Source organism: Methanococcoides methylutens (assembly GCF_000765475.1).
GTDB lineage: Archaea > Halobacteriota > Methanosarcinia > Methanosarcinales > Methanosarcinaceae > Methanococcoides > Methanococcoides methylutens.
Map to the genome: position 1 here is coordinate 1 of NZ_JRHO01000014.1, position 230,686 is coordinate 230,686.

Genomic DNA, 230,686 nt, shown 5'->3' on the forward strand with positions numbered 1-230,686 from the left:
GAACATTTAACTCGCATGGCTTAGTCGAATACCGATAGCAGTAACCTCTGGCAGGATCAACCAGAGTTATTTGTTAAAGCACACAAAATTTGGAAGTTAACTAAGAATTGTCGGAAAAGAACTCTTTGTTTAATTAGAGAGTTGTTTTCTTTGCACAATAGTTGGTTAGTTCTTTTGATAGATAAAGTCACTATCAGTCAGAATTAACCGAACTGCCACTTTCAACGTCAGACCGGAAAAGCTCCGGTCTCCACTAATGATTTTGAAATGGAGGTGATTGAAATTCCACGCACGTTGTGCGGGATTCTCATAATACATCTCATCGCATATATACCTTCCTGATCGGAAGATTATGACACATTTTTGGAGAATGTATCGATATACGTGAAATGCATGACGTTTTTCGAACTCTCAGTAGATCGTGTCAGAATCGACAGCGACCAGCTCACTGAGAGCACCCCTACAATAGCTCACTCGTATTTATACGTTGTGTGTCAATGTGTGACACGGATATATATGCAAGGAGTAATGCTCAAATTTTGATTATAAAATAAGCGTTTTTCACAATTTATAATTGGAGAGTAATACAATAAAATAGTGATCACTGATCGGCATTTCTCTTTACTAAAATAAATTAAACATGATAGACGGATTACCTACCTCACAGGTCTTCACTTCGGCAGATTCACATGAACCGTTGTCCCACTACCTTCCTCACTCTCCACCCAGATCTTACCATTATGTGCTTCTACAATGTTCTTGCTGATGTACAGCCCCACTCCTGTGCCTCCATACTTGCGTCTGGTCGAGGCGTCGATCTGGTAAAACCTCTGAAACAGGATCGGCATCAATTCTTTTGGGATACCGATCCCGGTATCTTCAACACTAATGTGCAGATCGTCCCCTTCCTCTTGTGCAGTCACACTTATCCTGCCTCCTGATGGTGTGAATTTGATAGAATTATCAACAAGGTAGACCAATAGATCGGTCAATTTATCTTTATCCCCTTTTATTGAAGGTAAACTGTCAGGTATGTGCTTTTCAATGGTCAGATCATTCTCCCTGAACCGCGGAAGCATATCAGTAACAACGTGGTCCGTGATCTCTGCGATTCGGACCGGCTCAAATGTATATTCAATGGCACAGGCTTGCATCTTGCTAATGTAAAGGAGAGAATCAACAAGACGCCTGAGCCGCTCGGAGTTGCGCATGATCGTATTGACTGATTTTCTCTGCTCCTCATTAACTGAACCCAACGTTTCATCGGACAGGACCTGACTGTAGCCTTCGATGCAGGTAAGAGGTGTTTTGAGCTCATGGCTTACGTTCGACAGGAACTCATCCTTCATCCTGTCAAGGGATTTCAGTTCCTCGTTAGCGTTCGCAAGTTCCTCTGCGTATCGCTGAAGTGCATCCTCTGCCCGCTTGCGTATGGTGATGTCTTCAACAATACAGATGCCGCCCTTCAGAGTACCATCTTCAGATATGTTCGGGCTGAAGTCGGCCTTGATGGGTGTGATCTTGGTGCCAGTGGTGGGAATATACTCCCCCTCGTACTGTCCCGACCTCCTTTCCAGGACCGCCTCAAGAGCAAGCCGCATATTTTCATCCCTTAAGGATACCCCCATGTTAAAACCGACTACCTCTTCTTTCGGCAGACCAAGAATCTTAAGAAGGCTTTCATTACATTCAGTAACGATCCCGTTCTTATCAAAATGGAAGATCCCCAGCGGCGAATTCTCAAAGATAAGCCGGTACTTCGTCTCGGACTCACGTAACGCCTTATCTGTCTGTTTATTATTAGTAGTTAGGATAAACCAGCCCCCCATCACTCTGCAAGAGTTAATTTGCATTGTCCATGGACATAAATGTTGTTCCCTGATTCATGGGATCTACACAGTATTGTTACGCAGCATACGAAACAAAAACTGTATGCTAGATACTGTTGAACAGCTTTCAAGTGGGACGAGATAAAAAGGGATGATAAAGGAAGAGAACCGATAAAAAGCGGAAGAAATACTTCCTAACAAGAATCCAATGGCTTTGCCGAATATAATCCTCCGTTAGATATACCAAAAAAAATCACAAACTATAACACCCCTCAAATCTTTAACACTCCATACAACATTTTCCAGATCACGAATACAAAGGGGTACTCAATCTTGCCATCCACCAACCTTAACGATAACCAGCAAAAAGCAGTCACTTACACCAACGGTCCACTTCTTATCCTCGCAGGTCCCGGCTCAGGAAAGACATTCACCATCACAGAGAAAGTGGTCGATCTTACCGAAAAATCCCTCCTTCCTGAAAAGATACTGGCACTCACATTCTCAGAAAAAGCAGCCGGAGAGATGCAGGAAAGGATCGAGAACAAGATAGGTGTTGGAAGCGGCATCACAGTTTCCACATTCCACTCATTCTGCAATGACCTGATACGTGAGTTCTCCCTTTACCTTGGCATAAACCAGAATGCAAAACTGATTTCAAAGGAACACTCCCACGTCTGGGGGATCAAGAACATCGACTCATTCGATTTCCAGAACCTGGCAATCCCGACACAACCATACGACCTCATCACAAGCCTGCTGGAAGGCGTCTCCCAGCTGAAGGACCACCTGATCCCACCAAAGGAACTGGCTGAATATGCAGGCAGGAAGCTGGAAGATGCCAGCATTGACGAAGGTGAAAGGGATGTCCTGCTGAAGCTGAGCGACCTTGCAAGGTTCTATGAGCATTACCAGCAGTACAAGAGTGACAACGGGTTCCTTGACTACGATGACATGATCTCCATGGCCTGCAACCTCCTTGAGACGAACGATGTTGTCAGGAACATGGTGAAGGCCAGATATGACTATGTGCTCGTGGACGAGTTCCAGGACACCAATTTTGCACAACTGTTCCTGGTTCACATGATAGCGGATGGCAATAACCTGACCTGTGTGGCTGACGATGACCAGTGTATCTACCGTTTCAGGGGAGCATATCTTGCCAACATCGAGCAATTGCAGGAATACTACCATTCCCTTGAGAAGATCCCGCTTGAGAAGAACTACAGGTCAAGCTCACAGATCGTATAGCTGTCCCAGCAGCTCATTGCGAACAACCCGCAGAGGCAGGAAAAGAACCTCACGGCCCACAATGGTGAGAAGAGCGAGGTGAAGGTTGTCAAAGCACCTGATGATGTGAGCGAGGCAGAGTGGGTCGCTGAAGAGATCACGAACACGATCAATGAAGGCGTTCGCCCAGGGGAGATCTTCATACTTACCCGAAAAAGGGCTGACGGAAAGAAGTTCAGCGAATCATTGAAGCAGAGGATGGTGCCGGTGGAATTCGTAGGCAGCCTCCAGCTGAACCGTTTCCCGGTGGTGAGGGAAGCGATGGCATACCTCCACGTGGTGGCTGATCCGTTCAACAACGGGATCGCCTTTGCAAAGATACTGTCAAGGGAAGGAGTGAGCGAGCACAACCTGCAGAAGATCAACCTTCAGGCATTGAAGATCAGCAGAGATGACAGCGATACAGGGGACGGGATATATTCCGTGCTGCTCTACCAGCTTGATGAAATTGACATCGGCCAGAAGGACCTGATCAGGTCCATCGTGTCCCGGCTCAATGAGCTGATCGAATACAAGAAGATCCACCTGCCATCGGATACTGTGAAGCACCTGCTGTCCGAGAAGACCGATTTCTACAGGACACAGCTGCAGGAGGATACACAGGCATCCAGAAGGAACATTTCCATCCTGAACTCCCTTGTGACCACTGTGGAAGACCTTGAACTTGTTGATGGCGGCAGTGAACTGGAGACCGTGGTCGAGGACCTGGAGCTGGTCTTCGGCCTAGACCTGGACGAGGGAGTGTCCAGTGATGAGGATACTGTCAAGGTGATGACGATCCACCAGTCCAAGGGCAAGGAAGCGAAGGTGGTGTTCGTCTGCGACATGGCCACCAGACACCTTCCTCTGAACTACAGGAGAAAGGCCTTCACCGTGCCAAAGGAGCTATCAAAGGGCCGCCAGAGGGATGTGGACGAGAAGGTGCTGCACCTTGAGGAGGAAAGAAGGCTGGCCTATGTTGCCATGACAAGGGCAAAGGAAGAGCTTTACCTGGTGTTCCCTGAAAAATATGAAGGCAACAAACGGAAGGTCTCCCCCAGCGAGTTCCTCACACAACTTGAGTACACGTCAAATCCGCTGGTCGGGTATATCGAAGCAGAGCAGTTCGAAAGGAAGAGCGAGGTGGAGGACGTCTCACCCCTGATGAAGAAAAAAGACGAGTACCTCTGGATGCTCGGCATGTATTCAAAGCAGGGACAGTTAAAGCAGGCCCTGGAATCCCTTGTGGTCCTCGCCCAGCTCAGGGAGATCGAGGCCGAAGGCAACCTGTCCGCTTTTGATGCAAAGGATTTCCTGCAGGTCAACCCTAAGCAACCTCAGGAGCTGGAGGACCTGATCGACAACAAAATCCCGCCCCTTGTGGACCCGAACATGAGATTCTCGGCTTCAAAGATAAAGACATACCAGGACTGCCCGCTGAAATTCAAGTACGGGACAGTCCTCAACATTCCCACTCCGCAGAAGACCTATTTCCAGGTCGGTACAGATGTCCACTCCGTCTACGAACAACTGTCCCGAATGGACATGAAGGGAGAATCCATTGATATCTCCACAGCCAACCAGCTGCTGGATGACATCTGGGACCCTGCTGCCTACCCTTCCAGGACCCAGGAACAACAGGAACACGGCAAGATGAAGCAGATGATGGACTTCTGGTTCCGCTTTGAGGCCGACAATCCCAACGAGACCGTTGCAGTGGAAGAATTCTTCGACCTTGACCTGAACGGTGCCCATTTCGGAGGGGTCATCGATAGAATAGACCGGACCCCGACAGGCGAATACATCGTCATCGACTACAAGACCGGCAAGACCACCCTCTCAAAGAACAAGATGAAGGACGATGTCCAGCTGGCCCTCTATTGCCTGGCCGTGAAGGAGATGTACGGCAAGCTCCCGGTACAAGCCGGATTGCTTTATGTCAACCCCGAGGTCCAGGAGCTTCGTATGATGAATGTCGATGAGGAGAGGATTAGTGTTGTGGTTGATGGGATCAATGCTGTGGTTGCAAGGGTTTTAAAGGATGACTTTGAGGTTGAAGGGGAGCCGAATTGTTATTTCTGTGATTTTAAGGGGATCTGTGAGTGGAGGGAGGGGGAGTGAGTTTTATATTTTAGAAATCAGTAAATATTTATTTTCTGTTCAATGAGGGGTACAAAAATAGCTCAGATATTAAAAGAACAAGATAGTCTCGATGAGGCAGGTGGCAAGAGAATCTTAGGAGGAATTATAGCAATAATCCTGGGTCTATTGACACTCTATTTCACTGAAAGTGGTCTAATAGGCTTCGGCCTTATCGTTGTAGGAATCATAGTAGTCCAGCAGGGAAATGCTTTTTGGAAAGGAGCAGATGGAGAAAATATGGTCACTAACCTTCTTGAGAACCTGCCTTATAATTGGTCTGTACTTAACGACATGGTGGTAGGCTCTTCACAGATCGATCATATTGTAGTTTGTCCTAAAGGCGTTTACACGATTGAAACTAAGAATTATAGAGGAACAATCTATGGGAATGCTGAAAAGAAGGAATGGATGCAAGTTTTCCCTAATGGTTCAAAATATGACTTTTATAATCCAGTTAAACAAGGCAACAAGCATTCTTTAGAATTAAGTAGATATCTTGAATCAAATGGGCTCAAAACGTGGGTTAACACCGTAGTTGTGTTCCCGAGTGACGAAGTAGAATTGAAAGTATATTCACCAAAAACACAAGTGTTGTATCTTAAAGATGTAGCTGCATATTTTATGAATCAGAAAGATTCAATTGATCAGAATACCTGTGATGATATTGTGAAGTGTATACAGAATTTGAATCCTGCAGAGTATGAGAACGTTGGTTACAATAATTGATTTGTTGACAGTTCTATTGGGATACTGAGAATGGTATTCAACTTATATTGAATTTTAGTCAGGAAAGAGTAGAAAACTGTGAAGTTTCTCTGGAAAAATAAAACAGAAATTCCAATAGAACAAGTTGTACTTTTGTAAAAGGTTATTTAAAGAAATATTAACAGATTAAACTAATAGTCATATTCGAGTTGACGGGGGACAAATCAATCATGAACACAGACCAAAGAAATCAAACAATCAAAATCATCACAGCAGTAACGTTCCTGATAATGATCACCGTCAACGCACTGGCCAACATCCTCCCCATCAATGACATGACCACCGGCCAGCTCTCAGACTCCTACCCCAATCTTTTTGCCCCTGCAGGAGCAACCTTTGCGATCTGGGGACTCATATATCTATTACTGGGCGGCTACACACTTTACCAGCTCGGCATCTTTCAGGGAAACACAACCACCGACAGGACCGAGCTCATCTATAAGATCGGAATCCTGTTCTCTGTATCTTCCATTGCCAATACATCCTGGATCTTCGCATGGCACTATGAAATAATCCCATTATCCATGTTGCTGATGATTGTTATACTCATTTGCCTGATCCTGATAAATCAACTTACAAGCAGGGAACATTTTTCTAAAGACGAATACTTCTTTATCAGGCTTCCTTTTAGCGTTTACTTCGGATGGATCACAGTAGCAACCATTGCCAATGCCACTGTACTCCTTGTCAGCCTGGGCTGGAAAGACTTCATTTTGAGTGACGCTTCCTGGACTGTTATAGTAATTGCTTTAGGACTTGTTATCGGCCTTGTGACAATGCTGAAGAACAGGGATGTTGCCTACGGGCTTGTTATTGTCTGGGCTTATTCGGGGATATTGCTAAAGCATACATCGCCTGAAGGATTTGGGGGGCAGAATCCCGTGATTATCAATACGACGATTGGGTGTATTGTTTTGTTGCTTCTTGGTGTGGTTTATTTGTTGATTTCGAAAAGGAAGAGGATGGGGTATTGAATAAGGAAGATATAATGGACAAGATACTGCAATTAACTCCTGAGACAGCTAGGAGGGTATTCATAGATTATAGAGGTACTCTGAAGAGGATACAAGATAAAATAAGGCTAACAGGAGAAATAAAACTCAATGCAAGGTTTATGATAGTACTTGCAGATAAGCTCATGTGAGAGCTTATTCCTCTTTTTCTTTTTTGTTGCTTTGTAAACTTAATTTATGTGATTTTGCTTTATCGTTAAATTCAGGTAGGCAGTTAAACTTTTCAATATAGGTTGCAAAGCACTCATATTCAAATTTTGCTACTTTTCCCATAGTTCTTAAATCTTCAGGATAATTTGTCTTTACATCGCATATGAATGGACGAACAGAAACAAAAAGTACGTTAAGAAGGTCTTGAAGGTTTTGATATTTATACATAAACCTGTCAGCTCCTACATGCTTTGTCTTTCCATTAATAGTACTATTAAACTGCTTTAAACGACCTTTTAGTCCAGCTCGTGAATTTAGACATACCCACATATTTAATTTCACGAATCCAACTGAAATCTTGTCCAGACAAATCCAATTCTGAAAGAGCTATGCAATAAATTCCCGGATATTCAATATCAGGTAGGTTATCCCTGACTCACCATTTTACCCATTTAGTAAATATAGTCTCATCCATTTGATATTCCTTTTTGTCTTACAAGTTCATCGAGTGTTTTACCGTCTTTGTCCTTCCAAAGCATCCATCCATTAGCAGCTCTGCCTAGTACAACTGATGCCGACATGGATGGTGAAGAAAAAGTAAAATCTTCTTGGTAAACATAGACACCATCTTCTTCCTTTACAATTCCCTTTTCTAATAAATTGGCTCTAAATGCCCGTATACTTGGTTGAAGAGAAGTTGTTTCTTCCATATTTGATTTTGATCCCTTATTAACAACAAAACCTTCTTCAGTATATTCACCAATGGCATTTGCATTTTTGCTCTTGCAGAAATATGTGTGTCTCTTGCTACGTTTTGTTTGTTCAAAAATAGGATAACCAAGAGTAGCCATTATAATCTTTAATTCATCAAAGAAACGTAAAACGAAATCCCGGTCTTGATCTGTTAAAGATGATTTAGTAGGAGTATTACTATTTTCAAGAGTACATTTATTGACTAATTTAGCCTGCTCACAAGCATGATTTTCAAGATATTTAATGTGAGCTTTGTTCAAGTTATTTTTCTCTGAAACAAAGCATATAGCTTGATTCCAGAAATCCTTCTTTTTGTGGTGATCGCTTAAACGAACAGTCAGTATTTCAGATTCACCAACATACACTTTTGGTTTTCCAACTTCATCTTTTTCGCCGATTAGAAAATATAATCCTGGCTGTTCAAGCTCTGATCTTTTTAGGCCTGCGTCTAATTTTGCTCTAGGAATGGAAACAGCTTTGACAATAGAATCAAAGAATTCACATATTTTTACTCCCTGTGGATTGGCATCTGGCAGGTAAATTGAAATTGTTCTTCCTATTGTCATGAATCGATCCTCAGAATAATTAGTTTTATTGACAAACTTCAAAACATATTCTATTTATATGTATAAATAAGTTAATATTGAATTAATATGTGATTGTTTTTTGGATCAATTTAGATAGAAGGAGAGAAAAATGAATAATGAAAGATACGTTGAATTCTATCGCATAGCACAAAGTGTACTTGGTGATAAGCTTGTAAAGCCTATTGAAGAGGATAAAGAAATAATATCAGAATGGGTATCAAATGAAGGTTGGTTAATGTTACCATTGCCCTCTGAATCATGCATGAGTGATGCAAAAAACCGTAGGGGACCAAATATTTATGTTTCTGCTAGTGATGAAGAGATCATAATTGGGATTGCAGTAAATACGTTAGAGTCAGTATACCAGTTAAAAAACATTCTTCATGAATTCCACAACAAGGAAAAAAGCGATTTACTTCATGAAATTACCCGATTAGATGACTCTTTTTTAACAAAAGTAGAACGTAAAATAAAGGAGAAACATTTTAATCAAGCACCTAAATATCAGAATGAAATTAAGATACAATCAAATAAGTTGGATAATGAGTCAATCAATGAGATTTTTTTCATCGTGGATAAGATTCGAGAAGATGGATTGAATTTAAAGAAATCCCGAGGTACATCTCATCCTATTGAAACCCCTAGAATAGAACTTACAGGTACGTTATTTGAAAATGATGATGAGATATTCAGAGAAAAACTCAGTTCTATTAAACCTATTTTTGAGACGTGTATTAATATTAAAAGTAGAACTGAATTGAATAAAATAGACAAAGAGAAAATTGTAGTAATTTGTGCAAAATGCAAAGAAATTATTCCCGAAAGTGAATGCTCTACTGGGACATTTTGTAAAAAATGTGGCTCACTTTTAAAAAGAACAAAAATGAAAAAGATTGATGATTCATATCATTTGAGAAGTGATTAAAAAGGTAAAAAATATTTTCTTTTTTTAGCTCAAATTACTTCCTAAAATTCTGAGTACCTTGATTTCAAGATACCTATATCCCCCATAAATGTTCAGGTAGAATAATTCGAACCCATCCACGCACCCTATAAATACCATAACCACCCCACCTTAACTCATGCAAGAACTCCTCACCCTCCTGCAAAAATCAAAATACTGCGTCATCCTCACTGGCGCAGGGATATCCACGCTTTCAGGCATACCGGACTTCCGGGGGAAGGACGGGATCTATAACAAGTTCGATGCGGACCTGATCTTTTCAATAGACTACTTCAACGAGGATCCTTCGTATTTTTATACGCATTCCAGGGGACTGATATATGATCTTGAGAGGAAGGAGCCGAACATCGTCCATAAGGCCCTGGCAGAGCTTGAGAGGAGAGGGATCGTTAAGGCGGTGATCACGCAGAACATTGATATGTTGCACCAGAGGGCGGGTTCTGAGAACGTTATCGAGGTTCACGGGTCTCCGGCGAGGCATACGTGTCTTGCGTGCGGGAAGAAGTATTCCTTTGAGGAAGTTGTGGGGCTTCTTGAGAAGGAAGAGATTCCCATGTGCAATGAGTGCGGGGGGCTGATCAAGCCGGATGTTGTGTTCTATGGGGAGATGCTTGAGCATGATGTGATCGAAAAGGCCATTGAGGAGAGCTCTAAGGCAGACCTCATCATTGTGCTGGGATCAACACTGGTGGTCCAGCCGGCGGCTACGCTTCCGTTGTATACGCTGGATAACGGCGGGGAGCTTGTTATTGTTAACAATATGGCGACTCCGCTGGATGATTATGCAACCGGGAAGTATGATGACCTTGTGGAAGTTTTCAGTTATCTGGATGAAGTAATGGGTCTTAACATTTCAGAACATATATAAATGAATACAGCTTAAAGAGCTGATACATATATAATTTAAAAACGATGAATATGAAACTGATACCGGATCACATAGCAGAGGCTGAACCACAGGCACACGGGCAGTTGATACTGTCCTTTGCCTTCATGTTCCTGTTCCTGCTGTTCCCCTTCGTCAGCTGGGAGGTCCTTATCGGCCTCTTCTTCTCCTTATTTGTAGCCATCAGGTATCTTGAGGACAGACCAGACGCATTGGGAATGTTCGAACCGATGTTGAAGATACGATCGCCTCAGTATCTGGTAGTTTCGATCTTCATCCTGCTTCTGGTAAGCTTTGTGCTCAACCTGTTCTCTGCCACATATCCGCTCTTTGTGATAGGGCAGACGATCACCATATCGACCATGGGTCTGGGAGTTGCAACCATCGTTCGTTGCCACATGAAATCAAAGTATATTTACCTTACAAAGAATGAATACCCTTCAAAGAAATACAAAGATGAAACCAACGTCCTGAATCTCATACCTTCAAGCATCTCAATGCTTATCACCGGAATTATCTTCGCATTCATCGCCGGTGCCTGGATAGTCTACTGGCAGGATTCCGGCATATCCTATAATCTGGTGTTCTTTGTAGCAGTAATAGGCTCAATAACGGCTGCACTTTTCGAATCCATACCATCCAGGATAAATGAGAATATTTCCATCCCGCTTGGTGCAGGAATGGCAATGTGGCTTTTCGTCTCCTTTGGCTATTCCATACCACCCCAGCAGATATTATTCGCCCTTCTGTTCTCATTGTTCTTAGGATACCTTGCGTATTATGCAAAGATAGCAGACATATCCGCATCCCTGAGTGCCACCCTTATCGGTGTCCTCATCATAGCGTTCAGCAATATCTACTGGTTCGTCCTGCTGCTGACATTCTTCATACTTGGAGGCATGTTCACCAAGTACAAGTACAAACTGAAAGAATCCATGGGCATTGCAGAATCAAAGGGCGGTGTGCGAACCTACGAGAATGTTTTCAGCAACAGTACAGCAGCCCTCATACTGGCCATCGCATACGGGATCTACCCGCAATATGGCGAACTGATCATCTTCGCATACCTTGGTACAGTAGCAACCGCTGCAGGTGACACCCTTGCCAGCGAGATCGGTACGACCTCCAACCAGAAGCCAAGGATGATAACCACCCTCAAGACTGTCAGGACCGGCATCGATGGCGGAGTTACCCTGCTTGGAGAACTTTCATCCATAGGCGGATCTGCAGTCATCGCTATCCTTGCAGTGGCTTTCGGCATGGTGGACAATATCACCGCAGCCCTTTTCATAACCATCACAGGTGGTTTCCTGGGTACGAATGTTGACAGCCTTCTGGGTGCTACCCTCCAGAGTAGAGGAGTGTTATCTAACAGTGGTGTCAATTTTGTAGCTACCTTCATAGGTGCAATTATCTCTGCAGGCCTCTATCTACTGCTTTTCTAACCGTTGCAGATAGTACCCCATAACTTAAACTTCAGCAAAACTATATCATCTTCGAAAACAATTTCTTATTATGAAAGTAAATGGCATTGCACGTGAAACGCTGGAGTTCATCCTGGGTGTCAGCAAGGCATCGGCCCCGAACGAGTTTGCCGGGCTTTTGCAGGTGGAGAAAGAAGTGATCGCAGAGGTCCTCATACTTCCGGGAACCGAGTCCAGTGATCAGAATGCTGTTATCAAGCTGTTCATGATGCCAAACGTATCATCCGTGGGATCGGTACATAGCCATCCCGGGCCTAACATAACTCCTTCAAAGGCCGACCTCCGGCTCTTCGGGAAGACAGGAAGCTATCACATCATTGTAGGAGAGCCTTATGATGAGAACAGCTGGCAATGTTACAATGCTGATGGCGAGCCTATTGATCTACCTGTACTGGATGTTGAACTGGATGAACCGGAATTCATCTGATGCTGTGGTATCTACAACATATTAATTTCTATTTTAGTTATTGCAGTCTGAAATTACTCATCCTGCATCTTCTTGTGGACGAGGCCACCGAGCCAGAAGCCCACCATTCCAATTGCAAAGGCTGCCGGTATGAGAATAAGCATCTTAAAGCCGAGTGGTTCCATAAGAGGGAAGCCCACTGCTACGAAAGCAAGAATGAAAAAGATGTAGCCTGCATACTGTGCCTGTCTTCTGGAGATATTGCTCTTTGACATGATGGTCACTTTGTAATATCTGATAGTATTTAAAGGAAACAGATAACATTGATATGCATCCATCAAAAGTTATCACCATATATGACTTATAATTCAAAAAAGTAAAGCGGAATTATTCACTGATGATCTCGTCATCAACTGGTATCGTAAAAGTGAACTTGCTGCCTTTTCCAACTTCGCTTTCAACCCGGACATTCCCGCCATGCATTTCCACAAACTTCTTAACAAGAGCAAGACCAAGCCCTGTACCACCATATTCACTTGAAGTTGAGGAATCCACCTGAATGAAAGGATAGAACAATTTACCCCGGTCTTTTTGTGAGATGCCTACGCCAGTATCTTCTACAAAAATAGAAATTAACTTGTCAGACCTTTCCACCCCTATTGTCACAGAACCACCCTGATCGGTGAACTTGATCGCATTGCTTACAAGATTATAGAGTATCTGCTTGAGCTTCAATGGATCTGCCACTATAGAAAAATCTTCCATGTTAATGCTGTATTTCAGTTCAATATTCTTCTTTTTTGCAAGAGGCATCATGGTCGACGTTATCCCATTGATGATAGCAAGAATGGCAAATTTTTCAGGGAAAAGCTCCATCTTACCAGCTTCGATCTTTGAAATATCAAGAAGATCATTGACTATTTCTAAAAGATGTTTGCCGTTTTTAATAACATTTGACAGATATTTTTTTTGGATGTCACTTAAAGTACCAAAATTCTCATTGTACAGAACATCCGAGAACCCTATGATCGAATTGAGAGGAGTCCTCAGCTCATGATTCATATTTGCTATAAATTCGGTCTTGGCCCGATTGGCATTTTCAGCAGCGATCTTTGCAGCTATAAGCATATCTTCAGCATTTTTGCATTCAAGACCTGCACCTATGATCTGAGAAACCATATTAAGAATATCGAGATCTTCTTTTGTCCACTCCCCGGCATTTAGGACATCATCAAGACCAAGGTAACCTATCAATTGATTATTCATATACAAAGGCAAAACTATCAGAGATCTTATATCCTACATTTCAAGGATCTCTTTCTCTGCAGACGCCTCTTCTGTCAAAGTTGAAACATCTGTAATGTGGATCAACTCGTCTTTATGGAGTTTGTCCATCCACCAGGGAAACATACTTACCGGAAGATCCTGAAGGCTGTCCTTTTGTGGAGTAACACCCACAGGACAGTATTCATGAGTATTATTCATCCATTCCCCGTCATTACTGAATCTAAAAATGTAACTTCTGCTGCACCCACATAATTCACAGATCTTTTGAAGAGCTACATTAATAGTATCATCAATATTTTTAGGAGATACGAACATGGAAGAAATAGAAGATATAGTTCTTTGAATTTCGAGCTTTCGTTCGATAAGCAGGTTTGCTTTTTTGATCTCAGTAATATCCACAAAAGAAGCCATCATGCAAATCGGATCCCCTAGCTCATTAGATATAACGTTAGCTGATAAATTTACTGAAAAATCAGTACCATCTTTTTTTCTGGCAAGTAATTCTCCAGTCCAGCTACCTTCAGAGAATAATTCGTTTTTTGCTTGTTTTGCTATGCTTTTATCCTACCACAATTCTACAGGAGTTCTTCCAAGAATCTCTTTTTCGTCATCATAACCCCACAATTCAAGAAAAGAAGGATTAACATAGGTAAGATTCCCTTCAGGATCAGCAAGAAAAATAGCATTGATCGATGAATCGATAGCCTTCTCTTTTACTAAAAGATCTTTTTCTGCGTCCTTAAGATTTGAAATATCTATAAAGCTCTCGATAAAATATAGATCGTCACCCTTCTCAAACTTCTTGACCGTTTTCAAAATTGGAATTGGTTCACCCTTATAATTTAAAACTACACATTCAGATCGGTCTAAAATTTGTCCAGGGTGAGCAACAGGACATTGACTGGCCTCAGCGGGGCAGATATATTTATGACACACGTTACCAATGATCTCTTCTTTTGGCAGTCCGATCATGTTTGCAGCTGTTTCGTTCGCATCAACTATAACATGATCTTTACTATCAATGATCACAACACCCGAGATAATTGAATCCAAAATAATATCAACTATTTTTTCTTCATTGTGTATCGTTTATCCCCCTATTTTGTGAGTACATTATGATGATGACTCTATTGAATATACCATTAATTACTATAAACTTTGCCATTAAATTTTATGATAAAATAGAAAAATAGTAATTTTATTACAGAACCTATGCTAGTCATATTAAGTATAGATCGATTTACAATTGAAATTTGTTGATCTACTAAAAAATATATTGTCCGGATGAACTGAAGATCATCTTTTGACGATTAATCCATTTAATTCAGTGATCAAACATGTTATGCATCTGATTCCCGTCATTACCTGACCCAAAAATAGAACTCCGGCTATATTATTTCATATATAGCAGACGATATCAAGAACTATATTATGAACTCATCAATACTTTTTAATAGATGTGACCAGAAAAGAAAGCGAAACTATGCTCATTCCAGTTTCAAGCCTTTACTTGATGCCCAGGTTTGCCTCATCAATATTGGTGACACACAAAAAAGAAACCATCAGACAAACCGGATCTCCAACATCATCCTTAATTAGATGTGATGATAAATATATTGTAAATTTGCACTGTTTCGTTCAAGAACCTCATTTTTATCATCATAGCCCCATGATCAAGGAAGGAAGAGTTAACATAGGTCAGGCACCCTTCAAGATCTGCCATTGCAATAGCATTAATTGAAGAATCAATTACCTTTTTTTATTAAAATTTCCTCTTTTTCTTCTTTAAGGCTTGAAACGTCTATAAAGCTCTCGATCAGGTACATATGACCATCCTTCTCTACCTTCTTGACCCTTTTCAGAATAGGAACTGATTCGCCCTTATAATTCAGAAGAATGCGTTCAGATTGATCTATAAGTTGACCCGGATGAGATACAGGGCAATGTCCGATCTCAGTAGGACAAATATATTTGTGACATACTTTACCAATGAGATCTTCCTTTGGAATTCCGATCATCTTAGTAGCTGTCTCATTAATATCAACTATAACATGATCTTTGCCATCAATAACAACTACAGCCGAGATAATAGAATCCAAAACAATGTCAATATAATCTTCTTTCTTACTTATCATTCCCACTCCCCAGCAGTACTAGATGATTGTAATTATAACTATAATTATTATAAGATTAATTTTTTATTTATATTATAAAAATGTTTGTAAAAAATATAGCTGTTTCGGAAAATACGGTTTATATGCAGTTACGTTTATGTCAGAATAGCTATATACTGAGAATATAGAATTCTTGAAATTAATTTGAGAGCCTGCCACTCAATGCCATCACATAACCTCAGAGATCAATATCGAAATAGATATGTACTTTCAGATATGCTTTATTTATGTTCTATAAAGGAAAGTGTTAAAATATCAATGGATATTAGAGCTACTGACAGGCATTGCAGACAAATTTATTTGTAAGATAACTTTAGCTTAAGCTTAAACCTGGAGCAAGAAGGTGTAATATATGGGATTGGGAAACTTTATCAGCAACCTGTTTGGGAAAGAAAAGGCAACTGTAAGCAGCGAACCAATAGTAGAGGAGATCAGTACGAACCTTTACGAAATAAATACACGTGCATTCGATAATGAGGTCGTGAATTCACATTTACCTGTCATAGTGGATTGCTTTACAAAGACCTGCCCGCCATGCAGAAAAATGGCGCCGATCTTTGAAAAGGTAGCAGCAGAATATGACGGAAAGATCAAGTTCGTAAAAATCAATCTCAAGAACTCACCTGGGATCGGAAAGCAGTTCAAGATCGTGGGCGTACCAACCTTTTTGTTCTTCAGGAGTGGGGAAATGGTGACAAACGTAGTTGGATTTGTCGAAGAAGAGAAGCTGAAAGAGAAGCTTGAAACTCTTTTGGAATGATGTATTAAGAATCACTTATTCAGAGTGAGAATTATGAGCGAAGGTAAAACTAAAAAAGAAGATGTCCATGCATGGACTACCAAATATGCCGATAAAGCCGGCTATATGCTTAACCCTGATGAAGAGATGAGGGACCTTGTCCTCGAAGGAATAGCAAAGAACAAGGACACTCACGGAAAGAACTACTGCCCCTGCAGGATAGTCACAGGCGATGAACTCGAAGACAAAAAGATAATTTGTCCTTGCATATACCATAAGGATGAGATCGAGACCGATGGTTCCTGTCATTGTGATCTGTTCTTCAAAAAAGATGAAGATAATGATGAAGATTAAGATCGAACACCTTTTTTGATCTTTTATTGATATGAGAATATTTATCAGGTGAACCTATGACAAATGCATTGGAGATATATCAGCTTCTCCCAAAAACGAACTGTAAACAATGTGGGAAAGCCACCTGCATGGCTTTTGGAGCTGCCCTTCTTTCAAGAGAAGTTACCATAGATGACTGTCCACCCCTTAAAGAGGACAAGTTCAAGGAAAACTATGAGAAGCTCTCACAAATGATCACACCCTCAGGCGAAGCCTCTGAATCCGGGATGATCGTCCATACGGAAAAATGTATTGGATGCGGTAACTGTGTGGTCGCCTGCCCTGTAAACGTCGCAGAAGACCCTCATGGTGCAGGTTCAGGAAAAGCCCCTACCAGTGAAAATGTCATCCTGCGAGTTGAGGATGGTGTTGTACGTCTCTCCAATGTTAACCAGTGCCGCCGTTTTGGAAAGAACAAGATAATGTGCAACGGCTGCATAGTGACATGTCCGACAAAAGCAATAGAGTTCGTCTGAAACTACGTGGTGAGATAAGTGGAACAGGAATATTACGTTTGTACAGGTTGTGCACTTCTTTGCGATGATATCGAAATAGAAATAACTGATAAAAAACTCTCAAAAATTAACAATGCCTGCTTAAAGGGTGTAGCCCGCCTAAAAGAGTGCGCTGAGCCTGCAGAGTGCAAAGTTGATGGAAGCAATGTCAACATCGATGATGCGATAAAGGAAGCAGCAAGTATACTTAAAAATGCCAGCAATCCCCTGATTTTCGGCATGGGAAACTCTACCACCAGTGCCCAGAAAAAAGCTATAGAGCTGGCAAAAACGACAAATGCATATATTGATGATACATCCTCATTCTGTCAGGGACCCGTTATTGAAGCGATCCTTGGAGACAGGATCAAAACATGCACACTGGATGAAGTGAAAGATTATTCTGACGTGATTGTCTATTGGGGTGCAGACCCTTCAAACTCACATCCACGTCATCTCTCAAAATACACATACTTCCCTCGCGGAAAAGAAAGGCAGCGTGGCTGGGAAGAAGACAGGACCGCTATCTGTATCGATGTGAGAAAATCTGATACCGCCATCATATGCGGGGACAAGTTCTACCAGATACCACCACAGGCAGATGAGGAACTGATCGATGCACTTGTCGCTGCATTGTCAGGAAAGGTCCCGAAGGTCTCCTTTGGAATGGGACCAAAGAAGATACTGGAACTTGCCAACATGTTAAAGAAAGCAAAGTTCGGTACCATATGTGTCGGTCTTGGACTGATATATTCCATTCCTGATGTTGAACCTCTTGTCAGATTGATGAACAAGCTCAACGAGGTCTCTAATTTCCACCTGATACCAATGGTGGGACAGTACAACATGCGTGGATTTGATCATAACCTGCATGAAGAAACGGGATACATCAATCGTGCAAGATTCCAGGAAAGTGATGTCGAGCATGGTCCGCAATGCTCAATTGTTGAACTATTGAGAACAAAGAGTGTGGACGCAGCCCTTATAATAGGATCTGATCCAATGTCAAGCCTGCCGGGAACTATTGCTAAAGAACTTCTTGACATCCCTGTGATAACCATCGATCCCTGTGTGACAATGACGTCCAGAAAAGCGAAGGTAGCAATAGCTTCTGTTACCAGTGGTTCTGAATGTGGTGGCACTGCCATAAGAATGGACGGTGTTGAGGTCGAGTTCAAGCCGATGATACCCACTGACGATCTGAGCGATGAAGAGATACTTAGCCGCATCATGGAGGCATTATAATGGGATTTGGACAATTTCTTGCAGCTCCTGAATATGACATTAAGATCATAACATACCGGGACATATTCCAGAACACTGCTCTTGAGTCCTCAAGGAGCGGAGAGGAATACCTCAACCGTTCAGCAGTCATAAAGATAGACGCAAATGACATGAAAAAGATGGGATTCAAGGAGAACGGTCATGCTATCCTGAAGAACACACTTGCAAGGATCGTGGTTTCTGTTCAGCTATCCGAATATGAGGAGGCACATGAAGGCATTGCCTACATGACAAACAGCCCTTGGTCAAATGCACTTGTATCCGCTGACGATGGTACAGGAGTACCAAAGTTCAAGATGATAACTGCAACGATCTCTGATGCAAAGGACGAGAAAATAACAACTTATGATATGTGATATCAGACCTGATATCTTATATTTATCAATTTTTTGCACTCGTTCTGCAAGTGGTCATTAAGGATCATAAAAAAGATTTTGCCGAAAAGATCAGACAAGATTTTTCGGCTGCTTCTTTTCAGGAAGCATTGGCAGTGGCATTGTGTTTACAAGGATCGGACTTTCTACTTCCTTGGCACGTTCAAGCAACAGCTCCTTTCCTTTTTGAGTGAGTCCAAATAAAGGCACAGCAGTTCCTACCTGTACCAGAGGCTTTATTGTATCCCTTATGTTCTTTGAAGCACATGAAGTTATGATATCAAGATATTTGATTATCTCGAGAGCATCTTCCCTGCTAAGACCTGTTGTATGTGCACCGATTATCATAAGTTCAAGGTCATTCTCTTTCTCGATCTCACGAAGGGTCCTTGCAGTAGAAGGGTCGACCACAGTCACTGCGATCCTTTTGAAGCCGAGGTTACTTGCTTTCAAAACACCACCGACAGGATCAATACTTGCACTTGAAGGATCGAGCACGATGCCTCCCCTGTCCTCGATACCGTTGATGACCTTATCAATAGGTTCGGTCTCCACAAGACCTGATATCCTTGCACCCATTCCCTGAACAAGGGTTGGATTATTGGTAATTACAGTACCTGCACCATCACAAACGGTTATCGTGGTGTCCAGCATGTCACGGTTCAGTCCGGTCATCATAACTTCTGAAGCACCAAAACCCACAAAGACATCCATCTCAAGTTTACGGTCCTCAGTAAAAAGACCAAAGTCCCTTATGCGAAACTCCATGTTCTCCTTTACAGCCTCACAGGTGATCTTTTTGATACCTCTTGCCTTTTCAAAAAGAGGACACCATTGGAGCTGTGGCTCGCCAACTTCGACAACCTTTCCATCCTCGACGACAACCCTTGTCTTTCCAAGGATCTCCATAATGTGTACCATACTTTAACCTCTGGAAATAATATGAAATAATGAAGGGTTAGATAGCTTCCCTTCTGTCAAAGACCCTCTTGGCCTTACCTGTGCTTCTGGGAATAGTGCCCTTTTCTACAAGATCAACGTTTGCCCTGATGTTCAGGACGCTCTTGAGTTCGCCTTCAACAACCCTTTTTACTGTTGCAAGGTCCCCGATCTCACCGGTGAAAGCATCTTCATCAAGTTCGACTCTTACAGTGATCTCGTCCAGCTTTTTCTTGTTCCTGTCAAGATATATCTCGAACTGGTCAGTGATCTTCTCGATCCTGACAAGTACATCCTCGATCTGGGATGGGAACACATTGATGCCCCTTACAATGAGCATATCATCTGCTCTTCCAAGGATCCTTGAGATACGATCAGTGGTACGTCCACAGGCACACTCACTTTTCAGGCGCCTGGCAATATCTCCGGTACGATACCTGATAACAGGTAGTGCTTCCTTTGTAAGGGAGGTGAGTACGATCTCTCCTTTCTCGCCTTCTGCAACCTCCTCTCCATTTTTATCAAGGATCTCTACAATATAGTGGTCGCTCCAGATGTGAAGACCATCCTGCTCCGGACATTCAAATCCAATGCCGGGACCCATCATTTCAGAAAGACCGTAGGAGTCGTATGCCTTAATGTTAAAAGCAGATTCAAGTTCTTTTCTTGTGCTGGAAGACCACGGTTCTGCACCGAAGCATCCTACACGCAATGATAATTTATCAATGACACCCATTTCCCTGACGGTCTCTGCAAGGTAAAGGCCATAAGAAGGAGTACAGTGAATAGCAGTAACACCAAAGTCCTCCATCATTTCGATCTGGCGGACGGTATTTCCTGTTCCGCTTGGAACTGCCATGGCGCCCAGTCTCTCAATACCATAGTGGAAACCAAGGCCACCAGTGAAAAGACCATAATTAACAGCATTCTGGAAAGTATCAGTAGCATCAAGTCCTACCATTGTGAAATTACGTGCCATCATATCTGCCCAGGTGTTGATGTCATTGGCAGTATAACCGACCACAGTAGGTTTACCGCTTGTACCGGAAGAAGCATGGATACGAACAATGTCCTTCTTAGGAACAGCAAAAAGACCAAAAGGATAGTTGTCACGAAGGTCTGTTTTTCGGGTAGTTGGCAGTTTTTTAATGTCATCCAAGGACTTGACATCATCAGGAGTTATGCCCAAAGCATCGAACTTCTCCCTGTAGAAAGGAACATTATCATAGACTGCAGCAGCCGTTTTCTTTAAACGTTTAAGTTGCAGTTCCCGAAGTTCATTGTGCTCCATTGTTTCAAATTTTGGCTGCCAGTATTTCATGAGATGATCACCTTTTCAGGTCTCATTGAATTCAATCTTTAAATTATTTCCCATCAGCTCTTCGACAAAAAAGACCGGGACGAAAAAATACTGCTTTTGTATCCTTCCAAAATCCCATTAAAAGTTCACATTTATGAAATATAATGCCATGAATTATAATTTTGAATACATAAAATTTATTTGATGAACATATATTGCTACTTCGTGATCATGTATTATATTTTTAGAGGGGAAACATGAACGAAGTAGGTAATATAACAAGAAATGACAGAATATATAGAGAAACTTTAGTTATTATAAAAGAACTATGGAATGATTTCATATATGGAGGACATCTTTTTGCATTCGGTGCAATTTGTGTTGCATTCATGTGCTCGATCCTTTTCGCGATCCCCATAACATGGGATTTCCTGGTCATAATCTACCTTACATTTTACATAATCTACCTGTACGATTATTTCAATGGAACAGAAGATGACGAGAAAACAAATTCAACGCGTGCAAACTATTTCCGAAAAAATGATTCAAAGACGATAACCTACATATTATACGGGTCCATCATATCCATCGCTTCCATCTATGTGCTCTATAGTGACATACCGAACATGCTGATAGGATTTGCTATCCTGATCCTCGGATTGACATATCAGGCATATTTTAAAGGTCTGACAAAAAAAATAACAGCATTTAAGAATATTTTTGTATCACTGGTATGGGCCATACTTGTCTATGTCATGTTCATTTACTACTCATATCCAATAACATCAGAAGCAATGATCATCTCTGCTTTTGTCTTCCTGAGAATGACAGGGATACAGATCCTTTTTGACATAAGGGACATCGAAGGTGACCAGAAGAAAGGCCTTCGCACATTCCCTGCCATCTACGGATACAGAAAAGGTCTTATGACCCTGATCGCCATCAACTTCATAACGGTCATACTGCTTATTTACGAAGCATACATAGGCGCTCTTCCATACGCTGCACTAATGATCGTACCGGTAATTTTCTACGCCCAGAACTATCTGGACAAGGTCGACAAGTCAAGAAAAGACCATAAGAGCTACCTCTTTGCAGCCGGAGAACCGTTCATCTGGTTCATTCTGATATTTTCAGGTTCAATGTTCTTCCGCATCGTTCCATACATACCAGATATCCCGAACATCCTGTGAGCAAGGCATATAAGATCAAAAAGGAAGCAGACAGAACTCTCGATCTTGCAATAACGATTCCGGTCACAATAAGGCCCACAGACATCTTGCTCGTAGTTATAGGAGTATTCATACTGAACATTGTGACCGGACCAGATACTGCTGGAAAAGCATCCAGCAAGCTCACTCATTCTCAATTGCTTCTACAGGATCAAGTTTTGAAGCACGTCTTGCAGGATAAACTCCTGCAATGAGATTCAGGATAAAAGCAAAGCCTGCAGCATAAACAAAATTAATGGCCTCTATTTTCATTGGCATTGTAGTCAGGCCAAGATACACCTCACTTGGAAGCTCAAGCTCGTAAGCCCCGATAGCCACTGATGCTATGTATCCAATTATACAGCCCACTACCACACCGGATGCTCCAAGGAAAGCTGACTCTAAAAGGAAGATCGACGTGATGCTCTTTCTGGAAACTCCCATTGCCTTAAGCATACCGATCTCTTTTTTCTTGTCCATAACTACTGTTATCAGTGTATTAGCAATACCAAAACCTGCGATCACATAGATTAGAGCATAGAATACCCACACGAACACTTTCTGAGTGTTGAGCAGCTCGAGGATATCCTTGTTGGCCTCGGTCCAGCTAACCGCATCAGTACCGGTCTCACTCTCAATAAGAGCCGCTATACCTTCTGCCTGGTAAGGATCAGTCACTCTGACACCGATGGACGTCACAACCCCGTTCTTTCGGAAGAGGTCCTGCAGGGTCCCAAGCCTTGCATATGCGAGACTTTCGTCACTGGCAGTTCCGGTGTCTACAATACCAACTACCTTGAAGGATCTCGTAGGTGAACCCGGATAAACAGCCTCAACGTTGTCCCCAACACGCACTTCGAGATTGTCTGCAAGTTCATCGCCAAGGACAATACCATGTCCTGTAAGGGAAAGGTCCACAAAACTACCTGAGACAATGTCGTCACCTACCCGCATTACTCTCTCTTCAGCATGCGGTTCTATACCTTTGAGCAATACGCCTTCTGCATTGTCCCTATATTTCAAAGCCGCCTGGCCTGAAAGATAAGGAGATACTGCAACAACCCCTTCTTTCTGTATGATGACATCCATCAGGTAATTGTACAAATGGAGATCCTCTTCAGCATCCGACTGTGGGCTGACAACAATATGCGGAGCATTCTCAATAGTGATCTCGATAAGTTCCTCCTGAACCCCTGAGACCATTGACATGAGGACAACTATGGTAGCAACTGCCAGTGCAACGGCAAGAAGAGAGAACAGAGTATGCCGCCGGCGTGAGTTGATATGACGCATTGCTATGCTTAACTCGAACACAAGAGATCCCCCGACACAGGTTCTGTGCCTGTTATGGATATTATATTATTTTACCCGGCTTAATATTTATTTGTATTGTATGCATTTATCTTGAAACTGGCCACGCACTTCATATTAAGACAAAAGTAATCTGAAAATCAATTTGCATCAAGGCACATATATTTATAGGTTTCAAAGATTATAATAATGGGCAGGTCTTTCCACAGATGAGCTGTGGAGATGACATGAGGGCTGCCCTTATAGAGGTAATCGGATGGATCTTATTAATAAGCTAAAGGATAAACAAAAAGACCAGAGCGCTAAGAATTGGTTCGACCTTGGTGTGCAAACAAAAAGCCTGGATAAAAAAGTACAGTACTTCACGAAATGCCTGTTGATAGAACCGGAAAACGTGGAAGCATTAAGACTTCTGGCAGATGCACAGGACGAGCTTGGCATGATAGATGCTGCCATGGGAAGCCGAGCAAGAGCAGACGACATTGAAGGCTCATCCGGCATTTTCAGCCAGGGATCTGGAAGCTATACAGAAAGCGATACATTTGGTTCCGATAGTTTTACCCCAGACACCATGGCCTTAGAAGAGGAAGAACAATTAGTGGAAGAAAACACATTCTCAACACCTGAAAGTAATGGAAGTATTCCATTTGACACCTCTTTTAACGAACCTGACCAGGGCACTGAAATACCCGGTTCAAACAACGAGAAGTGGGCTATTTTTGAGATCGCAAAGGAAAATGAAGCTAAAAAAGAAGAAGAAAGCTTCAGCACAAGTTCAGCATCATCACCTCAACAGGAAACAAACGTCGTTGTGGAAGAACTAACTGAAACAGAAGATCAAACAGTTACTCCAGACATACCAGCCAGTGCCCCGGAAGAAACTCCTACAAGAGCAAAGAAGGAGCCGGTCGTTGTTAAAAAGCAGACTGAGCAAAGGGTAGCAACTCCCACTATGGAACAGACTACACGTCAGCCAGCTGCTCAAGCATCAGCAACCAGACCTGCACCAACCCCTTCCACTTCAGCTGCCATTCCACAGGCAATACCACAGTGCAGTATTTCAGAACCGATAGCAATGAAATTGCCAATGGGAGAGATAATCAAGTTCTGGATCGTGGGTGCAGTTGTGTTGATCATCGTAGGCATGATCATGAACTCACTGGCAGTATAAGAATAACTTTAAAAAAATATCAACTACCAAAAACTACCAATTTCCGCCGAATTGGTAGTTTTATATTTTTAATTAATTGTTTGAACAGATCAGGTATGGCATGAAGAATTTCCATAACAAATTATGAGCACATATTGCTCGAACATTGTACTCCCCATACACTGATATTCGTGTTTATTGCAATTGAACTGTTAAGCTTAGATAATTTAATAGATTGATTCTTGCTCGCAGGGTTTTACTATATACTGATATATAGCATATAGAAAATATGTGTACAAAATATATATGCAATTTATTCGTTTGTACAGCCCATGAAAAAGATCGCCAGTATGTTGATCGCAATAATACTAGTCCTATTCACATTCTGCACAATTTACTGGAATTCAGTACACATATATTTTGATGTACTTCTACCTTTGATATTTGCCGCGATATTTGCATACCTTTTACTTGTTCTTCTCTTATGCAGAAAGCCATAGCAATCTTCCTGATACCTGAAAAAACATGCAGGCAAGGCATAATTTCGGATAGCTTAGTTCAGGAACAATGCCGATCATTTGAAATGAAGATACTGATTCCAGATTCAAAAAGAATGCGTGATGAGAATTTCTCATCACTGCTCAGGAATAAATTATTCAACACCAATTCTTAAAGATCGCTGTCACCGTAGCAACTGATCTCCATATAGACCGGATAGTGATCCGATACAGCCACTGTCATCTCTTCGGAAAGACCGTATTCAAGATCATATCTGAACACACCATTTTCACCGCTAAGGTCGGAAGCATCGGTCAGCACTATCCTGTCATAGGTATAGTCAGTGCTCTTTGTGGTAGTATCAAGACTATTATCGATCAGCCAGAAATACCCATCAAGATCACTGGATGAGTCCTCATCAAAGTAATTACCGTCAGCGTTGAAGTCACCCATGATGACAAAGTCCCCTTCATCAGTATAGGACTGTTGTGCATATTCAAGCACATCATCAAGAGCGTTGATCTCTTCGGTAGCCTCGTCCGGGTCGGTGTGGATCACCATAAGGACTGCATCATAATCACCTTCTATTGCACTGAAAGAGCTGATATATGGCTGCCTGTGGAACGGATCGGTACCTTCAGGTTCAGGATATGTTTCAGGTGTGCCCGTTACGGCAACTGTGGTGGTGTCATAGATATAGGCATACTGCTCCTTGCTGGAAGTCCTCCCAAGCCGCTCACTTACAACATAATCATATTGTGAGCCGTCACTGTTCACAAGGTCCACAAGTTCAGGAAGTGCGGTCTGCGAGGAATCGCGGATCTCCTGGATAGCTATGACATCATAGGTGCGGACGATGTCTGCAAGCACCAGCATGACATCAGGTTTTGATGCCTTTGTCACACCGAACACCTGTATGTTGAAAGCCCCTATCCGAAGATCTTTCGCATCGGATGCTGAACCTTCAAGTTCAGGTGTTGTTGTAGTATCATCCACATTATCCATATCATCGATATCAGATGGAACACTTACCACAGGTTGGTTGACCTTGTCCAATTCACTCAACTCGGATTCTATCTCTTCTATTGCACCTGACACCTCTGCTGCAGCCGTAGCGATCTCATCCACAGACCCTGCAAGTTCTTCAGTGGAATCCGTACAGCCGGAAGATACCAGGAATATTGCTAAAAATAAGATAAGGATTGTTTTTTGTAACATTTCTATACTCCTTTTTTGGAAGTATAGATTTTTAGTTATTATATTATATTAAAGTTATTAAATAATCGAAAAAAATAACCTATTGATCTTAAAGACCCTGCATAAATGCAGTAACAAGTAAAAGCTTTTCGAAGATTCGAACATCCCTGATCAATAAAAAAAAGGGAGAATAAGGAGAGCATGCTCCTTATTCCACCATAATATCCTAATATTGGATGAGAATCAGGATAGTAAGTTCATGATCATCTTCAAATGACCAGATAGAAGCTTATTTTCCACCTTCCCCGGAGGAACTCAGATAAGAAAGAGCTTCCTGCGTCCTCTGGAATATAAGCACATCTTTTTCCTTTACCATTTCACTAAGAGCCGTATCAGAGTTGATAGCAGCCATTACTTCCGGCTGAACGCTTGTGAGATAGACATGATCCCCCAACTTATTACGGTTTAGAATAAAGCTTTTCAGCCTTTCTATACCCGTGGTATCGATAAAAGGAACATACCGCATCCTGATCACGACATACTTCTTTCTCATATTGATCTGTTCATCGACCTTGTGCTCGAATACGTTCATCGCTCCAAAGAAGAACGGACCATTGATCGTGTAGACAGCTACATTATCATGGAGATATGGGTCGGAAAGTATCGTAGCATTGATACCTTCTGATGGGTCATAGTTTTCCATTGTATGAATATCGATCATATTTGTCAGCCTTATGAACAGCAGTATTATTGAAAGGAACATGCCTGCCTGAATGGCAAATACAAGATCTGTCAGCACGGTCAGTGCAAAGGTCGAAAGCAGGACGAAGGTGTCCATCTTGCTAATCCTCATAGTGGTCCTGATCTCTTCAATGTTGATCATTTTTATAGAAACCAGTATCAGGATACCTGCAAGATAGGCCTTTGGTATGTACCTTGCAATCGGTCCGAAGAATATGAGAATAGCAAACAATATCAGAGAGTGTATTACTCCTGACATACGTGTCCTGGCGCCTTCCCTGATATTTACTGCACTTCTTGCAATTGCTGCCGTTGCAGGAATACCTGCAAAGAAAGGAAGAACCACATTCGCAATACCCTGACCAATAAGCTCTTTTTTACTGTTATGTTTTGTAGTTGTCATTGCATCGCAGACCACAGCGCATAGAAGCGATTCTATGGTTCCCAGCAGAGCTATCGTAAAGGCAGCCGGAAGAACAGCATATATGAGCTCAAGATCGAAGTTCAGCATGTGAAACTGCGGGATATTCCCCGGAATGTCGCCTACTATTGGAACCTCAAGATGAAAGTAATACGTAAGAACCACAGAGATCATTAGCGTCACAATGGATGCTGGAACATTGTTCAGGTATCTTGACCCGGATAGTATCCTTGGAAGCAATAGCATCAGTGCAATGGTACCGCTAAAGATGAGGATAGCTGTGGTGTTCGCCATTCCAAGAGCTACAAATACATCATACACAGTTTCCCAGACATGCTCACGTGCAGGAAGTACAAGTCCAAAGGAATTGGAAAGCTGGCCGATCAATATGATCACACCGATACCACTTGTAAAACCGGAGATCACGGGCAATGGGATATACTTCACCACTTTACCCAGGTTCATTATACCGAACAGTATCTGGAAGATACCCGCTAAGCATCCTGCAAGCAACAAACCTTCCACACCATGAGTATTGACCGTTGAGAGAATGATAACGGTCATGGCCCCTGTAGGCCCTGATATGGAATAACGTGAACCGCCAAAAGAGGAGACAAGAGCACCTGCAATTATTGCAGTATAAAGTCCCATTACAGGTTCTACCCCGGATGCCAGAGCGAATGCAATTGCAAGAGGAAGCGCTACGACCGCAGTGATGAAACCTGCTTTAAGGTCACTCAAAAACGATTCTTCAAAATATTTTTTTATTTTATGTTCAGTTGTCATTAGATCAAGTCTTTAAATCGATTCATTTTTTGATTTATGAAGCACGAGATCGAAAAAAGCATCATACAGACATAGAAATGACTCAGGATACATGGACTAAACCTGTGGCTATCAAAGACCAGATCCAGAAAATCAGATGACTGATGCGTTAATTTCCACGGGCTCCATCACCGGGTGCCAATTTTTTTAATGTAGCCGGTTGGTTGCGTTAGACATGTTACTAGGGTAAATAGTTTTTGGAACGATCTTTATTTTAATTGATCAGAACCAGAAAGTACCATAATTAAAAAAAGAGCAAAAGAGGGTTTTTGAAATCTACAAATACAAATAAAACCCAGTAGGAAAACGCTATCTAAATGCAGCAGTCAGTCATTCCTTATGGCATCTGATAAGTATTTCAGCAGCATCCACAGCTTCTTTAGCAGTCCTGACACAGGCATCAGCACCGATCTTGTCAGCATATTCCTGCGTAACAGGAGCACCACTGACCATTACTTTTACATCATCCCGAATTCCTTTTTCTTTCAAGAGATCGATGATCTCCCTGAGATTGTTCATTGTCGTGCTTGTCATAGAGGATGCTGCAATGATGGTAGCTTCATTCTCAATTGCTGCATCGACAAACTCTGATGGACCTAGGTCCTTACCCAGATCGATCACATTAAAGCCTGCAATTCGTAACATACTTGATGCAATGTTCTTCCCCAGATCATGCGTGTCATTCCTGACAGTGCCTATGACAACAGTTCCTTTGCTTTCGACCTTTATCCCACTTTCAGCCAGCCTTTCAGCAATGAGATCGTTCGCTTTATCAAGAAGAGAAGCTGAATTCATCAACTGGGCAAGGAAATACTCTTTTTCTTCAAATCTTCTACCGATCTCAGTCAGAGCCTCAACGAATTTTTCCAGAAGGTCTTTCACGTCATAGCCGCTTTCAAACCACTTTTCAATGACCTCGAATACCCTATTTTCATCAATTTCCACAAATGATTCGTATGCCTGACCGAGAAGTTCCTCTTTTGATAGCATTACACTCACCCTTTAAAGTACCATAATAAATGTTCATGGAACACTATATAATACTATTTATTCAGTGATCTGGAAATGACTCAACCTGCTGGAAAGATAGTTTACATTTAATAGTGTAGGCTAATGAGGATCTATGATCAGCAAATCAATAATAATGAAAAATAAAAAGTGTAATTTATGATGATATCCTGCGAATTTACTCGCAGGAGATCATTGATTTAAGCAAATGGGTGCTCTGCAGAGTCCTTCTTTGCAAGTGCTTCATCGACTGTTGGTTTTCCGTCAACAGCACGCTTTATTGCCATCTTTGTTGCTTCGTAGTTGAACTCGTAGATCTTTTCCTTGTCTGTTGCATCCCATTCAAGGAAGACTGAAACAATGATGAGAAGATTCTCTGCTTCTTCTTTTGGAATGACGCCATCAGCTACACTGTCCATTACAGCTTTTGCAACAGCTGCCTGTGCAGGTCCGAACATCAGGGAAGCCTGGGATACATTCTTGATGGTTACCTTGTTCACCAGAAGTGTTGCAGGTTTTGGCATAACATTTGGTTCAAGGACTGCAAGTAATGGGGAATGACCCTGCTGCGGGTTTGCAAGTGCGTTCATGAACGCGGTCTCAACTGCACTTCCCTTTGTACCGATAACAAGATCGATGTGTGCAACTTCTGGTCCTTCTCCTACCAATGCTTCGCCAATTAAGCTGTTTGTGAATTTTGCCATATTTTACTCTCCATTTGGACTTTCAGAATAATCCGATCCGGATGTAATGGAAGTAATTCAAAAAATTACCAACCCCATACCAGAACTTGAACGCATTCTCCAAAGCCGTATTTGCACCCCCTAATAACAAAAGGTTATTTAATAACTTAATCTTACCATATGGTAACCAGGTGAGAATTCATGGGAGAGTTAGAGAACAGTCCAATCGATAAAGCAATCAGATTAATAAGCAAAAAATGGGCACTTAACATTATCAGAGATATGTTCTGTGGCAGCACACACTTCAATGATTTTTTAAAGAATAATCCCAAAATCAGTAGTAAGGTATTATCAGACAAATTGCGTCAGCTTGAAAAAGATGAACTTATAGAAAAGGTGATCACCTCCAAAACACCCCTGAACATAGAATATCACTTGACAGACAAAGGCCGGAATCTTAACAGGGTACTTTTCGAACTTTCAGAGTTCGCTTATAAGGAATGCGTGGACGAATCTGCTCCGGAATGTACTGAGAAAAGCTTTGAGCTTACAAAAAAGATCCTCGGAATTAATGATCAATGAGCACGTAACATTAAATGTTAATTATCAAGTATAACCGTAATAGCTCAAAAAAAAATAAAAAAGAGAAGCAAGGACAAATATCCTTACTTTACTTTGACCTCACTTATCTCATCTGTTCATCTTCTTCATCCTTCCTCCTCTTCCAGAGGACGAAGAAGAAAATTCCCAGAATTCCTGCGATCACAGGAAGCAGCCACATTGAACTTGTAACTCTTTCTTCTGTAGAATCACCTAAATGTCCGCTGTAGGTTGTGGTGTCAACATCCTCACTTTCCACAGGGAACATTGCATCCATACCAAATGGGAGCGCTCCTACTGCGAACTCTGAGAATCCCGGAGTCCTCACTGTGAAGAAATAATAGTCTTCATCCACTGAAGAGGAAACAACTTCAAGCACTTCCCATTCAACAGACTCAGCGCCGCAGTGAGTCACAGTTGTGGTGGTTGGATCAAGTTCATTCTGCTCATACCATGCTACAGGAACACGGATGTGGATCAGTGCACTTTCCGTACTTCCCGGACTACTGGTGTCAATATTGATGTATCCATAGACACAAGCTCCATTGCCTACTGCAAATGATATGTCAGCAGGTTCTTCCTAAGAGGATGATGAGCTCTGAGTGATGGTCACATCCATGTCATCGACATCCCTACCCAGATTAATGTCCACACCGGTGACCATACATCCGGCATTCCTGAGCTGTTCAAGTGTATCGATTTCAACGGTATCTCCTGACATAACATGTCCCACATCAAACTCCCCGGAAGCCTCAAGTGCTGAGCAGGCAGCTTCATTTTCCTGCTTTTCCTTCAGATCCTGGAAGTAGTAGTAGTTTGGAAGACCGTCGTCATCAGATGATCCACCCACAGTGCTTGTCTTAACAGTTGTGAAGTTACTGATCAGGGAAGAGTTGTTGAAACCAAAGATGTCGTAGCTGACTACCTTATAGTAGTACAGTGTTTCATCCTGAAGTCCGGTTAGCATGATACTGTGATCTGTTCCAAATACTGCTTTTGAAATATTCATAGAGACATTTGAATCGAGACCATAGTATACCGTGGAATTGGCAGCTTCATTCGTCTTCCAGGAAATGGTAGCTGACCTGTCTGTCACCTGTGATGCAGTCACATTGGTTATTTCCATATCGATTGCATCAATACCATAGGCAATAGGACCGATCGGAACAATATTACCTCCAAGATCCTCAATAGTCGCATTCAGATAATACATTCCGGATGGCAGTGATGTGAAGTTCACAGAAAGACTGCCGGGGTATGATGTGGAATTGAACAATCCTGTACTGTTGTAAAGGTAGATCGTAACATTCCTTATGCCCATATTATCAGATGCTGTTACATTGGCAAATACCCAGTCCTGACTGAAATTACCTGAAGGTAGCACATCATCATTGAATACAATTACCGGATCGGTCGTATCAAGCAGGATAGATCTTGTTTCAGTTTCATTGGTGTTACCGGCATAGTCCCAGACACTTGCGTTCAGCTGGTAGTAACCATCAGCAAGACCGCTGAAAGTAACGGAATAAGTTGGATCCGAGCTTATGCTGGAATCAACAACTCCACTGCTGTTGTACAGGTAGATTCCGGAAGCGTTCAGCCACATGTCACTCACACTTATGTTACCAACAATGTAGCTCTGGCTGAAATTGCCCTCATCAGTTGTCTCATCATTGAAATCGATCGCAGGTTTAACAGTATCCAGTGTGATCTCCAGAGTAGAGGTAGTGTTGGTGTTACCTGCAAGATCAACTACGGTTGCATTCAGGTAATAGACACCATCAGCAAGACCTGTGAATTCGTTGGAAAGGTTACCATTACCTTCGGTTGTACTGGAATCCACAAGTGAACTCTCATTGTACAGGGATATTGTAAGGCTGGAATAGCCGAAAACATCGAAGGATGTAACGTTAGCAAAGATACTGGTCTGGCTGAAGTTACCTTCAGCAGTTGTATCCTCGTTGAATACAATTACCGGATCGGTCGTATCAAGCAGGATAGCTCTTGTTTCTGTATACTTGATATTGCCTGCAATATCCCATGCACTTGCGTTCAACTGGTAGTAACCATCTGCTAGTGATGTGAAGTTTACGGAATGTGTTAGATCAGAACTGATGCTTGAATCTTTAAGACCCGTCTCGTTGTAGAGATAGATAGCAGAAGCATTAAGTGAAACGTCACTCACGCTTATGTTACCAACGATATAGTTCTGGCTGAAATTGCCTTCATCGGTTGTCTCATCATTGAAATCGATGAACGGAGCATTGTTGTCTATTGTTACATCAATAACATCGATTGCACAGAACTTTTCAGCTGATTCGTTCTCGCATGCTTCCCAGATAATATTGTAGCTGCCATCTGCAAACTGAGTGCTGTCAATATCAACAGAGAGGTTGTTCTGGAAGAGACCTTCATAAGAGAGAACATTTCCTGTAATGTTGCTCAGGCTTACATTGGACAGAAATGCATCCCCGTTGTTGTCAGTAACAGATGCATTGACATAGAAAGTACCAGAAATATTGGCATCCGGTTCAGGTGCAATTATAGCCACATGTGGTGCTGTATTAATAGAAGTTATATCGAATTCACTTATCTCAAACCCGGCAAGTACCTCATCGATCTGAACAAGCTCTTCACCATCTTCCACAGTTACCCACAGGTTGAAATCATATGTTACACCCGGTGTCAGATCATCAGTAGTGTAATAGATGAACGCATTACCGATATCATCGTTTGACATCAGGAATCTCTCCTTCTTGGAGTAACAATCCGGTACCTGAGTACAGTTGATGAAATATGTCGGTGTCTGAGAGCCGGAAGCTGAACTGAAAGAGCTGGTCATTGCAAGGAAATAACCGGTACCGTTATAGACGGTCATGCTTTCGGTTGCAAGCAGATGTGTTCCAGGTCCAAGTTTTTTGTTACTTGAAGTGTCAGTGGACTCATTGGAAACAGAAAAGCTACTTACCTCATATCCTTCCAGGTCCCCCAGGTCAAAGTCAAGTACCTTTCCAACCACATTGGTAGTAGCAGCATCTGCAATATTTCTGGAGAAAAGACTGTAGTTCTTGTTCATTTCTTCATTCCGATCCACGAAAATACCGGAAACAGACCCTGTATCAGAACCGTCTTCCAGATGCCTTGACCATGATGTGGAAATGTCAACTGAGTTGAGATCCTGGTAATAATACTGCAAGGCTGTTTCCAGATCAGAACTGAGAGAATACTTACCTATCACAAATGTACCGGATTCAACACTCTTTTCCACAGACCAATTAAATGCGTCATCAAATGTAGTCGAGGAGTGACTATAGCTCACATCCGTAAGCTGGTCACGAACCTGGTTTCCTTCTGCCGTAACAAATTTCAGGAGAGTTATGTCAATATCATTGACCTCTACCGCACCATTGCCTGTTCTGTTGAACTCATAAGTAATATTATGTGTTCCGGAAGAAGGAATCGTAAAGCTTATAGGTCTTGTTCCTGTTGAACCTTCGTCAATATTTGATTTATCTTTACTGAGAGACCTCATCTTTTCTTCAAGCACAGGTTCTGGGGCACCATCAACATAGATCCTGACCCATACATCATTATCCAGAGCTCCGGTAAGTTTCACAATGTTCATGGTGCTCATAAGGGTAAGGTCAACATTATCCATTGATGTGTTAAACTCAACATTTATACCTTCAACAAAATCAGAACTTGAAAAAGTAAAGTCAGTTTCATTGAGTGGAACTGCGAAGAGGGAGGTCATTGGGGGTTTTGGAACAAATTCTGCAGGACTGTTCAGGAGGTATGGATAACCATTATTGGTCGTTCCACCGATAGCCCAGACCGAAGTAAAATCCCATCCAACGAATGTTGATTGCTTTTTCATGTCAGCAGTGTTCCTACCTTCACCACCAGAGCTTGTGGTTTGCCCGGATGTCACATTATTCCAGTAACTGTTTGTGACAGGTAGTTCAAAATTAGCTCCTACAAGACCACCGACGTTTGAACCAGCACCAGTCACAAAACCAGTGGAGTAACTCCGATCAACAGATCCTCCTCCAAGATTACCAACAAGACCTCCAGCTCTACTATCAGTCCCTCCACCAGTAACGTTACAGGTGGAATAACTCTGATTTATAATACCTCCAACATTCCAACCAACAAAACCCCCAATATCCACAAAACCAATGACGTTACCACCAGAATAACTTAATAAAATATTTCCTTCATTATAAGCTGTAATACCGCCCACATAATAGTCTTCAGAGCTTACATTTCCATTAAAACTACTACTAGTTATGTTACCTGCATTGGCTCCTATAAGTCCACCTGTATATGTGTATGTACCAGTCACATTACCAATGGCAGAACTTTGGTTTATCTCTCCAATATTTAATCCAGCAAGAGCTCCAGTACAATACTTGCCGGTAATATTTACATTTACTAAACCAATATTCCTAATAACTGCTTCATTAGTTGCCCATCCAAATAATCCAACATAGTCTTCAGTTGGTCTGTAAATGTAAAGATCATTTATCTCATATCCATTTCCGTCTAAAGTTCCGCTGAACTGAATACTAGGATCTTCTGAATCATATCCTATTGGATCAAATCCCCCGCCCAACTCAATAGTTTCACTGGCATCGATATCATTAATCAATGTGTAGTTTGCTGACAGGTCAGTGCTCATATTCTGAAGCTGCTCAACTGTCGAGATCTGATATGGATTCCCAGCAGAACCGTCTCCGCCTGCAAAAAAACTTACAGGTTCAGAGAATGTCCGGAGGAATGGATAACCATTATTGGTAATTCCGTCTATAGCCCACTCAGAAGTAAAGTTCCAACCAACATAGGTAGATTGGTCTTCCATCTGAGATGTTGTTTTGCCTGTACCACCACCACTTGTAACTTGACCGGAAGTTTGGGTATCCCAATAACTATTGGTGACAGTATAATCATTTTCTCCAACAAGGCCACCTAGATAATTATTGCCAGTAACATATCCAGTAGAATAACTTTCATTAATAGTTCCGTAATCTGGATCAAAATACCGATTATCTCCAGCAAGGCCACCTACATAATCAGAACCAGTAACATTGCTCATGGAATAACTTTGATAAATAGAACCAAAATTACTCCCCACAAGACCACCCACAGATAAATCACCACTGATATTGCCTGTAGAATAGCTCTGTGTAACAAAACCATCATTCATTCCAGCAAGACCACCTACCTCATAATGACCAGTAATACTCACATCTTCAAGGCCAATATTTTTGACCACTGCAACAGAATCCACATATCCAAAAAGACCAACATCATCTGTGGTTGGTCTATTGATGTAAAGACCAGTGATAACAAAACCATCACCATCAAAAGTGCCTGTGAATTGATTATCCAAATCACCGATAGGAGTGAAGCCTGCGTTACCATTCCAGCCACTGGTGACACTGGCATCGATATCATTGATCAATATATAGTTTGCTGACAGGTCAGTGCTCATATCCTGAAGCTGCTCTACTGTCGAGATCTGATATGGATCCGCGACAGTACCGTCTCCACCTGCAAATGTGGCTGCACTCGCAGGAGATGAGATCATCATACCGATTAATATCAGCAATAAACTAAGAAAAAGTGTATTATTCGATCTTTTTATAAATATCATTATATCAACCTAAATTTTATAAATATATATTATTAAATAATTAATAGAGTTTTATATAAATCGTTTACATGCTATATATATACATAACTATCAAGCGAATTTGAAATTAAAAGATCAATAGTTTTGATTTAAAAGTAAAAACATTTAGATAACATAATTGAAATGTTTTTAAATCTACATACATTATATTCCTGAAATAGATAATTATAATAGCAACAAAAAAGCACAACAGAAATACTACCGACGAAATCATCGCTGGAAAAGACTTAGAGGATCAACGTGCTTTACTGTTGCAGGCTCTTTTTTCTTATCATTCGACATAATTAGATACTATTCTTGAACGTAAATCTCTATATTAAAAATAATCCGGTAAAGATGGCATTTGGAAGATCAGGAAAGAACATAGAGAGGTCATTTTCAAACCCATTGCAAAAAATATAATAACTAACGATGCAACTTTAATAAGTGGGGAAAGGGCTCATGAATAAAGCTACAAATGTAATTCCAATACCTCTGAAGATGACAACTGCTTTCATCGTAAGAGGAGAAGGAACTGTTCTGGTCGATACCGGTTATCCGGGAAGCGAAGATGCTATCATTGAAAAACTCCGGGAGGTTGATATCGCTCCCGAAGATGTGAATCTCATTGTTATGACACATGGTCATCCCGATCATGCCGGAAGTGCTGCAAAGTTGCATGAAATAACCGGTGCAAAAGTTGCCATACATCACCTGGATGCAGATAAGCTACGCAATGGTATACAGGGAGAACTGAAACCTGCCAGATTTATCGGAAGGATCTTCAAGCCTTTTCTTGGACGGGGAAAGAGCACACGTTATCCTCCACTTGAACCCGATATTCTCATTGAGGATCTGTTCGAACTTGATGAATACGGAGTCATGGGAAAAGTTATCTCCACACCAGGACATACTCCCGGATCTGTATCAATTATTCTGGATAATGGTGATGCCATCGTGGGAGATCTGATAGTCCCATCACTTCTTTCCAGCAAGCCCAATATTCCATTCTGGGCAGATGATCGGGATGAAGTTATGAAAAGCATCCAAAAACTAATTGACTATGCTCCGGAGAGAATATATATTGCACATTTCGGAGGACCTTACACTTTGGAAGATCTGAAAGAGAGTTTTCGGATATAATTGATCATAAAGATCACAGTATTTCTTTATATAGAGACATCTTCTCTGAATTCGGGTCAACTAGTTTAATTTAAACAACCAATACGATCATATTCCAAAGAAATCTAGTTGTAAGTGAACTTGGTACGAAAAACCGAAGGCACATGTTTTATAAAAGTAGCCGATAGGAACGCACAACCCCCGCTAAATGTCCCGTAGTACCTCTAGGGATCGTTGCAACAGAAGATGATCTGCAGGTAAGCGACTGGTTCACAGGAATGTTATTACAAATCGTGCAAGCACAAACATCCTTTCTTCATTTTATTCATATTATCTCTTCCAAAGGATGCACACTCCAATATCTTGGAAGATATGATGAGGCAATCGAATGTAATGAAAGAGCAGAAGAATTAAAATCTTAAGCTAAAAGAAAGATCATAAGTCTTTATTAGAAAAAAAGAGTTTAGGCTTTCAAAATTTCAAGCTAACAGATATTTAATATTTGGATCTATGGAAATCAGAAATCATTGTTAAAATATTACAATAATTGAGGATTTCCACACTACTTTAATGACTTAATTTTAATGACCTTATAACGTATTTGTCGAAACTGGCACATATCACCAGATCACTTTGATGCCAGAAAACACAGTATAGCATCTGCGTATTCTTCAGGAAGATATTGCTCTCCTAAATGTCCCACACCTTCAAATTGGACAACTTCTGAATCGGGAACCTTTTCCGCGATCATAATGGAAATTCCCGTAGGTGTGAGAATATCTTCATTTCCTGCGAGAAGCAGCATCTTGCTTTGAAGTTCAGGCAGGCGTTCATATGTGCCATTCCACCCCAGGTTCCCTTCTGCATACTTACTGAGTATTGGGTCCGTAGAGGAATCAGAAGCCCGATATTGAAGTCTGCTTTTCAGAAGCTCAGTCTGTGGAACATCGAGACTGTATGTTGCTGATGAAAGGATCAAACGATCAACTTTTCCGGGGTATTCAAGAGCCAATTCCTGAGCAATCGATGCTCCCATGGAGGTACCAAATACATTTACAGAATCCAGATCAAGCGCATTCATCAGCCCCCCGGTATCATTGACCAGAAGATGTATCGTAATAGAACTGTTATTGTCAAATGAATATCCCATTCCCCTGTTGTCGAAGATAATGACCCTGTGCCTATCGGCCAGTTGCTCTACAAATGTCGCATTCCACATGTCCATTGTTGAAGCAAATGGAGATATCATTATAATCGGTTCACCTGAACCAAACTCACGGTAGGCTATCTTAATGCCATTAACAGAAGCATATTTAACAGGAGCTTCAACTATCGAAAATTCGTCAGTATCATAATTTCCACTTTCTCCATGCAATCCATCATTGCTAGATATGGAATCAAGCAGAGGTGGGATGTCAATGAATGAATAGGCATTTACAGAAGATGAATTGATCGAAAATTCTGAAGATTCGTGCATTGCGCTTTCACCCTCCATTCCAATACAACCAGAAAATGCAAGAGTTATGAGAATCAGTGTTAGAATCAGATCAATTCTTAATTTCATGATATTTGAATATAATCTAAAATATAAAAAGACAACTTCCGATCAGACAACTAAGCAATCCCGGAGAAACCATAGGAGAAACACTTTCCCAAATGTTGGAAATATTAGATAAAATTTCCACAGCACCAGTAAGGATCTATTCTTACCTGAAACTACATCAAGATAGCAGCTATTTGAGCGAATAATATGTGATTGGATACTTAATAATCATTAAATCGGAAAGTACTTTCTAAATGTACATCTGAAAACAAGGAATCATTCAGTCAAAGTTTTCAGAATTTCCTGCAACAACTGCCTGTCCCAAAGAAACCCCACCATCACCACATGGGATTCTGTTATGGGTGATGAATTCAAACCCAGCGTCCTTAACAACTTCACAGATACGTCCTGTTATGTGTTCGTTATAAGCAACACCCCCACTTAGTCCCACAGTGTCAACATTCCTTTTCTTAGCAGCTGATATTGCAAGTTCCGCAACCCCGACGGCAAGGGCATCCTCTACAGAATATGCAAGATCGCAAACATCATGTGTACCAAGCCTTTCGTAGAGATCATATAACAAACTGGTAGTATCAAGCACTCCTCGTTTGCAAACGACAGGCAGATCCAGGTTATGCACACCCTTTTTTGCAACCGATTCCAGCTTCATTGCAGGCTCACCCTGGTAACTGCGAGATTGTGAAATACCAAGAAGTGCTGCTGCACTGTCAAGCACCCTTGCAAAACTGCTCGTTCTAACCAGGTTTACACCCTTTTCCAGTTGCTGCAATACAATGTCACGTTCTGGCTCACCATGCTTAAAATAAAGAGGAAGCCCTCTCAATTCTTTCGGCTCAAGAACATCATGCAACATCCCCAGAAGCATGCGTGAAGGATTGATCGCAGCCTTGTCCCCACCAGGCATTGGCTGCTCCATAAGATGAGCAATTCTTTCATAACCAGAATATGTGGCTTCAAGGACCTCTCCACCCCATATTGTTCCATCTTCCCCATAACCAGCACCATCAAGAGCTATACCGATGATCCTTGAATCGGCAGGCAAGAGATTGTCCACCATTAGAGATATGATGTGTGCATAATGATGTTGCACGTAAACCGTATTATTTCCACCTTGCTCCTGTGCGAAATGCGTGGTGTTGAATTCAGGATGAAGGTCACAACCCCATCGATGAGGATTAATCTTTGTCAATTGTTCTAAATTAGAAACGACCTGCTTGTGATACTGAGCGGTCTCAAAGTGCCTTGTGTTACCAATATACTGGGAAATATATGCACTGTTCTCCTTTGCCAATGTAACAGTAGTGTTAAGTTCGGGACCAACACCTATCGCCGCTTCTATTGAGAACGGAAGCTCTATCCTCTCAGGTACAAAACCCCTCGATCGTCTTATGAAAGCTTTTCTACCATTAACGAACCTGATAACCGTGTCATCTGTCCTGTTCCTGATAACATAGTTGTGAAGAAGATAATGATCTGCGATTCTTTCGAGATGTGACAATGCCTCTTCATTATCTGTCATCATTGGAAGACCTGGAAGATTTGCAGATGTCATCACATAAACATCCGTGTCACTATTATCAAACAGAAGGTGGTGTGTGCCTGAATACGGTAACATTGCTCCTATATTGTGCAGATCGGGAGCAATGTGATCAGATAATGCAAGACCATTACTTTTGTCCAGAACAACTATTGGACGCTGCCTGCTGAGCAATAGGGAACTTTCATCTGCATCGATACTGGCAAAAGAAGATACCGTATCAACATCTTTTGCCATCACTGCAAAAGGCTGGGCAGGACGATCAAGAGAATTCCTGAGCTTCAGGACAGCACTGTCTGAAGTAGCATCACAGACAAGATGGAAACCACCGTATCCTTTGACTGCAACTATTGATCCACTATCAATGAGTTCAGCACATCTGATAATGGCATCATGTCCGGATGCAATAACATCACCACTACCATTGGTAAGTGAAAGAACAGGACCACAATCCTGACAGCAGGTGGCCTGTGCATGGAATCTTCTGTCAGACGGGAGTTTGTACTCAAGACCACACCCCTGGCACAGGGGGAATTCGACCATACTGGTATTTTTCCGATCAAAAGGAAGAGAATTTACCAGGGAATATCTCGGGCCACAGTTCGTGCAGGAAGTAAATGGATAGTGATAGCGCCTGTCCTTACGATCATACATTTCCCGCAGGCAATCGGAACAGATTGCAGTGTCAGTGGGGATAATGGAGCTGGTATTATCATCCAGTTCGCTGTCAAGTATCGAGAAAACGGAAAAGCCCGATACAGGAAAATCCTTAGTTTTTATTTGGTCGATAAGTGATAGAGGTGGCTTTTTATTATAGAGGTCGTGGAGGAAACTTTCGAGGTCATTATTTTCACCTTCTACGACTATCTCTACGTCATTCCCCCTATTTTTCACATGACCGAAGAGGCCGTTCTCTGTTGCGATACTATAGATGAAAGGGCGAAAGCCAACACCCTGCACTACCCCGCTAACGTTGATCTTCCTACATTGAGTTTGCATCTTTAAGGTAACTGGTTCAAAATACTATAAATAGACCTCGTGATTTCTTTGTCTGAGGGGTATTCTTGCCTGACAATAGACTTGAAGAGAAAAGTGATTCATGAGTTCTAGAAGAAAACATTGACCCCACAGTCATTCCCCGAATGCTTTCATCACTTGTTTATTATTATTATTATTAGTATAGGATGTTTTACGAACGAGAATTTTTAAATTTTTACTATATTGAATTGAGTATATTACATTGTCCTTAAATAGAAAGGATAAGATACTGTAAATGGGAGGTCATAATTTATGACATATAAATTAGCTTGTAAAGATTTAGGGGTTGCTTGTCCCTTTGTTGCTGAAGGAAAAACCACGGATGAAATGATGGAAATTGCTGTAAAGCACGCCAAAAAAGAACATGGTTATACTGATGAACAATTAAATGATCCTGATACTCAAAAAGAGATCAAAGCAGCAATAAAGGAAGAATAACATCAATTGTCGTGAAACGGAGTGACTTGCTCATAAAGGGAAAGGCACATCCGAATACAACTTTCTTTTTATTCAATTTTCTTTTTTATATATATTCTCTGATCGTAGTTTGAAAGTTTTATCCATTTACTCAAACCCATGCCAGGTGTCTTTTTCTATTCGACGCAATATAATTGGTGTAAGCAAAAATCTGAAGATATCATGTTGGACAAAACATAAGGGTTTGGCTCAAATGATTCGATTCTAAAGATATGCCCTCCATCAAACGATCCGGAAATCCACAGACATCCCAACCAGATCAGTTCCTTTTCAAACTTTGATGAGAGTATTTCTGGCTATTTCCTCAAAAATATACGGGATCACACTGTCCACTGCAGCCAGAACCTCCGGACTGAGATCCATTGAAAGATCGTGGTTGATCTCACCGATCTCTATTCCAAAAACGATTACCTCAGGAAGTTCCTGAACATGTTTTCCAATAGCCAGAATATCAGATATACCGATATCGTGGGCTGAGAATATTCCAACGTGTTCACTGTCTTTGTTCAAAAGATCCTCAAGATCGAAACGAAGAATTGAACCTTTTTTTGTAAGGCCACTGCCAACCACTGAATCAATAATAATGACCTTATCAACACCTTCCAGCAGGTTCAGTATATCCAACCCACATACACCGGCATCAAGGATATCAATGCCTTCCGGAATACCGGTTCTTTCTTTTTTGAGAGTCTCCACAACCCTTATGCCAACACCATCGTCTCCCATTAGCGTATTTCCACATCCGATTATGCGAACAGACGGACTTGATTCAGACATTCAGGCCTCCGGAGTATAATCTGTAAATATGAGAATGCTTAATTTTCTCACAGCAGTCGGAATATGCCAGGAGGATTCTTTCCTGTCAGGTCTATTGTGTGGACAGCGCATGTAATACAGGGATCATAGGACCTCCCCACATGTAAAATGCCGGTCGGGTTACTGAAATCGACTCCCAGCCAGTTATCAACTGCAGAGATTCTGCACCCCACCAGTGCCTGCTCAAGAGGACCCGGTACTCCTTCACTGTCCCTGGGACTCAGGTTCCAGGCACTTGGGGTAACTATCTGGTAATTGGCGACCTTTGACTCATCATCTGTTATGAGCCAGTGTCCCAGTGCACCCCGGGGAGCTTCACAAAGACCCATTCCTCTGGAATCTCTGCCCATTGACATATCAATATCAACACGGAATCTTCCATTTGGATCAAGGTCTGTTGTTATCCACTTGATCATCTCATTGGTGATAATGAACAATTCCTGCATGCGTGCCATCATTCTGGTAAAGCTGTTGAAAGGAGAATAGTTATTATCCCGGAATAATTGTACAAGACCCGTAACAAGTGGCTCTTTCATAATAAGCAGACGTGATAAAGGGCCAACCTCGCATGGGATACCATCATAACGTGGAGCTTTAGACCATGTATATTTTTCCTCCGAAAAGTTATCATAATTGATCCGGTCGGGATCTGTAAAAGGTTCGGTTACCCCTTCATATGGATGTCTGTCGCCTTCATAATCGTCATAGAAAGCATGTTTGACGTTTTCTGTGACCTTATTTGAATCAAAATCATGATACTCTAACGAGCTGGTCATAAAACCGGAAGTCTGGAAACGATCGCCGGAAGGACTTGTCGGATCATAGCCTTCATGACCCACGTTATAGAATCCGCCATATGAAAGTAAGCCTATTTTTGAGAGATCATTGTAGCCACTCATTTTATCGTGCTTGAGACTGATCGGAAGTCCCAGCAGTTCTTCACCAATAAGTTCTGAGCCGAATGCGGAATATAGCTCTACATCCCCCCAACCATTTGGACGTGAAAGGTCATTCTTCTGAAGTGACATTTCAGTTAGTTCATTAAGATGTTCAATAAAGAAGTCTACAGCTTTCTTTGGAGAAGACGCCTTGTAAGTGTTCTCGATCCAGTCCTCAAAAGGTATGCTGATTACATTTTTATTTAAGAAATCGACAACTTCAGACATGATCGATGACAATGTTTGAATGTCTGAAGTTGTTGGATTGTTTGTAACTCCCCCGGGATAGGTTACGGTCTGGTGGGGCATCTTTCCACCGATCACAGCACCGGCATCGTGTAGTCTTTTCTTCATCGGGATAACGCCAACATATGAACTGCCGGGAGGGATCAGTTCCCCACCGATCTTATAGCTGATCGGGGCAAATCTTCCAAGTAATTCTTTCCAGACAGAAGCTCCAAGATCACCAAAAGTGGACATTACATTACCATAGGCAGGATTTGCAAGGTCCGGAGCCCACAGGATATAAAAATGGAGTAAATGATTTGAGACCGTGTTCAGACCCTGATTTATATTCCTTGCAACAAGTGCATCCTTTGGAACAGAGCCGGCAACACCATATAGCTCATCAAGCGCATTGACCGCAGCTATTGAGTGTGCTACGGGACATACCCCGCATATCCTCTGGGATAGAAGAATTGAATCCCTCGGGTCCTGACCGCGATATATACGTTCAAATCCCCTGAAGATCATATTGGAACTTCTGGCCTCCTTTATGATGCCATTCTCATCAACCTCAGTATCCAATCTTAAAGGACCTACAACCCTTGTAAGGGGATCAACTGTTACACGAACCATTATTGGTCAGTCTCCTTCTTTTTTTATACTTTTCTTATTTTTCTTGCTTGAATACAGAGGTCTGGCATTATCAGGAAAATCCGGTTCCACACATGCAATACATGGGGAACCCGACTGTACACAGTAACTGTGCCCATCATTCCATTTGCGAAGTGCACAGTCAGCATGTGCAAGGAAGGCCTGACATCCCATTCTCAACAGGCATTTTTCCCCACCAGCACAACTATCGAATTCCTTGTTTTTGAAGAATTCCTTACGGGGACAGTCCTTATGGACGTTATGATCCGGCGGGAAGAAGACCTTTGGCCTGCCAAACTCATCCAGTACCTCAGGCAGGTCATCTGGTATCTTGACATTACCGGATATAATTGCACTTAACGTAAAGATTATCCAGTCAGGATGAGGAGGACAGCCCGGGATGTTGATCACAGGTTTGTCTATCCCGAGAACCTTCAGCATGCCTTTTGATGGGTCCTTCTTCGTGAAGGCAACACCCCTGTAATCCAGAATATCAACTATATCGCTATTTGCTGTATTAATGCCCCCATACGCAGCACAGGTCCCCACAGCGATTATAAGGTCAGCATTCTGGGCTGCCTTTTTGAACATATCCTTGCTGCTACGGTTCCCGGACATGAAATATTTCCCTGAACCTTCAGGCCCGTTTGCAATTGCCCCCTCAACCATCAGGATGTAGTTTCCCCTTTCACTGATCTCATCGAGCAGGATCTCAGAATTAAGTTCTGATGTATTGGCAGGCTCACCATCAACAAATAGTCCCTGGTGTGCAAGGAATGCTTCATGCCGTTCCAGATCGATGTTGAGTATCTCAAATGCCTTCAGGAGCCCCGGGTTGGAAGCATCCAGTAAAGACTCAGAACATCCCGTACATTGGGCACCCTGTATCCACAGGACATGGGTCACAGGAAAGTCAGGGTCACCCTGAGTATCGTTCTTATAGTTCTCCAGAAGCTTGAAACTCCCGCCCGACCCTCTTGCCTTAAGGAACTTATGCCAGTCCATCCTTAAGAAATCAAGATCATTTACACTACTATCTGAATTTGTATTTCCCTCACTCAAGTGACCATCTCATTATGAATGATTTTCAAGATCGATCCTGTGATAGCCCCCCACTAAAATTGATCGATAAAACCCATCTCACTATAGTAGTTATTTTACTTCCAGATATAAATAGCAATTACATGATTGGTAGCAGACAACACATATTAAATACAAAACACCCCTTTTTTATAGTATGTGCATAGCCATTCCAGGGAAAATAACTTCGATCCTGAATGAAAATACGGCTACTGTGGATATCGGGGGTATAAAGAGAAAAGTGAACCTTGATCTTATAGGGGGAGCTGATAGTTCACTTATAGGCAAGCATGCGCTTGTTCATGTCGGGTATGCCATCTCATTGATCTCTGATGAAGAAAGTGAAGAAATTCTCAAACTACTAAGAGATGTGATGGACCTCAGTTGATATGATGGAAAATATTGAACAAAAGCTTATATCACGAATTAATGAAAATGCCACCCCTCTTCGAATAATGCATGTATGTGGCACTCATGAAAGGACCATATCAAAATATGCAATTCGCGATATAATCTCTGAGGACGTCCAGTTATTAAGCGGTCCCGGATGCCCTGTTTGTGTAACCCCTGTAGAGGACATCGACTTTGCAATTGAACTGGCAAGGTCAGGAAAGGTGATCACTTCCTTTGGGGATATGATGAGGGTACCGGGAACTACGGAAAGTCTATTTGATGCAAGGTCCGATGGATATGATATTCGCATGGTCTACAGCATCGATGATGCCATAAAGATCGCAAAAGATAACCCAACCCTTGAGATCGTATTTTTCGGGATCGGATTTGAGACCACTGCACCCTCCAATGCTGCTGCATTATTAAGAGGAGTGCCTGAGAACTTCAGCATTCTCACATCCCATAAACTCATGCCTCCGGCAATGGAGATCCTCACACGAGATACGAATTTGGACGGATTTTTGGCACCAGGACATGTGTCAACGATCATTGGAACTGAACCATATGATCCAATTTCAGAAAAAGGGTTTCCAATCGTAGTAACGGGTTTTGAAGCTCTTGATGTTCTCCTCGGCATAGCCATGGTCCAGAACCAGCTCGAAACCGGCAGGTCTTGTGTGGAAAACGCATACCCACGCTGTGTGAATGTTGAGGGAAACCTCAAGGCCCGGGAATTATTATATGAGGTCTTTAAGAAGACCGATAGCAAATGGCGGGGAATTGGCATGATCGAAAATTCAGGTCTTGCTCTGAAAAAAGAGTTTGAACAATTTGATGCTGTAAATGTTCATGCTGATATTTATAAGCGACTTCATGAGAAAAAAGCTTCAGAGAGCGATAATGTTGATGGTAAAAATGGTCTTTATGAAGAATGTATCTGTGCTGAAATATTGACAGCTCGTGCTCAACCTTCCCAATGTCCTCTCTTTGGTAGAAGATGTTCACCTGAAGCTCCGGTCGGCCCCTGCATGGTAAGCCTGGAAGGAACATGCTATAACTGGTACAAATATAGACATAATAAAGGAATATAATATGCATGAGTATTCACTTGCCTGTGAGATCTTTGAAACTGTGATAGCAATAGCAGATCAGAATAAAGCATCAGCAGTAAATTCCATAACACTGGAAATTGGCAGGCTAACACATGTGAATCCTGACCAGTTATTGTTCTGCCTTGATGTTCTGTCCGGGGACAGTATTGCCGAAGGTGCAAAGGTCAATGTGAATTTCGTTTCACCGTACGGTGAGTGTGAATGCGGATATAGAGAAGATACCGGAGTTCCAGACAATGCTTGTTGTGATGATCAGCAATCCCTTTACGAATATGCATTAATGACCTGCCCCGTATGCGGGAAGTTGCTTCAGCTGGTTGGTGGAAATGAGCTCATAATTCAGACGATAGATATCGACATATGAAATTAGAGAGAGGAAAAATCAATGCTGATGCACGTGGTAAATGTCAACAAAGATGTCATGAAAGCCAATAATGAGCTTGCACATAGCAACAAGAAGCTTTTGATCAAAAACAGGGTTTTCGCCATGAATATCATGGGAGCCATAGGTTCCGGGAAAACAACCCTTATTGAAGAGGCGATCAATGCGCTCAAAGACCGTTACAGAATTGCGGTTATTGCAGGTGATGTGGTAGCAGAGATGGATGCATCCCGTTTTGAAAAACTTGGTGTGAGAACTGTAGCTGCAAACACCGGACGTGAATGTCATCTGGATGCAAAACTTGTGGAAAGATCAATGGAAAATATCGATCTTGAAGATACTGATATCTTATTCATCGAAAACGTAGGGAATCTCATCTGCCCTGTGGACTATAAACTTGGTGAGAACGTCCGTGTTGTGGTCGTAAGTGTAAGTGAGGGTGATGATACTGTTTTAAAACATCCGATGATATTCAGGACCTCTGACCTTGCCATCGTGAACAAGGTGGACATCAGTGAAGCTGTATCTGCCGATCCTTCCAAAATGAAAGCTGATATTGAAAAGTTAAATCCATCAATTCCCGTACTCCTAACCTCTAGAAATGACAGGATAAGCATTGATAGATGGATAGAGTACATCGAATCCTATCTTGAATAAAGACATTCTTGTTTCTGATAACAATAAGTGATGATCATGTCAAAAGATAAAGTCATAAGGATGGAACACGGAGCTGGTGGAGAAACGATGCAGGCACTTATCCGTGAAGTGATCCTCGACAACATAACTAGCAGATCTGCAGGACTTGTGGGTCTTGACAATCTCGATGACGGTGCAACGATAAACATCGCAAGTACCATTGCCAATAACAAAAACTCTGATGAGATTGTGATAACTACAGACAGTCACGTGATAAAACCTGCTTTTTTCCCTAATTCCAACATTGGCAGGCTTGCTGTTTCAGGTACTGTCAATGATCTTGCAGTAATGGGAGCTGCACCTCTTGCCCTTACATGTGCGATAGTTGTGCCGGAAGGGTTTGAACTTGATTCTTTTGAGCAAATAATAAGGTCCATGAACGAAACTGCAGAAGAGGTGGGTGTTCCTATCATAACAGGTGACACAAAAACCATCGAGAGAAACGGACTTGACTCCATAATAATTAATACTACAGGTATCGGGATCGCGGATGAAGTTATCCGGGACTGTGGGATGTGTCCCGGTGACAGGATAATCCTTACAGGCACCATAGGTGATCACGGGATATCGCTCCTGGCCCATAGGGAAGGATTCGATCTTACCACCGACCTGGTATCTGATGTAGCGCCTTTATGGAATATGATAAGGTCAGTTATTCCAATACGAACTATCGAAGGCAGGCCTGCCATATCAGCCATGAAAGATCCGACAAGAGGAGGACTTGCAGGCGCACTGAACGAAATGGCTCAGAAAAGCGGAACAGGGATCATCATTGAACAAAAGGACCTTCCTATAAAAAGATCAGTATCATCTGCCTGTGAAATGCTTGGGATAGACCCGCTTGAAGTAGCAAACGAAGGTAAAGCGGTCATCTGTGTGAAAGCTGAACATGCAGAGGAAGTACTATCAATAATTCGTGAACATGAGTATGGTAAGGATGCTGCCATCATAGGGGAAGCAACAGACGAGAATTCAAGAAAGGTTCTGATGAGAACAACAATTGGAAGCATGAGGTATGTAGATACACCTACAGGCGACCTGATACCAAGGATATGCTGAGATATGAAATTAGCCTGCTCTTTTTTAACTTTTTGAAATGTATGGGATTTCTACTACGTGATTCCGTCAATTAGATCAAAATTAACCCATAACTGATAACATTTATATAACATCTGTGTTAATTTTGTAACATATTACAAATTTCAAAGAGGACATCTTATGAATAAAAATTTAGGACTTATATTGATCGTTTTAGCTATTCTTGCATCTGGTTGTGTGTCTACGACCACTATGACCCCTGTGGGATCAGATGATCTGATCTTAAGTACAGAATCGATAGTTATGAAGGAATTCCAGGAACAGGATATATCCGTGATGGTGCTCAACAACAATACCAGCCAGCCAATTGATTCTGTAAGAGTGAGTTCTTTTGGGCCATTTACAATTCTCGGGGACAGCTCAGATATAAACATTCCTGCAACTAAGAAAGCAACTGTTAATGCCAGGATCCAGGCCCCTGCATTTGATTCAGTTGAAGAAACTACAATGCTGACCATATCATACGCATCAGGCCTTGATGAGGATGAAAAGCCCGTGATCATGACAAAGAACATTCCGGTCCAGACCGTTGTCCTTCCGGATGCATCACTGCAATTCGTAGGTTTTGTAGAAGATATAGATAATCTGCTTGCAACTCCACCGGTTTCCACCTGGGAAGCTGAAAAGGGTGAAAATGCTACTATAAAGTTCTCAGTTAAAAACAACGGACAGACCACGATCGCTGCAGATAGCCTGATTGTGCTTGTTGATATTGAGAACGAGCTTATCGGAGGAAATGCCAGCTTCAACATAACCCAGGCAATGGCAAGGGGAGGTACTTCCTATACCCGCGGTGTTGAGCTTCCGGTACTTGAAGATGCTCCTAATGGGGAGACAGACGTGTCTGTGAGACTGATGCAGGGAGATTACCTTATTGATTCCCAGTCCCTTGTACTCAAAATAAAACTTTGATCAGGTTTGATTCACATGGGATTTGAAATATCGGGATCTAAAATATCCCTATTTTTATTTTTTATTTCCATCAGCTTGATCTTAACTTCATTTTCCGGCTGCATTGATACTCCGGGAGACCTTTATAGGGAGTATGATGAGGTCTTCATCCAGGACATAGATGTGATGTCCACTCCTCAGGAAGAAGGTGCTCTCCTGACAGTAACCCCCTATATCCGAAATGACCAGAATTCCGACAGTTCGATGCTTTCTGTAAAGATCAATGTAATCGACCAGAGCACGAAGCTGATAGTTGCCGAAAAGAATCTGGACATGGGTTATGTCAAAGCCGAATCCATGGCTTACAATAGTGTATCTCTTGAAGTTCCGGAACCAGGGGAGTATTTAATAGAAGTTCAGCTTTTTGAGGATGACAGGCTTCTGGAAGAAAGAGGTACTTTCGTTACAGTGAAAGAAAAACCATCAGCTGACCAGCCGGCTAGCATTAAGCTTACCGACATGAACCTTGTGATCACCAAATTCGTGAACTCGGATAGAGAGGCAGTGGTAGATATCTCTCCCGGGATCTACAACGAGGGAGGAGATTCCAGATCTCTTAATATGATAGTAACCGCAAGAGTGGATCCTTACAAAGCATATACCGAAAGTGACGAACTCGGGATACTCAAAGGTTCAAGCCGGGTCAGGGGAAACGTCCGTTTTGTCCTCCCGAGGAATGACGATTACACATTTACAGTTGTTGTGGAAGAGAACGGAAGGGAAGTTTCCATATCTGAAACCCCAGCGCCGGTTAAGCTGGATGAGATCTATAAGATAGACGTTATCAATACATATCCACTTGTGGAAGAAGGTACACCAGTTGTCGAGGATGAGGCAACAGAGGAACCAGCTGAAGATGCGATGCCCGGATTCCAGATCCTGATGACGCTCACAGCAGTCCTTCTGGTAGCCGGGATCGTTAATAGTGGAATATTAAGCAGCAAAAAGCAAAGAAAATGAAGGGAATAATATGACGGGGGAAGAAGACATAAATAAAATCGAGAGCATGGAAGAAGAAAAACCTGCAACGTTGGCTCCGGATGCAAAAGGAAGAGCTTCAAACAGCAACAACAATGACGAATCTTTCAAGAAACTCGTTAATGCATCAGTGGTGATCGTTCTTGTGGCTCTGATCTTTATTGCCCTGTTCTCTTTCTTTTTTAGTATGCAGGAAGCGATCTTTGCCCTTTTCAACCCCAGATATCAGGCACTTATGCAGGCAGTCTTTAGCCTGATGGTTGTGGTTATGGGAGTTTACATGATCAAGATGTTTTTGGGAAAGTGATCAATCAGCCAGATCACGATCTTTGCGCGAGGTTATTGGGAATCCAGATGTCCTGAGACTTAGAAAAAAAGAGAATGATAAGTCTCAGTCTTTTTTCAGAACAACTGCTCTGCTTAGAAATACCTTTGGCCTTTCCACAATTGTGAAACCATTGTCTAAAGCCATCCTGATAGTCTTGTCAAAGCTTTTAGCTGAAACATGCAGATATGGTTCTGCTATGAACAGGAGTCCATTGGCTTTTACAATGGAAGCCAGCTCATTGAGGGTCTTTTCCGGTTTCGCAACCTCATGAAGCATATAAAAAGCTATTGTGAGATCGACCATCTCCGATATACCAATTACATCCTCTTTACATTTGTGTAGTACAATACGCTCCTCTAACTCCGTACCCTGGATCTTCTTTCTGAGCTTGTGAAGCATACCCTCCTGCAGGTCAGAAGCTATGACCAGACCGGAGCTACCAACCATCCAAGCTATCTCTATTGAGAAGAAACCAGAACCACATCCAAGATCAAGAACGGTCATTCCTTCTTTGACATAAGGTTCCAGTATCTTCGAGGGTTTCTGGAACCATCTTCTTATTTTGTTATCCAGAATGCCTGAGATCGCAGCCGGACACACACGGTTGTATCGAATGTTCACAATATCCCCTTAAAATTAATTATCTGCAAGATGTTCTCTGGAAAAGAACATTTCCCGATCATATGCAATGATAACAGCAGCCACAATGATCAGAACACCGGTTTCAATGATCTTTGTGTTCTGGGATATATCCAGGATCTCCTGCGACATGTTCACCATAAAGTGAAAAGCAATTGCAGCTATGATACTTTTCCTGTTCTTTATGCATATCCAGCTGATTATCATTCCCATGGGAACGATGCTGACAAAGAAGTTCAAACCATACCAGACACTTTCATGGAATATCTCATACTGATAGGAGTTGTTGACAAATAACAGTGGAAAGTGCCAGAGCGACCATAGCACACTGAAAATAAGAGACGCTTTGAAGTAAGTGTGCCGGCTCTGCAGGCTGTCAAAGGCATACCCTCGCCATCCCAGCTCTTCAAAGCCTGCTGCAAGTAAAAGCAGCAACAATACAGGGACAAAACCGGTAGAGAAGGAGAAGCCTTCAGCAAGCTGGAACTGCGATATTGATCCTCCGAACAACAGAGAAATAAAGATCGATGCCAGCACTGCCAGAGGCATTATCAGAATCAATACAGGGAGAATTTTTGGCTGTATAAGTCTTATGTTGATCAACCTGTTAACAAAATCTCTTCTAAGATCAATATTTTTAGACCTGATAATCATGACAAGTGAGATAAGAAATGGTGCCATGAGCCCCGGTAGCATGAACAGCATATATAGCCCGTCCCCACCATCCTGAAAGCTTACATATGCTCCTGCAAACCAGAGAGCATAGGTTATGATAAAAGTTGAAAGATAGTAGATGCCAGGTTTGTAATTGTAGTTGGGTATCATTGTTTTCTCCAGATCTTAATTACGATGGGCTTTTAAAATACGATAATATTTGGACAGGGAGAGTAAATTAAATTTAACAGTATACATAAGACTTGCTACTAAAATATATATATATTCTGTTTTAACAGCCAGATCTCGCTTCTGGAGCGCGGAACGAGGTGATGAGCTTCGCTCAACACCTCACTGACAGCAGAACGGAAGCCTCAATCGTAAATTCAAAACAGCAAAACCAAAGCTCATCATTGCGAAAATCATCAGAAAATGAACATAATGGGCCCGAGGAGATTACACACCCAGATAACGCTTCTGGGGAGTGTGACAAAACAGGATCACAACCATTTGACAGAAATCCCTTTAGTTCCTACCCCCATATTCCAGAGTATTTCGAAAAACCTATGGTTACATATTCATTGCTTCACAAAAAGGATTGAACATACCCATCTTATCTTGCCTTCTTTTTATATCTGATATCTCTCACATAAATCTGGTAGTGAGCACCTGAAGCATCCGATGAACGCCTTTCAATTTCAAATAATTTTGTTGCTTCGACCAGATCACTGAGCTTTTTATATCCATAGTTTCTTGAATCAAAATCAGAAGCCCTTTTTATCACATTTTGACCAACGTTACCAAGAGGTGCCCACCCGTCATCATCCGCAGAATCTTCAACTGCATTTCTTAGCAGGTTTACAAGTTTAGAATCTCCTTTCAATTCATTTGTACTATATTTTTTATACCCACCTATATCTGATACAGTTGTTTCTTCCTCTTCAGTTTTTCTGAGATTTTCTGTATATATGAATTTATCACATGCAACTATGAAAGGCTTGGGTGTTTTCTTTTCACCAAACCCATATACATTCAGCCCAGATTCCCTTATTCTCTGGCACAATCTGGTAAAATCACTATCACTTGATACTATACAGAACCCATCCAGTTTTTCAGTATATAGAAGGTCCATTGCATCTATGATCAATGAGCTATCAGTTGAATTTTTTCCTGTAGTATAACTGAACTGCTGAATAGGCTGTATAGAATAATCGAGTAGTGTTTCTTTCCATGGATTAAGTTGAGGGGTGGTCCAGTTTCCATAGATACGCTTTACACTGGCAATTCCGTATTTGGCAATTTCATCGAACAACCCTTCAACGATCGATGGTTGTGCATTATCAGCATCTATTAGTACTGCTAACTTATTTTGTGATTTATCTTCTTCCATTCATTTACCCCCAATTGATCAATTTGAATTATCCATCCCCTCACATCTTTTAAAAATAAGCATCCAATTATCTTTTATGCTGATGGCAAACAATAATTAAAATTGTGCTATTTCTCGACATCCATAATATTTGATACATTCATAATATTTGAATAATTTGATTATACCATGAAGTTACATTTTCATCAACTTGGAAATTTAATATAACGGTATTGCCAAATGATCATGCTTAGTACATTTGAAGATTTGAAAATGGTAGAAATGTTGGAATGGTAGAAATGGGTAGTGTCCGCCAATTCGCATTGGTGGACTGCTGCGTCTCCAAATGTTTTAATATCTCCTGAAGTTCCCGAAATGGAATCTCGGGAACCCTCTCCAGGATGAAACATAAAGATCCCTTCGCATTTTTAACCGTGGGTGTATGCGGCTTCCGAAGAAGTTCATGTCCCCCATGCTGATCATGAAAGCCCCGATCATTATAAGGCCGCATCCCTTAATGGTGTTCCCAAAGAGAGGATCATTTAGTATTATGTATCCGAAGAAGATACTGCTTACTGGTTCCAGCAATGCAAGCACACTAGCTTTCTGTGCTTTCATGCTCACGGCACCATTTAGATATATAAGGGCTGCAACGGCTGAAAGCAAGAGTCCCATCTGCAAGAGCATCCAAATGTTCTCAAGGAGGACCTGTCCAGAGACACTGACCGCATATGGAGAGAGGATAAGCATGCCCATGAGAGTTGGCCAGAACAACAGAGACAATCCTGAGTAGTCTTCTTTGAGATGGTCTATGGTCAGGCTGCTAGACGCATTTGAAAACCCTGCTATTATTCCGAAGAATATGCCCAGTGGATAGTTGTCAGCAACTCCAACAGATGTTATGTTACTTGGATCTATCAGCATTAGTATGCCTACCACTGACAATAGCAAAGCTATCATGCTCTGGATGCTTATCCTTTCCTTGAATAGCAATGGTGATGCCAGGGTCACATACACAGGGGCTGTATAGAGTAACATGACTGCGATAGATACACCTGCGTATTTCATGGATAAGAAATATGAAAACAGGCATATAATGTTTAAAATTCCTCTTAAAACCATATAAGGCTTTTTTTTTGATAAATACAAGTCATTATACCTTTTTGTAGCTATAATAAAGCATATTACCCCTATTAATCCAAAGAAAAACCTATAGAACAGTATAGCACCTGTTTCCATTCCATTTATGCCATTTAATAGCACACCAACACTTCCATACATAATACATGACATAATAATGTATATGGAAGGTTTATTTGAGTTTCTATCCATTCTAATCATAAGAAACTCTGAATAGTAAATCTAGTATATATAGATAATTACAATTAACAACTATTAAGAATACATAAAATGATTATAGACCCTTAATTCTATTAATATACAATAAAATTAATTATAAATTGATATTTATATGAATTATCTATGATTTATAGATTTATTAATAATAGAAACGTTTAGGAGTGCTACATTCTAAAGTTAGTAGTGAATTTTTCGGAATCATATATTTAATTTGGTTGAGAAGTCCTACAAAGCCGTAATTTCCCTGGATGAAAACTTCACCCCCACCCTAGAAGTTATACAACCTAGCTCAGATGTCGAAGCAAGACTTAGATCTGTGGAAACCCAGCTATATCTCATGCAGAAATCGAGATCAATCGAGCCTTAAATCATTAAAGATACACCAAAATCCCCATTGCGCAGGGTGATGTTAGCCACTCCTCCAACAATAAAAATAGCACAAAAAACAGCGAAAACTAAAACCTAAACCACAAACAAGAGAAGCAGAAAATGAACATAGTGGGCCCGAGGAGATTACACACCCAGATCTCGCTTCTGGAGCGCGGAACGAGGTGATGAGCTTCGCTCAACACCTCACTGACAGCAAAACTGAAGCTTCAATCGTAAATTCAAAAATCTGGAGTTGTCGAAGTATATGTCAGTGACAACGAAATGAAGGAAGCCTATGAAGCCTGTCCGGAAGACATGAAGACCGTCTTCCAATTACTTGCATACTCCGGGAGTAGACTCACACATGTCCATAAAATGCTCCAGAGCTTCGATGAGAGGAAAATTATCGTGGATGGAGATGTTGCCTATTACCCTACGGCTTCCTTCTCAGAAGGGATGAAACACACCTTTGAGGTCTTTTTTTGTACGCTATTTTTTAAAAAATCGAGTTCTCTTTATCGATAAAACTCATGTGTGCAGATGATTTATATGGGCATAAAATGGAAAGTTGACAATCATGCAGGATTAGATTAAAGTAATGCTGCTGCAATATTAATTTAGGGAGTGATTATGTGCCTTATGAAGAAAAAAGTCACTGGGAATATCTTGTCGACGAAATAGACGGGACAAATTTTGAAAGACAACTAAATAGACATGGATCTTCAAATTGGGAACTCGTTGCAATATGTGGGAACAGCATTATCTTTAAACGCCAAGTCACAGAGGTCAACAAATATTAAACCCTCAACCCACCACTCAAATCCACTACTAAATCTCGGAACTCTACAGAAAAATGTAACAATCAATCTCAATAGATGAAAATTTGGTTTATGTTATAATGTCAGCAAAGAGAGATTATAATTTTTAATAAAATAGTTGTCAGTCGTTTGAGGTTTCTTTATAGAGGTAATAAATAAAAATAAACGATAGAAAACCCGACTATAGATTATTAATTCACAATGTAAACTTTATTTTGATATATTTTTAGTAAATAAAGAATTATCAAGATTTATTAGATGATTTAGGTTTTAAAATACCTGCAAATTTTAAGAGCAGATGTTATGAATGATTCAGTTCTAAAGTAAATATATATCCAAGTATCCCAAATATTGTTTTGTAAGTTAATTTCATGATAGTGGAGGAATCCAGAATGAAGAGAGGAATGATGAAAGGTTTTGCAACTGTCGCCGCTGTGCTAATGGTAGTCAGCTTACTTCCTATGACAGCACTTGCAGATACCGGTAATGGATTTGAGGACGCACCCGGCCAGATGAAAATGAATGCTACTGGTGAGACGGTAGGCATACAGGATCAGGACAGGTTGAGGACAAATTATCAGGAAGCAAAGAACGACTATAATAGAATGACATCTAATTTCCAGACAATGAAAAGCCAACAAGCAAGAGGCCTGATTGAATCTGAAGATTATTTTGTTGCATCTCAAGATTATCTAAATGAAACTATTAATCTTATGATTCAACGCCTTGAGCTCTACGAAGTAGAGAGTCAAAACGATGATGTGAACGAGACAATTGACGATTACATCGGTCAACTCGAGCTTATCAGAGTAGATGTTGAGGGTGCAGAAACAAGGGAAGAACTCTCTGATGCTCTGAAGGAGATCCGGGAGCTCTGGAAAGATGCAATTGAGGACATGAGAAGTTTCAATGAAATGAAAGTTGGTGAGAGGCTTGATGATCATATTGGCAACACCAATCGCATATCTGAGCGCCTGCAGAACGAAATAAGGGAAATGGAGCAGAACGGAGAGGATGTTGAACCCCTTCAAAACATGCTTAATGAATACAATAATCTGATGGCTGGTGCGGAATCACTCCAAGAAGATGGAGAGATTGGAGATGCAATAAAAGCTACCAAAGAAGCCAACGAGCAACTCCGGAAACTACTGCAGGAGATGAAACAGCTCAGAGAAGGCTTTGTGAACATGGCAGGCGAGGGACCATTTAATGCCGAGGGTGACGGTACCATCGTCCTTTCCGGACAACTTAACGTTACCATCAGTGCAACGGATGCAATGCTTGTTATCAAGGACCTTGCAGGGGATGCAGAAATTGACATCAAAGGGGAATATGATCTCGTGAATGAGGAGGCAAATGACGGATGTTGTGCCTTTGTATATGACAACTTCACAGGTGATGCTACCATTAACGGAAGCCGGATTACCATAATGATACGCGGAGAGGACATGACAGTCTTCGCAGAAGGGTCTGGAAGCGCTTCACTTTCAGGAGAGGGATCATACCAGATAGGTGAAGGTGCCAAAGTATTTGTGACCGAGTTTGCAGAAGATGAAGGAGAAAACGAAGAAGAGACAGATGATTTAGGAACTAAAGGTATGGAAGGGGCTGATACACCCAGCCAAAATGGTAATGGTAATAAGCCACAGGAGGTTTAATCATGGTCAGCTTTAAACACATTGGAATTATTGCCATCATTCTGATAGGACTCACATTCTCAGGTTGTGTTGACGACCAGCCTGCAGAAGAAGTAGTTGATGCTGAAGTTGAAGCACCAACCGCAGACGAGATACTTGGAGAGGAAGGGGTCGGACTGACCGATTCAGAAATAGATGCACTTGAAAGTGATCTTGACGAACTGGAAGCCAACCTTTCAGAGTTTGATGAGGACGAGAACCTAACCATAGAAGAAGTCTGAAAGAATAAAAGTTCAGGCTCTTTTTCCTTTTTTTTAATTTTATATTACAATTCTTCTAATGCTATTGATACTTGCCGAAAATTCTCTTGCTTACGATATAGTTTACAATTTTTGTACCTTTCCGGAAAACGGTTGAAGTCGAAGATCAACTGCTCCTATGAATCCTATGCCCTGAAACTCACGAGATCATCCATATCCAGCTTTTTTGAATGGAGGTATATCATTGCATTGACATTGTTCAATCATATCAAGAGATGAGATGCAGGTGAAAATTTAGGAAAAGAATGAAATTGTTGTAACGTGGGAACAGGAACCCCCTGTGTGAGTTAACCCGTTTTTCTGGATAGTTTGTCATAATGCTGGACGACCAATCGACAAAGAATCCTTTAGCTCCCACTCCCATATTATATATTGTTTTTTCATTAAATACGGCTGTTGGTTCAGCTTCAATTATAGTTAAGCTAAAATATAAATCTATGTAAACTTATGCATTAACCTGAAAAAAGAAGGCAACTGAATCCGAATTTTAAATAAGATTATAATTTATATTGTCGAATTTGATCTCTTCAATCAAAGGACCTCCTTCGGATATGAGAAGTCCACCAAAAGCTCCTCACAGCCTCCTCATGGACCCAATTCCCCCTTTTGGAAGTCTTCTATGGACCCCTCCAAAAAAATGTCTCAGAGGGGACGAGAGAAAGGCATAAAGTGTTGTGCAACAATTGTATATGGGGAGAGAATAGCAATGGAACCCATCGGAAAATCCAAAATAACAGCGCATCGACCTAAAAAAGACATAACATATCCTATGGTTCGATTGCCGCAATCACACTCACATCTCGCAGGTGAAACCGCGTATATTTTTGAAATCGATAACAATGGAAGCCCTTTGTTCATAATATCCCTCGACAAAGAATTCGACGGAAACATACAAGTTGTACAACCAACTGACAATTCAGACCTCGAAACCCGCCTAGAAACCCTCGAAAAACAGATGAAATCATTACAAAAATCAATACAAACCCAAAGCTCTTCATCACGAAAATCATCAGAAAATGAACATAATGGGCCCGAGGAGATTCGAACTCCTGATTCCCGCCGTGTAAAGGCGATGTCATAACCGGCTAGACCACGGGCCCCTGTTGCAAATAATACACATCAGTATCCGCCACCATTTTAGTGGTGTGGGATGTGCAACCCCATAATAGCATTAGTCATATATAATGTTTTTCGTGCAGAGGCGGGGATGTGCAGGAATGAATCACAACCATTAATAATCAGTAATGCATAATTGAGTAGCATGACCGACACTAATGAAAATTCTGAAATAGTCCAGCAGAGCAAGCAGCTTGAAGAATTCAAGGTTGATCTCAACTACAACAAAGAGATGGGACAGATCGTCATCTGGATTCCGGTCGGGGAGCATGATATGCGCATCATTACCAATAGCGAGGACGGAAAACTGGATTGTGTCTTTGTTCACATGCATCCAAGTCCTGAAAAGGCGCAGGAAGCCTATGAGAATTTTGCTACTGCAGATGACGTCAGGACAATGTTCACCCTCACCGGCATTGGAAAGAAATGTAAATGATGCTGGTTGATGTAATCAGCAATTAATAATAGATTTAAATCGGTTTGAAATTTCATTACATCATAAATTATAAAACTTCAAGAGGAAGCCTATCGCATGCGAATCGGAGTATATATCTGCCACTGTGGATTGAACATTGCCAGTGTCATCAACATGGATGCACTTCATCAGAAAGTCGAGGAGATGGAGGATGTTGCACTTGTAAAAGACATTCAGTTCATGTGCTCTGACTTCGGTCAGGAGCAGTTGATCGATGACATCAAGGAAAACAACATCGACAGGATACTGGTAGCAGCGTGCACTCCGAAACTCCATGAACCCACATTCAAACGCGTCCTCGAAAAAGCAGGTATCAACCCGTACCTTCTGGAGATAGCAAACATCCGCGAGCAGTGCTCATGGGTACACATGCACAACCACAGCATGGCTACCCAGAAAGCTTTCGATCTTATCAAAATGGGCGTTGCAAAACTTAAGCTGCTGGCACCATTGCAGATCCGTACGTTCAAGGCGAACAAGGACGTTCTTGTCATCGGCGGTGGAGTTGCAGGTATCGAAGCAGCCCTGACACTTGCAGATGCCGGAACACACGTCTACATGGTTGAGAAGGAACCAACCATCGGCGGAAAGATGGCTTTGCTCAACGAGGTGTTCCCCACAAACGACTGTTCCATATGCGTGCTTGCACCGAAGATGACGGATGTGCAGAACCATCCGAATATCGAGATGCGGACCTACTCCGAGATCACCGACATCTCCGGCTCAGTGGGCAATTTCAATGTAAAGGGAGTAGAACATCCCAGATATGTCATGATCGATCGCTGCAAAGGATGTATCGACCAGTGTTCAAATGTCTGTCCGGTAGAGATACCTAACCCATTTGACAGCGGACTTGGCAAAACAAAGGCAATCAACATGCCGATCCCACAGGCAGTTCCGCAATCGGCTTACATCGACAATGAGTTCTGTGTTGGCTGCGGATTATGCAAACAGGCCTGCCCTGCAGATGCTATTGATTACAACCTCAAAGAAGAAGAATTCTCATTCACCGTCGGAGCCGTGATAGTTGCAACCGGTTATCAGGGGTTCGATGCAAAACGCAAGGAAGAATATGGTTACAGTGTCTATCCGGATGTCCTGACCAACATGGAGCTGGAAAGGCTTCTCAATGCATCGGGACCAACACGCGGTAGAGTGGTCGTTCCATCCACACACGAGACACCTGAAAAAGTTGCTTTTATCCAGTGCGTCGGATCAAGAGACGAGACCGTTGGAAACCCCTACTGCTCCCGTGTCTGCTGCATGTCATCCATGAAGAATGCACAGATGATCAAGGAGCGCTATCCTGACACCGATGTCACCATTCACTATATTGACATACGTGCAGCCGGTGAGATGTACGAGGAATACTACGTACGCAGCCAGATGATGGAGATCAATTTCATCCGCGGCAAGGTCGCGGAAGTACAGCTTGACCCACAGGGACAGATGCAGCTCCGGTATGAGGACACACTTGAGTGTGCCATTCGGGAGGAACCTTACGATCTAGTCATCCTGGCAACAGGAATGGAAGCCAGCACCACAACAGAGCCTATCGCAAAGATGTTGAACCTTTCAAAAAGAACTGACAGGTTCTTGTCCATTGCACACCCGAAGATGAGGCCTGTGGATGCTCACATAAACGGCGTCTTCATCGCAGGCTGTGCATCGGGACCAAAGGAGATACAGGCAGCCATCGCACAGGGAAGTGCAACTGCTGCAAGGTCCACCCGCCTGCTGGCAAAGGGAGAGCTTAAGAACGATCCATTCAGCGCACATGTAGATCCGGAAAAATGTATCGGATGCCGCATATGTGAGAGTGTCTGCAATTTCAATACGATCAATGTCATAGACGGTAAAGCAGTGGTTGATGAGATCTCCTGCCAGACATGCGGTTCATGCAGTGCATCCTGTCCCACAGATGCCATAACCATGCCTCATAGTACCGATGAGCAAATCATTGCACAGATAAGGGCGGCTGTTGAGATCAAGGATGAGTTCCCGCTTATCATTGCGTTCCTCTGCAACTGGTGCAGCTATGGTTCCGCCGACCTTGCAGGAACATCAAGGATACAATACCCGACCAACGTAAGGATCATAAAGGTCATGTGCGCCGGACGTGTAGACCCTGACTTCGTACTGGAAGCATTGCAAGGGGGCGCGGACGGAGTACTTGTTACCGGCTGTCGTCTTGATGAATGCCACTATATTCTGGGCAATATCGATGCAAAGCACAGGATGGAGAATCTCAAGGAAGTTCTCGATGAGATAGGCCTGGATCCGCGAAGGCTGAGACTGCAATGGATATCCGCCGCAGAAGGGGATAAATTTGCAAAGACCATCGAGGATTTCGTTGACGAACTCACCGAACTTGGACCTGTTGGTTCCGAGTTGCCGGAGGAGCAGGAATGAGTGATGAAGAAAAGTCCATGGAAGTCTCAAGGGAGATGGACATACAGGGCAACCACATCCTTTACAAGCTGATCTCCGACCGATCTGAAAAGACACTTGATTACGATTACAAAAGATGTGTGGGATGCGGGATCTGTGTAAGGATCTGCCCCACAAAAGCACTCGAACTCGGACCTATCAAGGAAATAGCCACAGGCATGGATGCACCACCGGTGATGATGGACCTTGATAAGTGCACATTCTGTTCCATGTGCGTGAACTTCTGTCCTGTAACAGCTCTGGAAATGAGAACAGAAGGAGATTTCCCTGAAGAAGAACTCTATCCTGTGCTGGAATACAAGGTCGAGATGAACGAGAAATGTGTACCTTGTTCCCTCTGTGAGGCATCATGCCCGGAGGATGCCATTACTCTGGAATACACATTCCCTAAAAAGGAAGAGATAGCACCCCTGAAAGAGAACGCAGAAGGCGAGATAGAGATAGACACCGATAAGTGTAACCTCTGCGGCATATGTGCACATTTCTGTGATGCCTTCCTCATGCTGGAAAAGGAACCCACAGCAACTGACCCCATGCCTTTTGAGCAACTTATTGTTGACGAGGATATGTGCGACTACTGCATGCTCTGCCAGGACATCTGTCCAGAGGATGCGATCAAAGTAAAGGGAGAGCGTCCCTGTGAACCGCCTGTAGTGTCAGGACATGTGACGGTCGATGATGATAAATGCACACGATGCGGCTGGTGTGATGCAGTCTGCCCTTATGATGCGGTCGATCTGGTAAAGCCATTCGAAGGCGATCTGGTACTTGTTGAGGAACACATCGAGAAATGTGACACACAGGGGTGTCATGCCTGCTTTAACATCTGCCCATCGCACCTCTGGTACGTCCCGGAAGATGGGAAGAACATCGCTGCGGTACACGACCTTTGCACCTATTGTGGAGCCTGCGTCAATGCCTGCCCCGTGGATGTGATGAAGGTAGCACGCAGCAAGGTCAATCATACGGATATACCCGATACGCCCTGGGCATCCGAATGGAAGGATGCCATTGATTCACTCCTCACAAAAGAAAGAAAGCGACCTGACCTCTCAAGGGCACTTGAGGTCGAGACCGAGCCACTGAAAGAGCATGTGGATATCGCATTCCCGGATGTCGATAAAGAGATGATGGACAAGGTTTCCGAGAAGATGCAAACAGCCAGGGATGCACTGACCAAACCAAAGTTCAGGAAGATCCTGAACAAAGGTAAAGCAGAAGAGATACACAGGTCCATGAAAAAATAAACCGGGAAATGCATCGAAGGATTATTTTTTCAGGAAACAGATAGCATCCTGCTTCTCCGGGTCTGCTGATACACAAGCATGAGAACCTGTAACAGCAGGAACGTCGATCAGTTTTATTATATCGCTGAAGCTATCGTACCCAGGAAGTATATCAGAGAACGAATTTGCTGACCTCGCGAAGAACTTCTCATTGAACTGCGACTCGGGCTCATCAGGATACAAAGGCAGGTAAATGATCTCTTCCTCGACAAGGTCCTGGAAGAAATGTGTACCATAGGAAACATCAGGCCTGTGCTCGGTGGTCTGGATGGCAACCTCGATTAGCACGGATGTGTTCCGGATCTCAGAATAGGTTACATTCACACCAAGTTCGAGGTTGCTGCTACCCCACCTTCCAGGACCCATCAGTATGAACTTCTCACCATCTTTGCCCAGTTTCTCGTTCAGATGACCTATGATCCTTCCAAGGGATTGCTTCTCTTCAAAATCAACATCTGTAGAATATATGATAGGGTCCACATAGACGATATAACGTATATCGGGAACAACCCCTCCGGAAATGGTCTTTGAAGACCTGAACAATATTTCATCCTGACCCAGGTCAGCGGGCACTGAAAAAGATTCAGCCTTGCCGGGGATCTTCATCGGCCTGCACTGGAGGATGTTAAGCTTGATGTTGTTCGACTTACCTATAAATGCCGTGAATTCCACATCTACAGGCTGACCATATGCTTTTTCGATCGTCTGGATGGCATTGCCGATGATCTCAACGAGCTTTGTTTTGAATATTAGGTTATTGAAGGTCAGTATCAGCTTTCCATCAGCAGCCGAAATGAAATTTGTAACAGGATCCTTGACATAATCATCTTTGAGCAGTGAAGCATACATATTCAGCTTAGGGTAATCGAAATCCTTAAGCAATGCAGAGACAGGAACAGTCCTGAACTCGTTTCTTTCAAGGTCCAGAAGGTCCACCTCTATCTGGGAATACCTGGCGACCTGACGCCCTCTCTCTGGTCTCAGCTGAGGGTGACTTACCGAGATTATGCGCGGGTAATCACGGTCAACGCGATCCACGGCCCGCGTACCCAATCCGAATACCAGACGGATCATGCCTTTGTTCGGATCGATCTGCTCGCTCCAGGCAAAGAGGTTCCTGGAGAATGTCACACCTGCCAGGGCCGGGAAGAAATAGTCCTTATAGTGAGTTCCTGATACACGCTGCACAAGGATAGCCATCTGTTCATCAGTGTTATCAAGACCATGCACTTTCCTGTAGATGAGGGCATCCGGGTCCAGTGCACTGGCATAGACAAGTTTAACGGCTTCCAGGAATGCTGCCATCCTTTCCTCAGGATCACCCTGGTTGGTACAGAACTCGCTCCGATATTTTCCTGCAAAGGCATTCCCGAAATTGTCCTCCAGCAGGCTGCTTGACCTGACGATTATGGGAGCCTGACCGAAGTAATCCAGCATACTGCGGAACTGCTCCATGATGTCATCCGGGAATGTTCCCTCAAGGAAGCGCTGTTCGACACTCTGGAATTCTTCTTTTGAGAGTCTGTATCCATTGGAAAGGTCCATCTTCAGGCGAAAGAGGTCGTTGTTGATGAGGAATGTAAAGAAAACATCGGAACCGATGTAGAATGAATCATGAGGCTCCATGATCTTTGCGAATTCCCCGGAATCATCTTCCTTAAGGACTATGTTCCTTGAAAGCAGCATCCCGACACTTTTGCCTCCGATCATTCCGGAACCGATGATCCTTTCCCTGGTATAGAGCAGGTCATCGATATCGAAATACTTCTCAGCGAGTTCCCTGAACCGTGGCCTTTCCCCTATGATCATACGGCACAGTTCACTTTTGAGTGCCATCATTTCCTGTAGAGGGACCTTATCTTCCTCATAGAGCATTTGATACTGCAATGCCTTTCTATAGATCGTGTCCCAGGGAGCTATGCTACTTGCTCCGGGGTCAAGAATATGATGGTCTTTCCCCCCTGATACAGAGGCTGCCTCCCCGCTATTGAACAATGGTACCCACTTGTCATCCTGCATGAGATGAGGAAGGAACATCTGGCTTGAATAGCGTCCATACACCTTCAGCGGATGGAGATATGCATTGCCTTCCACATGGTAGAAGTTCAGGAGCAACTGGGTAGTCTCCCTGATAGCCGCAATTGCCTGATGACCATGCCTACCTTTTGTAAGTGCGAAATACGTAACCGTATCAAGTTCATAGAGATAGGGGCATGTGGCCTTGAAGAAATTCGCGAGTAACTCGTCCGTTGCCCATTCCACAACCAGGGTGGAGAGGTTATCGAATACATAAAAGGTCTCACGGCCATAGCTCTCAATGATCCGGTGGACCTCAGTACTGAAATAATCAAAACCATTTGCGGGATCTACTTCAACAATTTCAAGACCATCCATTGGCCTCAGGATCGGCTTATGAGGCGCGAACCTGATGTAAACGCACCTGTGACCTTCTTTTATCGCATTTTCCGTGAACTTCTCTGCAAAGAATATGTAATCTTCAAGTTCATCCACCTGCCAGACAACATTATCGCCGTACCAAAGGTTCTGAAGCAGTTCATCGAGTCCCCCTAATCCACTGCTTGCAATTCTTTTATCCATAATAGTACCCGGAAATAAGTTTCTGAATACTACAATAAATAATTTACCAGTCACTTATGAATGATAAAAAATTAGGGACTTCTAAGCTAAAAGATCAAAATACAAAATGTTATAATACATTCCAGTGAACGGATAGCAAACAATACTTTTATAATGGCTAACACGTTTTGTTGTCTAGATCGTGACAGAGTAATTGGTGATACTTCTATGAGCAAAAAGATCGACTACCGTGAACTTGGATTAAAATGCGGACTTGAGATTCATCAGCAGTTGAACTCAAAAGAGAAACTTTTCTGTAAATGCCCTACTAAGATACGTGACACGGATGAGTCGAACTTTGAATTTTTCCGTTACCTGCGCCCTACTGCAAGTGAGATGGGAGAGACCGACAGGGCAGCACTTGAGCAGACAAAGGTCAACAGGAAATACATCTACAAAGCATATGACAGCACCTGCCTTGTGGAAAATGATGAGGAACCACCTCGTGAACTTAACAAAGAGTCACTTGACATCGCATTGTCGATCGCAAAGCTATTGCACATGATACCAGTGGAGCAGCTCCACGTCATGAGAAAAATAGTTGTGGACGGATCGAACACCAGTGGATTCCAGAGAACCGCTTTCCTCGCCGGAGGCGGACATCTCGACACTTCCGAAGGAGCCGTAGGCGTTGATGTCCTCTGTGTAGAGGAAGAGGCCGCACAAAAGATAGAGGACAAAGGCGACTCTATTCTTTATTCACTTGACAGACTGGGAATACCGCTTGTGGAGATCGGTACAGCACCTGACATAATCTCACCGGCACATGCAAAGGAGACTGCTGCCAATATCGGCATGTTGCTTCGTTCTACCGGTAAGGTAAAAAGAGGTCTTGGAACCATCAGGCAGGATGTCAACATATCCATAGCAGAAGGAGCCCGTGTGGAGGTAAAAGGTGTCCAGGCCCTTGATCTTATCGAAACTATTGTTGAAAGGGAGGCCGAGAGGCAGGTTAACCTTCTCGAGATACGCAGGTCCCTTCAGGAAAGGAATGCAAGCGTCCATGATGAGATATTTGACGTGACCGAAATGTTCAGTGGAACTGAATCAAAGGTCATAAAGAAGGCACTCAAGAAAGGGAAGGTACTCGCAGTCCTCCTGCCCGGATTTGCAGGACATGTTGGAATGGAAGTGCAGCCAGGAAGACGCCTGGGCACCGAGTTCTCCGACCGTGCAAAGACCTCAGGCGTAGGTGGCATATTCCACACCGATGAACTGCCCAATTATGGCATAACCGAAGATGAGGTCGCTTCATTGCGTGAATTCGTTGGTGCGAAAGAAGGCGATGCTGTCGTTATGGTAGCAGACAAAGAGAAACGTGCACTCGGTGCCATGGAAAGTGTGCTTATCCGTGCGCAGGAAGCACTTGAGTTCGTTCCCGAAGAAACAAGACGTGCACTTCCTGACGGTAACAGCGCATACATGAGACCGCTTCCCGGAGCTTCGAGGATGTACCCCGAGACAGATGTACCACAGGTAGAGATCAAAAAGGAGTACTTTGATACTATCGAGATCCCGGAGCTTCTAACAGAAAGGGCAAAGAGGTTCAGCAAAGATTACGGGCTCAACGAGGAACTTGCAGAGAAGATCGCATATTCACAGGACCTGGCGCTTTTCGAGGAATTGATGAGCAGGTACAACAATGACAAGAATGTCACTGCAACCCTTATCGTGACAACATTCACAGGACTTGTGCCTGAACTCAAACGTGATGGTGTGGATGTCACGAAGATCAATGACGAGCACTTCAAACAGATGTTCGAGATCATATCTTCAGGTGATGTGGCCAAAGAGGGTATGGAGCAGATACTCCGCTATGTTGCAAAGAAACCAAAGGCAAATATAAGGGACAGTCTGGAAGAACTTGGACTTACAGGTATTGACACATCCCAGATAGAAGAATTCATTGCAAAGATCGTGGAAGAAAGACAGGACTTTGTGAAAGAAAAAGGACCGGCCGCCGTAGGACCTCTCATGGGAATTGTCATGGGCGAGTTCCGCGGAAAAGTTGACGGAAAGGTCCTCAGTGAACTCCTGAAACAAAAGATTAATGAGTGTATTAATACATAATATTCGTTAGATATTATGACACTTGGGAGAAACAACACTGGTACATTAGTCTTAAAGATTGCATTGATCGCGTCAATACTATTGATATCAACAGCTTTAGCAGGTGCTATATCGTTAGGAGAGACAGAACAACTTACCTTTGACGTCAACCAGAGATCACCTGCCTGGAGTCCGGATGGCCAATTGATAACATATTCTTCTGAGCAGGCCATCTGGATAATGAATGCAGACGGATCTGATCAAACAAGGATATATGACACCATTGCATGGGAGGGGGAGCCTTCTTTCAGTTCAGATGGAAAATTCATATATTATGCTACAGAACATGTCCAGCCATTCTCTTCCAAGTTCGTAAGTATCCGTGTAGTAGAGCTTGCTGACAAAAGCAATACTTCACAGATAACAGAAAATGCTGACAAAAGGGAACCCGTCATGAGTCCTGACGGAACAAAGATAGCATACCTTTCAAAGACTGCAGGAAACTATGACATATGGACAATGAACCCTGATGGTAGTGAGAACAGGCAAATAACCGATTCATCCAGTAATGAAGGGGCACCATCCTGGTCACCTGAAGGCGACATGCTGGTATATTCACTGGAAGGAAAGATATGGACCGTTGACCCTGATAACAGGGTTCCAAAGCTCCTCAGGAATGATAATTTTGTGAACACAAATCCGGTGTTCAATCCTGATGGAACAAAGATAGCATTTGTATCTGACAGGTCAGGCAATTCTGATATATGGGTCATGAACTCAAATGGTGTAGGAATTGAACAGGTCACATTTGAAAATTCAACTCAGGAACATCCTGCATGGAGTCCGGAAGGCGATAAAATTGCGTTTTCATCTAACGAAGGTGGTGACTACAACATCTGGACAATTGCACTTTCAGACACAGATAGTCTGGTTGAGTTAGGACCTGATGAGGAACTGCTGGTGGAGGAAGAAAAGTTTGACATATTAAAAGAACTTGAAGCTTTTGCAACAAAGTCGCCACTGAGAACACTCATTATATTATTCTCACTCTCCGTAATTGTAATAGTGATGTTCCTCAGGAACTTCCTGAAAGGGCTGTAAGAACAGTCCTCTTATTTTCTTTTGCATACATTACCTTTTATTATTCTATTATTTTGGAATTAAGAGTTCTATCACTCACATCTGTTCTGAAATCTATAAATTCCATCGTAACGCTTATAGCCTATTCATGACATGTATTCGCAGGTTCGGATGATGTCTGCAGTAATAGGATTAGAAGATGGAACAATTTTAAAAGGTACTGGTTTTGGTGCCGAAGGTATCGTTTGCGGAGAACTTGTTTTTACTACCCAGTACACAGGATATGAGGAGTCTCTTACAGACCCGTCCTACACTGGTCAGATATTAATGTTCACGTACCCTTTGATAGGGAACTATGGTGTTAATAAGGACACTTTTCAGTCAGATGGTGTGAAGGCCGAAGGCCTTGTGGTAAGGGAAGCATGCCCTTCTCCAAGTCACCACCTTTCCACACGTAATATCTACAAATTAATGGAAGATGAAGGTAAGCCGGGAATTTCCGGCATTGATACCCGTATGCTTACCATCGGTACCAGAGAGCATGGTACCATGCGTGCTGCACTGATAAACGGCAGTGACGATGGTGAAGAAGCAGTCAGGCTGGCAAGGGAACAACCTGATATTTCAAACCTTGATCTTGTTTCAAGGGTCACCTGCAAAGAGCCATATACAATAGAAAGTCAGGTAAAGACCGCTGACAGAAAGCACGTTGTGCTCTTTGATCTGGGCATGAAAAAGAACATCTCGTTAAGTCTTCTGAGAAGAGGCGTTGATGTTACAGTAGTACCTGCCAATACACCTGCTTCTGTGATCGAGGATTACAACCCTGATCTGCTTTTCCTTTCCAATGGGCCGGGAGATCCACAGAACGCACAGAATTCTATTGATGTTGTCAAGGATCTGGCAGGAACAATGCCAATATCAGGCATTTGTCTCGGACACCAGGTCATCTCAAGAGCACTTGGAGCAGATACATATAAGCTCAAATTCGGACACCGTGGAGCAAACCAGCCGGTCAAGGACCTGGAATCCGGAATTGTCCATATAACATCACAGAATCACGGTTTTGCTGTTGAAGGTGACACATTTGACGATACAGATGTGACTGTCACACAGATCAACACTAATGATAATACTGTAGAAGGTATCGAACACAACGATCTTGACATATTCAGTGTCCAGTACCATCCGGAAGCACATGCCGGACCAAGGGACACGGAGAAGATATTCTTTGGGAAGGTCATGAAAGCTATGGGAGGCAGGGTATAATGGCAAAACGAACAGATATTAACAAGATCCTGCTGATAGGCTCCGGACCGATCATGATCGGACAGGGAGCAGAATTCGATTTCTCAGGAAGCCAGGCTTGCAGGTCATTAAGAGAAGAAGGATATGAAGTAGTCCTTGTAAACTCCAATCCGGCAACCATTATGACAGATCCGGAGATGGCAGATGCTGTTTACATCGAACCCCTTGAAGCAAAGATAATAGCAAAGATAATCGAGAAGGAACTCCCCGACGGTATCATTGCAGGTATTGGTGGTCAGACCGGACTGAACCTTACAAGTGAGCTTGCTGATCTGGGAGTTTTCGAAAAGTTCAATGTCGAACTACTTGGAACATCTCTTGAAGCTATCAAGAACACCGAGGACCGTGAGCTTTTCAAGAAGAAGATGGAAGAGATCGGAGAAAAGGTCCCGAGAAGTGTGGCTGTTTCCACACTGAAAGAAGCTGAAGCGCTCATTGACGAGCTCGGACTTCCACTTATCATTCGTCCCGCATACACCCTTGGTGGTGCTGGTGGCGGTATCGCATACACAAGAGAACAGCTTCTCGAGATCAGTGAAAGAGGACTGCGCCGCAGCAGGATCAATCAGGTGCTTATCGAAGAGAGCGTACTTGGCTGGAAAGAGTTCGAATACGAGGTCATGCGTGACTCCAATGATACATGTATAGTTATCTGTAACATGGAGAACCTCGACCCGATGGGAGTTCACACCGGTGAGTCCATTGTGGTAACACCATCCCAGACACTGAACGATATCGAACACCAGATGCTGAGAACAGCAGCTATCAAGATCATACGTGCTTTAGGAATTGAAGGTGGATGTAACATCCAGTTCGCTGCAAAAGACGGTGAATACAGGATCGTAGAGGTCAACCCGCGTGTTTCAAGATCATCAGCCCTTGCATCAAAGGCAACAGGTTACCCGATCGCCAGGGTGACTGCTAAGATCGCCATAGGCATGACACTTGATCAGATCCTTAATGATGTCACAAAGAAGACACCTGCATCCTTTGAACCTACCATTGACTACGTAGTTACAAAGATCCCAAGGTGGCCTTTCGACAAGTTCGTGACCGCGGACAAGACATTGACAACCGCTATGAAGAGTACCGGTGAGGTCATGTCCATCGGACGCACCATTGAGGAATCACTCCAGAAAGCAGTCCGTTCCCTTGATATCGGAATGAAGTTCGGAAGCAAGACATGGGACCAGGCAGAAGCCAAAACCCTGCTAAAAACACCTACCAGTGAGAGGCTTTTCGTTATCTTCGATGCATTGAAGAATGGTATGAGCGTTGAAGAGGTCTCGGAACTTTCAGGTTATGATATATTCTTCGTAACAAAGATCAACAACATCGTCGAGATGGAGAACGAGCTTGAGAACAGGCTTTTCGCAGGTGAGCCGGACATTGAGATGCTCAGGTCTGCCAAGCAGATGGGATTCACCGATGACAGGATCGCAGAGCTCACAGGCAAGAGCCGCGAGGAGATCAATGACCTTCGCCGTGAGAACATCAGTGCGACCTACAAGATGGTAGATACCTGTGCTGCAGAGTTCGCTGCAGAGACTCCTTACTATTATTCATGCTACGAGACCATGTGCGAAGACCAGCCAACTGACAGGAAGAAGATCCTGATCCTTGGTGCAGGTCCTATACGAATCGGACAGGGTATCGAGTTCGACTACTGTACCGTCCACGCTGTCACAGCCATCCGTGATGAAGGCCTTGAGGCGCACATAATCAACAACAACCCTGAGACGGTATCAACTGACTACGATACATCCGACAAGCTGTTCTTCGAGCCTCTGACACTCGAGGACGTCATGAACATTATCGATCGTGAGAAACCATACGGTGTGCTTGTCCAGTTCGGTGGACAGACATCTGTCAACCTTGCAATGCCACTCCAGAAAGAGCTTGACCGCCGTGATGACATCGATACGATAATTCTCGGAACATCTCCGGAAGACATCGACATGGCAGAGGACAGGGAGAAGTTCAACCTGATGATGAGCAAGCTTGACGTTGCACAGCCTGAAGCAGGTTATGCAACATCCGAAGAAGACGCCATTGCGATCGCAACACGAATCGGATACCCTGTACTTGTCAGGCCATCATACGTTCTCGGTGGACGTGCAATGGAGATCGTCTATGAACAGTCTGACCTTGAACGCTACATGATCGAAGCAGTTCGTGTGTCCCCTGAGCATCCGATCCTTATCGACGACTTCCTTGAGGGAGCAGTCGAGATCGATGTGGATGCTGTCTGTGACGGCAAGGACGTGCTTATCGGTGCCATCATGGAACACATCGAAGAAGCAGGTGTGCACTCCGGTGACTCTGCATGTGTGATCCCACCATACTCACTCTCCGAGGAAACTCTCGCAACAGTACGTGATTATACCCGCAAGATCGCACTTTCGCTCAATGTTAAGGGACTTATCAACATCCAAATGGCAGAGCAGAATGGCAAGGTATACGTGCTTGAAGCAAACCCACGTTCCAGCCGAACGATCCCATTCGTATCAAAAGCAGTAGGGATGCCACTTGCCAAGATAGCTGCACAGGTCATTATCGGACATACCCTTGAAGACCTTGGATATGCAGAACTTGATGAGACACCCGTAAAACATTACTCTGTCAAGGAAGTATTACTTCCATTCGACAAATTGCCAGGTGCAGACCCTGTGCTCAGCCCTGAGATGAAGAGTACCGGAGAGGTCATGGGAGTTGACTATGATTTCGGACGTGCTTTCTTCAAGGCACAGATCAGTGCAGACAATATACTGCCACTTAGCGGTTACGTTTTCATGTCCATCAGACAGAACGACAAGGAAGCCTTTGTTGAAACCGCCCGCAAGATGCAGGATGCAGGGCTTAAGCTCATCGGTACCAAAGGTACTGTGAACTTTTTAGCCGAGAAAGGCATCAATATGGAAGCGGTGATGAAAGTGCATGAAGGCAGCCCTAATGTCATCGATATGATGCGCAGGGATGAGGTTGCACTCATTGTGAACACACCAACAGGAAAGCAGTCACGAAAGGACGGATACACTATCCGCCGTGCAGCAGTGGACTTTAAGGTGCCGTATATCACCACGATCCAGTCTGCAAAAGCTGCGGCTGATGCTATTGTCTCAATGAAGGAAGGAGACCTTGCCATCAAGTCCATCAATGAATATCACAAAGAGATCGTCAGGAACTAATTATCAATTAACGGAGCGAATCAACATGTCAAAGAAAGTAGTACTTGCTTATTCCGGTGGATTGGACACATCCATCTGTATCCCCCTCCTCAAAGAAGAATACGGATACGACGAGGTCATAACCGTAGCAGTCGATGTGGGACAGCCAAAGGAAGATGTCGCACAGGCAGAAGAGAAGGCAAAGAAGATCAGTGACCTTCATTTCACCCTTGATGTTCGCGAGGAGTTCGTGAACGATTACATTTTCCCTTTAATAAGAGCCAATGGTGATTATGAAGGCTATGTTATGGGAACCTCCATTGCACGCCCGCTTATTGCCAAAAAGGTCGTCGAGATCGCAGAACAGGAAGGCGCTGTTGCACTTGCACACGGTTGTACCGGTAAAGGAAACGACCAGCTTCGTTTCGAGGCTGTGTTCAGGCTCACTGATATGGATGTCATCGCACCTATGAGAGAGATGAACCTGACCCGAGAATGGGAGATCGAATACGCAAAGGAACACGGTATTCCAGTAGGTGTCACCACTGCAAAGCCATGGAGCGTTGACGAGAACATCTGGAGCAGAAGCATCGAGGGCGGAAAGCTCGAAGACCCTGGATACATCCCACCTGAGGAGATCTACAAGTGGACAGCTTCACCTGAAGATGCACCTGATGCACAGACCATCGTGATCGGTTTCGAGAACGGTGTGCCAGTGTCACTTGATGGTGAGAAGATGGACGGTGTTGAGCTCATTGAAAAGATGAACGTCATTGCAGGCACCCACGGTGTCGGACGTACTGACATGATCGAAGACCGTGTCCTCGGACTTAAAGCACGTGAAAACTACGAGCACCCTGCAGCAACCGTACTCCTTGCAGCACACAAAGACCTTGAAAAACTGGTCCTCACCCGCTCTGAACTCAAGTTCAAGGCAATGGTAGACGAACAGTGGTCCGAGCTTGCATACTACGGTCTTGTGGACGAACCACTCTACGATGACCTGAATGCATTCATTGACAAGACACAGACACGTGTAAACGGTACAGTCACCATGAAACTGTACAAGGGAAGCCTCACAATTCTTGCAAGGACATCCCCGGCAGCACTCTACTCAGAAGAACTTGTGTCCTTTGATGGAACAAGCATCGACCAGAAGGACGCCGAAGGATTTGCAAAATATCACGGATTCCAGGCACGCCTGTTCAGGAAATTCGTTGATAAGAACTAAAATTAATTACTCGTATGCGGTTGTCGCATACGGGCTTCTTTTTTCTTTTGTTGGTCTTGATTTGGATTGTTCTAAATTTATTACCCGGCTACTCATACTGTTTAAACGCATATTTTAAAACATACCCCAATTCTTAGGGTATGTTGCACTGCACTAACCCAAAAAAGTTAGAATCACTTCCCCCGCACAATCTTGCGGGGATATAGGTAAGTTGAATTTTTTGTACGAGATTGTGTGAATTGTTTGCACAACCTGTCTGTAAACATCTAAGAGAATCTAGCTATACTATTTTGGATGCTAATCAATTACAAATAAAAATATTATATATTATTATGTTATTACTGGTAATGTAAACTCTAATAACAAATTATTTTTCTCGTTAAAATTTTGTGGTTATATTTGAAGGTAATATTATGAACAAAATTGACATAGTTCCAGCTTGCAAAGGGATAATAACTAATTTAGACTTATTAAAATCAGAAGGTACACTTCAATTTACTACGAGTCTTAGTGACTTAAAAGCTGGAGGAATCATTTTTGAAGTAAGTGGACCAGAGTTCAGCTTCATATTTGGTTCAAACGAAAAAGGACTTTTTGTAAAAAGAAACGAAGTTTTTTCAATATTGACTTATGATGATATAAAAGAAACCTCAGTAGAACCAATGATTTTTCTGACTTGGTCCTACAATAAAATTTCATTATATTTTTGTAGTGAAATTAAACATAAAAAAGCAGAAGCTCCAACAAAACCCTGTTCTCCTCCTCCATCATTAATTAAATGGGCACGTAAACAAAATTTACTCCCAATGGTTGAATATGAAAGTGAGGAAAAATTACGCGAAAAAGTATATTCATGTTTGTTATCAATACAAGACAAAATTGATGAATATGGTGCAATAAATCCTTTTTGGGACATTAGTTATTCTGGTAAGAGTATTGTTAGCAGAACACCTAAAAAAGAAACAGATGTTCAACCTGTAATCAGCCTTTTGCTGTCGGATCAAATGCTAATGGCTGGAATAGAAGTTATACCTGAATATCAAACGGGCAGAGGTAATTTGGATTTTATGTTTATGGGGAATGTAAAAGACAATGGTATAACTAAAATATGTGCAGAATTTAAAAATGCTCATTCAAAAGATTTGTTTCATGGGCTTGAAAATCAACTTCCCCTCTATATGAAAAATCGTGAATGCAATTATGGGGCATATTGTGTCTTAAACTATAAAGGGGAATGGTTTACTAAACCTGACACATTTGAAAATAAATTGGATGTGGAACTCTCTATTCATCAAAGCAAATCTATCAATCCATTAGTCCATAACGGTATAAGGTGCTTTATATTTTCATTATCAAAAAAGAAAACTGCTAGTAAGTGAAATTATTATATAACATCCGAAACTATTTTGTAACCTAGACAAACTATTATACCCATATATGTTTTAATCCTTTTAGCAATAGGAATAGATAGGCGATAATTTTTGCATAAATTAAGAAACGTCTATCTTTTTCCCCCATCCATCTAATCTCTCCCTAACATGAGCATTGAGAGTAAACGTGTTCTCACTTCTGACATTTTGCTTCATATAATGCAACGTACCTTTTGAGAAACCCATCTTCTTCCATTCAGTGTAGGATATATCAATGATCTTCTTCCTCAAATCATCCGAATCATACCTTTCAATCTTATAGGAGGGCTTAACAAACTCAATCGTTTTCCTCTTCCTAACAAGATGATGACTCAACTCTCTCGCCTTAACCAACAGGATAGATCCCCAGGAACTATTCTTTTCCCTGTACTCAACCTTCCCGTTAACCACATCATCTTCATAAACATAATACTGAGCAAACCTTGTTTTGATACTCGATACATTTTTATCGAATATTATTCAATGAGTATATTGTAAAATTTGCAAATAGTGCAAGTTAAAACAACTTAAATGGGAGAAAATAATAATGGTAGCTATAGTTAACAGAGACGAATGTGTCGGATGCGGAGTATGTGTAGATGACTGCCCGGCCGAAGCAATATCAATGGACGGCGACAACATCGCTGTAGTAGATGCTGACAAATGTACTGAATGTGGTATATGTGTGGACTCCTGTCCATCCGAAGCAATTTCAATGGAATAAGCAGGTTTATTCCATTTATCTTTCTATTTTTAATATTCAGTAGTTTCGTTTCCAATTCCTGCCTACCTGTTGATTCAATTCTTCCTGTCCTTAAATTTAGCATTGGAGTGCTGGCCATCACAGAATGGTTTATTTCCAGACGCACCGCATCTGCAGAGAGCATAATGGTCCTGGGTTTCAGGTACTGAATCATCAGGATCATCAAGACTGACTCCTGTAACATTGTAAGGTCCATCATTCAGAACAAAAATTTCCGGGCCATGTGAATAATCCTTATACAATTTTCCATTAACAGTATAGCTCAATGCGCCAGAAGGACAGGTCCTGATGAGTTTTGCTATCTCTTCCGGATCAGCAGCATCCGGATCTGCCCAGGGTTCTTCACCCTTTCTGAAAACAGAAGGTAGATTACGAACACAATGGCCTACGTGAGAACACACATCCCTGTTACGATGAATGGTAATATGTTTTCCGACGTAAGTATCAACCCTGTCGGGAACACGGTCTTTTTCTTTTTCTCCGGAAAAATCGTTCTTTACATGTGTTCCATCACAAAATGGCATATTTGCCGACCCTCCACATCTGCAAAGTGCCATAGCAGGTTTTGTCTCGATGAAAACACCCTTTGAATTCCTGAGTGTTTTAAGATCTTTCACAATATATGGTCCATTTTTTGATACTTTTATTGAAGGCCTGACTTCTTTCTCCACTCAAACACCTCTGTAAGAAAATCTGTTGACATCGCATTTCTAATTTTTGTAAGGAACCGTTTTTTAACAAAATTAGTGATAGAAGCTGAAAAACTTATATTCTGTTCATTTAAAATGTTTACTGCAACATGATCTTTTTATGGCATACTTGATTCCAATTTCCGCCATATACAAGGTTTTCAAACTTTTTGAGATATATCAGATCTGCATGAAAGTTAAATTCTATACCAAAGGAATTATATTTTTATTTATGTATTCAAGAAAATATAAGTACATATAAGATCAAATTATTAGATGGAGTAGAACTCTATAGTTAATTCTAACAATAAAAGTGGGGGTATTGATATGAAAACTAAACAAAACTTGCTTATTTGTTTCGGAATGTCCTTGATATTACTAATAATGTCTGCAGGAACTGCTGTAGCTCCGACAGTTACTTGTACAGATGTTGGGATAGGCGATCTCGTATGGGAAGACCTCGACGGGGATGGCATAAAGAATGCAGGCGAGCCAGGTATTGCTGGTGTGACCGTTAAACTTTACGAGTGTGGAGCTACTAATCCTATTGCAACCACAACAACTGATGCAAATGGAATGTACCTGTTCACAGGTCTTGCACCTGGTGACTACTATGTTGAGTTTGTTGCTCCGGTTGGATACATCTTCACACCACCGGATCAGGGTGCTGACGATGCAATGGACAGTGATGCAGATCCAACCACAGGAAAGACTGTATGCACCAACCTTGAGTCAGGTGAGACCGATCTTACGTGGGATGCAGGAATGTTGGGTACAACTGGCATTGGTGATCTCGTATGGGAAGACCTCGACAGAGATGGCATAAAGGATACAGGCGAACCAGGTATTGCTAGTGTGACCGTTGAACTTTATGAGTGTGGAGGTAATGCTCCTATTGCAACCACAACAACGAGTTCTACTGGAATGTACCTGTTCACAGGTCTTGCACCAAGTGACTACCATGTTGAGTTTGTGGCTCCAGCTGGATACATCTTCACACCACAGGATCAGGGTGCTGACGATGCAATGGACAGTGATGCAGATCCAACCACAGGAAAGACTGTATGCACCAACCTTGGGTCAGGTGAGACCGATCTTACGTGGGATGCAGGATTTTATATGATAGTTACTAAAATCAATATTGATATCAAACCAGGTTCATTCCCAAATTCCATTAATCCAAATAGCAAAGGTGTTATTCCAGTTGCAATATTGAGTACAGACGTTTTTGATGCAACAATGGTAGATCCTGTGACCGTGGTATTTGGTCCGAATGATGTATCACCACTAAGGTGGGCAACTGAAGATGTCGATAAAGATGGAGATCTGGATCTGGTATTTCACTTTAGAACTCAGGAAACTGGAGTAGAAGCAGGGGATACAGAGGCAACTCTGACAGGTGAAACTTTTGATGGCACAAACATCGAAGGCACTGATTCAGTAAAAATTGTTCCTTCATAAAAAATGATTCTGGTTTAAAATCAGAATCTATTTTTTCTTTCTTAATTCAGAATTATTATAGATTAGTTTTAAGCTAATTTTTAGACCTTCAGCCATCACCCATTCAGGAAAGTATCGAGCCTCTTCATTCCCTCTTCAATATTCTCCAAACTATTAGCATACGAGAACCTTATATACCCTTGCGCACCATCACCGAAATCAATTCCCGGTGTGACTGCCACGCCTGCTTCATTCAATATTGTACGACTCATTTCCAGGGAATCTGTCCCGAACTCACTGGCATCAGCAAGCACATAGAACGCCCCCATTGGTTCGTATCCAACTCTGAAACCGATGTCCTTCAGTCTCTTCAGCATGTGTTTCCTGCGTTCGTCATATGTGGCCACCATTTCACCAACATGGTCCTGCGGACCACGAAGTGCAGCAATACCTGCCTCCTGCACAAAGCTGTTGGCACATATGAAGAAGTTCTGCTGGAGCTTTTGCAGCACCCTCATGCAATCAAGAGGTGCGATCATGTATCCAAGACGCCAACCTGTCATACAGTATTTCTTGGAAAATCCATTGAGTACAAAGGCATTGTCAGTGTATTCCAGAATGCTGTGGTCTTTTCCACCATAGATAAGACCCTGATAGATCTCATCAGAGATTATCGGGATATTGCCTTTATTTTCTGCTATCTCTGCGATTCCCTGCATCTCTCCTGATGACATAACATAGCCCGTTGGGTTTGAAGGGCTGTTGATCAGGATCGCACTGGTATCAGCATCAAGGTTCTCAGAAACAAGCTCCGGCGTCAGGCCAAATCCATTCTCTTCGGAGGTGTATGCAAAATTTGATTGGCAACCAAGAGCACTGACGAAGTTGGGATAGCATGCATAATGTGGATTTGACATCAGGACTCCATCACCCTGGTCCAGCAATGCCATGAAGGTTAGCATCAATGCAGGGCTTGTTCCGGATGTCACAAGGACCTGCTCAGGAACAAGGTCCAGCCCGAAGCGGTTGTTATAATCATCCACGATGGCACTTCTCAGTTCAGGCAGGCCCAGACTGTGAGTATAGCGGGTATTGCAGGATGCAAGGGATTGGTTTGCTGCCTCACAAATGTGAGGTGCTGTTGGGAAATCAGGCTCGCCTATCTCAAGATGGATTATATCCCTGCCGGCTTGTTCCAGCTTCTGGGCACTTTCCAGCACCTCCATGACATAGAAAGGAGGTATGTTCATGGATCTTTCAGATAATGATAAAGAGGCAGGTGGATGTGACATTCTTGGTAGCTCCTGATCCTGGGTTTTCAATGTGTATTCTCTTGAGGTTTATGCAAGGATAACTTATAATACATATGATAGAAGAAGATATTTCTTAACCAAAAATAAGGGATGATAATATGACAAAGATAACTGTCGATTCGACAATATGTGGATTTACCCATACGATTACCGGCCAGTTGGAAGGCGATAAGGTCATCATAGATATCGATACACCATGTGAAAAGATCAAGGAATTTTCCCACATGGAGGTCCCTACAATGGAGATATTCGGGATCGATGATAACTATGTCATCAGGAAAGCAAAGGATGCAAAATGCAGCTCTACTTGCCTGATCCCTTGTGCAGTACTTCACATGTGCAATCTTGAAGCAGGTTTCCTTTCAAAGAACCTGGCAGAGAGATCCGGAAGTATCAGTATAATTTTTGAACCGTGAAGATCCTCCTGCTCACAAAATAAGAGAATCTTTCATCACTTATTGCAATATTCCTTTTCATCAGCAAGACAGGCTTCATATAGCTGTTCACGAAGGTCCGGCATAGCTGAAAGGGCACGGGTCCAATCAGGCATGAGCACATCTGAAGGATGTTCAAGGTAATCTTCACCTGATCTCCTGATAACATTTGCGAACATATCAACATATAGCTCTTCTTCATGCCTGTTATAGCACAGACCATTGCAAAGGGCATCAGCATGATACCTGCGTATAAGGTCCTGACCGAGGCGCTTGTATTTTACATGGATACCATGCAGGTAAGAAGGTGAAATTATATTATCCGTGGATTCTGTTGTGATCCTCATAAAGGTCGTGAAGATATCACCGACCATTTTGCATAGACCTTCTGATCTGTTGGAACCTACATCCTGATGCTTATGATCATAGTAACCAAGATCAGTCTGGCAGATCTTCTTAGTTGTTGTGTTTCTGTAGACCTCTGCAAGAAGACCGACTTCAAGTCCCCAATCTGCAGGGATCCGTATGTTCATGGCAAGATCACTTGTCATAGCAAATTCACCTGCAAGAGTATACCTGAAAGCAAGAAGATATCGAAGTATGTCAGCCTTGGAATCCGCCTGTAAAGTATCGAGCAAAGGACGTACAAAAAGCCTGAAAACACGACCATGCATGGTCTTTGTTTCCATATTTATCCTTGCATAATAGCCTTTATTGAAAAAGAAGTTCAGTTCCGGTTCCACAATAGGATACAATAACTTTGCCGGGAAATCCTTGGAATAAGTGACAATATCAGCATCATGATAAGCGATAGCATAGGAATCAAGGGTGGCGATCCCCGTAGCCAGCCAGACATCTTTCCCTTTACCCTTATAAGAAGTAATATCGATCCCCATCTTTTTCATCGTGAATAAAATGTGCTGGGCTCTGGGGCCATCACACCATACCACAATGTGAGGAGTTTTCAATTCTTTGAAAAATTCCACCACATGAACATATTCTTCTTCAGTTTCAGCTGCAAGGGCGATAACGACCTGATTAAGGCAAGTACACTCATTGAGATTGGAAATTATGTTCTTAAGAGGGGGATTGTTAACCTCTTCATACAAGATAGGAATGATGAGTGATGCAGGTCTGCGAGTTTTAAGTTCATGTATTCTTTTGATAAGCCTTTCTTTATCGATACTAAAATCATGAATTGTCGTAATATATTCTTGGTAAAAATCCATCTAACTCCCCAGTAGATCTGATAGGCTGCAAAGTGTTCATAGCCCGGAATAAAGACTGGATCGAAATGCATTCCCCCAACTGTAGATGCATCCCAATATTCCCGTTATGATATGTTGAATATCTATATATAGAACATTTAATATAAGCTTTTATACAGACGGGGAATTCAAAACTGGCATCGGTAGACTAAAATATTTACATGCTGCCAAATATTTTTAAAAACTGCTGGCAGGAGGAATGATCTTGGGGTATATTATATTTACAGATCTTGATGGCACTTTAATAGACCATGATACTTATTCTTATGAAGCAGCAAGGCCTGCGCTTAACCTGCTAAAACAAAAAGATGTACCTCTAATTTTCTGTACCAGCAAAACCCGTGCAGAGATCGAAGTCTATGTTGAGGAACTGGACTGTCGCCATCCCTTCATATCAGAGAATGGAGGAGGCATCTTCATACCGAAAGGATATTTTGATATTGATCTGAAGTTTGATCACAGGATCGGGGACTATAATGTCATAGAACTTGGAACCAACTATTCCAATCTAAAAGATGCCCTCGTGGAGATTAGCAAGAGCGCCGGTATTGAGATAATCAATTTCGCAAACATGACCACTGAAGAAGTAAGTGAGGATACAGGACTCGATATTCACTCTGCAGGACTTGCAAAGCTACGCGAGTATGACGAGGTCTTCCGGATAATTGATGAAACTGAAGAAAAAGCCTCCCTGATGATGGAACTTATAAGATCTGCAGGGTACAACCACACCAGAGGTGGCAGATACTGGCATATTATCGGGAACAACGATAAAGGCAAAGCTGTCAGGATGCTAAGTGACATCTACAGAAAGCAGTTCACTGATATCACTACAGTAGGTCTGGGCGATAGCCTGAATGACCTGCCAATGCTGGGATCTGTGGATATACCTGTTCTTGTACAAAAGCCGGGCAGCTTACACGACCCATCAATAACCGATCCGAAAATAAAGCGTGTAAAGGGTATCGGACCCATAGGGTGGAACAATGCAGTCAGCGAGATAATAGAGAAGGGGTCTGAAATTTAATTTTAAGAACATAAAGGGGTACATGGAATGATACGAATTGAGAATATGATATCAAGAGCCTTTTTGATAGGGATTATCAAGATGGTGGACAAGAATGGGGTCCAGAATGCACTGGAATGGTTACGTGAGATCGGGGAAGAATTAGCTGAGATCGAAGGACCTGGATTTGAAGGTGCTCGTGAAGATGACATTAACTATTTGCCGGTCTGTCCGTTTTCAAATACTCTCCTTGATTTTATAGCGATATATGGAGAGAGACCATCACAATTCGTAGAACTTGTAAACCTTTCCAACAAGCAAATGATGGAGGCAGAAGATGGATGGGAATATCCGGCACTGACAACTGTCACAGGCATACTTCATCACAGCTACATTAAAAAACGAGGATTGTTGGCAGGTGTTGAACTTCTTAACGTGGGATCAAGATGTCCCCGTACCAACAATATAGTCTACAACGAAAAAGCCCTTGAAAAAGCAAATATGACAAAAGAAGATGTGGATAAGTATCTTGAAAAAGCATATTACGTTTGTAAGATCAATTACCTTAAAAAGGAGTGAATTCTTTGAACCTGATCGAAGCTGAAAAACTCTACGAGAACAGCGTAAAGATCCTGAAGAACAACCAGCATGAAAAAGGAGGATTTTATGCAAGTCCGCCAGGAACACGATATCCTTTTATCTACCCTCGAGACCACTCGGTGGCAATACTTGGCTGCATTGATGCCGAAATGCTGGACGAGGCCAGAAGGGGTCTTGAATTTGTCCTGAACTCCCAAAAGCCCCTGGGAGAATTTTCCCAGAGATATGATGTTGACGGAAATGACGCCAGCTACAAGGACCTGCAGATCGATGGGAACGGACTGGTCCTTTTTGCAATGGGAAAATATTTCGAAGCAACGGGCGGACTCTTCTTTGAATCGATGGCCGACAGGACTTTTGTGGAAAAGCACTGGGAAACTGTCAAGAAAGCCGTTGAGTTCATACTGATGAACAAGAACGAAGAGGTCGACCTGATCCATACCGTGAACAGCATCCACGAATATCCCGCCTACGAGCATGGTTTTGAGATCTATGCCAACTCTGCCTGTTGTGCAGGGATCCTCGCAGCAGTAAAAATGGGAGAAGCTCTTGGTGAAGATGTCGCCAACTGGAAAGCTGAGGCTGAAAAGATAAGGGAAGCCATTCTTACACGGATGTATAGCCCGCGTAGGCGCTCATTTATCAAATGTATCCGTGTAAAAGAGAAAAGCAGCAACCCTATCGGATATGATGCATTCGCCTCAAGCGTCATCGATGTGGATGTTGTGGAATACGCACCTGCATATTTTGAGCTCATCGATCACCATGACATAAAGAATCGTTATACTGTCAGGAGGATACATGATAGGCTCTGGGACAAAGAGATCGGAGGCTTGAACCGCTATCCGGAAATGTGGGACAGGAATAACGGAGGATATGGCCCATGGTGCCACTTCACCTGCCAGCTTGCAAACCATTATATTGCTATTGATGACCAGGATATGGCAGAGATGTATATGGGCTGGGTAGTGGATATGGCACACAACTACCTCCTGCCTGAACATATCTCAACAATTGAAAGGTTTGAGATATGGCATGAAGACTATACCAACGCAAAGATCCTCAGGGATAGTAAACTCACCATGATCGAGAAAGTGCGTAACCATCCAAAATGGAAAGACGGGATGGCATACGTAACGATACCCCTGATATGGCCTCATGCAGAGTATATCAGGACTTACAAGAGCTATATTGAGAAGTTTGGATAAGAGAGGAACATTCCTTTATTCGAGAAATCGTTCTTTTTAAAAGCAAAAATGAGTGCAGGTATCATGTTCCTACTATTACAGGATGTCTGCACTTGTTTATAATAATCGCTTATTTTTACCCCGAATAAACAACAAGAGCAGATCAGAGCGGGAGACAGACCTTCCTTTGTACGGAACTAACATGATCGATAGCAACATCGATCCCATATGCAAGTGTCATGTTCTCTTTTGTTATTACTTCTTCAGCAGTCCCCTGAGCTATGAAATTATTCTCAAGCATTATGGCAACATTTTTTGAACCTATAAAAGCATGATCCGGGAAATGTGTGCTCATTATTACAGAAGTCCCCTGAGAAGAAAGTTTGTCAATAAGGTTCAAAACACGTACCTGGTTCCCAAAATCCAGATGGGATGTCGGTTCATCCAGGAGCAATATTTCCGGTTCCTGAGCCAGTGCCCTTGCGATCAAAGCCAGTTGCTTTTCACCACCACTTATTTCTGTGACAGAACTATCCATCAGATGAGAAATGCCTACTTTAACGATGGCATTTTCCGCGATCTTAAGATCCTTTTCGCCCGGAGAGGAGAAAAAAGGAAGATGCGGTGCTCTGCCAAGCATTACAAAATCCAGAATGGAAAAGGGAAATACCGACTGATCTGCCTGTGGGACATAGCCTATCTTTTTAGCTATCTCTGTTCTGCTCATCGAAGAGACATCCCTGCCGTCAATATATGCATTCCCATTACTCAAATTCAGCACGTTGCCAAGGCATTTGATCAGGGTTGATTTACCTATCCCGTTCGGACCAAGTATGCATAAGGTTTCACCTTTATTTAAAGAAAAAGATATGTTCTCAAATACATTCTTCTTCCCGTCATACGAATATGAAGCATTGTTCACTCTTAAGATCATGACCAACCAACCTTCTTTCTTTGTAAAAGATAAGCAAAAAACGGAGCTCCTATTAGTGCCGTAAGAACTCCCAGGGGAATCTCTATACTCATTAAACTCCTTGCCAGATCGTCCACCACCAAAAGGAAGGATGCACCAAGGAAAATTGACATTGGCAAAAGCTTTTTGTGCTCAGGCCCGACGATCATTCTTGCAATATGAGGCACAACAAGACCAACCCATCCAATGATCCCGCTTATACTGACTGCGGAAGTGGTGATCAGAGTAGCACAAATTACAACCAATATTGTCATTTTCCGGGTATCTATTCCCAATGATTTTGCCTCGTCCTCTCCTAAAGAAAGTATATTGATGCGCCATCCGATTAGAACTAAGATAAGCATAGAGACCAGCATCCCGGGTGCTACATAGACAAGATCATCAAACCGGACAGAGGACAGGCTTCCCATAAGCCAGAATACCATCTCAGGAAGCTTGTCGTATGGATCTGCAACATATTTTACCAGGGATGTCAAAGCAGTGAAAACCGCACCTACAATAATACCTGAAAGCACCAGGACCAATGTAACCGTTGCCCTGCAGAATCTGCTCAGACCGTAGGACAGAAAAGCTGCAGATAAACCAAAAGAAAACGCCATTAATTGGATCATGATTATGTTCTCACTTATCAGGATACCAAAACAAGCGCCAAACCCGGCACCTGCTGCCACACCCAGAATATGGGGAGAAACCAGCGGATTGCGGAAAAGCCCCTGGAAAGAAGCTCCAGATACTGATAATCCAGCACCTACCAGCATGGCGGCAATGATCCTTGGAAGACGGACCTGAAATATTACAGTATCCACATTTGAAGAGCTTGCAGGATCCACCGACACAAAAAGCGAAACGATCAGGGATACCAAATGGGAAACAAGGCTGCTCATTATAGTAAGCGGAGGAATCGAATACCTCCCAATGAAAAAGGAGAATCCAAAAAGAAAGACCATAAGGAAAAATACAAGGAGAATCTGATTATTACTACCAGACAGCCTGTGAATGATCCACCATAACCTTGAACTTTTTTTTATTCCAGTATCAGACACCATATCAAACCCATATCCTAACATGCATACATGATAATTTTGTTGAATCAGTTATTACTTAGATGAAGCACCGTAAAAAGACCTGTTCTGCCTTGAAGGATCAAAGGAAAAACCATAGAACTTTTCATAAAACCGGTTTGCTTCCTTTTCAATGTCAAAATCAAAGATATCCGGATGCAACTTGTTTGCGATATACATCAGTCCCAATATCCATCTCGGACTTCCGAAATCCCAGGATGGCCGAAGGCCGTATATCTGTCTGCTCTTTACAGCATCTGCCGAAAGACCATGCTTTTCACAATAATCATATGAATCGGAAACAGGGGTTGAAAGAAAACCGGATATGAATATAAATTCAGGATTCATTTCGGCAAATTCTTCCTGAGAAATATTAACTCCGGGTTTACCCTCTCTCTTGATCAGCTGATTTACACTTTCCCCGCCGGCAGCTTCAACAAGATTGTTCTCAATACGCTCTCCGTTGAGCGCAAAAAGAGGATATCCCATAGAATAATAAACCCGTGGCCTTCCAGTGTTTTTTACTCCCGACCTGATAAGGTCCAGTTTCTCCTTCATATAATCCACAAGTTCCATTCCTTCCCTTTTTTTGTCTGCAAGGGCGGCAAAATGCTCAATTACATCAAAATAGGAATCAAGGTTCTGTGAACTGGTATGAAGCTCCTCCAAATATCCGGTTTCCATGACATTTAGCCATATTTCGGCAAGTTTCCTGTCGTCTCTTATCCCAAGGCAGATCAGAATCGCATGGATCATCTCCAGAGCCCGGGTAAGCCTGTATCCTCCCATAAAACCCGGTTCATGATGATTTTTTTTGCTGATGTAGCCCCTGAAAAGATCCGGGACGGAGCATTCACATTTTCCTTCAGGCAGGTATGCTATTGTGCGTGAACCCATGGGACCGAAGAACTCCCTTTGAAAAATCACCTGACCACATTCGGGACATACCGTATTCAAATATTCGGTACCCGGAGAATTAAACAAATAGACATAAGTAAGATCTTGCCTTAATTTGTCACACAGAATTTCAGCGTCCCTGATCGTTGGTTCGATCTGCGGGACTGCATCCCCAAAAGGCACAAACCTCATAATCTGGAACGGTATATCCTTTGAAAGAGAAAAAACATATTTAGCAGTATTTATAACCTCATCTTCTGAACCTTTGATGTAGATGGTAGAAACTTCAACATGAACATCACTTTCATTCAATAGTTTCAGATTCCTGAAAACAGGTTCTGAGCTTTTGACCCCGCAGGAAATATATCTTTCATCGGAGAAGCCTTTTATTCCGACATTTACAAAATCAATTAACGGGATAAGTTCTTTTAATGCGCTTTCTGCAAAATAGCCATTTGTTGAACACCCGATAAACAGGTCGTTTTCCTTAGCCTTTCTGGCAAGGTCCTTAAACGTGAAAAATGAAACGATCGGATCGTTAAGACAAAAAACGATCCCGATACAATCTTCCTCAAGAGCTTTTTTTATTACCTGGTCATTACTCATTCCGCCATTCTTTTTACCTGAAACAAGCCGTGAAGCAATGATCTCTGATACGCAACCCTCACATTTAAAATTGCAGCCAATGGTACACACCTGCAGGAATTTTCCTCGTGGATGAAAATGAAGGATCGGAACAGTTTCAATAGAAATTGGCAGCATCGTAAAGTAGTTGCATGGGAATCTCTCAACGATCTTATCGCCCTCAATGGCATACATACGACATTGGCCATATTTTCCTTCTGCGATATTGCAACCGATCTCACATATGGTGCATTGCATATTTATTCCACCTTCCTGAACAGTATCCAGAAACCGGATTCATCTTCTATTATCTCATAATGCCCTATTTCGGCAGTTAACAGCGCCTTTTTAAAAGAGTCGAGTTTGGATCGTTCCAATCTTTTTGCGGCAGTTTGGGACCAGTTCTCATCCCTTTTTTCCATTTCCCGTGTGATCTTTGACTTCAGTTCAGCTGTTCCGAAGCCACCCCCTATATAGGCTGATCCACCGGGTTTCAGTACCCGGTATATCTGCCTGAAGGCTTCAGGCACATTTTCCCAGAAAAAGAGGGAACCACGACTTACGATCAGCTCAGCAAAGTTATCATCAAAAGGCATGTCATGAACATCCCCCAGTACAGGGATCACCTTCTCGTCGAGGTTGCCTGAATCAATCCTTTTCTTTGCTATAGCAACCATTTTTTCAGAGAAATCCATTGCATAGACCTGACCAACCATGATCTTGCTAATGGCAATTGCAAGTGATGCGGGACCACTGCCCACATCAATGCAAATCCCACTGTTGATATTGCACCTGTCTATAATCTGCTCTGAAATAACAGGATATATAGGTGCAAAGACATTGGTCGCAACATCTTCAAACTCTTCGGCATAATCATCATGAAATCGAACTTTATCACTTGATCTGTCTATCATTTAATCCACCTTCTGTTTTGTAAAAACCATTAATTGGATTTAGAAGCTGGATTCAATAGTTCATCCAACTCAGTTCCCGACAGTTCATAGTGATAGAACTCTGAATAGAATTCCTTAACAAAACCCCTGAGGTCAAGATCGCTGAACTCTTCCGGATACAGCACTTTGGCTGTCCATGGTATACCGATTATCCTGTTCACTCCCGGTGGCCTGTCAAACCAGCAAAAAGGAGCATCCGGGAATAGATATACCTCATGGTCCTTTACCGCAGTGATATCATGCCAGAGAGGGTCTTCATATATATTTTCATAGAAGTCACGGTCACCTGTGATGATGACTTCAGGATCCCATTGCAATACCTGTTCGATGGATACCTCTGACCTTCCGTATCCTATGTCAAGCGGACATTCTGCTACGTTGATGCCACCACATATTTCGATCAATTGACTGTGGGGAGAGCCCTTAGGATCTGTCAGCAGCCCTTCCGGACCTTCTGCATAATAGACACGCTTCCTTTCATCTTCAGGTATCTGTGAGACCTTTGTAGTGACAGTGTCAAGTGTTCCTTTATAGAAAGAGATTAATTGCCCTGCCCGTTCTTCTTCCCCCAGAAGTTCACCCATAAATCGTATTGGTTCTTCATAGGCCGTGGCATCGGTTGTCGATTCAATACCTACAACAGGAATTGTACCAAACTTTTCCTGTCTTGCATTGATAGTAGAAGTAACATCCCCTCCGCTATTGTAGCCTTCAAAGACAACATCAGGACCGATAGATATAATGGTTTCATAATTTCCATCCTGTTTACCAAACCACCCGCCAATCACAGGAACAGCCTGGTACTCTGGTTTCAGATATGTTTCCGATTCCTGTGGCAGAAAATTCCAGCCTGCCAATTTATCGGGAGCCAGCATGTAAATGAGCATTGTTGCAGGAGGAGAGGTAGCAACTACTTTGTTCACATCGGCTGGAATTTCAACTGTCCTTCCTGCCATATCGGTTATCGATATTGTGTTCTGCGCATAAGTTTCTTTTTGATCAACACATGCGCTTGAGCATACCGCAAACAAGACCACACATATCAATAAAATGGATCTGAATTTTTTATTCATGGAATATCCTCTATAATAAGAACTTTACTTCTACCACATATTGCGATATGTTTGGATGAACATAACGATAGATAAAGTTTTCTAAATGAGTCGAGATGCTAACAGGACCAAAAAGATTCTCAAAGAAGAAAAGAAAAGAAAAGAAAACCGAACAACTCGAATTAATCAAGCCAGTCTTTAAAAAAAGAAAGTGGAAATACAGATCAAAACATTTATGCCTTTAAATTTTTTTATCTTCCACTATTGGAGATACCAGACTAAAAGTATCTACATCAAAAAGCCCCATATCCGTAAGCCTTAAAGAGGGAATCACCGGGAGAGCTATGAAAGAGTGGGTTATGAACGGTGCCGGAAGGCTGCAACCGATACTTTTTACTGCCATGTGAAGATCGTTCAATCTTTTTTCAACCTCTTCGACCGGAAGAGTGCTCAACAGCCCGGCAAATGGTAGTTCAAGCTTGCCCACCACCTTACCATCGCTGACAACACATATACCGCCATTCATCTCACGGATGGTATTGGCACACAATGCCATATCCGAATGGTTGTCCCCGGTTACAACAACGTTATGACTGTCATGACCTATACTCTGGCCGATAGCACCATTGCTGATACCTATTCCTTTGATAAAGCCAAGACCGATGTTACCATTCCTGCCATGCCTTTCGATTACGACAACACTCAAGATATCGTTACCAAGGTCCGGAAGCAGTACACCATTGGTGTCTGAATGAAGTATAACACTTTCTTTTTCCGTAAGGATCAGGTCGGGCAGGACCTTTATCACTGAAACTCGGTGATCACTGTCGGGACCTGCTGTCAGTTGCAGATCAGACGGCCTGACCTGTGGGAATCGCACCGTATCAAAAACCACATTCGGATAGTCATAGGAAGCAGTAAAACCTTCAACAGCCTTTCCTGCAGCATATACCGAATCTATGCTGAAAGTATCAAGGTCGTTAAGTACGACCAGATCGGCCTTCCTGCCAATTGAAATAGAGCCAACGACATTGTCAAGATGATAGTGCTTTGCGGTATTGATGCTTGCCATGCAGATCGCATCGATAGGGGAAAGTCCCATTGCTATAGCTCTCCTGACGATCACATCCATATAGCCTTTCATCAGGTCGGATGGATGCTTGTCATCGGTCACAAAGAAAACGTTCTCAAGGGAAACTCCATCCTCAATAAGTCTTGGAAGGAACCTATCAAGGGATTTAGCTGCAGACCCCTCCCTTATCATAAGCTTCATTCCAAGACGCAGTTTCTCCAGTGCCTCTTCATATTCAATAGATTCGTGGTCCGTAGATATTCCGGCTGCCATATAACCCCATAATTGTTCTCCGGAAATTGCCGGACAGTGACCATCGACCACGAGCCTGTCCTTAAGTGCAGCCCTTATTATGGACAACTTGTTCTCATCCCCGAACAATACGCCGGGATAGTCCATCATCTCACCAAGGCCAACAACATTCTCGTTATCGATCAGCGAATCAATATCATCTGCACTGATGGATGCACCTGCTGTTTCAAAAGTGGTTGCAGGAACACAGGATGAGATTGCTACAAAAGCATTCAAAAGCAGTGATGACGCTTCTTCAAGCACAAGTTCGATGCCTTTTTTACCAAGGACATTGGCTATCTCATGGGGATCAATCACAACAGATGTTGTACCGTGTTGCAGAGCAGGTACCGAAAACTGACTCAGGGTAACCATACTTGATTCAAAATGGACATGTCCGTCGACAAGCCCCGGACAGATGTAGCGACCACTTACATCGATGAGATGAGTGGCATCTCCTTTAAGGCAGGAAACATCACCGATGCCTACAATGTAACCGTCCTTAACTGCAATGTCCCAGTCCAGAATCTCTTTCGTATTAACGTTAACAATACAACCACCAGTAAAGATCGTGTCTGCTTTAACTTTGCCTGTAGCTGCAAATATCCTGTCCTTTATGTCCATGACAGGTTTTTTGGCTTTACAAAGTATAAGGATATTACGCCACGGCAGCCGTCGTCGCCTTTTTCTCACTTCCAGAACTGCTTGTTCTTGGCATAGTTCCTTTCTGCAGCCATGATATCCCTGTAGAAGGTTTCCTCATCTACACGCATCTTCTCAATAACACGTGAAGCGGTATCAGGACCAATACCACGACTTGCAAGAGCTATGACCGCAAGCTTTCCGTTACCCATCACGATGCCGGCATTTCGATATACCCGCTGAATGCGCTTCACATCTTCCTTTGCAGTTACCTTATCCTGCTTACGGACAAGCTTGATCTCCTCCTCTTCCCAGGGTTTAAGGGCGGCCACCATTCTGGAATCACACACCGGGCACTGTATCTCATCAGGAACGTTCATGACCTTCCTGCGTGACACCCATTTCTTGCAGTGTACACAGAACAAGATGATCCGATCGTGCATGATCCTGTCCTTCAGGGCAAGGACGATGGACCTGTCAGCTTTCTCCGGAGCTACAAGGTCACGCCTCATTGCAAATCCTGCTGAACCAATGGGAGTTGGCATGGGGCTTACCAGTATGACCATCTCCTCTGAAGCTATGCGCGAAAGCACATCCCTTGCCCGGTCCACATCCAGCATGTTGTGGAAGATCTCACGCATAACCTCATCGTACATGGAAGTGCCCTTGTAGATCTCGAGCAGTTTTTTCATGCTGATGCGATCATAATCAATATCCTTGCTCAATGCACCAAACTTGCGTGCCACATGGACCATCTTCCATTTCATCACAGAAGTATTCTTCAGGGTCATCTCAATGATCGGCTCAATATGCTCCGGCTGGATCTCGTAGATCATTTCCTGAATATGCAGAGCCTTCATACGCCTCGGAAGCTGCATCCTTATCCTGTAAGGATCGATCTCCTGACTCACACTGCTGCCAAAACGTGCAGCAAGAAGGGAAGTTATCACTTTCCCGATGGTCTCATTGGTAGTGTGTCCGAAACACGAATTGATTATGACAGCTTCGCCTTCATCCTCAATTACGATCGTATCATTATCAGGAAGCGGATAACCCTTTGAGATGTGTTCTTTTATGAGCTTTATGACTGCAAGAGCACTGTGAATATCAACAGGATATTCTTCCATCAGTGCTTCAACGATCTCCTCATCACTTTTTCCATCGTGTATCAGGAAAGATACCCTGAAACGAATGCGACCAACCTGCTGTGCCACTTCGAACGGGACCGGGATCTCCTCACCAACCCAGCTTGGGATCTCACCCATGGTCTTCACAGGCTCCACTTTTATACGGTCACGATCGGTGTTCATCTCAATGACACGCCACATATCACCTTTGGTAATGAAAACTGCACCCGGAGATGCAAAATTAACAACAAAAGCCTCATCCAGCATCCCCACTGACCTGCCTGAGACGATATCGTAGATCTCGAACTTCCTCTCATCAGGGATCATTGAAAGGTTTTCGTAGTAATATTGCCAGCTCTTCTTTCGCCTGCTAATGCTGCTGGAGCCTTCGTCACGCCAGACCATGCGGTAGTCTGTAACCTGTTCAACGACACGTTCAAGCTGCTCTATGGAAAGGTCCCTGAAAGGATAGGTCCTTCTCAATATGGAATGGATCTTCTTGATCTCAATATCACCAAAATCGATGACCATTCCGGATATCTGGTTTGCCACAACATCTAGGGAACCACTGTGGGGAACTATATCCTCAACTTTACCTTCCATTGCAGCCTTTGTAATGGCCATGCTCTCCACAATATCATCGGAACCCATTGCAAGGATCGTACCTCTGGAAACCTCGTGTATCCTGTGTCCTGCACGTCCCACCCGCTGGAGCAGGCGGGAAACCTGTCTCGGGGAACCGTACTGGACAACATGATCAACTTTACCGATATCAATGCCAAGCTCCATTGATGAAGTACATATCAGACCCTGTATGTCGCCTGCCTTGAACGATTCTTCGGCTTCGATACGTGCATCCACAGAAAGGGAACCGTGATGTACTCCTATTGAAGCTTCCAGTATCTTGAACCCCGATGCAAGGGCTTCAGCACTTTGTCTTGTATTAACGAAAATAAGAGTTGACAGATGGCTTTCCACGATCTCACGGATACAACGAAGATGAGATGCAAACTCCGGCTCACAGCCGATCTTCCTTCCAAGTTCAACATCCTCATCGGTAACCTGCGGACTGACCACATTGAATTCCAGCAGGCTTATCATGGAAACCTGTACAACGGATACTTCCCTGCCTGAACCTACAAGGAATTGTGAGACAACATCAGGATTACCCACAGTGGCTGAAAGTCCCACCCTCAGGAACTCACCGGAGATCTCCACAAGCCTTTCAAGTCCCACGGAAAGCTGTGCACCTCTTTTGGAAGATGCAAGTTCATGTATCTCATCCACAACAACGTAACTGACACACTCAAGGTTCTTCCGAAGCCGCGAACCCGTGAACATTGCCTGAAGTGTTTCAGGAGTTGTTATCAGAAGATCAGGAGGGTTCTTGGATTGTTTCTGCCTTTCGTATGGTGAGGTATCCCCATGGCGGACCTGTACAGTTATGCCTAACTCTTTACCCCATGTCTGGATACGTGTAAGCATATCACGGTTGAGCGCACGCAGTGGCGTTATATAAAGAGCAGAAATGCCTGTGCGCCCTTCTTCACTTTTGCGAAGAATGTGATCAAACATCGGAAGAACTGCAGATTCGGTCTTTCCGGATCCCGTGGGTGCGATCAGGAATGTATGCTCCCCTGCAAGGATATGTGGAAAGCACATCTCCTGGGGTTTGGTGGGAGCGGTGAAACCCATTTTCACAAGAGTTTCCTGAATGGCAGGATGAAAAACATCAAATTGGTTGTCGAAGGTCATTTTTCAGCCTCCTTTGTGGCGGTTCCTTTTGTAGTGGTCCCATTTTTACTGTTTCCTTTTGCAGTATTTTTCTTCAGGGAACTCTCTTTTGACTTGCTGCTTCTGCTATCTTTTTTCCGTTTGTTGATTCTATTTTTACTGCTTTTCCAATTTCTGCTTCTATCGGACTGGGTTTCCTCCAGCTTCCTGATATTCTTCAGAATTCCCAGATACGTTCCATCCAGCAGATAGATATCAGAATTATCAATGTCAAGTGCACCGGATGAAAATATCGGTCCTAAAAGGTCGTCACGCACGGACTCATTGAAAGCCACTCCGCCACAAAGTTCGTTGAAAGCCGGGACCACCACAACATCGGGATTCGACCAGGCTTCACTTCCCGGAGAGAGATCAGCACTCTTGAAGTGGGCTGCAAGTACTTCCCTTTCAAGTCGTGCCCTTATCCATACCTGTTCCACCACGGAATATCCCATAGCATCCGTGAACCGAACTGTTGGGTGGTTATGAGCAACGATCAAATGCTCAGCAGACAACAATTCCACCGATGGCCACGTGTGACCATGAAAATAGCCGACGCCATCAATAATATCACCGCGGGCTGAATAGACATTTACATCACTGTCCGTCGGAAGCAGGAATTCTATACCCCCATCATGGTTTCCGGGGAATATATCAACAGTGGCTTTCTCTGCAAGACTGCCAATAAAATACGGGATCTCATCACGTTCCTGCCAGGAGACCTGTGGCACGTTATGTTTTACATCACCAAGCAGCACGATCCTGTCAGGATCCTCCTGCTCTACAAGTTTCATGATACGTTCAAGTCGCTGCTCTATCTGACTTGGTATGGAAAAACCGCACCGGTAGAGGCCCCATTCGATTCCAAGATGGATATCTGCCAGTACAAGGGCCTTTGTATCCCCTGAAACTAAGAGTGCAGGCTCATTGATCACAGGCTCGACCGTTATCGTCATTGTTATTTCTGTCCTTCTTTGCTTAAGCTATCTACCTTTTCCTGCAACTCCTTTACCATGGACTGCATCTCATGCATTTCATCATGCATCTGTACCAGGCGGTTGTACATGGGACTCCTGTCATCCTTTACTGCCTGTTCCTGAGAGAACTTCTGCTTACTCGGGAAAATGTAAACATATGTAAGCCACATTCCTATGAAAGCTACGATGAACATTGATAAAAGGAAGAAATAGTATTCCGGGAAGATCGTTCTGGCAAACGAATCGCCGGAATTGTAATACTGAATACGGGTGATCATCACAAAGTTCAGGATGGAGAACAGGAACATGGTCTCACCTACAAGGATCAGGATCCCTCCAAGACGGGTGGAAGTTGCCCTCTGTTTAGGAATTAGTCTTTCAAGCATATAGATGCCTCATTTAAGAATTTATCAGATCGTTGGTCCCTAGTTCCAAACAATTCTCCTTACACTTACTGAATTGAATATTGCATAAAAGGCCTTTCCTACATTAATTTTAAGGAAATTGTATGAATTTTGAGTTGACATCGATATTATAAGATGTCATGGCATCAAGTTTGAAACTTTTAATAATTTCGATCTTGTTTGAGATCATGATGATTTTATGCTATAATAAAAAATAAAAGCTATCAAATTCGACGAATAGAGTATTGATAGCCACAAATTATAAATTAATGCCTTCTGGAAAATAGAAGTATCAATATCGACATGCACAGAATTAAGGCTGCGTTCTGATCAAGATCTTTATTCTCTACAGGAGTATCATCAGCCCCTGTTATTTCAGGAATATCATCTGTTGACCGGAAAGCCACAATTGCAAAAGGCGAAAAAGCAGAAGTTTCTGCTTCAAAGATCACATCGCTGGTACTTTCATCGATCTTCTTTGTTGAAAGGGGTACCCACAGGTCCTGTTCATAACGATACATAATTACAGAACTATCAGAGATCTGTTCCTCTTCAAGCCAGGATCGGTCTACCCTAAATCCGATAACTGCATCCTTTATATTACTCTCATTACTATAACCGGGTTTACCCAACCAGATATTCACATCTTTGTAGACAATACCAGGAGGAGGTGATGAAACGAAACGAGAGGTCTGTTTAAGGACTTCAATCGTTGCTACAACATTGCCGGCATTTGTGAGAGATTCATAATTGATGTACATGATGGGATTTTCAGGCTTATCGAACTGATAGGTAACCTGAGAGCCAAGATACACAGCCAGGCTAGTTCTCTCCATTATCTCAACTTCCTGATAGGATCCGCTTGTGGTGGTAATTATGGCAGATTCCGAATCATCCTTGTCACTGGCCTTAGATCTGGTAGATGAAGCAGTATCAGCTCCGATAGAAACTGATCCATCAACAACATCTATAGGTATGATCTGCCCTTGAGTATCACTAACTACAACATTAGAGAGCTCCAGAGAACTTGTGCCTGATATATTGCCAGCGACCATCTGGATCATAGCAAAATATCCCGGTTCTGTAACGCTTGTCTTGTCAAGTATCAGACCATATACAGAATTAATGTCCCCATTTGAACTTTCGACCTCACCGGGATTGAACCAGACAATAGCACCTTCCTGCCTTAAGAATTCACCTTCTGAGATCTGGACAGCCTTTACAAGTTCACTGTCATAAGACAAGTCGAACTGGACACCAGCAACCGGACTATCAGGATCCAGATATACACCCACTGAAAAGTTCTGTCCTGCATCTACTGATTGAGAAATAGGCATTATGCTGACGTTTGTACTGGCACTGGCAATCCCACTAAGGCAGGTAATAGTAAACAAAGAAAAAAATAGTAAAGAATAAAATTTACTTTTTCCAGAGATGAAAATATACTTTTCCATCGGTACACCTTACCATTAATCATTCCATATGTGACAATACCAACATCATATCAAGGACATTTACAATATTGTCCTGATTTACATCCCATAGGGGATAAGGATATGAGGTGGTTTCATCGAAATGTTCTTCAACCAGATCATAATCGTCAAAGTTAACCACATTATCCTGGTTTACATCAAAAATCAAGACTGATATTACTGTATTTGTTAATTCGAGATCCAGAGAATTGCCTTCCGGATCACTTATTATAACATCTTTCAGGACTAATTCTGACCTTCCATTTGCCTGCTCAGTTGCGGTTAACGTGATGGTAGCAAAAGTTGCTGGTGTTGCTACATCTGAAGCACCGAGAATGCAACCATACGCATCATTTATAGAACCTGAATTTACAGAACCTGAAACAAAAAATGTATCCATACCACTTTGTTTGAACAGGCTTCCTTCACTCACATCTGATATTTGGAACTGAGAATTATCAAAAAGCAGATCGAACTGGATCCCTGCAATATCAACATCAGGAGAAACAAAGACATCGACTGTGAAAGTTTCCCCCGGCGCAATGGCCTGTGATGATGGATTTAAAGTTACATCTGAGGCAGCTGCAGAAATGTTAGTTAGACCTACTAGCAATGTGACTATAGTTGCTACTATCAAGATCTTTTTTATGTTAGACATGTTTTTTCCTTTATTTTGAAATGTATTTGATGAGTTATACTGGCTTGATTCTAATCACCAAAATTCAAAATCCCCATATTTCAAAAGGTGTTGGTACTATAAAAACATTATGAAAAAAACAAATATGTCATTACACTCATCATTATGAGACTTTTATAAGAGCCATATATAATAACAACGCATAAAATAAGTAGATAGCATAAAAGGATGCATTTGGAAAACCAGAATCTTTCCATACTACCCTGATACCAAAATATTTGAGACATAACAGGTCCGGAATTCACCATTAAACATTTGTTGAATTCATATACCTAGAATTCTGAACCAACCCTCATTAAAATACTTATATCCCCAAAAACTAATATATTGCAACTCAACTATATTGGAGAAGTAAGTAAAAAATGATATGACACATACAGCATATTTAAGCAGAACAGTATTAAGTAGAACAGCATTAAGTAGAAATTAATAGATCTCCACTGAACTAACTTGCATATAATAGATTATTTACAAACCTGATCATTGTCTGCTATGATCGTTGCTATTATCATAAACTGAAAGGTTATTTCATGGTTATTAAAACATTAGAATCGTTAACTCATCCCTTTTCTTTATCGATCTATAAATTATGGAATAAGAACGATACCCTTATTTTTTTAGTTGATCTGGAAATGGATGATCAATTAGAGTTATCAGATCTAAGCAGCGATGAAAAAGAATATCTGAACACACTTAAAACAAATTATTTTCGAAAAAGGTTCATAGCATCTCGATCGTCCCTGAAATTTATTCTTTAGCATATCCTTAAAAAAAGATCATTATTAGATATCTCCCTCTATAGAAATGATACCGGGCGTGTGTGCGTACACAAACATGATGATATTTATATCTGTATCTCATACACCGACAGCCTGGTTGCTATTTCAATATCAAAAATGAAAACAGGAATTGATATTGAATACATAAGACCGATACACTTAAAAAATGATCCGAAACTTTTGCAGAATACAGAATCTAAAAGAGATATGTTTCAAAAAGACAATGTTGATACACTGAAAAATTGGACATTGAGAGAAGCATATTGTAAACTGACAGATCAGAGTATGCTAGCATGTTTGAATAAAGAAATTGACTTCAATGGTATCGATCATCAAGAAATTGTCATAAATAACAGATATGTATTATCTGTTGCTTTTGCTTCAAAAAATAACAAGATCAATATATGCCATCTCCAAAAAAGTATCACCAGTTAAATGACGAAACTACTCCGAAAGTATATAATTTTTTTAGATACGGAATGGATAATTTTGATATATAGCTGCCTAATTAAATAGTAGAGATAAATCATTAGCAAATCGAAGAAATTGTTTGCCATAAGAACATCTTATATACGATTGAAGTTATTTTGTTTATGGGGAAGTAGTTCAAACAGCTATGAAGCATAGAGTATTCCTTATACATATACTACATGGCTTTGTTGAATTAATGATGCATTATTATGCTCTTTAAATAATGAATATGTTGAATGGGTTGACAAACATGGATGAAATTAAAGAAGATATAATGACATATTTGCAAAATAAATCTTTTATGGACAGTAGTACACAATTAAATGATGATGATTCTTTAACGATGAAAGGAATTATCGATTCAATTGGATTGATCGAATTTATAGATTTTATTTCTGATAAGTATTCCATAGAGATTCCTGAAGACCTATTAACTCCGGATAATTTTGATTCAATCAACGGAATTGTAAAACTTGTCCAAAAATTGACAAAGTGATGCTATGAGAATTGATGAATATATTGCAAAACATGCTAAAGAAGCTCCTCAAAAAACTGCACTGGAAGAGAAGGACAGATCAATTTCTTATAGTCTTCTTGATGAAGCTATAAATACTATAACAGCAGAAATTGATGATTTTGATCATTGCAAATTTGCGATCTTTGCAGAATCAGGTATAGAATATATTCAGGCCCTAATGGCAGTTTACCGATCGAATAACATCGCTGTACCCCTCCCGGTGGAACTGACAGAATCTAATATTAGAGAGATACTTAATGCTAACCAGATCAATAATATTATTGTCACCGAACAGCAATATTCGAGATTTGAAGGCAACTTCTTTGAAGATTTTACTACTGTGATCCACATTTCAAAGGATTCCTCTGTGAATACTTTGCGTAAAAATGCAATTAGTGAAAGCAATAATGATCAACTACGACTTGTAATGTACACATCCGGCACTACAGGAGCTCCAAAAGGGGTCATGCTAAGTGATGAAAATCTAATAGCAAATGCAAATTCCATAATAGAAGTACTTAGCATAACACCAAAGGACAAAGCTGCACAAGTAATATCTCCACACCATGCTTTTGGAAACTCAATAATAAATTCCCAGTTGGTTGCAGGTGGTTCTATTAAGATAGGTGGCCTTACTTTTCTCGAATCGACCTTTAAACTTGTAGAATCGGGAGTAACTATATTTTATGGGGTTCCAAGTACCTACCGCATTCTTCTAAAATATCCTTCTAGCTTCCAGAGATCATTCAGGAACGTCCGACTTGCTGCATCTGCAGGCGGTGCTATGGAAGTCGAAATTATAGATCAGATCAAGCAGTTGAATGACAGGATCGAGATAATTCCAATGTATGGACAGACGGAAGCAACAGCAAGACTTTCTTACCTCCCATCAAAAGACCTGGAAAAATATCCTGATGCAATAGGCAGACCTATCCCAGGGGTTGAACTTGATGTGGTTGATGATAATAAAATGCCAGTTGAACCCGGCGTTACAGGAGAATTGATCGCCAGGGGAAAGAACATACTGATAGGTTATCTTAATGATGAAGAAGCTACCCGTAAAAAAGTGATCGACGGCTGGATGTACACCGGCGACCTGGCAAAAAAGTTGCCAAATGGTTACTTTAAATTATTGGGTCGTAAGGATGACCTGATCAAAGTTGCTGATCATCGTATAAATCCAAGAGAGGTTGAAAAATATATTGGGAAAAATAATGAAGTTTCAGACGTATTCATCGTCCCGGTCGATCACGAATACCTTGGAAATGCAATCAGTCTAATGGTAATCCCAACTCAGGATACAGAAGTTGAAGCATTATATTCTTTTTGCAGAAAAAACCTGCCTGGTTTCCTGTGTCCACTGGAAATAATTCTTATCGAGAACTTGCCACTGAGTAAAAGTGGAAAAATATCTAACAGGTCTATAATAGAGGAGTATCAAAATGTCAAAGCTAACATGTAAGAAATGTATTTTAGATTCAGACATTCCTGGTATAACAATAAACGAGGAAAGTGGCCTTTGCCAGTTCTGTGAGAGCTATAAACCCATGTCTCCTGATGAAAAGAAGGAATATTTGGAGATCATAGGAAAAATGCTTGAAGAAAAGAGTGGAAAAGGAGAATATGATGTTATTTTTGCACTTTCCGGTGGAAAAGACTCCTCATATGGACTCTATAAGCTGAAAAAGGAGTACCCATTCCTTAACATCCTTGCAATTCAGTTTGATAATGCCTTCATTTCAGAAGCTGCTGTCGCTAATGCAAAAAAGATGTGTGAGATCGTTGGCTGCGATTTTTTTAAGCTGACAATGAAAGAAGAAGCACTTTGCGATACTTTTCGAAAAGCAGCCGGATCTACCAATGCATATTCAAAATTTGCCAGATATCGAGCCAGTGATATCTGCAACACATGCATAAGTATCATCAAACAGAAGCTGATAGAACAGGCAATTATTCATAAAGCACCATTCATTGTTTTTGCTTTCACATCAGGCCAGGCCCCTAATCCCATAATTGACCTTAAGCCCAGTTTCATAAAGTGGTCCCGGGATCTTTTTGAGAAGCAGCTCCAAAATATAGGTGTAGAGGACAAGGATGAGAGTTTCCTTCTAAAAAGTGAGATTATAAAAAGCATAGATAAAGACGCCACTCCGGTTATTTTGCACCCAATGTGCCTGTGGGATTATAATGAAGATAAGATAGTGGAGAAGCTAATTGATCTCGGATGGATGCCTCCAAAGATCAATGACAGTAATTCAACGAACTGCCTTTTAAATGCATTTGCCTGTCAGAATCATATCAATAAATATGACATCCATCCATACGCTTTCGACATAGCAGGCCTTGTGAGAAGCGGGGATATGACCCGGGAAGAAGGATTGGAGAAATTACATAAAGAATTGTCAGAGCCATTGATAGAAATGGCTGCAAAGAAACTTGAAATGGACCCGGAATAAACTTCCATACAAATGGGGACGTATCAATATTCTAAACCAGACACCATCATATCGTGCAAATTATTCCAGTGGGGGACATTATGAAAATAATTGATGAACTAAACAAAGATGCAGAAAAGAACGCATCTCAGATCAGGACATTCATTGAAGATAGAGTAAAGGACTTTAAGAAAAAGGGGATTGTTGTAGGAGTTTCGGGTGGAATTGATTCTGCGGTTATACTTGCGCTGGCAGTTCAGGCTGTAGGTAAGGAGAATGTTTACGGATTAATACTTCCTGAAGAGGAATCAGCTGCATCCAGCAAAGAACTTGGAGCAAGACTTTGTGAATCAATGGATGTTTCATATGAAGAAGTCCCGATCACTCCAATATTGCAAGCACTTGACACATACGGTAAAAAGGATCAGATAATAAAGAGAACCTGTCCGGAATATGATCCGAATATCCATAAGACCTCATTGGTCCTGCCCAGTCTCTTAGAGAATGATATGTTGACCATTCCATCCATAAGGCTGGTAAAAGATGATGAAGTGGTTGCAAAGAACAGATTGAAAGCAAAGGACTATCTAGAACTGATCGGCATCCAGAATGTAAAACAAAGATCAAGAATGATGATCCAGTATCTATATGCAGAGAAGAATAATTATCTTGTGTGTGGTACCACTAATAAGACCGAATATCTTCTGGGTCAGTTCGTGAAATATGGGGATGGTGGAGTGGATATCGAACCTCTGTCAGACTGTTACAAGACCCAGGTCTATGCATTGGCAAATTTCCTTGGCATAGACAAGGAAATAATAGAAAGGCCACCAAGCGCTGATACGTGGAGTAGCTTCACGTCTGATGAAGACTTCTTCTGGCGTATGCCGATACATGTTATGGACCAGCTGCTATATTCACAGGAACATGACCTGCCCATGGAAATAATTGAAAAGAATACAGAACTGTCAGAAGAAAAAATAAACAAAGTAAAAAGAGGTATTGACAAAATAAAGAGTGCTTCCAAATACATCACATCAGCGCCTCCTATTTGTTATCTTGACAAGTGATCCTGAATCAAGCTAAAAATATCAAAGCTAAAGATATCAGATCATTATGATTCAAACTTGAAATATTCAAAGAAAGATAGGAAGAAAGGAAAACATGCTCACAGATAAAGTCGTACTGATCACAGGTGCCAGTCGCGGAATTGGTAGAGCTACGGCTTTACTGGCAGCAGAGAACCATGCACATGTCATTATTAACTACAAAGAAAGTGAAGATAAAGCAGCTGAACTTGTAGAAAATATTACTGAGAAAGGACTTCAAGCTACCATGATAAAAGCAGATGTTTCTGTTGAGAATGAAGTCAAAGAAATGTTTGAGTTTATTAAAGAACGATATTCCAAACTTGATATCCTTGTAAACAATGCCGGGATATTGAAAAGTAATCTGTTGGCGATGACAAGTACTGAGTTATTCGATCAGACTATAGATGTTAATTTAAAAGGAACCTTCCTATGTAGTCGGTACGCATCAAACATGATGAGAAGAAAAAGATCAGGAAAGATAATTAATCTCTCATCGGTGATAGGCTTAAATGGAAATGCAGGCCAAACAGTATATTCGGCAAGCAAAGCAGGAGTAATCGGATTTACAAAGTCTGCAGCAAAGGAACTTGGCAGATATGGAATTACTGTTAATGCTATTGCACCGGGTTTCATTGAAACTGATCTGACCAGAGATGTTAAAGAAGAAGTTCGCGAAAAATTGATAGCAAACATAGCTCTTGGTCGAAGTGGTAACCCAGAAGATGTTGCAAAAGTGGTTCTGTTTTTAAGCTCAGATCTTGGGAATTACATCAGTGGCCAGGTAATATCTGTTGATGGATGTCAGACGATCTGAACAACTGATAAATTCAAATTGACCACAGAAGATCGAAGATGTAATTGATCAAATATCCGTAGATTTCACAGTTTTAACTTTGCTATCCCTTCGTGCACAGACCTAGCAGATCTTGAAAATGCCTGTTGCTGACTTTCTGTCAATTCAAGTTCGATTACCTTTTCCACGCCGCTCTTACCTAATATAACAGGCACTCCTAAATACAGGCCATTCTCACCATATTCTCCCTGCAAGTAAGCGGCTGCAGGAAGAACTCGTTTCTGGTCATTAATTACAGATTCTACCATGGCTGCAATGGCTGCCGCCGGCGCATAGAAAGAACTCCCGGTCTTAAGATATTCAACAATTTCAGTTCCGGCGTTGACAGTGCGCTTTACAAGCCTATCGATCGTCTCTTCAGGAAGTAATTCTGGCAGCGGAACTCCTGATACTGTAGTGTATTGCGGCAATGCGACCATGGAATCGCCATGTCCACCAAGTACCAATGCAGAAACGTCCTTTACTGAAATTCCAAGTTCCATTGCAATGAATGCTGCAAACCGGCTTGAATCCAGTACTCCACTCATTCCAAATACCCGATTCGTTTCCAATCCGGTATATTTCTGTGTGGCATAGGTCATTATATCCAGAGGATTAGAGACAGTGATAACTATGGCTTCAGGTGCATATATTGCTATATTTTCACAGACCTCTTTTACGATATTTGCATTTATCTTCATGAGGTCGTCCCTTACCATTCCCTTTTTACGGGCAATTCCTGCAGTAATGATAACAATATCAGAACCTGCAATGTCAGCATAATCTGTTGTGCCCAGAATGTCAACATCGTATCCAAGAACTGGAGCAGCCTCAATAATATCAAGTGCTTTCCCTTCAGGAAGACCAGCAACAACATCGGTCATAACAATATGCCCAAGTTCAAGTTCTGCGAGACGTTGAACCGTGGTAGCGCCAACATTCCCTGATCCTATGACTGCAATTTTCTTCATTAAGTAACAACCCCCATTTGATTAGACATCTCTAATAATCAGTACAATGTGATCTAAAGTACACTATAATCTAAGTTTGAAGTTCAAAATTAATATATGTTTCTTAGTTTTGTTCGATTTTTGTTTGAATCTACCAAGATATAAACCAGGATAAGAAACTTCAGATCAAAACAACCTTACTCTAACATTTATATCCTCAAAGACCAATCTACCACCGATCAGCCATGGAACTAGAGAAGCTACTTGAAAAGTTATCCAATGCACACGGCATATCCGGATATGAGAATGACATTAAACAGATAATGGAAGAAGAAATAAAACCATTTGTTGATGGAACAAAGACCGACAAGATGGGAAATCTTATTGCCACAAAGAATGGAGAAGGCCCTACCATCATGCTGGCAGCACACATGGATGAGATCGGCCTGATGGTGCAGTACATCGATGACAACGGATTCCTGCGCTTTGTTAAGATCGGAGGATGGTTCGACCAGACACTTCACAGCCAGAGAGTGGTCGTTCACGGAAGCAACGGACCACTTCCGGGAGTGATCGGATCAAAGCCACCGCATGTCATGACAGATGAAGACAGGAAACGACCTGTAAAGGCAGAGGACATGTTCATCGATATAGGTGCAAAGGACAAAGAGGATGCCATGAACATGGGAGTAGACGTTGGAACTGCCATTTCCATTGACAGGGATTATACCCCTCTTGCCAACGGAATTGTCACATGTAAAGCCTTTGACAACCGTGCAGGTGTTGCAATGCTTATCGATGCAATGAAACAGCTATCCGAAAGTGATGTAAAGGCAACTGTCCATGCTGTAGGAACCGTGCAGGAAGAGGTAGGCCTCAAAGGTGCACGCACATCCGCATTCGGCTTAAATCCTGATGTTGCAATAGCAGTTGATGTCACATTCCCGGGAGATCATCCGGGTATCGAAAAGAAGGATTCTGCACTTGAGATGGGAAAAGGTGCAGTCATTACAGTTGTTGATGCATCCGGAAGAGGCCTCATTGCAGACAAAAATGTAGTGAAGTGGCTGAAAGAGACAGCTGAGGAAAATGAGATACCATACCAGCTCAACGTAGGCGGTGGCGGTACCACAGATGCTACTGCAATACACCTGACGCGTGAAGGCATTCCTTCAAGCACCATCAGTGTACCTACAAGATACATTCATTCGCCTGTTGAGGTATTGTCCCTTGAGGACCTTAAGGCCTGTGCAGACCTTATCACAAAAGCAGTACTTAATGTTGACAAGTATTTCTGATGCCTTTTTGGCATATCTTTTTTTATTTTTGATCGAAAACCTCACGTCTAAAAAAGATAGATATGATAGCATTACTAAATGTTATCACTGGATAGAATGAAGCAAGCTCCACACCAAAAGTACTAAAACCAATAGAAGTATTCTTTTGGCTGTTATAGTCAGCGACATGCATCTATAAATAACATCTTGATTATTAGTGATAAATCTTAAAATGATGATCATAAGATCACGATCGAAAAAAACATATTTAGCTGAAATACAAAAAATAAAAATGAGGGATTGCATTATTCGAAAATATCCGGTTTTTGGACACAACTTTACGAGACGGTGAACAGACACCTGGTGTCGCACTGAAAACAGAAGAGAAAGTCTGGATCGCACGCAAGCTTGACGATCTGGGAGTAGACATCATCGAAGCAGGCTCAGCCATCACTTCAGAAGGCGAGCGCGAAGCCATTCGTGCTGTGGCAGCTGAAGGGCTGGACGCAGAGATCTGCAGCTACTGCCGTATCATGCAGCAGGATGTGGACTATGCCTTAGAATGCGATGTGGATTCCATTCACCTCGTAGCACCTGTATCAGACCTTCACATCAGTGTGAAGCTCAAGAAGGACAGGGAAGCACTAAAGGAAATGGCATTAAGCGCTACAGAGTATGCAAAGGACCACGGACTTATAGTGGAGCTTAGCGGAGAGGATGCATCCAGGGCAGATCTGGATTTCTTAAAGGACCTGTACAAAGCAGGCGTGGAAGTCGGTGCTGACAGGGTATGTTTCTGTGACACAGTAGGATTACTTGTGCCAGAAAGAACGACCGAGATATTCAAAAAACTCACATCAGCTATCGATGTACCCGTTGCTATTCACTGCCATAATGACTTCGGGCTTGCGGTATCTAACACCATCGCAGCATTGAATGGCGGTGCAAGAGAAGCACATATGACGATCAATGGTATCGGCGAAAGGGCAGGAAATACGGCACTTGAAGAGGTCATAATGGCCCTTGAGTGGCTATACAAATACGACACCGGTATCAAGACCAATGAGCTTTACAAGGTCTCAAGGCTTGTCAGCCGTCTGACCGGACTCGCTGTAGCACCTAACAAGTCCCTTGTTGGTGGTAATGCATTTACCCATGAAGCCGGAATCCACGTACATGGATTGCTGGCGGATACTTCCACATATGAGCCAATAACTCCTGAGAGCATTGGACGTGAAAGGCAGATCGTACTTGGAAAGCATGCAGGAAAGAGTTCCGTAACACTTGCATTGAAAGAACTGGGACTTGATGTTGATGAGTCACAACTGAACGAGATAGTAGGTCGTGTCAAGGAATTGGGTGACCATGGTAAACGTGTCACAGATGCTGACCTCCAGACCATCGCTGAGACTGTGCTTGATATCTATCGCGAATCAAAGGTTAAGCTTGAGGAATTCACTGTTGTTTCAGGTAACAAGGCAATACCAACAGCTTCCGTAAGACTGATCGTTGACGGAAAAGAGGTAGTTGAAGCGGGAATAGGAGACGGACCTGTGGATGCGACGTTTGAAGGAATACGTAAGGCTGTGTCAGGTGTTGCAGATATTCATCTTGAAGAATATCACGTGGATTCGATCACCGGAGGAACCGATGCACTTGTAGAAGTACTTGTCAAACTTTCAAAGGAAGGAAAGATGGTCACTTCAAGAGGCGCACGTACCGACATAATCATGGCTTCTGTGGAAGCCGTCATTAACGGGATCAACCAGCTAATACAGGACTGAACATTCACATACATGACTGATCAGCCATAATAAAAAACAACAAACTGAAAAACAAAGATCTTAAACATATATTGATAATATCTTACCGATCAATCAAAGGAAAAGATAGCATGACCGGAAAACCAGAAAGAATGACAGGCGCAAGAGCATTCGTCGAGTGCCTGTACAGGGAAAATGTCGAAGTTATCTTCGGATATCCAGGCGGCGTGCTGCTCCCTATCTATGATGAACTCTATGATGCACACCTGCACCATCTGCTTGTCAGGCATGAGCAGGCAGCAGTCCATGCAGCCGAAGGATATGCAAGAGCCACAGGTAAAGTAGGTGTCTGCCTGGCAACATCAGGCCCGGGAGCAACAAACCTTGTCACAGGTATAGCAAACGCATACATGGATTCAATTCCAATGGTAGCTTTCACCGGACAAGTACCAAGCTCAATGATAGGCAACGATGCCTTCCAGGAAGCTAACATCACAGGCATTACAATGCCTATAACAAAACACAATTATCTTGTACAGGATGCAAAGGACCTTCCAAGGATCATCAAGGAAGCATTCCATATTGCTTCCACCGGCAGGCCGGGACCTGTACTTATTGATATGCCTAAGGATGTCACGACCGATATGATCGATTTTGTATATCCTGACAAGGTCGAGCTTCGCGGCTACAAGCCTACCTACAAAGGCAACACCCAGCAGGTTAAAAGAGCTGCATCAGCGATAGCAAAATCAACAAGACCTGTCATCTATGCAGGTGGCGGTGTCATCGGATCAGACGCAAACAAGGAGCTACTCGCCTTTGCTGAGAAGATCAAGGCACCTGTCACAAGTACATTGACCGGTATAGGCGGATTCCCAAATGATAATGACCTTTACCTTGGAATGCTGGGAATGCATGGTACCAAGTACGCCAATTATGCAGTACAGGAATCAGACCTTTTGATCGCTGTCGGAGCACGTTTTGACGACAGGGTCACAGGAAAGCTCCAGTCATTTGCACCAAATGCGAAGATCATCCACATTGATATCGATCCGGCAGAGATCTCAAAGAATATCACTGTAGACATACCTATCGTTGGAGATGCAAAAGATATCCTCAAGTCACTTCTGACATATGTCAATGAGTGTGACACAAAAGAATGGCTTGACAAGATCGCCATATGGAAACGGGACTTCCCCCTCTACTATGTCAACAGGGATGATGCAATCAAACCACAGTACATCATTGAGCAGATCAATGAGGCATGCCCTGATGCAATCGTCGTAACAGAGGTCGGACAGCACCAGATGTGGGCAGCTCAGTACTTCAAGTACAAAGAGCCACGTACATTCATAACCTCAGGTGGACTGGGAACTATGGGATATGGATTCCCCGCAGCTATCGGTGCAAAGCTCGGAAGACCTGACAAGGTCGTATTCGATATTTCCGGTGATGGATCGTTCCAGATGAACTCCCAGGAAATGGCAACTATCGTACAGAACGATATTCCGATCATCATCGCATTGTTCAACAACGGATATCTTGGAATGGTCAGGCAGTGGCAGGCATTGTTCTTCGAGCACCGTTACTCACACACTACCATCGAGGATAGCGTGGACTTCGTCAAACTGGCAGAAGCCTACGGAGCACTTGGAATTCGTGTGAATAAGCCATCAGAGGTCAGACCTGCAATTGAAAAGGCAATTGAAGCAAACCGACCTGTTATAATCGACTTCATCATTGAACGAGAAGAGAACGTATCACCAATGGTACCAGCAGGTGCAGCAATCAACGAAATACTTGACCTGGAGAAAACACAATGAAACACACACTTGCAGTTCTGGTAGAGAACAAATATGGAGTACTGACAAGGGTTGCAGGGCTCTTCTCACGACGTGGTTTCAATATTGACAGCCTCGCAGTAGGGATCACTGAAGACCCCACCATCTCAAGGATGACAATTGTTGTTCGCGGTGATGAGCATGTGCTTGAGCAGGTCACAAAGCAGCTTAACAAGCTGATCGAAGTTATTCGTGTAACAGACCTTGGCGCTGATGAATCCGTTGAAAGGGAACTGGCACTTATAAAAGTGAATACCGATGCCAGCAACCGTGCTGAGATCATCCAGATAGTAGACATATTCAGGGCAAGGATCATTGACGTTGCTTCAAAATCAGTTACAGTTGAGGTTACAGGAGATTCCAACAAAATCAAGGCGATCCAGACATTGCTGAAGCCTTTCGGAATCAAGGAAATGGCAAGGACCGGTAAGGTAGCACTTACAAGGGGATCTAAAAGTTCATAATTGAATTATTTTGATTTATAATATATGGAGAAATAAATATGGTAGAAATGTTCTATGACAAAGACGCCGATCTTGGCGCACTTAAAGGTAAGACAGTAGCTGTAATGGGTTATGGAAGCCAGGGACACGCACAGGCTCAGAACCTTCACGACTCAGGTCTTGATGTTGTAATTGGTCTTAGAGAAGGCAGCCGCCGCTGGGCACAGGCAGAGAACGATGGTCTTAAGGTAATGACAGTTGCAGATGCTGCAAAGGCTGCAGATGTCATCCAGATCCTCCTCCCTGACGAGATCCAGTCAAAGGTATACTACGCAGAGATCGAGCCAGGACTTGAAGCAGGCAATGCGCTTGTATTCTCCCACGGATTCAACATCCACTACAACCAGATCGTGCCATCAAAAGATGTGGACGTATACATGGTCGCACCAAAGAGCCCCGGCCACCTTGTAAGAAGGACATACAATGAAGGCGCTGGCGTACCAGGACTTATCGCTATCTACCAGGATGCAACAGGCAATGCACATGAAATGGCACTCGCACACGCAAAGGGTGTCGGATGTACAAGAGCCGGTGTCATCGAGACAACCTTCCGCGAGGAGACCGAGACCGATCTGTTCGGTGAGCAGGTAGACCTCTGTGGTGGTGTCGCAAGCCTCATCAAGACATCCTTTGAAGTCCTTGTAGAAGCAGGATACCAGCCGGAGATGGCATACTTTGAGACACTCCACGAGCTCAAGCTCATCGTCGACCTCATCCACGAGGGCGGTCTTGAGAAGATGTGGTATTCAGTCTCCAACACAGCAGAATACGGAGGTCTCACAGTTGGCCCGCAGGTCATCAACGAAGAGTCCCGTGAAGCAATGTACATTGCACTCGAGAGGATCCAGAACGGTGAGTTCGCACGTGAGTTCGTCCTTGAAGGACAGACAAACCACGCTGTACTTACCTCCATGGAGCGCCTCGAGAACGAGCACCCTGTAGAGGTCGTTGGTAAGAAGCTCAGGGCAATGATGCCATGGCTCAACAGCGAGCTCAACGAAGAGTAAGCTAAAAATCGATTCTAAAAATACATTTTTCAGGACACACGTCCTGAAAACCATTCTTTTTTTGATGATCCTGTGATAACATGTCAACTACTATAGAGACCATACTTGCACGCAGAAGCATCAGGGAATACACAGAATCCCCTGTAAGCAACGATGAGATCAACACCATTCTGGATTGTGGCAAATGGGCACCTTCAGGCCTTAACAACCAACCCTGGAAGTTCATCGTTGTCCGGAACGAAAACACAATCAAAGAACTGGCAGACTGCACGCATTATTCAAAGATAGTTTTGCAGGCAAAAGTGCTGATCGCAGTATACCTTGACCAGGGCACCATGTACCATCATGACAAGGATGTGCTTGCCATCGGTGCTTCCATACAGAACATGCTTCTCGCATGCGAAGATCTTGGTCTTGGAGCTGTGTGGCTTGGAGAGATCCTCAAAAAGAACGAACAGGTAAATGCTGTTCTTGAAGTACCGGAAAGTCTTGAACTCATGGCAGTCCTTGCTATCGGTCACCCGGTGGGAAAAGAGCGTTCTTCAACAAGAAAAGCTATCGAAGAGATAACATTCAACGAAAAGTATGGTGAAAAGTGGACAGGCGAAAATTAAGACCTGCCACTTTTTGAACTTTAAGCTTTAAACGTTATATTTAAAGTTTTAAGCTTTATATTTCAAATATTAATTTTTTCATTTTTCCCTGGCTTTTCTGATCGCATCTTTACGGGCTGCAGCTGCTGCCTCACACTTACGATTAGCACAGTATTCCTTGGCATCTTTCCCCTGCTCTTTTACCCTTATAAAGTGCCATCCACAACCCTCACAGACCTTATCCGTCACTGTCAAGCGTCCTTTCTTCGGAACCGATTGAGTATGACCACAGCGCTTGGTGCATCCCAGAAAACGCGAGTCCTTTGTAGCAATAAGGAACATCTGGCCATCACAGGAAGGGCACGGACCTATCACTTCAGGCGGGAAGCATTCCTTTTCCAGTTCACATGAAAAACACGGACCGATGCCGACCGACCAGAAGTATTTATTCCCCACTTTGATAACGGCAATACCATCCTTTTTACACTTCCTGGAACGCTGCACATTCAGTGCACCTGCTTTTGGAAGCGGGTATGTATTCTTACATTGCGGATAGCCCGTACATCCCACAAAACGCCCCTTGTCAGTAATGACCATGCGAAGCATACGACCACATTCCGGGCATGTCCCGACGTGATTCTTCTTGTCTGCAGCAACAGCCTCATCAGTAATTGTACCTGCAATCTGGGAGACCATGACATCGCGGTTCTTCAGCAGCTGGGAATACATTTCCTTGATAAGGGCAGTGCCTTCCTCAAGGGCCTGTGGGAACTTCTTTGTCCCGTCCTCAACCTCCTGAATGAGGGATTCGATCCGGGCACGAATATCCGGTTTGACAAGTATGGGCACAGAGCTGTGCAGCGCATCCATCAGGGTGAAACCTGTATCCATTATTGCAATGGTCTTACCCTTTGTCTCAAAATAACCACGTTTCTTGTTCGTTTCAATATGAGAAGGTGCGGTTGCCTTGGTACCGATACCATGCTTGTCCATGAGGGTCAGCAACTCTGCTTCCGTAAGCTTCTTTGGAGGCATTGTCTGTGACTTTACATTGTTGATCTTCTTCACATCTATAACATCAAGCTCTTCGAGATCAGGTAAGAGCTTATCCTTTGGCTTTTCAAAAGGATATACTGCAAGCCAACCAGCACTCTTCTGGATAGACCCTGTGGAATCGAACAACTCATCCCCTACTGTGAGCTCAAAGCGTGTCTTCTCAAAGACAGCTTCAGGCAGCAGGTTTGCAATAAAGTGTCTTACTATAAGGTCATAGATATCCCATGCATGAGGCATTTTGACAGCCTTTTCAATTTCTGCACGGGAACCTGCTTTTATCGGATGGATAGGGGGGTGGTCATGACCATCTTTCTTCCCGTTACGAGGAGTTATCGTGCTCTGAGAGAGAAGCAACAGTGCGAAGTCCTGATAATCGCCTCTGGTAAATCCTTTTAGGATCTTCTTGAAATCCATATCATCGGCATACTTGTTGGTCTCTGTCCTGGGATAACTTGTAAAACCGGAAAGGTAAAGCTGCTCTGCGACCTCCAGAGCCTTTTCAGGACTTACCCCAAGGAATTTGGATGAACGTTTCAGGAACTCATTGGTGTTAAGCGGGAACGGAGCATTTGTCTTCATCTCCTTTACAGTCTTCTTTGATACCAACGCGGTCTTACAGCCTTTGATCTTGCTGAATATAGCATCTGCTTTTTCCTTTTCATAAATGTGACCGCCACGGTGAGCCCCTGCAAAATCGGTTCCTTTTCCGATAAAAAATCCTTCGATCTTCCAGAAGTCCTTCGAATCGAACTTTCGTATGGCAAGTTCACGCTCATAGACGAAACCACATGTAGGTGTCTGGCAGGGACCTACAGACAGCACCCCTTTGGTCCTAGCACGCTCTCTCACGGAAAGGGTCACAAAGCGAGTGAATGCTGCGCCCATCTTCAGATCAAGAATCTGCCTTGCCTCTGCGGACATTGCCATGTTCTCATCAGGCTCCACAAGATCTGTAAAGGCTTTCTCGATCTCACTTTTTGAAAGAGAAGAGAACCTTGCTCTCTTGACGGTCGACTTTGATACCTTTTCAGCGATGGATTTGGCCTCAAACCCTATATTTTCACCTTCCCTGTCAAAATCGCAGGCAAGAACAAGAAGATCAGCGTCTTGTGAAAGCTTTAGTATCGCATTGCCAAACTGGGCTTTTGTGATCTGTTTTACCGGTTCGGTGTCCAGAAGCAGAGCAGGATCGACATCCCTCCAGTTATTGAACTCCTCCGGGTAATCATAACCCATGATATGTCCTGCAAGTCCCATTATTTTCCAGGGGACACCGTTCCTCTGGAATTCATAAACAGGAACCCCGGCTACAATTGTTCGTCTGGCCGAGCCGCCGGCTAATATGTTCGATATCTGAGCTGCAGCTTTGTTCTTCTCTGTGAATACGACTGTGGTCATGGAAATCAAAGGCAAATAACGTTTTCAAATGGCGATACTGTTCCTAAAAAAGGTGTGACATAAAATGGTACTAACAGTACATTAATTATCGTATTCGATTATCAAAATTGATCATCATATAGATCAGGCTCATAAGGAGAAGATCCGATTTTATCAAAAGATAACTAAGAGATGAAGAAAAAGAATGCAACCTCATCAAAAACTTCATAAATATACAAACCAATCTAATATTGGAGGGTAACTATGCAATGTACTGTTTGTGGAGTTGAAACTGAAAACAAATATTGTAACGATTGTGAAAAGATACTGGAAGAAATTATCCAGAAGGTCGGAGAAAAACGCTGGAGTGCAATTGACGACTGCTCATACATCTATCCCATGATAAAAAGGGCAGCCAAAGGAGAACTAACCGTTAATGACATAATCAACGCAATGGAAGTTGAAGATTAAAACTAAATAATATTTCGAGGGATATGGAACCAAATGGTTCCTTAACCCCTCATACGATTCTCACTGCTTATTTTTTAAGAACAATAGCTACTGCCAATCCTGTAGAGATCAACTATTCTGCAATTTATTCTTTAGTAATTAAGCCATCAAGGAAATAAAAAAACAGTATTTGGAAAGTCAGGGATTTAAGGTATCAAAAGTGGTGAGCAATATAGCTCACCTTGAGACCATGACATCTACCTTGGAGTGACGCAACACTTCCTCTGCAACACTTCCAAGAAGTAATCTTGTAAGTCCTGTCTTTCCAAGACTTCCCATTACAATAAGGTCCATTTTGTTCTCTTCTGCATACTTGATGATCTCTTCTGCCGGATGGCCCTCAAGGACCAAGGTTTCAACCTCAACGTCACTAGAAGAGCAGGCATCTGCAACCTGTTCAACAGCCTTTTTAGCTTCTTCCATCATGACCTTGAATGGTACTTCCCACTGCATCATCCTGGAACCTATAGGCATTGAAGAAGATGGGTGCGTAGGTACTACACAAACTGCATATACCTTTGCATCAAGTTTTTTTGCAATATCTATACCGGATAAAACTGCACTATCCGCATTTTCTGATCCGTCAGTAGCTATCAGGATCTTTTTATATTCATTACCAGTCACACAATTACCCCCTTGTTGATCTGTAAGCAGTGCATGGTGCACTTTGCTAAATAAATATAAACTTCAATAATATATCAACTTTCCCAAAACATGATAAGAGACTGACATTTCCGAGAGGATGAAACATATATATGTATCATTGCTGTATTGAATCCTAAGAACCGGCTATAATCATGCTTAAAATCATTTTTTCGGAGTTACAATGACGTTAATGGAAGATGCAAATAAGGGCCTTATCACTCCAGAGATAGAACGTGTGGCAGAGGTAGAAGGTATCGATGCAGATACAGTTAGATCCTGCGTTGCAAAAGGGCTTGTAACGATCCCAAATAACATCAAGGGAAAATCCCGGGCATTCGGTATCGGGAAATATATGAGCGTAAAGATCAACGCCAATATCGGTACCTCAAGGGACTTTGTAGACATTGAGGATGAAGTTGAGAAAGCTAAGGTCGCTGTTGCTTACGGTGCTGACACGATCATGGACCTATCCACAGGCGGAGACCTTGACCTGATACGTGCAAGGATCATGGATGCAGTAGATGTGCCAATAGGTACCGTGCCAATATACCAGGCTGCAGCTTCCCACAAGACTGTAGTTGACATGACATCCGATGACATGTTCAATGCCGTGCGCAAGCATGCTGAGGACGGAGTAGACTTTGTCACTGTCCATGCAGGTGTTAACTACAACGCGATCGAGAGGCTCAAGAACAGTGACAGGATAACAAATATGGTCAGTCGTGGCGGTTCATTTACCTTTGCGTGGATGACACACAACGAACAGGAAAATCCATTCTATGCAGAGTATGACTATCTTGTTGAGATCGCAAAGGAATATGACCTTACCTTAAGCCTTGGAGATGGAATGAGACCAGGGTGCATACACGATGCATCTGACGGACCGAAGTTCATGGAATTTATCACACTTGGCGAGCTTGTGAGTAAAGCAAGGCAGTCTAACGTACAGACCTTTGTCGAAGGTCCGGGACATGTGCCATTGAACGAAGTTGAGCTCAGCGTAAAAGCAATGAAGGAACTATGCCACCAGGCACCACTTTACCTGCTTGGTCCACTTGTTACTGACATTGCACCAGGTTTCGATCACATCACAGGTGCTATCGGAGGAACACTTGCCGGCATGTGTGGCGCAGATTTCCTCTGCATGACAACACCTGCAGAGCATCTCGCACTTCCAACAGTCGAGGACATCCGAGAAGGAGCAACTGTCACTAAAATAGCAGCCCATGCTGCAGACCTGACACGTGATGGTCAGAAAGAGCAGGCACGTGCACTGGATAACAAAATGGCAGTCGCCCGTGCAGAGCTTGACTGGGATACACAGTATGAGATCGCAATTGACACAGAAAGGGCTCGCAACATCAGGGAGAGCAGGCACAGCGGAAGCGATGCATGTTCCATGTGCGGCGAACTGTGTGCAATGAAGATCGTAAAGAGCGCACTTGAAGAAAGCAGGCAGAAAAATAATACTTCTTCCTGATCTTATTTTTTATATTTCATCTGTATTTTAGATTTTATCTTAAGTTCTTTTACAGTTTATTTTGAAATATCTTCCTTAATTTATTCGTTAATTTATTTCTGACTGACATTGACCGGGATTTTACCCTAGGACCTTAGCTTTTTCACCAAACCTTTTTACAATTAATGTGTCGATAAACCTGTCTAAATATAGAAAGGTTTAAATGAGAACATTGTCATAATAAATATTGCCGATAAATCGACAGGTTTGCAGATATTAGGAGATGATGCAATGGCCCTTCTGAAGGATCAGGACATAAAAGAAAAAGAGACAGTTATCGAAACTATTGACCTAAAAAAGAGCTACTACCTGACGGATGTTGAAGTCCCCATACTTCACGGCATCAATATCAACGTGAAAAAGGGTGATTTCGTAGCAATAATGGGTCCATCAGGTTCCGGTAAAAGCACTCTAATGAACATGCTTGGATGTCTTGACAGACCCACTGAAGGTCATGTGATGGTCATGGGGATGGACATCAACATGATCTCCGATATGGAACTGGCAAAGCTCAGAGGAATGGAGATAGGGTTCGTGTTCCAGAACTTCAGCCTTGTTTCCAGGCTTTCAGCCCTTCAGAATGTCCTTTTGCCAACCTATGCAAACCGCAGATCGGACATCGATGTGAATGAACGTGCCAGGCAGCTCCTCGACCTTGTGGGACTTTCAGACCGCATGGACCACAAGCCAACTGAACTTTCAGGAGGGCAATCACAGAGGGTTGCCATTGCCAGGGCACTGATCAACGATCCTGCCATAATCCTTGCAGACGAGCCTACGGGAAACCTTGACTCAAAGACAAGTATCGAGATCATGGAGCTTTTTTCAGAACTACACAGAAAGGGAAGTACGATAATCATGATCACACACGACCCTGAGACCTCAGCATATGCTGATAGGACGATCCATGTCAAAGACGGCTATATCGAAAATAACTAAGGTGAGGATAATGCAAAGAAGAAACCTGAAGATAACAAAAGAATTACCAATATTTGCAATCCTTCTGGTGCTGTTGACAATTATGTTGACCCCAGTATCAGCACAGGAAAGCAGTGCAACAAGCCTTGATGTGGACATCCAGAAGTACGAGCCATATCCAGCGGAGATAGGACAATATGTTGACGTCTGGATCAAAGTAGAAAACTTCCGATCAGGACAATCTGATGATGTTTCCATAAGACTTGTACCCGAATATCCACTCTCTCTCGATTCCGAGAACAATGCCATCAAAGATATCGGCATACTCTCCCCCGATACTGCATCCGTGCAGGAATACCGCCTGTATGTGGACGAAAATGCAAAACCGGGAACAGCTTCTTTTGATGTATACTACAGAGGTGATAGCGATAGCCCCTGGGTAAAAGATACTTTTGAAATGAAGGTTGGGTCTACTACCTTTGAAAGCAAGGGAACACTTGAACTGGAAGATATTACAGCTAATCCCGGTGTATTCAGCCCGGGAGATACCGGAACCGTCAGTTTCACACTAACCAATACTGCCACAGAGAACACAATAAATTTCGAAGGTAAGGATTACGATACTAATGCACGTATCCAGTCTGCAACTCTTTCAGGCTCTGAGATCATCCAGACCACAAGCGTAGAACAGGATGCCGGAATAATCGGACCGGGAAATTCGGTAACACTTACATTTAATGTGGAAGTTCCTGAGGAAACACCGGAAGGTACCTACTACCTTGACCTTTCAGTTATCGGAAATTCACACGCCTATAATAACAACTGGAGAGTTCCACTTACAGTTGATAGCTCATCCCTCAAGATGATACCGTCAAAACCAATGATACTTACTAACGGTGAAGGGAAGATCCAGTTCGATGTGGCAAACCTTCATCCAAATACACTTTCATCCGTAAGTGTCAGACCGGAAGCTGAAGGCATCAAATTCTCACCAGCAGAGTATTTTATCGGGACCATGAAGCCTGATGAACTTTTTACCATAGAGTTCACTGCAGTGGTGGAAGATGAAGAAGCAGTAACCCCTCTTACGCTGGATGCAGAATACAGGAACGGGTTCAACGACCACACAACCTCCGAAGAGGTCGGTAGTTTTGACATTACGGAAGAAGATAACGGAAGTGGTGTCACAAGCGCTGCTGCAGCCCTTGGACTGGCGGTAGTCGCCGGATCGACACTCTTTGTCTACAGAAAGAAGAAACAGGATTAATTCCAGGAGTGATGGACATGGTCAGCCTCAGGCAGTCACTTGAGATCGCAACAGGAAGCATCTTCAACTCAAAGCTTCGTTCCACCCTTACAACCCTTGGCATAGTTATCGGCGTAGCTGCCGTTATAGCGAATGTTGCTATTGGTGCAAGCTTTAACCAGTACTTTGACGAGGAGATCGGAACCATTGGATCCAATTTCATATATGTAGGAGCGGGAGCAAACGAGGCGAACGTCCTGTTCGATAATGAACTGGAGGTCGTCAGGAACACACCCGGTGTTGTCAGGGCATCCCCACTCAATGAACAAGTTGCTGAGGTGACATACATGTCGGACTCAAGAAGGGTGACGGTCATTGGAGTTACAGGCGACTATGATGAGGTCGCCAACATCCAGCTCAGTGAAGGAAGCTTCATCAAGGACAATGACCAGTACGTTGCCGTTATTGGAAATGAGGTCTCAGAGGATACTTTTGAGCGCAGGCTTGCAAACAAGAATTCCATAGATATCACCTTCCGAACCCGTGATGGCGAGGAGATCACGCAGACCTTCCAGGTAAAAGGAATTGTCGAAAAATCCGAAGCAAGTTTCATTTCAACAGGACTGGACTCTGATACAAGTATATTCGTTCCAATTTCCACAATGAACGAGATCCTGTCAGTAAACGATTATTCCGGAATATTTGCAGAAGGCGAATCCATAGATACCGTTACCGAGACCTCAGATGAAATAGACAAGAGGCTCGGACGCTATATGGGGATCTCTTCGAGGGATATGGAAAAGGATGATGTCAAACCCTACTTTATCGTGGACCAGCAGGAATTGCTTGAAGAGGCAGGGAGCCTTTCAGATGCACTTACTGCACTTCTGACAGCGGTTGCATTGATCTCACTTGTTGTGGGATCCATTGGCATCATGAACATCATGTTAGTAACGGTTACAGAACGCACATCAGAGATCGGTTTGATGAAAGCTATCGGATACTCCAATTATGATGTCCTGACAATGTTCATCGTGGAATCCGCTGTTGTGGGAACCATCGGGGGAGTAATTGGCGTGGTCCTCGGTTGCGTTGGAGCATATGGTGCTGCAACCTTCATGGGCCTACCTGTTGTTCTACCTGCAACAAAGATATTCGCAGGGTTTGTGATCTCAATACTTGTAGGTCTGATAGCAGGCGCTTATCCCGCTAACAAAGCTGCAAAGATGAAGCCAGTAGATGCATTGAGACATGACTGAAAAATGATCAGAATAAAAGATGAGATCAAAAATGCTGATAATAATAGAGATAAAAATAGAATCAAAATTTAAAGAGAACAAGGTGAACTAAAATGCTCGATAGCTGGATATTTTTCCCGATAAATGCAATAATGTTCCTGATGTTTGCAGGACTTGCAATAGCAAGTACATTATTCTGGATCTGGATGCTTATCGACTGTGCAATGAACGAACCATCACAGGGAAATGATAAGCTTATATGGGCAATTATAATAGTCTTTACGCAGTTATTGGGAGCAGTGATCTATTTCTTCTTCAGAAGACCAAAACGGATCGCACAGGAAATATCAAAGAGTTCAGAAAATTAATAAGTATATAGGAGGGGGAACATATGGTAGAAAGAAGCATGAAAAGTATGATACGGGATTTTTTTGGAGTGGTCACACGTAAACAGACCTATCTGAACCTCATCTACCTGTTGTTCTCTTTCCCGCTTGGAACAGCATATTTCATATTCCTTGTGACAGGACTTTCAATGGGCCTGAGCCTGTCTATCACCCTTATCGGCATCCCAATACTCCTGTTGATGCTCGTAGCATGGTGGGAGCTGGCATCTTTTGAGAGGCAACTTGCCATCTGGCTTCTGGGAATTGATATCCCGCCAATGGAATCCCGGAAGTTCACAAACCAGAAGATGACAGAGAAGCTGAAAGGGTATATCATGAACCCAGTCACATGGAAAGGACTGGTTTTCCTGTTCATCAAGTTCCCACTGGGAATATTCACGCTAATAGTTTCATTTACATTAATAGTATTCACAATAGCCCTGATTGCAGTACCTCTTATCTACAAGACCGATTACGTGAACTTCGGAGCTTACCAGGTGGATTCGCTCGGGGTGGCTATTACAATAATGTTTGGAGGACTGCTATTAGGAATTGTCTCACTACATATCATGAACGCTCTTGCAAAGCTTTCCGGAATACTGGCATATCACCTGCTTGGGAGTACAGGCTCCGCAAGCATAGATGAGAATGACTATACATACATCAATGATGTTGACATCGAAGACGATGCCGAAGAGGAAAGTCCAGACACAACAACTGAAGCAACCCCAGAATCAGCAGAAATCGAAGATGTGGATGATGTTGGGGCTGAAAATAATCCAAAGGATTAAGATTTTGCCAGTGAACAATTTGTGTTCTCACCAATGAAGAACATCACAGCAATGAAGATGGTATCAAAAATGAATAATAGCTGGTCAGTAGAAACCGATCCAGGATCAAACTTTCATTTTGGCCAGATCACCGTAGAAATCAAGTATCAATAATGTTAGCTTATTGTCAAGGTTCAGGCTAAAGGTGCGTATCTGCTTTCCAAGGCGTTTTTCGGTCACGATGTTCGCTTCAAGCAAAGGTTCGATGACCCTTGCGACACTTGAATGGGAAAGGCCGGTCTCTTCCGCAATACCTGATAAGTAGGTGGACTCACCTTTGTGGTGAATAAGGTTCTTCAGAACAGTTATCTGTGCCGTCTTTCCGAATATTTTTTCAAGAGCATCCATTAATATCATCGTTAAATATACAATTATAACTTATAAGACTTTCTAATAATTGGCTGGCAGATTCAAAATATGAATAGACCTTGTTATATTTAGAAAGGCTTTAATAATATCATTCGTTTATATTTAGATATATTTCAAAGTTGTGGTATATATGGAAAAGGAAACGCTTGACAAAGACATCATGAGACTTCTCGAGGAACAGCCGGATATCAGCACCAAGGAAATTGCAGAAAAACTATCTGTTTCTGAAGACATGGTGGCAAAAAGAGTAAAGGCCCTTTCAGATACCCGAGAGAAGATACTTATCGTGGATGATGAACCTGATGCTGTCATGGCCACCAGAAGAGCACTTGAAGCAGATGGATACAATGTCATCGATGCAGGAGATGGTGCCATGGCATTCGATCTCCTGAGGTCCGATATCCCGGACGTTATCCTTCTCGATGTAATGATGCCGGATATGGATGGCTTCGAGGTATGTAAGAGGTTAAAAGAAGATCCTGCGTACAGGAACATACCTGTCATAATGCTTACTGCAAAGGGAGAGATCGATGACAAGGTCGGCGGTCTTGATATCGGGGCAGATGATTATGTAACAAAACCTTTCAACCTGAAGGAACTGAAAGCAAGGATCAAAACGGTGCTGAGAAGAGCACAGGAATGATAATTATAACGCACTTTTTGTGCTGACCCCCTATGTTTGCCAGAAAAAGCAGATGGAATGCTATCATCGTTCTTTTCATAACGATGCTCTTTATCAGCTCGATCCTATTTTTAGGGATCAGGGCAAACACCGAGGTCGAAGAGCAGTTCATCGAGCAGTATACCCAGGGGCAAACATCACAGGCACAGCAGATCTCCACCGGCATAACCACCTTCCTCAATGAGAAGGTTACCATGCTGGAGGTCCTTTCCATACAACCCCACCAGATACCTGATGATAATTTTGAAAGCACCTTTGCCAACATATACGAAAAATCAAAGGGCTTTTACGTTATTGAGTATGTGGACAAGAATGGAACTATAGTATCAGGGTATCCCGAAGAGAACACACCGCTAAGATACAACTTGTACGAGAATGAAAACAATATTCCTTTTGATATAATAAAGCAGACCGGTGAAACTTACATTACCGATCCACTCACCACGTTTGAGGACGAACTGGCAATATATGTGTGGGTGCCTGTATACGTTGGTGAAGATGACTTTGAAGGCGCCTTTATCGCAGTTATCGAGATCGATGAGATCGCTGAAGAGACAATAAAAACGGAAAATCCTGCAGGATATATCTACCTGATCAACGACCATGCAAGACTTCTCTACGATAGTGCTGAAACAGAACTTATTGGAAAGAACTACTTTGATATTGTAAATGAACCTGATGTAAGCCGCCTTGAAATAATCGGAATGCAGACAGAGGGGCTTTCCGGCAGTGGCAGTTTTTCGGAAAGGAACGAGAATGGTTTCCTGGAGCAGAAGATCATATCCTACGAACCTGTGATATGGAAGAACCAGCAATGGTCCGTGGGTGTTGTTACACCTCTATGGTATGTGGAATCCCTTGTCCAGTCAATATACATTAAGCAGGGACTCTTTGCAATGATCTCTGTTGCATTCATCCTCTTCATAGGCTCATTTATAGCACTGATCCTGTTCTCCTGGAACAAGACACTCGAGGGTGAAGTAAAGAACAAGACATCCGAGCTGGAAAGGTCTAACGAATACCTGCAAAATGCCAACACGAAGCTCAAGGAGCTTGACAGGCTCAAGAATGATTTCGTGTCAATGGTGTCACATGAGCTGAAAACACCATTGACCGCCATGAAGACATCCAGTGAGTTCATGAAAGAAAGTGAATGCAACCCTGAGGTCAAGGAAGAGATGCTTGACCTTATAATAAGGAACATCGACCGTCAGGCAAGAATGGTGGATGATCTCCTTGACATCTCACGCATCGAATCCGGCAGGATGAAATTCAATCCGGAAGATGTGAACATCAATGAGATCGTTGAGACATCCCTGCAGACAGTTGAAAAGCAGGCAAAGGACAAAGGTATCAACATTAAGGTAGGATATCCTGAAGAGAGCCTTACCATCAAGACGGATAAGGACAAGCTTATCAGGGTATTTGTGAACCTCCTGACGAACGCCATCAAGTTCACACCGCATGATGGAGAGGTTGAGATTAGCGTAACGGATGCTGGAAACCACATACAGGCAAGTATCAAGGACAATGGTATCGGCATACCTCCTGAAAAGCGGGAGAAGATATTCGATAAGTTCTACCAGGTGGATAGTACCGCTACAAGAAAAGCAGGTGGAACAGGTCTTGGACTTGCGATCATCAAAGGAATTATAGACGGGCAGGGCGGCAGCATATTCGTGGAAAGCGAAACCTACAAGGGCAGTACATTCACATTCAGATTACCAAAAGAGCTAAAGGAAGAAGACTTTACAGAGATAGAGCAGTATTAAGGTTGAAACATGAAATTAAAGATAAAAGCATTATTGGTTCTCATCATTGTAGCAGCAATATTCCAGAGCGGATGCGCATCCATAGATGAAGAAAGCTTCAATGCCGATATTGAGGGATATGCAGACCCTATTGCAGAAAATGCACTCCAGGCCATCAATGAAAAGAATTACACCAAATTCTCCGCTGATCTGGACCCGACGATGAAAAAGGCATTCACTGAAGAGATCTTTCTGAAATCCGCAAACATAGTTCAGGATGAAATTGGAAACTATACTTCAAAAGAACTGCTGGAGATAAATACTGCTGAAAGACATACGGTTGTTATATATAAGGCCAATTTCGAAAAAGAGACCGATGATGTGATCCTAAGGCTGATATTCGTAAATTCTGATGGACAGGTAGAGCTCAGAGGCATCTGGCTTGAATCCTCACAATTAAAGAAGCGTATGGCTCTGGAAGAGAGAATATAAGGCCATACCTTCTTTTTTGCTCTTCTCCTTCCCCCTTCTTCTTTTACCTTCTTCTTTTCTGATCAAAGTTCAGTTCAACCTGCAACCTACTACCGTAAGGTATCAAAATAAAGCATAAAGACATCAAGTCAGCAGGAATACAAGGATTCCTTTTAAAAAATGAACAAAAAAGATAGCATCAGAAGAGAACTTCGAGTTGGAAGGGAGTATGTGGTGTTTGCATGTGTGTGTTAGGGTAGTGACTCATCAGTTGTTAAGTAACTACTCAAAGTTCTCTGCCAATGTACAATACAATAAATACCCGAATTATACTTAAACCTTTCTATAAATGGACAAGTTTTTTGAAATTTGTCTGGTTTTATAACTGCATCAATAATTAATTGCCGTTAACCTTATAGCCCATCAAGTATATGTGATGGTTCAGTGGTACCTGAAAATCAAGATATAAGGTACCTAATTCAAACAAAAATGGGCTCGTGGTCTAGCTGGTTATGACGTTGCCTTCACACGGCAGAGGTCGGGTGTTCGAATCTCCCCGGGCCCATCACACTTCTATTCTTTTAATTTCAAGATGAAGAGCTTTGGTTTTACTGTTAGTGAGGTGGTGAGCGTAGCTCATCACCTCGGTCCGCGCTCCAGAAGCGAGATCTGGCTGCTACACAAATTTCCTATTTATAGGTGTCATTTCCTCATCAGCATCAGATAAAAGCGTCGGAATCAAAATAAAATGAGAAAATTCACCATCTGTTTTGATCTTAATTGATCAGTGATCATTTCAATTTTGGATCTCTATATTTTCCCCTGCTTTTTCTTATACGTGCAGCTACCACTTTATATTCGGGACACAAGGCATCACTGTCGCAAATATCAGATGTTAAATTATTGATCATAACCTCAGGAAAGTGGAAAGTAGTACTTAATATTCCTTTTTTTACCGCAGTTGAGATTCGGGCTTTGATATCTACTTTCCCGCGTGGTGATTCTACACAAACCATGTCGCCACTGTTGATCAAATATTCTTTTGCATCATCGGGGTGTATCAAAAGTACATCTTCAGCGATCAGTTGTTCATTGGGCGTACGACGGGTCATTACTCCACTGTTGTAATGTTCCAGTCCACGGTTAGTTGTAACAATGAAGGGATAATCTTTGCTATGTTCCTGTAGCTCCACCGATTCCTTATAGGTCTGCTTATAAAATGTCCCCATACCTCGTTTAAATGTTTCTTTATGTAATATGGGAGTATCAATGCCGCCATCATTCACAGGCCACTGCAATCCGTTCTCGCCCAGATTTTCCCAGGTAATGCCTTTAAAAAAAGGAACAATTTGAGCAATTTCATTTAATACGCCTTGTGCAGAGTAATCCGGTTGCGGATAACCCATGCACTGCATGATCTCTGTGAGTACCTGTCCATCGGGTTTGGTGCCGGGTAAATGTTCAACCACTCTGTTCACGCGTTGTACACGACGTTCTCCATTGGTGAATGTACCTTCTTTCTCCAAAAACGAAGCACATGGCAATATAACGGTTGCGAGCTTAGCGGTTTCGGTCATAAACAATTCCTGAACCACCAGGAGATCCAGTTTGCTCAATGCTTTTATCACCATTTGGGTATTCGGATCTGTTTGTACCACATTTTCCCCAATGATCCACATCGCTTTCAGTTTATCCTGTAGCGCAGATTCGTACATCTGTGGAATTTTATAACCGATATGTTTGGGTAGTTTGGCACCATAAAAATTCTCATACAAGGCATGCATTTCATCGTTGGTCACATCCAAATAACCGGCACCCTGATCTGGCTGACAACCCATATCTGCTGCACCCTGCACGTTGTTTTGTCCACGTAATGGATTTACACCCACGCCCGGACGACCGATATTGCCAGTGATCATGGCCAGATTGGCAATCAACATAACAGTTGAGGTTCCCTGTGAATGTTCGGTTACTCCCAATCCATGGAAAGACATCGCATTTTTTGCGGAGCCATAAGCAATTGCCGCTTCACGCACAAGATCGCGATCCACACCAGTTATACTTTCCAATTCATTAATATTCAGCGAGAGAATATGTTGTTTAAATTCTTCAAATCCTTCGGTGCGTTGTTCTACAAATGAAATATTAACTAAATTTTCTTTAATAATATAATAAAAGAAAAGATTCAGCATGGCCACATTGGTACCGGGTTTTAGTTGCAGATGATAATGTGCATAACGGGCCAGTTCGGTTTTACGAGGATCAATTACGATCAGTGTTGTGTCCTTTATGGCAGCCTGCTTAATTTTTGCACCTGTAACCGGATGTGCATCGGTAGGATTGGCTCCGATCACCAGCATACAATTGGTGCATTTAATGTCTTCAATAGAATTGGTAGCGGCACCGGTGCCAAAGGTGCGTTGCATGCCTAAGGCAGTGGGAGAGTGGCATATACGAGCACAGCCATCAATATTGTTAGTGCCGATCACTGCACGCATAAATTTTTGCATCAGATAATTTTCTTCGTTGGGACAACGTGATGATGAAATACCGGCAATGTGATCAGGTCCATTTTCTTTAATGATCTCATTCAGTTTAGAGGTGATAAAATCATAGGCTTCATCCCAGGTGGCTTCAACAAATGCACCATTCTTTTTGATCAATGGTGTTCTGATACGATCGGGGTGATTATAAAACGAAAATGCAAATCGCCCTTTTAAACACATGTGACCAGGATTAACTTTGCTATCCCACGGGGCTTGTATCGATTTTACTTTTCCATCTTTAACAGATACATCTAAATTACATCCTACGCCGCAATAGGTGCAAATGGTTCGGATCTTTTTATCCACAACAATGGATTTGGATTCATATACATCCGATATTGCAGAAGTAGGACAGGCTTGCGCACAGGCTCCACAACTTACACAAGACGATTCTATAAAGGATGTATCCATACCTTTTATGATCCTGCTTTCAAATCCTCTGCCGGCCATACTTAGCACAAACATTCCCTGAACTTCGTCACAGGCTCTTACACAACGTGAACAATTGATGCATTTAGACAGATCTGAAGTCATGTAAGGATGACTCAGGTCTTTGGTTCTGTTCAAATGATCTTTACCGGCCGGGTATCGTGCATCTCTCACACCCACACGTGCAGCTACTTCCTGCAGCTGGCAATTGTTGTTCACTTCACAGGTTAAACAATCCAGCGGATGGTCGGTAAGTACTAATTCAATAATATTTCTACGCAATTTTAAAATGCGTTCTGATGAAGGATAGATGTGCATTCCTTCTGCGACCGGTGTATGACACGAGGCCACCACTTTAGTGGGCCCGTCTTGTTTTAATGCAACATCTACACTGCACACTCTGCAGGCACCAAAGGGTTTTAGGTGGCTCACATCACATAAGGTCGGAATTAGTTTATCACCTTGTGAACGTTTCACAAATTGTAATATAGTTTCGCCTTCCTGAATGGCGTGTGGATGATCATTGATATAGGCTAGTTTGTTCATGTGCATTGAATTTGTTTCAACATTCTGATTAGCTATTGTTTATAGTTGAATGTGAAAATGGTTTATTTAATGTAATCTTTTAATTCTTTGTCAAAGTAGTGTAGCGCATTTTTAACGGGCAAGGGCAGTCCGCCTCCCAAAGCGCATAAAGAGCCTTGTTGCATAGTGTCCAGTAAGTCACCAAATAATTGCTCATCTATTTTGTAATTGCTTTCAGTTGCTTTTTGTAGTAGCTCAAAGCCACGTGTAGAGCCTAATCTGCAGGGGAAACATTTTCCGCAGCTTTCATGTGCCACGAATTGGAACAAGTGCTGTATGTATTCGATCATCGGGAAGCTTTCAGGAATACTTACAATAGAAGCATGCCCCAATAAAAAGCCATTTTCAGCAAAGGATTCAAATGAGATATGTAAGGAGTTGATCATTGATACCGGAACCAAGCCCCCCAATGGACCTCCAATATGCAAAGCTTTTATATCGCTTTTGAAGCCACCGCCCAATTGTTCAATTACGGTTTTAAGAGGAGTGCCCATCTCAACTTCATAAATCCCGGGTTTATTAAAGAAACTATCCAACGAAACCAATTTGGTGCCTTTAGATTGTGAAGAGCCAATCTGGTTAAACACATCGCCACCTTGTTCAACAATAAAGGGAACATTGGCAAAGGTTTCAACATTGTTCACCAGCGTAGGCATATTAAATAGACCTTGTTGTGCCGGGAAAGGTGGACGAATACGTACTTCGGGGCGTTGTCCTTCTATGGATGAAAGCAATGCAGTTTCTTCACCGCATACGTAGGCACCCTGAGCTTTGATCAACTTAAGTCGGAACGAGAAACCTGAGTTGAGAATATTATCTCCCAGTATATCCAAATCTTCCAGTTCACTGATGCTTTGTTTGATGATCATTTGTGATTCGGGATACTCGGCTCTGATATAGACTACACCAGTATTCGCACCAGTTACGTAACCCGTTATCAGCATGCCTAATAAAACTCTCAACGGTTGTTGTTCCAGTAAATAACGATCAGAGTAAGCCCCAGGATCACCCTCATCGGCATTGCAAACAATGAATTTACGTTTGCCTTCAGCTTTTTTAGTAGCTTCCAGCTTAGATCCCATCGGGAAACCGGCACCGCCGCGGCCTCCTAACTGTGCTTTCTTGATCTCATCCAGAACTTGATCAGGACTTAGCGTAAATAAGTCTTGTAAATGTTTAGTAAAAGTTTCAACAGTCAATGCGGTTTGCATTAAGATGACTGTTCCTAACGCTTGAGTTGCATATGCTTCTTTTGTAGCAACTTTTGATTTAATTACTGAAGCAATGTCATCAATATCCTTACCCGAATAATTATGCCCTTTGTAGTAGAATGCACTATTCTCGTGGCATCTGCCCAGGCAACTCATTTCACCGATCTCATCTTCTTTCAAATGCTTTTTTAATTCATTTTTTGTCCGTGACTGTGTACCGGCGCATAAGCAAGCGTTTCCGTTGCATACATATGCTTTTTTGTTTTTGTTTTCAGGTCGGAGAAGATCATAAAATGAAAGCGTGCCATAGACATTGGCTTCACCCATTAGATTGTCTTTAGCAATTTGTTGTATCTCCTGCGCATCAGGCGTAACGCTCGCTTCAGCCAACTGACCTAATTTCTCAAACAGGTTTTCATGTAAACCTTTACGACCGGATAAATAACTTAAATTTTCTGACATCGGATTTTGGGTCCTGTAATATTAGATTGAATTTTTAGTTCAAATCGTCTTTTATTCATTTAATAAAAATTCATAATAACTGTTCTCAAAGAAGTAAATCACATTCATCATATAAATAAATTTCAAAGTATTATTTAATAGTTAATTAATTCAAGGGGGCGCTTCATCGTTCTCGGTGACTAATTATATATCCCCACATGCTACAGAACTAAAATTACAAATAGGATTTATTATATGCCATACTAAAATTTTTCGATTTAAGAGGGCTTGCCCATAAAGTCCCCTACTTTGTGGGCAACTACCTTACTTTATAGTCAAATAGCCCACTTTATGGTTAAATCGCATGCCAGTAATCCATTTCCGACTATTTGTGTAGCCAAAATTATATTGTTAATTTTAAAATGTGGGATGTTATAATCTCATTAATACTGCTGCAACTCAAAAAGGGAATTAAATGTTTAAAATAAATGAATATTTTGGCTTTGTAGAAATCCTTATCCACACAAAAAACACAGTCTTGACATACCTGTCAAGATTGTGTAATATCACTTTGAATTTGACTTCCTTTACCTGATTTCTATACTTCCTTGCTCTCAAATTTTCCCCATATTTTCTTTTCAAAACAGAAAACATCGTTTCACTCAAATTCCGCAGAGAATATATTTCCTCATCAAATTCATGCAGCATTTTCTTTCGAGATCTCCCCTTAATCCTTTTTCTTTCACGTTGTCGAAGTTGAACAATGGCTATCGATCAGAGTTTTTCTCGTGTTAATTCGTGAATATATTCAGAATCATAGGATTTGTCCATCACATAATATCTTGATCTTCTGTTGCGATGACATTGCTAAAGCAATGTCTTTGCATGTTTTGCATCATGAACAGGTTTACCTGATATTTTGTACCCAGTTATGACAAATTTCCGCACATCAACTGAAATACTGGTCTTGACATAATTTCGTCTCCATTTTTTGATTCTCCAGGAATAATAATTGCTACAATAACCACTTGTAAACCCCGTTGAATCAATCCCAGTGACTTCAATTGATTCGCCATTCTTGTAAAATAGATCTAATGTTCTCTTAAAGATACGATCAAGAAATGCAGAATAGATTCGAGTAATCAACTACTTACACCCACATCAAGCTGCTTTAGAGGCATAACATATGGAGTTTCAGCATGATTATAGACATGTGCTTCAACTCCATAGACCTTTGCTATGTTTTCAGTTGTAAGTACCTGAGAAGGTTTCCCGGCAGAAACTACCTTACCATCTTTCATCATCAAGATCTGATCTGAGTACCTTGAAGCCAGATTGAGGTCGTGTACAGCCATTAAAGCTGTGACTTTTTTTTCACTAACAAGCCTTTGCACACTCTCCATAACATCCAGCTGGTGCCATATATCCAGATTACTGGTGGGTTCATCAAGTAAAATGACACCTGTGTCCTGTGCCAGTGCCCTTGCAATGAGGATCTTTTGTTGCTGCCCTCCGCTCAGTTCATCGAAACTACATAATGCAAGGTCCTCAATACCCATCTCCTCAAGCACCTGCCAGACCTTTTCTTTATCGATTTCATTGTTGAACCAGCCAATATGAGGCCTTCTTCCCATCAGAACGGTCTCAAAAACCGTCGTGGGAAAGATCCTGTTGGAACTCTGAGGAACATAAGCAAGATTCCTTGCAACCTCCATGCGCTTCATGTGCTTTAAATTACATTCGTCAATATGTATATCACCTGAATTAGGCATTAAGATCTTGTTGATACACTTAAGCATGGTCGATTTTCCAGCGCCGTTAGGACCCACAATGCTCACAAAACTTGACCGATAGATATCAACAGATACATCTTCCAGTATTGGTGTACTGCCATAGCCAAAGCACATATCCCTTATCTTTATTTTCACCATATTACCAGAACTCCTTCTTTTTCTTTTTAAGTATAAGATACATGAAAAAAGGTACTCCAAGCAGAGAGGTCATAATTCCCGTCGGTATCATTGTAGGTCTCAGTATGTTCAGGCCAGTAGCATCTGCTGATATCAATATGAGAGCTCCGAGTAATCCAGAGGCCGGGAACAGGTATTTGTGATCCGAACCTACGACCATACGTGCCATATGGGGTGCAACAAGTCCTATAAAGGCGATCGTTCCTGTAAAACAAACAACTGTCGCTATCAGAAGGCTTGCAAGAAGCATACTGAACATTCTTACCCTATTTGCATCGATACCGAGGCTTTTGGCATTTTCATCACCTATTGCCATTATGTTGAGATCATTCACCTTCAGGTAAAGCAAAGGAGTACAGAAGACAAATACACCAAGCAGAAGTGCGAAATTGCTCCATGAAAAAGCAGAAAGGTCACCCATACCCCAGCTAACCATTATTCTCAACTGTTCATCCGTGGCAAAATATCGAAACAGGTCACTGAGAGATCCGAACAAATAATTTATCGCAATGCCTGCAAGAATCAGGGTTTCGGAAGTTGCACCTTTAAAACTTGCAAGAGCAATTATGAACAGTGCACATAACATTGAAAAAAGGAAGGCATTTCCCACCAGAAGGTATGGACCTCCCATAACACCTACACCCATTACAGCTGCTACAGCCACACCAAAATTCGCTCCGGAAGAAATACCCAGAGTGAAAGGACTTGCCAGCGGATTTTTAAGAACTGCCTGCATTACACACCCACATATCCCCAACCCGAAGCCTGCCATTATACCAGCAACAATGCGTGGAAGACGAATATTCCATACGATCTGTGAAGGTAGTCCTTCACTGGCAAAATAGCTAGGGAATAAACTGGAAAGTAATATTTTATAGACCTCCGACACTGAGATCTCAAGTGGGCCAATTGTAACTATAAAAGCTGAAAGGAAGGTTACCAGACCTAACATGCAAACGAGGAAAAAGAGTTTTTTCCCCACATAACGTTGGTAACCTTCCCTTGCCCGAGAATTCTTCTCATACCCGGAAATTTTAATATTTTCCGATTTGGCATTATGTTGTTTTTTAAAAGGATTTTGCATATTTTCACCATCAAAGATAAAAGAGGATATGATCCCGGAAACTTCAAATATCACCGATTCATATCCTCCACAATCCTATATTCCAGTAAACAAACTGGATCAATTGACCTCTTTCAGGAAAGGCTGGTATTCTGCCATTTCGGTATAAACACCATCAATTCCCAGGATTTGCCTATATACCTCATTTCCTTCTGCTTCCAGGTCAAGGTCCCTGAACTCTTCCGGATGCAGGCATTTTGCCATGTACATCATATTCAAAAGGCTCCTGTCCAGAGGCCTGCCTCTGCAGTATGGATAGATACAGGAATACACATTATTGTTACTTACAGCAGGGATCTCTGAAAGTTCGGCGGTCTCCATTACAAAATCAACACCGTTTGGTTCACCCAATGCTGAAGTGGAGGACCATGAGACAAATATGTAATCAGGCTCCCATGCAACAATCTGTTCCGGTGGGACATTGACGTTCTCGCCAGTACAATCTCTTGCAACGTTTGTACCACCTGCTATGTCCAATGGCTCATAGACCGCTTCTGTGCGGGTGAAATCCCTCCCTTCAACAGAATCATAGAAACCTTTCTTGGCACCCCTTGGTGCAAAATAGACCGTTGGTTTCTCACTATCTTCGAGCTGTGAGGTCACAGATTCGATCATATCAACCTTTGAACGCACATAAGCCTCCAGTCCAACGGCCTTCTCCTGCCTATCCAGAACATTGCCCATCAAACTGATGTGCTCATAACTTTCAGCAAAAGTAAAACCTGCACCTGCATCAACACAAGGACAACCGACCTTCTCTTCGATCAGGTCTCCCCTGTTGTACCAGGTTGCATCGAAAACGACATCTGGCTTAAGTATCGCCATGGTTTCATAATCGATCTCTTTACGGGTATTTGTTTCCGGAAGATCATCGAGCTGGCCTCCACCATATATCTGGAGGGATTCCCACGCATTCTTAGCTATTTTCTCATCGTTTCCATCTCTTGGCAGGATGCATCCGGAACATGTACACTCATCAGTAGAAACCATTTTGTCAAGATTACCAAGAGCGATTACCATCCTGGAATTGTCAGGATTGGTTGTGATAATTCTCTCTACGGGCCTGTAGAAAGTCACTTCCCTGTCATGACTATCAGTTACTGACTTTGGACTGCCATTCCAGAAGGTAAGTATGTATGAAGCATCACCTACATCATCAAGTGAATATGAGCTGTCATCGAGCATGTAATCACATACAGCACCTGAAACCTCATCTTCAATAAGTATACCATCGCCGTTGTCACATGGAAGATTTGATGGCAATGCCGCTGCGTTCATGACAGAAACAATCAAGCATGTAACCATTAATATTCCAGCTAAAAGCTTTGATCTGGACATCATTCCTTATCACCTCTGGAATTAGATCTCCTGAAAACAAGCAAGCAACCAATGATCGCCATTGAGGCTAAACATAAGCCAAACCCCGGTGCCTTTGAAGTCGAAGCATACTCAGGCCCTTCTGAAACAGATGTGTCAACGGCAGAAGCAGAGATAGTAACAGGATCTGCGTTCGGATCTGTTACCGGGATCCACCTCTCCTTGCCTTCATTGAGGTCCTGGGTCTGGAAAAGCATATCAACCCAATATCCTTCAAATGCATTTTCTTCATTTCCGGAAGGGATTACTTTGTATGTGACCTCATTTTCACCGCTCACAGAAAAAGCGATCTTGCCAGCATCTCTGTCAACCTTGAAATACTTTGCATCCGAAACCTCTGAGTCATCTTCAGGAAAAGAAAAACCTTCAGGTATGTTCTCCACAATACCAACCATAAAAGGAGTTTCTCCTGTAATTTCCAGTGTAATTTCAACGCTTTCCCGGGGATTGAAACCGGAAGGAACATTGCGTGTGACCTCCAAAATATCTCCATCCGCAGCAAGAGCTACTGGTGAAAACACAGACCCTGCAATTATAAGCAGAGCTAAGTAGATAATAGATCCATTTACTTTCATTGGAATCCTCCAAAATTTATAAAGAAATTTGAGACTTCATTTTCAAACTCTTATTTCGACTTAAGTCCTACTAAAAAATCAGCTATCAGATCAACTTCCGGAACTGAGGCCTGGAATTCATCTCCAAGAAGACCGGCCTTAAAGACGGACTCATGAATAGGAACAGTAGAGATCACCCGATCATCAGGGATGCCACAACATAATATCTCCTTGCCTGCACCCTCAGCCCTGTTCAGGATATAGTAAAGCTGTTTTCCGGCATTGTCTGCAAGCTCACTGATCTTTTCAGAAAGACGTATGGATTCATAGGAAGGATCTACCACCATGAAAAGAATGTCACAGCCTTCTTCCACACCCCGGCCAAAGTGTTCTATCCCTGCCTCTGTGTCAACGAGAACAAAATCATCCTTACCGATGTCTATGTTCTGTATCAACTGTTTTGCAAGAGCACCCATGGGGCATGCACAGCCCTCCCCGAATTCATGGATTTTCCCAACTGCCATCAAAGAAAGATTTCCTTTTCTGCTGACATATGCTTCCGGGATGGTCGGAATCTCCCATTTATGATCGAAAAGGGTGAGTTTCTCACCCTTTGGAAAAGCTTCCATCATCTTTTCGACAAGGTTCTTCTTTCCTCCCAGGAAGTTCAGGAGGTCATCCGGCAATTCCAGACCCATTTGCCTGTGCAGGCCGAAATTGGATTCATCGTTATCTATGACGAGGACATTACAGCCCCTATCAGAAAGGGACCTGGCGATCAAAGCCGTAAGTGTACTTTTGCCACTACCACCTTTTCCACAGAGCAATGCTTTCAATCCATCACTTCCTGTTCCCACCAGATCTTTACCCTGGTAGAATGACCACAATCTACAAACTGTCCGTCCTGCGGCTCCAGTGTTTCTTCAAGATAGTTCCTGAGAACCATTTCCTGTTGTTCTGTATCAATCGTATAGCGGGACCTGAAATAATCGAGCGCCTCATCAATTGAACAAAATGAATTAGTGTATTCAATTGGAAATACGTGCATATCCGGATAGATACCCATACTATAGAGCAGATTGTAAAGGACATCGCACTTCGGACCGGGAGTGTATTCCTTTCCATACATGGCAGGCCACAGATTTGTTGAATGTTCTTCCCATGGCGTTTCTCCTGCAAACCAGTAAAGGCATATATGTCCTGAAGAAGCCATTTGCATCTTTTCTATAGCACTTCTAATATCAGGCATCCCAAGTGAGAAAGAAGCGATCACAACATCATAGGGACCTTCGAGATCTTCTTTGACATTAAGATCTTCCCACCTTTTGTTGACACAGCCGATATTACTTATTCCAAAGTTGCTTATGTTCTCCTGTAGAAGTTCCATCATGCCTTTCCCGGGCTCGACAGCAGTCACATGAGCAACTCTCTCTGAAAGAGGAATGGCAAGACTGCCGGGGCCGGCACCAATGTCCAGCACACGAGAGTCTTCTTTAAGGGGAAGTTCGTTCAATGTCTTTTCAATCCTCCTCTTATTTTCCTGGGACCTTTTCCAGAAGCGTTCTGCGTTCTCCCTGCTGTCCCAGAGAGTTGCACAGTTTCCACGGTCCTGATGGTCAGCTCTCCGATTGGCCTGCATCATTTCTGTCCAGGCCATATTCCAATCAACATGAATATTTTTCATAATACTACACCACATGTTTTTGAATTGATAACGAGATTTAGTGCACCCTTCGCTTCAAAATAAAAAGAGCTGATACAAGACCTGCCATTGCAGTGATCGACAAAAAGCCAGGCAGACTTTCACTGGTCTGTACCTGCTCTTCAGGTCCGTACACTACATTGTTTGCATCTGCAGAAGATGAATCGTTCAGCTCATCATTCATACCAGCAGGGTTGGCCTCTGAAGTGGTTTCATCAACCGTTTCAGACTCACTTTCAGTTGAAGAAGGAACTTCAACAACCTTTTCAGTTTCGATCGTAGTTTCAAATACTACATTCATTGCAGGATAGAGCAGGAATCCACCATCTGTACCCATACCTGCTTTTGAGGTCTTGAGATACCAGTCATCAGTAAAGTATACACTATCATCCATTTCCAGGTGGATCACAGCATCGTTGGACATATTGATACAGTTCTCTGAAACTTCCCTGCACTTAAGAAGGCCGAATTTGTCACCCTCTTCAATGGAAATTATGTTATCCTTATCCATTAGCCAGGTATATTTGATTATAGCAAAGGATTCAGAAGTGCCTTTAAAAGTATTCTCAAGATATGTAGCGAAGTAAACCACATCTTCCATTCCTGCGATATTCTCCTTCACAATAAAAGCCCGGTCATCATCGGTTCCATCCATATCAAGTATGTCTGAATCAAGTTCGTTCCCGTCCTTATAGAGAATTACAAAAGCTTTACCTGCATCTGCATCCAGCTGATCTACTTTCAGGCTGTAACCTTTGCCCAGCTCCCAGGATTCGCCTTCCTTGAGTTGCTTCTCTGCGCCTCCACCCTGTTCTGTGACCAGCGTTGTCATCTTACTTGCATCATCATTAACAGCGATGTATCTTTTACCGAACAGAGGTATAACAGAATATGTAGAGAGAGCAGTAGCATCTGTTTTTGCACTCAGTTTGAATTTCTTACTGTATGTCTGAGTGCTATAGATAAGCTCTTTTTTATCAATGACATTGTTAGCAGGTGCTGCACCAATAGCAGAGTTCTCAGAATCAACGTTCCCATAGTAAACTGATTCCGTATTGGAACCGGCATCATTCAATGCAAAATGTAGAGCACCCCAGTTAGATCCGTCCCAGGTTATAGAAGATACATTCCCACTGTCAAGGATCTCTCCACGTACTGTTACCGAGTCTGCAGAGCAGACACCCACAGTAAGAACAATTGATATGAACAGCAACATTGCAATATTTGCTTTTTTAGCCAGTTTGATCTTAATAGCCATTCCTCCTTTTTTAATAAACACACAAATGCTAAGAGCATGAGTAACATCTTTTTAACTATTCATCGCGTTTGGTGTTACTTATTTGCTAAAATGTCATACTAAATGAGTATTATATATAACTTTGTATTAACGCTGTGACGCTGGAAATTTGTAGAAGGGGTATCAGGCAGCAAATGAAAATAAATTAAAACAGAAAAAGAATATGAAATTATTTACAGATCAGTATGAATTTGCTCCGCATCCCCAATAGATAAAATCGATTTGTAAAGAGAAACTAATACTCTATCTAATAGAGATTATCAAATTCGCTTTTCGATTTAAAAGCGAAACTCTTTTTTCAAGATACCCATATCCCCGACTTACTGTTCAAGGGTAAGATTTGAACCCAGAGTGTACTATGATAAAAATAATAACAAAAACAGCTTAAAAATGTGTATGTAAAGCCGTCGGGGGAGCAATTCCTCAGGTCCAAGCCATACATTAATCTGTCTTATTAGGAACATTTGATTTGATATTTCATAGTTAGTACAGATGATAATATAAAGATTTTTGGCCAACAAAATTAGTGCAATAGATTAATGAAAATTTGGCTTTGTAGAAAGCCTCGAGCGGACTATTGACCTCGTGTTGAGAGTACCTTGCCACTGACTTGTAAGGAACATTTTAAATTACAATTTAACTTTTGTATAACTATCATTAAAAGGTTTTGTTAAGGGTTATTAGACAGAAGAATATAAATGGTTGTGTATTGGTGCCGCATTCCCATCTGGCTCTTGATGACATTCCTTGTAAACATGATTATGATTTTGACTAAACTTATGAATAATCTATTTAAGATAATAATATACAGTCTTGAAAGGTGTGTTAAAATTTTTTGGGTAGAGGAATTCTGCAGAGCGAAATTAATTATCATTCGGTATTGTGAACATAAATGTAGTACCTATACCAACCTCACTTTCAATCCAGATTTCCCCCCCATGTAATTCTACAATTTTTTTAACAATAAATAAACCCAATCCTGCACCACCATATGATCTAGAAGTTGATGCATCTAACTGCTTAAATGGTTCAAAAATTATTAGCTGATTTTCTTTTGAAATACCGATACCATTGTCTTGAACAATAAATTTAATCATTGAATCACAATTTTCTGCTGAAATTTTAACAGTGCCATCGTCCAATCCAAACTTCATGGCATTATTAATTAGATTATACATAATTTGTTTGAATTTGCCATAGTCCGCATTTAATTTCAAATTTATAGGTGAAACTTCAAAAAATAAAGAAATATTTCTAGCTTCTAATATTGGATCAAGTATATCGTTTAACTCCTCAAAGACTTCAACAACCGAGAAATGTGTATAGTTGATGTCCATCTTTCCAGATTCAATTTTTGCTATATCCAGAATGCTGTTTATTAATTGTAAAAGATGTTTCCCACTTTTTGAGATATTTGTAAGGTACTTTTCTTGTTTATCATTGAGATCACCTGTGTAACCAGCAAGTAACAAATCTGAAAAACCAATAACCGAATTAAGAGGAGTTCTCAACTCATGGCTCATGGTTGCCATAAATTCACTTTTTGTTCGATTCGCCTCTTCTGCATACATTTTAGTTTGAACGAGTTTTTCCTCATATTTCTTACGTTCGGTTATATCTCGCCCAATACCCAGAACACCAACAAGTTGTCCATCAGAATCATACATTGGTTTTTTGATGGTTTCAAGTATTTCACAGTGGCCATCATCAGCAAATGTTACTTTTTCTTCGTTCACCGTGGGTTTATTGGATTTAATAGCTCGCTTGTCCATTTGAGTGAAGTAATCTGCCAGTACTTTTCCCACAAAATCATAGTCACTTTTACCTATTATTTCATCTTCTTTTGCGCCAAAAAAACGCTCAAATTTGGAATTGCAGCTTAGGTAAAGACCTTCAGGATCTTTCAACCAAATCAAGTCAGGGATTGTATCAAGCAGAGTTCGTAGGTGGGCTTCACTTTTTTGTAACTTTTGTTTTGATTCTTGTCGTAATATTTGGTTGCTTAAAATTGTTCCTAATAAGACTGTTCCGATCGGATAAATCAAAAGAACTGGTAAACTGATTTCCCTTAAAACTTCTAAAGCAATGGACCATGGGAGAGTAAGCATCCATAGTAACATAAAAATATGAATGACGATTCCAAAAATGTATAGCTCTCCAATCCCAGGAGCATGTCTTGGTTTAAATTGATAATGCCTCCACAACAAACCAATCGTAGAAGAAGTAATTATAACAGCAATCCCAGTCCATGTCCCAACTCCCCCTTGATATATACGAAATAGACTGGTAATTATAATTGCAATAATTGTGGGTACTAAACCAAAAAATAATCCCGCGATGCCAAGCAGAATTGATCGGGTATCAAAAAAAATTCCAGGGACCGCTTGCCAGGGACTTAACATGAGAGCAATACCGACCAGACCAATTATAATTCCAATTGCGCATTTCTTAAACCTTATATTTGGGTGGGGTGAAAATATAATTATTTCAGAAAGCAAGCCTAAGGCAAGAAGTAAAGCAGCATTGTTAGCAAAACCAATTAGCAATTCGAAATTCATTAGCAAACCCTTGTAACATATCGCTTTAATCAAATAAATAGATAACATCGACGGATTGTTGAAAATTTTTGAAATGAGGGTATTGTGAATTTAAAATTCAATTAGTCTCTAACTCTTAATTGCCATCCAAATAACAATAATAATCCCTATACATAAAAATGCTCAATATCTCCTTCACATGAGCATTAAAACTAAAATGGATTTCACTCTTATCATTTTGTTTCATGTAATCTATCCTAATAGAGAGCATCCACTTAGTATAAAATGGTGGAAGGGGTTTCGTCCAGCAAAGTAAATCTACAAGTTGTCTAATCCCATCTTTGAATTTTCAATAATGTTCATTTCATATCTTGATGTCATTGAGTGGTTTATTAGTCTTACTTGTAATTTGCTCGACAAAATTAATACACTGAATTTCCTAAAAGAAAAAGAGTAAATAACTGCTATACAGTTTGGATTAAAAAAGTAGTTCCTTAAGCAAAGGTAAAGGTTATGAAAGCAAAGAGAATCCCAGACAAAAATGAAGTAAGCAGGAAATTGAAGAAAGAGCATGTCAAAGACAAGATATTCAATACATTATTAGATCATATAATAATTATATTTTTATTTTTTGTACTGCCGATATCAGTAATACTTTTAGCTGACTACCAAGGCTGGATAAAGATTCCTGTAATTATTTTAGATTTTCTCAAACTAGTTGATACCATCCTTATTTCCTATACAATTGCTACAATATTCATCAAATTAACTGTGAATGTAATCCCAAAGATGTTTGAAAGTATTGGGAAGAGAGAAGAAAAAATTCTTTTGAGAAAGATCTACATCGGGTTTATTTATGCTTTCACAAGTGTAGTTGTATTCTGGCAGGTTGGAATCGATACACAAAACATCGTGATATTTTTGGGTCTTGTTGCAACAGGATTTGCCTTTGCCATTAAAGAAATTATTCTCTCTTATTTTATCTGGTTCATACTGCTTACCAAAAAACCGTTTAAAATAGGAGACTACATTGCTGTCGGAGAGGAAGAAGGGGAAGTAAAACACATAGGATTATTTTATGTTGTAATTTATCCTACCAAATGTAGAGAGTTCTACAAGATACCAAACAAGATCTTTCTGGAAAGTCCTATTAAAAATTATGGAAAAGGATTTTTTGAATCATCCTTTGACTATTATATCAAGGATATTCCTGAAAATTTAAACTATCACATGGAAAAAATGGTGGAAAGAGCAAAAGTCAAAGAGAATCTTGATGTTCGCCTGAAATTAGACTCAGATAGCAATGGGTTGAAACTTACAGCATATTACAAATCCACATTCAGCGAAAGGGAAAATGTAAAACACAAATTGCTAAGTATAATAGTTGAAGGAGTTAATACCCTTTAACTAGAAACTGGAGTGGTGACACAATAATCTTTGTTTCGAAATTTTCGAATGAAATATAAGCATACTTGTAAAAGGCCATATATATTGTAGAAACGCCATTTGCGACTATTTAAAGTTAGTATGACCAATAAAATTATGTAAAATGAGAAATCCTTCTCAATCTTATTACTTCTCATAGACAATCAAAAACAAAATTAATGATACTGAAGACCATTATGTACAAAGATGAACAAACATTAATACTTGGATGGAGGGAATGGGTCTCTTTGCCCGAACTCGGAATTCACGCTATCAAAGCAAAAGTTGATACAGGAGCAAAGACATCTGCACTACATGCCTTCAATGTTGAGCATTATGAAGAGAATGGTGTTGAAATGGTCCGTTTTTCAGTCCATCCTATCCAGAAAAACCAGAATTTTCAGGTCAAGTGCACAGCACGCTTAAAGGACCGTCGCCAAGTGACGGATTCAGGTGGTCACAAAGAGATGCGTTATGTTATTGAAACGGATGTTGTTATTGCATCCAACCGCTATCCCATCGAATTAACGCTTACAGATCGCGACACCATGCGCTTTAGGATGTTGCTGGGACGCCGTGCAATGGAAAATCGAGCTGTAGTTGATCCAGGGGCGTCTTACCTGAACGGAAAACTTGATGCATATACAATATACAATATACAATCTGAAAATGGGGTTGCTAAATGAAAATTGGCTTATTATCAAGAAATCGTAATCTATACTCATCTCGTCGCTTAATTGAAGCAGCCGAAGAGAGAGGGCATGAAGTTCAGGTAATAGATGTGTTGAGAGCTTACATGAACATAACATCCAACAAACCTACCATACACTACAAAGGAGAAAAACTTGAAGGGTTTGATGCAGTTATCCCACGTATTGGTGCATCTGTTACATTCTATGGTACTGCAGTACTTCGACAATTCGAAATGATGGGTGTATATCCGTTGAATGAATCGGTTGCTATCACCCGTTCCAGAGACAAGCTTCGTTCCTTGCAGCTGCTTTCCCGTAAAGGTATAGGACTTCCTATAACAGGATATGCCAGCAAGCCTGATGATATCAAAGACATGATCAAGATGGTAGGTGGCGCACCTCTTGTTGTCAAATTACTTGAAGGTACACAGGGTATTGGTGTGGTACTAGCAGAAACACAAAAAGCTGCAGAAAGTGTGATAGAAGGTTTCATGGGTGTAAAAGCTAACATTCTAGTCCAAGAATATATCAAAGAAGCAGAAGGAGCTGACATTCGTTGTTTTGTCATAGGGAGCAAAGTTGTTGCAGCTATGAAAAGGCAAGCTCCAAAGGGCGAATTCAGATCTAACATACACAGGGGAGGTTCGGCAGAGATCATCAGGATAACTCCAGAAGAACGTTCAACCGCTGTACGTGCCGCAAAAATCATGGGGCTCAATGTTGCTGGTGTTGACCTATTACGCTCCAATCATGGTCCTTTAGTAATGGAAGTTAATTCTAGCCCTGGCCTAAAAGGTATAGAAGAGGCAACAGGTAAGGATATTGCAGGCATGATCATTGATTATATCGAGAAGACAAGTGAAGTTGGAAATACACGAACCCGTGGAAAGGGCTGATCCATGCAGAAACCAATCACAATTGCAGGCATAACCATTCAGCCAGGAACAAGAAGATCTATTGAATTGCCGATTCCCAGCTTTTATACTCATACATCAGCATCAATGCCAGTCCATGTTATACATGGAAACAGACCTGGTCCCTGTCTAGTTATTTGTGCTGCAATCCATGGAGATGAGCTCAATGGCGTGGAGATCATCCGCCGCGTCCTTGCACATAAAACGCTCAACAACATAAAGGGGACACTTATTGCAATTCCAATTGTAAATGTGTTCGGTTTTGTCTCTCGCTCCCGCTATTTGCCAGACAGACGCGATCTGAACAGATCATTTCCGGGTTCAAAATCAGGTTCAATGGCTTCTCGGCTGGCGAATATACTTATGACAGAGATAATAGACCATTGCACTCATGTTATCGACCTCCATACAGGTACTGTTGGCCGAGAGAATCTGCCCCAGATACGTGCCTGTTTGAGAGTAGATAACGAAACTGAAGCGATAGCTCGTGCTTTTAGTGTACCAGTAATAATTAATTCTGAACTGCGCGATGGATCATTACGTGAAGCAGCTCGTGAGAATAATATCCCAGCCCTGTTATATGAGGCTGGTGAAGCCCTGCGATTTGATGAAGTTAGTATTCGGGCAGGCGTAAGGGGCATCCTTGGAGTAATGTATTATTTAGGCATGAGACCAAAAAGCAGGAAAAGAAAAGAGTACAAAACTCTGATCTCCAGATCAACACAATGGATTAGAGCTCCTGAAAGTGGAATACTACGTTCAGTTGTTCCTTTAGGAACTCTGGTAAAAAAAGGAGAAATATTAGCCTATATAAATGATCCATTAGGTGAGATCGAAATGAGAGTACTAAGTTCAGTATCTGGGATAGTCATTGGAAGAACGAACTTGCCACTTGTGCATGAGGGTGAAGCTATATTCAACATCGCTAAATTTTCGAAGGAAGAAGAGATATCCAATTACATTGAGAACGATCATTATGAACTTGATCCTGAAACTGATGAAATAAAAAGTAAGCAAGTTCCTCTGGTATAAATTTCTGAATTATGACATAAACAAAGATGGTTAAATAAAATTAGGATGTAACTTACAATATTATATATGTTCACATTCCCACAATTAAGACTTATTTTTTTATGACCTGAGCTGATTTCATGATATCAAGACTGGTTGCAGTACCAACATTAATATCCTCTTCTTGATCATAAGCCTCTAGAAGTTTCTGTACCAAATTATTCCTTATTTTCCTTCGCTGTCGAGGATCCACTACGTATCTAAGACGTATGTCGATCCAGTTTTCCTGCAATTTCATATACAATTTCGTTTCGACATCATATGTAGTGATGAAATATTTCTCACCCATATTTAATAGTTCTTTTTTTGCAGATTCCTCAAAACCGTATAAGGTTTCTTTTGCAACCTTTAATGCAATATCTTCTGCTTTCTTCCAGTTGCTTCCATACACCAGCATAATCTGTAATTCGTCCCAGATAAAGGAGAAGTCCTTCGTGTAGTTCTTGACCTTATCACTTAAAATGAAACTATTTGGTAGCTGGACTAACCTTCCAGTGTATTGATCACCGTCAACCCATTCCTGTATCTCCATTAGGGAAGTGCTGAAGTTCCTTATGTCAAGAACATCACCAATTATGTTATCCACTTCAATCCTATCACCAGCTCTGAAAGGACGGGATACGAGAATAATGATACCACCTGCTATACTTTTCAAGAGATCCTGTAGAGCTATGGCAATACCTGCGCTAAGTATACCATATGCCACGATAAGGCCAGTTGTCTCCTTGAACCAAACTGCAAAAAGAAATGCAAGAGCGAGGAATGTAATAATTATAGAGATAGCTTTGCGGAAAGTATACCTTTCCTTTGTATCATGTATCCTTACTCTGATAACATTCTCAATAACAGCTTTTATTGCATAAAATATCAGAATAATGATCACAGACTGTAATGACTTTATCAAGAAGAATTCGTAATCAATTAAAAAATCCGTAAAATAAATGACATATGCAATGAGTATTGCTATTAATGATAAAACAATCAGATTAAACCCTCTTAATAACCCCATGAATTAATTTATGATCTATAATGCTATTACATTTTCCCCATAAAATCATCGAAATGGTTGTTAAATGTCCACAAATATTGAAATATTAATACTCCCATAAAGTTGAAAGATGGGGTTATTGGTAACAAGTTCTCCATGGCATCGATTCAGAAAGATATTCCTATCCTATGTTCCTAACCATCTCAGAGTAAGAAAGGAGAGATTTAGGAAATAAATATTCTATAAATAATAATTCAGGTGAAGTATGTACGGATCATATACCATGCCCTTCAGATCGAAAACGGAAGGTATTGATATTGCCTTCGACATGGAAGGAGAGAATTGCTTGTACAAAAGATTATTTCATGATGAGAATCTTGAAAAAATTCTTGTAAAAGGCGATGGTAAGGTCATCATAAATCCCATTGAACCTTTGAACAGACCAAAAAAAATAACTTCGAATTTGCTTGTTGAATTCGATAGAACTATAACAATAGCTCCGATGTCAAGGATAATGGTCTACATAAAGTTCCCGATAGAGATGGGAATATTCATTTCCAATAAAGATGAGATCGAAGTGATCGATATTCTAACACTTGTAGACCAAAAGTTCACCCTATATGGTGATCCTAGCAGTGGTTTGATATGTAAATACTGGAAAAGCGAAATCCATTCCAAGATACCTTCTGCTGATCTAATGCATGAAGGAGTACTCGAGCTGACCATTTTAAATAACACAGACTTATGGGTTGAAGTGAAGCAATCTGTTTTCAACGCTTATGGTATGAAGATCTACTACGACACAGAACTAGTTTCCATGAAAGCTAATATGAAAATAATAAGTCCCAGTATTGCAGAAACGGATTTCATTGACAAACCGCTCAGACCCGGCATGAAAAAATCCATGGAACTGTATACCGCTAAAAAGCTCTATATGAACGGAAAGAAATGCATTATGGAGGCAGGTTTTTGATAATTCCATGGATATCAGAGATTGATTTTCAAAGTGGTGAACTAATCATTAATATCGTCACCGCATTTTTAGCTTTAATACTCTCTGTACTTATAGGCAAAATTATGGCACTTTACCTGAAACGATCACTCAAGGAGAAAGTTGCCAAAAACCACCTTGATATCATACAAAAAGCAGCATATTACAGTATAGTTGTAATAACTGTTGTGTTTGTAATTCTCCCTCTTCTGGGAGTTGCACCCTCAAGTTTGCTAGTTGCGGGAAGCATTTTGGGATTGGTAATAGGTTTTGCCAGTCAGAGCATAGTTGGGAATCTTATTTCGGGTCTGTTCCTTATATTTGAAAGACCCATAAAACTTGGCAATCAGGTCAATATCGATGGAAATGTTGGAATCGTAGAAGATATCAGCCTTATATCTACCATAATCAGAACTTTTGACGGCCTTTATGTGAGGATCCCTAATGAAAAGGTATTCACAACAACAATAACGAACTATGTTGCTAATGTCGCAAGGAGATTCGAATATGTTGTTGGAATTAGATACAGTGACGATGCCGATCAAGCCATAGCGATTATTAAAGATCTAATTGAAGAAAATCCTCTAGCCCTGAAAAATCCTGCACCTGCTGTTTTTGTAGACAATCTAGGAGATAATTCGGTTAATATCAGTGTAAAGATATGGGCTCCTGCAACAGACTGGTATTCCCTGAAAACCGAACTACTCTGGAAGATAAAAAAGACTTTAGAAGATAATGGAATTGAGATCGCATTCCCACAGCGTGTGGTATGGTTTCAAAACGAACAAAAGGATCAGTTAGTTTCTGATCCTGATTAACTTTTTCTTTTTTAGATATCTACTATTTGTTTTATTCGATATTTTATTCTTCCTGAGGAGGATATTTGATAGCAAGAACTCGTATTGCACCTAATACTACTAGCACTGCTGCTAAGCTTAAAAGGAATTCATACTCAATTTTCTGTGCATAAATTCCAGCTGCAACCTCTCGCATAACGATCAATATAGTGGCATCAGTTATGTATGTCAGTCTGACCTGCTCATGCTCACGATAATCAGTAAAAGTTTTGAATAAATCAATAAGAACAAAGACCGTGAGCACACTGAATACTACATTAGTGAAATTTATCTCGAGGAAGTCACCACCAAGAGTTGCCAATATAATTAAGACCAGACTTGCAAGGATCTTTACTACACCTACGATCAGAGCCAGTATTAGAATGTAAAGGATGACAGTGGTTACATGCCGTATTATATTATCAAATATATCATCGTGTTTTATCATTAAATCCACCCCATCTAAGGGATAGTTAGAAAGAATTCATCATCAACAAAAAGTAAAAAATAAGGAGAGATTATTTTCTCTCCTTTGCATATGCCACAAGAACTTCTTTGATACCCCACTTAAATGCAACAACAATAGCAATTCCCCAAGCCAATGGTCCTATAAGGAGGTAGAAGATGCTTGTATCGATGAGCATTGCATCAAGTGCTAGTAATATCAGCACAAGTGCAAGGAAACCCCTGAGCAATGGAACCCAGACGTTTGCTCCTTCGACTTCCATTCCCTCGAGAATACCTGCCAAGTAATCTGTGAGGAAATCAATTGCCAATAACCCAATTACCAGTATCAAAATACCTGCAAATAGATTAGGTATGTAATTAAGAATGGATACTAGGAAATCGGATACTACATTGAGGCCCAAGATATTTGATGCAGCTAGAATAAAGATAATGTATCCAAAAACTTTAACGATACCTGCGATTATGCTGGATGTAGTCAATTCTGCTGCTTCAAGACCTTTTCCAATACTGCTCTTCCCAATCTTTTCATCAACACTTGATGCCTTCACGATATTCTTTACCAAATCAGCCAGGAAATCAACTACAAGCAATCCAATGATCAATGTCAGCAGTGCTGAAGCAATCAGAGGAAGGAATAGGATAATCTGGGTGATGAAATCTGCAACTACCTGTATCTGCAGAAGATCGATAATGATCACTCCAAAGATGATGTAGATGAACCAACGAATTATGGCATCAAACATACCTACAGTACTTGTCCCAGTCTTTTTGATCATACCACCTAAAGACGTCTTGTCGATCAAATCGTCCAGACCGACCTTATCCAGAGCTTTTGATCCGAGACTACCAAGTGCTTTTCCGACAAACTTACCGACTATCAGTAATACGATTACAGCTACAAGCGTAGGTATAAACGAAATAAACTGATCCGCCATCACATAAAAACTGTCCAGTATAGCTGATTCTACCATTTATATACCCCCGTATATATTTATTTTATTGGAAGAGACGATAAAAAGAATAGATCTCCAACTTTTACCCATTTAAATATAGGGTTTTTATGGATATAAACATTCTCAATAACTGCCCTTTGTACGAAAAAGAGAACATTTGTCGACCGACTACTAAATTTTTTGGGCAAATCGCCTATTTGTTTCACTAAAACCGTGGAAGGGTTTTCAACTAGCAGATCAAATCTACAAATTGATTGAAAGAGGCAAGTTTGTATCATTTCCCTGTAATACGGGTTTAATGATCCATGTTTGAGAAATACAAACAACTTCTATAGATTTGATTTCTTGGTTGTGCGTGGAATCATCGACCCTTAGGCAACGGAAAGGTTCCCGTTTAGATAAAATAGTAGGATTTTTACATACCCCATTTATTGCACAACGAGTAAGCTTTGAACTTAGAGTTTCGTGTCAAAAAAGTAGCAAGATAGTCCAAAATTGATAAATGAAGCCGTCGGGGGGACTTGAACCCCCGGCCTGCTGATTACGAATCAGCCGCTATACCACTAAGCCACGACGGCACATTGAACTTACACCTAATAAGGATTTAAGAATTTAATCGTTTCGCCCAGATTCAGATTATCCGGACCTCGATACAGACATTATACTGATGCGGTGCATACGAACGCACCGTACGACATTCAACCACTTCAACACTCCGACCCACCTTTTTTGCTGCTGCTTCTATCAGACCTATGGAACTCTCATAAAGGTCATCTTCGTGGGTCATTCCATAGTAATGGATAATCCCTTGCGGAGACGTCACATAAATTGCAGCGTCCAGAAATGCATCAGCACTGTGGGGGAGATTCATGATAACATGGTCTGCAATTCCCTTGTAATTTAGGGCTATCTCGTTCGCATCGCCTTCGAAAACCTCGATATTTTCGATGGAATTGAGCTCCACGTTCTCTTTGAGAAAATGGATAGCATCAGGGTTCTTGTCCATTGCAATGACCTTTTTGCATTTTTTGGCAATCGGAATGCTGTATGGACCGACACCTGCGAACATGTCGAGGACAACATCATCTTCACTTATTTGTGAAACAATGCGCTGGCGCTCTGTTGAAAGACGGGGGGTGAAATATGCGCGCTCGAGATCTACTTTGTACTTGAAACCGTGGTCCTTATGAACTGTTTCCGTCCTCTCTTCTCCAGCAAGTACTTTGAACCTGCGGGTTCGGAACTCTCCTTCCACAGCTGACACTGCACCAAGCACGGTCTGCACATTCTTGTGCACCTTCAGGAGTGCATCTGCGATCCTTTGTGCCTCCGGTTCGTCAGCTTCGATAAGTGCGATATCACCTACGACCTCGTAACCCGGAGTAAAACCCAGGATGTCCTCAAGTGCAAGGATCTTTTCATGGGATTCGAACTCACGTTCAACCTGTTTTGCGCCTTCGGGAAGCTCAGCCAGTTCTTCCGGGGTCAGCTCCCTTTGAATAGGAATGTAAAGCTCCCCATCTTCACTGGAGATCTTCAGGGACTTGTCAAGGATGTCAAGCTCCAGAAGAAACTTTCTGGCAGGTTCACCTTTCTTTATCGGGATTGCAATACAGGGACACTTCAAAATACATCTCTCCTTGAAAATATCGGCATATTGGCTGTCAGGATCATCCTATGGCGAACCATGAGCCGAACAATATCAGGAATAGTCCGCATGATACAAGAATATGCCTGTAGGTCTTCGGAGAGAACATACCCCTGCCACGGCTGAAAGATAGCGATACAGCAGTGAACCAGCCAAGATCTGCAAGCCAGTGGCCTACTATGAAGAACACCACAGCGACCATTCCAAGTTTCATGCTCTCAAGCACAAGAGCACTACCTGCTGCCAACCACCAGAGCCAGAAATAGGGATTTGAAGCAGAGGTCACAATTCCTGCGATCAGTGAATTGGAAACAACTTTGTCCTGTCCGTGAAGTTCTGCAGCTGAAGCTTTTGCCCCTCGTATCGTCATGATACCAAAAATTATCAGGACTATGCCGCCGGCCACCGAGATGAAAGACATCTCACGCTCACCCACAAGTGTGTTCATGCCTAAAAGTATCAGCACAAGCACCGCGCTTTCGATGATAGCATGGCCCAGGAACACTTCAGGTCCTGCTGTCCAGCCTTTCTTCAGTGTGCCGTCAATGGTCACAAATAGCATAGGACCAGGCACAAGGGCACCGGTCAGGCCTACTATGAAACCAATGAACAACATCTCGAACAGTTCTAACATGGTCACTAGAAAATTACGTTACTATATAATGTGATCGATTAGGTCCAATAGGTCGATCAGGTAAACTAAATCGATAGATCAATTAATAAGTCAGTCAGAAAAAGCTATAAATTAAAAATTTATGGAACGCAAAGACAGAATTTGTCTTTGCAGTCCTTTACTTTTTTTGTTCTTATTTTCAATTCAAGATCAGAGAATGATCTCGATGTCCAATTCTTCTGCGAGCTCTTTGTACCTGTTACGGATAGTGACCTCGGTCACACCTGCAACATCAGCGACCTCACGCTGGGTCCTGCGCTCACCGCAGAGAATGGATGCAATATAGATCGCAGCTGCTGCCACACCGGTTGGTCCACGGCCACTGGTGAGTTCCTTTTCAGATGCCTGACGAAGGATCTCGACTCCTCTGGACTGTACCTCACCCTTGAGGTTCAGGCCTGAGCAGAACCTTGGGACATAGTCTATTGGTGAAGTTGGCATAAGCTTGAGTGCAAGCTCACGAGAAATGAAACGGTATGTCCTTCCGATCTCTTTCCTGCTTACCCTTGAAACTTCTCCGATCTCATCCAGGGTACGTGGAACACTGCACTGGCGACATGCTGCATAGAGTGCTGCTGCTGCCACACCTTCAATACTCCTTCCACGGATGAGGTTCTTGTCAACTGCCTTCCTGTAGACCACCGCAGCAGTCTCACGTACAGTACGTGGAAGACCTAATGCGGATGCCATACGGTCAAGTTCTGACAAAGCGAACGCAAGGTTCCTTTCGGTAGCATTGCTTACGCGTATCCTACGCTGCCATTTTCTCAACCTGTATAACTGAGCACGGTTCTTGGAGGAAATTGACTTCCCGTAGGAATCACGGTTCCTCCAGTCGATCATAGTAGAAAGACCTTTATCGTGTATGGTGTACGTCATTGGTGCACCCACACGAGAACGCTTCATACGCTGGTCATGGTCAAAGGCACGCCATTCCGGACCTTCGTCAACGAATTCAGCATCCACTACGAGACCACAATCTGCACATACCAGTTCGGCACGTTCATAGTCCTGCTCAAGGTTTCGGCTTCCACATTCCGGACACTCGATAACCTTGTTCTCGACTTCAGCGGTCTTTTCTTTCTCTTTACGTGCCTTAATCATTGCACGTATCTTTTCTCTCTCTGAAGTATCAGAATATCTTACTCTTTCAACTTCCACCATATTATCATTGCCTCGATTTTCCCAAAATTGCTAATTGTCGATCCACTTAAAATAAATGTACAAATGTACTAATAAATGTAATAAATGGACTTATTTGATGTACACTTTCTCATTGAGGTACTTCTTCAATTCAGATCCCGAAACATCTCCAAAGACCTTAATAGTAATATAAGGAGAATTAACAGGACCGATAACACCGCTCACTTTACCGATGCGTTTAACAGATTTGTCAACAACAAACGTATTGATACGAGGAAGATCCCTCAAAGATGTATCTGGTCGTATGTTGTCCCCTCTAACAAGCAAACCCTGATGTGCAACTACTTGCACTACCGTTCCAAGTCGTTTCATGTATCTCTTGCCATCAATATATAAGTTAAATTGTTGATATATATACATACCATACGTAGTATATAAGGTTATCGCAATCTCTTTAATAATCCAGAAAAACTCATTACAAAAAGATGATTATATCCAGATCATAAACATAGCAAAAAATGCTAACTAATGACACATATTTACAGGAATCAATGAAATCGTGTGCATATCAGGCATGACAATGCCTCACACGGATATAAATTGTTTTCTGACAATATTTAACATCATAAAATGCCGCAAATTTTGAAAGTAAACATATTATAATTGACAAAGTCCAAAGAAAGCATATAAAGATTTTGGTTAACCCTTCATGAAATTTACCCTATATCTGAAACATTACCATAAAATAACAAAAAACACCGATAACACTTAATACCAATCACACAATAAACGGCAATGTCGTCTGGATATGTCCAATAAGACAGAATCTGGAAGACCATGGATATTGAAACTGATTTCAGCCATATATCCGGATCATTAAATACATAATTACGCTAGCCTAACCCATAATCAAAATATCTTCCCGTGGGAGGAAAACTTAGTGGCAGATAATAAATTTGTGTACCTTTTCGGAAACGACGAAACTGAAGGCAAAAATAGTATGAAAGACCTGCTTGGGGGCAAAGGAGCCAACCTCGCAGAAATGTCAAATCTGGGAATACCAGTTCCGGTTGGGTTTACGATCACGACCGAGGTCTGTACTCTTTATCTTAAGGACAAACATTATCCTTCAGGTCTTGAAGAGCAGATCAATAATGCCATAAAGGAGCTGGAAAACACTACAGGGAAGAGATTTGGAGATCTTAACAATCCATTACTTGTTTCTGTACGCTCAGGTGCCCGCGTGTCCATGCCTGGAATGATGGACACTGTACTAAACCTGGGACTTAACGATAGTTCAGTAATAGGCCTTGCCAATAAGACCGGCAATGACAGGTTTGCTTACGACAGCTACAGAAGATTCCTCACAATGTTCGCAGACGTCGTGCTTGGCATCGAACACGAGAAGTTCGAGTCGGCACTCACTGCTAAAAAGAAGGATAAAGGCGTCAAACAGGATACAGACCTTGATGTAGATGACCTAAAGGAACTTGTTGAAAACTTCAAGGGAATTATAAAGGAAGAGACCGGAAATGACTTCCCCCAGGAAGCAAGACAACAGCTCCAGATGGCCATTGATGCAGTGTTCGGTTCATGGAACAACCAGCGTGCAATCACATACAGGCGCCTGAATGGCATCCCCGGACAATGGGGAACTGCAGTGAACGTACAGAGCATGGTCTATGGTAACATGGGAGAAAGCTCCGGAACAGGAGTAGCATTCACAAGAGACCCTGCAACAGGTGAAAAGAGATTCTTCGGAGAATACCTCATCAATGCACAGGGAGAAGATGTCGTTGCCGGTATCAGGACACCTCAACCGATCAAAACCCTGAAGAACAACATGCCCGAGGTCTACGACCAGCTTGTGGACATCTACATGAAACTGGAGGATCACTTCAAAGACATGCAGGATATCGAGTTCACCATTGAGAAAGGCAAGCTTTTCATGCTGCAGACAAGGACCGGAAAGAGAACTGCAGCTGCAGCCATCAAGATCGCGACCGATATGGTCGAAGAAGGACTTATCGACAAGGAAACAGCCCTTACAAGGGTAGAACCTGCACAGGTTGACAGGCTCCTACACCCAAATATTGATCCTGACGCAACACCGGATGTAATTGCTAACGGTCTCCCTGCATCCCCGGGAGCTGCTGTGGGTGAAGTAGTTTTCACAGCAGAACATGCCGAAGAAAGAGCAAAAAAGGGCGAAAAGACCATCCTTGTGCGTGCTGAGACCTCACCCGAGGACATCGGTGGCATGAATGCTGCAGAAGGTATCCTTACAGTACGCGGAGGAATGACCTCACATGCAGCAGTCGTTGCAAGAGGTATGGGTAAGCCATGTGTTGCAGGCTGTGGCGAAATTGTAATTGATATGAAAGAGAAGGTTTTCCACATTGGAGAACATTCCATCAACGAAGGAGACATGATCTCCATTGACGGATCCACAGGAGACGTCATTCTCGGAGAGGTTGACCTTATCCTGCCAGGCGTTACAGGCGAACTTGAACAGATACTCTCATGGGCTGATGAGGTCCGAACCCTCAAGGTCAGGACAAACGCAGACACTCCACACGATGCACAGGTCGCACGCGACTTTGGTGCAGAAGGTATTGGACTCTGCAGAACAGAGCACATGTTCTTCGGAGAGGACAGGATTCCTGCTGTACGTGAAATGATCATGGCAGAAGAGATCGATGTAAGAAAAGCAGCATTAAAGAAACTTCTCCCAATGCAGAGAGAGGACTTTATCGGAATATTCAGGGCAATGGAAGGATTCCCTGTGACCATCAGGCTGCTTGACCCACCACTCCACGAATTCCTGCCAAACCATGAGGAAGCAATTGAAAAGCTGGCAGAACTGAATGCTAATGATGCCACACAAACCGAACTTGACAGGGTCAAGAAGATTATCGAGCGTATTGAATATCTCAAAGAGATGAACCCAATGCTCGGTCACAGAGGATGCCGCTTAGGGATAACATATCCTGAGATCTATGAGATGCAGGCACAGGCCATCATTGAAGCAGCATGTGAGCTCACAAAAGAAGGCATGACGATCGTGCCTGAGATCATGATCCCTCTGATAAGCAACATAGAGGAACTTGAGTTCGTCAAAAAGCATGTGATCGGAGCCGTAGAAGCAGCTATGGAAAAGGAAGGTCTCAAACTTGACTACATGGTCGGAACAATGATAGAACTGCCAAGAGCAGCACTCACAGCCGACAAGATAGCAAAGGAAGCCGAGTTCTTCTCCTTTGGTACCAACGACCTGACCCAGACAACCTTTGGGTTCAGCAGGGATGATGCAGGCAAGTTCTTACCATTCTACTTAGAGAGTGGCATACTCGAGGACGATCCATTTGCAGTACTTGACCAGGAAGGTGTGGGACAGCTTGTGAAGATCGGAATAGAAAAAGGACGTGCTACAAGACCTGACATCAAGATCGGTATCTGTGGAGAACATGGCGGAGAGCCTAAATCTGTGAAGTTCGGACACAACGTCGGACTGAACTATGTCAGCTGCTCACCATTCCGTGTACCAATTGCAAGACTTGCAGCAGCACATGCTGTGATCGAGAACAAGCAGTAAACGTAATTACACAATATCGTGTGGAAACACACGGTATTGGAAATCTTTTTTTACTTACATCTATCAGTTCACTTAGTTGGAACTAATTGATACCAGCTGAACTTAGCTACCGCTGATCAACTTATTCAATATTAACTAATTCAGCTCTACTTTAGGTTAAATAAAAAAGAGAAGAACATTCACCCATCAAGTGATGGGAATGCTCCGAACTCACCTTCATATCTGGAAACCATATCATCCCATGTAGGAAGGTCTGTCTGGCAACCAACGGATTGCACCGCAAATGATGCCACCGTAGCCCCGGCCTTGCCACAGACATCCAGCGGATATCCACGGGTGTATGCCACAAGGAATCCTGCACGATATGCATCCCCTGCCCCGGTCGGGTCCACTGCTTTTACAGGAACCACAGGGATCCCATACTCCTCACCGGATGCAAATATCCTGCTGCCTTCCGCATCGTAAGTGACGACTACAATGCCAATCTGTTCCTTAATATCATCAAAAGTGCTTTCGGTCATCTCACAGACACGCTTTATCTCATGCTTGTTCGTGAAAAGGACATCCGTGTTCTCAAGGATGACTTCCAGATTCTCTCTTGAATAGGTGATAAGGTCCTGTCCGGGATCAAATGACACGAACTTTGATTTCTGTGCGATCTTAGCATTAAAGTTTGGCTCAGATGTTGCAAGATGAACAAAATCAACTTCAGGAGGTTCTAGTTCCTTCATCTTTGCAGATGCTCCCCAGTAGAAGTAAGTTGATTGGTTGTGGAAAGGATCTGTGAAAACATAAGCTGCTGTTCCTTTCTCGCCTTCGAACCTGAAAAGCAGGGAAAGGTCTACTCCAAGCCCTACAAGGTGCTCTTCATACCCGGAGGTAACAAAATCATCACCAACCGCAGAGATCAGCTGAGAGTTTCCACCGAGAATGGAGATCGCTGCAACGATATTTGCAGCCCCGCCTCCGAAGAACCTCTGGTAATCGACTATCGGATATGATTCGTTCTGTGTTGCAATACCTTCCACATCAAAGAGAAGATCGATCGCAGCATGTCCTACTACAGATATCACATCAGACATCCAGACACCTGTTTATTCAAAATCTTCAACATCCACTACATGGAGTGGTACATCACGTAATGCCTTACCTATTACGGACTTCGCGATCCTTGAGGCGTGCTCTGCACTCTCTGCATCGAAAACCTTCATTTCAAGGACAAGACCGACAATTGCGGTATTAGCTGCAATAAAAACGCTGCCAAAAGGCTCATTGCAAGCAGGACAGAAAGTAGTTCCGACATCGACCTCTACAAAATCGAGTTGTGGGTTCAGTCTTTTTCCAGCTTCTGCAATGGCAACTCCAATAGCATCGTCTGCAGTATTTACGTCTCTTACCAACCAAGCAGCTTCAAGTGTAACATGATAATTTGTCATCGTTTCATTCTCTCCAGATATATCTTATCTTAAACCTTCATTGTCTTCTTTAATCTAATTTATTGAATGATGATCATATGGTGAACAGCACATCGTCGTCAACATCGAAAACACCCAGGCGTGCACCTGCATCCAGCCAGGCATGACCATAACTGAAACAGATAAGTGCATTTACCGGATCCTCAGACCTAATGAAATGCATACCGTCCTCATAGTAGGAACGTGCCATATTCTTATAATCCTCGGCAACCTTACGCATGTGTGATCGCTCAATTGGACTTATGTCCGCCTTTTCAAGTGCTTCCCTCAACAAACGTTCGTATCTTTCAACCTTTTCGTTCAGATCTGCTGTCACAATTACACCATCTACATATAGTATATTAATAAACCCATCCGTTGAAAAGTCATTTTTCGGAACCAAAGATCTTCTTGAAAAGTCCTCCACCTTCAGCCTTAGGCTGTCTATCAGCTTGCCTGCTGGGCTGTCTTTTCGGTGGCGGGCTACCTGCTTCAGCAGATCCTTCCACCTGCACAGGCGTAGAACTTGCCGGTGGCTGGCTGACAGGTTTAGGAACACTTTTCACAGGAGCCGGGGACGATGTCTGGGCACTTTTAAGAACGTTCACAGACTCACCACCATGCTTTGATTTCCTTACCCTGACATCTATAAGAACAGGCCTCTCGATGTCGTTGCTTACAAGCATAGCAACACCCGGAGGCAGGCGCATAAGTTCATCCTCTACAAAGGAGTTCACACCCTCAAGTCCTTTACTGATGGATTTAAGGTCGTTAGGGTTGGTCACTTTCATTATAACCTGAGTCCCGCACTGGGAAAGCACATTCTTGTCAATCCTTGCAGGACGCTGGGATATTACCAGCATACCAAGACCGAACTTACGCCCTTCTGATGCAATGGTACGCAGGACCTCAGAACTTGCAGTCTTACTGAACCCACGCTCCGGAGCAAAGTTATGCGCTTCTTCCACAACAAGCATTCCAGGCGGGATCGCGTTCATTTTACGTGCTTCAAAGAGCGCACTGCAAAGTTGTGCTACGATCATGCTCTGGAGATCCGGAGCCACGCCTTTAAAATCGATAACTGCGGCCTTGCCTTTCTGCATAAGCTCTTCCAGAGATGTTGGGGAAGAGGACAGGAGATCTGAATCCCGAATATCCTCAAGGAGGCTCATAACATTCCAGCGGGCTTTGCTCTCATTATTACTTACTTCGAATATTATGTCGTCAAGAGTATAGGTTTCCATTTCCGCACGGAGCTTCTGTATCGATTCGTACAGGATACCAATATGAGTACTGTTGAAGTTCTCCGGGAAGATGGAAGCAAGGTCCTTTGCGGTCAGATTGTTGCCGTTCAACCTGAACAGCTCATCAGCATTCGGATTTATTGCCTTGTTAGCAGGAGTATATATTGTTACATTGGAACCGTAACCTTTTGGAGATACACCGAACTTTTTGAAATCAGCAGACGAGGATGCAGGTTTTTTCATAGAAGCATATTCGCTATGAGGATCAAGTATCAAAAGAGGAACCTTGCGGTCAAGCAACTCCTCCAGCAACACTGCTGCTGTGTATGATTTCCCACTTCCGGTCTTTGCAAGAATACTGCAATGTTTCTGTACAAGGCTGTTCACGCTCAGGTGCACCGGAATATTAGTGCCATCGAGCAGACCTATGTACATCTCATTACCAGACAGGCCTAGTACAGAACTTATCAGATCATTGTCTGCCTTAAAAACATCATCTCCCGGACTGAAGGGAGTCTTAGGAGCTCTCAAAAGCCCGGAAGGATCACGACTTCCTATAACAGTAGCCTCTGCAACTATACGGTCAGAACTCTTCCTGTCCTTACTATCCTTCTTAAGTTCCTCAAAGGCTTTCTTAGCTTCATCAAAGGACTTTTTTACACTAACCTTATCACTGAACCTTTTGATCGAAAGCACCTGGCAAAGCACCCATCCATCGCCCTCATGCCAGGCCTTTACATATTCCCCTCGATGTACAGCCGTGCTGTCAGAAATCAAGAACTTAAAATCAAACGATCCGGTCTCACCTGAAATTATACCTACTGAGCCGCGCATCATATCCTCTCACCAAAAAAAGGGACTTCAGACTTATATCTATTGTGCTTTATGCCATTGCTATTGTTTACGAGAAGAAAAAGGAAAGACTAAAAGTCAACCCCTGATTTACTTACTGTCACAAAGACTCTCAGGCACCATAAAGCCTGTTCACCACGATGATCAGTCCACATCTTCAAGGATCGCTTCAGGTGCACCTGCAAGCTTCACAAGGGCTTCAGCCTCAACAAAGTGCAGTGATGCAGGAATTATAAGTATATGTAAAGGTTCACCAAAATCAAAACTTTTTAAGGACTGGGCATAGTCCGCCTTCACCACAGGTGACGGGGAACCTGCACGTGCTATACCGACAGAGATACGATCGGTCATTACACCTTCACCGCGTTTACCCTCCACCTCGAGCAGGATCTCAAGAGCTTCATTCACTGTCATGTAGCCCTTGTCTTTATCAATATCAAGGAACACTGCCGTATGAAGGCCGTTATCCATGTTCATCTTTATAGTATCATACGGTGTTTCGGATACCACCCTGCTGCCACGGCTGGTGACATAGGGATGAGGAACAGTTGCCGCTTTTCCGAAACGATAGTTCTGGAGACCTGAGAGACCGCATATTGCAGATGCTATGGAAGCACCGTGAACAAGGGAAGTCTCAATACCCATATCAAGTGCACGAAGACGTAGGTCCACATGAGTCGTGGATACCATGGTGTCACCGCCGGTCAGGAACACGACATTCATATCTTTTGCATCGGCGATCCATTCCTCTGCATGCTGTTCAACATCTTCCCTTGAAAGGACAGTGATCTTTTTCTGGTAGAGCTCTTCCATCTTTTCAAGATCAGTCCCCATAAGAATGGAAGTATAGAATTCCACATAGACCTTATCCGCATTATGGATCTTCTCAAGTCCTTTTAGTGAGATGTCTTTTTCATCAAAAAGTCCGAGTCCTACAAAGTCGAGCATAAATACGCTTAAAACCAGCTTGTATGTTAAAGTTTTTGAGTATCAAATATAAAGCCAGTATAATCGTTCGAAATGCTTTTATAGAACCATACACAGTTAGTTTCAATCAATTTTAGTAAAATCACTATACCAGTTCATATATTAGATCATCAGGAGGTTCATATCCAATGGTAGGTCAGCCAGCAATTATAACAGATCCAAGGAAAGAACATACGCAGGGCAAGCAGGCTCTCTTCGCAAACATCGGTGCAGCAAAAGCAGTTGCAAATATTGTAAAAACAACACTTGGTCCAAAAGGAATGGACAAGATGCTTGTAAATGCGGTCGGAGATATTGTACTCACCAACGACGGTGCAATGATCCTTAAGGGTATGGAGATCGAGAACCCAACTGCAAGAATGATAGTGGAGATCGCAAAGACACAGGAAGACATCGCAGGTGATGGTACCACCAGCGCAGCTGTCCTTGCAGGAGCACTTCTTGAGAAAGCAGAAGAATTGGTCATTTCCGGAGTTCACCCTACAATAATAATCAAAGGTTTCCTTGCAGCTGCAGGTAAAGCTTCAGAACTTCTTGACAACTATGCCATAGATGTCACAAAAGAGAACAAGGATGTCCTTTTAAAGATCGCAAAGACCGCAATAGCAGGCAAATCCGCAGAAGCTTACGGTGACCACATTGCACAATTATGTGTAGAAGCAGCACTGGAAGTCGCAGTTAACGGAAAGGTCAATGTAAAGGAAAATATCCTGATCACACAGGACCCTGGCCACAAGATCAGTGATACCGAACTTCTTGAAGGCATCGTCATCAACAAAGCACGCCTTCATTCTGCAATGCCATCGATAGTCGAGAATCCAAAGATCGCACTTCTGGCTTCAGACGTATTAGTTCAGAAAACAAGGAATAAATCAACTTTCCAGATCAGTTCCCCAGAGCAGTTGACACAGTTCGCTGCACAGGAAGAAGCAGATTATGAAAAGATGCTCGACACGATCATAGACACCGGTGCTACTGTAGTGGTCGGAACAAAGAACATCGACCAACATGCTGCAGACTATTTCCAGAAAAAGGGGATATTTGCTATCAGACGTGTCAATGAAGATGACATGAAGAACATCTCAAAAGCAACAGGTGCACACATCGTCAAGAACATCAATGACATCACCGAAAAGGACCTTGGAACCGCAGGCATCATTGAGCAGATAGGAGCATTCGATCTCGGTAAGACATACATCAGGGATTGCCACAACTCAAAGACTGTAACCCTTTTCCTTAAAGGCGCTACAGAGCACGTTACTGACAACCTCGAACGTACAGTTGATGATGTATTACAGGTACTCAAGGATGTTATTGAGGATGAAAAGATCGTCCCTGGTGGCGGTGCATCCGAGATAGAAGTTGCACAGGGACTCCGTGCCTTCGCAGCCAGTGTTGGCGGTCGTGAACAGCTTGCAATCACAGCATTTGCAGAAGCAATGGAAGTAATACCAAGAGAAATTGCAGTAAATGCAGGAATGGATGGTATTGACACGATCCTTGCACTTCGTGCAAAGCATGGTGAGATCAAGAACGCAGGTCTTGATGTTTACACAGGCGACATCAGCGACTCTCTCGAAAAGGGAATCATCGATCCTCTCAGAGTAAAGAAACAGGCCATCAAGTCAGCTTCAGAAGTTGCCAACATGGTACTTCGTGTCGACGACATGCTCAAAGCACAGAGAAGAGAAATGATGGACGTCAACCCAGAGCACAACATTCACAACTACGACGCCCTTGGATTGTAATTTGATATTAAATGGATTGTAAGGGAAACCTTACAACCCATAGAACTTTTTATAATCTTCTATCGCTTTTTTTGCCACTTCAGGATAATGTTCTATCATATAATCGATGAACTCATCCCTTGAATTGCAGCCTTTTACAATATCAATCATCCCTGAAGCAAATTTCTGCGACCGGAGGTTGTCCTTTTCAACCTCAAAGGTCAGGCAAAGAGCTTCGACAGGAAAATGTTCCCTCCGGATATGAGGCGATACCGACCCCATAAGCACACCATTTTCAAGAATACTGAAACCAGGGGCACCCACATTGCTTAACCGGTCTTTAGAGATCAGTTTGCAGAAATTCTCTTTAGAATAGGAATGCAGTTCCACATAGATGTCTGGCCTGTACTTCTCAACAACGTCAACAATTGCCTTCCCGACCCCGGAATAGTAATCAATGTCAAGTGTAGAAATGTATTGCCCCCTGTTAACTACCAGCAGGAGTGCCAGAGTACCTGAAACAGGTCGTTCGAGGTTTAGCAGGACAGATGATGTATCACGCCACTCCGAACCATGTAGACCTGCAACAAAAAGCCGGAAAGGACGACCCTTTCCATATAGCTTCAAAAGCATTGATAACCTTTCCCTGGCGAACGAATTTAATCCATAGCTTCCCGAACACCTGTCTTCTGGCCAACAACATAGATCTCCTGTTTATGGGATTCCAGAACATGCAGGATATCAATCCCAAGTTCTTCCACCTTTGAAAGCAATGGTGTTCTGTCACATTTCTTTGTCACCTTGATAACCTGAAGAACTTTACCCCCATCCTTCAGCAGTGGAAGCACCCGTTCAAGAGCTGACAAGGAGACCATAGGTTCCAGTGTCATATCACTCAGAATTACATCCACAGGTTCCTCTGAAAGCTCCGCAAGAGGAACACTAAAGACATCATCAAAAATTACGGATACGTTCTCATTCTCATGAGCAAGCTGGCCGAGCTCGGACCTGAAGTCATGACTGAACTCCAGACCATGGATCTTACCGGCGATCTCTGATGCGAACGTGATGAAACCACCTGCACTTGAACCAAGGTCAATGATACTATCACCTTCACTGATGAGCCCCGTTTCTTCCTGGATCCTCTTTAACTTGAAATAACCTTTTGGCATATCGAGACCTTCATCAACCTCGATATTATCATCTATAGAAACATCCTTTGAAGGCTTTGTTACAACATTACCATCCATCCTCACATGACCACCCTTAATAGCCTGTTTGGAGCGAGCACGGGACTTGAAATGACCCATTTCAACAAGATATGCATCCAGTCTCATGAATTAATGAAGGTAAAGAAACTATAAATAGATACGACCAACCAACCAAAAAATTAAAAAAAGGGATTAGGCGGAATTACCAAAATCATAATTGCAGCGAATTCCATTGTGATCGAAACATCTGTTGCAGGACACACATCTTACCCTGTCAGATATGCCATCTCTTAACTTTACCACAAGATCAGGCTCACTTATGAACGGCCTGCTGAACGAGACCATATCAGCATATCCATTTAAGATAGAGTCCATAACTTTCTTCGACCTGATACCTCCAACCAGGATTACCGGGATGCTTACGGTATCGCTTATCATCTTCGAATAACGCTTAAAGTATGCCTCTTTTTCTTCAGAATCAATATTCGGCTGGGACATCACATCCCCTGCTTCAAATATACCGCCACTTACCTCAATTGCACAGATCCCGGCCTTCTCGAGAAGGCTTGCGATCTCTACGCATTCCGGAGCATCAAGCCCGAACTTACCTGAAAATACATCAAACCCGTCCGTAGCGTTCAGCTTCACCATGATCGGGAAATCCTCGCCAACCTTCTCACGAATAAGCCTTGTTATCTCTGTTATTATTCTGGAACGGTTCTCAACAGAACCACCCCATTTGTCAGCTCTGTGATTCGTATAAGGAGAAATGAAACTGCTCAAAAGGAAGCCATGTGCACAATGTATCTGCACACCATCAAAACCTGCCTCCTTTGCACGTCTGGCAGCTTCCACAAAGTCCTCAATGGTATTGAGAATGTCTCCCTCTGTCATTTCCACAGGTTTTTTCCCGGATGAAGCATCTTCAACAGCCGAAGGTGCTAGAAGAGGAAGTCCTTCCTGTACCACAGACTGACGACCACCGTGCACGATCTGTATGAAGATCTTGCTGTCATACTTGTGCACCCTTGATGTGATCTCACTGTAAGGAACGATGAACCTGTCATCGTATATGCCCTGCTGCTTATCGTTGCTCTTCCCCTGCACGTTCACATAAGAATAGCCGGTGATTATCAAACCCACATCATTGCGTGCAAGTTCCTCATACATGTCACCAATGGCAGTAGTAGGGGTGCCATCTTCCTTTGCGAGCCATTCATTGGTAGCTGAACGCACAAAACGATTCTTCACATTAAGATCTGCTATGGAAATTGGTTCGAAAAGCATGCTACCTAATCGGCAACTATGCGTTTATATTTTTTGCCATATGAAGAAGAGAAGAAGATAAAGAGGAATGGAAAGAAAACAAGAAGAGAAAAATAATTAATAAAGAATAAAATTTGAAACATGAAATATAGAAAAAGAAGGGAAAGAAAGAAGAAAAAAGGATGAAATTATCACCTGAGAGATGATCTCAATGAACTGACTTCCTCTTCAAGGTTCTCATTACCTATCTTGTATGAAACTATAGCTGCAAAAAGAAGGATGAATGCAATTACATTAACAAGCAAGGTCAACTGAAGAGATGTACCTTCAAGACCACCGCCTGATCCGGAAGCAGCTTCACCGAACATTAAAGGATGAGCTGAACGCCACAACCGTATAGACAAAAAGCTCAGGGGTACCGAGACAAAACCAAGTATGCCGAACACGGCTGCAAGTCGTGCACGCTTATCCGGAACATCGACTGCCTGACGTAACAAGAGGTAAGCTACATAGACAAGGAAAAGTGCAAGGGAAGTGGTCAGGCGTGGCTCCCATATCCAGTACCATCCCCATGTTGCCTTTGCCCAGATGGAGCCTGTGATAAGCACAAGTAAAGCGAAGATCACACCCACCTCTGCAGCAGAGCGTGAAATAATATCCCATTTGTATTCACCATTCTTCAAATAGAGAACACTGGACACAAAAACAACTGTAAATGCAAGATAGGATGTTATTGCAATGGGCATATGGAAATAGAATATCCTGAAACTGCTGTCAAGGACCTCACCTGACTCGCCTTTCATCTCAGGCAGGTAGAAGAATATCATGCCAATAGCCAGCAACATTGTTGCAGTAGCTACCAGTGGCAAGACCTTACCTGTTAAACTCTTATCCGACATTTGAAGACCCCGATAATATGATTAAATGATGTAGGTAGTACTAACTCTCCGATATATAAGTATTAATCCTGCTACCATTGATCCTGTGAACATTCATTCAGTGAGCAACAATTCTGTAGTTCCAAATAATTAAGTTTTCAATACTGAAGCTCTCAATCCTGTATCACATATTCGAAAACTAGCTGCCCCACAAGGAAGAATACGACATCATAAACAAACAACAACCTCAGCTCCTGTGAGATATCCCCTAAAGATGCACCTGATAGTGCACTGCCTGTGGCCATGACAGCAGGTATGAGCACTGGAAGTACCAGGGGCAGGAGCAATACCGGAAGCAGGATCTCACGAGTACGGGTATTTACCGTCAGTGCTGAGAGTAGTGTGCCCACACAGACAAAGCCGATAGTTCCCAGAGCGATCACCAGACCCGGCAAAAGCAGTCCACCGATGTTATAGTTGAACAGGATGACGAAGATCGGGATGGTGATTATTTCCACTACCAACATCAATACGATGTTGGCTAAGGCCTTCCCTGTATAGATAGCAGACCTGCTTACAGGACAGAGCTTCAAAGCTTCGAGGCATCCATTTTCCAGCTCAGCCACAAAGGAACGGGACAGACCTATAGACCCTGCAAAGATGAATGCGATCCAGAGAACACCCGGGGCGATCATCTCCACATTTTCTGAAGAACCAAGTATCGAGCCGAAGGAAATGCTAAAGATCACAATAACAAGCAGCGAGAAGATCACCATGGAATTGAGCATCTGCTTGGTGCGGAATTCCTCTTTAAGGTCCTTTGCTGCAATGTCAAAGATGCGTATCATTGAAAACTCCCGGTCATATAAAATTATGGCTGCTTACATGAGATAGGTAGATCCCTTTTAGGTCTTCTGCTGAACTCAAATCAGACATCGGACTGTCGAATACGACCTTTCCGTTATCCAGTATTAGAACACGGCTGCACATTTTGAACGTGTTTGTAATATCATGAGTAACCATCACTCTTGTAGTATCCTCGGGATCCAGGTCCCGAAGAACATTCTCAAATGTCCGGCTTGCATGCTGGTCCAGCCCTGTATATGGCTCATCAAGGAAGAGAAGTTGAGGTTCATGTATCAGTGCCCTTGCAATGGAAAGACGCTGTTTCATACCCCTGGAAAAAGTGGCAACCCGGTCATCAGACCTGCCGGTAAGTTCTACCTGCTCCAGAAGTTCATTTATGCGATCTTCGAGATCTCCTGCACTTATGCCATACATCTTTCCGAAGAAACGTAAGTTTTCCTCTGCTGTGAGGTCGTTGTACAGATGTGTTTCATGAGAGATCACTCCGATCATGCTTCTCACTGAAACCGGATCATCTGCAACGTAATGTCCATTGATCTCAACTGATCCTTCCGAAGGAGAGGAGAGTGTCGACATGATCTTAACAAGAGTTGTCTTGCCTGCCCCATTGGACCCAAGTATCGCAACGAATTCTCCTTTTTTTATGTCAAGATCAATGCCTTTGAGAACAGGAACATTCCCGTAGCTTTTAGAGACATTGCTGAGTGACAGTATGCTATCCATCGGAATAAGATTACATTATGTGTAAATTAACGTTTTGATGTGGAACCAACGAAATGATTACAATATGACTACAATAAATATATCCGAGATCACACATCAAACCCCAAAGTTCTAATATCATCGTTTCTTTTGAGAAAGAAAGGAGCTCTACCCAATGCCTATTAAATGCATGAAATGTAACAAGGATGCCATTATTTTCCAGAAATACTCCGGCATGCACCTTTGCAAGAAACATTTCATTGAAGATGTGGAACGCAAGATCAAACTGACTATCAGAAAGCAATACAATGTCGAAAAAGGTGACATCATTGCCGTCGCACTTAGCGGAGGAAAGGACAGTGTTGTACTGTTACACATACTTCATAAGATCTTCAACAAGAGGAGGGATGTGGAGATCGTTGCGATCACTATTGACGAAGGCATTGAGGGCTACAGGGAAGTTACTCTTGAAAAAGCAAGAAAGCTAACATCCGAGCTTGGCATCAGGCATATTGTGCGTTCTTTTAAGGATGAATATGACAAGACACTGGACGAGCTGGTTGCACAGGAGAGAAAACTTGGAGCATGCAGTTACTGTGGTGTCCTGAGAAAATCCCTGATGAACAAGATAGCAAATGAGATCGGTGCTACAAAGCTTGCCACCGGCCACAATCTGGATGATGAGTCCCAGACCATAATGATGAACCATCTCGGAGGAGATGTGGATCGTATGATACGTCTTTCCCCACCACGAGCGCTGGAAGGTCTCGTGCTTCGTGCGAAACCTTTACGCAAGGTTCCTGAGAAAGAGGTCGCTTTGTACGCCATTGTGAACGACCTTCCATTCGACATGAGCGAATGCCCATATGCCCATGAAGCTCTCAGAGGAGAGGTCAGGGACATGATCAACGAATTTGAGGTAAACCATCCCGGAACCAAGTACTCCATTATGAGAGGATTCGACAAGATGGTAGGAATACTCGGGAAGGAATTCCCACAAGCCAGCCTCACGGAGTGCAGGGTGTGTGGCGAACCATGTACAGCCGAGCTTTGCCAGGCATGCAAGCTCCTTGGGCGAAACTAACTCATTTTGAAATTAAATATATTCAGATAGCTTGATAGAAATTCTTAAAGGATGGAACATTTCAAGAGTGCTCCATCTTAAGGACACTTCACGTTAAGGACATTCCGCGCTAAGGATACTCCACCTTAAGGATATTCCAACAACTCGCTGATATCATACAGTTCTTTTTCTGATCTGGACATGTAAAGGCGAGTCCACCAGACTGTAATCAGTGGTTGGATCACAGCGAAGGACAGAATGAAACTGATAAAAGCCCAAACCGCCCCTAATGCTTCTATGGTAGACATAACTTCGCTGAGAAGATTGTTCAGGACAGATATGCTGATCATTACAAGGAAAAGCAGGAATACGTCCATCTTGTTCTCCATGAAAAAACTATAGGCTTTTTTGAGGGCTGACATTGGGTCAAGATTATCCACTACCAAGCAGAACTCCAGAGGACTGAGTATCAGACCAACGATTATGGCATAAATTACCCACAAGAGAAAACCGAAAAGCAGCATCATACTTGTGACAACAGCATTCTCGGGATTGGACATCAATGTACCAAAGTCGTTCGTAACAAGTGCCCCGGGCACAATAAAAATTACGCCTGCAAGGCTTATGAGGAACACCATGATCTTTGCCATTAGCAAGCTGATCACATTATCATTCCCATAACGGAACATATCGGAAAGAGTTGTGTGTCCGGACTCTGATGCCATTTTTGCCATTCCTACAGCACCAGCAGTGAAATACGACTGGATAAATGCCAGTACCAGCATTGTCAGAAGACCAAATATTATGATAACACCAATGCTTTCACTGAACAGAGGCATTATCATCTCCATTGCCTCTTCCGGAGAAAGGGCAGAAGGATCAGCAATTTCTGAAACAGAAGGAGCTATGACAAGGAAAGTAAGGATAATTACAGCCATTACCAGAACGAGCATGCTTAGAAGCATGTTAAAGATGAACGGGATAGCTATTCCAAGATTACGCTTCCACGTTCCAAATCCTTTATTGAGAACTTTCCCCAAATCTTCATGCATGTTTTTTATCTCCTCGAGATAGATTTAAACCGTTTCTGACACTATATAAATATTGCTTAGATCTGACATCCATACCTGAACATTTTATGAAGCATGTGAAGAATATTAGATAAAAGACATAATGTTAGTGAGGAGTTCGTATCATGCAAGAAAAGAATGGAAAAGAGATACTGGTTATTGGGCATTGCCTGGCGAATGTATATTCCCGCCTCAAAGGCATCAAAGCCCCACCTAAAATGGAGATATGTAGCAGGAACGTGATACAGCTTCCATGTCCTGAAATGATCTACCTTGGAAGTGCACGAAGGGAAATAACAAAAGACCAGCTTGAGACCCCGAACTACAGACGCTTTTGTCGATCTCTTTTCGAACCTTTTGCAGATATGCTCGAGCAATTCTACCAGGAAGGCTATTCCATAAAGATACTCGGAGTTCCAAAGAGCCCATCATGCGGTGCACAGACCACGACCATAGGAGGACCTGCCGGGCGTGCCGATGAATTTGCACACGAGGCTGTGGAAGGTCTGGGAGTTTTCTACGAGGAGATCGTGCAGGAACTTGAAGAGAGAGGAGTTTTCTTCGAGATGTGTGATGCATGAACCAATTGATTTTGCATGCTGACAGAATAATTTCATAAGACATCCACTTCATTGGAAAAAAGCTGTCATTTAACAGCCCTGATTACCACAAAGGAGCCTTGCCCATGGCAATGTAGCACAGGCTCGAGATCCTTTATGCCCTTCAGATCCCTGAAGATCGTCTGGGTGAAGAACAGATCATCAAAACCGGATGCATTGAGTAGGGACACAGCATCTTCCACAGAATAGAAAGTTGCCAGGTTATAGAAAATATTATTCGCCTTTTTTTCCTGATATGATCTGCCAACAGGGCTGTTCTTGTCTATAAATCCCATAACAAAGGAACCACCTGGCATCAGGATCCTGTTCACTTCCCTGAATGCAGATGCAATATCATCCAGGAAACAGATAGTTGTGACCATCAGTACAAGGTCAAAGCTGGAATCTGCAAAAGGAAGTTTTTCTGCTACACCCCGAACAACTTCAATTCCTCTTTTTCGGGAGATATCTAACATACTGGACGCGGGGTCCATACCTAAATAAATGTTCAGCGGGGCTGCGAACCTGCCACTCCCAACGCCAACCTCAATTCCTCTTGAAAAGGATGGCATATTAACCCTCAACGCATCAAGCTCTGAACTATAGACAGGAACGTTATCCTCGAACCATTTTTCGTATCTGGCTGTGTATCTTTCAAAGGGCATTATGTTTGACATGGAAAAGTAAGACCTTGTGATTACTAAGAGATCAGACGAGCAAATCGAGCAGATCAATCAGCTGGACCTGTAATAAATTAATACTTGATACCACAGTTCATCTACCTTCCCCTCACATAACAGGAAAAGTGAATCTCAATTTTAAAAAGACGATATCAAAGAACCTAAGAAACGAAAGGATACGAAAAAAGAAAATAAATGATCCGGTACTGACCGGATCGATTTTTTAAATTCAGAACAGGCCTCTTCCGATGAACAGGGAAGAGAACAGGATCGCGATCATGTTAACTACCTTGATCAGTGCGTTAAGAGCTGGACCTGATGTGTCCTTGAATGGGTCACCGACCGTGTCACCGACAATTGCTGCCTTGTGAGCATCGGAACCCTTTCCGCCGTGTTCTCCGTCTTCGATGAGCTTCTTTGCGTTATCCCATGCCCCACCACCATTGTTCATGGTCATAGCAAGGAGAAGACCTGCAACGATGATACCGATAAGCAATCCACCAAGGGCTTCCGGACCAAGCACGAATCCAACTAAAAGTGGAACGAAGATAGCAAGGATACCTGGAATTGCCATTTCACGAATAGCTGCTGCAGTAACGATGTCCACACACTTACCGTATTCTGGCTTTGCGGTACCTTCCATGATACCAGGGATTTCCCTGAACTGGCGGCGAACTTCGTTCACGATACCGAATGCTGCAGTTCCTACTGCCCTCATTGTGACAGCAGTGAACAGGAATGGGAGCAGTCCACCGATAAGGAGACCAACAAGGACGATAGGATTATCAAGGCTGAGTGAACCTGCTTCAAGGTTGACCTTGTGCCTGTAATCTGCGAAGAGTGCCAGTGCACCTAGTGCTGCGGAACCAATTGCGTAACCCTTTGTTACTGCCTTTGTGGTGTTTCCAACTGCATCAAGTGCATCAGTGATCTTACGTACCTCTTCAGGCATATGTGCCATTTCAGCGATACCACCAGCATTGTCGGTGATAGGACCGTATGAGTCAAGAGCCACGATCATACCGGTGGTTGACAACATTGCTGCTGCTGCAATAGCAATACCGTAAACACCCATTGCAGGATCAGTTGCACCGCCTACTACGAAGTAGGATGCAAGGATACCGGCAACGATGATGATAAGTGGAAGTGCAGTACTTTCGAATCCAATTGCAAGACCGGAGATGACATTTGTACCAGCACCGGTTTCGGATGCTCCGGCAATTGTCTTGACCGGACGGAAGCTTGTGGAAGTGTAATACTCTGTAAATATTACCATCAATACCATTATGATGATACCCACAATGGATGCGTAGTATAATCTCATGTCGCCCATGAGGGAATCGGTAACGAAATAGAATGCGATCAGACTAAGAATTGCTGATACTGCAACACCCTTATAGAGCGCTTTCATTATCTTTCCATCGTTGCCTACTTTCACGAAGAAGATAGAGATGATGGAAGCAAAGATAGCCACTGAACCGAGGATCAATGGGTAAAGGATAGCGTTTGGATATGATTCAAGGATCAGGGAACCAAGAAGCATTGATGCGAGGACAGTAACGACATATGTCTCGAACAGATCTGCACCCATTCCAGCACAGTCACCAACATTGTCACCTACGTTGTCAGCAATGACACCAGCGTTCCTTGGATCATCCTCAGGAATACCAGCCTCGATCTTACCCACAAGATCAGCACCGACATCGGCAGCCTTTGTGAAGATACCCCCACCGACCCTTGCGAAAAGGCTGATAAGACTTGCACCGAAACCGAATCCGACTACAAGATCAACATCGCCGAAAAGGATGTAGAAACCACTGGTACCCAGGAGTGCAAGACCTACTACTGCAAGTCCTGTTACAGCCCCACCGCGGAATGCGACAGACATTGCTTCCTGCAAGCTTTTTGAAGCTGCGTGTGCTGTCCTGACATTAGCCCTGACAGATACGTTCATTCCAACATATCCAGCAAGTGCGGATGCAGCTGCACCAACGATGAATCCGATTGCGATCTTGCCACTATCATCTCCCAGAAGGAAGAACATAAGCGCAGCAAGAATAATTGCTACTACAGCTACGGTCTTATACTGACGGTTCAGATAAGCCATAGCACCCTCCTGGATCGCAAGTGATATCTCCTGCATCTCCTTTGTACCGGTTCCTTCCTTAAGGACACGGGAAGCAAAGAATGCAGCGAATACCAAGCTTACGATACCTGCCAGAGGGGCAAGGTAAATTAAACTCTCCATAATCATACTCCTCTTTGTTTAGATCTAATTAATGATCAATATGATATTTTTATAATCGTAACCACATACAAATCCATTGAAGGATTGCTTTGTTTACTTATATATTAATGCTAAAAGCAGGTTGAAATAGAACACACTAAATATGAATGTATCGATTGGAAAATGTTAAACTGTTATGAACTAAGCTCGATCTCTACAATTCTGATTGTTTTAACTCCAATTATATTCATTCTTCCAAAGAAAATGCGTTAGTAATATCTACATGTAGCACAATCCTGTTAATATGAAAGTGCTTTCTTTTCTTGTGTTATTCATATTATTTTCTTCTGTTTCGATGCCTGCGTTAGCGCAGGAAGTAAAAGAAGAAAATGATTTTATGCATTTTGACAGGATGGTCATGCGCTTTGATGAAACGAATGCATATGTGACAGTGACCTATGACCTTGATACATTCGCCAGAATGTACGTGCTGGCATTCGGTACACGCCACCTTGAATCATCCTTCGATAGCATCTTTTCGGAATATGAAGAAGCAGAAATTGAAGAGATCGGTTACGATACTGCAATTATTAAATTAAAGGATGTTTCCAGATTAAGCGACAGTTACTACCTGCACGACAGCCGCGACCTGGGAACAAATATTGACTCCCTGCAAGTTATATATCCCGGTGGAACTACAAAGACACTTACAGATGTCAAAGTAACACCAAATATCTTCTATGATAAAAGCTGATATGTATAATGTTCCATACTATAGTTACAGCCTTAGGCAATTGAATGAAGCTATTGAGATATACCTTGAAGAAATAATTGACCTTCGACCATAAATCGATCAGTATTTTTATTAAAAGTAAGTTTATTATAAAAACATCATGATTAATAATTATATGTTTATATGATTGAAACATATTGTTAATTAGAGCGCAGGCTTTACATACGTACCACCACCCACACCGCCAGGTGATCCCCCAATCATGCACTTTCCTGCGCTTCCCCTCACCTGGTAACTGGCAATTGGTCTTGCACACATACTAATGACCCGGATTGACTACAAAATGGAGAGAGAATTCAAAATAAAACTATAGTTGGTTGAGAGAAAATTAGAACTTCTGATGAATCATATGCCATAAAGATAAAACATTTGACCACTACATATATTACTTAATTAATCGTTATAATTATTAAGCAATCTTAGATAATCTACAGGTCTTGTTAACAAATGACAGAAAGAATCGAATCTTTACTTAAGGAACAGAAGAAGTACTATCCACCGGAAGAATTTGTCAGGCAGGCTAACATGAAAGACCCCCTGATATATGAAAAAGCGGAAGAGGACTTTGAAGGGTTCTGGGAAGATCTTGCCCACAACATCGACTGGTTCGAAAAATGGGATACTGTCCTTGACTGGCAGCCACCTCACGCAAAGTGGTTCACCGGTGCAAAACTGAATGCATCCTATAACTGTCTGGACCGCCATATTTCAAAGCATGGTGATAAGACAGCCCTTATATGGGAAGGAGAGATGGAAAATTCAGAGACCTACACATATAAGGAACTGTTAGATGAAACTGCTCGTTTTGCTGCCGCATTAAAAGAAATGGGAGTGAAGAAAGGCGACGTTGTAACGATCTACCTGCCCATGATACCTGAAGCGGTGATCTCCATGCTTGCATGCTCCAGGATCGGTGCACCCCACAGCGTTGTCTTTGCAGGTTTTTCCTCAGAAGCTCTTGCACAGCGTGTGACTGATGCGAACAGCCGATATATCATTACATGCGATGGTTATTTCCACAAAGGAAAACTGGTGGAACAGAAAGAGAAGGCTGATCGGGGACTTGAGAATACAACATGTGTGGAAAAGGTTATTGTAACAAACCATGCTGCCAATGCCATCGCCATGAAAGAGGAAAGGGACATCTGGTGGGATGAACTCATACACAATGTTGATTCAGTCTGTGAACCTGAACAAATGGATGCTGAAGACATATTGTTCCTGATGTACACCAGTGGGACTACAGGAAAACCAAAGGGTGTTGTCCATACAACCGGTGGCTATATGGTAGGCACAAATGTGACTTCTAAATGGATATTCGACCTGAAGGATGATGATATATTCTGGTGTACAGCCGATGTTGGATGGATAACAGGACATTCCTACCTGGTATATGGTCCTCTCTCTAACGGGGCAACCATTGTAATGCATGAAGGTGCACCGGACTATCCGGACAAGGGCAGGTTCTGGGATATCGTGGAAAAATACGGCGTAACTATCTTCTACACAGCACCTACCGCAATACGAACGTTCATGAAGTGGGGAGATGACATTCCTGCAAAGTACGACCTATCATCCCTGCGACTGCTTGGAAGTGTTGGAGAGCCAATCAACCCGAAAGCCTGGCTATGGTACTACGAGATCATCGGCAACTCCAACTGCCCAATTGTGGATACCTGGTGGCAGACCGAAACAGGCATGATCATGATAAGTCCACTACCCGGACTCACAACAATGAAACCAGGTACTGCAACCAGACCATTCCCCGGAATAAAGGCTTCTGTACTTGATGAGGAAGGTAATGAAGTCCCTGAGGGTGAAGGTGGATACCTTGCCATTGAGAGACCATGGCCTAGTATGATCAGGACAATAAACGGGGATGAACAGAGATTCCTTGATACCTACTGGAGCAAGTGGGGTACAGATCGATACCTTGCAGGAGATGGTGCACGCAGGGACAAGGACGGGTACTTCTGGGTACTTGGACGTCTGGACGATGTCATCAAGGTTTCCGGCCACAGGCTCGGTACAATGGAGATCGAAAGCTCACTTGTATCACATAAGGCAGTTGCAGAAGCTGCAGTTGATGGAAAGACCGATGAGATCAAAGGCGAGGTAGTCGTTGCTTACGTGATCCTTGAATCAGATGCACAGGCCAGTGATGAGCTTAAACAGGAATTAAAGGAACATGTCGTGGATGAGATCGGTGCCATAGCACGTCCGAAACAGATCATATTCACAGATGAAGTTCCAAAGACAAGAAGCGGTAAGATCATGAGGCGTGTCCTGAAAGCAATTACCAATGACACAGAGGTAGGAGATATTACAACTCTCCAGAACCCTGCTGTGGTCGAGGAACTTAAAAGAAAGGTTAATGAGCTAAGGGAACATTGAAGCCGTTAGTAACCTAATACTTGTTCCAAAACCAGGATACAGGAGATGCCCTATGGAAAAGAAAAATTGCTTGATCCTTGCCCTCGATGTCACAGACAGGGAAAATGCCCTGCGTATCGCTAATGAAGTATCTGAATATGTGGATTCCATAAAGGTCGGATATCCACTTGTACTTGGAGAAGGACTGGGCATCGTTAAAGAATTAGCCGAGCTTGCTCCTGTTATTGCTGATTTTAAAGTTGCTGACATCCCCAATACCGACCGCCTTATCTGCGAACAGGTATTCAAAGCCGGAGCTGACGCGGTCATTACACACGGATTTACAGGGCGTGACAGCCTGGACTCCTGTGTAAAGGTCGCAGAGGAATATGGCAGGGACGTCTACGTTGTAACAGAAATGAGCCACCCCGGCGGTGTGGAATTCTTCCGTCCTGTTGCAGAGACCATTGCCCAGATGGCCGCAGATGCCGGAGCTACAGGTGTTGTTGCACCAGCTACAAGACCTGAAAGGGTCAGGGATATCCGCAAGATCATCGGTAATGATCTGCACATAATCTCACCTGGCGTAGGTGCACAGGGTGGCAGTGCTGCCGATGTTATCAATGCAGGTGCTGACTGGGTGATCGTAGGACGTAGTATCTATAACTCAGATTCCCCTGCTGATGCTGCCATGAAAATATGCAATGATATGAAATGCTGATCTGTTATTGCCTATGATGATTAACTTTTCTGAGCAATGATGAACCCTATGAGTACTGAGGCAAAACAGATCTGTCTGAAATATAAGTAAATATATTCAGAACCAGCCATTAATAGATAACAAACATAAGCAATTACTGAAATTGTTGCACAAAGGGTAGTGGTTAGACGGAACGCAAAATACTTTTTGAAACCTCTGCAGGGGAACTTGCATACCTGCAGGATAATTCTTTGGTAGTAAAACTTCCAGAAGGAAGAAGGACACTCACAACTTCGTGGCTCAACGGAGGATACAGTGAGGAGCTGGAGGTGGTCTTCAATCACATGATCCCACACCGAAGCCATGGTGCTAGTGACCTTGAGGGCGGAAGTGTTCCCGAATACCTCAGGATAGTTGCAGGCAGACTTGGACTTGAGCCCAACAAGGCATCAGGGATGCTTACAACCGCGAAAATGGAAAATGCAGTTGTTGTTTCTGATTCATTCAGGGGTCTTGAGGTCACAGCAATTATAACCGGCGGAGTTGAAATAAACGGTGGCCGTGCTGGAGATCCTTCATCTTATTATCAGGAAGATGAAAGGTTCGAACCAGTTGGCGGTACGATAAACATTATTTTGTTAATAGGAGCAGACCTGCCAGCATATTCAATGGCAAGGTCTTTGATGACCGCAACCGAAGCAAAGAGTGCAGCATTACAGCAGCTTATGGCACCCAGTCGTTATTCAAGCGGGATAGCAACAGGTACAGGAACTGATATGATAACTGTTGTTGCAGACACCACCAGTAAGCTAAAGCTTACAGATTCCGGAAAGCATTCTAAATTAGGAGAACTTATCGGAAAATGCGTTCTCGAAGCCGTAACAAAAGCTGTTGGGATCCAATCGGACATAAAACCGATCACCCAGCGTGATATGCTGGTAAGACTTGACCGTTTCGGTATCGATGAAGCAAGATACTGGAAAGTGGCATCAACTCTGGAGGGTGAGAACAAGAAACCCGGATTCATAGAGCAACTTCGTAAGATATCACGAAACCCGGCACTTGTAGCTGCAACTGTTTCCGTGCTCCACATCATCGATGAAATATCATGGGGACTCATTCCGGAAAATGCAGGCAGAAAGGCTGCTTTTGCGATCATGAGAGAACTCCCAAAGGTACTGGACATGGATCTAGAGGTCCCTGCAGATGAACTTTTGAATGAGTACGATAGCATTCTTGATAACTGGATAGTTGTCACCTCCTGGATCGTGAAGAATAACATTTCCTGATCATCTTTTATAAAAATCTGTATGGTCTTGGTAGCTCAGGCTTTATCTATACGAAACCTTTATCCATAGAATAACATCCAGTATAACAAAAACATACACATCAAATAAGGAGTCCTTATCATGAAAATACGAGAGCTTATAATCCAACACTGTGACAACACTGAGAATAAAGGAAATGGACTTCTGATCCATACAGGACATCCTGCCGAACCTATCGAAACCCCCGAACTGTTCAACTATCTGGATTTCCTTTCTGATGAGCCTTCAAGGAAGATCTGGCACAGCGATGATTATCGGATGATATTAACTGAGATCGATGGGGAGCTTACAGTCTACGAACATGTAAGGCTGTCAAACTACAGGATACAGTTACTTGACCTACGTGAAAAATACGGAGAAAAGGAAGAGAAAGACCTTACAGAACTTGCGGATATATTCTCTTTCGTTAGCTATGAACATAGAAATAGTACAAGGAAATCAGGAGTTCCATATATTACTCATCCAATGGACGTAGCATCCATACTGATAAAAGAGAATGCACCATCGGAACTTATTTTTGCAGGATTGCTCCATGACATCGTTGAAGATACAGACGTTAACATTGTAACTATAAGAAGAAGATATGGACCGGCAGTCGGTGATTATGTGGAAGCTGTTACCGAACCTGTTGAGCTCAGGGAAGCTGCGGGAGGGGACAAAGCACAAACCTGGAAAGAAAGAAAAGAGTATACCATCAAAAGGATAAGTAGAGCAAATTCCGAGATCAGACTTCTAGCATGTGCGGACAAGCTTGCCAACATCAGAGACCTTATCAGTGAGATTAAGCAGGAAGGAGAGGAGTTCTGGGATAAATTCAATGCACCAAAGAGCGATCAGGAATGGTATTACCGTTCAATGTTGGAAGTTTTTGCTACCGGTCCGCAGAATATCGCAGACACCCGTGCATACCGTGATTACAAAGATTGTGTAAATGAGCTGTTCTGAACAGCCTCCTTATAAAAATAGACTTTTTTTAATGTCAGGCTGCCGTTTCAGGCAGTTCTGGCACTTTGGTCCAATGCCATCAGCAACTCATGGACCTTTTGTGAACCTATGAGCAAATGTTTCCCGTTAGTGAACTCGAGCATGACGCCATCGTTACCGCTTATGTTGTAGGCTTTACCATTTTTTCCATAGCGTATGCCCCAGCCACCATAATCCCGGAGTGCACTGTAATGCACTGCTTTATAGCTGGCAATGTCCGTGTAGCCGAATTTTTTGAATGACAGGTGGAATGGGAAGAAACGAACATAAACACCATCGCCGCGCACTTCAGTCACCAGCTTCATGGAGAATATGAATACAGGGAACAGGAAACCAAAGATGATAGTCAGAAAGCTCATGGTGGTATCCGATGCAGGATTACTGCCAAAGGGATGTCCAAGCACCAGTTGCTGGTAAGCCCCATAGAGTGTCATAACTGCGGGGATAAGTACCAGTGAGGTTATCCAGAATTGCCTGAACTTCTGCACTTCCCTGAATGTAGGACTGTTGTTAAGCATATTAATTCCCTTACATGTCGATATTTGTTGTATAATTTCTAAATATAGTCAATCGCATAAATATTTATGGCATGATAAGTGGAGAGCGGAAAGAAGGAGGTACAAATAGCCCTAAAGGAATGCTTAACTAAAATATTTCAAGCCCAATAAAAACAAGAAATTTTTATATCGTACCACAACGAGTAAGAGCAAAAACCTTCGACCAGCCGGATGCAAGAAATTGCATATATTCTGAAAAACGATACTTAGAAGGAACTAAAATGCCCTCTGACATTACTATCCCGATGTTGCTACTGTCGGTGCTCATCGGATATACCCTCGGCATATTCTCAGGACTTGTCCCGGGAATACACACGAACAACTTTGCCCTGATGCTGGTAGCGCTCTCCCCCATGCTTATGGACAGCGGCATCCTGCCAACCTACATAGCCACAGCAATCCTGGCAAACTCCCTGTCACATACATTCCATGACATTATCCCCGCTGTCTATCTTGGAGCACCAAATGACGATATGGCGCTGGCAGTACTTCCCGGACACAGGTTGCTGCTCGAGGGTTTCGGCTCGGAGGCCATACGCCTCTCAGCGCTGGGAAGCGCAGGTTCAGTAGCATTTTCATTAATCATTGCAGTTCCCCTTGCATTTGCTTTCAGCAAGGTCTACCCGACACTACAGAACTACCTTGGATTACTCCTCCTGCTGATATCTATAAGCCTTATACTGAGCGAGAAAGGTGAATACATTATTAATCAGGGCTCCTTTGTGAAATACAAGTACAAAGCATACGCACTCATCCTCTTCGTTCTGACCGGATTCCTTGGCCTGTTCGCATTCCGGATGGAAGCCTCAATGCATCCCCTGATCGACTTTGGAGCTCCATCAATACTTCTCCCCCTTCTCAGTGGACTTTTTGGTGCATCCCAATTGCTCATAAGCCTGTTGTCAGGCTCACACATCCCACCCCAGAGATATTCAAGGATCGAGCTACCTGCTAAAAGGATCATCAGAGGAATTATCACTGGCAGTGCAGCCGGCTCCATAGTGGCATGGTTACCGGGAATATCCTCATCCATTGCAGCAGTACTTGCAAGACTATTCATCAAAAGCGATTTTGAAAGGAAGAAGGACATCAAGAATAGGAAAAAAGAGGATGAAGATGCCTGTGAAGGATACTACCGCTATGACGATGATGAGTTCTACCGGGATGAGACCATGGAAAGCTCAAAAGAGTTCATCGTCTCGGTTTCCGGCGTTAACACGGCAAACGCGATCTTCGGCCTTTTCGCCCTCGCTGTGATAGGAAAAACAAGAAGTGGAGCAATGGTCGCTATGGACGAGCTTCTGGAAACCGCCAGCCTGACCGCTCAGGACATCATCCTGTTCCTGCTGGTCATCGCCACCACAGCACTATTGTCATACATCTCAACAATAGCCATCGGAAACAACATCCACAGGATGCTCGCAAAGCTCGATTATTCAATGATCTGCATTACAGTCCTTCTGGGCCTCGCACTGATGAGCCTGCTGTTCACCGGCTTCTTTGGCCTGCTCATCTTTGTGATCGCGATCCCCCTTGGCATGTCAGCATCATTCATGAAGATAAGGAAGTCGCATGCAATGGGAGTTATACTGTTGCCTGTGATCTTGTATTTTTTGTGAGCTACAGAAATAACTATTGAGGTTCAATGGTAGACCTCTCAATTGGCAGTGTGACAGAGTTAACTTCAATGACTGTTTTTTCGGATAAAGGCTAGACAAATTTATGACATAAAGTAGGCTGTCACTTCAGATCATAAAAAGGAAAGTTCAGGAAGCGTCACATGACGTCCCTGCAATACAAATTTGATGTGAATTAGCAGCTCACACATAAGGGACAGCCAAAGTGCTTGTAAATCTTTTCTTCGTATTCGCGAGTAGAGATATCAGGCCATTTATCCTCTGAAAAACCCGGTGCATTCTCCAGCGTGGAGCTAACAACATCCAGAATAAAACTGTGTTTTTCCCCTAATTTAAAAAGTCCCCAGGGAATACCAACGTATCCATCTCTACTTTTAAGCGACACAATGACATATGGAATACTATTTTGTTCCAGGTCTATCATAAAGTCTACGAAATTCCCAATTTCTTTTCCTTCTGAATCCTTTATAGGATCTCTGGCTATGGTCTCTACAGATAACATCTTAGGTTTTGCCATACTCGAATTACCCCCGTAACAATTCTGCGGGCATTTATCATGCCCAGAATAATAATGTGAAATAAAACTATTTAGGTGTTGCCACAATATATAAAAAGATAAGGAGTGGTTGAACATGGTCACTAAAGAAGACGTAATTGAAGTTCTTAAGAAATGCTCTGATCCAGAGATTCCGATCAATATCATGGATCTTGGGCTGGTTTACGGTGTAGATATTGAAGACGAGGAAGTCCATATCAAAATGACCCTGACAACGCCAGGCTGCCCGATGGGTGCAATGATCCTGGATAATGTTATACAGAAGGTTGAATCGATTGACGGTATAAAGAAGGCAGAAATCGAGTTGGTATGGGAACCTCCATGGACACCTGATCGGATATCAAAAAAGTGAAGAACTGCTGAGAATGAAATAGTGAAATAATATGACTTAGTTGCTTTATGGTGTGATTTCCGACTTGTATCATTTTCTTGAAGCAACTGCTCCGCCGTCGAAGTTAATGTAAGCACTTGATACCAGAAATTGATATTGCGATTCGGAATATGCCCTTATTTCAAACACTAATATATTCCTCTTCGATTACCCCGGATGAAAAGGTTTATATGTTTTTGTAATGTTTAGTCGGTTCAGCGAGTTCTTTAAGGGCTATACCCCCACCCCCCACAACTAACTTTTTTGCCCTTTTAGAACTCATTTTAACATCTTTTTTCTTCATAATTTTGTGCCCTTATTCCAATCATTAACATATCAAATGTTATTTTTTTAAATGCTAAAATATAAATAAACATACATACATTGATATTGCAGAGTTCTTTAAGAAACATTCCTCTTAATATACCACGCCTGGTGTACTATTCTTAAAGAGCTCGGTGGTAGTATCCTGTTTTTTGTGACCGTTCTGATCAAGACGTAACCATGCTACCAGTATGCTCGAAATTCATGGAGTGCTCAACCATAAAAGGCATATACCGCGATCAATGATAACTATTAAAGAATAAATAATGAAAGGAGTGAAATTTTTGAATTTTGGAGAATTAGTCAAAGGAAAGGACATTGAAGCAGAAAGCGCAATGAAGGAGAAACATGTACCTACGATCGAGATCCTTGAAGGTCATGGAGGAACAGATGCAGACCTTGTTCGAGTAATCGTAGGTAAAGAGACCGCACATCCAAACACCGTTGAACATCACATTGCATGGGTAGAGCTTTATGGCAAGAAAGATGGCGGCGAAGTCGTTAACCTCGGAAGAGTCAACTTCAGCCCGGGAAACACAAAACCTGACTGCTGGTTCAAGCTTGAGAACATTGGTGAATACAAGGGGTTCTGTGCTCTTGGGTATTGTAACATCCACGGCCTGTGGGAAAACTGTGTTGAGGTATGATCGGGTTTAATGCCTGATCAACGTTTTTTACTTCAATTTTCAGCTTCATTTAATTTATTCAACTTTAAGCGCATTCACAGGACATTTTTGAACACACTTCATACAACTTATGCAAGCAGCATCCCTGACAACATCCTTTTTTGAAACATCGATCCACATCGGACACATCCTGTCACATATCCCGCATGAATTACAGATCGAGTGATCACGCCTGATCATCCTGATCTTGACCAGATTTGTTAGTGAAGCTGCTGCACCTTCTTTACAGAAATACCTGCATGCAGCCCTGTCCACAAAAAAGGAAAGAAGTATCGAAACCGCCATGATCAGTAGCAGACCATCTACCACCACAGATTCCATTATGGAATCATTAATGAACTGAAATTCATGCAGCAACAGCGCAGTCACCAGGAAAAGCAATACTACATATCGGAAATATAAAAGCGAACCATGGAACCTTTTCGGGACCAAAGTGTTGTATCTTTTACCAAGGACCCTTTTCCCCATGGAACCGATGATGTTCTGGAACATGCCCCTTGGGCACATCCAGCCACAATAGACCGGACCGAATAGCAGAGCAATAGGAATTGACAGGAGAACAACATAGAATGTTGACTGCGAACCAAAATAGATGAAGATCGCAAGACCAATAAGCTGAAGGCTCAGCCTGACCCTCTCAACCTTTTCTGAATTCTGCAACCTTGATATGATGTTTCCTATGGGACTCAATAGTATTGCTCCGGGAGATCGTTAGGGATGTGTCGAACAATTACGAAAAAAACGCCTATTAAATATATAGTTTATTAAAGAAGCAAGCAAATGTAGGACAGGGGTAATTGAAATGCGTACATTTACGAATATCGTTACATTAGCTGCAATAATACTGATCATAGCAATATCGGGGTGTACAACCATAGATACTGAACCTGAGCTGATCCCGGATATAATTGAGAACGACAAGGAGAATACATTCACGATCTCTACCAACTCCTTTGAGAACAACGGAGAGATCCCCTCACGCTACACCTGCGAAGGGGATAATATTAATCCGGAGCTCATTCCCGGCATCCTGCCTGAAGATGCCAAAAGCCTTGTGCTGATAGTTGATGATCCCGATGCTCCGAGAGGGACATTCACTCACTGGATAATATGGAACATTGAACCGGGGTCGATCATCAACGAGGACACAATTCCAGGAGTACAGGGACTTAACGACTTTAAGACCAAGGAATATGCCGGACCATGCCCGCCTTCAGGAACACACAGGTACTTTTTCAGGATCTATGCACTTGACACCATGCTTGATCTGGAATCAGGTTCCACAAGACCAATTCTGGAACAAGCAATGCAGGACCATATCATTGCAGAAGCTGAGCTAATGGGAACTTACTCCAGAGAATAAAGAGAACGAGGAAAAAGAATAGAAAGAGAAGAAAGAGCAAAAACAATACGAAGACGTGTTTATTCCAGCAGTTCAGTATCCTCATGGGAATAAGCCGGGGAGCAGCAACACAAGATCTTCATATCCTCAGCCCCGTTATTTTCGATCTTATGAGCAACACCCGGATCTATCAGAATGGTGTCACCGGCGCTCACTCCAAACACCTCATTTCCCAGTGTCATGAGACCGCTTCCAATTGTTATATGGTAGATCTCCTCAGATTCGTGGTGTCGGTGTTCAAGCGTCTTGCATCCCACAGGAACGGTTGCCTCTGCAAGACTCTGCTTTTGGCTGCCACCGACATTTGGATGCATCAATTCACGTATTGTCGAGCCATCCTTTGTGGTGAATGGGTCGACCTGTGAATACTCAGTTCTCTTCATCCTTGCTGAAGTTTGCGATCATTTCAAGCATCTTTTCCTTAATTTCCACAAAGGAAGCAATGCTCTCGCTGCCTGCATCAATTGGGGACTTGCCTTCAAAATCAGCATTCATGAGGTCAGGGGAGAATGGGATCTCGCCAAGGACAGGAATTCCAAGCTCAGCAAGTTTTGGCTTGACATCAGCAGAGGTTCCTTTGTTTACAACCGCAGCAAGGTTCTTCACACCGATACCTCCTGCAAGTTCCTTGATCCTTCCGGCAGTCTCAATGGACCGCATACCGGGCTCCACCACGATGATCATGAGATCGATACCACGTGTCGTTCCGCGACCAAGGTGCTCTATACCGGCTTCCATGTCCATGATCAGTGCACTGCTGTCCTTCAATACAACATGGCGAAGCAGTGCTCTCAAAAATGCAGATGCAGGACACATGCAACCGCTTCCCCCACGTTCTACTGTACCCATTACCAGCATCCTGACGCCATCGGGACCGATTACGCCGAACTTGTCCACAATATCGTCCACTTTTGGATTGTACTTGAACATGCCACCAACCTCACCGGCACGCTCATCGATCATCTCCTTGTACTCCGTGAGCGGACGTGGTGGTTCAGCTATACCCAGTGAAGATGCAAGGTTCATATCCGAATCAGCATCAATGGCAAGTACCTCGTAACCGTCCCTGGCAAGCAGCCTTGCCAGAGTTCCGGACAGAGTGGTCTTGCCAACACCCCCTTTACCTGTAACTGCGATTTTTACCATTAATAAAACCTCATTGATATTCTATAATGTTAATGTGTATCGTCTTTTTATCTTGATTTTTGTTTGTTTGTCGTCTGTATATCGTATAAATTACATATGTGATATAATTATTTAAGCAGGTCTGAAAGTTCAACATAACTATATATGTCACGTCAAAGATATTGTTGGAAAGATTGCCATGGATGAACGTTCGAAGAAGATACAGAAGATACTGGTAATTATATTGGTCCTGAATCTGATAGTAGCTTTTGCAAAGATAATCTATGGCACATTCACTGACACGCTCAGCATGAAATCCGATGGTTACCATTCCCTTTTTGACGGGATATCGAACATCGTCGGAATCGTTGCTATCTTTGTTGCAGCAAAACCTCCTGACAGGACACATCCTTACGGACACCAGAAGTTCGAAACCCTTGCGTCTATCGTCATTGCAGTGCTGATAATCTTCGTCGGGTTCGAGATAATCCATAATTCCATATCAAGGTTCACATCAGACATACAACCCACCGTAACCGGCCTGAGCTTTATTGTCATGATAAGCACAATGGCTGTTAACCTGATGGTAACCGAATATGAAAGGAGAAAAGGCGAATCACTTAACAGCGAGATCCTGCTGGCCGATTCCATTCATACCAGAAGTGACATATTCGTTTCACTATCAGTACTCGTAGCACTTGTAGCAATAGAAGCAGGCTATCCAATAATCGACCCACTTATATCACTGATAATAGCAGCCGTTATCGTCAGGGCCGGTATCAAAATAATAATGACAAGTTCCAATACATTATGTGACGCAGCCCAGCTTGAAGAAGAAGTGATCTGTTCACTTGCCTATGAGATAGACGGAGTTCGTGATTGCCACAAGATCAGGACCAGAGGATGTAAAGGCGACATACATATCGACCTTCACATCATGGTATTGCCTGAAATGACCGTTTCCGAAGCTCATGCGATCTCACATCGGGTTATGGACTATCTTAAAGAAGAACTGGAAGGTGTAACCGAAGTATTGGTTCACATCGACCCATTTAAGGAAAAAAAATAAAATAGCATCAAATGGAATTGATCAACATGCCTGGAAATACCTTTGGACACTCGTTCAGGATCACAACCTGGGGAGAATCACATGGAAAAGCATTGGGAGTCGTTGTAGACGGAGTTCCCGCAGGACTTCCCCTTGAGCCGCAGATGATCCAGAAAGAACTGGACAGGCGACGCCCCGGACAGAGTCAGGTATCCACCCCGCGCTCCGAAGCAGACAGCGTCGAGATACTTTCAGGAATTTTCGAAGGCAAGACTACCGGCACACCAATTTCCATGATGGTGTGGAACAAGGATGCAAGATCAAGTTCTTACGACAATATCAAAGACCTTGCAAGGCCGGGACATGCCGATTACCCATACATGAAAAAGTACGGCATTCGCGACTACCGTGGTGGCGGACGTTCATCGGCCCGTGAGACCATTGGCAGGGTAGCCGCCGGTGCTATCGCAAAACAAATACTTGCAAAATACGGGATAGAAATCATTGCCCACGTCATATCACTTGGCACAGTATGTGCAAGACCAATGCCTCTGGATGTTATCAGAGAAGACCTGGAAAAGACACCTGTCAGGTGTGCAGACATGGAAGCTGCAGCGAAGATGCTAAAAGAGGTCGAAGAAGCAAGGGAAGAACATGACAGCATCGGAGGTGTCGTAGAGATCATTGCAACCGGAGTTCCCGCAGGCATTGGAGAACCTGTCTTTGACAAGCTAGATGCCGATATCGCAAAAGCCATGATGAGCATCGGTGCGGTCAAAGCTGTTGAGATAGGTGCAGGCTATGAAGCCTCACAGATGAAAGGTAGCCAGATGAATGATCCTTTTGTCATGGAAGATGCAATGGTAGAGACCAAGACCAACAATGCAGGCGGAATCCTCGGTGGATTGTCCACGGGAATGCCAATTGTCTGTCGCACCAGTGTCAAACCAACACCATCCATTTCACAACCGCAGCAAACTGTGGACATGAAAGAGATGAAGGATACTGAAATCAACATCCAGGGTCGCCACGATCCGACAATCCCGCCAAGAATGGTACCTGTTGCAGAAGCCATGATGGCACTGGTTATTGTTGACCACATGATAAGAAGTGGTCACATACATCCGAATTCGATGTTGAAGTGATCAAGATCGAATTTCAGCAAAAAGTAAAACGCAAGTGTTCAAACATTAAATTGATCAAACAATCATAAACTGATCATCAAACGATCAATACGCCAACCAAACCTGCGGTTGATCCAAATTTATAAACAACTAAAAAAAAAGAAATGATGCCACCGACTTCGGCGGCATTACTAATTTTCAGATAACTTTGATCTGACCTTAAATGGTCAGTTTTTCCATTCTTCCAACAGCTTCTTCGAGGCGGTCAGCGGACTGCGTAAGAGCAAATCTCACATAGCCTTCTCCGTATTCACCAAAGCCGACACCAGGTGTTGCTACAATTCCTGCTTCCTCGAGCAAGAGCTTAGAGAATCCGATGGAGTCATAACCATCAGGTACTGGTACCCACATGTAGAATGTTGCCTTTGGTGCCTTTGCATCAAGACCAATGCCCCTTAAGCCTTTAAGAAGCACATCTCGCCTCTCCTCATACATAGTGTTCATATCTGCAACACACTGCTGTGAGCTTGAGAGTGCTGTGATACCTGCCCTCTGAATAGCATCGAATGCACCGGAATCGATGTTGGACTTAGCCTTTCCGAATCCTGTGATGAGGTCCTTGTTACCAACAGCGAATGCAAGTCTCCAGCCAGTCATGTTGTAGGTCTTGGACATGGAATAAAGTTCCATTCCGACATCCATTGCACCATCTACGCTAAGGAAGCTTGGTGCCTTGTAGTCATCATAGACCATCTCAGAGTAAGCATTGTCGTGAACTACAACAACATCGTTCTCTTTAGCGAACTCCACGACCTCTTCAAAGAACTTGACATCAGCAGTTGCAGATGTTGGGTTGTTAGGATAGTTCAGGAACATGAGCTTAGCCCTTGCAAGTTTGTCCTTAGGAATTGCCTCAAGGTCAGGAAGGAAACCATTCTCCTCAAGGAGAGGCATGATGTGTGCTTCACCGCCTGCGAACTGTGTTCCGATCTTGTAAACAGGGTATGCAGGATCAGGGACAAGTGCCACATCACCAGGGTTGATGAATGCAAGAGGAATGTGTGCAACACCTTCCTTTGAACCTATAAGTGTGAGGGTCTCTGTTGCAGCATCAAGCTCAAGGCCGCGGGATTCCTTACACCAGTCTGCTACTGCTTCCCTGAACTCCATCATACCGGTGTATGAAGGATATCTGTGGGTTGCAGGATCTTTTACTGCATCACACATTGAATCGACAATGTGGGATGGGGTTGGCTGGTCAGGGTCGCCCACTCCGAGGTCGATAACATCGACACCTTTTGCCTTCTGGGCTGCCTTTGCTTCATCGATAGTTGCAAATAAATAAGGAGGTAGTGCATTGATTCTGTCTGCGTACATATGTTCACCTTGGTTTAAATTAAAATGATCTCTTAGGTATTGTAGCGCTTCTATTGCTACAAACCTATTTAAAAATCATGGGTGACCGGAAAATAGGGCCACCTTCATTCATCATCCTTTTCCACAGTGTGCAACTCATCCCCTTTATCGCGTAAAAGGTCCACATCCATAAACTCAGCTGATTCCGGAAGTGACAGTTCAAACCCTGCGGTCTGGTCGATATAGACAGTGCCATTAAGAATAGTATAATCAAGCACATGCCCACCTTTTTCCCGGTCCGTGTCAATGAAATGGAAATGGTAACCCGGCACATTTATGCCTTCAACATAGTAAGGCAGCCAGAAGCCTACAATGCTACCCTCAACATTCTCAAGCTCGAATACAGCTTGTTCTACAGCGATCACATCGACCAGCAGAGGATATGGCTCTTCCTGGGCAGGAACACTGCGTACTTTCATATGCTCAAACGTGCCATCAATTCGGATGGCATACATCAGGTTCTTTGAAGGAAGTGATTCCCCTACCAATAAAGCAACTTCAGAAGAGTTCGAGGGACCATTCAATACGATGGCCTCATCCGTCTCAAAATAAGTTACAGCTGCAAAGGGCGTAGTGACGGAATCATCTACAGAATAGGCATAGCCATCAGTCTTCATCTGGTAGACCTCACCATCAATAACGATCATCTCTCCATCTAAAGCGTCGAATGTTCCAAGACCAAGGTCCCCTTGTTCTTTCAGTTCACCCATACTCAACTGCCCATCATATAAACCTTCAAGCAAGGCATCAATAGTTGATACCTGATAAAGAATATCATTCTGCAATTCACTTTGGTTAATATTCGAAGTATCTGGAGTATCCGATGTAGCAGGAGTATCATCAACACAGCCGGATAAAGCTAACATTCCGGATACAAGCAATAAACAAATAAATAATTGAAATGGCTTTTTCATATTTTTACCTCATTGAATATAACATAATTAATATGTTTACAAATAATTGATTAAATCGTAATAGTTGTTTTGGTCTTGAAGCCTGGATAATGAACGTGAAACATATGAAAGTGCATCACAAAATAACTTCTGATCCTAAGAAATGGATTTACAATATCAAAAACAATTGTAGAGACAAAAGTTGGAGTGTGGCAAACTTATTTGATCACAAATACAATCTGATCAGTGGAAATGCGTAATATATATAAAGAATATGCATTCATTACTAAATTGAAAAGATCTAAAACTACTTGTTTGGCATAGCACCAAACTATATAACACAGAAAAAAGACGAAACGACCCCCACTTCAAGAGGATAGCATGAACAGAAATATCAAACTCATATTAGGCATCTTCACTTTATTGGTAGCCATATCCACATCAGGTTGCATCGACCAGACAGAAGAGAACTCCAGCCAGGACGATGCTATCGTTGTTGCAGTAAGCATACTGCCGCAGCAGGAATTTGTAGATAAAATCGCAGGAGACAGGGTAAATGTCGTTGTCCTGATACCCCCGGGAGCAAGTCCTGCCACCCACGAACCAACCGCCGGCCAACTGAGGGATGTAGCAGATGCAAGGGCATATTTTACAGTGGGATCAGGATTGCCTTTTGAGAACGTCTGGCTTGAGAAGATAGAAACGGTAAATGAGGACATGCTGATAGTGGATTGCTCAGAAGGGATTCAGATCATTGAAATGCATGAAGAAGAGCATGAAGAAGAACAAAATGCTGAGGAAGGCGAAGCAGAAGCCGGCCACGACCATGGAGGAGTTGACCCTCACGTATGGACATCTCCGATGAATGCTAAAATAATGGTGGAGAACACATACCTTGGCCTTATCGAGATAGATCCTGATAACAGCGAATTCTACTTGCAGAACAAAAAGGCTTACCTGAAAGAGCTGGACGAAGCTGATGCCAGAATAAGGGACACCCTTGGCGAAGAAGGCGGCAGTTTCATGACATACCACCCTTCCTGGAACTATTTTGCAACTGAATATGGACTCGACATGATAACTATCGAGGAAGAAGGAAAGGAGCCAAGCCCACGGGATATGCAAAGGCTTATTGATGAAGCCGAAGAGAAAAATATCAAAGTAATATTTGTGCAGGCACAGTTCAGCACACAGAGCGCTGAGGCAATCGCATCTGAAATTGGTGGCGAAGTTGTAACTGTGGATCCGCTAGCAAAAGATTACATAGATAATCTTGACATTATCACCGAAGCATTTTCGCATGGCATTACAAAGGAATGAGGGATCAAATGGCAGAAGTGATCAGTCTTAAGAATGTATGGGTAAAATATGACAAGCTCACCGTACTGGAAGATGTGAACCTGACCGTTGAAGAAGGGGACTTCCTTGGAATTATAGGACCTAACGGCGGTGGGAAAAGTACCTTGTTAAAGGTCATCCTGGGATTGATAAAGCCACAAAAAGGAGAAGTGAAAGTTCTCGGAAAAAATCCGAAGAAGGCACATCAGTTGATAGGATATGTGCCACAGTATGGGCCCTCTAACATTGATTTCCCCATAAGTGTATGGGAAGTAGTACTTATGGGACGCATGGGAACAAAAAGATTGTTCCAGCATTACAATGACGAGGACCTCAAGGCAACACAGAAAGCACTCGAAATTGTTGACATGCTGGAGTTTCGCGACAGACAGATAGGAGAGCTTTCAGGTGGTCAGCGCCAGAGAGTATTCATCGCACGTTCTCTTGTAAGCGACCCAAAGGTCCTTCTTTTGGATGAGCCGGCAACAGGCATCGATACCCGCATGCAGAAAGAGTTCTACGAACTACTGGAGAAGCTTAAGTCAGAAGTGACCATTATCATGGTATCCCACGACCTGAGCGCAGTGTCGGTACTTGTTGATAAGATTGCCTGCCTTAACGGGAAACTACACTACCACGGCTCAAAAGAGCTGATCCCTGACGATATTGAACAATCATATGGATGTCCGGTGGAACTTATCGCACACGGAGTACCGCACAGGGTATTACATAAACATTGAGAGGAACTTCAATGATAGAGCTTTTACAATACGAGTTCATGACAAATGCCATCTTTGCAGGATTGCTGGCAAGTATCGCATGTGGCATAATCGGTGTTTATGTTGTGGTAAAGAAGATCGTATTCATCAGTGGCGGTATCGCACACGCTTCCTTTGGAGGTATTGGTATCAGCTACTTCCTCGGGATCAATCCAATATTCGGTGTTCTCCCCTTCAGCCTTTTCTCAGCCCTGACAATGGGAACCATCAGTAAAAGATCGGATGTTCCTGAAGACACTATCATTGGAATTCTCTGGTCTCTTGGAATGGCGATAGGGATCATATTCATCGGATGGACACCCGGCTATGCACCTGACCTTATGACATACCTGTTCGGAAATATATTGACCGTGCCAGGTTCGGATATCTACCTGATGCTGGCACTCGATGCAGTGATCATAGGTACTGTATATGTACTTTATAAAGAGTTCATGGCATTGTGCTATGATGAGGAGTTCTCCAAAGTATCAGGAGTTCCTACGGAAAAATTATACCTTTTGCTACTATGTCTTATTGCACTGACAGTCGTAGTGATGATACGCGTGGTCGGACTTATACTTGTGATAGCCCTTCTTACGATCCCTGCAGCATTGAGTCGCCAGTATACCAGCAACATGAAGACCATGATGTACCTCTCAATACTGTTCGGTGCTACATTTACCATAACCGGATTATTATTATCATACTATTTTGATATAGCATCAGGAGCTACAATAATCATTGTAATGGCTACTGCATACCTTTTGAACATAGTATTGCAAAAATGGAAACGCATTTCAGGAAATCGGTTTGATAGCTGATATAAAATGATTACGAGAATATCGAATACAGAAAGATGAAGTTGTGAATACTGTAGATACATTGCAACAGATGTATTCAAACATTGTACAAACGAGATAGAAAAACTTGAAAAACGTCATTTACACTACCACTTTGCAAGTTACGTAAATTTTATTGCGATCCATCTAATTTTTAATTCTCCAGCATTTTTGCTTAATGATATACATATCAAGAGAGGTAATATATATTAGTTAAAATTGAAATATCTATGGCAATATGTAACTGAATAATACGAAAGTGAATATACAGTTTAGAAACGTTAATATTGCATTATCCGCTTTTAAGAATGGAGTCACATGAATTGGATGCAGATCCCGTTAAGATCTAAACTTGTTCTTGCTGCTGTTGCAGGAGTTCTTCTTGTAATGGTACTGGCAACTTCTATCACGATCACAACTCAGATCTTAGTACAGGAAGAGCTTACACACAAACAAGCTACTGAGATCACAAAGAGCTACGCGAACAAATTCGATGGGGATATGCGGTCCGATCTTGCAATTGCTCGTTCTATCAGTCTTACATTGGGTGAATATAATTCATCTGACCGGGATGAGATCAACAGGATTTTACATTCGATCCTGGAAAACAATCCACACCTTTTGGGAACTTATGTATGCTATGAACCAAATGCATTTGATGGCAAGGATAATGAATTTACTAACATTGAAGGTTACGATAGTGAAGGCAGGTTCGCAACATACTGGAATAAGATCAACGGAAATATTGAAAAGGACTACTTGATAGATTGCGAAAGTTATGATTACTACATTTATCCAAAGGTCTTCAAAGATGACATTATCAGTGACCCATACTACTACGATGGCGTATTCATTATCAGCTATAGTTCACCCATAATAAAAGATGGAGAATTCATAGGGATAGCCGGAGTTGATGTCTCATTGGACTATATGGATGAGATTGTAAGCCAGGTCACAGCATTCGATACAGGATATGCCATCATGACCGGCAGTTCAGGACTTATACTCTCCCAGCCTTATAACAAGGACTGGATAGGAAATAAGACGATCTATGATTATGAGAACGAGGGCTTCTCTAAAGCAGCAGACGATATAAAGTATAAGAAAAGTGGTTATGTTGATACGATCGACCCGGTCACAGGGAAAGAGGTCATCGTATTCTACGAACCTATCGAATCAAAGAACTACGGATTCTTCCTCATAATTCCAAAAGAGGAAATGCTTGAAGGCACTTTTGCATTAAGAGATAAACTGATCGCGATCGGCATCCTTTCAATTTTCTTTACAAGTATTGCAGCATACCTTACTTCACGAACTGTAACCGGATCTATAGACGATATTGTAAACGATTTCAAGGAAATGGCTGACTCTATCGCTGATGGAGAATTGAACATCAGGGCCAATACAGATATTGACGAGGATTTCAAGAAGATACCTGACGGTCTCAACAACATCCTCGACGGAGTTGTGGTGCCCATACATGAAACTACGAGGGTTGCAGTCGAACTATCAAAAGGTCATTTGGATGCCCGTTTCGAAGGTGATACCGAAGGAGAATTCAAGCAACTTGCGCAATCGATCAATTATTTTGCCAAACTGTTGGATGTTATCATAACCGAATCCAATGAAGTCCTTGTAGCGATGGAAAAAGAAGACTTTTCACGAAGAGTACATTTCCATGGACATGGTGACCTGAAAGTACTTACAGAAGGTATTGACCAAACACGCCTGGCACTACAGCAGGCAAGCATCGATCGCCAGATAGCTGAACAGGAACTTAAGGAGTATGCACGGAAACTGGAACAGTCCAATGAGCTTAAAGACATGTTCACCGACATTATGCGCCACGATCTGTTAAACCCTGCAAGTGTCATAAAAGGATTCAGTGAGCTTCTTCTTATGACCGAGGAGGACGATCAGACAAAACGATTGCTTGGGAGAATTTTGGATAGCAATAATAATCTCATTGAAATGATACAATCTGCAGCAGAGTTTGCCAAGGTGGAAAGCTCCGATGAGCTTGAACTCAAGGTACAGGATATTACCAGCATCATCGAGCATTCAATTGACATACTGACAACACAGGCCGGCAACAAGGAAATAGTTATCAAGTTCAATGAAAAGGAACCACATCATGTACTGGCCAACCCAATTATTGAAACTGTGTTCACCAACCTGATCTCAAATGCGATCAAGTACAGTCCTGAGAAAACCGAAGTTATCGTAGAGATCAAAGAAAGCGATGATCTCACAGAAGTTACGATCACTGATTTTGGCGAGGGAATTAAGGATGAGCATAAAACAACTGTCTTTGATCGCTTTAAGAGAGTGAATAAAACAGGAGTAAGGGGATCAGGACTTGGGCTTGCCATCGTCAAAAGGACCATTGAACTTCATGAAGGAGATGTTGGTGTGAGAGATAACCCTTCAGGAAAAGGTTCCGTATTCTTTGTGAAGTTAAATCGATACGACGATGAGCACGAAGAATATGGAAATAAAACTGCCAAAACTTATTAATTCGAGCAAGATCAACTTAATTATGGGATAAGTTGTAGCTATTCAAGCGGATCTCCACATAATTTGATCATTCTTTCTACGAAGATCGATGTCCTGTACCCACTAGCATTAGCTTCAACAGATAATTGACAATATGCGGGGAGATGTTATGAAAGGTTTGCCAGACAAACTGCTCAACAACATGTATAAGGGAATATGGGCTGTTGACATCAACAACAAATTCATCTATTTCAATGAAGGAATGGAAGAAATAACCGGCCTTCCACGCGATAAGATCATTGGAGCAGATCTAAACTACTTCATGGAACTGGCACACCTCAGTGTAGGAGATGAAGGACACTTCAGGGAATTGGCGCTTCGTGTAAAAGATACGCTGAAACCTTCACGCTATCACTCATTACAATTTCTGACACCTGAAGGGAAGCTTAGTATCCAGAGCGGGCACATTTTTCCAATGGTAAACGGAGAGGGGAAGTATTCCGGAATAATATGTACTGTAGAAAGCTTTTCAGAGCAAAAGATCCGCGAAAAGACCTTCAAGGATATGCTAAGCTCAAAAAAGAAACTTGAAGATATTTATAAGAACAGTCCGGTAGTTGCCTTCCTCTGGACAGCAGAAAAGGACTGGCCGGTCGAATTCGTTTCAGACAACATATCCCAATTTGGATACAGCCCCGAGGACTTTACATCCGGCAAGCTGATATACGGAGACATAATACATCCAGATGATCTTGATTTTGTACGTAATAACGTAACACAGCTTGAAATTGAAGGAAAGCAGTTCTTTTCAAAGGAATACAGAATACTAACCAAATCCGGCGAAGTAAGATGGGTAGCTGAAAGGTCACTGCTTGTGTTTGATGAGGAAAATAAGCCATCCTATTATCAGGGCATCATGATCGACATCACCGAGCGTAAGCTCGCCGAGGAAGCTCTTCTTAAAAGTGAGAAAAAGTACAGGTTCATTTTCGAGAACTCACCGCTTGGAATATTTAATTTCGATGAAGATGCGAACATAACCCATTGTAATGACAATATTGCAAAGATCATGGGTGTGCCAAAAGACAAGATCATTGGCATGAACATGATAAGTGATATCGATGACGAGGAGATGAAAGAAGCTGTCAAGTCGATCTTCTCTAGAAGCTCCGGGCATTATGAGGGAAAGTACAGGAACCCGTTAAGCGGAAAGACCACACCAATAAAAGCAGATTATAGCCCGAACATCTCAGATGATGGAAAACTGCTTGGTGGCGTCGGTATCGTCGAAGATATCACTGCCCGTGTAGAAGCAGAAGAAGCAATGATAAAATATGCAGAAGACCTTGCAGCTGCCAATGAGGAACTCAAATCCCTGGACAAAATGAAGGATGAGTTCCTGTCCAACGTAAGTCATGAGCTTAAGACACCCCTTACTTCGATCAAAGGTTACACCGAACTTATCTCCGAGGAATCTCTGGGACCATTGACAGATAAGCAGAAAGAAGTGGAGACCACCGTACTTCGAAATGCTGAAAGACTGAAGAGACTGGTAGATTCACTACTGTACATAAGCAGAGTACACTCAGGTACCGTGAAGTACATTTTCGAACCGACGTCGATTGCCGAAATCATTGAAATGACACTTCAGGATCTAAAAATACAGATCGAGCAAAAAGGACTAAAAGTGGAGAGAAATATCCCGGACAAACTACCCCTGATAAATGGAGATAAGGACAAGCTCACAGATACATTCACCAATATCGTTGACAATGCCATCAAGTTCACACCTGAAGGAGGAACACTTACCTTTACTGTAGAAGAGGAAGAGGAATACCTGCACATCGTCCTGAAGGACACAGGCATAGGCATCCCACCAGACCTTATCCCAATGCTCTTCAGGCGTTTCTACCAGATCGATGCTACAAGGAAACGCAAATACGGAGGTACCGGTCTGGGACTGTACATCTGCAAAGAGATCGTAACAGCTCACGATGGTAAGATCTGGGCAGAGAGCGAAGGGGAGAACAAGGGAACGGAGATACATATCCAACTGCCTAATAAAGCAGAACCACCAAACCCCTAATTTTCCAGATCAGAAGTCGTCTTTTCAATTATATTTCCTCAAGATTTGGCATCATTTGAGCCGCACCCTCATAAATAATGTCAGAATCTACAAGGGAAACCGATTCGTTTTTAAGTCTTTGTGGCATACCACGCTACATAACCTGACAAATATATAGATAATAGATCATCCCGAGGTATTTAATGAGCGATATTTTAAGAAGAGGACGACTGGCGTCCGTCCCTGATGAAGAGATCATAGAGTACACCTCATCAATGAGCGCTGACAAATGGATATTTAATTCTGATGTCCTTGTAGACCTTGCACACACGGTCATGCTCAAAGAGAGAAATGTGATAAAAGCAGAGGACTGCCAGAAGATACTGGAAGGACTCCTGAAAATAAGAGAGGAAGGCATCGAGAAGCTCGACCATACTTATGAGGATATTCACATCTCGCTTGAATCAAGGCTTATTGACATGGCAGGAGAAGATGTCGGCGGACGTATGCACTCAGGAAGGTCACGTAACGACGAGGTAGCTACCTGCATCAGGCTCACACTCAGGGATGAAATGCTGTTGATCATGGAAGATCTGATCAACCTTCGCAACACGCTAATAGATGTAGCTTCAGAAAATGTTGATACCCTTATGCCGGGTTTCACCCACCTGCAGCACGCACAGCCAACCACCCTGGCACACCACCTGACAGCGCATGCAAATGCTGTAGGTCGTGATTTCGAGCGTACAAGGGACTGCTACTCACGTGTGAACATGAGCCCGCTTGGTGCTGCAGCTTTTGCATCCACAGGCTTTGATCTGGACAGGGAAAGGACAAGAACACTCCTCGGTTTTGACGGAATTGTTGAGAACTCCATGGATGCTGTCAGCTCACGCGATTTCCTGATAGAGACAGCAGCAGTTTTTGCAAATCTCATGATTAACCTGAGCAAAATAGCCGAGGAACTTGTGATCTGGTCTACATCCGAATTTTCATTCATTGAACTGGATGACAGGTATGCATCCACTTCATCCATCATGCCGCAGAAAAAGAACCCAGACACTGCCGAACTGCTGAGAGGAAAGAGCGGTGTTGCCATCGGTTCACTCATGTCATTGATATCAATCTGCAAAGCATTGCCGTTAAGCTATAACCGCGACCTGCAGGAAGCAACACCGAACATCTGGCGCTCCCTGAAGACAACAAAAACATCCGTCAGGGTCATGGCCGGAATGATAGCAACCATGAAGATCAACAAGGAGAACATGGCAGGCCTGGCAACAGCAGGTTTTACAACTGCAACCGAGCTTGCAGATACCATGGTGCGTATCTGTGACATACCGTTCAGGACCGCACATCAGATCGTTGGAGTGCTTGCACGCGGAAATGGTGAACCGACACTCGGCGAGATCGATGCGGTTGCCCACAATGTCATTGGAGAAAGCTTAAGCGGAAGAGGACTTACCGAGCAGATGGTGAACGAAGCACTCGACCCGACAATGAACGTAAGGAAGCGAACTGTGACCGGTGGACCATCACCGGCCGCCATGCAGCAGTTGATCAGTAATTGCAGGACAAGATCAACAGAGGATGAGAACAGACTCAACAAACTGAAAGCTAATGTTGACAGCGCTATGGAAGCACTTTTCAGCGTCGTAGATGACTGTATGAGTGACTGAGGAATTAGCTGAAAATTACGAACGATCATATTGATGACGGATTATGAGGGATGATGATGGATTTTGAACTTGGCGACAGGATAAGGATAGAGAAGGACGGAAATGTTTACGAGGGTATCGTTATGCCAACCACTACAGACCATGTTGTGATCAAGATGGTCAGTGGCTACAATGCAGGCATTGACCCTGAAGGCGCAACGATAACGCTGCTTGAGAAAGCTGACCCGAATAAAGCAGTGAAGAAAGAGAAAGCTGCAAAAGCAAAGCCATCAAAGAAGCTCCCAAAGGTCACCATCCTCTCCACCGGCGGAACGATCGCCAGTAAAGTGGACTACCGCACAGGCGCTGTCACCGCACAGTTCTCTGCTGACGATATCGTGGATGCCATCCCGGAGATCACAGAGATCGCAAACATCAGCGGAAGGGTTGTCTACAACATCCTGTCCGAGAACATGAAGACCGAATACTGGACCGAACTCGCCCAGGCTGTCGCCGAAGAGATCGAGAACGGCGCTGACGGTATCATCGTTGCCCACGGAACAGACACCATGATGTACTCCGCAGCAGCCCTGTCATTCATGCTCAAGACCCCGGTACCAATAGTATTTGTGGGCTCCCAGCGCAGTGCTGACAGACCCAGCAGTGATAATGCAATGAATGCCATCTGTGCCACAAAGGTCGCAGTCAGTGACATTGCCGAAGTATGCGTGGTCATGCACGACACTGCCTGCGATGAACACTGTGCCATCCACTACGGCACAAAGGTCAGGAAGATGCACACATCCAGAAGGGATGCATTCCAGTCCATAAACTCCGACCCTATCGGCTACGTGGATTACTCCACAAAAAGAATCGAGACTATCCTGCCATACACCAAGCGCGGCACCCATGAGCTGGAAGTTAAAGCCACCCTTGAACCAAAATGCGCCCTGGTGAAGTTCGTACCCGGTGCCGACTCAGACATTCTCTCATACTACATTAACTCCGGCTACAAAGGTCTCGTCATAGAAGGAACCGGGCTGGGACATGTTTCCACCGACTGGATCCCGAACATCAGACGCGCCACAGAAGCAGGCATTCCAGTAGTCATGACATCACAGTGCCTCAACGGACGTGTCTGTGACCGCGTCTACGATACCGGCAGGGATATCCTGAAAGCCGGTGCAATCGAAGGCGAAGATATGCTACCAGAGGTCGCTCTGGTGAAGCTTATGTGGGCACTTGGACAGGGCGGAGATCTGAAAGAGATCGATTCTGTTATGGCCACGAGTGTTGAGAACGAGATTACGGAGTGCACGTTGAAGTGAGGGAATTATTTCAACTGCTTTTTAAACGTAATTATTTAAAATAGTATATTTGGTGCAGTAATGCACCATCCTTTTCTTAATTTTAGGATACGCAACTGTAGTGCTGTATAGAACGCTCACATACCAAGCGCATATGCTGCAAGAACACCAGCAATAATTATACCAAGCGCAAGCATCGTAATTTCAGCGATGGGGAAAGATGCTGCATTTTCGTTATTAATTATCTTAAACATTTTTGATTCCTCAATATGTGTACATGTGTAATTTCATTTAAATATTGGCATTCATTCAGAACTTAATAATTCATTTCTAATTGCCATTAGATGTGATATAAGAACAAATCATGTAAATCATAAATGCAGACATATGATTGGGGAAAAGTCTATCATTCAAACAGAACACAGCAGAATAGTTTAATCGATAAAAGCATGTTGTTGCGATAATCAAAAGCAATACTTGGACTGTTGCTGCAATTAAAGAAAAAAGGATGGTGCGGTTAAGCACCATGGTTATTGACTTTAGCGCCTTACCGTAAGTTCAGCAATCAACTGCTGGCTAGGTACATCCACAATTGTAATAGAATCACCATTCTCCAGAGCTGAGGAAGTGCTGATAAAGATAGAACTACCTGCAGTCAGGTTATCTTCCGACACAGTTACTGGGGCATTATCAACAATGAGATTGGTATTGTTCCATAGAATCTCATCTCCGCCTTGGTGGTTCAAATTGAAACCATCATCTGATACATTGCTCAGTTTTAAACTTGACTGTGGTGCCATCTCGGATGGTCCCATTCCAAACACGAATGCTGCGATAACAGCAGCAAGGATCACAGTGATTGCGACCATCAGGATTACACCGATGACCGGAGACACTGCGTCTTCATTTCTGTTCATTTTAAACAAATTATATTCCTCCACTTTTATATACGCTTAGTTTAATTAATACTTTTCTGTTGCTTCTTCTGTACTACTTTCTCTAGCTTGTGAGTCCACATCTCATCACTCATTTCAGTGTACTCGCACTCAAGATAGTGCTGAACCGCTGTACTCAGGGCATCCTTTGTAGAGGGTTCTTTGGTCTTTTTCTTAAGTGCTTCAAGCTGATCCTCAGTAAGTACAGTTTGTGCATGTACAATTTTCATGAGAACTGTCTCCTGATAAGATAATCATGAGAACATACACAGAATCGTCCCCATCATAATGAGTATTATAATGATATGCTATATAAAACCGTTTCGCCGAAAAATATCAGAGAAATAATTCCCAATTAATAGATATGAAGAATAAATATAATAACTATTGCATACTGCCAAATCGGCAGACAACAAAAACAGCATCAGAAGAGCAATATAAAGAGTAGGATCAAATTAGTGGGAAAACTGCAACGAAATTAGATGCAACAAAATAAAAAATAGAAAAACTCCTTTGAAAGGAGCTTTTGATCTGATATAAAGGACTTATGTGATGATCTTGTCGAGCTGGCCGGACTCGATAGCACGGCGGACCTCGAGTGCCACACGTCTTCCGGTACTCATTGGCTTGCGCCAGAGAGTGTTGCCGTATGGGTGACCTACAGACATGTGAACGTTGGTACCGCCACCTACCCTTGGGGCAACATCATATATGTAGAAGTTCAGGTCCTTGTCAATGCAGGTCTGGAGGCAGAATGGGCCGATAACTCCAGGATCATAATATTCCTTGGATGCCTTTATGTATGCCTCTGAGAGCTTGAAAACTTCCTCGAGGAGAGATTCACGAAGTGTTGCGGAATTGTGTCCACAGACTGTGTACTCAGGAGTAAGCTGGTGCTCTGCAAGGGTCATCTGTTGTGGTGCAGGAAGCCTTACATGACCGTCAAGGCTAGTCTCGAACCTCCAGTCGATACCGAGCAGCTCGGTCTTGTTCATCTCTTCTTCTATAGGAGAGTAGAACAGGTCGAAGTTGAAAACAGGACCAATGATGTAACGCTCGATCCTTGCATCTTTTAGAGCTTCCCTTGTGATAACACCCTGCCTGATGAGAGACTCGGATTTTTCCACATATTCGCTGTATGTTCCTGCTGTAAAGAAACCGCGCTCAAGCGTCTTGACCGCATGAGGGAGCTTCACCATTACGAGTTCATCGATGTCTTCCGGATCGGCGATACGCTCAGGGAATGGGAGACCTGCCTTTTCCAGAAGCCAGTAGTAGTCCTGGTCAAGACCTCTTTCCTCACTGCGGAGCATGTTCCTGCTACCGACCATAGGGACACGGAAGTCGTTCTCTACCGCATCGATGTCACAGTATGAGGTAAAAGACCTGTTAGGAACGAAAAGAATGTTGTCGTCAATGAGCTTCTGCTGGTTCTCCGGGCGCAGGATCTCATCGAACCTGTCATAGACAGCATAGTCATCAACGATACCACGTACAACATTGTTATCAGCGTCCCTCTTGGACTTGAAGTACTCGGTGTAGGTCTTTTCACGTCCGGCCTGGCATATCGCAAAGGTCTCAAAACCTTCCTCGATAGCGCCGTCATAAACATCCAGTCCTGAATGTGAAGCAACCGCTCCGATCTTGATATTATCAGTGTAATAGCTTTCAGCAATCTCAATAATCTCTTTCCTGTCGATCATCCTTTGTTCTCCGGGTTTTTGTGATACAATAGTTAAGTGGTTATAAAAGACTTATTCTTGCATATCAGATAAATTACTGCATTCCATGGCAAAATAACAAAAAGAGGAGATCATAAGAACCAGTCACCCAGAATGTGATCAAAATTTAATCAGATTGTGCCTGTATATAGACCGATAACCACAGGCGTAATAAATGTCTCAATTCCAGCTGCCAGCAAAAGCATAGGCATGATAAAGCGGAAGAACACATTTATCCCCTTCTTGAATTCACCTTTAATATCTACATACCTGCCTGCAAGGGCTTTCAGGACATTGATACCCATTCTCACACCCATGGCTGCCGAGATCAGTATCATCGGAAGCTCAATGATGCCATGAGGCAGGATGCCCAGGAATATATAGGCAAAGCCATTCTCCTGAGATTCAAGGTAGGTCACAACTCCAAGAATGTAGCCATTGGAAACCACGAACAACAAAGGAATCAGACCAAAGGCCAGTCCCAGGACAAAGGCCATCAGGCTCTTGATAGCATTGTTAAAGAAAATGAACAGCATGATCTCTAACGGGGTCATGCTCATGATAAGTTCAACAAGCCCTTCCAAGCCCTCCAGCGCAATATCAGATGATGCAGGGTTTAATGCAGTGTAGAAATAACCGGCAATCCCAGATAATATGAACAGCACGACAACTAAGGAGATCTCAGGTATCAATCCGGAAATGTAGTTGCGTACATTGCACAAGCCACTTTCACAGGCAGGTGCGCCCTTACTTTCAAAGACCGGATCATCGGTATCTTCCAGTGCAGCAGCGTTCATCGAAGTTCCATCAGTGGTAGTATCGTCCATTACCATCATATCCCAAGGGCCATACGGATAGTGTTCCTGCATGCAGGGGAAAGGCCCAGTATTATGATCACCATCTTTACAAATGTCCTCAGATTCCTTGACTCTTCATCTACAGTGAACTGGGTGTCCAGGAGATATATCACAGGCAGGAATATAGCCAGTTTCAGAGGATACATCACCAGAGCAGTGCCTGTCAGGTCAATAAGGTATGCAGGCACGACATGTTTTTCATAATAACCAAGAGTGTCAACTCCGATAAAGGTTGAGGATGCATCAAGCAGGTGTGCCCAGATGATCATCAGATTGAGACGGTCATTTATGTAAGGCCAGCCGACCTTTTCCAGCAGGAAATAGATAGCACCTGCAAATAGTGTTCCTGAGGAAACGATTGCAATAAGACTGAACGGACGCTCAACATCTTCCACAACAAGAAGGGCTATTATGTTCAGTACGAACCAGCCAAGTCCCAGTAATGCAAAGGACCGGTTCCCGTCAGTGACCTTGCCTGATGAATAAAGCCATCTTGAGAAAAGAAGGCATATTACAGTACCAACGAACACCACGAAATAGATGTTAGGGGTTATGAACAGATAACTAAGAGGAGGGTCAAAGATACCGGCATCCTCCATAACTCTCAGGGAAGAACCTGCCAGCACAAAGGGAACAATGGAGAAAACAAATCTTTCATCCACCTTAACATTCCACTTGTCGAGCATTTTTGCCACTGCAAATACACAGATACCAAGGATCAGTGCCCATGTGAGAGTATTTACCGGATTATATCCACTATCCTGGAAAATAGGATCGAGATAGTACTCATTAACAAATTGCATAATTTTATCTACGAACGGACACATTGGTTATCACTTGATAGAGTTATAGGAACAACCTAATAACACTAATACTTATTAATATATGGTTTCAGGAATATCAGAAAACCATACACATATGGACGTGACGCAGAATATGAACGTACAGAAGAGATGGATGCAACTCCCAAGGGATATCGTGATCGGACATGGTGTCATCGATGATGTTAAGAATGTCTGCGCAGACCTCAAACTTGTTGACAATGCATTGATAGTCACAGGTAAGAGCACAAGGAAGATAGCTGGCGACATTGTCCATGATTCACTGGTCGACAGTGGGCAGAACGTGGAAATGATCGTTTCTGAAGCTGCTTCCATGAAAGAGGTTGACAGGGTAAGAAGACAGGCGGTCGATTCAGACGTGGAATACCTGCTTGGAGTTGGCAGCGGGAAATCCATAGATGTTGCAAAGCTTGCAGCAACAGAGATCGAAGTACCATTCATAAGTGTGCCAACAGCTGCATCACATGATGGTATAGTCTCATCCAGAGCGTCCATAAAAGATGGTACAAAAACAGCATCCATCCAGGCAAATGCACCCATGGCGGTCGTAGCTGATACCGAGATCATCGCAAATGCACCCTACCGGCTGCTTGCATCAGGCTGTGGAGATATAATTTCCAACTGTACTGCAGTTCTGGACTGGCAACTTGCAAATCGACTGCAGAATGTGCCATTCAGCGAATATGCTGCAGCGCTTTCAAGCATGACAGCACAAATACTGATCGATTCTGCAGATACTATAAAACCTGAACTGGAAAGTTCTGTGCGTATGGTGGTCAAGGCACTTGTATCAAGTGGTGTTGCAATGAGCATTGCCGGCTCATCAAGACCGGCATCAGGATCCGAGCACATGTTCAGTCATGCACTTAATAAGGTAGCACCCATACCGGCACTTCACGGTGAACAGTGCGGTGTTGGAACAATAATGATGATGTACCTGCATGGCGGTGACTGGAAGAGGATACGCGATGCACTCAAGATCATAAACGCTCCGGTAACCGCAGAGGAGATGGGAATTGAAGATAAGTATATATTAGAAGCACTTGTACTCTCACATACCATCCGTCCCGAAAGATATACAATACTTGCCACAGGCCTGACACCTGATGCTGCCGAGATAGTTGCGAGGAAAACAAAAGTAATATCCTAAAAAGCTACAAAAAGCAGAGCAGATAGGATAAGCAATATTATCGGAACATGGGACACAATACTTACAATAAATATCATACTTACATACATTATTACAGTTTCATAATACACAAGGTGATTAGATGGAGGACATGGATACCGCTATAACACTCATTGGAACCAGGCTTGCAAAGGAAGGCGAAGAGTTCTTTTTCGAAGGTGAAGCACCCGAATGCGAACAATGCAAGTTGAAGAACACATGCATGGGTCTTGAAAAAGGAAGAAAGTACAGGATAGTCAAGGTCAGGAACCAGACCACTCATGAGTGCTTTGTCCATGATACCGGCGCATTGGTAGTAGATGTTATCAAAGCACCTATAATTGCAGCAATTGATTCCAAAAAGGCGATCAAGGGCGCAACTATCCGATATCAGACCCCAAATTGCGATGGCGAACTTGATTCTGAGACATATGACCTCTGCCATCCAAAAGGCCTCCGTAATGGGGACAAATGCAGCATAAACAAAGTGATGGAGAATGTGGATATCGAATCAGAACAATCAGGTTCACTTAAAAAAGTAGAACTACTGCTCTGAAACGGTTCGAATGTCTTTTATATGAATACTGGAAACATGTCCTAAATAAACCTAGAAATGCAATAAAACGAGGTATCAAGATGCCAGAATCTCATGAAAAGATCGAACATGAATTTTATACAACAGACCGCTGGAACAACTGGCTTAAACAGGTAAAGGAAAGCGGGTTCGAATTTAAGGAAGAAGAAAGCTCTGAAAAGGAAGGGGCTGTTTTTGTGAACATGACAGATGATGTCATTCTCGCATGCCTCAAGGTAATTGCAAAGAATGAAAGCAATGCACTTCCTGCAGAAGATGCCATGGCAATACTTGATGATATCAAGAACATCGCACTCACAGAGGTTGAACCAATATCCGAAGATATTGACCTAATGATCGAATCCCTTCAGACATCGCTCATGGGAAGTTTTGCTGGATTTGAATGTTACATTAGCAAAGACTTCGACAAGGAAACAGATATCGGTGAACTTATCAACGCAGCAGTGGAATCAGAAGAAACAGAAGATATTGATTCTGCAATTTACTGCGTAGCCCAGGTAGGAGCACTTGTGCTTGACGGCAAAAAACTTCCCGAATCTTCAATGGAAGAACTCCCATACGGACTTGTTGCAGAATGGCTCGATGGCATTGATTCTATCGAAGCCGCCATGATAGGGTCTGACAGCTATAAAGAAGATGATGGCGAATACGACGACGCCTGATTTTTTTAATCTTTTATTTTTCATGTTTTTTAAGTGATCATTCTGTTGGTTGTTTCTTTTATCGTTGGTTCTTTTTTCGTTGTTTACTTATTATTGCATAGTTATTTTTCGTTCAGTTTAACAGTTGGACAATAATCTATAAGTCGATCGATCATTACTAAGCCAGTCACCCAGATGAACAACGGATGGAATCCGAATTGTTTTTATGTAATTAAATTATCTATGGAGTAACACAAATGGTGTACAAACGTATGAACACCGTTAACATCAAAATTAAAATATCAGAGGTAATAAAAATGAGCGAAAAGATCGGAATCTTGGCTATTGGACACGGAAGCAGACTGCCTTACAACAAGGAAGTTGTTACAGAGATCGCAGATACCATTGCAAAAAAGCACCCAGAATATATTATCAAAACGGGCTTCATGGAGAACTGCGGCCCATCCGTAGAAGAAGGACTCGCATCCTTTGAAGGCACAGGCGTTACAAAGATCGCAGCAGTTCCAGTATTCCTTGCATCCGGTGTACACATCACAGAAGATATCCCTGAGATCCTCAAGCTTGACCCTGAGACAAGCGAGGGTAAATTTACAGTAGATGGAAAGGAAGTTCCTGTCGTCTATGGTAAACCACTGGGTCACCACGAGCTCCTTGCAGAACTTGTGTTCGAAAGAGCAGCAGAAGTACTGTAAATAATAAACTCACAGAATATGACTGCAGGTCAGAGGGATGCTGTCGTGCTCGACCTGACGCACGCCGGCATACCAATTGCAAAAGAGATGGTGCGACTTGGATACAATGTTCGTGCCATTGATGTCTATGACACACTGGACAGATCCACAATTTCTGACCTGCAGCAGATATTCCCTGTTCTTTCTTCAAATGAAACTTTTGAACTTAAACCTGCAGAAATAGTAGTTGCACCTGTGCACCTAAATCCCGAATACCATGTACTGAAAAGTGCAAAGGAAAAAGGGAACAATGTCATCTCCCATCATACGATGGTAGGAAAGCTTGTTCTGGAAAGTGGCAGGCTTTCGGGTTCAAAGGTCATCGAGCTTACCGGTACAAAAGCCAAGACCAGTACAGCTTCGATCCTTGCAGACATCCTTTCACGAAGTATGGATGTTGTGCTCCACACATCAAGGGGACTGGAACACTGGAACGACGGTGTTGCAACCATCATTCACAAAGGCTTAAGCATAGCTCCAGGGAGCATTCTTTCTGCCATCGGGAAAATAGAAGAGACGAAGATTAAACCGGAAGTGTTCATCTTTGAGACATCCATAGGCGGCACAGGATGTGCTGATATTGGTGTTATAACATCCCTTGAACAGGATTATGGAATCGCAAATAATACTGCCCTTGCAAGCGATGCTAAACTGCAAATGCTGGACAACGCAAAGGATGGAAGCCTTGCGGTCATCAACCTCAGTGCTGAAAAAGCACTCCAAAGAACTGCAGATAAGGACCTTAAAGTGATCACATTTAGTGATGAAAAACGACCCAGTGATGCTAACAAGACAAATGCAGATGTGAATCTTGAGATTAAGGGCAATCGTGTCGTCATTTCCACAACGGATCGAACAATCGAAGCGATCATGGAGGACGGATTCGACATTTCTGCATATATAACTGCACTATGCTCTGCTGCTGCTATATCACTTTCAATGGGAATTGAGAAAAACGATATCATTGATACATTCCGGAATTTCAGAGGCCTTACAGGAAGAATGGTAAAAGGAGAACTTGAAGGCAGGATATTGATAGACAATTCCAATTCAGGCATGGATATCCGATCTGTAAAAAGAGCTCTTGATTATGCTTCCGCCATTCCCTCAGATACCAACAATAGAAACATTGTCATGGTTCTGGGAGAAGAAGCTGAACAGGTATGTGAAGGTCTTCCACCTGAAGATGTATCTGACTTCTTACTGAAAAACGGAAAATCTCTGGACAGAGCTATATTAGTAGGAACCCGGATGCTTGATATAAAGTATAATGACGCATATTATGCAGGATCATTTGAGGAAGGACTATCCACAGCTTTGCAATATACCAGTTTTGGCGATATAATTATATTATGTGTTAAATGTTTCAGATAAAACGAATCAATGAAAAATGAGGACCTGTCATGGACAACAAGAATATTTCGATCATACACCCACGACCAAGCTCCATCGTGGCCGCATTGTATACTTTGAGGGACCTGAACGTTGATGTTGCAATACTTCACGGCCCACCAGGATGCTCTTTCAAACATGCAAGACTGCTGGAAGAGGACGGTATACATGTTGTAACAACGGCCCTTGATGAAAGCGGTTTCGTTTTCGGAGGACACGATGCACTTGTCAACATACTCCACAAGGTAAATGACATGTTCCACCCCAAGCTCATCGGAGTTGTGGGAACCTGTGCAAGCATGATCATAGGCGAGGAAATGCGTGAACCTGTGATGGAAGCAAATCTTGATGTACCGGTCATTGAAGTGGAAGTTCATGCAGGATACAGGAACAACACCAAAGGAGTGCTCTTCGCACTGGAATCCGCCCTTGATGCAGGAATCATCGACAGGGAAGAATTCAGCAGACAGCAACACCTTCTGGAAGAAGCAACCAATGTAGAACTGCGCCACGGTGCTGCAAGTAAGGAATACCTTGCACCATCCCGCGGAGATGTGAAGTACAAAGTTGCACAGAGGATCATCGAGCTTCTCAAAGAAGGAAAGCGCGGGATCACTATCATGAACGCCAAGAAAGAGACAGGATACATGTTCGCAGATATTACACTAGCTGTGAACGAGGTCGCTGAACAACTTGGTAAAGCTGACAATATCATCAATATGTCCAACACAGACGTTGGTCTTGGACTTCCAAGGGTACGCCACCATGCAGAATGTATCATGAAGGACTTTGAGGAAAAAGGTCTGAAGGTCCATGAGATCGTGGGCGGACTGGATGAGTATCCAGTAGCAGGGGCTACCATCGACAAACTAATAGAAGAGAAGTACAGCGACTATGACTTTGCTGTCATCAGCGGAGTTCCACACGCCATACCAATGGACCACCTCTCCGGCATGGAGATAATCTCTGTCACTAACGGACCAAGGCAGGTACTTCCTCTCAAGGAGCTTGGACATGAACATGTGCTCGTGGAGATCGACCTGCATCCAAAGACACTTGGTGTCAACCATATCGTCGAGTCAGAGTTCGGAGCCACATTAAGGGAAGTTGCAAAGGAATCACTTTAAACGGAGCATTCACAGATGAACGTACATAAAAGAATAGCCATCTATGGAAAAGGCGGTATAGGCAAATCCAGTACCGCATCCAACGTTGCAGCTGCCTGTGCAGATGAAGGATACAAGGTAATGATCATCGGGTGTGACCCAAAGAGCGACTCATCCATCACATTACTGGGAGGCAAACGCATCCCAACCATTCTTGACCTTCTGCGTGACGGGGTCGATGTGAAAGAAGAAGATGTTGTCTTCAAAGGCTATAAAGGCGTACAATGTGTCGAGGTCGGCGGTCCTGAACCAGGAATCGGATGTGCCGGACGTGGTATCATCGTTGCTATCCAGACACTCAAGAAGATATCAAGATCACTTAACGAAATGGACCTCATAATCTATGACGTCCCCGGAGATATCGTATGTGGCGGCTTTGTCGCACCTATACGCAAAGGACTTGTGAAGGAAGCCTACGTCCTGACATCCGGCGAATACATGCCACTCTATGCAGCGAACAATATCTGCAGGGGACTCGCAAAGATCAACACCCCACTTAGCGGCATCATCTGCAACTCCCGCAGTGTCAGCCGTGAAGAGGAGATAGTTACAAAGTTCGCAGCAGAGATCGGAAGCGAGCTTATGGCATTCATCCCGAAGGAACAGATCGTACAGGACTGTGAGAGGGATGGTTTCTCTGTTATGGAGAAAGCACCTGATTCCAATGTAGCACAGGTGTATCGCAAACTTGCAAGGACAATCATGGAAAGGGACAGCTCGGTCATGCCGGAAGCCCTTGACGATGATCGCCTACGAGAACTTACAAAGTAAAAAGAGAACATCTCATGCCAACAGAAACAGTGGACAGAAAGATGGACATACCAAGGATCTTACTGGCAGCCGACAGGTCATCTTCAGGCAAGACCACTATCACAGCAGGGTTGCTTGCAGCCCTTACTTCCAGAGGCTACAGTGTACAACCATTCAAGGTTGCCCTTGACTATATCGACCCCAGCTATCATTCAGAGATCACAGGTCGGCGGGCACGCAACCTTGACGGCTACCTCATGGAAGAGGAAGGAGTACTTGACGTGTTCACACATGCCTGCGAGGTCGACGGGAAAGCCGATATTGCTGTTATCGAAGGTGTGAGAGGACTTTTCGAGGGACTGGAAAGCCTTGGAGATACGGGAAGCACTGCTCAGGTAGCCAAGATGCTGAAGTGCCCTGTCATACTGATAATCAATGCCCGCAGTATCACACGTTCTGCTGCCGCCCTCGTGAACGGCTACAAGAACTTCGACCCTGATGTCAACATCGTTGGTGTGATACTGAACAACATCGGCGGCATGAGGCATGCCAGCAAAGCAAAGGAAGCTGTGGAACACTTCACAGGCCTCCCTGTGCTGGGAATAATCCCAAGGGACAATGCAATGCAGATATCCATGCGTCATCTGGGACTTGTTCCGGCCATTGAAGAGAGGCGCCGGATAAATGATCTTGATGAACGTATCGCTGCCATTGAGAAGAGGGTTTCTGAAGGCATAGACATCGATAAAGTGCTGGAGCTTGCAAGACAGGCTGAGGCTGTGGAAAAACCGGAAAGTACCGTGTTCACATCACGCAAACTTAAAGGTGAAGCTCCCATAGTCGGAATTGCACTTGATGAGGCATTCAATTTCTATTATCACAATAATATTGAACTCCTGGAACTTGCAGGAGCCAGGATCGAGTATTTCAGCCCTATTCATGATAAACATCTCCCGGATATCGATGCCCTGTATCTTGGAGGCGGGTATCCCGAACTTTTCGCTTCCGAGCTGGAAGCAAATGAAAGCATGAGGCAGGATATCAAACAGGCATCCGAGAACGGGCTTCCCATCTATGGAGAATGTGGTGGCCTGATGTATCTTACAGAACGTATTACCACCGGCGTCAAGGGCAAGGGAACATACCATATGGCAGAAATGCCTGAGTCCACACATGAGATGGTGGGAGCACTACCTGGACATTCCCTTATGGGTCACAAACGTGTGGTCAGCTACAATATCGGAGCACTTGATGTGGATACGATCATCGGCAAGTGCGGAAATTCTTTCATCGGCCATGAGTTCCACCATTCCGAGGTAACTGAGCTGCCATCCGATGCAAAGTTCGCGATAAAGCTTTCACGCGGAACCGGGATCAAGGACGGATGGGATGGCCTGATCGCAAATAATACATTTGGAGCATATGCCCATCTGGAAGCATCATCATACAGGGAATTTGCCACATCTTTTGTGGACTCAGCAGCAAAATACAGGAGTGAAAAAGCTTGAGAGCAGAGATAATCAAAGACCGTGTACTTGTAGAGAAGAAGGCAATAAACGAACTTTACAATACAGGATACTACGGCAGGCCCAAGGACAACGGGCTGGAACTTACACTTATTGAAGCTGCATATCTTGCATACCGCGGGAAGATAGAAGTGGAGAATGATGGCAAAGTGCTTGATTTTGCCGGATTTTTCAAAAAAGCTTCAACCCTGCAGCCAGCATTCGAGCTAAAGTACATCGTTTACAAGGACATAAGGGAAAGAGGATTCTACGTCCAGCCTGGAGTTACTGATTTCCGAGTATACCCACGTGGAAGCCATCCCGGAAAAGGCGCTGCAAAACAGTTCGTCTATGTCAGGTCTGAAAGGGTGCCAATGCCACTCAAGGACCTACTCCGATCACTGAACGCAGCTGAAAATGTCCGCAAGCAGATGATACTCGCAATAGTGGATGAAGAGAGTGACATCACCTTCTATGAGGTAAAGAGACCGAGGATAAAAGGAGGAATGGGAGACACGCTTTATCCGGATATCAACACCGATGCCACTTTCCTCGAGGACAGAGTCATTGTATGGGACGAGGATGCATCCACAACACTCTTTGAAAATGGTTTCTACGGCAAGCCACTTGATAAACAAAGGCTCCAGCTTTCACTTGTGGAATCACGCTACCTGATGGAGAACGGCGTGATCAATATCACAGACCGTCAGGATACTGAACTGGATAGCGAGTCATTCACAGAGATCGCTTCGAAGATCGAACCGGAGTTTCTTTTGAAGAACAGTGTGTACACCGACCTTCGTGAGAAGGGAGTTGTTCCAAAAACAGGATTCAAGTTCGGTAGCCATTTCCGTGTTTATGCACAGGTTGAATCCCCTGCAAAGATACCTCACTCGGAATATCTGGTACATTCAATTCCTTCAGACCATGAATTCAGACTTCCTGTAATGTCAAGGGCTGTCCGCCTTGCTAACAGTGTCAGGAAAAGCATGCTGTATGCGATCCCTACCGATGAAGGCATTGACTACATCGATATTGGAAGAGTAAAGATGTGATCCTGATAAGGATCACTTTTCCAAAATAACATTTATTAACTACCTTTTTGAATTATTTAGCATGGAAGCACTTTATCTGAAAGACTGTTACATCAGGGAATTCGAAGCAACTGTGACGAGTGTGAAGGATGACAAAATCGTGGTCCTTGACACAACTGCATTCTATCCAAAATCCGGTGGTCAACCGCATGATACCGGAGTTCTGATCAATGAAGGGAAAGAATACAAGGTCGTATTCGTAGGAAAGTTCGATGGTCAGATCAGCCATGAGGTCAGTGAGCCGGGACTGAAAGAAGGAGATAAGGTTAAGGGAATAATTGACTGGGACAGGCGCACCCTCTTCATGAACTACCACACCGCATCCCATATCCTCAGCGCCATCATCCACAATGAGACCGGTGCAAAGATCTCAGGAAACCAGATCGCAGAGGAGAAGACACGAGTGGACTTTAACCTGGAGAACTTCGACAGGGACCAGATAGGCTCATACGAAGCAAAGGTCAATGAGGTCATCAACAGAGCAATTGATGTGAAGATAGACATCCTTCCCAGAGAGGAAGCACTTACTATTCCCTCAGTTGTTAAGCTCAAGGACGCATTCCCTCCGGAGATAGAAGAGATACGCGTGATCAGAATTCCTGATGTTGATGACCAGGCATGTGGCGGAACACACGTGAAAAATACGGGAGAGATCCCGCATATAGAGATCTTCAAGGCAGAGAATAAAGGAAAGAACAACAGGCGAATCTACTTCAGATTCACCTGATCTTATTTTTAAGCGACCTTATTTCTTTTTTAAATTTAAATTCCCGATCGTATTGACATTAAGACTCGTTTTCCTCGAAGTACCTTCTCACAAGCAGCACAAGACTTGAACCAAGCAGTACCAGCAGGAAGATCGCAATAACCATGCCTTCGAGAGTAAAGTCCTGCCATGAATGCACCGAGACCCACATCCCGCTGCGGGTAACGAATGTTGCGAATATGACCAGTATGAAAGATGCAACTGCGAGCATCGGAGCAAGGAATCTGTATTCCCCGTGCTTGACCCTTGTCTGGGAATGCAGATAAGCGGTAGCAGTTATCCAGGGGATAAGTGATGACGTCTCAACAGGGTCCCATGTCCAGTACCATGCACCCCATCCAAGGACCTCATATGCCCAGAAACCGCCAAGTCCGATACCTGCTGTAAGGAAAAGCCATGCCAGACGCATCCAGTCACGTGATATCTTTACCCACTTCCCATCGTCGATGAGCAATGTAGCAAGAGCAGCGGCAAATGGAATGGTGAAAGCTGCATAGCCAAGGAACAGTACCGGAGGATGGACTGCCATCCATGGGTTTCTCAGAAGCGGGTTCATACCCTGTCCATCCACAAGCGGGTATGCTGATACAAATGGATTCCAGTTGGAAATGTCAACGTATGCACCTACGCCCCCATAATACATGGAGAACGGATTCTTCAATACCAGCAACATAAGGAAAACTGTAATGATGCACAGGCATATTGCACGTGTGATGTTCATTAGCCTGATGTCGTACAGCTCTTTTGTGTGGCCTGTGTACTGCATTGCCAGAAGCATCAGCAGGGTGAACCATGTCCAGAGCAGGAATGAACCTTCCTGGCCTGCCCACAATGCGGAAAGACGATAGACAAATTCAAGATCGATACTTGAATGCATGTAAACATAAACGTAAGATGCGGATACCGTGAGCAGATAGTAGGTAAGCATCAGGATAGCGAGTGTGATGACGGCTGTACATCCAACCTCAAGCTTTCTGGAAAGTGAACCTGCACGAATATTATTTGTACGCAGATCGATGATAGAATATATCGCTGAGCCAGCACCAAGGATAAAGGCAATCCATATGAGAATCATTCCAAAGTTCATTTCTTACCCCCCTTAGGACGTTCTGAACCCTTGTTTCTTTTTCCTTTTATCTTAGCCACAGGAGTTGTGGCCTTTCCATCAGTTGAATAATCGATCACTCCAAGAACAGCCATGCCGCCGAGCATCATGAACAGGCCGCCCCAGATGAATGTGATGAAAGGTACTGTCCTAACATATATGCTGACTTCACCACTGGTCTCGTTTACCGCTTTGGGTGCGATGAACAGTTCCTCGAATATGCCACGATGTACATAGGTAGTTGTGTACGTCTGGCCCCATTTGAAATCAGTTATGTATTTGATCTGACCACTATCAAAATAAGCGCCTTTTTTGTAGACATCGAAATCCACATAGGTTGCATAAGAAGAACCGTGATACTCCTTATAGTGAGAACCTTCAAAAGTTGAATCCATTCCGGTAACAGAAACCATGTAGTTCTGCCCTTCGAACTAGCCGGCAGAGTCCATGGAGACCACAGAAGAACCATCTACCTTCAAATTGCTGCTGGCAACGATCCCTATGAGTATCAGAATTATCCCAAGATGGATAACATGTGCACTGACACCTCGCAGTTTCATTGCACGTGAGTCCCTCTGGAGAGACATATAGATCTTATAGAATGTAGCGACCAGAGCCATGCTCACCACAGGCACTGTAACATCAAGAGGAAGGTTTCCAAAAGGAGACAGAAAAGCAAATGCTATGGAGATTGCAACTGTGAAACCACCAACGAACAACGTTCTCTTCGCATCGAAATAACCATAAAGCAAACCCATCGTAAGCAATACTACCAGCGCTGCTGTGGGAAGAGCACTCCTGTTGTTAAAATATTCAGCACTCATGCCCATCTCGACGCCTGTGGTCAGCCTGACTATCAGTGGTGTTAACATGCCCACAGTTATAAGAGCAGCAAGGAGCAGCATGGTCAATACCGCTGCCAGCATTATATTACTGCTGTTTACGAGGTCTTTGCTTTTTTTCATGAAATTCACAATCGTTACGTCTGTTCAAATATGTATCGGTACTGACATTAAAAAAACAGGATCAATAATGATAAAATAGTGATGATATTTTGATAGATCCTGATAGAATATTTATAACATGCAGATATCTGAAAAAAATGTTGAAAGGCGGTATGACCCCGCCTCATAGAAAATGCATGTTCTTTAATCCACTTTACTGAACTTTGAATGTACAGCTCCGCAGATCGGACACCTTTCAGGTGCTTCACCCTCTACGGTATATCCGCAGACCTCACAGACGTAGTAATCAGTATCTTCGTTGTCATCCATATTGTCCAGTGCTTTCTGATAGAGCTCAGCATGTACCTTCTCGACCTTATTCGCCAGATCAAAGCTACGGACAGCCTTTTTGTTACCCTCTTTTTCTGCTTCCTCGATGAAGGCAGGGTACATCTCGTTGAATTCCATGGTCTCACCAGCTATTGCTTCCTGAAGATTTTCTTCAGTGCTCTTTACCTCTCCCAGAACCCTCAGGTGGCTGTGAGCGTGTACTGTTTCTGCAGCAGCAGCAGCCCTGAACAATTTAGCGATCTTTGTGAATCCTTCTTCATCAGCCATTTTTGCAAAAGCAAGGTACTTCCTGTTTGCCATTGATTCGCCAGCAAACGCTTCTTTCAGATTTTCGATAGTACTCATGAGATTCCTCCATTTTTTACGATATTGAAAGATAACTGTGTACATATCAAATATATGATTAATGGAAGGAAGAATGTAAAGAAGAATAGATGAGTGAGGAAAAGTAAAGGGAAGAAGAGATGAAAGAAAAAAGAGAGGAATAAAAGCAGATCGAGAAGAAATAAAAGTGGATATTATAGTTGGTTTTATATATCAATGAAGCAGATTAGAGCAAAACCTAATGAGTTGATAACACGATCGAGCTAATTGTTCTTGCAATATGGTTAATGCTTCCTGCATATCTTCCGAATCCTTTTGCAGCTGTCTTTGGAGGCGGCAGGCCTATCGACGGAGGAAAAACAATGTCTGATGGCAGGCGCATCCTTGGAGATGGAAAGACCTTCCGCGGTTTCTTTGCAGGACTTATATGCGGTACTCTTGCAGGACTATTACAGATGCGACTGATCGAAAGCTATCCTGTAATATTGGGAGCACAACTACCAACATTCGGAACAGGCGGACTGAACACGACCATCGTGGTATTCGCACTTGCTTTTGGCTCCCTTTTCGGGGACATGTTCATGAGTTTCTTCAAACGGCGTATGGGATTAAAACGCGGAGCTCCGCTACCTGTTGTAGACCAGCTTGATTTCGTCATGGGAGCATTGTTATTTGCCTACCTTGCATCCCCATACTGGTTCTCCGAACAATTCACATTCACGATCATATTGGTTATACTGATCATCACACCCCTGCTTCACCTTGTGACGAATGTTATAGGATATTTCATGGGTGTCAAGAAAGAACCATGGTAATACCAGAAAAAGGAAAGGATCACAATGACAACATCATCAAATGACAAAGAAGAACTTATAGATGCACTCAAAGCCTGTGGAGCTGTTAAGTTCGGGGACTTTACCCTTGCATCAGGAAAGAAGAGCAAATATTATATCGATATCAAAAAGGCCAGTTCCGACCCCGGCACATTGAAGATCATTGCAAAACAGGCAGCTGCACTGATCAAGGCAATGGACATCGACATCATCGGAGGTGTTGCACTGGGAGGCGTTCCGATCGCCACAGCCGTATCCCTTGAGACGAACATGCCACTACTACTAATACGCAAATCTGCAAAAGAGTATGGCACCGGCGGCAGGTTCGTGGGTGATGTTACAGAAGGTGACAGGATCATACTGCTTGAAGATGTAACCACCAGTGGTGGTTCCGTTCTTGAGGCAATTGGTGCTGTACGTGAAGCCGGATGTATCATTGACAAAGTGATCACTGTTGTGGACCGTGAAGATGGTGCAACAGAGAACCTAAATGAAATCAATGTTAAGCTGGTCCCTCTTGTACGTGCCAGTGACCTGCTTGCTGACAATTAAGATCATATAATGCAGCAGTAAAGTTGTGCTGCTGCAACGAACTTTTTTTTTACTTTATTCCACTTACGGTTCCACATAAAGAGTTTTGCTGCTCGGATTATAAATAGGTGTATAGACATAATATTTAAGGGAGTGGGCTTAGAAGTATTCATTTTGAAGTATCAAAGTGGAAACTAGCTCTATAAATAACAGTATCTCAAATATACTGGCACTGACCATAATTTTGAGCTAATGGGTCCTTCTACGTACTTACCTATCTACTTACTACCGGCCTACAAGATAAAGGTGATAAAATGTTCTGTTACCAGTGTGAAGAAACAATGAACGGAGAAGGCTGCACAAAGAACGGCATGTGCGGTAAGAAAGGTGAAGTCTCAGACCTTCAGGACGATCTTATCTATGTGCTTAAGAGTGTTGCATACTACAACCAGAAAGCAAGAAAGGCAAAGATATCTGAAGAGAGCACTGATGATTTCATGCTCGATGCGCTGTTCTCCACCATAACAAATACCGATTTCAGGGCGACCGGAATTCAGGACCGAATTGACAGAGGATTTGAACTGCGGGATGAGATCAGACAAAAACTACTGGACAACAATGCACTTGATGAGAGCGACCTTCCTGAGATCGCAACCGTAACCCCGGAAAACCTCAAGGACAGGGATACCGGCATACTTGCAACAGAGAACGAAGATATCCGGTCATTAAGGGAATTGCTGATCTTTGGTATCAAAGGAATTGCAGCATATGCACATCATGCAATGATGCTTGACCAGATCAATAAAAAAGTAAATTCATTTGTGGAAGAAGGCCTTGTAGCAACTACAGATGATAGCCTGACCGATAAGAACCTCATCTCAATGGTCCTGAAATGCGGGGAAAAGGGCTTTGACGCAATGGCAGCACTTGACACGGCAAATACAACTGCATTCGGAAATCCGGAACCTACAGAGGTCAATATTGGAACAAGGGATAAACCAGGAATACTCATCAGCGGACATGACCTGAATGACCTGAAACAGCTATTGGATCAGACCGAGGGAACAGGTGTCGATGTCTATACTCACGGTGAAATGCTGCCTGCAAACTCATATCCTGAATTTAAGAAATACGAACACCTTGTCGGAAACTATGGAGGCTCCTGGTGGCACCAGAAGCAGGAGTTTGAAAGTTTCAACGGACCGATACTGCTGACAAGTAACTGTATAGTCCCTCCAAAGAAGACCTACATTGACAGAATATACACCACCGGTTCTGTTGGTTTTGATGGCGTCACACATCTCGTACCCAAAGATGGGAAGAAAGATTTCTCAGCGATAATCGAGCAGGCAAAGAAATGTGAACCTCCGGTACAGCTGGAAGAAGGTACCATAATGGGCGGTTTTGCTTACAATTCCGTACTATCCAATGCCGACAAGATCGTTGATGCCGTCAAAGCAGGCAAGATAAAGAAGTTCATTGTAATGGCAGGATGTGACGGTCGCCACAAGGACAGGCAGTACTACACTGACTTTGCAGAAGCACTACCAAAGGATACTGTCATACTTACCGCAGGATGTGCAAAATATCGATACAATAAGCTTAACCTTGGAGACATTGACGGCATTCCAAGGGTACTGGATGCAGGGCAGTGTAATGATTCATTTTCACTTGTGATCATTGCCCAGGGGCTTATGGCCAGACTTGGATTTATAGATGTTAACGAAGCACCGATCTCGTACAATATCGCATGGTACGAACAAAAGGCAGTCCTTGTGTTGCTTGCCCTCCTGAGGATGGGAATACAGGATATTGTCCTTGGCCCAAAACTACCTGCATTTGTCTCACCAAATGTTCTCAAGGTGCTGGTGGATGAGTTCAACATATCACCTAATACCACCGTGGAAGAGGACATGGAGAGACTCTTAAAATAAACATTCATAAATGGAGACGAAGAAATTATGAAAATTATAGACCTAGAGAAAGCACCTGAGAAAGACAACCCCCACAACGTACTTGCAAAAGGACTCTTTGATACCGATCAGGTACAGGTCGTACACCTTGAGCTTAAACCCGGAGAGTCACTGAAGTTGCACAAAACACCAATGAACGTGTTCTTCTACGTACTCGAAGGAACCGGCATTGTTGTGATCGGAGATGAGGAAGAAACTGTTTCAAAGGACATGCTTATCGACAGTCCAAAAGCCATCCCTCACTTGCTGAGGAATGAAAGTGACAGCCTTTTCCGTTTCCTCGTTGTGAAACTGAAAGAGTGAACGAACTACAGTAAAGAGGTTGCATCCACAACAAGGATGCTTCCTGTAACCACTTTTTCTTATTTTTTACCTGTTTATTATCAGACCGTGATCTCGCCTATGCTTAGAGTGCCATCATATATCTCGATACTCGGATCGTTCCAAAGATGATAATTTATCGTCATGTTTTTGGTGACATTATTATCCAATGTAGCATACACCGTGTATCTGTCCTCACCCCATGCAAAAACTGAACGGGGCACCATATACAGTGGCTTTGGATGTGACCAGTGTTCATCCGAGTCCAGATCCCTTGAATCATTAAAGATAGAAGTATTGTCAGGGGCGATGATCTCAACAGCTACTGTATGTGAAACATTATCATAATTAGAAACTGAGAACAAAGGAGTTGGAGAACCGGCAATAAAAAAGGTGAACCAGAACGGGAATGATATGACAACTAAAAAAAGCAGAATAAAGATCAACAATGTTTTGCGGGAAACCATTTTATCATCACTCCACAATCAATGGAAAGTAATTGTACGTTAAAGTATAAAAATATATAAAGAAACTGTCGGTTTTTTAGAATTGCACAGGAATCGAATCTAAAAAATATAAGATTTCATTGTTTAGTACGAAACCATGTCGGAAACTATTTATTTAATACAAAGAAAACTAGCTCCCTTAACATATCTAAATAAACAGATCAACGTTATTTTTCAATAATATAATAAAATAAATTTATTATTAATATCAATACATTTTTTGATCAAATGAGGTTATACAGATGAATGTTCTAATCGTTGGTGGCGGCGGCAGAGAAAATGCTATCGCAAATGCTGTTGCAAGAAGTGAACGCAATCCCACTATGTTCTCAGTTATGGCAAAAAAGAATCCGGGAATTGCCAGCTTGTGCGAAGATGTGCTTTTAGTTAAAGAGACAGAAGTGGAAAAGGTAGTCGAGTACGCAATATCAAAGAACATCGAAGTCGCTTTTATCGGACCGGAAGCACCTCTTGCAGCCGGCCTTGCCGATGCCCTTGAGGATGCAGGGATCGGGGCTGTCGGACCCAGAAAGGATGTCGCACGCATCGAGTTCGACAAAGCATGGGCACGCAATTTCATGAGGGACAACAACATCGATGGCTGTCCTGCATTCAAGGTATTCTCCAGTGAGGAAGGACTTGAGGACTACATTGAGGAATTGGGCAACGTTGCGATCAAGCCAGCAGGACTTACAGGAGGCAAAGGCGTCAAGGTCATGGGCGACCAGTTACCTGACACAAAGGCTGCTTTTGAATATTCAAGATCATTACTCGATGGTGACAATCTTGTTGTGGAAGAAAACCTGATCGGCGAGGAGTTCACATTACAGGCATTTGTTGATGGAAAGAACCTTGCATTCACACCATGTGTGCAGGACCACAAACGTGCCTTTGAGAACGACCTCGGACCAAACACCGGTGGCATGGGATCATATTCCAGCGCTGATGAGCTTCTTCCTTTCATGAACGTCGATGATATCGAACCTGCAAGGGAGATCATGAAGGCAACCGTGAAAGCCCTCCATGAAGCAACAGGCACGCCATTCAAGGGAATCCTTTACGGCCAGTTCATCCTTACAAAAGACGGACCAAAGGTAATCGAGTTCAATGCAAGATTTGGTGACCCTGAAGCAATGAACGTGCTTCCACTGCTAGATACCGACATGGTTGATGTCATGTCTGCAGTTGCCAATGGAACACTTGATGAGCTGGATGTGAAATTCGCTCACAAGGCAACAGTTTGCAAGTATGCAGTACCTGCAGGATATCCTGATGAGCCAACAAAGGACAAGGAAGTTATCGTTGGTGATATCGGTGATGCGATATTGTTCTATTCAAGCGTATATGAAAAGGATGGAAAAGTTTACACCACCGGCTCCAGGGCTGTAGCTGTCGTGGGTATCGAGGACACCATCGACAAAGCTGAGAAGATCGCACAGAATGCACTTGAGAACATTATTGGAGACCTTCATTTCAGAAGTGATATTGGAAAGCCTGAGCTTATCCAGAGAAGAATAGACCACATGGAAGAGATCCGTGGTTAACTCTCGAAACTGAGTTGATAACATGAAACATTTACTATCAATGACCGACCTGACATCCGATGAGATCATCGAGATCCTTGATATGGCAGAAGACCTCAAGGAGAAGAGGGTACGCGGAAAGGTCACAGACCTGCTTAAGAACAAAAGCCTTGCGATGATATTCGAAAAATCATCCACAAGGACAAGGGTTTCATTCGAGGTTGCTATGAGCGACCTTGGAGGACACTCCATTTACCTTAATTCAAGAGATATACAGATCGGACGCGGCGAAACCGTTTCAGACACTGCCCAGGTGCTCTCCCGCTATGTTGCAGGGATCACTGCAAGGGTGAACAGCCACAAGACCGTTGAGGATCTTGCTGCTCATTCACAGGTACCGGTAATTAATGCACTTTCCGACCTTGAACACCCATGCCAGATACTGGCGGATTTCCTGACCATCCGTGAATACAAGAACAGCCTTAAAGGATTGAAGTTCGCATGGATCGGTGACGGTAACAACGTATGTAATTCACTTATTCTCGGCTGTGCTCTCGTTGGCATGGAGATCGCTGTTGCATGTCCTGAAGGCTACGAGCCAAATGCAGACATCGTAGCAAAGGGAAGGGAACTTGGCGGAAATATTAACGTCACGAACGATCCGCAGGAAGCCGCAAGGGATGCAGATGTATTGTATACCGATGTGTGGGTATCCATGGGTGATGAGGAAGAGAGGGACAAAAGGCTAAGCGACCTCGCAGACTACCAGATCAATTCCGAACTGGTCGCTCTCTCAAAACACAACGTGATCGTTATGCATTGCCTGCCTGCACACAGAGGCGAGGAGATCTCAGCAGAGGTTATGGAAGGACCTCATTCCGTGGTATTTGACCAGGCAGAGAACCGCCTGCACGCACAGAAGGCTCTTATACTGAAACTGATGGCATGATATGCCATCCACATTTTCTTTTTTCTTCCATTGAGAAGGCTTTGTCCAATTTTAAAGCCGTTGTCCATTTTGAGACCACATTCCATTTTACGCATCAGTCGCCGATTAGAAATGGGTTAGGTTATATATGAACGACAACAATCTATAAATTAGATCAAGAGTCCTGTTTCTTCTTCTCTTGATCGACTCCTTTATTGACTCTTTTGAAGACCGGGGCATTCAAGACAACCTCCGAACCTCTTTTGAAAACCTCCCCGGATCTTTTTTCAATACAATACCAAATACTTTCTAACTTATTTGATCCAAATCAGCAAATTGCCTAACGTTCTAAATTAAGGGAAAGAGATATTAGTTATGTTGGTTATATATGCATATTGGTGATAGATATGTGGACATTCTCAAAATTAAGCAAAGAAAATATGGATGCAATTAGTGCTGCAGAAGGAAAACTGGGCATAACCCTTATCGCTTTCTCTGATGAGGACATCAAATATGCAGAACTCGATGATGAAGGCGTCAAAGAAGTAAAAGAGCTGGAAAAGAAATTAGGCCTTTCCCTTGTAGCTCTTGAAACAGACTAAAAGTGGATGTAACACCTTACACCCCTCTCTTTTTCTTTTTTCCCAATATTAAAGACATAGTTCTCTAAAAAGAACTCTATTTCTCGAAACCATAAAGAAAAGAACAGTTGTTCTACATTCTATAGCTGGTTCCAGGCAACCAAATCAAGCCAACAGATTTCCATAACCACAACGCTTAATAATGAAAAACACTACTATTGGCTAACCACGTTGCGAGGGTTGCCCAGCCAGGCCAAAGGCGCTAGGTTCAGAGCCTAGTCTCGTAGGAGTACAAGGGTTCGAATCCCTTCTCTCGCACCAATTCTTTTAAGCTGTTTTATTGGCAATAGTATATTTGCCAGATGTTTTACCTATCCAAAAGATCTTTCTGCGTTTTTAGAACAATCCGATAAAAAAAGATATAAAAGTTGATGCTCTAAAAATAGTTATTAGAACATTGAATTGTTTTGATTTGGAAGGTTACAAATGAAGCTAGAGTGGAGTAAGGATAACATCGTTTTTAGCTATTGTACAGAAGCAGACCTAAAAGAGATAGCAGAAATGCTTTCTAAGGAAAGTGTTTGCAAGTACATGTTCTTCGGACCAACTACAGAAGAAGATACAATTGCCTATTTTTCACCACTTATCAGCTCAATAGAGGGATCCTTAAAAGAAGATAAGATACCGCACATCAATGTATTCACGATCAGGGAAAAGGACACGGGTAAATTTATAGGCCAATGTGCCTTGTTCCCGATAGAGTTCACCAATGGGAATTACCTCATTGGATACCAGATCGATGATAGCCAATGGAGAAAGGGATATGGAAGTGCTGCCTGTGAGTTCCTTGTATATTATGCATTCAATGTACTTGATGCATTCAGGATCACAGGTGATTGTACAGAAGGTAATGTGGCCTCTGAAAAAACAATGAGAAGATCAGGTTTCCAGTCGGAAGGAAGACAAAGAAAATACTGGTCACATAACGGCAAATGGCATGACAGGCTTCTTTTCGCTTTATTGAAAAAAGATATTTCCAAAGAGAGAATGGAAGCATTGAAAACCACATACCAATGATAGTGAGTAACACGGAATCAAAAGTATCCCAAGATCAAGCTGAGCCAAAGACAATATTTCAGGGATATCCGACACCAGCAAAAAACATATATTACTTGCAGTAATTAATTAGAATAGATATATATATTATTGAGAATGCTTTGTAGTTACAGGTGATGATACAATGAGTCGTATAACTGGACTAAATCCCCCTTCGTTTACGGTTGTCCCAAAAAAGTTTGCAGACAGAGTATTTAATGCTATTTTTGTTAGTGGGGAACATTCCATGTCCAAGGGTCTCTACAATTGCTCGGGCGGTTCCTCTAGATCTTCAGTTGCAGAGAACATAGTTGATGGAAATTAAGGAATACAAAACCCACCATCGAAATAATACCCAAAAGGATCAACATGCTACATTATTTCTTCTTCAATGGTCTGAAATAATGAGAGCCTTCCTTGAGTTCACCAGTTTCATTATCAATGAACGGCTGAGAAGAAGCCTTTCAGAAAATCGCATGATAGAGCGAGATCTTCTCCTTTACAGCTATTGCCTGCTCGCGTGGAATGATTATAAAAATACTCTCGATGAAGCCGTTGCTCCATCTGTGTACCTTTTCACCAGTCCCAATACACCGAATATGCATATGGTTATATAAAGGTGGATAGTACTAGTGAATTCTTCAAAAACGAAAATGAGTGAATTAAATGGTAAAAATAAAAGGACACGAGATCGATCCCATCATAATAAAGAGTGCTGGCAATCGAAGAGCTATGCAATTTAAGAATAATATTATTACTGTATTAAGAAAGATCGGCATTAACGAAAATGATATTGATATTCCTCTCGAACGTCTCGCGATGAAAAAAGCTAAAGCTTCTGCAACCTGGTATCTATCAGACCATCGGATGCATTACAGTCATAACCTGCAAAATAAATATGTCGAAAATCTTCATATCCTATCCAGGGTCATTGAGATCGAAATCGATAGAGTCCTTTCTGAAGAAAAAACACTATCGGATTTTATATTAGAGTTTAAAGAAGATTCTGATGTTTATAATAAGCGAGCAGAGGCACGAGAATTTTTTGATTGTGACCATGATGAGACCGATTTTGAGATCATTAATAAAAAATACAAATTGATGGCAAAAGAATTGCACCCGGATATGCCAACTGGGGACACTGAAAAATTCAAGAAGCTAAATATTGCACACAAGATACTGAAGAGAGAATTGACATAAGATCTCTTCAACTTCAAATTATTAAAAAATATTTTAATTTTCATTGTTTAATTATGCGACTACCTCCAATCTTGTCATTTCAACGAGTATAAGTAGATCAATACTTTTCTTTCTCAAAAACTCGGCCTTGATATCTTCCAATAATTATATATTAAATCACACACCTTTTTTTAGCGGGGAAATGCAATTCGGGGTATTGCAGATTTTCTGGATCAATACAGATTGAAGTTCGTCTTTGTGCTGAAATTCATACTGAGACCTATGCTGAAATGTTGACGAATGGACATGATACAGAAAATCGCAATCTATCAGAAAGGTAATGGCCAGGACATTTGCTATTACCAGCCTATTGCACCCTACAAGCAAACTGAACAAGCAGCTTCAATAAGGTACTAATCAAGATCTGAATATTTCATAAATAACAATGGGAGTGAAAATAAATGGACAAGATGAAGAAAATGGGTCTATTAGGGGCAACAGCTTTGATCGGTGCAGGACTGGCAGCACTATCAGAAGAGAAGATCAAGGAATTAGTCAAGGACAAGATCGAAGAAGGCACAATGAGCAAAGAAGAAGGAAAGATGCTCGTTGAAGACCTTGTGAGTGAAACAAAAAAGCAGAAGCTTAATCTGGAAAAGAACATCATTGAAAAGCTACACTGTACGATCAAGATGGCTGATCAGGAACTGGAAAGCCTTTCAGATAAGATCGATGAAATGAAGATCCAGGAACTTGAAGCTGAACTTGACAAGATGAAAAGTATGAGGAAGGCTAAAAATTAAATAATCAGGTCACTGATAGTTGATCGGCATGAAAGCCACTTACTCTTTCTTTTTTTACTTGATCCCTATTTAGCATTGATATTGTTCGTATCATACTACTAATTCGATCTATTTCGGAAAATCGGAGGAATATCATGAAAGTTGTAGCATTCAACGGAAGTCCCAGAAAAGAAGGAAACACATCACACCTTGTCGGACATGTACTGGAAGAACTTGAGAAGGAAGGAATTGAAACTGAGATGGTACAGATTGGTGGTAATGCTGTTCGTGGCTGTACCGCCTGCATGAAATGTTTTGATAAAAAGGACAAGCGTTGTGTCATTGAGAATGACATTGTCAATGAGTGTATTGAAAAGATGATCGAAGCCGATGGTATAATAATTGCAACTCCTACATATTTTGCAGACCTGAGTGCAGAAACAAAAGCACTGATCGAAAGAGCCGGATTTGTTGGTAAAGCAAACGGAGAGCTTTTCAAACGTAAGGTCGGAGCAGCGGTCGTGGCTGTGAGAAGAGCAGGCGCACTCCATGCTTTTGATTCTATCAACCATTTCTTCACGATATCTGAAATGATAATCCCGGGTTCGAGCTACTGGAATGTAGGAATAGGCCTCACGCCAGGAGATGTGGAGTCAGACGGAGAAGGAGT

At 42.7% G+C, this 230,686-nt stretch carries 208 protein-coding genes, 4 tRNA genes and 2 pseudogenes (1 of these 214 cut by a window edge); 118 read left to right on the top strand and 96 right to left on the bottom strand.

Annotation, left to right across the window (positions count from 1 at the left end; translation table 11 throughout):
• Window positions 1-671 precede the first annotated feature (671 nt).
• On the bottom strand, window positions 672-1,853 hold the full coding sequence (locus LI82_RS07260; RefSeq protein ID WP_081955777.1) for a PAS domain-containing sensor histidine kinase: 1,182 nt from the start codon (window positions 1,851-1,853) through the stop codon (window positions 672-674).
• Window positions 1,854-2,162: 309 nt separating this feature from the next.
• Here LI82_RS07260 and LI82_RS13415 point away from each other — a divergent pair, with 309 nt between their 5' ends.
• The 5 genes from LI82_RS13415 to LI82_RS13110 all read left to right on the top strand — a co-directional run bounded on the left by LI82_RS13415 (window position 2,163) and on the right by LI82_RS13110 (window position 7,149).
• Complete coding sequence (locus LI82_RS13415; RefSeq protein ID WP_236622706.1) at window positions 2,163-3,080, top strand: ATP-dependent helicase; 918 nt, start codon at window positions 2,163-2,165, stop codon at window positions 3,078-3,080.
• Window positions 3,081-3,095: 15 nt separating this feature from the next.
• The gene (locus tag LI82_RS07265; protein WP_236622745.1) at window positions 3,096-5,219 is read left to right on the top strand and encodes an ATP-dependent DNA helicase; all 2,124 of its coding nucleotides are present in this window, start codon (window positions 3,096-3,098) and stop codon (window positions 5,217-5,219) included.
• 42 nt (window positions 5,220-5,261) lie between these two features.
• Window positions 5,262-5,966: a nuclease-related domain-containing protein gene (locus LI82_RS12470; RefSeq protein ID WP_052402802.1), complete on the top strand. Its 705-nt coding sequence runs from the start codon at window positions 5,262-5,264 to the stop codon at window positions 5,964-5,966.
• Window positions 5,967-6,175: 209 nt separating this feature from the next.
• Window positions 6,176-6,979 carry a hypothetical protein gene (locus LI82_RS07275; RefSeq protein WP_048194633.1) on the top strand — a complete coding sequence of 268 codons (804 nt, stop codon included), beginning with the start codon at window positions 6,176-6,178 and terminating at the stop codon, window positions 6,977-6,979.
• Window positions 6,976-7,149 (top strand): hypothetical protein, encoded by a 174-nt coding sequence (locus LI82_RS13110; protein ID WP_160174965.1) that lies wholly within the window; start codon window positions 6,976-6,978, stop codon window positions 7,147-7,149. Before LI82_RS07275 ends, LI82_RS13110 begins: the two co-directional genes overlap by 4 nt.
• Window positions 7,150-7,153: 4 nt before the next feature.
• Here the strand turns inward: LI82_RS13110 and LI82_RS07280 are convergent, their stop codons facing one another.
• Together LI82_RS07280 and LI82_RS07285 are read right to left on the bottom strand one after the other, a co-directional pair.
• Window positions 7,154-7,510 (bottom strand): hypothetical protein, encoded by a 357-nt coding sequence (locus tag LI82_RS07280; protein WP_135607267.1) that lies wholly within the window; start codon window positions 7,508-7,510, stop codon window positions 7,154-7,156.
• Between the two features lie 125 nt (window positions 7,511-7,635).
• Window positions 7,636-8,487: a GIY-YIG nuclease family protein gene (locus LI82_RS07285; protein ID WP_048194637.1), complete on the bottom strand. Its 852-nt coding sequence runs from the start codon at window positions 8,485-8,487 to the stop codon at window positions 7,636-7,638.
• A 130-nt stretch (window positions 8,488-8,617) separates the two neighbouring features.
• On the opposite strand from LI82_RS07285, the gene LI82_RS07290 reads away from it, so the two are divergent.
• The 4 genes from LI82_RS07290 to LI82_RS07305 all read left to right on the top strand — a co-directional run bounded on the left by LI82_RS07290 (window position 8,618) and on the right by LI82_RS07305 (window position 12,269).
• Entirely contained in the window at window positions 8,618-9,433 is an 816-nt protein-coding gene (locus LI82_RS07290; RefSeq protein WP_048194639.1) for a hypothetical protein, read from the top strand.
• A gap of 157 nt (window positions 9,434-9,590) precedes the next feature.
• Window positions 9,591-10,340, top strand: a complete 750-nt coding sequence (locus LI82_RS07295) for an NAD-dependent protein deacylase (RefSeq protein WP_048194641.1) — start codon at window positions 9,591-9,593, stop codon at window positions 10,338-10,340.
• A 50-nt stretch (window positions 10,341-10,390) separates the two neighbouring features.
• Window positions 10,391-11,803 carry a TIGR00297 family protein gene (locus LI82_RS07300; protein ID WP_048196096.1) on the top strand — a complete coding sequence of 471 codons (1,413 nt, stop codon included), beginning with the start codon at window positions 10,391-10,393 and terminating at the stop codon, window positions 11,801-11,803.
• A gap of 70 nt (window positions 11,804-11,873) precedes the next feature.
• Entirely contained in the window at window positions 11,874-12,269 is a 396-nt protein-coding gene (locus tag LI82_RS07305; RefSeq protein ID WP_048194643.1) for a Mov34/MPN/PAD-1 family protein, read from the top strand.
• Window positions 12,270-12,322: 53 nt separating this feature from the next.
• Here LI82_RS07305 and LI82_RS07310 read toward each other — a convergent pair whose 3' ends face one another.
• The 4 genes and pseudogenes from LI82_RS07310 to LI82_RS07330 form a co-directional block, all read right to left on the bottom strand.
• The gene (locus LI82_RS07310; protein WP_135607268.1) at window positions 12,323-12,523 is read right to left on the bottom strand and encodes a hypothetical protein; all 201 of its coding nucleotides are present in this window, start codon (window positions 12,521-12,523) and stop codon (window positions 12,323-12,325) included.
• Window positions 12,524-12,635: 112 nt separating this feature from the next.
• Window positions 12,636-13,544 (bottom strand): sensor histidine kinase, encoded by a 909-nt coding sequence (locus LI82_RS07315; RefSeq protein ID WP_330217386.1) that lies wholly within the window; start codon window positions 13,542-13,544, stop codon window positions 12,636-12,638.
• A gap of 3 nt (window positions 13,545-13,547) precedes the next feature.
• Window positions 13,548-14,621 (bottom strand): annotated as a pseudogene (locus tag LI82_RS13645) (PAS domain-containing protein).
• Between the two features lie 659 nt (window positions 14,622-15,280).
• Window positions 15,281-15,670 (bottom strand): PAS domain-containing protein, encoded by a 390-nt coding sequence (locus tag LI82_RS07330; RefSeq protein WP_048194650.1) that lies wholly within the window; start codon window positions 15,668-15,670, stop codon window positions 15,281-15,283.
• A 391-nt stretch (window positions 15,671-16,061) separates the two neighbouring features.
• Between LI82_RS07330 and LI82_RS07335 the strand changes: the two genes are divergently transcribed.
• Genes LI82_RS07335 through LI82_RS07355 form a run of 5 tightly spaced genes read left to right on the top strand, consistent with a single transcriptional unit; the run spans window position 16,062 to window position 18,975 of the window.
• Window positions 16,062-16,469 (top strand): thioredoxin family protein, encoded by a 408-nt coding sequence (locus LI82_RS07335; protein ID WP_052402803.1) that lies wholly within the window; start codon window positions 16,062-16,064, stop codon window positions 16,467-16,469.
• 33 nt (window positions 16,470-16,502) lie between these two features.
• On the top strand, window positions 16,503-16,802 hold the full coding sequence (locus tag LI82_RS07340) for a ferredoxin-thioredoxin reductase catalytic domain-containing protein (RefSeq protein WP_048194651.1): 300 nt from the start codon (window positions 16,503-16,505) through the stop codon (window positions 16,800-16,802).
• Between the two features lie 56 nt (window positions 16,803-16,858).
• Window positions 16,859-17,317 (top strand): (Fe-S)-binding protein, encoded by a 459-nt coding sequence (locus tag LI82_RS07345; protein WP_048194654.1) that lies wholly within the window; start codon window positions 16,859-16,861, stop codon window positions 17,315-17,317.
• 18 nt (window positions 17,318-17,335) lie between these two features.
• Window positions 17,336-18,580, top strand: coding sequence for a formylmethanofuran dehydrogenase subunit B (locus LI82_RS07350; RefSeq protein WP_048194656.1), 1,245 nt, complete (start codon window positions 17,336-17,338; stop codon window positions 18,578-18,580).
• On the top strand, window positions 18,580-18,975 hold the full coding sequence (locus LI82_RS07355; RefSeq protein WP_048194659.1) for a molybdopterin dinucleotide binding domain-containing protein: 396 nt from the start codon (window positions 18,580-18,582) through the stop codon (window positions 18,973-18,975). The genes LI82_RS07350 and LI82_RS07355 overlap by 1 nt, the downstream gene beginning before the upstream one ends.
• A 90-nt stretch (window positions 18,976-19,065) precedes the next feature.
• On the opposite strand, the gene LI82_RS07360 is transcribed toward LI82_RS07355, so the two are convergent.
• Both LI82_RS07360 and LI82_RS07365 read right to left on the bottom strand, forming a co-directional pair.
• Window positions 19,066-19,914 carry a methanogenesis marker 8 protein gene (locus tag LI82_RS07360; protein ID WP_048194661.1) on the bottom strand — a complete coding sequence of 283 codons (849 nt, stop codon included), beginning with the start codon at window positions 19,912-19,914 and terminating at the stop codon, window positions 19,066-19,068.
• 37 nt (window positions 19,915-19,951) lie between these two features.
• Complete coding sequence (locus LI82_RS07365; RefSeq protein ID WP_048194664.1) at window positions 19,952-21,253, bottom strand: phenylacetate--CoA ligase family protein; 1,302 nt, start codon at window positions 21,251-21,253, stop codon at window positions 19,952-19,954.
• Between the two features lie 236 nt (window positions 21,254-21,489).
• Between LI82_RS07365 and LI82_RS07370 the strand changes: the two genes are divergently transcribed.
• Window positions 21,490-22,425, top strand: coding sequence for a UbiA family prenyltransferase (locus LI82_RS07370; protein WP_048194667.1), 936 nt, complete (start codon window positions 21,490-21,492; stop codon window positions 22,423-22,425).
• A gap of 162 nt (window positions 22,426-22,587) precedes the next feature.
• Here the strand turns inward: LI82_RS07370 and LI82_RS07375 are convergent, their stop codons facing one another.
• Window positions 22,588-23,757: an ABC transporter permease gene (locus LI82_RS07375; RefSeq protein WP_048194669.1), complete on the bottom strand. Its 1,170-nt coding sequence runs from the start codon at window positions 23,755-23,757 to the stop codon at window positions 22,588-22,590.
• A 253-nt stretch (window positions 23,758-24,010) separates the two neighbouring features.
• On the opposite strand from LI82_RS07375, the gene LI82_RS07380 reads away from it, so the two are divergent.
• On the top strand, window positions 24,011-24,925 hold the full coding sequence (locus LI82_RS07380) for a hypothetical protein (RefSeq protein ID WP_048194670.1): 915 nt from the start codon (window positions 24,011-24,013) through the stop codon (window positions 24,923-24,925).
• Window positions 24,926-25,573: 648 nt separating this feature from the next.
• Here LI82_RS07380 and LI82_RS07390 read toward each other — a convergent pair.
• From LI82_RS07390 to fae, 4 genes are all read right to left on the bottom strand, one after another.
• The gene (locus LI82_RS07390; protein ID WP_052402805.1) at window positions 25,574-26,620 is read right to left on the bottom strand and encodes an exonuclease/endonuclease/phosphatase family protein; all 1,047 of its coding nucleotides are present in this window, start codon (window positions 26,618-26,620) and stop codon (window positions 25,574-25,576) included.
• Window positions 26,621-26,888: 268 nt separating this feature from the next.
• The gene (locus LI82_RS07395; RefSeq protein ID WP_236622707.1) at window positions 26,889-28,502 is read right to left on the bottom strand and encodes a SulP family inorganic anion transporter; all 1,614 of its coding nucleotides are present in this window, start codon (window positions 28,500-28,502) and stop codon (window positions 26,889-26,891) included.
• A gap of 414 nt (window positions 28,503-28,916) precedes the next feature.
• The gene (locus LI82_RS07400) at window positions 28,917-29,576 is read right to left on the bottom strand and encodes a cobalamin B12-binding domain-containing protein (RefSeq protein ID WP_048194676.1); all 660 of its coding nucleotides are present in this window, start codon (window positions 29,574-29,576) and stop codon (window positions 28,917-28,919) included.
• Between the two features lie 218 nt (window positions 29,577-29,794).
• On the bottom strand, window positions 29,795-30,298 hold the full coding sequence (fae, locus tag LI82_RS07405) for a formaldehyde-activating enzyme (protein WP_048194678.1): 504 nt from the start codon (window positions 30,296-30,298) through the stop codon (window positions 29,795-29,797).
• Window positions 30,299-30,478: 180 nt separating this feature from the next.
• On the opposite strand from fae, the gene LI82_RS07410 reads away from it, so the two are divergent.
• Window positions 30,479-30,859: a winged helix-turn-helix transcriptional regulator gene (locus LI82_RS07410; protein WP_048194680.1), complete on the top strand. Its 381-nt coding sequence runs from the start codon at window positions 30,479-30,481 to the stop codon at window positions 30,857-30,859.
• Between the two features lie 103 nt (window positions 30,860-30,962).
• Here the strand turns inward: LI82_RS07410 and LI82_RS07415 are convergent, their stop codons facing one another.
• Both LI82_RS07415 and LI82_RS07420 read right to left on the bottom strand, forming a co-directional pair.
• Entirely contained in the window at window positions 30,963-31,442 is a 480-nt protein-coding gene (locus tag LI82_RS07415) for a PGF-pre-PGF domain-containing protein (protein WP_081955780.1), read from the bottom strand.
• A gap of 15 nt (window positions 31,443-31,457) precedes the next feature.
• A complete protein-coding gene (locus LI82_RS07420) occupies window positions 31,458-36,470 on the bottom strand; it encodes an Ig-like domain-containing protein (protein WP_048194683.1) in 5,013 nt (1,670 codons plus the stop codon).
• Window positions 36,471-37,013: 543 nt separating this feature from the next.
• Here LI82_RS07420 and LI82_RS07425 point away from each other — a divergent pair.
• The gene (locus tag LI82_RS07425; protein ID WP_052402806.1) at window positions 37,014-37,694 is read left to right on the top strand and encodes an MBL fold metallo-hydrolase; all 681 of its coding nucleotides are present in this window, start codon (window positions 37,014-37,016) and stop codon (window positions 37,692-37,694) included.
• A 607-nt stretch (window positions 37,695-38,301) separates the two neighbouring features.
• Here the strand turns inward: LI82_RS07425 and LI82_RS07430 are convergent.
• Window positions 38,302-39,237, bottom strand: a complete 936-nt coding sequence (locus tag LI82_RS07430) for an alpha/beta fold hydrolase (RefSeq protein ID WP_081955781.1) — start codon at window positions 39,235-39,237, stop codon at window positions 38,302-38,304.
• 259 nt (window positions 39,238-39,496) lie between these two features.
• Window positions 39,497-41,773 (bottom strand): carbamoyltransferase HypF, encoded by a 2,277-nt coding sequence (hypF, locus tag LI82_RS07435; RefSeq protein WP_048194687.1) that lies wholly within the window; start codon window positions 41,771-41,773, stop codon window positions 39,497-39,499.
• A 291-nt stretch (window positions 41,774-42,064) separates the two neighbouring features.
• Between hypF and LI82_RS07440 the strand changes: the two genes are divergently transcribed.
• Window positions 42,065-42,250: a DUF1059 domain-containing protein gene (locus LI82_RS07440; protein WP_048194689.1), complete on the top strand. Its 186-nt coding sequence runs from the start codon at window positions 42,065-42,067 to the stop codon at window positions 42,248-42,250.
• 309 nt (window positions 42,251-42,559) lie between these two features.
• Here the strand turns inward: LI82_RS07440 and LI82_RS07445 are convergent, their stop codons facing one another.
• The 3 genes from LI82_RS07445 to LI82_RS07455 are packed head-to-tail and all read right to left on the bottom strand — an operon-like array spanning window position 42,560 to window position 45,981.
• The gene (locus LI82_RS07445) at window positions 42,560-43,066 is read right to left on the bottom strand and encodes a hydrogenase maturation protease (protein ID WP_048194691.1); all 507 of its coding nucleotides are present in this window, start codon (window positions 43,064-43,066) and stop codon (window positions 42,560-42,562) included.
• Window positions 43,067-43,113: 47 nt separating this feature from the next.
• Window positions 43,114-44,901, bottom strand: coding sequence for a nickel-dependent hydrogenase large subunit (locus tag LI82_RS07450; protein WP_048194693.1), 1,788 nt, complete (start codon window positions 44,899-44,901; stop codon window positions 43,114-43,116).
• A 6-nt stretch (window positions 44,902-44,907) separates the two neighbouring features.
• Window positions 44,908-45,981, bottom strand: coding sequence for a hydrogenase small subunit (locus LI82_RS07455; protein WP_236622708.1), 1,074 nt, complete (start codon window positions 45,979-45,981; stop codon window positions 44,908-44,910).
• A gap of 175 nt (window positions 45,982-46,156) precedes the next feature.
• On the opposite strand from LI82_RS07455, the gene LI82_RS07460 reads away from it, so the two are divergent.
• The 8 genes from LI82_RS07460 to LI82_RS07495 all read left to right on the top strand — a co-directional run bounded on the left by LI82_RS07460 (window position 46,157) and on the right by LI82_RS07495 (window position 51,916).
• Window positions 46,157-46,387, top strand: a complete 231-nt coding sequence (locus LI82_RS07460) for a HypC/HybG/HupF family hydrogenase formation chaperone (protein WP_048194695.1) — start codon at window positions 46,157-46,159, stop codon at window positions 46,385-46,387.
• Between the two features lies 1 nt (window position 46,388).
• A complete protein-coding gene (hypD, locus tag LI82_RS07465) occupies window positions 46,389-47,483 on the top strand; it encodes a hydrogenase formation protein HypD (RefSeq protein ID WP_236622709.1) in 1,095 nt (364 codons plus the stop codon).
• A 1-nt stretch (window position 47,484) separates the two neighbouring features.
• Window positions 47,485-47,868, top strand: a complete 384-nt coding sequence (locus LI82_RS07470) for a hydrogenase/urease maturation nickel metallochaperone HypA (RefSeq protein WP_048194699.1) — start codon at window positions 47,485-47,487, stop codon at window positions 47,866-47,868.
• Between the two features lie 21 nt (window positions 47,869-47,889).
• Window positions 47,890-48,543 (top strand): hydrogenase nickel incorporation protein HypB, encoded by a 654-nt coding sequence (hypB, locus tag LI82_RS07475; protein WP_201770311.1) that lies wholly within the window; start codon window positions 47,890-47,892, stop codon window positions 48,541-48,543.
• A 36-nt stretch (window positions 48,544-48,579) separates the two neighbouring features.
• Entirely contained in the window at window positions 48,580-49,641 is a 1,062-nt protein-coding gene (gene hypE / locus LI82_RS07480) for a hydrogenase expression/formation protein HypE (protein WP_048196108.1), read from the top strand.
• 159 nt (window positions 49,642-49,800) lie between these two features.
• A complete protein-coding gene (locus LI82_RS07485) occupies window positions 49,801-50,592 on the top strand; it encodes a COG1361 family protein (protein ID WP_048194701.1) in 792 nt (263 codons plus the stop codon).
• A 75-nt stretch (window positions 50,593-50,667) separates the two neighbouring features.
• Entirely contained in the window at window positions 50,668-51,591 is a 924-nt protein-coding gene (locus tag LI82_RS07490) for a DUF7490 domain-containing protein (protein WP_135607270.1), read from the top strand.
• A 10-nt stretch (window positions 51,592-51,601) separates the two neighbouring features.
• Window positions 51,602-51,916, top strand: a complete 315-nt coding sequence (locus LI82_RS07495) for a hypothetical protein (protein ID WP_048194705.1) — start codon at window positions 51,602-51,604, stop codon at window positions 51,914-51,916.
• Window positions 51,917-52,000: 84 nt separating this feature from the next.
• Here the strand turns inward: LI82_RS07495 and LI82_RS07500 are convergent, their stop codons facing one another.
• From LI82_RS07500 to LI82_RS12475, 4 genes are all read right to left on the bottom strand, one after another.
• Window positions 52,001-52,558: a class I SAM-dependent methyltransferase gene (locus tag LI82_RS07500; protein WP_048194707.1), complete on the bottom strand. Its 558-nt coding sequence runs from the start codon at window positions 52,556-52,558 to the stop codon at window positions 52,001-52,003.
• Between the two features lie 15 nt (window positions 52,559-52,573).
• Window positions 52,574-53,401, bottom strand: a complete 828-nt coding sequence (mmrce1, locus tag LI82_RS07505) for an MmRce1 family CPBP family CAAX prenyl protease (protein ID WP_048194709.1) — start codon at window positions 53,399-53,401, stop codon at window positions 52,574-52,576.
• 442 nt (window positions 53,402-53,843) lie between these two features.
• Window positions 53,844-54,620 carry an NYN domain-containing protein gene (locus tag LI82_RS07510; protein WP_048194711.1) on the bottom strand — a complete coding sequence of 259 codons (777 nt, stop codon included), beginning with the start codon at window positions 54,618-54,620 and terminating at the stop codon, window positions 53,844-53,846.
• Window positions 54,621-54,950: 330 nt separating this feature from the next.
• Entirely contained in the window at window positions 54,951-55,940 is a 990-nt protein-coding gene (locus LI82_RS12475) for a DMT family transporter (protein ID WP_081955782.1), read from the bottom strand.
• A 624-nt stretch (window positions 55,941-56,564) separates the two neighbouring features.
• Between LI82_RS12475 and LI82_RS13690 the strand changes: the two genes are divergently transcribed.
• The 3 genes from LI82_RS13690 (at window position 56,565) to LI82_RS07530 (ending at window position 59,063) form a co-directional block, all read left to right on the top strand.
• Window positions 56,565-56,852, top strand: coding sequence for an integrase (locus LI82_RS13690; protein WP_394297415.1), 288 nt, complete (start codon window positions 56,565-56,567; stop codon window positions 56,850-56,852).
• Between the two features lie 685 nt (window positions 56,853-57,537).
• Window positions 57,538-58,803: a hypothetical protein gene (locus tag LI82_RS07525; protein ID WP_048194715.1), complete on the top strand. Its 1,266-nt coding sequence runs from the start codon at window positions 57,538-57,540 to the stop codon at window positions 58,801-58,803.
• Between the two features lie 2 nt (window positions 58,804-58,805).
• Complete coding sequence (locus LI82_RS07530) at window positions 58,806-59,063, top strand: hypothetical protein (RefSeq protein ID WP_048194716.1); 258 nt, start codon at window positions 58,806-58,808, stop codon at window positions 59,061-59,063.
• 1,065 nt (window positions 59,064-60,128) lie between these two features.
• Here the strand turns inward: LI82_RS07530 and LI82_RS07535 are convergent.
• Window positions 60,129-60,202: transfer RNA gene (locus tag LI82_RS07535), tRNA-Val, on the bottom strand.
• Between the two features lie 161 nt (window positions 60,203-60,363).
• Between LI82_RS07535 and LI82_RS07540 the strand changes: the two genes are divergently transcribed.
• The 3 genes from LI82_RS07540 (at window position 60,364) to LI82_RS07550 (ending at window position 64,391) form a co-directional block, all read left to right on the top strand.
• Window positions 60,364-60,654: a hypothetical protein gene (locus LI82_RS07540; protein WP_048194717.1), complete on the top strand. Its 291-nt coding sequence runs from the start codon at window positions 60,364-60,366 to the stop codon at window positions 60,652-60,654.
• 96 nt (window positions 60,655-60,750) lie between these two features.
• Complete coding sequence (gene hdrA2, locus LI82_RS07545) at window positions 60,751-63,105, top strand: CoB-CoM heterodisulfide reductase HdrA2 (RefSeq protein WP_048194718.1); 2,355 nt, start codon at window positions 60,751-60,753, stop codon at window positions 63,103-63,105.
• Window positions 63,102-64,391, top strand: coding sequence for a 4Fe-4S binding protein (locus LI82_RS07550; RefSeq protein ID WP_048194721.1), 1,290 nt, complete (start codon window positions 63,102-63,104; stop codon window positions 64,389-64,391). Before hdrA2 ends, LI82_RS07550 begins: the two co-directional genes overlap by 4 nt.
• A 21-nt stretch (window positions 64,392-64,412) precedes the next feature.
• Here LI82_RS07550 and LI82_RS07555 read toward each other — a convergent pair whose 3' ends face one another.
• Window positions 64,413-67,028 (bottom strand): PEP/pyruvate-binding domain-containing protein, encoded by a 2,616-nt coding sequence (locus tag LI82_RS07555; RefSeq protein WP_048194722.1) that lies wholly within the window; start codon window positions 67,026-67,028, stop codon window positions 64,413-64,415.
• Between the two features lie 207 nt (window positions 67,029-67,235).
• Between LI82_RS07555 and gatE the strand changes: the two genes are divergently transcribed.
• The 6 genes from gatE (at window position 67,236) to LI82_RS07585 (ending at window position 77,281) form a co-directional block, all read left to right on the top strand.
• Window positions 67,236-69,137 carry a Glu-tRNA(Gln) amidotransferase subunit GatE gene (gatE, locus tag LI82_RS07560; RefSeq protein ID WP_048194723.1) on the top strand — a complete coding sequence of 634 codons (1,902 nt, stop codon included), beginning with the start codon at window positions 67,236-67,238 and terminating at the stop codon, window positions 69,135-69,137.
• A 15-nt stretch (window positions 69,138-69,152) separates the two neighbouring features.
• Complete coding sequence (locus tag LI82_RS07565; protein WP_048194724.1) at window positions 69,153-70,217, top strand: TolB family protein; 1,065 nt, start codon at window positions 69,153-69,155, stop codon at window positions 70,215-70,217.
• Window positions 70,218-70,367: 150 nt separating this feature from the next.
• Window positions 70,368-71,465, top strand: coding sequence for a glutamine-hydrolyzing carbamoyl-phosphate synthase small subunit (carA, locus tag LI82_RS07570; RefSeq protein ID WP_081955783.1), 1,098 nt, complete (start codon window positions 70,368-70,370; stop codon window positions 71,463-71,465).
• Window positions 71,465-74,692 carry a carbamoyl-phosphate synthase large subunit gene (gene carB, locus LI82_RS07575; protein ID WP_048194728.1) on the top strand — a complete coding sequence of 1,076 codons (3,228 nt, stop codon included), beginning with the start codon at window positions 71,465-71,467 and terminating at the stop codon, window positions 74,690-74,692. The genes carA and carB overlap by 1 nt, the downstream gene beginning before the upstream one ends.
• A gap of 25 nt (window positions 74,693-74,717) precedes the next feature.
• Complete coding sequence (locus tag LI82_RS07580) at window positions 74,718-75,902, top strand: argininosuccinate synthase (RefSeq protein WP_048194729.1); 1,185 nt, start codon at window positions 74,718-74,720, stop codon at window positions 75,900-75,902.
• A gap of 413 nt (window positions 75,903-76,315) precedes the next feature.
• Entirely contained in the window at window positions 76,316-77,281 is a 966-nt protein-coding gene (locus LI82_RS07585) for a hypothetical protein (RefSeq protein WP_048194732.1), read from the top strand.
• Window positions 77,282-77,392: 111 nt separating this feature from the next.
• On the opposite strand, the gene LI82_RS07590 is transcribed toward LI82_RS07585, so the two are convergent.
• Complete coding sequence (locus LI82_RS07590; protein ID WP_048194733.1) at window positions 77,393-77,722, bottom strand: hypothetical protein; 330 nt, start codon at window positions 77,720-77,722, stop codon at window positions 77,393-77,395.
• A 136-nt stretch (window positions 77,723-77,858) separates the two neighbouring features.
• Between LI82_RS07590 and LI82_RS07595 the strand changes: the two genes are divergently transcribed.
• Window positions 77,859-78,035, top strand: coding sequence for a 4Fe-4S binding protein (locus tag LI82_RS07595; RefSeq protein ID WP_048194735.1), 177 nt, complete (start codon window positions 77,859-77,861; stop codon window positions 78,033-78,035).
• A gap of 74 nt (window positions 78,036-78,109) precedes the next feature.
• Here the strand turns inward: LI82_RS07595 and LI82_RS07600 are convergent, their stop codons facing one another.
• Window positions 78,110-78,745: a CDGSH iron-sulfur domain-containing protein gene (locus tag LI82_RS07600; protein WP_048194737.1), complete on the bottom strand. Its 636-nt coding sequence runs from the start codon at window positions 78,743-78,745 to the stop codon at window positions 78,110-78,112.
• A 345-nt stretch (window positions 78,746-79,090) separates the two neighbouring features.
• Here LI82_RS07600 and LI82_RS07605 point away from each other — a divergent pair, with 345 nt between their 5' ends.
• Entirely contained in the window at window positions 79,091-80,224 is a 1,134-nt protein-coding gene (locus LI82_RS07605; protein ID WP_081955785.1) for an SdrD B-like domain-containing protein, read from the top strand.
• A 95-nt stretch (window positions 80,225-80,319) separates the two neighbouring features.
• On the opposite strand, the gene LI82_RS07610 is transcribed toward LI82_RS07605, so the two are convergent.
• A complete protein-coding gene (locus LI82_RS07610) occupies window positions 80,320-81,495 on the bottom strand; it encodes a pyridoxal phosphate-dependent aminotransferase (RefSeq protein ID WP_048194740.1) in 1,176 nt (391 codons plus the stop codon).
• Between the two features lie 119 nt (window positions 81,496-81,614).
• On the opposite strand from LI82_RS07610, the gene LI82_RS07615 reads away from it, so the two are divergent.
• Complete coding sequence (locus tag LI82_RS07615) at window positions 81,615-81,932, top strand: DUF6951 family protein (protein WP_048194742.1); 318 nt, start codon at window positions 81,615-81,617, stop codon at window positions 81,930-81,932.
• A gap of 35 nt (window positions 81,933-81,967) precedes the next feature.
• Here the strand turns inward: LI82_RS07615 and gpgS are convergent, their stop codons facing one another.
• Entirely contained in the window at window positions 81,968-83,179 is a 1,212-nt protein-coding gene (gene gpgS / locus LI82_RS13115; protein ID WP_048194744.1) for a glucosyl-3-phosphoglycerate synthase, read from the bottom strand.
• Between the two features lie 238 nt (window positions 83,180-83,417).
• Here gpgS and mpgP point away from each other — a divergent pair, with 238 nt between their 5' ends.
• Genes mpgP through LI82_RS07635 form a run of 3 tightly spaced genes read left to right on the top strand, consistent with a single transcriptional unit; the run spans window position 83,418 to window position 86,032 of the window.
• Complete coding sequence (gene mpgP, locus LI82_RS07625; protein ID WP_236622710.1) at window positions 83,418-84,245, top strand: mannosyl-3-phosphoglycerate phosphatase; 828 nt, start codon at window positions 83,418-83,420, stop codon at window positions 84,243-84,245.
• 27 nt (window positions 84,246-84,272) lie between these two features.
• Window positions 84,273-84,803: a hypothetical protein gene (locus tag LI82_RS07630; RefSeq protein ID WP_048194745.1), complete on the top strand. Its 531-nt coding sequence runs from the start codon at window positions 84,273-84,275 to the stop codon at window positions 84,801-84,803.
• Window positions 84,800-86,032, top strand: a complete 1,233-nt coding sequence (locus tag LI82_RS07635; protein WP_236622711.1) for a glycoside hydrolase family 15 protein — start codon at window positions 84,800-84,802, stop codon at window positions 86,030-86,032. The genes LI82_RS07630 and LI82_RS07635 overlap by 4 nt, the downstream gene beginning before the upstream one ends.
• Window positions 86,033-86,174: 142 nt before the next feature.
• Here the strand turns inward: LI82_RS07635 and LI82_RS07640 are convergent, their stop codons facing one another.
• From LI82_RS07640 to LI82_RS07690, 11 genes are all read right to left on the bottom strand, one after another.
• On the bottom strand, window positions 86,175-86,945 hold the full coding sequence (locus tag LI82_RS07640; RefSeq protein WP_048194749.1) for an ABC transporter ATP-binding protein: 771 nt from the start codon (window positions 86,943-86,945) through the stop codon (window positions 86,175-86,177).
• Complete coding sequence (locus LI82_RS07645; protein ID WP_236622712.1) at window positions 86,942-87,931, bottom strand: FecCD family ABC transporter permease; 990 nt, start codon at window positions 87,929-87,931, stop codon at window positions 86,942-86,944. Before LI82_RS07645 ends, LI82_RS07640 begins: the two co-directional genes overlap by 4 nt.
• Before the next feature lie 150 nt (window positions 87,932-88,081).
• Entirely contained in the window at window positions 88,082-89,824 is a 1,743-nt protein-coding gene (locus LI82_RS07650; RefSeq protein WP_048194752.1) for a radical SAM protein, read from the bottom strand.
• 2 nt (window positions 89,825-89,826) lie between these two features.
• Window positions 89,827-90,480, bottom strand: a complete 654-nt coding sequence (locus LI82_RS07655; RefSeq protein WP_048194754.1) for a class I SAM-dependent methyltransferase — start codon at window positions 90,478-90,480, stop codon at window positions 89,827-89,829.
• A gap of 29 nt (window positions 90,481-90,509) precedes the next feature.
• Window positions 90,510-91,592: an ABC transporter substrate-binding protein gene (locus LI82_RS07660; RefSeq protein ID WP_048194755.1), complete on the bottom strand. Its 1,083-nt coding sequence runs from the start codon at window positions 91,590-91,592 to the stop codon at window positions 90,510-90,512.
• A 220-nt stretch (window positions 91,593-91,812) separates the two neighbouring features.
• Entirely contained in the window at window positions 91,813-93,558 is a 1,746-nt protein-coding gene (ade, locus tag LI82_RS07665) for an adenine deaminase (RefSeq protein ID WP_048194757.1), read from the bottom strand.
• Between the two features lie 65 nt (window positions 93,559-93,623).
• Window positions 93,624-96,458 (bottom strand): DEAD/DEAH box helicase, encoded by a 2,835-nt coding sequence (locus LI82_RS07670; RefSeq protein WP_048194759.1) that lies wholly within the window; start codon window positions 96,456-96,458, stop codon window positions 93,624-93,626.
• Entirely contained in the window at window positions 96,455-97,432 is a 978-nt protein-coding gene (locus LI82_RS07675; protein ID WP_135607275.1) for a metallophosphoesterase, read from the bottom strand. The genes LI82_RS07670 and LI82_RS07675 overlap by 4 nt, the downstream gene beginning before the upstream one ends.
• Before the next feature lie 2 nt (window positions 97,433-97,434).
• Complete coding sequence (locus LI82_RS07680; RefSeq protein WP_048194761.1) at window positions 97,435-97,839, bottom strand: hypothetical protein; 405 nt, start codon at window positions 97,837-97,839, stop codon at window positions 97,435-97,437.
• Window positions 97,840-98,123: 284 nt separating this feature from the next.
• On the bottom strand, window positions 98,124-99,251 hold the full coding sequence (locus LI82_RS07685) for a PGF-pre-PGF domain-containing protein (protein WP_160174966.1): 1,128 nt from the start codon (window positions 99,249-99,251) through the stop codon (window positions 98,124-98,126).
• A 79-nt stretch (window positions 99,252-99,330) separates the two neighbouring features.
• Window positions 99,331-99,987 (bottom strand): cohesin domain-containing protein, encoded by a 657-nt coding sequence (locus LI82_RS07690; RefSeq protein WP_052402813.1) that lies wholly within the window; start codon window positions 99,985-99,987, stop codon window positions 99,331-99,333.
• A gap of 935 nt (window positions 99,988-100,922) precedes the next feature.
• On the opposite strand from LI82_RS07690, the gene LI82_RS12485 reads away from it, so the two are divergent.
• The 6 genes from LI82_RS12485 to LI82_RS07720 all read left to right on the top strand — a co-directional run bounded on the left by LI82_RS12485 (window position 100,923) and on the right by LI82_RS07720 (window position 106,133).
• Entirely contained in the window at window positions 100,923-101,240 is a 318-nt protein-coding gene (locus LI82_RS12485) for a 4'-phosphopantetheinyl transferase family protein (RefSeq protein WP_052402817.1), read from the top strand.
• Window positions 101,241-101,526: 286 nt separating this feature from the next.
• On the top strand, window positions 101,527-101,772 hold the full coding sequence (locus tag LI82_RS07700) for an acyl carrier protein (protein WP_048194765.1): 246 nt from the start codon (window positions 101,527-101,529) through the stop codon (window positions 101,770-101,772).
• 4 nt (window positions 101,773-101,776) lie between these two features.
• Entirely contained in the window at window positions 101,777-103,255 is a 1,479-nt protein-coding gene (locus LI82_RS07705; RefSeq protein WP_048194767.1) for a class I adenylate-forming enzyme family protein, read from the top strand.
• The gene (locus LI82_RS07710) at window positions 103,236-104,249 is read left to right on the top strand and encodes an adenine nucleotide alpha hydrolase family protein (RefSeq protein WP_048194769.1); all 1,014 of its coding nucleotides are present in this window, start codon (window positions 103,236-103,238) and stop codon (window positions 104,247-104,249) included. The genes LI82_RS07705 and LI82_RS07710 overlap by 20 nt, the downstream gene beginning before the upstream one ends.
• 80 nt (window positions 104,250-104,329) lie before the next feature.
• Window positions 104,330-105,298: an NAD(+) synthase gene (nadE, locus tag LI82_RS07715; RefSeq protein WP_048194771.1), complete on the top strand. Its 969-nt coding sequence runs from the start codon at window positions 104,330-104,332 to the stop codon at window positions 105,296-105,298.
• A gap of 94 nt (window positions 105,299-105,392) precedes the next feature.
• Window positions 105,393-106,133: a 3-oxoacyl-ACP reductase family protein gene (locus tag LI82_RS07720; RefSeq protein ID WP_048194773.1), complete on the top strand. Its 741-nt coding sequence runs from the start codon at window positions 105,393-105,395 to the stop codon at window positions 106,131-106,133.
• A 65-nt stretch (window positions 106,134-106,198) separates the two neighbouring features.
• Here LI82_RS07720 and mdh read toward each other — a convergent pair whose 3' ends face one another.
• Window positions 106,199-107,122 carry a malate dehydrogenase gene (gene mdh / locus LI82_RS07725; protein WP_048194775.1) on the bottom strand — a complete coding sequence of 308 codons (924 nt, stop codon included), beginning with the start codon at window positions 107,120-107,122 and terminating at the stop codon, window positions 106,199-106,201.
• Between the two features lie 224 nt (window positions 107,123-107,346).
• Between mdh and LI82_RS07730 the strand changes: the two genes are divergently transcribed.
• The 6 genes from LI82_RS07730 (at window position 107,347) to LI82_RS07755 (ending at window position 114,106) form a co-directional block, all read left to right on the top strand.
• Entirely contained in the window at window positions 107,347-108,399 is a 1,053-nt protein-coding gene (locus LI82_RS07730) for a M42 family metallopeptidase (protein WP_048194777.1), read from the top strand.
• 278 nt (window positions 108,400-108,677) lie between these two features.
• Window positions 108,678-110,162 carry a (R)-citramalate synthase gene (locus LI82_RS07735; protein WP_201770320.1) on the top strand — a complete coding sequence of 495 codons (1,485 nt, stop codon included), beginning with the start codon at window positions 108,678-108,680 and terminating at the stop codon, window positions 110,160-110,162.
• 110 nt (window positions 110,163-110,272) lie between these two features.
• A complete protein-coding gene (locus LI82_RS07740; protein ID WP_048194780.1) occupies window positions 110,273-111,964 on the top strand; it encodes an acetolactate synthase large subunit in 1,692 nt (563 codons plus the stop codon).
• On the top strand, window positions 111,961-112,446 hold the full coding sequence (ilvN, locus tag LI82_RS07745; RefSeq protein WP_048194782.1) for an acetolactate synthase small subunit: 486 nt from the start codon (window positions 111,961-111,963) through the stop codon (window positions 112,444-112,446). Before LI82_RS07740 ends, ilvN begins: the two co-directional genes overlap by 4 nt.
• A 38-nt stretch (window positions 112,447-112,484) precedes the next feature.
• The gene (gene ilvC, locus LI82_RS07750; RefSeq protein ID WP_048194784.1) at window positions 112,485-113,492 is read left to right on the top strand and encodes a ketol-acid reductoisomerase; all 1,008 of its coding nucleotides are present in this window, start codon (window positions 112,485-112,487) and stop codon (window positions 113,490-113,492) included.
• 80 nt (window positions 113,493-113,572) lie between these two features.
• Window positions 113,573-114,106, top strand: a complete 534-nt coding sequence (locus LI82_RS07755) for a nitroreductase family protein (protein ID WP_048194786.1) — start codon at window positions 113,573-113,575, stop codon at window positions 114,104-114,106.
• Between the two features lie 78 nt (window positions 114,107-114,184).
• Here LI82_RS07755 and LI82_RS07760 read toward each other — a convergent pair whose 3' ends face one another.
• On the bottom strand, window positions 114,185-116,539 hold the full coding sequence (locus LI82_RS07760) for a DNA topoisomerase I (protein ID WP_048196118.1): 2,355 nt from the start codon (window positions 116,537-116,539) through the stop codon (window positions 114,185-114,187).
• A 243-nt stretch (window positions 116,540-116,782) separates the two neighbouring features.
• Between LI82_RS07760 and LI82_RS07765 the strand changes: the two genes are divergently transcribed.
• Window positions 116,783-116,989, top strand: a complete 207-nt coding sequence (locus LI82_RS07765) for a hypothetical protein (protein ID WP_048194788.1) — start codon at window positions 116,783-116,785, stop codon at window positions 116,987-116,989.
• A 216-nt stretch (window positions 116,990-117,205) separates the two neighbouring features.
• On the opposite strand, the gene LI82_RS07770 is transcribed toward LI82_RS07765, so the two are convergent.
• Window positions 117,206-117,652, bottom strand: a complete 447-nt coding sequence (locus tag LI82_RS07770) for a universal stress protein (protein ID WP_048194790.1) — start codon at window positions 117,650-117,652, stop codon at window positions 117,206-117,208.
• Between the two features lie 202 nt (window positions 117,653-117,854).
• Here LI82_RS07770 and thiC point away from each other — a divergent pair, with 202 nt between their 5' ends.
• From thiC to LI82_RS07800, 6 genes are all read left to right on the top strand, one after another.
• Complete coding sequence (gene thiC, locus LI82_RS07775) at window positions 117,855-119,153, top strand: phosphomethylpyrimidine synthase ThiC (RefSeq protein WP_048194792.1); 1,299 nt, start codon at window positions 117,855-117,857, stop codon at window positions 119,151-119,153.
• A 270-nt stretch (window positions 119,154-119,423) separates the two neighbouring features.
• Window positions 119,424-120,131, top strand: coding sequence for an ABC transporter ATP-binding protein (locus LI82_RS07780; protein WP_048194794.1), 708 nt, complete (start codon window positions 119,424-119,426; stop codon window positions 120,129-120,131).
• Between the two features lie 10 nt (window positions 120,132-120,141).
• The gene (locus LI82_RS07785) at window positions 120,142-121,377 is read left to right on the top strand and encodes a COG1361 S-layer family protein (RefSeq protein WP_048194796.1); all 1,236 of its coding nucleotides are present in this window, start codon (window positions 120,142-120,144) and stop codon (window positions 121,375-121,377) included.
• A gap of 17 nt (window positions 121,378-121,394) precedes the next feature.
• The gene (locus LI82_RS07790; protein WP_048194798.1) at window positions 121,395-122,615 is read left to right on the top strand and encodes an ABC transporter permease; all 1,221 of its coding nucleotides are present in this window, start codon (window positions 121,395-121,397) and stop codon (window positions 122,613-122,615) included.
• Window positions 122,616-122,707: 92 nt separating this feature from the next.
• The gene (locus LI82_RS07795; protein ID WP_048194800.1) at window positions 122,708-122,962 is read left to right on the top strand and encodes a PLDc N-terminal domain-containing protein; all 255 of its coding nucleotides are present in this window, start codon (window positions 122,708-122,710) and stop codon (window positions 122,960-122,962) included.
• Between the two features lie 23 nt (window positions 122,963-122,985).
• Window positions 122,986-123,771 carry a sensor domain-containing protein gene (locus tag LI82_RS07800; RefSeq protein WP_048194803.1) on the top strand — a complete coding sequence of 262 codons (786 nt, stop codon included), beginning with the start codon at window positions 122,986-122,988 and terminating at the stop codon, window positions 123,769-123,771.
• Window positions 123,772-123,876: 105 nt separating this feature from the next.
• Here the strand turns inward: LI82_RS07800 and LI82_RS07805 are convergent, their stop codons facing one another.
• Window positions 123,877-124,158 (bottom strand): MarR family transcriptional regulator, encoded by a 282-nt coding sequence (locus LI82_RS07805; protein ID WP_048194805.1) that lies wholly within the window; start codon window positions 124,156-124,158, stop codon window positions 123,877-123,879.
• Between the two features lie 151 nt (window positions 124,159-124,309).
• Here LI82_RS07805 and LI82_RS07810 point away from each other — a divergent pair, with 151 nt between their 5' ends.
• From LI82_RS07810 to LI82_RS07825, 4 genes are all read left to right on the top strand, one after another.
• A complete protein-coding gene (locus tag LI82_RS07810) occupies window positions 124,310-124,822 on the top strand; it encodes a response regulator (RefSeq protein WP_048194807.1) in 513 nt (170 codons plus the stop codon).
• A gap of 32 nt (window positions 124,823-124,854) precedes the next feature.
• Window positions 124,855-126,633, top strand: coding sequence for a sensor histidine kinase (locus tag LI82_RS07815; RefSeq protein ID WP_048194809.1), 1,779 nt, complete (start codon window positions 124,855-124,857; stop codon window positions 126,631-126,633).
• 9 nt (window positions 126,634-126,642) lie between these two features.
• Window positions 126,643-127,104: a DUF3887 domain-containing protein gene (locus LI82_RS07820; RefSeq protein ID WP_048194811.1), complete on the top strand. Its 462-nt coding sequence runs from the start codon at window positions 126,643-126,645 to the stop codon at window positions 127,102-127,104.
• Between the two features lie 470 nt (window positions 127,105-127,574).
• A tRNA-Val gene (locus LI82_RS07825) sits at window positions 127,575-127,648 on the top strand.
• Between the two features lie 226 nt (window positions 127,649-127,874).
• On the opposite strand, the gene fdhF is transcribed toward LI82_RS07825, so the two are convergent.
• From fdhF to LI82_RS12500, 11 genes and pseudogenes are all read right to left on the bottom strand, one after another.
• Window positions 127,875-130,604, bottom strand: a complete 2,730-nt coding sequence (gene fdhF / locus LI82_RS07830) for a formate dehydrogenase subunit alpha (RefSeq protein WP_201770312.1) — start codon at window positions 130,602-130,604, stop codon at window positions 127,875-127,877.
• A 62-nt stretch (window positions 130,605-130,666) separates the two neighbouring features.
• Window positions 130,667-132,316 (bottom strand): NADH-ubiquinone oxidoreductase-F iron-sulfur binding region domain-containing protein, encoded by a 1,650-nt coding sequence (locus tag LI82_RS07835; protein WP_048194815.1) that lies wholly within the window; start codon window positions 132,314-132,316, stop codon window positions 130,667-130,669.
• A gap of 450 nt (window positions 132,317-132,766) precedes the next feature.
• A pseudogene (locus LI82_RS12770) lies at window positions 132,767-133,438 on the bottom strand (IS5 family transposase); the annotation flags it as partial.
• Window positions 133,438-134,226: an ABC transporter ATP-binding protein gene (locus tag LI82_RS07845; RefSeq protein WP_048194817.1), complete on the bottom strand. Its 789-nt coding sequence runs from the start codon at window positions 134,224-134,226 to the stop codon at window positions 133,438-133,440. The pseudogene LI82_RS12770 and the gene LI82_RS07845, both read right to left, overlap by 1 nt.
• Window position 134,227: 1 nt before the next feature.
• A complete protein-coding gene (locus LI82_RS07850; protein WP_236622713.1) occupies window positions 134,228-135,403 on the bottom strand; it encodes a FecCD family ABC transporter permease in 1,176 nt (391 codons plus the stop codon).
• Between the two features lie 45 nt (window positions 135,404-135,448).
• The gene (locus tag LI82_RS07855) at window positions 135,449-136,666 is read right to left on the bottom strand and encodes an ABC transporter substrate-binding protein (RefSeq protein WP_236622714.1); all 1,218 of its coding nucleotides are present in this window, start codon (window positions 136,664-136,666) and stop codon (window positions 135,449-135,451) included.
• Between the two features lie 59 nt (window positions 136,667-136,725).
• Window positions 136,726-137,340: a hypothetical protein gene (locus LI82_RS07860; protein WP_048194821.1), complete on the bottom strand. Its 615-nt coding sequence runs from the start codon at window positions 137,338-137,340 to the stop codon at window positions 136,726-136,728.
• 50 nt (window positions 137,341-137,390) lie between these two features.
• Window positions 137,391-138,176, bottom strand: coding sequence for an ATP-binding protein (locus tag LI82_RS07865; RefSeq protein ID WP_330217377.1), 786 nt, complete (start codon window positions 138,174-138,176; stop codon window positions 137,391-137,393).
• The gene (locus tag LI82_RS07870; RefSeq protein ID WP_048194824.1) at window positions 138,152-139,003 is read right to left on the bottom strand and encodes a class I SAM-dependent methyltransferase; all 852 of its coding nucleotides are present in this window, start codon (window positions 139,001-139,003) and stop codon (window positions 138,152-138,154) included. Before LI82_RS07870 ends, LI82_RS07865 begins: the two co-directional genes overlap by 25 nt.
• Before the next feature lie 37 nt (window positions 139,004-139,040).
• Window positions 139,041-140,279 carry an S-layer protein domain-containing protein gene (locus LI82_RS07875; RefSeq protein ID WP_236622715.1) on the bottom strand — a complete coding sequence of 413 codons (1,239 nt, stop codon included), beginning with the start codon at window positions 140,277-140,279 and terminating at the stop codon, window positions 139,041-139,043.
• 902 nt (window positions 140,280-141,181) lie between these two features.
• Window positions 141,182-142,876 carry a sensor histidine kinase gene (locus tag LI82_RS12500; RefSeq protein WP_052402823.1) on the bottom strand — a complete coding sequence of 565 codons (1,695 nt, stop codon included), beginning with the start codon at window positions 142,874-142,876 and terminating at the stop codon, window positions 141,182-141,184.
• 492 nt (window positions 142,877-143,368) lie between these two features.
• Here LI82_RS12500 and LI82_RS07885 point away from each other — a divergent pair, with 492 nt between their 5' ends.
• From LI82_RS07885 to LI82_RS07900, 4 genes are all read left to right on the top strand, one after another.
• A complete protein-coding gene (locus LI82_RS07885; protein ID WP_048194826.1) occupies window positions 143,369-144,262 on the top strand; it encodes a mechanosensitive ion channel family protein in 894 nt (297 codons plus the stop codon).
• Between the two features lie 215 nt (window positions 144,263-144,477).
• Window positions 144,478-144,966: an ATP-dependent zinc protease family protein gene (locus LI82_RS07890; RefSeq protein ID WP_048194828.1), complete on the top strand. Its 489-nt coding sequence runs from the start codon at window positions 144,478-144,480 to the stop codon at window positions 144,964-144,966.
• Window positions 144,963-145,868 (top strand): 30S ribosomal protein S6--L-glutamate ligase, encoded by a 906-nt coding sequence (gene rimK / locus LI82_RS07895; RefSeq protein WP_048194830.1) that lies wholly within the window; start codon window positions 144,963-144,965, stop codon window positions 145,866-145,868. The genes LI82_RS07890 and rimK overlap by 4 nt, the downstream gene beginning before the upstream one ends.
• Window positions 145,869-145,871: 3 nt before the next feature.
• Window positions 145,872-146,918, top strand: a complete 1,047-nt coding sequence (locus LI82_RS07900) for a succinylglutamate desuccinylase/aspartoacylase family protein (protein WP_048194832.1) — start codon at window positions 145,872-145,874, stop codon at window positions 146,916-146,918.
• Window positions 146,919-147,009: 91 nt separating this feature from the next.
• On the opposite strand, the gene LI82_RS07905 is transcribed toward LI82_RS07900, so the two are convergent.
• Window positions 147,010-147,966: a mechanosensitive ion channel family protein gene (locus LI82_RS07905; protein WP_048194834.1), complete on the bottom strand. Its 957-nt coding sequence runs from the start codon at window positions 147,964-147,966 to the stop codon at window positions 147,010-147,012.
• 244 nt (window positions 147,967-148,210) lie between these two features.
• Here LI82_RS07905 and LI82_RS07910 point away from each other — a divergent pair, with 244 nt between their 5' ends.
• Together LI82_RS07910 and LI82_RS07915 are read left to right on the top strand one after the other, a co-directional pair.
• Complete coding sequence (locus LI82_RS07910) at window positions 148,211-148,918, top strand: DUF432 domain-containing protein (protein WP_048194836.1); 708 nt, start codon at window positions 148,211-148,213, stop codon at window positions 148,916-148,918.
• Window positions 148,915-149,754 (top strand): mechanosensitive ion channel family protein, encoded by an 840-nt coding sequence (locus LI82_RS07915; RefSeq protein WP_048194838.1) that lies wholly within the window; start codon window positions 148,915-148,917, stop codon window positions 149,752-149,754. Before LI82_RS07910 ends, LI82_RS07915 begins: the two co-directional genes overlap by 4 nt.
• A gap of 43 nt (window positions 149,755-149,797) precedes the next feature.
• On the opposite strand, the gene LI82_RS07920 is transcribed toward LI82_RS07915, so the two are convergent.
• From LI82_RS07920 to LI82_RS07950, 7 genes are all read right to left on the bottom strand, one after another.
• Entirely contained in the window at window positions 149,798-150,220 is a 423-nt protein-coding gene (locus LI82_RS07920; RefSeq protein ID WP_048194840.1) for a phosphate-starvation-inducible PsiE family protein, read from the bottom strand.
• 70 nt (window positions 150,221-150,290) lie between these two features.
• Complete coding sequence (locus LI82_RS07925; protein ID WP_048194842.1) at window positions 150,291-151,211, bottom strand: mechanosensitive ion channel family protein; 921 nt, start codon at window positions 151,209-151,211, stop codon at window positions 150,291-150,293.
• Window positions 151,212-151,699: 488 nt separating this feature from the next.
• Window positions 151,700-151,771 (bottom strand) — tRNA-Thr (locus LI82_RS07930).
• A gap of 53 nt (window positions 151,772-151,824) precedes the next feature.
• On the bottom strand, window positions 151,825-152,820 hold the full coding sequence (locus LI82_RS07935) for a class I SAM-dependent methyltransferase (protein WP_048194843.1): 996 nt from the start codon (window positions 152,818-152,820) through the stop codon (window positions 151,825-151,827).
• A gap of 43 nt (window positions 152,821-152,863) precedes the next feature.
• Window positions 152,864-153,475, bottom strand: coding sequence for a LysE family transporter (locus LI82_RS07940; protein ID WP_048194846.1), 612 nt, complete (start codon window positions 153,473-153,475; stop codon window positions 152,864-152,866).
• A gap of 189 nt (window positions 153,476-153,664) precedes the next feature.
• Complete coding sequence (locus LI82_RS07945) at window positions 153,665-154,678, bottom strand: transcription initiation factor IIB (protein ID WP_048194848.1); 1,014 nt, start codon at window positions 154,676-154,678, stop codon at window positions 153,665-153,667.
• 90 nt (window positions 154,679-154,768) lie between these two features.
• Entirely contained in the window at window positions 154,769-155,029 is a 261-nt protein-coding gene (locus tag LI82_RS07950; protein ID WP_048196125.1) for an H/ACA ribonucleoprotein complex subunit GAR1, read from the bottom strand.
• 568 nt (window positions 155,030-155,597) lie between these two features.
• Between LI82_RS07950 and ppdK the strand changes: the two genes are divergently transcribed.
• A complete protein-coding gene (ppdK, locus tag LI82_RS07955) occupies window positions 155,598-158,252 on the top strand; it encodes a pyruvate, phosphate dikinase (protein WP_081955788.1) in 2,655 nt (884 codons plus the stop codon).
• Between the two features lie 179 nt (window positions 158,253-158,431).
• On the opposite strand, the gene LI82_RS07960 is transcribed toward ppdK, so the two are convergent.
• The 5 genes from LI82_RS07960 to dph5 form a co-directional block, all read right to left on the bottom strand.
• On the bottom strand, window positions 158,432-159,334 hold the full coding sequence (locus LI82_RS07960) for a carbohydrate kinase family protein (RefSeq protein WP_048194850.1): 903 nt from the start codon (window positions 159,332-159,334) through the stop codon (window positions 158,432-158,434).
• Window positions 159,335-159,346: 12 nt separating this feature from the next.
• Window positions 159,347-159,688, bottom strand: coding sequence for a DUF555 domain-containing protein (locus tag LI82_RS07965; RefSeq protein ID WP_048194852.1), 342 nt, complete (start codon window positions 159,686-159,688; stop codon window positions 159,347-159,349).
• 73 nt (window positions 159,689-159,761) lie between these two features.
• Window positions 159,762-160,043 carry a DUF357 domain-containing protein gene (locus LI82_RS07970; RefSeq protein ID WP_048196129.1) on the bottom strand — a complete coding sequence of 94 codons (282 nt, stop codon included), beginning with the start codon at window positions 160,041-160,043 and terminating at the stop codon, window positions 159,762-159,764.
• Window positions 160,044-160,092: 49 nt separating this feature from the next.
• Complete coding sequence (locus tag LI82_RS07975) at window positions 160,093-161,787, bottom strand: helicase HerA domain-containing protein (RefSeq protein WP_048194854.1); 1,695 nt, start codon at window positions 161,785-161,787, stop codon at window positions 160,093-160,095.
• A gap of 159 nt (window positions 161,788-161,946) precedes the next feature.
• Window positions 161,947-162,750 (bottom strand): diphthine synthase, encoded by an 804-nt coding sequence (dph5, locus tag LI82_RS07980; protein ID WP_048194855.1) that lies wholly within the window; start codon window positions 162,748-162,750, stop codon window positions 161,947-161,949.
• Window positions 162,751-162,917: 167 nt separating this feature from the next.
• Here dph5 and thsA point away from each other — a divergent pair, with 167 nt between their 5' ends.
• Window positions 162,918-164,537 (top strand): thermosome subunit alpha, encoded by a 1,620-nt coding sequence (gene thsA, locus LI82_RS07985; protein ID WP_048194857.1) that lies wholly within the window; start codon window positions 162,918-162,920, stop codon window positions 164,535-164,537.
• Between the two features lie 30 nt (window positions 164,538-164,567).
• On the opposite strand, the gene LI82_RS07990 is transcribed toward thsA, so the two are convergent.
• The 6 genes from LI82_RS07990 to LI82_RS08015 all read right to left on the bottom strand — a co-directional run bounded on the left by LI82_RS07990 (window position 164,568) and on the right by LI82_RS08015 (window position 169,461).
• The gene (locus LI82_RS07990) at window positions 164,568-165,149 is read right to left on the bottom strand and encodes a DUF2119 domain-containing protein (RefSeq protein WP_048194859.1); all 582 of its coding nucleotides are present in this window, start codon (window positions 165,147-165,149) and stop codon (window positions 164,568-164,570) included.
• Window positions 165,150-165,175: 26 nt separating this feature from the next.
• On the bottom strand, window positions 165,176-165,853 hold the full coding sequence (locus LI82_RS07995; RefSeq protein ID WP_048194861.1) for a S4 domain-containing protein: 678 nt from the start codon (window positions 165,851-165,853) through the stop codon (window positions 165,176-165,178).
• A gap of 66 nt (window positions 165,854-165,919) precedes the next feature.
• Entirely contained in the window at window positions 165,920-167,014 is a 1,095-nt protein-coding gene (locus LI82_RS08000) for an oxidoreductase (protein WP_048194863.1), read from the bottom strand.
• Window positions 167,015-167,184: 170 nt separating this feature from the next.
• On the bottom strand, window positions 167,185-167,892 hold the full coding sequence (locus LI82_RS08005) for a cytochrome c biogenesis protein (RefSeq protein WP_048194865.1): 708 nt from the start codon (window positions 167,890-167,892) through the stop codon (window positions 167,185-167,187).
• Between the two features lie 152 nt (window positions 167,893-168,044).
• Window positions 168,045-168,719 (bottom strand): heme exporter protein CcmB, encoded by a 675-nt coding sequence (locus tag LI82_RS08010; protein ID WP_048194867.1) that lies wholly within the window; start codon window positions 168,717-168,719, stop codon window positions 168,045-168,047.
• A gap of 13 nt (window positions 168,720-168,732) precedes the next feature.
• Complete coding sequence (locus tag LI82_RS08015) at window positions 168,733-169,461, bottom strand: ABC transporter ATP-binding protein (RefSeq protein WP_048194869.1); 729 nt, start codon at window positions 169,459-169,461, stop codon at window positions 168,733-168,735.
• A gap of 154 nt (window positions 169,462-169,615) precedes the next feature.
• On the opposite strand from LI82_RS08015, the gene LI82_RS08020 reads away from it, so the two are divergent.
• Window positions 169,616-170,524: a TIGR00269 family protein gene (locus tag LI82_RS08020; RefSeq protein ID WP_048194870.1), complete on the top strand. Its 909-nt coding sequence runs from the start codon at window positions 169,616-169,618 to the stop codon at window positions 170,522-170,524.
• Between the two features lie 125 nt (window positions 170,525-170,649).
• Here LI82_RS08020 and LI82_RS08025 read toward each other — a convergent pair whose 3' ends face one another.
• Window positions 170,650-171,555, bottom strand: coding sequence for a DUF7847 domain-containing protein (locus LI82_RS08025; RefSeq protein WP_048194872.1), 906 nt, complete (start codon window positions 171,553-171,555; stop codon window positions 170,650-170,652).
• 143 nt (window positions 171,556-171,698) lie between these two features.
• Between LI82_RS08025 and LI82_RS08030 the strand changes: the two genes are divergently transcribed.
• Window positions 171,699-172,154: a DUF523 domain-containing protein gene (locus tag LI82_RS08030; protein ID WP_048194874.1), complete on the top strand. Its 456-nt coding sequence runs from the start codon at window positions 171,699-171,701 to the stop codon at window positions 172,152-172,154.
• 65 nt (window positions 172,155-172,219) lie between these two features.
• Here the strand turns inward: LI82_RS08030 and LI82_RS08035 are convergent, their stop codons facing one another.
• Complete coding sequence (locus LI82_RS08035; RefSeq protein ID WP_048194876.1) at window positions 172,220-172,849, bottom strand: class I SAM-dependent methyltransferase; 630 nt, start codon at window positions 172,847-172,849, stop codon at window positions 172,220-172,222.
• Between the two features lie 232 nt (window positions 172,850-173,081).
• Window positions 173,082-175,100, bottom strand: a complete 2,019-nt coding sequence (locus LI82_RS08040; protein WP_048194877.1) for a sodium-translocating pyrophosphatase — start codon at window positions 175,098-175,100, stop codon at window positions 173,082-173,084.
• A 334-nt stretch (window positions 175,101-175,434) separates the two neighbouring features.
• Here LI82_RS08040 and LI82_RS08045 point away from each other — a divergent pair, with 334 nt between their 5' ends.
• The 5 genes from LI82_RS08045 (at window position 175,435) to LI82_RS12505 (ending at window position 181,218) form a co-directional block, all read left to right on the top strand.
• Entirely contained in the window at window positions 175,435-175,833 is a 399-nt protein-coding gene (locus tag LI82_RS08045) for a hypothetical protein (RefSeq protein WP_052402826.1), read from the top strand.
• Between the two features lie 486 nt (window positions 175,834-176,319).
• Window positions 176,320-178,266 (top strand): acetate--CoA ligase, encoded by a 1,947-nt coding sequence (gene acs / locus LI82_RS08050; protein WP_048194881.1) that lies wholly within the window; start codon window positions 176,320-176,322, stop codon window positions 178,264-178,266.
• A 52-nt stretch (window positions 178,267-178,318) separates the two neighbouring features.
• Window positions 178,319-178,966: an orotidine-5'-phosphate decarboxylase gene (gene pyrF / locus LI82_RS08055; protein ID WP_048194883.1), complete on the top strand. Its 648-nt coding sequence runs from the start codon at window positions 178,319-178,321 to the stop codon at window positions 178,964-178,966.
• Between the two features lie 230 nt (window positions 178,967-179,196).
• Complete coding sequence (locus LI82_RS08060; protein ID WP_236622716.1) at window positions 179,197-180,234, top strand: adenosylcobinamide amidohydrolase; 1,038 nt, start codon at window positions 179,197-179,199, stop codon at window positions 180,232-180,234.
• 120 nt (window positions 180,235-180,354) lie between these two features.
• Complete coding sequence (locus tag LI82_RS12505; RefSeq protein ID WP_052402829.1) at window positions 180,355-181,218, top strand: HD domain-containing protein; 864 nt, start codon at window positions 180,355-180,357, stop codon at window positions 181,216-181,218.
• Between the two features lie 47 nt (window positions 181,219-181,265).
• On the opposite strand, the gene LI82_RS08070 is transcribed toward LI82_RS12505, so the two are convergent.
• Complete coding sequence (locus LI82_RS08070) at window positions 181,266-181,775, bottom strand: DUF6141 family protein (RefSeq protein WP_048194887.1); 510 nt, start codon at window positions 181,773-181,775, stop codon at window positions 181,266-181,268.
• Window positions 181,776-182,035: 260 nt separating this feature from the next.
• On the opposite strand from LI82_RS08070, the gene LI82_RS08075 reads away from it, so the two are divergent.
• Entirely contained in the window at window positions 182,036-183,433 is a 1,398-nt protein-coding gene (locus LI82_RS08075) for a tripartite tricarboxylate transporter permease (RefSeq protein ID WP_048194889.1), read from the top strand.
• Between the two features lie 193 nt (window positions 183,434-183,626).
• Here LI82_RS08075 and LI82_RS13120 read toward each other — a convergent pair whose 3' ends face one another.
• Complete coding sequence (locus tag LI82_RS13120; protein WP_048194890.1) at window positions 183,627-183,968, bottom strand: PRC-barrel domain-containing protein; 342 nt, start codon at window positions 183,966-183,968, stop codon at window positions 183,627-183,629.
• A gap of 115 nt (window positions 183,969-184,083) precedes the next feature.
• Here LI82_RS13120 and LI82_RS08085 point away from each other — a divergent pair, with 115 nt between their 5' ends.
• Together LI82_RS08085 and LI82_RS08090 are read left to right on the top strand one after the other, a co-directional pair.
• Window positions 184,084-184,359, top strand: coding sequence for a metal-sulfur cluster assembly factor (locus tag LI82_RS08085; RefSeq protein WP_048194891.1), 276 nt, complete (start codon window positions 184,084-184,086; stop codon window positions 184,357-184,359).
• Between the two features lie 617 nt (window positions 184,360-184,976).
• On the top strand, window positions 184,977-185,348 hold the full coding sequence (locus LI82_RS08090) for a class II SORL domain-containing protein (RefSeq protein WP_330217387.1): 372 nt from the start codon (window positions 184,977-184,979) through the stop codon (window positions 185,346-185,348).
• Window positions 185,349-185,402: 54 nt separating this feature from the next.
• Here LI82_RS08090 and LI82_RS08095 read toward each other — a convergent pair whose 3' ends face one another.
• On the bottom strand, window positions 185,403-186,077 hold the full coding sequence (locus LI82_RS08095; RefSeq protein ID WP_052402834.1) for a 4Fe-4S binding protein: 675 nt from the start codon (window positions 186,075-186,077) through the stop codon (window positions 185,403-185,405).
• Between the two features lie 112 nt (window positions 186,078-186,189).
• Between LI82_RS08095 and LI82_RS08100 the strand changes: the two genes are divergently transcribed.
• Window positions 186,190-186,750 carry a YbhB/YbcL family Raf kinase inhibitor-like protein gene (locus LI82_RS08100; protein ID WP_052402836.1) on the top strand — a complete coding sequence of 187 codons (561 nt, stop codon included), beginning with the start codon at window positions 186,190-186,192 and terminating at the stop codon, window positions 186,748-186,750.
• 59 nt (window positions 186,751-186,809) lie between these two features.
• On the opposite strand, the gene LI82_RS08105 is transcribed toward LI82_RS08100, so the two are convergent.
• Together LI82_RS08105 and LI82_RS08110 are read right to left on the bottom strand one after the other, a co-directional pair.
• Entirely contained in the window at window positions 186,810-187,172 is a 363-nt protein-coding gene (locus tag LI82_RS08105; protein ID WP_048194894.1) for a cupin domain-containing protein, read from the bottom strand.
• The gene (locus tag LI82_RS08110; RefSeq protein WP_081955791.1) at window positions 187,159-187,935 is read right to left on the bottom strand and encodes an ATP-binding protein; all 777 of its coding nucleotides are present in this window, start codon (window positions 187,933-187,935) and stop codon (window positions 187,159-187,161) included. The genes LI82_RS08105 and LI82_RS08110 overlap by 14 nt, the downstream gene beginning before the upstream one ends.
• Before the next feature lie 178 nt (window positions 187,936-188,113).
• On the opposite strand from LI82_RS08110, the gene LI82_RS08115 reads away from it, so the two are divergent.
• Complete coding sequence (locus LI82_RS08115; RefSeq protein ID WP_048194896.1) at window positions 188,114-188,983, top strand: cation diffusion facilitator family transporter; 870 nt, start codon at window positions 188,114-188,116, stop codon at window positions 188,981-188,983.
• 26 nt (window positions 188,984-189,009) lie between these two features.
• On the top strand, window positions 189,010-190,107 hold the full coding sequence (aroC, locus tag LI82_RS08120; RefSeq protein WP_048196139.1) for a chorismate synthase: 1,098 nt from the start codon (window positions 189,010-189,012) through the stop codon (window positions 190,105-190,107).
• A 198-nt stretch (window positions 190,108-190,305) separates the two neighbouring features.
• On the opposite strand, the gene LI82_RS08125 is transcribed toward aroC, so the two are convergent.
• Together LI82_RS08125 and budA are read right to left on the bottom strand one after the other, a co-directional pair.
• Window positions 190,306-191,463 carry an LL-diaminopimelate aminotransferase gene (locus LI82_RS08125; RefSeq protein ID WP_048194899.1) on the bottom strand — a complete coding sequence of 386 codons (1,158 nt, stop codon included), beginning with the start codon at window positions 191,461-191,463 and terminating at the stop codon, window positions 190,306-190,308.
• Between the two features lie 104 nt (window positions 191,464-191,567).
• Window positions 191,568-192,416 (bottom strand): acetolactate decarboxylase, encoded by an 849-nt coding sequence (gene budA, locus LI82_RS08130; protein ID WP_048194901.1) that lies wholly within the window; start codon window positions 192,414-192,416, stop codon window positions 191,568-191,570.
• 360 nt (window positions 192,417-192,776) lie between these two features.
• On the opposite strand from budA, the gene LI82_RS08135 reads away from it, so the two are divergent.
• The 7 genes from LI82_RS08135 (at window position 192,777) to gatD (ending at window position 202,877) form a co-directional block, all read left to right on the top strand.
• Entirely contained in the window at window positions 192,777-193,715 is a 939-nt protein-coding gene (locus tag LI82_RS08135) for a metal ABC transporter solute-binding protein, Zn/Mn family (RefSeq protein ID WP_048194903.1), read from the top strand.
• Between the two features lie 8 nt (window positions 193,716-193,723).
• Window positions 193,724-194,473 (top strand): metal ABC transporter ATP-binding protein, encoded by a 750-nt coding sequence (locus tag LI82_RS08140; protein ID WP_048194905.1) that lies wholly within the window; start codon window positions 193,724-193,726, stop codon window positions 194,471-194,473.
• An 11-nt stretch (window positions 194,474-194,484) separates the two neighbouring features.
• Entirely contained in the window at window positions 194,485-195,312 is an 828-nt protein-coding gene (locus tag LI82_RS08145) for a metal ABC transporter permease (protein WP_048194907.1), read from the top strand.
• Between the two features lie 345 nt (window positions 195,313-195,657).
• Window positions 195,658-197,847 (top strand): ATP-binding protein, encoded by a 2,190-nt coding sequence (locus LI82_RS08150; protein ID WP_167879772.1) that lies wholly within the window; start codon window positions 195,658-195,660, stop codon window positions 197,845-197,847.
• 148 nt (window positions 197,848-197,995) lie between these two features.
• On the top strand, window positions 197,996-199,912 hold the full coding sequence (locus tag LI82_RS08155) for a PAS domain S-box protein (RefSeq protein ID WP_048194909.1): 1,917 nt from the start codon (window positions 197,996-197,998) through the stop codon (window positions 199,910-199,912).
• A gap of 182 nt (window positions 199,913-200,094) precedes the next feature.
• On the top strand, window positions 200,095-201,570 hold the full coding sequence (gene argH / locus LI82_RS08160) for an argininosuccinate lyase (protein WP_048194911.1): 1,476 nt from the start codon (window positions 200,095-200,097) through the stop codon (window positions 201,568-201,570).
• A 56-nt stretch (window positions 201,571-201,626) separates the two neighbouring features.
• A complete protein-coding gene (gene gatD / locus LI82_RS08165; protein ID WP_048196142.1) occupies window positions 201,627-202,877 on the top strand; it encodes a Glu-tRNA(Gln) amidotransferase subunit GatD in 1,251 nt (416 codons plus the stop codon).
• A gap of 518 nt (window positions 202,878-203,395) precedes the next feature.
• Here gatD and LI82_RS08170 read toward each other — a convergent pair.
• The 5 genes from LI82_RS08170 to LI82_RS08190 all read right to left on the bottom strand — a co-directional run bounded on the left by LI82_RS08170 (window position 203,396) and on the right by LI82_RS08190 (window position 207,196).
• Window positions 203,396-203,773 (bottom strand): type IV pilin, encoded by a 378-nt coding sequence (locus tag LI82_RS08170; protein WP_048194913.1) that lies wholly within the window; start codon window positions 203,771-203,773, stop codon window positions 203,396-203,398.
• Between the two features lie 41 nt (window positions 203,774-203,814).
• Window positions 203,815-204,021, bottom strand: coding sequence for a DUF5371 family protein (locus tag LI82_RS08175; RefSeq protein ID WP_048194915.1), 207 nt, complete (start codon window positions 204,019-204,021; stop codon window positions 203,815-203,817).
• Window positions 204,022-204,336: 315 nt separating this feature from the next.
• Complete coding sequence (locus LI82_RS08180; RefSeq protein WP_048194917.1) at window positions 204,337-205,494, bottom strand: formate--phosphoribosylaminoimidazolecarboxamide ligase family protein; 1,158 nt, start codon at window positions 205,492-205,494, stop codon at window positions 204,337-204,339.
• A 149-nt stretch (window positions 205,495-205,643) separates the two neighbouring features.
• The gene (locus LI82_RS08185; protein ID WP_236622717.1) at window positions 205,644-206,339 is read right to left on the bottom strand and encodes a stage II sporulation protein M; all 696 of its coding nucleotides are present in this window, start codon (window positions 206,337-206,339) and stop codon (window positions 205,644-205,646) included.
• Window positions 206,340-206,344: 5 nt separating this feature from the next.
• Window positions 206,345-207,196: a DUF63 family protein gene (locus LI82_RS08190; protein ID WP_048194919.1), complete on the bottom strand. Its 852-nt coding sequence runs from the start codon at window positions 207,194-207,196 to the stop codon at window positions 206,345-206,347.
• 91 nt (window positions 207,197-207,287) lie between these two features.
• On the opposite strand from LI82_RS08190, the gene LI82_RS08195 reads away from it, so the two are divergent.
• The 10 genes from LI82_RS08195 (at window position 207,288) to alaXM (ending at window position 217,001) form a co-directional block, all read left to right on the top strand.
• Window positions 207,288-208,361: an NAD(P)-dependent glycerol-1-phosphate dehydrogenase gene (locus LI82_RS08195; protein ID WP_048196146.1), complete on the top strand. Its 1,074-nt coding sequence runs from the start codon at window positions 207,288-207,290 to the stop codon at window positions 208,359-208,361.
• Window positions 208,362-208,482: 121 nt separating this feature from the next.
• On the top strand, window positions 208,483-208,935 hold the full coding sequence (locus LI82_RS08200) for a UPF0179 family protein (protein ID WP_048194921.1): 453 nt from the start codon (window positions 208,483-208,485) through the stop codon (window positions 208,933-208,935).
• Between the two features lie 80 nt (window positions 208,936-209,015).
• Window positions 209,016-209,636, top strand: a complete 621-nt coding sequence (locus LI82_RS08205; RefSeq protein WP_048194923.1) for a DUF2150 family protein — start codon at window positions 209,016-209,018, stop codon at window positions 209,634-209,636.
• 296 nt (window positions 209,637-209,932) lie between these two features.
• Window positions 209,933-210,328, top strand: a complete 396-nt coding sequence (gene cfbA / locus LI82_RS08210) for a sirohydrochlorin nickelochelatase (RefSeq protein WP_048196149.1) — start codon at window positions 209,933-209,935, stop codon at window positions 210,326-210,328.
• An 18-nt stretch (window positions 210,329-210,346) separates the two neighbouring features.
• Window positions 210,347-211,741, top strand: coding sequence for a coenzyme F430 synthase (gene cfbE / locus LI82_RS08215; protein ID WP_048194925.1), 1,395 nt, complete (start codon window positions 210,347-210,349; stop codon window positions 211,739-211,741).
• Between the two features lie 29 nt (window positions 211,742-211,770).
• Window positions 211,771-212,886, top strand: coding sequence for a Ni-sirohydrochlorin a,c-diamide reductive cyclase catalytic subunit (gene cfbD, locus LI82_RS08220; protein ID WP_048194928.1), 1,116 nt, complete (start codon window positions 211,771-211,773; stop codon window positions 212,884-212,886).
• A 15-nt stretch (window positions 212,887-212,901) separates the two neighbouring features.
• Window positions 212,902-213,696 (top strand): Ni-sirohydrochlorin a,c-diamide reductive cyclase ATP-dependent reductase subunit, encoded by a 795-nt coding sequence (gene cfbC, locus LI82_RS08225; RefSeq protein WP_048194930.1) that lies wholly within the window; start codon window positions 212,902-212,904, stop codon window positions 213,694-213,696.
• A 14-nt stretch (window positions 213,697-213,710) separates the two neighbouring features.
• Window positions 213,711-215,183 (top strand): Ni-sirohydrochlorin a,c-diamide synthase, encoded by a 1,473-nt coding sequence (gene cfbB, locus LI82_RS08230; RefSeq protein ID WP_048194932.1) that lies wholly within the window; start codon window positions 213,711-213,713, stop codon window positions 215,181-215,183.
• Window positions 215,180-216,235 carry a tRNA-intron lyase gene (gene endA, locus LI82_RS08235; protein ID WP_048194934.1) on the top strand — a complete coding sequence of 352 codons (1,056 nt, stop codon included), beginning with the start codon at window positions 215,180-215,182 and terminating at the stop codon, window positions 216,233-216,235. The genes cfbB and endA overlap by 4 nt, the downstream gene beginning before the upstream one ends.
• Before the next feature lie 61 nt (window positions 216,236-216,296).
• Complete coding sequence (alaXM, locus tag LI82_RS08240) at window positions 216,297-217,001, top strand: alanyl-tRNA editing protein AlaXM (protein WP_048194937.1); 705 nt, start codon at window positions 216,297-216,299, stop codon at window positions 216,999-217,001.
• 58 nt (window positions 217,002-217,059) lie between these two features.
• On the opposite strand, the gene ccsA is transcribed toward alaXM, so the two are convergent.
• The 4 genes from ccsA to LI82_RS08255 form a co-directional block, all read right to left on the bottom strand.
• A complete protein-coding gene (gene ccsA / locus LI82_RS08245; protein WP_048194939.1) occupies window positions 217,060-218,127 on the bottom strand; it encodes a cytochrome c biogenesis protein CcsA in 1,068 nt (355 codons plus the stop codon).
• On the bottom strand, window positions 218,124-218,558 hold the full coding sequence (locus LI82_RS13305) for a hypothetical protein (protein WP_201770314.1): 435 nt from the start codon (window positions 218,556-218,558) through the stop codon (window positions 218,124-218,126). Before LI82_RS13305 ends, ccsA begins: the two co-directional genes overlap by 4 nt.
• An 18-nt stretch (window positions 218,559-218,576) precedes the next feature.
• A complete protein-coding gene (locus LI82_RS13310; protein WP_201770315.1) occupies window positions 218,577-219,110 on the bottom strand; it encodes a hypothetical protein in 534 nt (177 codons plus the stop codon).
• Between the two features lie 183 nt (window positions 219,111-219,293).
• Entirely contained in the window at window positions 219,294-219,785 is a 492-nt protein-coding gene (locus LI82_RS08255; protein ID WP_048194941.1) for a rubrerythrin family protein, read from the bottom strand.
• Window positions 219,786-220,030: 245 nt separating this feature from the next.
• Between LI82_RS08255 and LI82_RS08260 the strand changes: the two genes are divergently transcribed.
• The 4 genes from LI82_RS08260 (at window position 220,031) to LI82_RS08275 (ending at window position 223,404) form a co-directional block, all read left to right on the top strand.
• Window positions 220,031-220,579, top strand: a complete 549-nt coding sequence (locus tag LI82_RS08260; RefSeq protein ID WP_269078535.1) for a CDP-2,3-bis-(O-geranylgeranyl)-sn-glycerol synthase — start codon at window positions 220,031-220,033, stop codon at window positions 220,577-220,579.
• 24 nt (window positions 220,580-220,603) lie between these two features.
• Window positions 220,604-221,149 (top strand): orotate phosphoribosyltransferase, encoded by a 546-nt coding sequence (gene pyrE / locus LI82_RS08265; RefSeq protein ID WP_048194944.1) that lies wholly within the window; start codon window positions 220,604-220,606, stop codon window positions 221,147-221,149.
• Between the two features lie 293 nt (window positions 221,150-221,442).
• Window positions 221,443-223,062, top strand: coding sequence for a hydroxylamine reductase (gene hcp, locus LI82_RS08270; protein ID WP_048194945.1), 1,620 nt, complete (start codon window positions 221,443-221,445; stop codon window positions 223,060-223,062).
• 27 nt (window positions 223,063-223,089) lie between these two features.
• Entirely contained in the window at window positions 223,090-223,404 is a 315-nt protein-coding gene (locus tag LI82_RS08275; RefSeq protein WP_048194947.1) for a cupin domain-containing protein, read from the top strand.
• A gap of 80 nt (window positions 223,405-223,484) precedes the next feature.
• On the opposite strand, the gene LI82_RS12510 is transcribed toward LI82_RS08275, so the two are convergent.
• The gene (locus LI82_RS12510) at window positions 223,485-223,889 is read right to left on the bottom strand and encodes a hypothetical protein (protein ID WP_052402840.1); all 405 of its coding nucleotides are present in this window, start codon (window positions 223,887-223,889) and stop codon (window positions 223,485-223,487) included.
• Between the two features lie 281 nt (window positions 223,890-224,170).
• On the opposite strand from LI82_RS12510, the gene purD reads away from it, so the two are divergent.
• From purD to LI82_RS08330, 8 genes are all read left to right on the top strand, one after another.
• Complete coding sequence (gene purD / locus LI82_RS08285) at window positions 224,171-225,472, top strand: phosphoribosylamine--glycine ligase (protein WP_048194949.1); 1,302 nt, start codon at window positions 224,171-224,173, stop codon at window positions 225,470-225,472.
• Between the two features lie 22 nt (window positions 225,473-225,494).
• A complete protein-coding gene (argF, locus tag LI82_RS08290; protein ID WP_048194951.1) occupies window positions 225,495-226,400 on the top strand; it encodes an ornithine carbamoyltransferase in 906 nt (301 codons plus the stop codon).
• A gap of 377 nt (window positions 226,401-226,777) precedes the next feature.
• Complete coding sequence (locus tag LI82_RS08295; RefSeq protein WP_236622748.1) at window positions 226,778-226,981, top strand: hypothetical protein; 204 nt, start codon at window positions 226,778-226,780, stop codon at window positions 226,979-226,981.
• A 212-nt stretch (window positions 226,982-227,193) separates the two neighbouring features.
• Window positions 227,194-227,281 (top strand) — tRNA-Leu (locus LI82_RS08300).
• Between the two features lie 165 nt (window positions 227,282-227,446).
• The gene (locus tag LI82_RS08305) at window positions 227,447-228,037 is read left to right on the top strand and encodes a GNAT family N-acetyltransferase (RefSeq protein WP_048194955.1); all 591 of its coding nucleotides are present in this window, start codon (window positions 227,447-227,449) and stop codon (window positions 228,035-228,037) included.
• A gap of 684 nt (window positions 228,038-228,721) precedes the next feature.
• Window positions 228,722-229,255, top strand: coding sequence for a J domain-containing protein (locus tag LI82_RS08320; RefSeq protein ID WP_048194961.1), 534 nt, complete (start codon window positions 228,722-228,724; stop codon window positions 229,253-229,255).
• Window positions 229,256-229,695: 440 nt separating this feature from the next.
• Complete coding sequence (locus LI82_RS08325; protein WP_048194963.1) at window positions 229,696-230,037, top strand: hypothetical protein; 342 nt, start codon at window positions 229,696-229,698, stop codon at window positions 230,035-230,037.
• 134 nt (window positions 230,038-230,171) lie between these two features.
• Window positions 230,172-230,686, top strand: partial view of a flavodoxin family protein gene (locus tag LI82_RS08330; RefSeq protein WP_048194965.1) — the 5' portion only. 61 nt of this gene lie beyond the right edge of the window; 515 of the gene's 576 nt are visible here — the first part of the coding sequence; it begins with the start codon at window positions 230,172-230,174; its stop codon lies beyond the right edge, outside the window.

Coding starts and splice junctions, on each gene's coding strand:
- hypF (WP_048194687.1), bottom strand. CDS start 41,773: ATGCAAACTCAATGTAGGAAGATCAACGTTAGCGGGGTAGTGCAGGGT.
- LI82_RS12475 (WP_081955782.1), bottom strand. CDS start 55,940: ATGATTAGAATGGATAGAAACTCAAATAAACCTTCCATATACATTATT.
- LI82_RS07595 (WP_048194735.1), top strand. CDS start 77,859: ATGGTAGCTATAGTTAACAGAGACGAATGTGTCGGATGCGGAGTATGT.
- LI82_RS07700 (WP_048194765.1), top strand. CDS start 101,527: ATGGATGAAATTAAAGAAGATATAATGACATATTTGCAAAATAAATCT.
- LI82_RS12485 (WP_052402817.1), top strand. CDS start 100,923: ATGAAAACAGGAATTGATATTGAATACATAAGACCGATACACTTAAAA.
- LI82_RS08205 (WP_048194923.1), top strand. CDS start 209,016: ATGCCAGAATCTCATGAAAAGATCGAACATGAATTTTATACAACAGAC.
- hypE (WP_048196108.1), top strand. CDS start 48,580: ATGTCAAAAGATAAAGTCATAAGGATGGAACACGGAGCTGGTGGAGAA.
- LI82_RS07795 (WP_048194800.1), top strand. CDS start 122,708: ATGCTCGATAGCTGGATATTTTTCCCGATAAATGCAATAATGTTCCTG.
- nadE (WP_048194771.1), top strand. CDS start 104,330: ATGAAAATAATTGATGAACTAAACAAAGATGCAGAAAAGAACGCATCT.
- LI82_RS07340 (WP_048194651.1), top strand. CDS start 16,503: ATGAGCGAAGGTAAAACTAAAAAAGAAGATGTCCATGCATGGACTACC.
- LI82_RS07530 (WP_048194716.1), top strand. CDS start 58,806: ATGGTCAGCTTTAAACACATTGGAATTATTGCCATCATTCTGATAGGA.
- LI82_RS12470 (WP_052402802.1), top strand. CDS start 5,262: ATGAGGGGTACAAAAATAGCTCAGATATTAAAAGAACAAGATAGTCTC.
- LI82_RS12500 (WP_052402823.1), bottom strand. CDS start 142,876: ATGAATTTCGAATTGCTAATTGGTTTTGCTAACAATGCTGCTTTACTT.
- pyrE (WP_048194944.1), top strand. CDS start 220,604: ATGACAACATCATCAAATGACAAAGAAGAACTTATAGATGCACTCAAA.
- LI82_RS07705 (WP_048194767.1), top strand. CDS start 101,777: ATGAGAATTGATGAATATATTGCAAAACATGCTAAAGAAGCTCCTCAA.
- LI82_RS07430 (WP_081955781.1), bottom strand. CDS start 39,237: ATGAAATTAAGAATTGATCTGATTCTAACACTGATTCTCATAACTCTT.
- LI82_RS07550 (WP_048194721.1), top strand. CDS start 63,102: ATGAGTGATGAAGAAAAGTCCATGGAAGTCTCAAGGGAGATGGACATA.
- LI82_RS08325 (WP_048194963.1), top strand. CDS start 229,696: ATGGACAAGATGAAGAAAATGGGTCTATTAGGGGCAACAGCTTTGATC.
- LI82_RS08005 (WP_048194865.1), bottom strand. CDS start 167,892: ATGTCGGATAAGAGTTTAACAGGTAAGGTCTTGCCACTGGTAGCTACT.
- LI82_RS07440 (WP_048194689.1), top strand. CDS start 42,065: ATGACATATAAATTAGCTTGTAAAGATTTAGGGGTTGCTTGTCCCTTT.
- aroC (WP_048196139.1), top strand. CDS start 189,010: ATGCCTGGAAATACCTTTGGACACTCGTTCAGGATCACAACCTGGGGA.
- LI82_RS07740 (WP_048194780.1), top strand. CDS start 110,273: ATGACCGGAAAACCAGAAAGAATGACAGGCGCAAGAGCATTCGTCGAG.
- pyrF (WP_048194883.1), top strand. CDS start 178,319: ATGGAAAAGAAAAATTGCTTGATCCTTGCCCTCGATGTCACAGACAGG.
- LI82_RS08170 (WP_048194913.1), bottom strand. CDS start 203,773: ATGAACAGAAATGAAGACGCAGTGTCTCCGGTCATCGGTGTAATCCTG.
- LI82_RS07820 (WP_048194811.1), top strand. CDS start 126,643: ATGAAATTAAAGATAAAAGCATTATTGGTTCTCATCATTGTAGCAGCA.
- LI82_RS08305 (WP_048194955.1), top strand. CDS start 227,447: ATGAAGCTAGAGTGGAGTAAGGATAACATCGTTTTTAGCTATTGTACA.
- LI82_RS07555 (WP_048194722.1), bottom strand. CDS start 67,028: ATGGATAAAAGAATTGCAAGCAGTGGATTAGGGGGACTCGATGAACTG.
- LI82_RS07655 (WP_048194754.1), bottom strand. CDS start 90,480: ATGATAGACAGATCAAGTGATAAAGTTCGATTTCATGATGATTATGCC.
- gatE (WP_048194723.1), top strand. CDS start 67,236: ATGAGCAAAAAGATCGACTACCGTGAACTTGGATTAAAATGCGGACTT.
- LI82_RS08150 (WP_167879772.1), top strand. CDS start 195,658: ATGCAGATCCCGTTAAGATCTAAACTTGTTCTTGCTGCTGTTGCAGGA.
- LI82_RS07855 (WP_236622714.1), bottom strand. CDS start 136,666: ATGAACGCAGCGGCATTGCCATCAAATCTTCCATGTGACAACGGCGAT.
- LI82_RS07275 (WP_048194633.1), top strand. CDS start 6,176: ATGAACACAGACCAAAGAAATCAAACAATCAAAATCATCACAGCAGTA.
- cfbE (WP_048194925.1), top strand. CDS start 210,347: ATGACTGCAGGTCAGAGGGATGCTGTCGTGCTCGACCTGACGCACGCC.
- cfbD (WP_048194928.1), top strand. CDS start 211,771: ATGGACAACAAGAATATTTCGATCATACACCCACGACCAAGCTCCATC.
- LI82_RS07660 (WP_048194755.1), bottom strand. CDS start 91,592: ATGAATAAAAAATTCAGATCCATTTTATTGATATGTGTGGTCTTGTTT.
- LI82_RS08040 (WP_048194877.1), bottom strand. CDS start 175,100: ATGGAGAGTTTAATTTACCTTGCCCCTCTGGCAGGTATCGTAAGCTTG.
- LI82_RS07730 (WP_048194777.1), top strand. CDS start 107,347: ATGGAACTAGAGAAGCTACTTGAAAAGTTATCCAATGCACACGGCATA.
- ccsA (WP_048194939.1), bottom strand. CDS start 218,127: ATGAACTTTGGAATGATTCTCATATGGATTGCCTTTATCCTTGGTGCT.
- LI82_RS07945 (WP_048194848.1), bottom strand. CDS start 154,678: ATGGTGGAAGTTGAAAGAGTAAGATATTCTGATACTTCAGAGAGAGAA.
- LI82_RS07680 (WP_048194761.1), bottom strand. CDS start 97,839: ATGCTTGAAAGACTAATTCCTAAACAGAGGGCAACTTCCACCCGTCTT.
- LI82_RS07370 (WP_048194667.1), top strand. CDS start 21,490: ATGAACGAAGTAGGTAATATAACAAGAAATGACAGAATATATAGAGAA.
- LI82_RS08025 (WP_048194872.1), bottom strand. CDS start 171,555: ATGCATGAAGATTTGGGGAAAGTTCTCAATAAAGGATTTGGAACGTGG.
- LI82_RS08030 (WP_048194874.1), top strand. CDS start 171,699: ATGCAAGAAAAGAATGGAAAAGAGATACTGGTTATTGGGCATTGCCTG.
- LI82_RS13305 (WP_201770314.1), bottom strand. CDS start 218,558: ATGGTTTCTGTTACCGGAATGGATTCAACTTTTGAAGGTTCTCACTAT.
- mmrce1 (WP_048194709.1), bottom strand. CDS start 53,401: ATGATACCCAACTACAATTACAAACCTGGCATCTACTATCTTTCAACT.
- hcp (WP_048194945.1), top strand. CDS start 221,443: ATGTTCTGTTACCAGTGTGAAGAAACAATGAACGGAGAAGGCTGCACA.
- carA (WP_081955783.1), top strand. CDS start 70,368: ATGATGTCTGCAGTAATAGGATTAGAAGATGGAACAATTTTAAAAGGT.
- LI82_RS07540 (WP_048194717.1), top strand. CDS start 60,364: ATGACCGACACTAATGAAAATTCTGAAATAGTCCAGCAGAGCAAGCAG.
- LI82_RS13310 (WP_201770315.1), bottom strand. CDS start 219,110: ATGAAAAAAAGCAAAGACCTCGTAAACAGCAGTAATATAATGCTGGCA.
- LI82_RS07755 (WP_048194786.1), top strand. CDS start 113,573: ATGTCAACTACTATAGAGACCATACTTGCACGCAGAAGCATCAGGGAA.
- LI82_RS08125 (WP_048194899.1), bottom strand. CDS start 191,463: ATGTACGCAGACAGAATCAATGCACTACCTCCTTATTTATTTGCAACT.
- LI82_RS07995 (WP_048194861.1), bottom strand. CDS start 165,853: ATGAGACTGGATGCATATCTTGTTGAAATGGGTCATTTCAAGTCCCGT.
- LI82_RS07890 (WP_048194828.1), top strand. CDS start 144,478: ATGTACAAAGATGAACAAACATTAATACTTGGATGGAGGGAATGGGTC.
- LI82_RS07645 (WP_236622712.1), bottom strand. CDS start 87,931: ATGGTCTTTCTTTTTGGATTCTCCTTTTTCATTGGGAGGTATTCGATT.
- LI82_RS07290 (WP_048194639.1), top strand. CDS start 8,618: ATGAATAATGAAAGATACGTTGAATTCTATCGCATAGCACAAAGTGTA.
- LI82_RS07445 (WP_048194691.1), bottom strand. CDS start 43,066: ATGTCTGAATCAAGTCCGTCTGTTCGCATAATCGGATGTGGAAATACG.
- LI82_RS07425 (WP_052402806.1), top strand. CDS start 37,014: ATGAATAAAGCTACAAATGTAATTCCAATACCTCTGAAGATGACAACT.
- fae (WP_048194678.1), bottom strand. CDS start 30,298: ATGGCAAAATTCACAAACAGCTTAATTGGCGAAGCATTGGTAGGAGAA.
- LI82_RS07885 (WP_048194826.1), top strand. CDS start 143,369: ATGAAAGCAAAGAGAATCCCAGACAAAAATGAAGTAAGCAGGAAATTG.
- carB (WP_048194728.1), top strand. CDS start 71,465: ATGGCAAAACGAACAGATATTAACAAGATCCTGCTGATAGGCTCCGGA.
- hypD (WP_236622709.1), top strand. CDS start 46,389: ATGATGGAAAATATTGAACAAAAGCTTATATCACGAATTAATGAAAAT.
- LI82_RS07605 (WP_081955785.1), top strand. CDS start 79,091: ATGAAAACTAAACAAAACTTGCTTATTTGTTTCGGAATGTCCTTGATA.
- LI82_RS07295 (WP_048194641.1), top strand. CDS start 9,591: ATGCAAGAACTCCTCACCCTCCTGCAAAAATCAAAATACTGCGTCATC.
- LI82_RS07410 (WP_048194680.1), top strand. CDS start 30,479: ATGGGAGAGTTAGAGAACAGTCCAATCGATAAAGCAATCAGATTAATA.
- LI82_RS07335 (WP_052402803.1), top strand. CDS start 16,062: ATGGGATTGGGAAACTTTATCAGCAACCTGTTTGGGAAAGAAAAGGCA.
- LI82_RS07310 (WP_135607268.1), bottom strand. CDS start 12,523: ATGTCAAAGAGCAATATCTCCAGAAGACAGGCACAGTATGCAGGCTAC.
- cfbC (WP_048194930.1), top strand. CDS start 212,902: ATGAACGTACATAAAAGAATAGCCATCTATGGAAAAGGCGGTATAGGC.
- LI82_RS08115 (WP_048194896.1), top strand. CDS start 188,114: ATGGATGAACGTTCGAAGAAGATACAGAAGATACTGGTAATTATATTG.
- argF (WP_048194951.1), top strand. CDS start 225,495: ATGAAACATTTACTATCAATGACCGACCTGACATCCGATGAGATCATC.
- LI82_RS08020 (WP_048194870.1), top strand. CDS start 169,616: ATGCCTATTAAATGCATGAAATGTAACAAGGATGCCATTATTTTCCAG.
- LI82_RS07285 (WP_048194637.1), bottom strand. CDS start 8,487: ATGACAATAGGAAGAACAATTTCAATTTACCTGCCAGATGCCAATCCA.
- LI82_RS07390 (WP_052402805.1), bottom strand. CDS start 26,620: ATGTTACAAAAAACAATCCTTATCTTATTTTTAGCAATATTCCTGGTA.
- LI82_RS12510 (WP_052402840.1), bottom strand. CDS start 223,889: ATGGTTTCCCGCAAAACATTGTTGATCTTTATTCTGCTTTTTTTAGTT.
- LI82_RS07670 (WP_048194759.1), bottom strand. CDS start 96,458: ATGACCTTCGACAACCAATTTGATGTTTTTCATCCTGCCATTCAGGAA.
- LI82_RS07355 (WP_048194659.1), top strand. CDS start 18,580: ATGGGATTTGGACAATTTCTTGCAGCTCCTGAATATGACATTAAGATC.
- LI82_RS07810 (WP_048194807.1), top strand. CDS start 124,310: ATGGAAAAGGAAACGCTTGACAAAGACATCATGAGACTTCTCGAGGAA.
- LI82_RS08015 (WP_048194869.1), bottom strand. CDS start 169,461: ATGGATAGCATACTGTCACTCAGCAATGTCTCTAAAAGCTACGGGAAT.
- LI82_RS07330 (WP_048194650.1), bottom strand. CDS start 15,670: ATGATAAGTAAGAAAGAAGATTATATTGACATTGTTTTGGATTCTATT.
- LI82_RS07990 (WP_048194859.1), bottom strand. CDS start 165,149: ATGCTTTTGAAGCTATATGGAAAGGGTCGTCCTTTCCGGCTTTTTGTT.
- LI82_RS08110 (WP_081955791.1), bottom strand. CDS start 187,935: ATGGTAAAAATCGCAGTTACAGGTAAAGGGGGTGTTGGCAAGACCACT.
- LI82_RS08135 (WP_048194903.1), top strand. CDS start 192,777: ATGAACAGAAATATCAAACTCATATTAGGCATCTTCACTTTATTGGTA.
- LI82_RS07950 (WP_048196125.1), bottom strand. CDS start 155,029: ATGAAACGACTTGGAACGGTAGTGCAAGTAGTTGCACATCAGGGTTTG.
- mpgP (WP_236622710.1), top strand. CDS start 83,418: ATGATCTTGGGGTATATTATATTTACAGATCTTGATGGCACTTTAATA.
- cfbB (WP_048194932.1), top strand. CDS start 213,711: ATGCCAACAGAAACAGTGGACAGAAAGATGGACATACCAAGGATCTTA.
- LI82_RS08155 (WP_048194909.1), top strand. CDS start 197,996: ATGAAAGGTTTGCCAGACAAACTGCTCAACAACATGTATAAGGGAATA.
- hdrA2 (WP_048194718.1), top strand. CDS start 60,751: ATGCGAATCGGAGTATATATCTGCCACTGTGGATTGAACATTGCCAGT.
- LI82_RS08320 (WP_048194961.1), top strand. CDS start 228,722: ATGGTAAAAATAAAAGGACACGAGATCGATCCCATCATAATAAAGAGT.
- LI82_RS07495 (WP_048194705.1), top strand. CDS start 51,602: ATGACGGGGGAAGAAGACATAAATAAAATCGAGAGCATGGAAGAAGAA.
- LI82_RS07380 (WP_048194670.1), top strand. CDS start 24,011: ATGGATCTTATTAATAAGCTAAAGGATAAACAAAAAGACCAGAGCGCT.
- alaXM (WP_048194937.1), top strand. CDS start 216,297: ATGGAAGCACTTTATCTGAAAGACTGTTACATCAGGGAATTCGAAGCA.
- acs (WP_048194881.1), top strand. CDS start 176,320: ATGACAGAAAGAATCGAATCTTTACTTAAGGAACAGAAGAAGTACTAT.
- LI82_RS07975 (WP_048194854.1), bottom strand. CDS start 161,787: ATGATGCGCGGCTCAGTAGGTATAATTTCAGGTGAGACCGGATCGTTT.
- LI82_RS07400 (WP_048194676.1), bottom strand. CDS start 29,576: ATGCTATCAAAAGAGGAACTTCTCGGTCAGGCATACGAATCATTTGTG.
- LI82_RS07470 (WP_048194699.1), top strand. CDS start 47,485: ATGCATGAGTATTCACTTGCCTGTGAGATCTTTGAAACTGTGATAGCA.
- LI82_RS07630 (WP_048194745.1), top strand. CDS start 84,273: ATGATACGAATTGAGAATATGATATCAAGAGCCTTTTTGATAGGGATT.
- LI82_RS07365 (WP_048194664.1), bottom strand. CDS start 21,253: ATGAAATACTGGCAGCCAAAATTTGAAACAATGGAGCACAATGAACTT.
- LI82_RS07610 (WP_048194740.1), bottom strand. CDS start 81,495: ATGTCACATCCACCTGCCTCTTTATCATTATCTGAAAGATCCATGAAC.
- LI82_RS08100 (WP_052402836.1), top strand. CDS start 186,190: ATGCGTACATTTACGAATATCGTTACATTAGCTGCAATAATACTGATC.
- LI82_RS07300 (WP_048196096.1), top strand. CDS start 10,391: ATGAAACTGATACCGGATCACATAGCAGAGGCTGAACCACAGGCACAC.
- LI82_RS07690 (WP_052402813.1), bottom strand. CDS start 99,987: ATGTCTAACATAAAAAAGATCTTGATAGTAGCAACTATAGTCACATTG.
- LI82_RS07525 (WP_048194715.1), top strand. CDS start 57,538: ATGAAGAGAGGAATGATGAAAGGTTTTGCAACTGTCGCCGCTGTGCTA.
- LI82_RS07900 (WP_048194832.1), top strand. CDS start 145,872: ATGCAGAAACCAATCACAATTGCAGGCATAACCATTCAGCCAGGAACA.
- LI82_RS07920 (WP_048194840.1), bottom strand. CDS start 150,220: ATGATAAAACACGATGATATATTTGATAATATAATACGGCATGTAACC.
- LI82_RS13120 (WP_048194890.1), bottom strand. CDS start 183,968: ATGGCAAAACCTAAGATGTTATCTGTAGAGACCATAGCCAGAGATCCT.
- LI82_RS08175 (WP_048194915.1), bottom strand. CDS start 204,021: ATGAAAATTGTACATGCACAAACTGTACTTACTGAGGATCAGCTTGAA.
- LI82_RS07345 (WP_048194654.1), top strand. CDS start 16,859: ATGACAAATGCATTGGAGATATATCAGCTTCTCCCAAAAACGAACTGT.
- LI82_RS07805 (WP_048194805.1), bottom strand. CDS start 124,158: ATGGATGCTCTTGAAAAAATATTCGGAAAGACGGCACAGATAACTGTT.
- LI82_RS07845 (WP_048194817.1), bottom strand. CDS start 134,226: ATGGTGAAAATAAAGATAAGGGATATGTGCTTTGGCTATGGCAGTACA.
- LI82_RS08275 (WP_048194947.1), top strand. CDS start 223,090: ATGAAAATTATAGACCTAGAGAAAGCACCTGAGAAAGACAACCCCCAC.
- LI82_RS07585 (WP_048194732.1), top strand. CDS start 76,316: ATGAACAAAATTGACATAGTTCCAGCTTGCAAAGGGATAATAACTAAT.
- LI82_RS07360 (WP_048194661.1), bottom strand. CDS start 19,914: ATGGTACACATTATGGAGATCCTTGGAAAGACAAGGGTTGTCGTCGAG.
- LI82_RS07420 (WP_048194683.1), bottom strand. CDS start 36,470: ATGATGATCTCATCTCCTGCGAGTGCAGCCACATTTGCAGGTGGAGAC.
- ilvC (WP_048194784.1), top strand. CDS start 112,485: ATGGTAGAAATGTTCTATGACAAAGACGCCGATCTTGGCGCACTTAAA.
- LI82_RS07870 (WP_048194824.1), bottom strand. CDS start 139,003: ATGAAAAATATTCATGTTGATTGGAATATGGCCTGGACAGAAATGATG.
- cfbA (WP_048196149.1), top strand. CDS start 209,933: ATGAGCGAAAAGATCGGAATCTTGGCTATTGGACACGGAAGCAGACTG.
- LI82_RS07460 (WP_048194695.1), top strand. CDS start 46,157: ATGTGCATAGCCATTCCAGGGAAAATAACTTCGATCCTGAATGAAAAT.
- LI82_RS12505 (WP_052402829.1), top strand. CDS start 180,355: ATGAAAATACGAGAGCTTATAATCCAACACTGTGACAACACTGAGAAT.
- LI82_RS07780 (WP_048194794.1), top strand. CDS start 119,424: ATGGCCCTTCTGAAGGATCAGGACATAAAAGAAAAAGAGACAGTTATC.
- hypB (WP_201770311.1), top strand. CDS start 47,890: ATGCTGATGCACGTGGTAAATGTCAACAAAGATGTCATGAAAGCCAAT.
- LI82_RS07510 (WP_048194711.1), bottom strand. CDS start 54,620: ATGGAAGAAGATAAATCACAAAATAAGTTAGCAGTACTAATAGATGCT.
- LI82_RS08255 (WP_048194941.1), bottom strand. CDS start 219,785: ATGAGTACTATCGAAAATCTGAAAGAAGCGTTTGCTGGCGAATCAATG.
- LI82_RS07305 (WP_048194643.1), top strand. CDS start 11,874: ATGAAAGTAAATGGCATTGCACGTGAAACGCTGGAGTTCATCCTGGGT.
- LI82_RS07565 (WP_048194724.1), top strand. CDS start 69,153: ATGACACTTGGGAGAAACAACACTGGTACATTAGTCTTAAAGATTGCA.
- LI82_RS08010 (WP_048194867.1), bottom strand. CDS start 168,719: ATGATACGCATCTTTGACATTGCAGCAAAGGACCTTAAAGAGGAATTC.
- LI82_RS07785 (WP_048194796.1), top strand. CDS start 120,142: ATGCAAAGAAGAAACCTGAAGATAACAAAAGAATTACCAATATTTGCA.
- thsA (WP_048194857.1), top strand. CDS start 162,918: ATGGTAGGTCAGCCAGCAATTATAACAGATCCAAGGAAAGAACATACG.
- rimK (WP_048194830.1), top strand. CDS start 144,963: ATGAAAATTGGCTTATTATCAAGAAATCGTAATCTATACTCATCTCGT.
- LI82_RS08200 (WP_048194921.1), top strand. CDS start 208,483: ATGGAGGACATGGATACCGCTATAACACTCATTGGAACCAGGCTTGCA.
- LI82_RS07260 (WP_081955777.1), bottom strand. CDS start 1,853: ATGCAAATTAACTCTTGCAGAGTGATGGGGGGCTGGTTTATCCTAACT.
- LI82_RS08145 (WP_048194907.1), top strand. CDS start 194,485: ATGATAGAGCTTTTACAATACGAGTTCATGACAAATGCCATCTTTGCA.
- dph5 (WP_048194855.1), bottom strand. CDS start 162,750: ATGCTCGACTTTGTAGGACTCGGACTTTTTGATGAAAAAGACATCTCA.
- LI82_RS07650 (WP_048194752.1), bottom strand. CDS start 89,824: ATGCAATGCACCATATGTGAGATCGGTTGCAATATCGCAGAAGGAAAA.
- LI82_RS07640 (WP_048194749.1), bottom strand. CDS start 86,945: ATGATCTTAAGAGTGAACAATGCTTCATATTCGTATGACGGGAAGAAG.
- argH (WP_048194911.1), top strand. CDS start 200,095: ATGAGCGATATTTTAAGAAGAGGACGACTGGCGTCCGTCCCTGATGAA.
- LI82_RS08180 (WP_048194917.1), bottom strand. CDS start 205,494: ATGATCGACAGGAAAGAGATTATTGAGATTGCTGAAAGCTATTACACT.
- LI82_RS08195 (WP_048196146.1), top strand. CDS start 207,288: ATGGACGTGACGCAGAATATGAACGTACAGAAGAGATGGATGCAACTC.
- LI82_RS07940 (WP_048194846.1), bottom strand. CDS start 153,475: ATGTTAGAACTGTTCGAGATGTTGTTCATTGGTTTCATAGTAGGCCTG.
- LI82_RS07960 (WP_048194850.1), bottom strand. CDS start 159,334: ATGTCTGATGTGATATCTGTAGTAGGACATGCTGCGATCGATCTTCTC.
- fdhF (WP_201770312.1), bottom strand. CDS start 130,604: ATGAACAAACTAGCCTATATCAATGATCATCCACACGCCATTCAGGAA.
- LI82_RS08070 (WP_048194887.1), bottom strand. CDS start 181,775: ATGCTTAACAACAGTCCTACATTCAGGGAAGTGCAGAAGTTCAGGCAA.
- LI82_RS08075 (WP_048194889.1), top strand. CDS start 182,036: ATGCCCTCTGACATTACTATCCCGATGTTGCTACTGTCGGTGCTCATC.
- mdh (WP_048194775.1), bottom strand. CDS start 107,122: ATGAAGAAAATTGCAGTCATAGGATCAGGGAATGTTGGCGCTACCACG.
- thiC (WP_048194792.1), top strand. CDS start 117,855: ATGACGTTAATGGAAGATGCAAATAAGGGCCTTATCACTCCAGAGATA.
- LI82_RS08000 (WP_048194863.1), bottom strand. CDS start 167,014: ATGCTTTTCGAACCAATTTCCATAGCAGATCTTAATGTGAAGAATCGT.
- LI82_RS07875 (WP_236622715.1), bottom strand. CDS start 140,279: ATGGCTATTAAGATCAAACTGGCTAAAAAAGCAAATATTGCAATGTTG.
- LI82_RS07800 (WP_048194803.1), top strand. CDS start 122,986: ATGGTAGAAAGAAGCATGAAAAGTATGATACGGGATTTTTTTGGAGTG.
- LI82_RS07835 (WP_048194815.1), bottom strand. CDS start 132,316: ATGTCAGAAAATTTAAGTTATTTATCCGGTCGTAAAGGTTTACATGAA.
- LI82_RS08140 (WP_048194905.1), top strand. CDS start 193,724: ATGGCAGAAGTGATCAGTCTTAAGAATGTATGGGTAAAATATGACAAG.
- LI82_RS07905 (WP_048194834.1), bottom strand. CDS start 147,966: ATGGGGTTATTAAGAGGGTTTAATCTGATTGTTTTATCATTAATAGCA.
- purD (WP_048194949.1), top strand. CDS start 224,171: ATGAATGTTCTAATCGTTGGTGGCGGCGGCAGAGAAAATGCTATCGCA.
- LI82_RS07720 (WP_048194773.1), top strand. CDS start 105,393: ATGCTCACAGATAAAGTCGTACTGATCACAGGTGCCAGTCGCGGAATT.
- gatD (WP_048196142.1), top strand. CDS start 201,627: ATGGATTTTGAACTTGGCGACAGGATAAGGATAGAGAAGGACGGAAAT.
- LI82_RS07485 (WP_048194701.1), top strand. CDS start 49,801: ATGAATAAAAATTTAGGACTTATATTGATCGTTTTAGCTATTCTTGCA.
- LI82_RS08085 (WP_048194891.1), top strand. CDS start 184,084: ATGGTCACTAAAGAAGACGTAATTGAAGTTCTTAAGAAATGCTCTGAT.
- ilvN (WP_048194782.1), top strand. CDS start 111,961: ATGAAACACACACTTGCAGTTCTGGTAGAGAACAAATATGGAGTACTG.
- LI82_RS08105 (WP_048194894.1), bottom strand. CDS start 187,172: ATGAAGAGAACTGAGTATTCACAGGTCGACCCATTCACCACAAAGGAT.
- LI82_RS07925 (WP_048194842.1), bottom strand. CDS start 151,211: ATGGTAGAATCAGCTATACTGGACAGTTTTTATGTGATGGCGGATCAG.
- LI82_RS07675 (WP_135607275.1), bottom strand. CDS start 97,432: ATGACGATAACGGTCGAGCCTGTGATCAATGAGCCTGCACTCTTAGTT.
- LI82_RS07580 (WP_048194729.1), top strand. CDS start 74,718: ATGTCAAAGAAAGTAGTACTTGCTTATTCCGGTGGATTGGACACATCC.
- LI82_RS07790 (WP_048194798.1), top strand. CDS start 121,395: ATGGTCAGCCTCAGGCAGTCACTTGAGATCGCAACAGGAAGCATCTTC.
- LI82_RS07765 (WP_048194788.1), top strand. CDS start 116,783: ATGCAATGTACTGTTTGTGGAGTTGAAACTGAAAACAAATATTGTAAC.
- LI82_RS07860 (WP_048194821.1), bottom strand. CDS start 137,340: ATGAAAGTAAATGGATCTATTATCTACTTAGCTCTGCTTATAATTGCA.
- LI82_RS07910 (WP_048194836.1), top strand. CDS start 148,211: ATGTACGGATCATATACCATGCCCTTCAGATCGAAAACGGAAGGTATT.
- LI82_RS07450 (WP_048194693.1), bottom strand. CDS start 44,901: ATGGTTCGTGTAACAGTTGATCCCCTTACAAGGGTTGTAGGTCCTTTA.
- LI82_RS08045 (WP_052402826.1), top strand. CDS start 175,435: ATGCCTGCGTTAGCGCAGGAAGTAAAAGAAGAAAATGATTTTATGCAT.
- LI82_RS08185 (WP_236622717.1), bottom strand. CDS start 206,339: ATGGACGATACTACCACTGATGGAACTTCGATGAACGCTGCTGCACTG.
- ade (WP_048194757.1), bottom strand. CDS start 93,558: ATGGACATAAAGGACAGGATATTTGCAGCTACAGGCAAAGTTAAAGCA.
- LI82_RS07965 (WP_048194852.1), bottom strand. CDS start 159,688: ATGACAAATTATCATGTTACACTTGAAGCTGCTTGGTTGGTAAGAGAC.
- budA (WP_048194901.1), bottom strand. CDS start 192,416: ATGAAAAAGCCATTTCAATTATTTATTTGTTTATTGCTTGTATCCGGA.
- LI82_RS07760 (WP_048196118.1), bottom strand. CDS start 116,539: ATGACCACAGTCGTATTCACAGAGAAGAACAAAGCTGCAGCTCAGATA.
- LI82_RS08035 (WP_048194876.1), bottom strand. CDS start 172,849: ATGTCAAACATAATGCCCTTTGAAAGATACACAGCCAGATACGAAAAA.
- LI82_RS07615 (WP_048194742.1), top strand. CDS start 81,615: ATGACAAAGATAACTGTCGATTCGACAATATGTGGATTTACCCATACG.
- LI82_RS07710 (WP_048194769.1), top strand. CDS start 103,236: ATGTCAAAGCTAACATGTAAGAAATGTATTTTAGATTCAGACATTCCT.
- LI82_RS08190 (WP_048194919.1), bottom strand. CDS start 207,196: ATGTGTCCGTTCGTAGATAAAATTATGCAATTTGTTAATGAGTACTAT.
- gpgS (WP_048194744.1), bottom strand. CDS start 83,179: ATGGATTTTTACCAAGAATATATTACGACAATTCATGATTTTAGTATC.
- LI82_RS07815 (WP_048194809.1), top strand. CDS start 124,855: ATGTTTGCCAGAAAAAGCAGATGGAATGCTATCATCGTTCTTTTCATA.